The organism is Bradyrhizobium sp. STM 3562 (assembly GCF_045571435.1).
In the GTDB taxonomy this organism is placed as follows: Bacteria; Pseudomonadota; Alphaproteobacteria; order Rhizobiales; family Xanthobacteraceae; genus Bradyrhizobium.
In genome coordinates, this window is record NZ_CP120694.1 from 4,002,303 (window position 1) to 4,224,227 (window position 221,925).

General features: G+C 63.1%; 233 protein-coding genes and 2 pseudogenes (1 of these 235 cut by a window edge). 111 read left to right on the forward strand and 124 right to left on the reverse strand.

The genetic code is table 11. From position 1 onward, the window contains the following. Positions 1–206 precede the first annotated feature (206 nt). The 5 genes from P6U23_RS18390 to P6U23_RS18410 all read left to right on the forward strand — a co-directional run bounded on the left by P6U23_RS18390 (position 207) and on the right by P6U23_RS18410 (position 3,490). Complete coding sequence (locus tag P6U23_RS18390) at positions 207–554, forward strand: DUF1428 domain-containing protein (protein ID WP_407181103.1); 348 nt, start codon at positions 207–209, stop codon at positions 552–554. Between the two features lie 82 nt (positions 555–636). Beyond that, on the forward strand, positions 637–1,251 hold the full coding sequence (locus P6U23_RS18395; protein WP_407181104.1) for a class I SAM-dependent methyltransferase: 615 nt from the start codon (positions 637–639) through the stop codon (positions 1,249–1,251). A 32-nt stretch (positions 1,252–1,283) separates the two neighbouring features. Beyond that, the gene (locus P6U23_RS18400; RefSeq protein ID WP_407181105.1) at positions 1,284–1,988 is read left to right on the forward strand and encodes a glutathione S-transferase family protein; all 705 of its coding nucleotides are present in this window, start codon (positions 1,284–1,286) and stop codon (positions 1,986–1,988) included. Positions 1,989–2,099: 111 nt separating this feature from the next. Then, positions 2,100–3,035, forward strand: a complete 936-nt coding sequence (locus P6U23_RS18405; protein WP_407181106.1) for an oxygenase MpaB family protein — start codon at positions 2,100–2,102, stop codon at positions 3,033–3,035. 98 nt (positions 3,036–3,133) lie between these two features. Next, positions 3,134–3,490, forward strand: coding sequence for an ArsC family reductase (locus P6U23_RS18410; RefSeq protein WP_407181107.1), 357 nt, complete (start codon positions 3,134–3,136; stop codon positions 3,488–3,490). A 27-nt stretch (positions 3,491–3,517) separates the two neighbouring features. Here the strand turns inward: P6U23_RS18410 and P6U23_RS18415 are convergent, their stop codons facing one another. The 3 genes from P6U23_RS18415 to P6U23_RS18425 all read right to left on the reverse strand — a co-directional run bounded on the left by P6U23_RS18415 (position 3,518) and on the right by P6U23_RS18425 (position 6,443). After that, positions 3,518–5,101 (reverse strand): cation acetate symporter, encoded by a 1,584-nt coding sequence (locus P6U23_RS18415; RefSeq protein ID WP_407181108.1) that lies wholly within the window; start codon positions 5,099–5,101, stop codon positions 3,518–3,520. An 11-nt stretch (positions 5,102–5,112) separates the two neighbouring features. Next, on the reverse strand, positions 5,113–5,406 hold the full coding sequence (locus tag P6U23_RS18420; RefSeq protein WP_407181109.1) for a DUF485 domain-containing protein: 294 nt from the start codon (positions 5,404–5,406) through the stop codon (positions 5,113–5,115). Positions 5,407–5,492: 86 nt separating this feature from the next. Further along, positions 5,493–6,443 (reverse strand): LysR family transcriptional regulator, encoded by a 951-nt coding sequence (locus P6U23_RS18425; RefSeq protein ID WP_407181110.1) that lies wholly within the window; start codon positions 6,441–6,443, stop codon positions 5,493–5,495. Between the two features lie 160 nt (positions 6,444–6,603). Here P6U23_RS18425 and P6U23_RS18430 point away from each other — a divergent pair, with 160 nt between their 5' ends. Further along, positions 6,604–7,653 carry a carbon-nitrogen hydrolase family protein gene (locus P6U23_RS18430; RefSeq protein ID WP_407181111.1) on the forward strand — a complete coding sequence of 350 codons (1,050 nt, stop codon included), beginning with the start codon at positions 6,604–6,606 and terminating at the stop codon, positions 7,651–7,653. Here P6U23_RS18430 and P6U23_RS18435 read toward each other — a convergent pair. Beyond that, on the reverse strand, positions 7,650–7,970 hold the full coding sequence (locus tag P6U23_RS18435) for a hypothetical protein (RefSeq protein WP_407181112.1): 321 nt from the start codon (positions 7,968–7,970) through the stop codon (positions 7,650–7,652). The two genes, P6U23_RS18430 and P6U23_RS18435, sit on opposite strands and share 4 nt — an antisense overlap. A gap of 34 nt (positions 7,971–8,004) precedes the next feature. Between P6U23_RS18435 and P6U23_RS18440 the strand changes: the two genes are divergently transcribed. Continuing rightward, positions 8,005–8,280, forward strand: a complete 276-nt coding sequence (locus P6U23_RS18440) for a hypothetical protein (protein ID WP_407181113.1) — start codon at positions 8,005–8,007, stop codon at positions 8,278–8,280. On the opposite strand, the gene P6U23_RS18445 is transcribed toward P6U23_RS18440, so the two are convergent. Next, positions 8,277–8,879: a hypothetical protein gene (locus tag P6U23_RS18445; RefSeq protein WP_407181114.1), complete on the reverse strand. Its 603-nt coding sequence runs from the start codon at positions 8,877–8,879 to the stop codon at positions 8,277–8,279. The genes P6U23_RS18440 and P6U23_RS18445 overlap by 4 nt on opposite strands. A gap of 364 nt (positions 8,880–9,243) precedes the next feature. On the opposite strand from P6U23_RS18445, the gene P6U23_RS18450 reads away from it, so the two are divergent. The 7 genes from P6U23_RS18450 to P6U23_RS18480 all read left to right on the forward strand — a co-directional run bounded on the left by P6U23_RS18450 (position 9,244) and on the right by P6U23_RS18480 (position 15,968). Continuing rightward, the gene (locus P6U23_RS18450) at positions 9,244–9,999 is read left to right on the forward strand and encodes an ABC transporter ATP-binding protein (RefSeq protein ID WP_024509883.1); all 756 of its coding nucleotides are present in this window, start codon (positions 9,244–9,246) and stop codon (positions 9,997–9,999) included. Further along, on the forward strand, positions 9,992–10,744 hold the full coding sequence (locus tag P6U23_RS18455; protein ID WP_407181115.1) for an ABC transporter ATP-binding protein: 753 nt from the start codon (positions 9,992–9,994) through the stop codon (positions 10,742–10,744). The genes P6U23_RS18450 and P6U23_RS18455 overlap by 8 nt, the downstream gene beginning before the upstream one ends. 43 nt (positions 10,745–10,787) lie before the next feature. After that, entirely contained in the window at positions 10,788–12,011 is a 1,224-nt protein-coding gene (locus P6U23_RS18460; RefSeq protein WP_407181116.1) for an ABC transporter substrate-binding protein, read from the forward strand. A 74-nt stretch (positions 12,012–12,085) separates the two neighbouring features. Continuing rightward, positions 12,086–12,949 carry a branched-chain amino acid ABC transporter permease gene (locus P6U23_RS18465; RefSeq protein ID WP_407181117.1) on the forward strand — a complete coding sequence of 288 codons (864 nt, stop codon included), beginning with the start codon at positions 12,086–12,088 and terminating at the stop codon, positions 12,947–12,949. Position 12,950: 1 nt separating this feature from the next. Further along, the gene (locus P6U23_RS18470) at positions 12,951–13,919 is read left to right on the forward strand and encodes a branched-chain amino acid ABC transporter permease (protein WP_024509887.1); all 969 of its coding nucleotides are present in this window, start codon (positions 12,951–12,953) and stop codon (positions 13,917–13,919) included. Positions 13,920–14,102: 183 nt separating this feature from the next. After that, positions 14,103–14,747 carry a DUF47 domain-containing protein gene (locus P6U23_RS18475; protein WP_407181118.1) on the forward strand — a complete coding sequence of 215 codons (645 nt, stop codon included), beginning with the start codon at positions 14,103–14,105 and terminating at the stop codon, positions 14,745–14,747. A 216-nt stretch (positions 14,748–14,963) separates the two neighbouring features. Continuing rightward, positions 14,964–15,968 carry an inorganic phosphate transporter gene (locus P6U23_RS18480; RefSeq protein WP_407181511.1) on the forward strand — a complete coding sequence of 335 codons (1,005 nt, stop codon included), beginning with the start codon at positions 14,964–14,966 and terminating at the stop codon, positions 15,966–15,968. A gap of 4 nt (positions 15,969–15,972) precedes the next feature. Here the strand turns inward: P6U23_RS18480 and sugE are convergent, their stop codons facing one another. Further along, positions 15,973–16,287 carry a quaternary ammonium compound efflux SMR transporter SugE gene (sugE, locus tag P6U23_RS18485; protein ID WP_407181119.1) on the reverse strand — a complete coding sequence of 105 codons (315 nt, stop codon included), beginning with the start codon at positions 16,285–16,287 and terminating at the stop codon, positions 15,973–15,975. A 265-nt stretch (positions 16,288–16,552) separates the two neighbouring features. On the opposite strand from sugE, the gene P6U23_RS18490 reads away from it, so the two are divergent. After that, positions 16,553–18,169 carry a peptide chain release factor 3 gene (locus P6U23_RS18490; RefSeq protein WP_407181120.1) on the forward strand — a complete coding sequence of 539 codons (1,617 nt, stop codon included), beginning with the start codon at positions 16,553–16,555 and terminating at the stop codon, positions 18,167–18,169. A 106-nt stretch (positions 18,170–18,275) separates the two neighbouring features. Here P6U23_RS18490 and P6U23_RS18495 read toward each other — a convergent pair whose 3' ends face one another. Next, on the reverse strand, positions 18,276–18,941 hold the full coding sequence (locus P6U23_RS18495; protein ID WP_407181121.1) for an O-methyltransferase: 666 nt from the start codon (positions 18,939–18,941) through the stop codon (positions 18,276–18,278). Between the two features lie 93 nt (positions 18,942–19,034). Here P6U23_RS18495 and P6U23_RS18500 point away from each other — a divergent pair, with 93 nt between their 5' ends. Further along, positions 19,035–19,742: a TetR family transcriptional regulator gene (locus tag P6U23_RS18500; protein ID WP_407181122.1), complete on the forward strand. Its 708-nt coding sequence runs from the start codon at positions 19,035–19,037 to the stop codon at positions 19,740–19,742. On the opposite strand, the gene P6U23_RS18505 is transcribed toward P6U23_RS18500, so the two are convergent. Together P6U23_RS18505 and P6U23_RS18510 are read right to left on the reverse strand one after the other, a co-directional pair. Beyond that, entirely contained in the window at positions 19,669–20,607 is a 939-nt protein-coding gene (locus P6U23_RS18505; RefSeq protein ID WP_407181123.1) for an alpha/beta fold hydrolase, read from the reverse strand. The two genes, P6U23_RS18500 and P6U23_RS18505, sit on opposite strands and share 74 nt — an antisense overlap. 32 nt (positions 20,608–20,639) lie before the next feature. After that, on the reverse strand, positions 20,640–21,611 hold the full coding sequence (locus P6U23_RS18510) for an alpha/beta fold hydrolase (RefSeq protein ID WP_407181124.1): 972 nt from the start codon (positions 21,609–21,611) through the stop codon (positions 20,640–20,642). 78 nt (positions 21,612–21,689) lie between these two features. Between P6U23_RS18510 and P6U23_RS18515 the strand changes: the two genes are divergently transcribed. Further along, complete coding sequence (locus tag P6U23_RS18515; protein WP_407181125.1) at positions 21,690–22,307, forward strand: TetR/AcrR family transcriptional regulator; 618 nt, start codon at positions 21,690–21,692, stop codon at positions 22,305–22,307. A 233-nt stretch (positions 22,308–22,540) separates the two neighbouring features. Here P6U23_RS18515 and P6U23_RS18520 read toward each other — a convergent pair whose 3' ends face one another. Continuing rightward, entirely contained in the window at positions 22,541–23,128 is a 588-nt protein-coding gene (locus P6U23_RS18520) for a glutathione S-transferase C-terminal domain-containing protein (RefSeq protein WP_407181126.1), read from the reverse strand. Between the two features lie 127 nt (positions 23,129–23,255). On the opposite strand from P6U23_RS18520, the gene P6U23_RS18525 reads away from it, so the two are divergent. Further along, positions 23,256–23,624 (forward strand): winged helix-turn-helix transcriptional regulator, encoded by a 369-nt coding sequence (locus P6U23_RS18525; protein WP_407181127.1) that lies wholly within the window; start codon positions 23,256–23,258, stop codon positions 23,622–23,624. Positions 23,625–23,718: 94 nt separating this feature from the next. Here P6U23_RS18525 and P6U23_RS18530 read toward each other — a convergent pair whose 3' ends face one another. Then, positions 23,719–24,654: an alpha/beta fold hydrolase gene (locus P6U23_RS18530; protein ID WP_407181128.1), complete on the reverse strand. Its 936-nt coding sequence runs from the start codon at positions 24,652–24,654 to the stop codon at positions 23,719–23,721. 66 nt (positions 24,655–24,720) lie between these two features. Then, entirely contained in the window at positions 24,721–25,341 is a 621-nt protein-coding gene (locus P6U23_RS18535) for a TetR/AcrR family transcriptional regulator (protein ID WP_407181129.1), read from the reverse strand. A gap of 1,233 nt (positions 25,342–26,574) precedes the next feature. Between P6U23_RS18535 and P6U23_RS18540 the strand changes: the two genes are divergently transcribed. From P6U23_RS18540 to der, 7 genes are all read left to right on the forward strand, one after another. Further along, entirely contained in the window at positions 26,575–27,186 is a 612-nt protein-coding gene (locus P6U23_RS18540; RefSeq protein WP_407181130.1) for a hypothetical protein, read from the forward strand. A gap of 213 nt (positions 27,187–27,399) precedes the next feature. Then, positions 27,400–27,984: an NnrU family protein gene (locus tag P6U23_RS18545; RefSeq protein WP_407181131.1), complete on the forward strand. Its 585-nt coding sequence runs from the start codon at positions 27,400–27,402 to the stop codon at positions 27,982–27,984. Between the two features lie 13 nt (positions 27,985–27,997). Continuing rightward, entirely contained in the window at positions 27,998–28,822 is an 825-nt protein-coding gene (gene panB, locus P6U23_RS18550; protein ID WP_407181132.1) for a 3-methyl-2-oxobutanoate hydroxymethyltransferase, read from the forward strand. Between the two features lie 9 nt (positions 28,823–28,831). Continuing rightward, the gene (locus tag P6U23_RS18555) at positions 28,832–30,427 is read left to right on the forward strand and encodes a class I adenylate-forming enzyme family protein (protein ID WP_407181133.1); all 1,596 of its coding nucleotides are present in this window, start codon (positions 28,832–28,834) and stop codon (positions 30,425–30,427) included. 168 nt (positions 30,428–30,595) lie between these two features. Further along, on the forward strand, positions 30,596–31,249 hold the full coding sequence (locus P6U23_RS18560; protein WP_407181134.1) for a tetratricopeptide repeat protein: 654 nt from the start codon (positions 30,596–30,598) through the stop codon (positions 31,247–31,249). 36 nt (positions 31,250–31,285) lie between these two features. After that, complete coding sequence (locus P6U23_RS18565) at positions 31,286–31,885, forward strand: hypothetical protein (RefSeq protein ID WP_407181135.1); 600 nt, start codon at positions 31,286–31,288, stop codon at positions 31,883–31,885. A gap of 54 nt (positions 31,886–31,939) precedes the next feature. After that, a complete protein-coding gene (gene der / locus P6U23_RS18570; RefSeq protein ID WP_407181136.1) occupies positions 31,940–33,313 on the forward strand; it encodes a ribosome biogenesis GTPase Der in 1,374 nt (457 codons plus the stop codon). Positions 33,314–33,456: 143 nt separating this feature from the next. Here the strand turns inward: der and P6U23_RS18575 are convergent, their stop codons facing one another. The 7 genes from P6U23_RS18575 to P6U23_RS18605 all read right to left on the reverse strand — a co-directional run bounded on the left by P6U23_RS18575 (position 33,457) and on the right by P6U23_RS18605 (position 41,589). Next, positions 33,457–34,695, reverse strand: a complete 1,239-nt coding sequence (locus P6U23_RS18575) for an ABC transporter substrate-binding protein (RefSeq protein WP_407181137.1) — start codon at positions 34,693–34,695, stop codon at positions 33,457–33,459. A 129-nt stretch (positions 34,696–34,824) separates the two neighbouring features. Continuing rightward, a complete protein-coding gene (locus P6U23_RS18580) occupies positions 34,825–35,982 on the reverse strand; it encodes a hypothetical protein (protein WP_407181138.1) in 1,158 nt (385 codons plus the stop codon). A 171-nt stretch (positions 35,983–36,153) separates the two neighbouring features. Continuing rightward, complete coding sequence (locus P6U23_RS18585) at positions 36,154–36,894, reverse strand: SDR family NAD(P)-dependent oxidoreductase (protein ID WP_407181139.1); 741 nt, start codon at positions 36,892–36,894, stop codon at positions 36,154–36,156. 118 nt (positions 36,895–37,012) lie between these two features. Next, positions 37,013–38,536, reverse strand: a complete 1,524-nt coding sequence (purF, locus tag P6U23_RS18590; RefSeq protein ID WP_407181140.1) for an amidophosphoribosyltransferase — start codon at positions 38,534–38,536, stop codon at positions 37,013–37,015. Between the two features lie 22 nt (positions 38,537–38,558). Next, positions 38,559–39,188: a CvpA family protein gene (locus P6U23_RS18595; protein ID WP_407181141.1), complete on the reverse strand. Its 630-nt coding sequence runs from the start codon at positions 39,186–39,188 to the stop codon at positions 38,559–38,561. Positions 39,189–39,394: 206 nt separating this feature from the next. Beyond that, a complete protein-coding gene (gene radA / locus P6U23_RS18600; RefSeq protein ID WP_407181142.1) occupies positions 39,395–40,840 on the reverse strand; it encodes a DNA repair protein RadA in 1,446 nt (481 codons plus the stop codon). A gap of 20 nt (positions 40,841–40,860) precedes the next feature. Beyond that, positions 40,861–41,589 (reverse strand): sulfite exporter TauE/SafE family protein, encoded by a 729-nt coding sequence (locus P6U23_RS18605; protein ID WP_407181143.1) that lies wholly within the window; start codon positions 41,587–41,589, stop codon positions 40,861–40,863. 875 nt (positions 41,590–42,464) lie between these two features. Here P6U23_RS18605 and P6U23_RS18610 point away from each other — a divergent pair. Continuing rightward, on the forward strand, positions 42,465–43,523 hold the full coding sequence (locus P6U23_RS18610) for an aminoglycoside phosphotransferase (protein WP_407181144.1): 1,059 nt from the start codon (positions 42,465–42,467) through the stop codon (positions 43,521–43,523). Between the two features lie 851 nt (positions 43,524–44,374). Here the strand turns inward: P6U23_RS18610 and P6U23_RS18615 are convergent. Beyond that, positions 44,375–45,132, reverse strand: a protein-coding gene (locus tag P6U23_RS18615; protein ID WP_407181145.1) for an IS5 family transposase whose coding sequence is annotated in 2 segments (ribosomal slippage) — positions 44,375–44,773 and positions 44,776–45,132 — 756 coding nt in all. Because the reading frame shifts where the segments join, the coding sequence is not laid out codon by codon here. A gap of 129 nt (positions 45,133–45,261) precedes the next feature. Here P6U23_RS18615 and P6U23_RS18620 point away from each other — a divergent pair. Next, entirely contained in the window at positions 45,262–45,900 is a 639-nt protein-coding gene (locus P6U23_RS18620) for a helix-turn-helix domain-containing protein (protein WP_407181146.1), read from the forward strand. Here the strand turns inward: P6U23_RS18620 and P6U23_RS18625 are convergent. From P6U23_RS18625 to P6U23_RS18635, 3 genes are all read right to left on the reverse strand, one after another. After that, positions 45,858–46,169, reverse strand: coding sequence for a hypothetical protein (locus P6U23_RS18625; protein ID WP_407181512.1), 312 nt, complete (start codon positions 46,167–46,169; stop codon positions 45,858–45,860). The genes P6U23_RS18620 and P6U23_RS18625 overlap by 43 nt on opposite strands. A gap of 163 nt (positions 46,170–46,332) precedes the next feature. After that, positions 46,333–46,734 (reverse strand): hypothetical protein, encoded by a 402-nt coding sequence (locus P6U23_RS18630; protein WP_407181147.1) that lies wholly within the window; start codon positions 46,732–46,734, stop codon positions 46,333–46,335. Positions 46,735–47,185: 451 nt separating this feature from the next. Continuing rightward, positions 47,186–47,764, reverse strand: coding sequence for a TetR/AcrR family transcriptional regulator (locus P6U23_RS18635; RefSeq protein ID WP_407181148.1), 579 nt, complete (start codon positions 47,762–47,764; stop codon positions 47,186–47,188). Between the two features lie 213 nt (positions 47,765–47,977). On the opposite strand from P6U23_RS18635, the gene P6U23_RS18640 reads away from it, so the two are divergent. Both P6U23_RS18640 and P6U23_RS18645 read left to right on the forward strand, forming a co-directional pair. After that, the gene (locus P6U23_RS18640) at positions 47,978–49,180 is read left to right on the forward strand and encodes an alpha/beta fold hydrolase (protein WP_407181149.1); all 1,203 of its coding nucleotides are present in this window, start codon (positions 47,978–47,980) and stop codon (positions 49,178–49,180) included. Positions 49,181–49,323: 143 nt separating this feature from the next. After that, the gene (locus tag P6U23_RS18645) at positions 49,324–49,629 is read left to right on the forward strand and encodes a hypothetical protein (protein WP_407181150.1); all 306 of its coding nucleotides are present in this window, start codon (positions 49,324–49,326) and stop codon (positions 49,627–49,629) included. 164 nt (positions 49,630–49,793) lie between these two features. Here P6U23_RS18645 and P6U23_RS18650 read toward each other — a convergent pair whose 3' ends face one another. Both P6U23_RS18650 and xth read right to left on the reverse strand, forming a co-directional pair. Beyond that, positions 49,794–52,373 (reverse strand): mechanosensitive ion channel domain-containing protein, encoded by a 2,580-nt coding sequence (locus P6U23_RS18650; RefSeq protein WP_407181151.1) that lies wholly within the window; start codon positions 52,371–52,373, stop codon positions 49,794–49,796. Between the two features lie 108 nt (positions 52,374–52,481). After that, a complete protein-coding gene (xth, locus tag P6U23_RS18655) occupies positions 52,482–53,252 on the reverse strand; it encodes an exodeoxyribonuclease III (RefSeq protein WP_407181152.1) in 771 nt (256 codons plus the stop codon). 46 nt (positions 53,253–53,298) lie between these two features. On the opposite strand from xth, the gene P6U23_RS18660 reads away from it, so the two are divergent. After that, entirely contained in the window at positions 53,299–53,526 is a 228-nt protein-coding gene (locus P6U23_RS18660) for a cysteine rich repeat-containing protein (RefSeq protein ID WP_407181153.1), read from the forward strand. Between the two features lie 13 nt (positions 53,527–53,539). Here P6U23_RS18660 and alr read toward each other — a convergent pair whose 3' ends face one another. From alr to P6U23_RS18675, 3 genes are all read right to left on the reverse strand, one after another. Next, positions 53,540–54,748 carry an alanine racemase gene (gene alr, locus P6U23_RS18665; RefSeq protein ID WP_407181154.1) on the reverse strand — a complete coding sequence of 403 codons (1,209 nt, stop codon included), beginning with the start codon at positions 54,746–54,748 and terminating at the stop codon, positions 53,540–53,542. 54 nt (positions 54,749–54,802) lie between these two features. Continuing rightward, positions 54,803–56,305 carry a replicative DNA helicase gene (locus tag P6U23_RS18670; RefSeq protein ID WP_407181155.1) on the reverse strand — a complete coding sequence of 501 codons (1,503 nt, stop codon included), beginning with the start codon at positions 56,303–56,305 and terminating at the stop codon, positions 54,803–54,805. Between the two features lie 279 nt (positions 56,306–56,584). Beyond that, on the reverse strand, positions 56,585–56,707 hold the full coding sequence (locus P6U23_RS18675; protein ID WP_024509923.1) for a hypothetical protein: 123 nt from the start codon (positions 56,705–56,707) through the stop codon (positions 56,585–56,587). Between the two features lie 112 nt (positions 56,708–56,819). Between P6U23_RS18675 and P6U23_RS18680 the strand changes: the two genes are divergently transcribed. After that, positions 56,820–57,005: a hypothetical protein gene (locus P6U23_RS18680; RefSeq protein WP_407181156.1), complete on the forward strand. Its 186-nt coding sequence runs from the start codon at positions 56,820–56,822 to the stop codon at positions 57,003–57,005. 36 nt (positions 57,006–57,041) lie between these two features. Here the strand turns inward: P6U23_RS18680 and P6U23_RS18685 are convergent, their stop codons facing one another. After that, positions 57,042–58,292 (reverse strand): class I SAM-dependent methyltransferase, encoded by a 1,251-nt coding sequence (locus tag P6U23_RS18685; protein WP_407181157.1) that lies wholly within the window; start codon positions 58,290–58,292, stop codon positions 57,042–57,044. 308 nt (positions 58,293–58,600) lie between these two features. Between P6U23_RS18685 and P6U23_RS18690 the strand changes: the two genes are divergently transcribed. Beyond that, positions 58,601–59,563 carry a hypothetical protein gene (locus P6U23_RS18690; protein WP_407181158.1) on the forward strand — a complete coding sequence of 321 codons (963 nt, stop codon included), beginning with the start codon at positions 58,601–58,603 and terminating at the stop codon, positions 59,561–59,563. A gap of 129 nt (positions 59,564–59,692) precedes the next feature. On the opposite strand, the gene rplI is transcribed toward P6U23_RS18690, so the two are convergent. The 4 genes from rplI to rpsF form a co-directional block, all read right to left on the reverse strand. Next, on the reverse strand, positions 59,693–60,295 hold the full coding sequence (gene rplI, locus P6U23_RS18695; RefSeq protein WP_407181159.1) for a 50S ribosomal protein L9: 603 nt from the start codon (positions 60,293–60,295) through the stop codon (positions 59,693–59,695). 42 nt (positions 60,296–60,337) lie between these two features. After that, positions 60,338–61,300 (reverse strand): hypothetical protein, encoded by a 963-nt coding sequence (locus P6U23_RS18700; protein WP_407181160.1) that lies wholly within the window; start codon positions 61,298–61,300, stop codon positions 60,338–60,340. Between the two features lie 132 nt (positions 61,301–61,432). Continuing rightward, a complete protein-coding gene (gene rpsR / locus P6U23_RS18705; protein WP_011441353.1) occupies positions 61,433–61,672 on the reverse strand; it encodes a 30S ribosomal protein S18 in 240 nt (79 codons plus the stop codon). A gap of 5 nt (positions 61,673–61,677) precedes the next feature. Continuing rightward, entirely contained in the window at positions 61,678–62,124 is a 447-nt protein-coding gene (gene rpsF, locus P6U23_RS18710; RefSeq protein ID WP_407181161.1) for a 30S ribosomal protein S6, read from the reverse strand. A 355-nt stretch (positions 62,125–62,479) separates the two neighbouring features. On the opposite strand from rpsF, the gene P6U23_RS18715 reads away from it, so the two are divergent. From P6U23_RS18715 to gmk, 9 genes are all read left to right on the forward strand, one after another. Then, a complete protein-coding gene (locus P6U23_RS18715) occupies positions 62,480–63,193 on the forward strand; it encodes a TetR/AcrR family transcriptional regulator C-terminal domain-containing protein (protein ID WP_407181162.1) in 714 nt (237 codons plus the stop codon). Next, complete coding sequence (locus tag P6U23_RS18720; protein ID WP_407181163.1) at positions 63,190–64,215, forward strand: fatty acid desaturase family protein; 1,026 nt, start codon at positions 63,190–63,192, stop codon at positions 64,213–64,215. The genes P6U23_RS18715 and P6U23_RS18720 overlap by 4 nt, the downstream gene beginning before the upstream one ends. A gap of 110 nt (positions 64,216–64,325) precedes the next feature. After that, complete coding sequence (fabD, locus tag P6U23_RS18725) at positions 64,326–65,285, forward strand: ACP S-malonyltransferase (protein WP_407181164.1); 960 nt, start codon at positions 64,326–64,328, stop codon at positions 65,283–65,285. Between the two features lie 10 nt (positions 65,286–65,295). Then, entirely contained in the window at positions 65,296–66,033 is a 738-nt protein-coding gene (gene fabG / locus P6U23_RS18730) for a 3-oxoacyl-[acyl-carrier-protein] reductase (protein WP_407181165.1), read from the forward strand. Positions 66,034–66,324: 291 nt separating this feature from the next. Further along, positions 66,325–66,564 (forward strand): acyl carrier protein, encoded by a 240-nt coding sequence (locus P6U23_RS18735; protein ID WP_024509934.1) that lies wholly within the window; start codon positions 66,325–66,327, stop codon positions 66,562–66,564. A 99-nt stretch (positions 66,565–66,663) separates the two neighbouring features. Continuing rightward, the gene (gene fabF, locus P6U23_RS18740) at positions 66,664–67,929 is read left to right on the forward strand and encodes a beta-ketoacyl-ACP synthase II (RefSeq protein WP_407181166.1); all 1,266 of its coding nucleotides are present in this window, start codon (positions 66,664–66,666) and stop codon (positions 67,927–67,929) included. 134 nt (positions 67,930–68,063) lie between these two features. Next, positions 68,064–69,314, forward strand: coding sequence for an endolytic transglycosylase MltG (gene mltG, locus P6U23_RS18745; protein ID WP_407181167.1), 1,251 nt, complete (start codon positions 68,064–68,066; stop codon positions 69,312–69,314). A gap of 98 nt (positions 69,315–69,412) precedes the next feature. Then, entirely contained in the window at positions 69,413–70,300 is an 888-nt protein-coding gene (locus P6U23_RS18750; protein ID WP_407181168.1) for a YicC/YloC family endoribonuclease, read from the forward strand. Positions 70,301–70,303: 3 nt separating this feature from the next. Further along, entirely contained in the window at positions 70,304–70,960 is a 657-nt protein-coding gene (gene gmk, locus P6U23_RS18755) for a guanylate kinase (RefSeq protein ID WP_407181169.1), read from the forward strand. A 10-nt stretch (positions 70,961–70,970) separates the two neighbouring features. On the opposite strand, the gene P6U23_RS18760 is transcribed toward gmk, so the two are convergent. The 9 genes from P6U23_RS18760 to lptF form a co-directional block, all read right to left on the reverse strand. After that, on the reverse strand, positions 70,971–71,909 hold the full coding sequence (locus P6U23_RS18760) for a hypothetical protein (protein ID WP_407181170.1): 939 nt from the start codon (positions 71,907–71,909) through the stop codon (positions 70,971–70,973). 250 nt (positions 71,910–72,159) lie between these two features. Then, positions 72,160–73,365, reverse strand: coding sequence for an ABC transporter substrate-binding protein (locus P6U23_RS18765; RefSeq protein WP_407181171.1), 1,206 nt, complete (start codon positions 73,363–73,365; stop codon positions 72,160–72,162). 59 nt (positions 73,366–73,424) lie between these two features. After that, positions 73,425–74,486 (reverse strand): alcohol dehydrogenase, encoded by a 1,062-nt coding sequence (locus tag P6U23_RS18770; RefSeq protein WP_407181172.1) that lies wholly within the window; start codon positions 74,484–74,486, stop codon positions 73,425–73,427. Between the two features lie 11 nt (positions 74,487–74,497). Next, positions 74,498–75,364, reverse strand: coding sequence for a 16S rRNA (adenine(1518)-N(6)/adenine(1519)-N(6))-dimethyltransferase RsmA (gene rsmA, locus P6U23_RS18775; RefSeq protein ID WP_407181173.1), 867 nt, complete (start codon positions 75,362–75,364; stop codon positions 74,498–74,500). After that, positions 75,361–76,386: a 4-hydroxythreonine-4-phosphate dehydrogenase PdxA gene (gene pdxA, locus P6U23_RS18780; protein ID WP_407181174.1), complete on the reverse strand. Its 1,026-nt coding sequence runs from the start codon at positions 76,384–76,386 to the stop codon at positions 75,361–75,363. Before pdxA ends, rsmA begins: the two co-directional genes overlap by 4 nt. 2 nt (positions 76,387–76,388) lie before the next feature. Continuing rightward, on the reverse strand, positions 76,389–77,297 hold the full coding sequence (locus P6U23_RS18785) for a SurA N-terminal domain-containing protein (RefSeq protein WP_407181513.1): 909 nt from the start codon (positions 77,295–77,297) through the stop codon (positions 76,389–76,391). 106 nt (positions 77,298–77,403) lie between these two features. Continuing rightward, positions 77,404–79,902: an LPS-assembly protein LptD gene (locus tag P6U23_RS18790; protein ID WP_407181175.1), complete on the reverse strand. Its 2,499-nt coding sequence runs from the start codon at positions 79,900–79,902 to the stop codon at positions 77,404–77,406. After that, entirely contained in the window at positions 79,902–80,999 is a 1,098-nt protein-coding gene (gene lptG, locus P6U23_RS18795; RefSeq protein ID WP_407181176.1) for an LPS export ABC transporter permease LptG, read from the reverse strand. The genes P6U23_RS18790 and lptG overlap by 1 nt, the downstream gene beginning before the upstream one ends. Continuing rightward, positions 80,996–82,162, reverse strand: a complete 1,167-nt coding sequence (gene lptF, locus P6U23_RS18800; RefSeq protein ID WP_407181514.1) for an LPS export ABC transporter permease LptF — start codon at positions 82,160–82,162, stop codon at positions 80,996–80,998. Before lptF ends, lptG begins: the two co-directional genes overlap by 4 nt. Positions 82,163–82,521: 359 nt before the next feature. Between lptF and P6U23_RS18805 the strand changes: the two genes are divergently transcribed. From P6U23_RS18805 to P6U23_RS18815, 3 genes are all read left to right on the forward strand, one after another. Then, a complete protein-coding gene (locus P6U23_RS18805) occupies positions 82,522–84,024 on the forward strand; it encodes a leucyl aminopeptidase (RefSeq protein ID WP_407181177.1) in 1,503 nt (500 codons plus the stop codon). Beyond that, complete coding sequence (locus tag P6U23_RS18810; protein WP_407181178.1) at positions 84,021–84,473, forward strand: DNA polymerase III subunit chi; 453 nt, start codon at positions 84,021–84,023, stop codon at positions 84,471–84,473. Before P6U23_RS18805 ends, P6U23_RS18810 begins: the two co-directional genes overlap by 4 nt. 237 nt (positions 84,474–84,710) lie before the next feature. After that, positions 84,711–85,193: a hypothetical protein gene (locus tag P6U23_RS18815; RefSeq protein WP_407181179.1), complete on the forward strand. Its 483-nt coding sequence runs from the start codon at positions 84,711–84,713 to the stop codon at positions 85,191–85,193. 40 nt (positions 85,194–85,233) lie between these two features. Here the strand turns inward: P6U23_RS18815 and P6U23_RS18820 are convergent, their stop codons facing one another. The 5 genes from P6U23_RS18820 to P6U23_RS18840 form a co-directional block, all read right to left on the reverse strand. Beyond that, on the reverse strand, positions 85,234–87,105 hold the full coding sequence (locus P6U23_RS18820) for an ABC-F family ATP-binding cassette domain-containing protein (RefSeq protein WP_407181180.1): 1,872 nt from the start codon (positions 87,103–87,105) through the stop codon (positions 85,234–85,236). 68 nt (positions 87,106–87,173) lie between these two features. Next, positions 87,174–87,356, reverse strand: a complete 183-nt coding sequence (locus tag P6U23_RS18825; protein ID WP_407181181.1) for a hypothetical protein — start codon at positions 87,354–87,356, stop codon at positions 87,174–87,176. A gap of 174 nt (positions 87,357–87,530) precedes the next feature. Continuing rightward, positions 87,531–87,791 (reverse strand): sulfur globule protein precursor, encoded by a 261-nt coding sequence (locus P6U23_RS18830; RefSeq protein WP_407181182.1) that lies wholly within the window; start codon positions 87,789–87,791, stop codon positions 87,531–87,533. Positions 87,792–88,070: 279 nt separating this feature from the next. Next, entirely contained in the window at positions 88,071–88,589 is a 519-nt protein-coding gene (locus P6U23_RS18835; RefSeq protein WP_407181183.1) for a hypothetical protein, read from the reverse strand. Position 88,590: 1 nt separating this feature from the next. Next, positions 88,591–89,232 carry a DUF5343 domain-containing protein gene (locus tag P6U23_RS18840; protein WP_407181184.1) on the reverse strand — a complete coding sequence of 214 codons (642 nt, stop codon included), beginning with the start codon at positions 89,230–89,232 and terminating at the stop codon, positions 88,591–88,593. Positions 89,233–89,620: 388 nt separating this feature from the next. On the opposite strand from P6U23_RS18840, the gene ndk reads away from it, so the two are divergent. The 3 genes from ndk to P6U23_RS18855 all read left to right on the forward strand — a co-directional run bounded on the left by ndk (position 89,621) and on the right by P6U23_RS18855 (position 91,864). Next, positions 89,621–90,043, forward strand: coding sequence for a nucleoside-diphosphate kinase (gene ndk / locus P6U23_RS18845; protein WP_024510293.1), 423 nt, complete (start codon positions 89,621–89,623; stop codon positions 90,041–90,043). 42 nt (positions 90,044–90,085) lie between these two features. Then, complete coding sequence (locus P6U23_RS18850; RefSeq protein WP_407181185.1) at positions 90,086–90,916, forward strand: TerC family protein; 831 nt, start codon at positions 90,086–90,088, stop codon at positions 90,914–90,916. A 117-nt stretch (positions 90,917–91,033) separates the two neighbouring features. Continuing rightward, positions 91,034–91,864, forward strand: a complete 831-nt coding sequence (locus P6U23_RS18855) for a TerC family protein (RefSeq protein WP_407181186.1) — start codon at positions 91,034–91,036, stop codon at positions 91,862–91,864. A 25-nt stretch (positions 91,865–91,889) separates the two neighbouring features. Here the strand turns inward: P6U23_RS18855 and ppx are convergent, their stop codons facing one another. Continuing rightward, entirely contained in the window at positions 91,890–93,392 is a 1,503-nt protein-coding gene (gene ppx, locus P6U23_RS18860) for an exopolyphosphatase (RefSeq protein WP_407181187.1), read from the reverse strand. 12 nt (positions 93,393–93,404) lie between these two features. Further along, positions 93,405–95,609, reverse strand: coding sequence for an RNA degradosome polyphosphate kinase (locus P6U23_RS18865; protein ID WP_407181188.1), 2,205 nt, complete (start codon positions 95,607–95,609; stop codon positions 93,405–93,407). A gap of 522 nt (positions 95,610–96,131) precedes the next feature. Here P6U23_RS18865 and P6U23_RS18870 point away from each other — a divergent pair. Then, on the forward strand, positions 96,132–96,536 hold the full coding sequence (locus P6U23_RS18870; protein ID WP_407181189.1) for a hypothetical protein: 405 nt from the start codon (positions 96,132–96,134) through the stop codon (positions 96,534–96,536). Positions 96,537–96,593: 57 nt separating this feature from the next. On the opposite strand, the gene P6U23_RS18875 is transcribed toward P6U23_RS18870, so the two are convergent. Next, positions 96,594–97,274 (reverse strand): chromosomal replication initiator DnaA, encoded by a 681-nt coding sequence (locus P6U23_RS18875; RefSeq protein ID WP_407181515.1) that lies wholly within the window; start codon positions 97,272–97,274, stop codon positions 96,594–96,596. Further along, positions 97,274–97,816, reverse strand: coding sequence for a CDP-alcohol phosphatidyltransferase family protein (locus P6U23_RS18880; RefSeq protein WP_024510281.1), 543 nt, complete (start codon positions 97,814–97,816; stop codon positions 97,274–97,276). Before P6U23_RS18880 ends, P6U23_RS18875 begins: the two co-directional genes overlap by 1 nt. Positions 97,817–98,081: 265 nt before the next feature. On the opposite strand from P6U23_RS18880, the gene purM reads away from it, so the two are divergent. Further along, the gene (gene purM, locus P6U23_RS18885) at positions 98,082–99,155 is read left to right on the forward strand and encodes a phosphoribosylformylglycinamidine cyclo-ligase (protein ID WP_407181190.1); all 1,074 of its coding nucleotides are present in this window, start codon (positions 98,082–98,084) and stop codon (positions 99,153–99,155) included. A 5-nt stretch (positions 99,156–99,160) separates the two neighbouring features. After that, positions 99,161–99,817, forward strand: a complete 657-nt coding sequence (purN, locus tag P6U23_RS18890; RefSeq protein WP_407181191.1) for a phosphoribosylglycinamide formyltransferase — start codon at positions 99,161–99,163, stop codon at positions 99,815–99,817. Positions 99,818–99,995: 178 nt separating this feature from the next. Here the strand turns inward: purN and P6U23_RS18895 are convergent, their stop codons facing one another. The 3 genes from P6U23_RS18895 to P6U23_RS18905 form a co-directional block, all read right to left on the reverse strand. Then, on the reverse strand, positions 99,996–100,199 hold the full coding sequence (locus P6U23_RS18895) for a cold-shock protein (protein WP_407181192.1): 204 nt from the start codon (positions 100,197–100,199) through the stop codon (positions 99,996–99,998). 382 nt (positions 100,200–100,581) lie between these two features. Further along, complete coding sequence (rnd, locus tag P6U23_RS18900; protein ID WP_407181193.1) at positions 100,582–101,730, reverse strand: ribonuclease D; 1,149 nt, start codon at positions 101,728–101,730, stop codon at positions 100,582–100,584. Between the two features lie 354 nt (positions 101,731–102,084). Next, on the reverse strand, positions 102,085–103,563 hold the full coding sequence (locus tag P6U23_RS18905) for a protein adenylyltransferase SelO (RefSeq protein ID WP_407181194.1): 1,479 nt from the start codon (positions 103,561–103,563) through the stop codon (positions 102,085–102,087). 156 nt (positions 103,564–103,719) lie between these two features. On the opposite strand from P6U23_RS18905, the gene aspS reads away from it, so the two are divergent. Continuing rightward, positions 103,720–105,495, forward strand: coding sequence for an aspartate--tRNA ligase (gene aspS, locus P6U23_RS18910; protein ID WP_407181195.1), 1,776 nt, complete (start codon positions 103,720–103,722; stop codon positions 105,493–105,495). 222 nt (positions 105,496–105,717) lie between these two features. Here the strand turns inward: aspS and P6U23_RS18915 are convergent, their stop codons facing one another. Next, entirely contained in the window at positions 105,718–107,688 is a 1,971-nt protein-coding gene (locus P6U23_RS18915; protein ID WP_407181196.1) for a hypothetical protein, read from the reverse strand. 220 nt (positions 107,689–107,908) lie between these two features. Between P6U23_RS18915 and P6U23_RS18920 the strand changes: the two genes are divergently transcribed. Together P6U23_RS18920 and P6U23_RS18925 are read left to right on the forward strand one after the other, a co-directional pair. Beyond that, positions 107,909–110,218, forward strand: a complete 2,310-nt coding sequence (locus P6U23_RS18920; RefSeq protein WP_407181197.1) for an NADP-dependent malic enzyme — start codon at positions 107,909–107,911, stop codon at positions 110,216–110,218. Positions 110,219–110,358: 140 nt separating this feature from the next. Then, complete coding sequence (locus P6U23_RS18925; RefSeq protein ID WP_407181198.1) at positions 110,359–110,811, forward strand: DoxX family protein; 453 nt, start codon at positions 110,359–110,361, stop codon at positions 110,809–110,811. A 12-nt stretch (positions 110,812–110,823) separates the two neighbouring features. On the opposite strand, the gene P6U23_RS18930 is transcribed toward P6U23_RS18925, so the two are convergent. The 6 genes from P6U23_RS18930 to P6U23_RS18955 form a co-directional block, all read right to left on the reverse strand. Continuing rightward, positions 110,824–111,396, reverse strand: coding sequence for a dihydrofolate reductase (locus P6U23_RS18930; protein WP_407181199.1), 573 nt, complete (start codon positions 111,394–111,396; stop codon positions 110,824–110,826). Between the two features lie 4 nt (positions 111,397–111,400). Next, positions 111,401–111,781 carry a dihydroneopterin aldolase gene (locus P6U23_RS18935; protein WP_407181200.1) on the reverse strand — a complete coding sequence of 127 codons (381 nt, stop codon included), beginning with the start codon at positions 111,779–111,781 and terminating at the stop codon, positions 111,401–111,403. Between the two features lie 143 nt (positions 111,782–111,924). Then, complete coding sequence (locus tag P6U23_RS18940; RefSeq protein WP_407181201.1) at positions 111,925–112,896, reverse strand: polysaccharide deacetylase family protein; 972 nt, start codon at positions 112,894–112,896, stop codon at positions 111,925–111,927. A 186-nt stretch (positions 112,897–113,082) separates the two neighbouring features. Beyond that, positions 113,083–113,658 (reverse strand): glutathione peroxidase, encoded by a 576-nt coding sequence (locus P6U23_RS18945; RefSeq protein WP_407181202.1) that lies wholly within the window; start codon positions 113,656–113,658, stop codon positions 113,083–113,085. Between the two features lie 67 nt (positions 113,659–113,725). Further along, a complete protein-coding gene (locus P6U23_RS18950; protein ID WP_407181203.1) occupies positions 113,726–115,360 on the reverse strand; it encodes a hypothetical protein in 1,635 nt (544 codons plus the stop codon). Between the two features lie 133 nt (positions 115,361–115,493). Further along, complete coding sequence (locus P6U23_RS18955; RefSeq protein ID WP_407181204.1) at positions 115,494–117,161, reverse strand: L,D-transpeptidase; 1,668 nt, start codon at positions 117,159–117,161, stop codon at positions 115,494–115,496. A gap of 360 nt (positions 117,162–117,521) precedes the next feature. On the opposite strand from P6U23_RS18955, the gene P6U23_RS18960 reads away from it, so the two are divergent. After that, the gene (locus tag P6U23_RS18960) at positions 117,522–118,070 is read left to right on the forward strand and encodes a CreA family protein (protein ID WP_407181205.1); all 549 of its coding nucleotides are present in this window, start codon (positions 117,522–117,524) and stop codon (positions 118,068–118,070) included. 80 nt (positions 118,071–118,150) lie between these two features. On the opposite strand, the gene P6U23_RS18965 is transcribed toward P6U23_RS18960, so the two are convergent. Next, positions 118,151–118,408, reverse strand: coding sequence for a DUF6719 family protein (locus tag P6U23_RS18965; protein WP_407181516.1), 258 nt, complete (start codon positions 118,406–118,408; stop codon positions 118,151–118,153). A 148-nt stretch (positions 118,409–118,556) separates the two neighbouring features. On the opposite strand from P6U23_RS18965, the gene P6U23_RS18970 reads away from it, so the two are divergent. Further along, positions 118,557–119,834 (forward strand): ArgE/DapE family deacylase, encoded by a 1,278-nt coding sequence (locus P6U23_RS18970; protein WP_407181206.1) that lies wholly within the window; start codon positions 118,557–118,559, stop codon positions 119,832–119,834. A 214-nt stretch (positions 119,835–120,048) separates the two neighbouring features. On the opposite strand, the gene P6U23_RS18975 is transcribed toward P6U23_RS18970, so the two are convergent. After that, entirely contained in the window at positions 120,049–120,444 is a 396-nt protein-coding gene (locus P6U23_RS18975; protein ID WP_407181517.1) for a tautomerase family protein, read from the reverse strand. Positions 120,445–120,623: 179 nt separating this feature from the next. Between P6U23_RS18975 and P6U23_RS18980 the strand changes: the two genes are divergently transcribed. Continuing rightward, positions 120,624–121,205, forward strand: coding sequence for a TetR/AcrR family transcriptional regulator (locus P6U23_RS18980; RefSeq protein WP_407181207.1), 582 nt, complete (start codon positions 120,624–120,626; stop codon positions 121,203–121,205). On the opposite strand, the gene P6U23_RS18985 is transcribed toward P6U23_RS18980, so the two are convergent. After that, positions 121,179–121,805 carry a LysE family translocator gene (locus P6U23_RS18985; protein WP_407181208.1) on the reverse strand — a complete coding sequence of 209 codons (627 nt, stop codon included), beginning with the start codon at positions 121,803–121,805 and terminating at the stop codon, positions 121,179–121,181. The genes P6U23_RS18980 and P6U23_RS18985 overlap by 27 nt on opposite strands. Before the next feature lie 247 nt (positions 121,806–122,052). Here P6U23_RS18985 and P6U23_RS18990 point away from each other — a divergent pair, with 247 nt between their 5' ends. After that, complete coding sequence (locus P6U23_RS18990; RefSeq protein ID WP_407181209.1) at positions 122,053–123,117, forward strand: ketopantoate reductase family protein; 1,065 nt, start codon at positions 122,053–122,055, stop codon at positions 123,115–123,117. 465 nt (positions 123,118–123,582) lie between these two features. On the opposite strand, the gene rpsU is transcribed toward P6U23_RS18990, so the two are convergent. Both rpsU and P6U23_RS19000 read right to left on the reverse strand, forming a co-directional pair. Beyond that, a complete protein-coding gene (rpsU, locus tag P6U23_RS18995; RefSeq protein ID WP_407181210.1) occupies positions 123,583–123,870 on the reverse strand; it encodes a 30S ribosomal protein S21 in 288 nt (95 codons plus the stop codon). A 186-nt stretch (positions 123,871–124,056) separates the two neighbouring features. Then, positions 124,057–124,392, reverse strand: a complete 336-nt coding sequence (locus P6U23_RS19000) for a phasin family protein (RefSeq protein WP_407181211.1) — start codon at positions 124,390–124,392, stop codon at positions 124,057–124,059. Positions 124,393–124,670: 278 nt separating this feature from the next. Between P6U23_RS19000 and P6U23_RS19005 the strand changes: the two genes are divergently transcribed. From P6U23_RS19005 to P6U23_RS19020, 4 genes are all read left to right on the forward strand, one after another. Beyond that, complete coding sequence (locus P6U23_RS19005) at positions 124,671–124,880, forward strand: cold-shock protein (RefSeq protein WP_024510255.1); 210 nt, start codon at positions 124,671–124,673, stop codon at positions 124,878–124,880. A 96-nt stretch (positions 124,881–124,976) separates the two neighbouring features. After that, positions 124,977–125,225, forward strand: coding sequence for a transcriptional regulator (locus tag P6U23_RS19010; protein ID WP_407181212.1), 249 nt, complete (start codon positions 124,977–124,979; stop codon positions 125,223–125,225). A gap of 497 nt (positions 125,226–125,722) precedes the next feature. Then, the gene (locus P6U23_RS19015) at positions 125,723–126,124 is read left to right on the forward strand and encodes a PaaI family thioesterase (RefSeq protein WP_407181213.1); all 402 of its coding nucleotides are present in this window, start codon (positions 125,723–125,725) and stop codon (positions 126,122–126,124) included. 151 nt (positions 126,125–126,275) lie between these two features. Next, positions 126,276–126,899 carry a GNAT family N-acetyltransferase gene (locus tag P6U23_RS19020; protein WP_407181214.1) on the forward strand — a complete coding sequence of 208 codons (624 nt, stop codon included), beginning with the start codon at positions 126,276–126,278 and terminating at the stop codon, positions 126,897–126,899. A 75-nt stretch (positions 126,900–126,974) separates the two neighbouring features. On the opposite strand, the gene P6U23_RS19025 is transcribed toward P6U23_RS19020, so the two are convergent. From P6U23_RS19025 to fabG (P6U23_RS19035), 3 genes are all read right to left on the reverse strand, one after another. Next, positions 126,975–127,283 (reverse strand): hypothetical protein, encoded by a 309-nt coding sequence (locus P6U23_RS19025; protein ID WP_024510250.1) that lies wholly within the window; start codon positions 127,281–127,283, stop codon positions 126,975–126,977. A gap of 133 nt (positions 127,284–127,416) precedes the next feature. Next, complete coding sequence (locus P6U23_RS19030; RefSeq protein ID WP_407181215.1) at positions 127,417–128,103, reverse strand: DUF2161 domain-containing phosphodiesterase; 687 nt, start codon at positions 128,101–128,103, stop codon at positions 127,417–127,419. A 75-nt stretch (positions 128,104–128,178) separates the two neighbouring features. Next, a complete protein-coding gene (gene fabG, locus P6U23_RS19035) occupies positions 128,179–128,859 on the reverse strand; it encodes a 3-oxoacyl-ACP reductase FabG (protein ID WP_407181216.1) in 681 nt (226 codons plus the stop codon). Between the two features lie 195 nt (positions 128,860–129,054). Between fabG (P6U23_RS19035) and P6U23_RS19040 the strand changes: the two genes are divergently transcribed. Then, a complete protein-coding gene (locus P6U23_RS19040; protein WP_407181217.1) occupies positions 129,055–129,258 on the forward strand; it encodes a hypothetical protein in 204 nt (67 codons plus the stop codon). Positions 129,259–129,287: 29 nt separating this feature from the next. Here the strand turns inward: P6U23_RS19040 and P6U23_RS19045 are convergent, their stop codons facing one another. Together P6U23_RS19045 and P6U23_RS19050 are read right to left on the reverse strand one after the other, a co-directional pair. Next, positions 129,288–130,028 (reverse strand): tyrosine-protein phosphatase, encoded by a 741-nt coding sequence (locus P6U23_RS19045; protein WP_407181218.1) that lies wholly within the window; start codon positions 130,026–130,028, stop codon positions 129,288–129,290. A 202-nt stretch (positions 130,029–130,230) separates the two neighbouring features. Continuing rightward, positions 130,231–130,431, reverse strand: a complete 201-nt coding sequence (locus P6U23_RS19050; protein ID WP_407181219.1) for a DUF2735 domain-containing protein — start codon at positions 130,429–130,431, stop codon at positions 130,231–130,233. Between the two features lie 552 nt (positions 130,432–130,983). Here P6U23_RS19050 and P6U23_RS19055 point away from each other — a divergent pair. The 8 genes from P6U23_RS19055 to P6U23_RS19090 all read left to right on the forward strand — a co-directional run bounded on the left by P6U23_RS19055 (position 130,984) and on the right by P6U23_RS19090 (position 137,372). Further along, the gene (locus tag P6U23_RS19055; RefSeq protein WP_407181220.1) at positions 130,984–132,018 is read left to right on the forward strand and encodes a glutamine synthetase beta-grasp domain-containing protein; all 1,035 of its coding nucleotides are present in this window, start codon (positions 130,984–130,986) and stop codon (positions 132,016–132,018) included. A gap of 203 nt (positions 132,019–132,221) precedes the next feature. Beyond that, complete coding sequence (locus tag P6U23_RS19060; protein WP_407181221.1) at positions 132,222–132,920, forward strand: GrlR family regulatory protein; 699 nt, start codon at positions 132,222–132,224, stop codon at positions 132,918–132,920. Positions 132,921–132,943: 23 nt separating this feature from the next. Then, a complete protein-coding gene (locus P6U23_RS19065) occupies positions 132,944–133,630 on the forward strand; it encodes a substrate-binding domain-containing protein (RefSeq protein ID WP_407181222.1) in 687 nt (228 codons plus the stop codon). Between the two features lie 34 nt (positions 133,631–133,664). Then, positions 133,665–134,498 (forward strand): tetratricopeptide repeat protein, encoded by an 834-nt coding sequence (locus P6U23_RS19070; protein WP_407181518.1) that lies wholly within the window; start codon positions 133,665–133,667, stop codon positions 134,496–134,498. A gap of 149 nt (positions 134,499–134,647) precedes the next feature. After that, positions 134,648–135,118 carry a hypothetical protein gene (locus P6U23_RS19075; RefSeq protein ID WP_407181223.1) on the forward strand — a complete coding sequence of 157 codons (471 nt, stop codon included), beginning with the start codon at positions 134,648–134,650 and terminating at the stop codon, positions 135,116–135,118. A gap of 105 nt (positions 135,119–135,223) precedes the next feature. Then, the gene (locus tag P6U23_RS19080; protein ID WP_157450129.1) at positions 135,224–135,376 is read left to right on the forward strand and encodes a hypothetical protein; all 153 of its coding nucleotides are present in this window, start codon (positions 135,224–135,226) and stop codon (positions 135,374–135,376) included. Positions 135,377–135,451: 75 nt separating this feature from the next. Next, positions 135,452–136,327, forward strand: a complete 876-nt coding sequence (locus tag P6U23_RS19085) for an MBL fold metallo-hydrolase (protein ID WP_407181224.1) — start codon at positions 135,452–135,454, stop codon at positions 136,325–136,327. Between the two features lie 217 nt (positions 136,328–136,544). Continuing rightward, on the forward strand, positions 136,545–137,372 hold the full coding sequence (locus P6U23_RS19090) for an aspartate dehydrogenase (protein ID WP_407181225.1): 828 nt from the start codon (positions 136,545–136,547) through the stop codon (positions 137,370–137,372). A gap of 85 nt (positions 137,373–137,457) precedes the next feature. On the opposite strand, the gene P6U23_RS19095 is transcribed toward P6U23_RS19090, so the two are convergent. Further along, positions 137,458–137,706: a hypothetical protein gene (locus P6U23_RS19095; RefSeq protein ID WP_407181226.1), complete on the reverse strand. Its 249-nt coding sequence runs from the start codon at positions 137,704–137,706 to the stop codon at positions 137,458–137,460. A 98-nt stretch (positions 137,707–137,804) separates the two neighbouring features. Further along, positions 137,805–138,767: an alpha/beta hydrolase gene (locus P6U23_RS19100; protein ID WP_407181227.1), complete on the reverse strand. Its 963-nt coding sequence runs from the start codon at positions 138,765–138,767 to the stop codon at positions 137,805–137,807. 216 nt (positions 138,768–138,983) lie between these two features. Between P6U23_RS19100 and P6U23_RS19105 the strand changes: the two genes are divergently transcribed. The 4 genes from P6U23_RS19105 (at position 138,984) to P6U23_RS19120 (ending at position 141,877) form a co-directional block, all read left to right on the forward strand. Then, on the forward strand, positions 138,984–139,415 hold the full coding sequence (locus P6U23_RS19105; protein ID WP_407181228.1) for a MarR family winged helix-turn-helix transcriptional regulator: 432 nt from the start codon (positions 138,984–138,986) through the stop codon (positions 139,413–139,415). Continuing rightward, positions 139,412–140,182, forward strand: a complete 771-nt coding sequence (locus tag P6U23_RS19110; RefSeq protein ID WP_407181229.1) for an enoyl-CoA hydratase — start codon at positions 139,412–139,414, stop codon at positions 140,180–140,182. Before P6U23_RS19105 ends, P6U23_RS19110 begins: the two co-directional genes overlap by 4 nt. Before the next feature lie 173 nt (positions 140,183–140,355). Continuing rightward, positions 140,356–141,201: a CmcJ/NvfI family oxidoreductase gene (locus P6U23_RS19115; RefSeq protein ID WP_407181230.1), complete on the forward strand. Its 846-nt coding sequence runs from the start codon at positions 140,356–140,358 to the stop codon at positions 141,199–141,201. A 241-nt stretch (positions 141,202–141,442) separates the two neighbouring features. Continuing rightward, positions 141,443–141,877: a hypothetical protein gene (locus tag P6U23_RS19120; protein ID WP_407181231.1), complete on the forward strand. Its 435-nt coding sequence runs from the start codon at positions 141,443–141,445 to the stop codon at positions 141,875–141,877. Positions 141,878–142,028: 151 nt separating this feature from the next. Here the strand turns inward: P6U23_RS19120 and P6U23_RS19125 are convergent, their stop codons facing one another. Both P6U23_RS19125 and P6U23_RS19130 read right to left on the reverse strand, forming a co-directional pair. Further along, entirely contained in the window at positions 142,029–142,364 is a 336-nt protein-coding gene (locus tag P6U23_RS19125) for a PilZ domain-containing protein (protein ID WP_407181232.1), read from the reverse strand. Positions 142,365–142,622: 258 nt separating this feature from the next. Beyond that, positions 142,623–142,802, reverse strand: a complete 180-nt coding sequence (locus P6U23_RS19130) for a hypothetical protein (RefSeq protein WP_407181233.1) — start codon at positions 142,800–142,802, stop codon at positions 142,623–142,625. 406 nt (positions 142,803–143,208) lie between these two features. On the opposite strand from P6U23_RS19130, the gene aqpZ reads away from it, so the two are divergent. Further along, positions 143,209–143,952: an aquaporin Z gene (gene aqpZ, locus P6U23_RS19135; RefSeq protein ID WP_407181234.1), complete on the forward strand. Its 744-nt coding sequence runs from the start codon at positions 143,209–143,211 to the stop codon at positions 143,950–143,952. A 415-nt stretch (positions 143,953–144,367) separates the two neighbouring features. Next, positions 144,368–145,537 (forward strand): LysM peptidoglycan-binding domain-containing protein, encoded by a 1,170-nt coding sequence (locus P6U23_RS19140; protein ID WP_407181235.1) that lies wholly within the window; start codon positions 144,368–144,370, stop codon positions 145,535–145,537. Positions 145,538–145,568: 31 nt separating this feature from the next. Here P6U23_RS19140 and P6U23_RS19145 read toward each other — a convergent pair whose 3' ends face one another. Next, positions 145,569–145,829 (reverse strand): hypothetical protein, encoded by a 261-nt coding sequence (locus P6U23_RS19145; protein ID WP_407181236.1) that lies wholly within the window; start codon positions 145,827–145,829, stop codon positions 145,569–145,571. A gap of 147 nt (positions 145,830–145,976) precedes the next feature. Here P6U23_RS19145 and P6U23_RS19150 point away from each other — a divergent pair, with 147 nt between their 5' ends. Next, on the forward strand, positions 145,977–146,567 hold the full coding sequence (locus P6U23_RS19150) for an NADPH-dependent FMN reductase (protein ID WP_407181237.1): 591 nt from the start codon (positions 145,977–145,979) through the stop codon (positions 146,565–146,567). On the opposite strand, the gene P6U23_RS19155 is transcribed toward P6U23_RS19150, so the two are convergent. Further along, positions 146,509–147,558 carry a LysR substrate-binding domain-containing protein gene (locus P6U23_RS19155; protein ID WP_407181238.1) on the reverse strand — a complete coding sequence of 350 codons (1,050 nt, stop codon included), beginning with the start codon at positions 147,556–147,558 and terminating at the stop codon, positions 146,509–146,511. The two genes, P6U23_RS19150 and P6U23_RS19155, sit on opposite strands and share 59 nt — an antisense overlap. Before the next feature lie 126 nt (positions 147,559–147,684). Between P6U23_RS19155 and P6U23_RS19160 the strand changes: the two genes are divergently transcribed. Further along, positions 147,685–147,990 carry a DUF3551 domain-containing protein gene (locus P6U23_RS19160; RefSeq protein ID WP_407181239.1) on the forward strand — a complete coding sequence of 102 codons (306 nt, stop codon included), beginning with the start codon at positions 147,685–147,687 and terminating at the stop codon, positions 147,988–147,990. A 145-nt stretch (positions 147,991–148,135) separates the two neighbouring features. Here P6U23_RS19160 and P6U23_RS19165 read toward each other — a convergent pair whose 3' ends face one another. Next, entirely contained in the window at positions 148,136–148,510 is a 375-nt protein-coding gene (locus P6U23_RS19165) for a DNA-directed RNA polymerase subunit N (protein ID WP_407181240.1), read from the reverse strand. 213 nt (positions 148,511–148,723) lie between these two features. Here P6U23_RS19165 and P6U23_RS19170 point away from each other — a divergent pair, with 213 nt between their 5' ends. Beyond that, a complete protein-coding gene (locus P6U23_RS19170) occupies positions 148,724–148,909 on the forward strand; it encodes a hypothetical protein (protein WP_407181241.1) in 186 nt (61 codons plus the stop codon). A gap of 76 nt (positions 148,910–148,985) precedes the next feature. Here P6U23_RS19170 and P6U23_RS19175 read toward each other — a convergent pair whose 3' ends face one another. After that, positions 148,986–149,429, reverse strand: coding sequence for a DUF1810 domain-containing protein (locus tag P6U23_RS19175; RefSeq protein WP_407181242.1), 444 nt, complete (start codon positions 149,427–149,429; stop codon positions 148,986–148,988). A gap of 208 nt (positions 149,430–149,637) precedes the next feature. Here P6U23_RS19175 and P6U23_RS19180 point away from each other — a divergent pair, with 208 nt between their 5' ends. The 7 genes from P6U23_RS19180 to P6U23_RS19210 all read left to right on the forward strand — a co-directional run bounded on the left by P6U23_RS19180 (position 149,638) and on the right by P6U23_RS19210 (position 154,803). After that, positions 149,638–150,729 (forward strand): DUF2778 domain-containing protein, encoded by a 1,092-nt coding sequence (locus P6U23_RS19180; protein WP_407181243.1) that lies wholly within the window; start codon positions 149,638–149,640, stop codon positions 150,727–150,729. Positions 150,730–150,796: 67 nt separating this feature from the next. Beyond that, entirely contained in the window at positions 150,797–151,054 is a 258-nt protein-coding gene (locus P6U23_RS19185; RefSeq protein ID WP_024510222.1) for a hypothetical protein, read from the forward strand. A gap of 102 nt (positions 151,055–151,156) precedes the next feature. After that, positions 151,157–151,807 carry a L,D-transpeptidase gene (locus P6U23_RS19190; RefSeq protein ID WP_407181244.1) on the forward strand — a complete coding sequence of 217 codons (651 nt, stop codon included), beginning with the start codon at positions 151,157–151,159 and terminating at the stop codon, positions 151,805–151,807. Positions 151,808–152,037: 230 nt separating this feature from the next. Then, a complete protein-coding gene (locus P6U23_RS19195; RefSeq protein WP_407181245.1) occupies positions 152,038–152,919 on the forward strand; it encodes a hypothetical protein in 882 nt (293 codons plus the stop codon). Between the two features lie 491 nt (positions 152,920–153,410). After that, positions 153,411–154,247: a metal-dependent phosphohydrolase gene (locus P6U23_RS19200; protein ID WP_407181246.1), complete on the forward strand. Its 837-nt coding sequence runs from the start codon at positions 153,411–153,413 to the stop codon at positions 154,245–154,247. 69 nt (positions 154,248–154,316) lie between these two features. Continuing rightward, positions 154,317–154,550: a hypothetical protein gene (locus P6U23_RS19205; RefSeq protein WP_407181247.1), complete on the forward strand. Its 234-nt coding sequence runs from the start codon at positions 154,317–154,319 to the stop codon at positions 154,548–154,550. Positions 154,551–154,632: 82 nt separating this feature from the next. Then, positions 154,633–154,803 (forward strand): hypothetical protein, encoded by a 171-nt coding sequence (locus P6U23_RS19210; protein ID WP_407181248.1) that lies wholly within the window; start codon positions 154,633–154,635, stop codon positions 154,801–154,803. A gap of 11 nt (positions 154,804–154,814) precedes the next feature. Here the strand turns inward: P6U23_RS19210 and P6U23_RS19215 are convergent, their stop codons facing one another. The 11 genes from P6U23_RS19215 to P6U23_RS19265 all read right to left on the reverse strand — a co-directional run bounded on the left by P6U23_RS19215 (position 154,815) and on the right by P6U23_RS19265 (position 160,327). Continuing rightward, positions 154,815–155,078, reverse strand: coding sequence for a septal ring lytic transglycosylase RlpA family protein (locus tag P6U23_RS19215; RefSeq protein ID WP_407181519.1), 264 nt, complete (start codon positions 155,076–155,078; stop codon positions 154,815–154,817). Beyond that, positions 155,000–155,227 (reverse strand): hypothetical protein, encoded by a 228-nt coding sequence (locus P6U23_RS19220; protein WP_407181800.1) that lies wholly within the window; start codon positions 155,225–155,227, stop codon positions 155,000–155,002. Before P6U23_RS19220 ends, P6U23_RS19215 begins: the two co-directional genes overlap by 79 nt. 311 nt (positions 155,228–155,538) lie before the next feature. Then, positions 155,539–155,973 (reverse strand): DUF1801 domain-containing protein, encoded by a 435-nt coding sequence (locus P6U23_RS19225; RefSeq protein ID WP_407181249.1) that lies wholly within the window; start codon positions 155,971–155,973, stop codon positions 155,539–155,541. A gap of 58 nt (positions 155,974–156,031) precedes the next feature. Further along, the gene (locus tag P6U23_RS19230) at positions 156,032–156,511 is read right to left on the reverse strand and encodes a DUF1801 domain-containing protein (protein ID WP_407181250.1); all 480 of its coding nucleotides are present in this window, start codon (positions 156,509–156,511) and stop codon (positions 156,032–156,034) included. Positions 156,512–156,680: 169 nt separating this feature from the next. Then, positions 156,681–157,109: an SRPBCC family protein gene (locus tag P6U23_RS19235; RefSeq protein WP_407181251.1), complete on the reverse strand. Its 429-nt coding sequence runs from the start codon at positions 157,107–157,109 to the stop codon at positions 156,681–156,683. After that, a complete protein-coding gene (locus tag P6U23_RS19240; RefSeq protein ID WP_024510214.1) occupies positions 157,106–157,429 on the reverse strand; it encodes a helix-turn-helix transcriptional regulator in 324 nt (107 codons plus the stop codon). Before P6U23_RS19240 ends, P6U23_RS19235 begins: the two co-directional genes overlap by 4 nt. Positions 157,430–157,744: 315 nt before the next feature. Next, a complete protein-coding gene (locus P6U23_RS19245; RefSeq protein WP_407181252.1) occupies positions 157,745–157,966 on the reverse strand; it encodes a DUF2171 domain-containing protein in 222 nt (73 codons plus the stop codon). A 66-nt stretch (positions 157,967–158,032) separates the two neighbouring features. Continuing rightward, positions 158,033–158,245, reverse strand: coding sequence for a hypothetical protein (locus tag P6U23_RS19250; RefSeq protein ID WP_407181253.1), 213 nt, complete (start codon positions 158,243–158,245; stop codon positions 158,033–158,035). A gap of 78 nt (positions 158,246–158,323) precedes the next feature. After that, positions 158,324–159,274 (reverse strand): hypothetical protein, encoded by a 951-nt coding sequence (locus P6U23_RS19255; protein WP_407181254.1) that lies wholly within the window; start codon positions 159,272–159,274, stop codon positions 158,324–158,326. Between the two features lie 165 nt (positions 159,275–159,439). After that, positions 159,440–159,685, reverse strand: a complete 246-nt coding sequence (locus P6U23_RS19260) for a hypothetical protein (RefSeq protein WP_407181255.1) — start codon at positions 159,683–159,685, stop codon at positions 159,440–159,442. 249 nt (positions 159,686–159,934) lie between these two features. Next, positions 159,935–160,327, reverse strand: coding sequence for a hypothetical protein (locus tag P6U23_RS19265; protein ID WP_407181256.1), 393 nt, complete (start codon positions 160,325–160,327; stop codon positions 159,935–159,937). A 284-nt stretch (positions 160,328–160,611) separates the two neighbouring features. On the opposite strand from P6U23_RS19265, the gene P6U23_RS19270 reads away from it, so the two are divergent. Together P6U23_RS19270 and greA are read left to right on the forward strand one after the other, a co-directional pair. Beyond that, the gene (locus P6U23_RS19270) at positions 160,612–161,136 is read left to right on the forward strand and encodes a septal ring lytic transglycosylase RlpA family protein (RefSeq protein WP_407181257.1); all 525 of its coding nucleotides are present in this window, start codon (positions 160,612–160,614) and stop codon (positions 161,134–161,136) included. Between the two features lie 80 nt (positions 161,137–161,216). Further along, on the forward strand, positions 161,217–161,678 hold the full coding sequence (greA, locus tag P6U23_RS19275; protein WP_407181258.1) for a transcription elongation factor GreA: 462 nt from the start codon (positions 161,217–161,219) through the stop codon (positions 161,676–161,678). Positions 161,679–161,723: 45 nt separating this feature from the next. On the opposite strand, the gene P6U23_RS19280 is transcribed toward greA, so the two are convergent. Beyond that, the gene (locus tag P6U23_RS19280) at positions 161,724–162,272 is read right to left on the reverse strand and encodes a hypothetical protein (protein ID WP_407181259.1); all 549 of its coding nucleotides are present in this window, start codon (positions 162,270–162,272) and stop codon (positions 161,724–161,726) included. A 281-nt stretch (positions 162,273–162,553) separates the two neighbouring features. Between P6U23_RS19280 and P6U23_RS19285 the strand changes: the two genes are divergently transcribed. From P6U23_RS19285 to P6U23_RS19295, 3 genes are all read left to right on the forward strand, one after another. Further along, positions 162,554–163,423, forward strand: a complete 870-nt coding sequence (locus P6U23_RS19285) for a DUF2066 domain-containing protein (protein ID WP_407181260.1) — start codon at positions 162,554–162,556, stop codon at positions 163,421–163,423. Between the two features lie 259 nt (positions 163,424–163,682). Next, positions 163,683–164,132, forward strand: a complete 450-nt coding sequence (locus tag P6U23_RS19290) for a DUF305 domain-containing protein (protein ID WP_407181261.1) — start codon at positions 163,683–163,685, stop codon at positions 164,130–164,132. A 327-nt stretch (positions 164,133–164,459) separates the two neighbouring features. Further along, positions 164,460–164,762 carry a hypothetical protein gene (locus P6U23_RS19295; RefSeq protein WP_407181262.1) on the forward strand — a complete coding sequence of 101 codons (303 nt, stop codon included), beginning with the start codon at positions 164,460–164,462 and terminating at the stop codon, positions 164,760–164,762. 54 nt (positions 164,763–164,816) lie between these two features. Here the strand turns inward: P6U23_RS19295 and P6U23_RS19300 are convergent, their stop codons facing one another. The 4 genes from P6U23_RS19300 to P6U23_RS19315 all read right to left on the reverse strand — a co-directional run bounded on the left by P6U23_RS19300 (position 164,817) and on the right by P6U23_RS19315 (position 171,180). Next, complete coding sequence (locus P6U23_RS19300) at positions 164,817–166,292, reverse strand: cytochrome-c peroxidase (protein WP_407181263.1); 1,476 nt, start codon at positions 166,290–166,292, stop codon at positions 164,817–164,819. A gap of 163 nt (positions 166,293–166,455) precedes the next feature. Further along, a complete protein-coding gene (locus P6U23_RS19305; RefSeq protein WP_407181264.1) occupies positions 166,456–166,857 on the reverse strand; it encodes a cupin domain-containing protein in 402 nt (133 codons plus the stop codon). A 34-nt stretch (positions 166,858–166,891) separates the two neighbouring features. Further along, positions 166,892–170,002 (reverse strand): efflux RND transporter permease subunit, encoded by a 3,111-nt coding sequence (locus tag P6U23_RS19310; RefSeq protein WP_407181265.1) that lies wholly within the window; start codon positions 170,000–170,002, stop codon positions 166,892–166,894. Continuing rightward, a complete protein-coding gene (locus P6U23_RS19315) occupies positions 169,999–171,180 on the reverse strand; it encodes an efflux RND transporter periplasmic adaptor subunit (protein WP_407181266.1) in 1,182 nt (393 codons plus the stop codon). The genes P6U23_RS19310 and P6U23_RS19315 overlap by 4 nt, the downstream gene beginning before the upstream one ends. Positions 171,181–171,273: 93 nt before the next feature. Here P6U23_RS19315 and P6U23_RS19320 point away from each other — a divergent pair, with 93 nt between their 5' ends. From P6U23_RS19320 to P6U23_RS19335, 4 genes are all read left to right on the forward strand, one after another. After that, positions 171,274–172,008, forward strand: a complete 735-nt coding sequence (locus P6U23_RS19320) for a hypothetical protein (protein WP_407181267.1) — start codon at positions 171,274–171,276, stop codon at positions 172,006–172,008. Between the two features lie 484 nt (positions 172,009–172,492). Then, positions 172,493–173,170 carry a response regulator transcription factor gene (locus P6U23_RS19325; RefSeq protein WP_407181268.1) on the forward strand — a complete coding sequence of 226 codons (678 nt, stop codon included), beginning with the start codon at positions 172,493–172,495 and terminating at the stop codon, positions 173,168–173,170. A 74-nt stretch (positions 173,171–173,244) separates the two neighbouring features. Further along, positions 173,245–174,600: a sensor histidine kinase gene (locus tag P6U23_RS19330; RefSeq protein ID WP_407181269.1), complete on the forward strand. Its 1,356-nt coding sequence runs from the start codon at positions 173,245–173,247 to the stop codon at positions 174,598–174,600. A 111-nt stretch (positions 174,601–174,711) separates the two neighbouring features. After that, complete coding sequence (locus P6U23_RS19335) at positions 174,712–175,485, forward strand: SDR family NAD(P)-dependent oxidoreductase (protein WP_407181270.1); 774 nt, start codon at positions 174,712–174,714, stop codon at positions 175,483–175,485. Here P6U23_RS19335 and P6U23_RS19340 read toward each other — a convergent pair. Further along, positions 175,445–175,777, reverse strand: a complete 333-nt coding sequence (locus P6U23_RS19340) for a hypothetical protein (protein WP_407181271.1) — start codon at positions 175,775–175,777, stop codon at positions 175,445–175,447. The genes P6U23_RS19335 and P6U23_RS19340 overlap by 41 nt on opposite strands. Positions 175,778–175,909: 132 nt before the next feature. On the opposite strand from P6U23_RS19340, the gene P6U23_RS19345 reads away from it, so the two are divergent. The 3 genes from P6U23_RS19345 (at position 175,910) to P6U23_RS19355 (ending at position 179,117) form a co-directional block, all read left to right on the forward strand. After that, positions 175,910–177,550, forward strand: coding sequence for a Na+/H+ antiporter (locus tag P6U23_RS19345; protein WP_407181272.1), 1,641 nt, complete (start codon positions 175,910–175,912; stop codon positions 177,548–177,550). 182 nt (positions 177,551–177,732) lie between these two features. Further along, positions 177,733–178,140, forward strand: a complete 408-nt coding sequence (locus P6U23_RS19350) for a hypothetical protein (protein WP_407181273.1) — start codon at positions 177,733–177,735, stop codon at positions 178,138–178,140. Between the two features lie 158 nt (positions 178,141–178,298). After that, positions 178,299–179,117 (forward strand): lytic transglycosylase domain-containing protein, encoded by an 819-nt coding sequence (locus P6U23_RS19355; RefSeq protein ID WP_407181274.1) that lies wholly within the window; start codon positions 178,299–178,301, stop codon positions 179,115–179,117. Positions 179,118–179,215: 98 nt separating this feature from the next. On the opposite strand, the gene P6U23_RS19360 is transcribed toward P6U23_RS19355, so the two are convergent. The 3 genes from P6U23_RS19360 to P6U23_RS19370 form a co-directional block, all read right to left on the reverse strand. After that, positions 179,216–179,614 carry a hypothetical protein gene (locus P6U23_RS19360; protein WP_407181275.1) on the reverse strand — a complete coding sequence of 133 codons (399 nt, stop codon included), beginning with the start codon at positions 179,612–179,614 and terminating at the stop codon, positions 179,216–179,218. Between the two features lie 163 nt (positions 179,615–179,777). Beyond that, on the reverse strand, positions 179,778–180,347 hold the full coding sequence (locus tag P6U23_RS19365; RefSeq protein WP_407181276.1) for a hypothetical protein: 570 nt from the start codon (positions 180,345–180,347) through the stop codon (positions 179,778–179,780). 580 nt (positions 180,348–180,927) lie between these two features. After that, complete coding sequence (locus P6U23_RS19370) at positions 180,928–181,128, reverse strand: hypothetical protein (RefSeq protein WP_024510189.1); 201 nt, start codon at positions 181,126–181,128, stop codon at positions 180,928–180,930. A gap of 287 nt (positions 181,129–181,415) precedes the next feature. On the opposite strand from P6U23_RS19370, the gene P6U23_RS19375 reads away from it, so the two are divergent. The 3 genes from P6U23_RS19375 (at position 181,416) to P6U23_RS19385 (ending at position 182,736) form a co-directional block, all read left to right on the forward strand. Further along, positions 181,416–181,613: a hypothetical protein gene (locus P6U23_RS19375; RefSeq protein WP_407181277.1), complete on the forward strand. Its 198-nt coding sequence runs from the start codon at positions 181,416–181,418 to the stop codon at positions 181,611–181,613. 230 nt (positions 181,614–181,843) lie between these two features. Further along, a complete protein-coding gene (locus P6U23_RS19380; RefSeq protein ID WP_407181278.1) occupies positions 181,844–182,137 on the forward strand; it encodes a GYD domain-containing protein in 294 nt (97 codons plus the stop codon). Positions 182,138–182,478: 341 nt separating this feature from the next. Beyond that, a complete protein-coding gene (locus tag P6U23_RS19385) occupies positions 182,479–182,736 on the forward strand; it encodes a hypothetical protein (protein ID WP_407181279.1) in 258 nt (85 codons plus the stop codon). A 124-nt stretch (positions 182,737–182,860) separates the two neighbouring features. Here the strand turns inward: P6U23_RS19385 and P6U23_RS19390 are convergent. Further along, positions 182,861–183,178 (reverse strand): annotated as a pseudogene (locus tag P6U23_RS19390) (glycosyltransferase family 9 protein); the annotation flags it as partial. 215 nt (positions 183,179–183,393) lie between these two features. On the opposite strand from P6U23_RS19390, the gene P6U23_RS19395 reads away from it, so the two are divergent. Next, entirely contained in the window at positions 183,394–184,116 is a 723-nt protein-coding gene (locus P6U23_RS19395) for a hypothetical protein (protein WP_407181280.1), read from the forward strand. A 106-nt stretch (positions 184,117–184,222) separates the two neighbouring features. Next, positions 184,223–184,471, forward strand: coding sequence for a PilZ domain-containing protein (locus P6U23_RS19400; RefSeq protein ID WP_407181281.1), 249 nt, complete (start codon positions 184,223–184,225; stop codon positions 184,469–184,471). A gap of 87 nt (positions 184,472–184,558) precedes the next feature. Here P6U23_RS19400 and P6U23_RS19405 read toward each other — a convergent pair whose 3' ends face one another. Both P6U23_RS19405 and P6U23_RS19410 read right to left on the reverse strand, forming a co-directional pair. Further along, complete coding sequence (locus P6U23_RS19405; RefSeq protein ID WP_407181282.1) at positions 184,559–185,194, reverse strand: ester cyclase; 636 nt, start codon at positions 185,192–185,194, stop codon at positions 184,559–184,561. Positions 185,195–185,263: 69 nt separating this feature from the next. Continuing rightward, positions 185,264–185,593 (reverse strand): hypothetical protein, encoded by a 330-nt coding sequence (locus P6U23_RS19410; RefSeq protein WP_407181283.1) that lies wholly within the window; start codon positions 185,591–185,593, stop codon positions 185,264–185,266. A gap of 187 nt (positions 185,594–185,780) precedes the next feature. Between P6U23_RS19410 and P6U23_RS19415 the strand changes: the two genes are divergently transcribed. Further along, positions 185,781–186,110: a hypothetical protein gene (locus P6U23_RS19415; RefSeq protein ID WP_407181284.1), complete on the forward strand. Its 330-nt coding sequence runs from the start codon at positions 185,781–185,783 to the stop codon at positions 186,108–186,110. A gap of 156 nt (positions 186,111–186,266) precedes the next feature. Here P6U23_RS19415 and P6U23_RS19420 read toward each other — a convergent pair whose 3' ends face one another. After that, the gene (locus P6U23_RS19420) at positions 186,267–187,061 is read right to left on the reverse strand and encodes a transglycosylase SLT domain-containing protein (protein ID WP_407181285.1); all 795 of its coding nucleotides are present in this window, start codon (positions 187,059–187,061) and stop codon (positions 186,267–186,269) included. Between the two features lie 289 nt (positions 187,062–187,350). Here P6U23_RS19420 and P6U23_RS19425 point away from each other — a divergent pair, with 289 nt between their 5' ends. Next, positions 187,351–187,563, forward strand: a complete 213-nt coding sequence (locus tag P6U23_RS19425) for a hypothetical protein (protein WP_407181286.1) — start codon at positions 187,351–187,353, stop codon at positions 187,561–187,563. Between the two features lie 171 nt (positions 187,564–187,734). Here P6U23_RS19425 and P6U23_RS19430 read toward each other — a convergent pair whose 3' ends face one another. The 5 genes from P6U23_RS19430 to P6U23_RS19450 form a co-directional block, all read right to left on the reverse strand. Further along, complete coding sequence (locus P6U23_RS19430) at positions 187,735–188,985, reverse strand: cytochrome P450 (protein WP_407181287.1); 1,251 nt, start codon at positions 188,983–188,985, stop codon at positions 187,735–187,737. A 470-nt stretch (positions 188,986–189,455) separates the two neighbouring features. Further along, entirely contained in the window at positions 189,456–190,211 is a 756-nt protein-coding gene (locus P6U23_RS19435) for a hypothetical protein (protein WP_407181288.1), read from the reverse strand. Between the two features lies 1 nt (position 190,212). Further along, positions 190,213–190,821, reverse strand: coding sequence for a hypothetical protein (locus P6U23_RS19440; protein ID WP_407181289.1), 609 nt, complete (start codon positions 190,819–190,821; stop codon positions 190,213–190,215). A 667-nt stretch (positions 190,822–191,488) separates the two neighbouring features. Continuing rightward, positions 191,489–192,649, reverse strand: coding sequence for a HEPN-associated N-terminal domain-containing protein (locus P6U23_RS19445; protein WP_407181290.1), 1,161 nt, complete (start codon positions 192,647–192,649; stop codon positions 191,489–191,491). 135 nt (positions 192,650–192,784) lie between these two features. Then, complete coding sequence (locus tag P6U23_RS19450; RefSeq protein ID WP_407181291.1) at positions 192,785–196,555, reverse strand: vitamin B12-dependent ribonucleotide reductase; 3,771 nt, start codon at positions 196,553–196,555, stop codon at positions 192,785–192,787. A gap of 777 nt (positions 196,556–197,332) precedes the next feature. Between P6U23_RS19450 and P6U23_RS19455 the strand changes: the two genes are divergently transcribed. Next, a complete protein-coding gene (locus tag P6U23_RS19455) occupies positions 197,333–198,232 on the forward strand; it encodes a DMT family transporter (RefSeq protein WP_407181292.1) in 900 nt (299 codons plus the stop codon). A 57-nt stretch (positions 198,233–198,289) separates the two neighbouring features. Here the strand turns inward: P6U23_RS19455 and P6U23_RS19460 are convergent, their stop codons facing one another. Then, the gene (locus P6U23_RS19460; protein WP_407181293.1) at positions 198,290–198,919 is read right to left on the reverse strand and encodes a BA14K family protein; all 630 of its coding nucleotides are present in this window, start codon (positions 198,917–198,919) and stop codon (positions 198,290–198,292) included. A 200-nt stretch (positions 198,920–199,119) separates the two neighbouring features. Here P6U23_RS19460 and P6U23_RS19465 point away from each other — a divergent pair, with 200 nt between their 5' ends. Next, a complete protein-coding gene (locus P6U23_RS19465) occupies positions 199,120–199,530 on the forward strand; it encodes an NADH:ubiquinone oxidoreductase subunit NDUFA12 (protein WP_024510169.1) in 411 nt (136 codons plus the stop codon). 378 nt (positions 199,531–199,908) lie between these two features. Here P6U23_RS19465 and P6U23_RS19470 read toward each other — a convergent pair whose 3' ends face one another. Further along, positions 199,909–200,613: a DJ-1/PfpI family protein gene (locus P6U23_RS19470; RefSeq protein WP_407181294.1), complete on the reverse strand. Its 705-nt coding sequence runs from the start codon at positions 200,611–200,613 to the stop codon at positions 199,909–199,911. 103 nt (positions 200,614–200,716) lie between these two features. Here P6U23_RS19470 and P6U23_RS19475 point away from each other — a divergent pair, with 103 nt between their 5' ends. Continuing rightward, a complete protein-coding gene (locus P6U23_RS19475; protein WP_407181295.1) occupies positions 200,717–201,667 on the forward strand; it encodes a GlxA family transcriptional regulator in 951 nt (316 codons plus the stop codon). 116 nt (positions 201,668–201,783) lie between these two features. On the opposite strand, the pseudogene P6U23_RS19480 reads toward P6U23_RS19475, so the two are convergent. The 3 genes and pseudogenes from P6U23_RS19480 to P6U23_RS19490 all read right to left on the reverse strand — a co-directional run bounded on the left by P6U23_RS19480 (position 201,784) and on the right by P6U23_RS19490 (position 204,930). Continuing rightward, a pseudogene (locus tag P6U23_RS19480) lies at positions 201,784–202,907 on the reverse strand (helix-turn-helix domain-containing protein). A 459-nt stretch (positions 202,908–203,366) separates the two neighbouring features. Further along, positions 203,367–203,537: a hypothetical protein gene (locus tag P6U23_RS19485; protein ID WP_407181297.1), complete on the reverse strand. Its 171-nt coding sequence runs from the start codon at positions 203,535–203,537 to the stop codon at positions 203,367–203,369. A gap of 154 nt (positions 203,538–203,691) precedes the next feature. Continuing rightward, on the reverse strand, positions 203,692–204,930 hold the full coding sequence (locus P6U23_RS19490; RefSeq protein ID WP_407181298.1) for a cation:proton antiporter: 1,239 nt from the start codon (positions 204,928–204,930) through the stop codon (positions 203,692–203,694). Between the two features lie 400 nt (positions 204,931–205,330). Between P6U23_RS19490 and P6U23_RS19495 the strand changes: the two genes are divergently transcribed. Then, complete coding sequence (locus P6U23_RS19495; RefSeq protein ID WP_407181299.1) at positions 205,331–206,335, forward strand: DUF2155 domain-containing protein; 1,005 nt, start codon at positions 205,331–205,333, stop codon at positions 206,333–206,335. 140 nt (positions 206,336–206,475) lie between these two features. Here P6U23_RS19495 and aat read toward each other — a convergent pair whose 3' ends face one another. The 10 genes from aat to P6U23_RS19545 form a co-directional block, all read right to left on the reverse strand. After that, positions 206,476–207,156 carry a leucyl/phenylalanyl-tRNA--protein transferase gene (aat, locus tag P6U23_RS19500; protein ID WP_407181300.1) on the reverse strand — a complete coding sequence of 227 codons (681 nt, stop codon included), beginning with the start codon at positions 207,154–207,156 and terminating at the stop codon, positions 206,476–206,478. Positions 207,157–207,227: 71 nt separating this feature from the next. Next, positions 207,228–208,322 carry a sensor histidine kinase gene (locus tag P6U23_RS19505; protein ID WP_407181301.1) on the reverse strand — a complete coding sequence of 365 codons (1,095 nt, stop codon included), beginning with the start codon at positions 208,320–208,322 and terminating at the stop codon, positions 207,228–207,230. Further along, entirely contained in the window at positions 208,319–208,759 is a 441-nt protein-coding gene (locus P6U23_RS19510; protein WP_407181302.1) for a response regulator, read from the reverse strand. The genes P6U23_RS19505 and P6U23_RS19510 overlap by 4 nt, the downstream gene beginning before the upstream one ends. Beyond that, on the reverse strand, positions 208,756–210,282 hold the full coding sequence (locus tag P6U23_RS19515; protein WP_407181520.1) for a sensor histidine kinase: 1,527 nt from the start codon (positions 210,280–210,282) through the stop codon (positions 208,756–208,758). The genes P6U23_RS19510 and P6U23_RS19515 overlap by 4 nt, the downstream gene beginning before the upstream one ends. A gap of 136 nt (positions 210,283–210,418) precedes the next feature. Next, positions 210,419–211,768 carry an acetyl-CoA carboxylase biotin carboxylase subunit gene (gene accC, locus P6U23_RS19520; protein ID WP_407181303.1) on the reverse strand — a complete coding sequence of 450 codons (1,350 nt, stop codon included), beginning with the start codon at positions 211,766–211,768 and terminating at the stop codon, positions 210,419–210,421. Positions 211,769–211,846: 78 nt separating this feature from the next. After that, entirely contained in the window at positions 211,847–212,338 is a 492-nt protein-coding gene (gene accB / locus P6U23_RS19525) for an acetyl-CoA carboxylase biotin carboxyl carrier protein (RefSeq protein ID WP_024509800.1), read from the reverse strand. Positions 212,339–212,379: 41 nt separating this feature from the next. After that, positions 212,380–212,847, reverse strand: a complete 468-nt coding sequence (gene aroQ, locus P6U23_RS19530; protein WP_407181304.1) for a type II 3-dehydroquinate dehydratase — start codon at positions 212,845–212,847, stop codon at positions 212,380–212,382. 235 nt (positions 212,848–213,082) lie between these two features. Next, positions 213,083–213,964 carry a DUF1236 domain-containing protein gene (locus P6U23_RS19535; protein ID WP_407181305.1) on the reverse strand — a complete coding sequence of 294 codons (882 nt, stop codon included), beginning with the start codon at positions 213,962–213,964 and terminating at the stop codon, positions 213,083–213,085. 204 nt (positions 213,965–214,168) lie between these two features. Continuing rightward, positions 214,169–214,930 (reverse strand): DsbA family protein, encoded by a 762-nt coding sequence (locus tag P6U23_RS19540; RefSeq protein ID WP_407181306.1) that lies wholly within the window; start codon positions 214,928–214,930, stop codon positions 214,169–214,171. A gap of 153 nt (positions 214,931–215,083) precedes the next feature. Further along, positions 215,084–216,493, reverse strand: a complete 1,410-nt coding sequence (locus P6U23_RS19545; RefSeq protein ID WP_407181307.1) for a M48 family metalloprotease — start codon at positions 216,491–216,493, stop codon at positions 215,084–215,086. A gap of 138 nt (positions 216,494–216,631) precedes the next feature. On the opposite strand from P6U23_RS19545, the gene P6U23_RS19550 reads away from it, so the two are divergent. Both P6U23_RS19550 and dctA read left to right on the forward strand, forming a co-directional pair. Beyond that, a complete protein-coding gene (locus tag P6U23_RS19550) occupies positions 216,632–217,825 on the forward strand; it encodes a pyridoxal phosphate-dependent aminotransferase (RefSeq protein WP_407181308.1) in 1,194 nt (397 codons plus the stop codon). A 156-nt stretch (positions 217,826–217,981) separates the two neighbouring features. Beyond that, positions 217,982–219,304 (forward strand): C4-dicarboxylate transporter DctA, encoded by a 1,323-nt coding sequence (dctA, locus tag P6U23_RS19555; protein WP_407181309.1) that lies wholly within the window; start codon positions 217,982–217,984, stop codon positions 219,302–219,304. A 262-nt stretch (positions 219,305–219,566) separates the two neighbouring features. Here the strand turns inward: dctA and P6U23_RS19560 are convergent, their stop codons facing one another. Then, positions 219,567–221,925, reverse strand: the 3' portion of a protein-coding gene (locus tag P6U23_RS19560) for an Rne/Rng family ribonuclease (RefSeq protein WP_407181310.1). 812 nt of this gene lie beyond the right edge of the window; the window shows 2,359 of its 3,171 coding nt (coding positions 813–3,171); its start codon lies beyond the right edge, outside the window — the gene reads right to left on this strand; it ends in the stop codon at positions 219,567–219,569.

The window sequence follows — 221,925 nt, forward strand, 5'->3', positions numbered from 1 at the left end:
TGATAGGTTGTGCTCGACATCGCGGGTCCTAACCTTAACCTACAGATAGGAACCATAGTGCCGGCGGCAAAAGGCTGTCGAGGCTGCCGGGCATCGCAGCCGCAACGTCCCCACCGATGCTGCGGCGTAACGCCGCTCGCTGCCGCTGTCGGATTGCCGTCCCATCGATCGTCCTTCGGGAGCAACCAAACCCAAGGAGGTCCTTGATGCCCTATGTCGATGGTTTTGTGGTTCCGGTCCCGAAAGCCAACCTGGAAGCCTATAAGGCGCTGGCGCGAAAAGCCGGCGAGGTCTGGAAGGAATATGGCGCGCTCTCTTACGTCGAATGCATCGGCGACGACGTGCCCTATGGCCAATTGACCTCCTTTCCCCGCGCCGTCCAGGCCAAGGAGGACGAGATCGTGATCTTCTCCTGGATCGTCTATCGCAGCCGGGCGGAGCGCGACGCCATCAATGCGAAGGTCATGGCGGATCCCCGGCTGAAAGAGGGCGACATGCCCTTCGATGGCAAGCGGATGATCTTTGGCGGTTTTGACATGTGGCTTGAAATGTGAGTGCATACGCGCCGCAGCCGTTACGATGCTGACAAGCAACCGGGTTGACTGAGCTCGTCGCGGCTGCGAGCGGGAAGCGCCAATGGGCTTCTATCAACGCCGTATCGTGCCTTGCCTCACCCATCTGGCGATGAGCCAGAAGCAGCTTTTGCCGTTCCGCCGTCATGTCGTCGGCGCGGCGGAGGGCAGGGTGCTCGAGATTGGCGTCGGCTCGGGAATGAATTTCCCGCTCTATGGCAGGAGCGCGGCATCAGTGATCGGGCTCGAGCCGTCGCCTGAATTATTGCGGATGGCGCGCGCCCGGGCGCGGTCGGCTCCGCTGCCGGTCACGTTGCTCGATGCGTCGGCGGAGGCGATTCCGCTCGAGGCCGGCAGTTTCGATACCGTGGTCACGACCTGGACCCTGTGCACCATCCCCGACGCCTTGCGCGCGCTCTCCGAAATGCGCCGTGTGCTCAAGCCGGGCGGCGCGCTGCTGTTCGTCGAGCACGGCCGCGCGCCGGAGGCGGGTGTCGCGCGCTGGCAGGACCGGCTCGATCCCCTGTGGTCGCGTCTCGCGGGCGGCTGCCATCTCAATCGCAAGATGGACGATCTTCTCACCGCCGCCGGCTTTAGCATCGAGGCGCTGGCAAATCCGCGGTTGCCTGGACCGCGAACGCACACATATCTGTATGAAGGCCGCGCCAGACCCGCGTAGCCGCGCCACCGACACAAGAGCCAGGAAAAACGATGTCCGATCTCTCCGCCTTTCCCATCACCAAGCGCTGGCCGCCGCGGCATCCCGACCGGTTGCAGCTTTACTCGCTTCCGACGCCGAACGGCGTCAAGGTTTCGATCATGCTGGAGGAGATCGGGCTGCCTTACGAAGTGCATCTGGTCGATTTCAACAAGGATGACCAGAAGACCGCGGAATTTCTCTCGCTCAACCCCAACGGCAAGATCCCGGCGATCCTCGATCCCGACGGCCCCGGCGGCAAGCCGCTGCCGTTGTTCGAATCGGGCGCGATCCTGCAATATCTCGCGGAGAAGACCGGCAAGCTGTTGCCGGCCGATCCGGCGCGCCGCTGGCAGACCATTCAGTGGGTGCATTTCCAGATGGGCGGCATCGGGCCGATGTTCGGCCAGCTCGGCTTTTTTCACAAGTTCGCGGGCAAGGACATTCCCGACAAGCGGCCGCTGGAGCGCTATGTCAACGAATCGAAGCGCCTGCTCGGCGTGATCGAACAGCGCCTCGACGGACGGCAATGGATCATGGACGATGAGTACACCATCGCCGACATCTCCATGTTCGGCTGGGTGCGCAACCTGATCGGCTTTTACGGCGCGCGCGAGCTGGTCGAGTTCGATCGCCTCGCCCATGTGCCCGGATGGCTCGAGCGGGGATTGGCCCGCCCCGCCGTACAGCGCGGACTGGACATTCCGAAGCGGCCGTGAGCGGGCGCGCACCAAGCTTGATGCGGCAATCCGCTGAGGAAGCATTCGCGCCGCGCGACTTAGGTCGGGGTCAAGGCAACCCGCTTTGGGCGCGCTTACATATGAACCGTCATGCTTGTCTCCGCTGAGGATCTTGAACGTCAGCTCGACACCGTGCGCGCCAGTGCCGCGGGGCCGCGGGAGGGGATATTCGGCCCGGCGTCCGTGACCTGGCAGGTGGACCGGGAAGCCGCGATCTTTCTCGGCGCCGGCCGCGCGCTCGTCCTGCAATTGGCCCACCCGTGGGTCGCCGCCGCCATCGCCGATCAATCGCGGGTGTTCACTGATCCGCTTGGACGCTTTCACCGGACGTTCAAGGTGATGTTCACGATGGTTTTCGGCACGCCGGACCAGGCGCTCGCGGTGGCGCACCGATTGTACCAGCGCCATACGGCCGTGGTCGGGGCTCTGCCGGTGGCGGCCGGCCCATTCGCCGCCGGCTCACCATATTGTGCCAATGACGTCGCGGCGCTGCGCTGGGTTCACGCCACCTTGGTCGAGACCGCGCTGATGGCGTATGATCTGGTGTTGCCGCCGCTGTCGTACGATGCGCGCGAGCGCTATTGGTCCGAGGCCCGGCTCTACGCGGCTCTGTTCGGCATTCCGTCCGACAGCCTGACCTCCGATTGGACATCCTTCGTTGCCTACAATGAGGCGATGGTGGAGTCGGATGTGCTCACCGTCATCCCGGCCGCCCGGGACATCGTGCGGCAGATTTTCTCGGGCGTGCCGACGAAGGTTCGGCCGCCATTCTGGTATCGGGCCCTGACCGCCCAGATGCTGCCGCCGCGGTTGCGCGCCGCATTCGATCTTCCGTTCGGCGAGGCCGAGCAGCGCAGCGCTGCCCGCGCGTTGAAATGGATGCGACGCAGCTATCCGCTGCTCCCCGACCGGGTGCGCACGGTAGGGCCATATCAGGAGGCGCTTGCGCGCTTGCGAGGCCAGGCGCAGCCCTCGCTTGTGACGCGATGGCTCAACCGATTGTGGATAGGCCAGCCGAGCATGTGACACCTCCTGGAACGGACGGAGTGGCGATGTACTAAGCGTGGCCAAGCGAGCGCTGGTGGGATAAGCATGCCCGAACCGAACGGGAGGCATCCTCGATAATGAGCATCATCATTTACGGCATCAAGAACTGCGATACCATGAAGAAGGCGCGCACCTGGCTCGATGACCATGGCGTGGCTTACCAGTTTCACGACTACAAGACCGCAGGCATTGCGAAGGACAAGCTCAAGCAGTGGAGCGACAAGCTCGGCTGGGAAAGTCTGCTCAACCGTGCCGGCACCACCTTTCGCAAACTGCCGGATGCCGAGAAGGAAGGCCTCGACGAGAAGAAGGCACTGGCGCTCATGATCGAGCAGCCTTCGATGATCAAGCGGCCGGTGCTGGAGATCGGCAGCAAGCTGCTCGTGGGGTTCAAGCCCGACCTCTACGCGAGCGAAGTGAAATCGAAGCGGTGAGATGGGATTGGCGGCCGGCCCTCGTTGCTAAGCCGCGCTCTTGGCTCGGGGCCGTGGCGGCGCGCTGGCCTGCAGCGGTCCGAGCAGCATCCGCTCCTGCATCTCGTCGAAGGTGGCATCGGCGTTGGCCTCGGTCGTGATCAACGACAGAATGATGGCCACGCAGAACGACAGCGGCATGCTGATGATGGCGGGATTGCGCAGCGACACGAACCACCATTCATGTTCGATCTGTGCCAAGGGCTTGCCGAGGATGTCGACCTGGATGGTGGGCGACAAATAGATCAGGACGAGCGAGCTGATCGTTCCCACGAGAATGCTGGCGACGGCGGCTGACGTCGTGAGGCGGCGCCAGGTGATGGCGAGGACGAGCGAGGGGAAGTTGGCGGCGCAGGCGATCGAGAACGCAAGTCCCGCCATGAACGCGACATTCTGGCCCTCGAAAGCGATGCCCAGGACAATGGCGAGGATGGAAATGGCCACGGTCGCGACGCGCGCGATCCTGAGCTGTTCGGCCTCCGACGCCGAGCCGTTCCTGACCACATTGGTCCAGACATCATGGCAGAGTGTGGCAACGCCTGAGAGCGTCAGGCCGGCGACCACGGCCAGCATGGTGGCAAAGGACACCGCGCAAATGAAGCCGAAGAAGGCATTGCCGCCCACGGTCAATGCCAGGAGCGGAGCTGCCATGTTGCCGCCGCCACCGGCCTTGGCCACCGCCTCGGGGCCGACCAGCACCATCGCACCGAAGCCGATGATGAACACCATGAGATGGAAGAGGCCAATCAGGCCGGTCGCGTACAGGATCGAGAGCCGTGCCGCCTTGGAATCCTTCACCGTATAGGCCCGCATCAGCACGTGCGGCATCGCCGCGGTTCCGAACATCAGGCCGATCCCGAGCGAGATCGCATCCCACCGCCCCGACACCACCTTCGATCCCGGCTGCAGAACCCGCGCCCCGTATTTTTCGGATGCCGCGGCAAACAGCTTCAGCGGGCTCATGTCGAAATGCGTCAGCACCAGGAGCGCCAGCACAACGCCGCCGGCCATCAGGAGCGCCGCCTTGACCACCTGAACCCAGGTCGTCGCCAGCATGCCACCGAACAGCACGTAAATCAGCATCACGCCGCCGACCACGACGACGGACCATGTGTAGGGAAGGCCGAAGAGCAGCTTGATCAGCGATCCCGTCGCGACCATCTGCGCGATCAGATAGAACAGGATCACGGCGATCGTGCCCAGCGCGCCCGCAAGCCGCACGGGCCGTTGCCGCAGGCGGTAGGCCACTACATCGGCGAAGGTGAAGCGCCCCACATTGCGCAAGGGCTCGACGATCAAAAACAGGATGATCGGCCAGCCGACCAGCCATCCGATCGAGTAGATCATGCCGTCGAAGCCGTTCGAGGTGACGATTCCGGCAATGCCGAGCAGGGCGCCGGCGCTCAGGAAATCTCCCGCCAGCGCCCAGCCATTCTGCCAGGGCGTGACTTCGCCGCCGGCGGCGAAAAAGTGCTCGGTCGTGCGGGTTCGTCGCGCGGCCCAATAGGTGATCGCGAGCGTCAGCGCCATGAAGGCGAAGAAGAAGCCGATCGAAAGCGTGTTGCTGCCCATCTCCGTCCTCCCTAGCGAACGAGCTTGCGAACACCGGTGTCGAACACGCGGTTCGCCCAGATCACGTAAGCGAGGCAGAGCAGGAAGGAGGAGATGATCACGAGCGGGCCAAGCACGATGCAAAGCGAAAGCCCCGGAGCCAGCACGGTTCCAAGCAGCGGCTTGTCAAAGGCAAACAGGCACATGAAGCCGAAATAGATGACGACCATCGCCGCGCTCAGGACCAGCGCGAATTTGAGCCTCCTCTTGGCGAGCGCTGCGCCACGCTGCGCCGGATCGGCGTTGCCAGAGATGATCGCGGTCACGTCGCCCCCTTACATCTTGCGGGATCTTGCGTGCGCCCCAGCCAGGCGCGTGCATGAAGCTTCCGCCGCGCCCTCTGCAAAGGGAACTACGGATTTTTGCAATCTGCCGTGCGCAGCTCCGGCACAGCGTCCGCGAGCGAGACCTGCATGTCCGGGTCCCTCTTCAGGGTGTTCTTGAGGAAGGCGCGGACGGCGCGAATGCGGGGAGCAAATTGCAGGTCGCTATGAACGTTGAGCCACACCTCGCGGGTGGTCGCCGCGACATCGGGAAGAACGGCAATCAGGTCCGGCCGGCCCGCGACCGCAAAGCCTGGCAGCAGCACGATGCCAAGGCCGGCGGCGGCAGCGTTCATCTGCGCGATCATGCTGTTCGAGTGGAAGGCGATTTTCGGGTGCTCGATGATGTCGGCGAGCCAGCGCACCGAGTCCACCTGGATGAGATCCTCGATATAGGACACGAACCAATGCTCATGCAGATCGCGCAAGGTTGCGGGTGTGCCGTGGCTGTCGAGATAGGGGCGAGCTGCATAAAGACCGAGCCTGAATTTGCCGATGCGCTCGGAGATCAGGCCGGGACCGGGCGGCCGGAAAAACGAGACGAATAGATCGGCCTCGCGCTTATGCACATAAACCGTCTGCGGCGAGGTAACGAGCTCGATCGTGAGTTGCGGGGCGATGCGACGCAGATTGGCAAAGCGTTGCGCCAGATAGAGCGAGGCGATGCCCTCCATGGTGGCCAGGCGCACGGTTCCGACCAGCTCCTGGGCGTCACCGGCGCTGGCCTCCTCGCGGATGGCAATCACCGCGCTCTCCACCCGCTCGGCATGGCGGAGGAGCCGCTCGCCGATCTCGTTGAGCTTGAGCCCGGTGCGGTGCCGCTCGAACACCGCGATCCCGAGCGCGGCCTCCATCTGAGCGATGCGGCGGCTGACCGTCGAGTGGTCCAGCCGCATCCGTTTCGCGGTCTGGCTGAGATTCCCGGCACGCGCCGCGGTGAGGAAAACCCGCAGGTCGTCCCAGTTCAGCGTATCGAACATCCTGGCCTCCGACGGTTTGGACCGGATTGCGAGAGGCAAATCTCATTCCAGTCAAGTCTTCCGATCCTTCGCAAGAGGCCTTGCGACAATTCAGATGCGGCCCGGAACGGCGAAAATGATACCGGTCGGCGGCAATCGATCAATGAGAGCGGAAGAACCCATGCTCCCTCGCTTCAAGGCTGCCGCCGTCCACGCTGCGCCCGTCTTCCTCGACCGCCAGGCGACGACCGAAAAGGCCGTTGCCATCATGCGCGAGGCAGCGAAGGCCGGCGCGGAGCTGATCGCCTTTCCCGAGACCTACATCCCGGCCTTTCCGGTCTGGGCCGCCCTGTGGGCGCCGATCGACAATCATGACCTGTTCGTCCGCATGGCCGATCAATCCGTGCTGGCGGATGGCCCCGAGGTCGCACGGCTCTGCGCCGAGGCGCGGGCACTTGGGGTGACGGTCTCGATCGGCATCAGCGAGCGTTCGCAAGTGAGCGCCGGCGGATTGTGGAACGCCAACCTGCTGATCGGCGAGGAGGGCGACGTTCTGGTTCATCACCGCAAGCTGGTGCCGACCTTCTACGAGAAGCTGGTTTGGTCATCCGGCGACGGTGCCGGTCTGAAGCTCGCGGAGACGCGGCTGGGGCGCATCGGATGCCTGATCTGTGGCGAGAACACCAATCCGCTGGCGCGTTTTTCGCTGATGGCCCAGGGCGAGCAGGTGCACGTCTCGAGCTGGCCGCCGATGTGGCCGACACGGAGACCTGCGGGTGGCGGCAATTTCAATAACGTGGCCGCCAACCGCATCCGTGCCAGCGCGCATTGCTTCGAGGCCAAGGTGTTCGGCATCGTCACCGCCGGCTACATGGATGCGGCGATGCGCGCCTATCTGATCGACCGCGATTCCGATATCGCCGATGTGATCGATCGGACGCCGCGCGCGGCGAGCTTTTTCGTCGATCCGACCGGCGAGATGATGGGCGACGCGCTGCAGGACGACGAGGGCATTGCCTATGCCGAGATCGATCTCAACCGATGCGTCGAGCCGAAGCAATTTCACGATGTGGTCGGCTACTACAACCGGTTCGACATTTTCGATCTGTCGGTCGACCGCACCCGGCTGACGCCCGCGACGTTTCGCGAGGACGCCCGCGCAGGCGTCCCGGCAGAGCCGCGCGCGTCGCGAGTGGCCGAGATCTCGGCGGGCGAGGATACGTTTGGCTAATCCGCCTCGATGATGTCGTCGGAGGCGCGCACGCCGGGAGGCCGATGCGCGAGCTCGAGGTCGATCACGGCGTTGAGCGTCCGGACCGGGAGCGAGTCGGCACGCGGGCCCATCAGATTCGTGATCTTGAAGCCGCCCTCGATGCTGATCGCCTTGTAGGAGCCCACGATCTGCTCGACCTCGTCGCCGCGGCCGAACGGCAGCAGCAAGCGCTCGAACGACACCTCCTTGCCGTCGAGGTCCATCACCTTCGCAATGGAATAGGTCGGCCGCCGGCGCGCGACACAGGCCTCGGTAGCAGGGCAGGGCGCGCGCATAGGCGATCGGGTCGACCGCGGCATCGAGATAGCGATGGATGCGCGCGGCGGGATCGAGGTCCTCGCGGCCATAGGCGGCCGCGAGCCGCGATCCTTCCTGAGTGATGAAAAACCGTGCGCTCTCGCCCGCGCCTTCGACATCGAAAATCATCATATCGGCGAGTTCGTCGGCACCCCCATCATGCCGGAAATCGGCGATCGCTGGCAGGCCGTTCGGCTCGCGCAGCGCGCGGAGCCAGGCGTTGAGCAGCACGCGTTGCTGGATGGACCTCACCACCGAGGGGTTGGCGCTGGCGAATTCCATGTCTAGTTGAATTCAATCACGTCGCGCGCCGGAATCCGGCCGGGGGCGCGGTAAGACAGATCGCGGTCGATGACGGCGCGAATTTTGGGCCTGGGCAGCGTGTCATTTCCCCGCATCAGATTCTTGATTTCAAAGCCGCCGTCTTCGCAAATCGTCTTCAGCGAGGCGAGGACATCGGTGACGGCACCGCCGTTTGAAAATGGCATGAGCAGCCGCTCATAGGCGACGATTCGCCCGTAAGTATCATCGATATGCGCAATCGTGTAGACGGGAAGTTTCCGTCTCACACATTCATAATAGACCGGCATCACGTAGGGCGCGAGCCGCGGACCGACATACGCGTCGAGATAGTGGCCTTTGCCGGTGTGGCCGTAGGCGCTCGACATCCGCGTACCCTCGCTTTGGATGATGAAGCGCGGCGGGTCGCGATCGGCCTCGACCGTATAATAGACGAGGTCCGGTTTCTCCTCCTCCAGCCGCTCCGGCTGGTATTCGGCGATCCGCGGCAATGACTGCTCGCGCGCGTACAGCCTGAGCCAGCCGTTCAGGAGTTCACGCTGCCTGATTGATTTGACGACCGAAGGGCCCGCGCTCTCGAAATCCACGGCTGAAACCCACGTCCACTGCAAACAAGCGAATTTTCCCATCCAAGGGAAAATTTTCTATGAAGGGGCGACCGGTGAACCAGCGTCGCAGGCAAATTTTCGCCTCTAGCGGAATGGTGGGCCTTGCGCTACAGCCGCTTCCGGCCGCGTGTCGTCGAGCATGCGACTAAGGGCGGAGCCGCGCGGCGGCACGCCACGGGGGCGGATGAAGCTTTCCGCCTTGCGTAAGCGGGGGAGATGACGGCATATTCCGCCCCCGGAGGCGGCGGTTCGGGACGGTTTTCCCGCGCGTTTCCTGGGAAACTGCCCGTTGCGTTAAAAACGAGCCGTGCACGCCACGTCGTGCGCGGGAGGGGGAAATTGTTTGGCTGACGAGTTCATTCTCGAGACCCACGGATTGACCAAGGAATTCGCGGGATTCTTTGCCGTTCGCGACGTTTCGCTGAAGGTCAGACGTGGGCACATTCACGCATTGATCGGCCCCAACGGGGCCGGCAAGACCACGTGTTTCAATCTGCTCACCAAGTTCCTGCGGCCGTCCGCGGGCACGATCCTCTATAAGGGGCAGGACATCACGGCGACGGCGCCGGCCGACGTTGCGCGGCTGGGCCTGGTGCGCTCGTTCCAGATCTCGGCGGTGTTCCCGCATCTCACCGCGCTGGAAAATGTCCGGGTCGCGCTGCAGCGTCAGCACGGCCAATCCTTCGATTTCTGGCGCTCCAAATCCGTGCTCAACCGCTTCAACGGCCGGGCGCTGGAATTGTTGAACGATGTGGGCCTGAGCGAGTTTGCCAACACGCCCGCGGTCGAAATGCCCTATGGGCGCAAGCGGGCGCTGGAGATTGCGACGACGCTCGCGCTCGACCCGGAGATGATGCTGCTGGACGAGCCGATGGCCGGCATGGGCCATGAGGACATCGACAAGATCGCCGCGCTGATCAAGCGCATCTCGGCCAAATACACCATCCTGATGGTCGAGCATAATTTGAGCGTCGTCGCTAACCTCTCCGACGTCATCACAGTGCTGACGCGCGGTCATGTGCTGGCCGAAGGCTCATATGCCGATCTTTCCAAGGACGAGCGCGTCAAGGAAGCCTATCTCGGAGCCGGTCATGCCTGATTTGCAGTTGGCTGAAGCGCCCGCGAGAGCCGCGCCCGCGGCGGGCGGCGAGATCCTGTCGGTCGCCAATCTCGAAGCCTGGTACGGCGAGTCGCATATTCTTCACGGCATCAATTTCACCGTGAACGCCGGCGAGGTCGTCACGCTGCTCGGCCGCAACGGCGCCGGCAAGACCACGACGCTGAAGTCGATCATGGGGATCATCGGCAAGCGCTCGGGGTCGATCCGCTTCAACGGCCAGGAGATCATCCGCACGTCCTCCGATAGGATCGCGAGGGCAGGCATCGCCTTCTGCCCCGAGGAGCGCGGCATCTTCTCCAGCCTCGATGTGCGCGAAAACCTGCTGCTGCCCCCGGTGGTGCGGCAAGGCGGGCTGTCGCTGGACCAGATCTTCGACCTGTTTCCGAACCTGAAGGAGCGCCTGAAAAGTCAGGGGACGAAACTCTCCGGCGGCGAGCAGCAGATGCTGGCGATCGCGCGCATCCTGCGCACCGGCGCAAGCTTCCTGATGCTGGACGAGCCGACCGAGGGCCTCGCGCCTGTGATCATCCAGCAGATCGGCCACACCATCGCGCGGCTGAAGAAGGAGGGCTTTACCATCCTTCTGGTGGAACAGAATTTTCGCTGGGCCTCGACCGTGGCCGACCGCTACTACGTCGTCGAGCACGGCAAGATCATCGACGGTTTTGCAAACAGCGAACTACAGGCCAACATGGACAAGCTGCACGCTTACCTTGGCGTTTAACGACACAGCGAAGATTAACGAGAAAAAAGGTCAGGGATAAACAATGAAAACCAAATCGATTGCATCCTTGTTGCTGACGACGGCGCTCACGCTCGCGGCCGCGAGCCTCGCGCACGCCGACGACAAGGTCGTCAAGATCGGCGCGCTCTCCGATCAGTCCGGCCTGTACGCGGACCTCGGCGGGCCGGGGTCGACCCTTGCGGCGCAGATGGCCGTGGAAGACTCAGGGTTGACGGGGAAGGGCTGGAAGATCGACATCATCGCCGGCGATCATCAGAACAAGCCCGATATCGGCGTCAACATTGCGCGGCAATGGTTCGACGTCGATAAGGTCGATGTCATCGTCGACGTGCCCAATTCCGGCGTCGCGCTGGCGGTTTCCAACATCGTCAAGGAAAAGAACGGTATCCTGCTCAATTCCGGCGCGGGTACGTCCGATCTGACCAACGCGCAGTGCACGCCCAACACGATTCATTGGACGTACGACACCTACACCCTGGCCCACGGCACCGGTTCGGCCCTCACCAAGAACGGCGGCGATAGCTGGTTCTTCCTCACGGCTGATTATGCCTTCGGCGCGGCGCTCGAACGCGACACCACGGCGGCCGTCCAGGCGGCGGGGGGCAAGGTGCTCGGTGGCGTCAAGGCTCCGCTGAGCACGGCTGATTTTTCTTCTTTCCTGCTGCAGGCGCAGGCCTCCAAGGCCAAGATCATCGGTCTCGCCAATGCCGGAGCCGACACCACCAATTCGATCAAGCAGGCTGCCGAATTCGGCATCACGAGCAGCGGCCAGAAGCTCGCGGCGCTGCTTCTGTTCATCACCGATGTGCACTCGCTCGGCTTGAACACGGCACAGGGGCTGAACTTTACCGAGACCTTCTACTGGGACATGAACGATGGCACGCGCGCCTTCGCCAAGCGGTTCCAGGAGCGGATGAAGAACCACAACATGCCGACCATGGTGCACGCCGGCGTCTACGCCAGCCTGCTGCATTACTTCAAGGCGCTCGAAGCCCTCGGCGGCAACCCGCATGACGGCGCCAAGATCGTCGCGAAGATGAAGGAAATTCCGACCGATGATGCCCTGTTCGGTAAGGGCAGCATCCAGCCGAACGGTCGCACCATTCATCCGGCCTATCTCTTCGAAGTCAAGAAGCCGTCCGAGTCCAAGGGACCTTGGGACTACTACAAGCTCGTGTCCACCATTCCCGCGGACGAGGCTTTTACGCCGCTGGACAAGAGCACCTGTCCCTTGCTGAAGAAGTGACCCTCGAGGTGCGGCGGCCAAGCCTGCCGCCGCACTTCGTCAATTGAGATGAACGGAGCGTCGAGAGAGAACCGATGCAAGCCCTTTACGCACAGCTTCTGGTGGGACTGATCAACGGCTCGTTCTACGCGCTGCTCAGTCTCGGGCTTGCCGTGATCTTCGGCATGCTCAACATCATCAATTTCGCCCATGGCGCTCTCTATATGATGGGCGCCTTCGTCGCTTACTTCCTGCTCAACCTGTTCGGCATCAACTATTGGTTTGCGCTCATCATCTCGCCGCTCGTGGTCGGGATTTTCGGCATGATCCTGGAGCGGACCATGCTGAAATGGCTGACCGGGCTGGACCATCTCTATGGCCTCTTGCTCACCTTTGGCCTGGCGCTGATCATCCAGGGCGTGTTCCAGAACTATTTCGGCTCCTCCGGCCTGCCTTACTCCATTCCCGATCAATTGAGGGGCGGCATGAATCTCGGATTCATGTTCCTGCCCATCTACCGCGGTTGGGTCGTGGTGTTCTCGCTCGTCGTGTGTCTCGCGACCTGGTTCTTGATCGAACGGACGCGGCTTGGCGCCTATTTGCGCGCGGCCACTGAAAACCCCACGCTGGTCCGTGCCTTCGGCATCAATGTGCCGCGGATGATCACGCTGACCTACGGGCTTGGCGTCGGGCTCGCGGCGCTGGCCGGCGTGCTCTCGGCCCCGATCAACCAGGTGCGCCCGCTGATGGGCGCCGACCTTATCATCGTCGTGTTCGCGGTGGTGGTGATCGGCGGCATGGGCTCGATCATGGGATCGATCATCACCGGCTTTGCGCTGGGCGTGATCGAGGGATTGACCAAGTATTTTTATCCCGAGGCCTCCAACACCGTGGTGTTCGTGCTCATGGTGCTGGTGCTGCTGGTAAAGCCGACGGGACTGACGGGACGGGCGGCCTGACATGACAGCAATGACCGACGACACCTTGCCGATCACGCCGCGCGCGATGCGCGACGAGATGATCGTGTTCGGCCTCATGGCGGTGCTGCTTGCGATCGTGCCGTTCACCGGCATCTATCCGTTCTTCGTGATGCAGGCGCTGTGCTTTGCGCTGGTCGCCTGCGCCTTCAACCTCCTGATCGGCTACGGCGGCTTGCTTTCGTTCGGGCACGCGATGTTCTTGGGCACAGCGGGCTACTGCAGCGCCCATGCGCTGAAGGTCTGGAACCTGCCGCCCGAACTCGGCATCGTCGTCGGCACTGCCGCCGCCTTCGCGCTGGCTATCGTGACCGGCTACGTATCGATCCGCCGCCAGGGCATCTATTTCTCGATGATCACGCTGGCGCTGTCGCAACTGCTCTATTTCATCTATCTGCAGGCGCCGTTCACTCATGGCGAGGACGGCATTCAGGGCATCCCGCAGGGCCGCCTGTTCGGCGTCTTCGATCTCTCGCAACCGACGATCCTTTATTACGTGGTGCTGGCCGGCTTCCTCGGCGCCTTCCTCCTGATCTACCGCACGATCAACTCGCCATTCGGCGAGGTTCTGAAGTCGATCCGGGAGAACGAGCAGCGCGCGATCTCGCTCGGCTACAAGACCGATCAATACAAATGGCTGGCCTTCATCCTGTCGGGCACGCTGGCCGGCTTTGCCGGGGCGTTGAAGGTGTTCGTTGCCCAGAACGCATCGCTCACGGACGTGCACTGGACCATGTCGGGCGAGATCGTGCTGATGACGCTGGTCGGCGGCCTCGGCACCATTTTTGGGCCGGTCGTTGGCGCATTCGTCATCATCGCCATGCAGCAATATCTGGCCGGGTTCGGCCAATGGGTCACGGTGATCCAGGGCGTGATCTTCGTCGCCTGCGTGCTCCTGTTCCGCCGCGGCATCATCGGCGAGGTCGCGCATTACTTTAAGCGATCGCTGTAAGGCGGCCGTTTTCCGCGCCTTTGGCGTTTCCCATAAAGCGGTGGATGATCGGCTTGAGCCTGCCGGGGTAGGGTGGGCTTTTGCCTCGAAATCCGCTTATGACAGTTTTGTGACGCGGCCCGCCAGGAGCCCTGAAAGCAGGCTCAAGGCAGGCGGCTGCCGGGAAACGATGGATTCGACACCATGATGCGCTGGTTTCGCGCCTTTCTGCCCAGGGAGGAACGGTTCTTCGACCTGTTCGCCCGCCATTCGGCCACGGTCGTGAACGGTGCTCAGGCGCTCCAGGGAGTGCTGCGGGGCGGAGACCAGACGCTCGCCTTCTGCCAGAAGGTCAATCAATTCGAGAGCGAGGCCGACGGCATCACCCGCGAGGTCCTGACCGCTGTCAGGCGGACCTTCATCACCCCGTTCGACCGCAGCGACATTACCGCGCTGATCACCGCGATGGACGATGCCATCGATCAGATGCAGCAGACGGCCAAGGCGGTGTTGCTGTTCGAGGTGCGCGAGTTCGAGCCGACGATGCGGGAGATGGGCGGGCTGCTGGTCGAGTGCGCGCAACTCGTCGGCCGCGCGCTGCCGCTCTTGCAGGCGATCGGCGCCAACGTCTCGCTGCTCACCCAGATCACGGAAGAGGTGACCAAGCTGGAAGGCCGCGTCGACGATCTCCACGACATCGGGCTGAAGGAGCTTTACCTCAAGCATCGCCACGGCAACACCATGGACTTTATCGTCGGTGCCGAGATCTACGACCACCTCGAAAAGGTCGCCGACCGCTTCGACGACGTCGCCAACGAGATCAACTCCATCGTGATCGAGCAGGTCTAGAGAGAGAGCGTTGTCTAAATCGGTCTGTCCACGGACTCCGTTTGCCTCTCCCTGGCGGGGAGAGGCCGGATTGCGAAGCAATCCGGGTGAGGGGGCGCCGCTCCATCGAGGGACCTTAACCCCTCACCCGGATCGCATCTCTCGATGCGATCCGACCTCTCCCTCTGGGAGAGGTGAAACAAGAGCGATTCCGCGACCATGCGATAGGGCGTGGCCGTGAACGTCACGCTAGGTCTTCCGATAGTGATCGGCCTGATAGCGGTCGCGCTGCTGTTTGACTTCCTCAACGGCCTGCACGATGCCGCCAATTCGATCGCGACCATCGTCTCCACCCGGGTGCTGCGTCCGCAATTCGCGGTGTTCTGGGCCGCGTTCTTCAATTTCGTCGCCTTCCTGGTTTTCGGACTCAACGTCGCCCATACGATCGGCACCGGCATCATCGAGCCATCCGTCGTCGATGCGCAGGTGATCTTTGCCGCGCTGATCGGCGCCATCGTCTGGAACGTGGTCACCTGGGCGGTCGGCATCCCGTCCTCCAGCTCGCATGCCTTGATTGGCGGGTTGGTCGGCGGCGGCGTGGCGAAGGCGGGGATTTCGGCAACGGTCTGGAGCGGCCTGTCAAAGGCGGTCGCGGCCATCGTGCTATCGCCGCTGCTCGGATTTGTTCTCGCCACCGTGCTGGTCGCGATCGTCTCCTGGGCCTCGGTGCGCTCGACACCCTTTGCGGTCGATCGCGCCTTCCGCATCCTGCAATTCGGCTCGGCCTCGCTCTATTCGCTCGGCCATGGCGGCAATGACGCGCAGAAGACCATGGGCATCATCGCCGTGCTGCTTTATTCGCAGGGCTATCTGGGCAGCGAATTTTCCGTGCCGTTCTGGGTGGTCCTGGCCTGCCAGGCTTCGATGGCGCTGGGCACGCTGATGGGCGGCTGGCGCATCGTGCGCACCATGGGCCTGCGCATCACCAAGCTGACGCCGATGCAGGGCTTCTGCGCCGAAACCGGCGGCGCGGCGACGCTGTTCATGGCGACATTCCTCGGGATTCCGGTCTCGACCACCCATACCATCACCGGCGCCATCGTCGGGGTCGGCGCCGCGCGACGCGTCTCCGCCGTGCGCTGGAACGTCGCCAGCACCATCGTCTATGCCTGGGTGATTACGATCCCGGCCTCCGCGATCGTGGCCGCGCTGGCCTATTGGGTGGTGCAGGCGCTGCGCTGAACGATCACGCCACCAGCTTGAGGCCCACGATGCCGGCGACGATCAGGCCGATGCAGCCGAGCCGCACCGCCGTGGCCGGCTCGCCGAGCAGGGCAATCCCGAGCACCACCGTGCCGACTGTTCCGATGCCGGTCCACACGGCATAGCCGGTTCCGATAGGCAGTGTCTTTACGGCAAGACCCAGCAGCAGGACGCTCGCGACCATGCAACCGAGCGTCAGCACCGACGGCACCAGCCGGGTGAAGCCGTCGGTATATTTCAGGCCGATCGCCCAGCCGACCTCCATCAGTCCGGCGACGAACAGAATGATCCAGGCCATAGCGGATTGCCTTATTTCCATGGACGAGGGTTCCTGAACGAGGCCCAGAGCGGACCGGTAGCGGCCTTGTCGCTATCGAATGCAAGGGGCGTGCGAGATCGTCTTTGCAGTCCTATATAGGGCACGTAGTGCCTGCCGTCCGAGATGGATGCAAGTGCATTTAATGTCGCAGTTGACGGGACGTCATGAGGCTCCGTGCAACTCTTGATCCCATCGCCTTTCTTTGTCACACGCTCGCCCAAGCCCGAATCCAACGCCCTAGCCAATGTCCGACCTTGCTCTCGCCGCCGACGTGTCCGCCACGCCGCTCGCCACCGAAGTGGCACGCCGTCGGACTTTTGCCATCATCTCCCACCCCGACGCGGGCAAGACCACACTGACGGAAAAACTGCTGCTGTTCGGCGGCGCTATCAACCTGGCGGGCCAGGTCAAGGCCAAGGGCGAGCGGCGCAACACCCGTTCCGACTGGATGAAGATCGAGCGCGAGCGCGGCATCTCGGTCGTTACCTCGGTGATGACCTTCGAGTTCGAGGGGCTGGTGTTCAACCTGTTGGACACGCCGGGCCACGAGGACTTTTCGGAGGATACGTATCGCACGCTCACGGCGGTCGACTCCGCGGTGATGGTGATCGACGCCGCCAAGGGCATCGAGGCGCGGACGCGCAAGCTGTTCGAGGTCTGTCGCCTGCGCGACATTCCCATCATCACCTTCATCAACAAGATGGACCGCGAGAGCCGGGACGTCTTCGAGCTCCTGGACGAGATCGAAAAGACGCTGGCACTCGATACCACGCCGATGACCTGGCCGGTCGGGCGCGGCCGCGATTTCCTCGGCACCTATGATGTCAGGAACGGCGGCGTGCGCCTGCTCGAAGGCGGCGGTGCCAAGACCGGCGCGGCGCAGCAGATCGAGATCGCCGAGCTCACCAGGTTCAACCCCAATCTCGAGGTCGATGCGATCAAGGACGAGCTCGAGCTGGTGCGCGAAGCCTGCAAGCCGTTCGAGCTCGAGGCGTTTCGCGAAGGTCATCTGACGCCGGTCTATTTCGGCAGCGCCTTGCGCAATTTCGGCGTCGGCGACCTCCTGGAGGGGCTCGGCCAATTCGCGCCGCCGCCGCGCGCGCAGGACAGCGACTTGCGCAAGGTGCAGGCGGCCGAGCCGCGCATGAGCGCATTCGTGTTCAAGATCCAGGCCAATATGGATCCGAACCACCGCGACCGCATCGCCTTCGCGCGGCTCTGCTCCGGCAAGCTCAGCCGCGGCATGAAGGCCAAGCTGGTGCGCACCGGCAAGGCCATGCCGCTCTCGAGCCCGCAATTCTTCTTCGCCCAGGACCGTTCGGTCGCCGATGAGGCCTTCGCCGGCGACGTCGTCGGCATTCCCAACCACGGCACCTTGCGGATCGGCGATACGCTGACCGAAGGCGAGGACATCACCTTTGTCGGGGTGCCGAGCTTTGCCCCGGAAATCGTCCGCCGCGTGCGGCTGACGGACGCCATGAAGGCGAAGAAGCTGAAAGAGGCGTTGCAGCAGATGTCGGAGGAGGGCGTGGTGCAGGTGTTCCGCCCGCGCGACGGCGCGCCCGCGCTGGTCGGTGTGGTCGGCCCGCTGCAGCTCGACGTGCTGAAGGCGCGGCTCGATGCCGAATATTCGCTGCCGGTGGAGTTCGAGGTCTCCGAATTCCAGCTCGCGCGCTGGGTCTCCTCCGACGACCGCAAGAAGCTGGATGCCTTCATCGCCTCCAACACCTCTTCCATCGCCGACGATGTCGACGGCGACCCGGTCTACCTGGCCAAGAACGAATTCTATCTCGGCTACACCAAAGAGCGTGCCGAAGGCATCAACTTCTCCAACGTCAAGGACGTGAAGAAGAAGACCTAAGGTGCTCGTCATCTTCCGCCACCGGTCAGCGCGAAGCGCTGCCCGATGACAGGCTCCTCTAGCCATCCACCGACGCCACGGGCCGCGTTGCGGCTTCAGACCGACGTCAGCCGATCCGCATCGACAGCTCGACATCCTCGCCGAATGGCGTCGATAGGTAACCGTTCGCAGGCGAGCGCACGCACGCCAGGTAGTCCGGGCTGTAATCGGCGTTGTCGGCCACGACGAAGGCGCCCGGCTGGAGGCGGCTTTCCACCAGGCTCAGGATTTCCGGATAAAGTGCCTTGGCGCCGTCGAGCAGCAGCAGGTCGACCGTATCAGGGAGATCGACGCTGAGTGTCTGCAGGGCGTCGCCCTCCCGGATCTCCACGAGGTCAATGAGACCGCCGGCGGTCAGATGATCGCGCGCACGGGCCACCTTGGATGGCTCGAACTCGCTGGTGATCAGACGGCCTCCGCCATTGTCGCGCAGGGCCGCGGCGAGGTGCAGCGTCGAGATGCCGAACGAGGTCCCGAACTCGACGATCGTCCGCGCTCGCGAGCTTCGCGCCAGCATGTAGAGCAGCGCGCCGGTCTCGCGCGAAACGGCGAGCGGAGCGTTCCTTAAGCGCCCGTAAAGCTCGCGGTAGTCGGTCTTGCTCCGCATCAGGCGCGCCCGCTCCTGATCTGAGAGATCGGCCACGGCGGAGTCGGTCTGCGCCGATGCCGCGTCGGCCTCTTCGAACAAGCGGTCCAGCAGCGGGCCAAGCGGGGCGGTCGTCAGGGTGGTCATGTAGGTCTCCGGTCTAAAATGAGCGCGTTCTTGCGCCGCACCAGAAATACGAATAATCATTCGCATTCGCTATTCGCATTCCCCGCGCGTTCGATGGCCGATCCCCGAAGTCCTTCAATTTCTTCACGAAAACAGCCGCAGCAGGCCCGCTCGGCCGAGCTCGTCGCGATCATTCTGCAGGCGGCGGTTCAGGTTTTGGCGAAGGAGGGGGCGCAGCGCTTCACGACCGCGCGGGTAGCCGAAAAGGCCGGCGTCAGCGTCGGATCGCTCTATCAGTACTTCCCGAACAAGGCGGCGATCCTGTTTCGCCTCCAATGCGACGAATGGCGGCAGACGACCGAGTTGCTGCGGACCATTCTCGAGGACATCAGAAGACCGCCGCTCGAACGGCTGCGCGCCCTGGTCCACGCATTCATCCGTTCGGAATGTGACGAGGCCGCCATGCGTGTGGCGCTCAACGACGCCGCCCCTCTCTATCGCGATGCGCCCGAGGCGCGGGAGGCGAGGGCGTCGGGCGGCCGCACGATCCAGGTCTTCATGCGCGAGGCGCTGCCATCGGCCTCAGAGGCAACGCGCGCCTTGGCCGGCGCGCTGATCACATCGACGCTCAGCGCGGTCGGAAAGCAGTTTTCGGAAAGCCCTCGAACGTCCGCAGAGATCGCGGCCTACGCCGAGGCCATGGCCGATATGTTTTGCGCCTACTTGGAAGCCTCGAACACGGCTGACGTCAAACGTCCGAGCCTTGCAGGGGCACTCGAGCCTCCGACTCGCGCGAGAAGAAGGGGAGGAGCGCCACGCTGACCTCTTCCGGGCGATCTTCGGCCTGAAGATGACCGCCCATCGTCGCCGCGCCCGTGACGTCGTCGGCCCAGCCTCTCCAGATATCGACCGGGCTTGGACGGCCGGCGACCTCCTGGGAGCTTGGCCAGAGCACGAGGACGGGACAGTCCAGCTTGCGCCCCGCCGCGCGGTCGGCCTGGTCATGGGCAAGATCTTCATGGAGTGCGGCACGATAGTCCTCGCACATCGCGTGTCGCACCGCAGGTTCGCGGAACGCGGCACGGTAGGCCTCCCTCGCCGCCGGCTCGATGACATCATCGCTCTCCGCGTTCATGGTCGCGAAGGCGCGATCGATCACGGCATCCGGCGCCGCGGCGAGCAGGCGTTCGGGCAAGTCCGCCGGTTGCGCCAGCAGAAACCAGTGATAGCTCTTTTGAGCGTACCGATAGTCGACCGCCAGCATCGCATCGACGGTCGGAATGACCGCGAGCGAAGCAAAGCGATCGACGGCGCCGGGATGATCGAGCACCAGACGGTAGCCGGCGCGCGCGCCGCGATCGTGCCCCGCGAGTGCGAACCGCGCGTATCCCAGCGTCTGCATGAGGGCCACCAGCGCCGCGCCAACCCGCCGTTTGGTCCAGCGCGGTGTCATCGCATCGGGCCGGCTCGCGCCATAGCCCGGCAGGTCGGGGATGATCACCGTGTGCTGACGCGCCAGAGCCGGGGCGACTTTACGCCATGCGATATGCGTCTCGGGGAAGCCGTGAAGGAGCAGGAGGGGCGGACCGTCCCCGCCGATCACGCCGGCGAAGCGGACGCCGCCCGCCGCTACATCCAGCGTCCGGAAGCCGGGAAAGAACGGCGGCGCGGCATCGCCTCTCGACATGGCGCTTTGATCCTGTGTTGCGACGGAAGCCATCAGCCCTTGGTAGCAGCGATCACGAACGCGGCAAGCTCTTGGCCGAACCGGGCCGGCTCCTCGTAGAACGGGCTGTGGCCGCTATCGCCGTACACGGAAAGGCGGCTGCCCTGATGGAGCGCCTTGATCCGCTCGGACATGGCGAGGCGGACCAGCCGGTCATGCACGCCATGCGTGAGCAGGACCGGGCCGGCGTAGTCGCGGAAGACGGGCTCGAGATCGGACGTCGCGGTCTTGACGAAGCCCTCGTTCACGACGCGGGCCGTCATGCCGTTGATGACGAGCATGCGCTGGAGGTCGTTCCCCGTCGGCGGCTTGTGGAAGCAGGCGGCGAGAAAGTCGGCCGTCGCCGCGGCCCGTTCCGCCAGATCGTGCGAGGTGGTCGTGCCGGTGAATGTGCCGGCCAGCGGGGTGAGGAGATCCGGCGACAGCTTGGTGACCGCATCGACCAGGTTGATCCCCGCAATCTGTGAGCCGCCATGCTTACGAAGATACGCACCGGCAACGTAACCGCCGAGCGACCAGCCCACGAGCACCGGCCGGCGGAGCTTCGCGCTCGCGATCACCGCTGCGATATCGTCCGCCCACCGGTCGGCATCCGAGTAGGCCTCCGCGGAGGTGGGCTTGTCTGAATCTCCGTGGCCGCGAAGATCGAATCGGACCATGCGGAAGCCCGCCAGCGCGGCGTCGGCGAACTGCTTGTCCCAGCTCAGCCGGCTCTGGCGCAGGCCATGGATGAACAGGATCTCGGGTGCCTGCGGCTCGCCCTGAGCCTCGCCCACCAGCATCGTGCCATCGGACGACCGCGCGAAGAACGGCTCGTGCGCAGCGGCCGCCTTCGCCGGGTTGTCAGCCACCTCTCTGGTGCCCGCCGCGCGTGCCGGCGACGTGACGTGGACAGTGCCGGTTTCCACGGCCAAAGCGGTGAGACCAATCGCGCCGGCCAGAACCGCGCGTCGTGAGGAATCCATATGCCACCTTCATATTGTTTAGTGATCGCTATTCAACCGGCTTGACGGCGCCTGTCAAGCTGTTGTTTAGTGATCATTATGCAACAGGGTGCGAAATCGCGCGGCGGGCGGCCGTGGAGCTTCGATAGGGATCGGGCGATCGAGACCGCCATGCGGCTGTTCTGGCGCCATGGCTATGAAGGCGTCTCGATCGGTGACCTGACCAAGGCGATCGGGGTGGCGCCTCCGAGCCTCTATGCCGCCTTCGGCAGCAAGGCCGGGCTCTATCTGGAAGCGGTTAATCGCTATGAGCAGACCCTCGGTTTGCTCGATGCAGCCTCGATCGGCTCGGCGACATCACTGGCTGAGGCGGTGCGGCGGTTGCTCGAGGCCGCGGTCAAGGCGGTCACCCATCCCGATCGCGAGCTCGGCTGCATGATCTCCAGCGGCATGATCGCCTGTCACTCCGAGCATGCCCCGCTTGCTCGCGATGCGGCCTTGCGCCGCGATGCCATGCGCGAGAGAATTGCGCAGGCACTCCGCTCATTTGCTGGAAAAAGCGAGGTGCATCGCCTGGCCCGGCATTTGGCCGCCGTCATGCAAGGCATCTCGATCCAGGCACGGGACGGTGCGACGCGAGCGGAATTGCAGGAAATCATCGAAGACGTCATATCGGGCGTCGCGGCCCGTTTTCCCCGGGACGGGCGAAGACGCTGATATTGGTCGCGCGCATGCCGATCACGATGACGTCGCGTGTGTCCATATGGCCTCCAACGATCTCGTCATTGCCAGACGCGCACAGCGCGAACCCGGAATCTGGATGTTATGGCGCGGGATTCCGGGTTCAGCCCTATAGGCTGCCCCGCAATGACGGACGTCACTTCTTCTGCTAGCGGAGCCGGCCGCGCGTGGACGCAACTCGGCCGCCGATGACGAGGCAGTGTTCAAGCTCAGGCAAGGCCTTCCTCGGCGAGCGCCTGTGCGACGGAGGGCAACTCCTTCATTCGCGCGAAATAGGCTCGCAGGCGCTGCGAAATTTCGATACCGTGCCTATAGGCCCACATCAGCATCACGAACAAATAGGGGTCGGCGATTGTCATCCGCTCACCCAGCAGGAACGGCTTATCGCCGAGCTGGTCGGCGAGGGAAGCGAAATGCTTGGCCAGTCTCTGCCGAGCCTTATCCTTCTCTGCCTGTGTCGCATCAGAGTAGAAGAACGGCTTGAAATTGCCGTGGAGCTCGGTGGTCATGAAGGAGGTGGCCTCCAGCGCGCGCCAGCGCGTGATGCCTTCGGCCGGGAGCAGGGTGCTGCTTTGGTGCGCGATGTAGGCGAGAATGGCGAGATTCTCAGTCAGCACGGTTCGGTCGTCGAGCTCCAGCGTCGGAACGAAGCCCCTGGGATTGATCGCTATGAAGTCGCGTCCGTCGTCCGTCCGCTTGTCCCGATTGATGCTCACGAGCTTGCAGGCAAGCCTGGCCTCGATCAGCGCGATGTGGACGGCAAGGCTGCAGGCGCCCGCATGGTAGTAGAGGATCATGATGGTCTCCGTACTGGTGGGACCTGTGAAGCAGCTTCAGGCCCACATGGTCTAGAATGTTGACCAGCACCGGATATGTGACTATCAGCTTGCCCGGCAAGAACGCATATTTTTAGGACCAGGTCATATGGATGTGCGCGCGCCGCACGACGAGCCAACAGATTGCCGCGGTGTCAGCGAGATCCTCAGTCGGGTCGGAGACAAGTGGACGGTGCAGGTGGTGGTAGCGCTGCGCGACCAGCCGCGCCGCTTCAACGATATCAAGCGCCAGGTTCGCGGTATCTCGCAGCAGATGCTGACCCGGACTCTCAAGACGCTCGAGCGCGACGGCATGGTCAAGCGCACGGTCTGTGCGACGACGCCGCCGCAGGTGGAGTATGCGCTGACCGCACTCGGACGATCGCTGTCAAAGCCGGTGCGGCAGTTGGCACAATGGGCGCGCGCGCATCTCGCAACCATTCACGACAACCGCCAGCGTTACGACGCGAAGCGCTGAGGCCTGCGGCCGAATAGCATCCAGCGTCGAACGGACTGCCGCGGGATGGCTCGACCGCATCGCCCCGTCTCCGGATTGGCCGATGGCTGCTCCGTCACGCGTCCATGAATCTGATCACTTGCTCGGCGACAGCGCGGGGCGCTTCTTCCGGCACGTAATGGCCGCAGCCAAGGAACACGCCGCCACGCACATCAGTCGCGACGAGATGCAGCGTGTCGATAAGGGCCGTGCCGACGCCTGTCTCGGCGCCGAATGCCAACACCGGCATGACAAGCTTACGCTCGGCACGTGCGCGACTCTGCGCGAGCCCCCCGGGACTGAGCTTGTGTCGATAATAGGACAGCGCCGCCCGCGTCGCGCCGGGGGCGGCATTGACCCGCACATATTCGTCGAGATCGGCCGGCGTGATCGTCCAGTCCCGGACCGCCTTTGCGCGAAACAGCCAAGTCAAGAATTCGCGCTCGCGGCCCTGAAGCAGGATCTCGGGTAAATCGTCGAGCCGGTTAAAGGCGAAATGCCACGTCTTCACGTTCGCTTCTGCCGAAGGGATGCCGGAGGGCGGGGGAGTGATGCCGGGCAGTGCCGCGTCGAACACGGCAAGCCGCTTGACGTCGTCAGACCATTCGGCCGCATAGGCATAACCGATCCAGGTGCCGATATCGTGGCCGACGACATCGATCGGTCCGTTCGCCGTCAGCCCCAGCGCCTCGACGAAGTCATGAATCTCGGTGGCGACGGCGTGCATCTCATAACCCGAGGCGGGCCGGTCGGAATCGCCCATTCCGCGCGGGTCGAGGGCGATCACGCGTCGCCCGGCGGCCGCGAGTTGCGGCATCACATAGCGCCAAGCGTACCAGCTCTGCGGCCATCCGGGCAGCAGCAGGATCGGCGCGCCGCTGCCGCCTTCCACGAAATGCAGCCGAACGCCATTGACGCCGACGGTACCATGGCGGAACTGGGCCCAGAAAGTCGCGGGATCGAAAGGGGGCAAGGTGTCTGCAGCGGACGTTTGAACGATGTCATGCGTCATGGCGAACTCGGGATGTAGGGCTTGCGTCTCATATAGAAAGTGATCGCTTCCAAATTTGCCAAATGCTCAATCGAGCAGTTTCAGCGCGCCATCGACCAGGCTCGCCATCTCCTCCCGAGAGCGGCCGGTCTTGCCGAGGACGCGCATCCCCTGCACGACGCAGAGCAGCAGGCGGGCGGTCACGCCGGCGTCGACATGCGAGGAGATGGAGCCATCTTCCCGTCCTTCTCGAATGAACTCGACGAGGCGCCTTTCATGGCCGGCAAGCACCGCGACCACCCGCTTGGCCATTTCCGGATCGGAGCTTGCGAGATCGACGGCGCTGCCCACGACGAGGCAGCCGCGCTTGCCGAGCTTGCCATGGCTGTATTCCGCATAGGTGGCGAGAACGGCCCTGACCTTGGCGCGCCCGCTGCGTGCGCCTGCCAGCTCCTGCGCCAGCCGCTCGCTCCGCAGCACGACGTAGCGCTCGAACGCGGCCAGGAAGACGCCGCGCTTGTCGCCGAAGGCTTTGTAGAGGCTGCCCTCCGCGATCTCCATCGCCGCCGTCAGCTTGCCGAGCGAGGTCGCGTGATAACCATTCTCGCTGAAGGTGCCGATCGCCTTGTCCAAAGCTTCATCGAGATCGAACTCGCGAGGCCGGCCGGGACCGCGGGGCACCGCGGGATGTGCGATTGATGTGTTCATGCATGCTATAATAGGAAGTGATATCTTCCTAATCAAGCGGCGCCGATAATTAAAAAATACTCCCCGGCTGATCGCTCGGGCACCGGTTACGTCGCCAACCCTGGGGGAATAGCGCGCTCGGCCAATCGCACGGATCGGGTCTTGCGAGGCCATCGCAGCCAATTACGGCAGGCTGCGCGGCGGTCACACCGGCGAGTGCGGAGGTCGATTCGCCTGTCGGGCAGGCGAGGGTGATTTCCGGAGCTGGCTTTGCTCGGGCGAGCAAAAAGACCCGCAAAGGTCTCGTGCGCGTTTGCAGAAAATTGCCGTGCCAATTCAAGCTGATTTGGGTGGTCCAGTCCTCCGAGCAAAAATATTTCTCTTTCGTTTTTTCAGAAATGGATGATTATCCTCGTCATCCCGGCCCGTCAGAGGGGACGTATCGCGGTCGTCACGGACGTTGGGCAGGGTGCGGTGGACGCGAGGGCGTCGCGCGCGCAAGTCTTCGCAGGGCGGATTTTTCGTGAGCGATTGGACAACGCGCAGGACGAGCGGCGCTCGGCCCGTTTTCAGCGAGCTTCGACAGGTGGCGCGATAAACCTGTCGGATGACTTGGGGGAGGCGTTCGCGGACGGCGAAGCCGTGTGGTCCTGGCGCCCCGAGGCTGGCGCTAAGCCTTGTGAGATGTCGCGCGGAGTCCAACCGGACGTAGAAGCGCAGAGATCGCAAGGCGACGGTGACAACAAAGTCTGGCTCACCGAGGAGAGCGCGGAGTAAGCCGTAAAACCGCCGCGCGGGGAAGGCCGGAGTGTTTCCGCCTGTACCTGTGGTCAACGCGCCTCGCGCAATTCGTTTTTGCGCGGGGACCTCGGGTGCATGCGGTCACCCGGTCTTCCCTGCGCCCTCTGTCTTTTGGAGGGTGAGAGTTGATGCAAACTCGGGCGCAAAGCACGCCGCGAGAATACTAAGCCATGTGTTCGATGTTTGAAATTGAGGCGGAATATTTCAACAACGTCGTCCTGGCGAAAGCCGGGACCCATAACCACAGGCGCTGATATTGTGAAGGTCGTCTGCCATTCGTGCCCAAAGATAGATTCCGCGGTATGGGGCCCGGCTTTCACCGGGACGACAAACCGGCATCGAGGCACGGTGCCCCTCCACTTTGAACGCGGATGTGAAGAGAGCCGGCTTGATGCCGGGGCCTGCGCCAAACATCTTTAGGCCATCTGCATTTGTCTTCAAAAGTGTTGTTGCATGCTGCAGCGCATCGCCATCTCCCTGACGCTCGCCGCCGCGATCCTGTTCGCGGGCCCGGCTGGCGCGCGGAACTATCACCACATCAACCCGATCCCGTTCTCGCATTCGCCCTGCAGCGTGTTTGACAGGAGGCCCTGCACACCGCAGTTCTGCAGCGCGCTCCATCACGGGCCGTGCATCCCCGAAATCAATTATCCATACGGCGAGAACCTGCAGGTGACGGTCCAGACCGTGCCGCCGAAGGAGGACGAGGCGAAATATCAGCGGCCGGATCACGACCTGGACACGATCGGCGATCTCTTTTCCGCGTTGCGCTCCTGCTGGTCGCCGCCGCCGCCGGATCAGGCGCACGAAGGCATGCAGATGTCGGTGCGCTTTTCCTTCAAGAAATCCGGCGAACTGATCGGGCCGCCGCGCATAACCTTCGCCACCGCCGGCGCCTCCGCGGACGCCCGCGCGACCTATTTGAAAGCAATCAACGACTCGCTCGACGCGTGTCTGCCCCTGAAATTCACGAGCGGCCTTGGCGGCGCGCTTGCCGGCCGGCCGATCATGATCCGCTACGTCGATAATCGCGATATCGGCAAGTCGTCATCGGAAAACAGGTGATCCTATCTGCCATTCCGCGAGGCAGGAAACGCAAACTCCTCATTGCCGGGCTTGACCCGGCAATCCATCGCCTTCAAATGCATCCTTGGTCCGCTGGCGCGGACGATCGATACGCGGATCGAGCCCGCGCATGACGGTTGAAGATGTGGCGGCCCTTTCGCGTGCTACAACTCGAGCGTTAAATGATCCGCGCCAAGCAAAGGGAGGTGCGTCGTGGGACTGTCGGTGATGATCCTGGGCCTGGTGCTGCTCCTGGGCGCCCATGTCCTGACCGCGCAGCGCCCGGCGCGCGCGCGGCTGATTGCTGCCGTGGGCGAGGGGCCCTACAAAGGCGCCTATTCGTTGGTGTCGCTGGTAGGGCTCGCGTTGATCGTGTGGGGCTTTGCGCATTACCGTGCGACGGAATGGATCCAGATTTGGAATCCGCCGACGGCGCTGAAGCATCTCAATGTCGCGCTGATGCTGCCGGCCGTGATCCTCGTGGTCGCTTCTTACATCCGCGGACGCATCTACGCCAAGTTGAAGCATCCGATGCTTGCGGGCGTGAAATTATGGGCATTCGGCCATTTGCTGGCCAATGGCGATCTCGGCGGGATCGTCTTGTTCGGCTCGTTCCTGGCCTGGGGCGTATACGACCGGATCTCGCTCAAGCGCCGGACGGATCCGGGCGCGCCGCCGATCCCGGTGGGGGGCGTCACCAACGACCTGATCGCGGTCGCTGTCGGCTTTGTCGCCTATCTCGCGCTCGCCTTCGCCTTCCATCCGGTGGTGATCGGCGTTCCCGTGGTCGGAAGTTAAACGGAGTTCAGCCATGTCTGTGCAGTCGTCCATCAGGCGCAAGACCGCGCCGGACATTCATTCCCGCAAAGGGGGCGAGCCGATCGTGATGCTCACTTCCTATCACGCCCACACCGCCGCGCTGGTCGACCGATATTGCGACGTGATCCTGGTTGGCGACTCCCTGGGGAACGTGATGCACGGCTTCGAGACCACTGTGCCAGTGACGCTCGAGATGATGATCCTGCAGGGCAGTGCGGTCATGCGCGGTTCGGCCGCGGCGTTGGTCGTGGTCGACATGCCCTTCGGCTCTTATGAGGCCTCCAGAGAGCAGGCATTTCATTCCGCGGCGCGCATCCTGAAAGAAACCGGTTGCGGCGCCGTGAAGCTCGAAGGCGGGGCGCGAATGGCGGAGACGATTGCGTTTCTCACCGAGCGCGGCATCCCGGTCATGGGCCATATCGGGCTGACGCCGCAATCCATCAACACGCTCGGCTCGTTTCGCGCCCAAGGGCGCGAGGAGGCGGGTTGGGGAACAATCGAAAACGATGCGCGGGCTGTTGCCGATGCCGGCGCGTTTTCGGTGGTGATCGAGGCCGTGGCCGAGCCGCTGGCGCGCAAGATCACGCAGGACATCCCCATTCCAACCATCGGCATCGGTGCCAGCGCCGCCTGCGACGGTCAGGTCCTGGTGCTGGAGGACATGCTGGGGCTCTCGCCGCGGGCGCCGAAATTCGTCCGCCGCTACGGCAATCTCGGACCCGAAATCGAAGCGGCCATCGAAAGCTATGCCCGTGACGTCCGCTCACGCGCGTTCCCGGGGCCGGAGCACGTCTATGAGATGAAAAAGAAGAGCTAGGGCGGGCAAATGGATTGGTCGCAGCATCCGATAGCACCCATGCAGCTTGAGGCGCATTTCGGCGATCGCCTGGTGCCCGCTTTCCGTGAGCGGCCGCGCAGCATCTGGCAGATGGTGCTGGATGCCAGCGCGAGAAACCCGGACGGCGAGGCCTTGGTTTGCGGTCAGATCCGCCTGACCTGGCGCGAGGCCGTAGCGCGCTCGGCGCAGATTGCAACGGGCTTGCAGCGGCAGGGGCTGGAGCGAGGCGACCGCATCGCGTTTTTGATTGGCAACCGTATCGAATTTCCGCTGCTGCTATTCGCAGCCGCCCAGCTCGGCCTGATCACGGTTCTGCTCGGTACGCGTCAGCAGAAGCCGGAAATCGCCTATGTGCTCAACGATTGCGGCGCAAAGGTCTTGATCCACGAGGCTGCGCTTTCCGATCGCCTGCCGGATGCGCACGATGTACCCCAGCTCGCGCGTCGCATCGTCCTCGATGACAACACGCGGCTCTCGCAATTTTCGGAGCTTCTCGATCACCCGCCGCTTTCGGCGACTGCGGATGTCGGCGAAGAAGACACCGCGATGATCCTCTACACGTCGGGTACGACGGGGCGTCCGAAGGGCGCGATGCTTGCTCATTGCAACATCATCCATTCCGCGATGATCTTCGTGAATTGCCTGGGGCTGACCGCGGCCGACCGTTCCATCGCCGCCGTTCCGCTCGCCCATGTCACCGGCGTTGTCGCCAACATCATGACCATGGTGGCCTGCGCGGGGACGCTGATCATCGTCGCCGAATTCAAGGCAGCGGAGTATCTCAAGATCGCCGCGCGCGAGCATATCACCTACACGGTGATGGTGCCGGCCATGTACAATCTTTGCCTGCTGCAGCCCGATTTCGATGCTTATGACCTCTCCGCCTGGCGGATCGGCGGCTTTGGCGGAGCGCCGATGCCGGTTGCGACGATCGAGCGGCTCGCCCTTAAAATCCCGGGCCTGAAGTTGGTGAACTGCTATGGCGCCACCGAGACGACCTCACCGACCACGATCATGCCGAGCGAATTGACCGCGCGTCACATCGACAGCGTCGGCCTGCCGTGTCCGGGCGCGACGGTCGTGATCATGGATGAGAATGGCCGCGAATTGCCGCGGGGCGAGATCGGCGAAATCTGGATTCATGGGGCTTCCGTGATCAAGGGCTATTGGAACAACCCGCAGGCCACGGCGGAAGGCTTTACGGGCGGCTTCTGGCACTCCGGCGATCTCGGGTCGATCGATGCGGACAATTTCGTGCGGGTGTTCGATCGGCGGAAGGACATGATCAACCGCGGCGGACTGAAGGTGTTTTCGGCCGAAGTCGAGTCCGTGCTCGCCGGCCACCCGGGTGTCGTCGAGAGTGCCGTAATTGCAAAGCCATGCCCCGTGCTCGGCGAGCGCGTTCACGCGGTTATCGTGACCCGCGGCGAGGTCTCGGCCGAGGCCTTGCGAAGCTGGTGCGCCGAGCGGCTCTCCGACTACAAGGTGCCGGAAACCGTGGTTCTGACGCTGGATCCATTGCCGCGCAACGCGAACGGCAAGGTGCTCAAGCGCCAGTTGCGTGAGATGCTGGAGCAGGTCTAGTAGAGAGGAGGAGAGGGCCATCTCTGGCGTGTCATAAGGCTCCGACCCTTCCTACTTTGCCTTGCCAGCGCCATATCGATGGGCTATCGCGCGGCTGTCCGCGGGGGATGGGCTGTTAGGCCCAACATGCCGCTCGGCCAAGGCGCGGCGGCGATGGGAAAGCACTAAGTGTCTGAATTATTTGATGAAGTCGACGAGGAAGTCCGTCGCGAGCAGCTCAAGAGGCTGTGGGACAAATATTCGATTCTCATCATTGGCGTGGCGCTTTTGATCATCGCCGCGGTCGGCGGCTGGCGCGGCTATCAATATTTCGAGGCCAAGAAGGCGGCTGCGGCCGGTGAGGCCTTCAACAAGGCGATCGAGCTTTCCGAGCAGGGCAAGCACACCGAGGCGGAAGCCGCCTTTGCCGATCTCGCGGCCAAGGCTCCGCGCGGCTACCGGAGCCTGGCGCGGTTCCGGGCTGCCGCCGAGGAGGCGAGCCGCGATCCCAAGGCTGCAGCCAAGATGTTCGACGAGATCGCCGCGGACGGCAGCGTCGGGGCCGAGCTGCAGGCGCTCGCCCGTATTCGCGCCGGCGGACTGCTGGTGGACAGCGCGGGCTATCCCGAGATGAAGCAGCGGCTCGAGGCCGATACCGCCCCTGGCGCCACCTTCCGACATAGCGCGCGCGAGCTGCTCGCGCTCTCGGCTTGGCGCGCCAATGACAGTGCGGCGACCCGGCAATGGCTGGACATGATTGCGCTCGACGGTGATACGCCGCCCGGCTTGCGCTCGCGCGCGCAGGCGCTTCAGGCGCTGCTGCCGCCGGTGGCCAAAAGCTGAGTTTGCGGGACCCAAGGCTTGATCAAGAGACCGACCATGCGCCGCTCGCAACGTCTGATCGCAGCCACCGTGCTCGTCGCGCTCACCGGCGTGCTCGGCGGCTGCTCGAGCGGGATCGGCGGCTGGGATCCAACCGACTTGCTGGACTGGCTCGATACCAAGAAGAAGCTGCCGGGCGACCGCAAGCCGGTGTTTCCTGATGGCGTGCCTGGCCTGGAGCAGGGTGTCCCGAAGGAATTGTACAAGGGCGAGGTCGAGAAGCAGCAGCAGGAGCAGGCCGCCCAAGCCGCGGCTGCCGCCGCGCAGCCGCCGGCCGATCAGCCGCCCCAGGACCAGCCGGCGGCGAAATCCAAGCAGGCCAAGGCGAAGAGGAGCAAGCAGGCGGCGGCTGGGACCGCAACGGCAGAGCCTGACGGCGAAGCTCAGGCAACCGAAGAGCCCGCTGCCGCACCGCCGCCCCCCAAGGGCAAGAAGGTCGCCCATCGCAAGCGTACCACGACGCCGTCGGCCGACTCCTCCAACGCGGAATCCGGACAGGCGTCGCAGCCCGCCCAATCCGCACCGCCGGCACAATCGGCACAGCAATCGCCGGCACCATTCCCTGCGCCGCTGCCGAGCGGCAGCTTTACGCGCTAGTTTATTTTCGCCGCTAGATTGAGATCGCGCTCCCCATCGGCGCACGGATTATCCATGCCTTTTACGATCGCCATTATCGGCCGGCCGAACGTCGGAAAGTCCACCCTGTTCAACCGCCTCGTTGGACAAAAGCTGGCGCTGGTCGATGACGAACCCGGCGTGACGCGCGACCGCCGCGAAGGCGAGGCGAAGCTCGGCGATCTCGCCTTCACCATCATCGACACCGCCGGCCTCGATGAAGGGCCGAAAGGCTCGCTGACGGCGCGGATGCAGGAACAGACCGAGACGGCCATCAAGCTTTCGGATGCGCTGATGTTCGTGATCGATGCCCGCGTCGGGCTGACGCCCGCCGATCGCGCCTTTGCCGATTTCGCGCGAAAGGCAAACAAGCCGGTGCTGCTGCTCGCCAACAAGAGCGAGGGCAGGCACGGCGAGGCCGGCGCCCTGGAGGCCTATGCGCTGGGGCTCGGCGATCCGATCCAGATTTCGGCCGAGCATGGCGAGGGGCTCGGCGATCTCTATGAGGCCTTGCGCGAGCTGCTGCCGGAGCAGGCCAAGGAGGCTGAAGCCGACGCCGAGGAAATGGAGGCCGAGGCATCGACCCGCCCGATCCGCGTCGCCATCGTCGGCCGTCCCAATGCCGGCAAATCCACGCTGATCAACCAGCTCATCGGCGAGGAACGCTTGCTGACCAGTCCCGAGGCCGGCACGACGCGCGATTCCATCGCGGTCGAGATCGACTGGAAAGGCCGGCTGTTTCGCGTGTTCGACACCGCGGGCCTGCGGCGTCGCTCGCGCATTGAGGAGAAGTTGGAGAAGCTGTCGGTGGCGGACGCGCTGCGCGCGGTGCGCTTTGCCGAAGTGGTGGTGCTGATGATGGACGCGCAGCATCGCTTCGAGGAGCAGGACCTGCGCATCGCCGACCTGATCGAGCGTGAGGGCCGCGCGATCGTGATCGCGGTCAGCAAATGGGACCTGATGGAAGGCAAGGGCGGTAAGATTGCGCAGCTCCGCGCCGATGCAGATCACTGGCTGCCGCATGTCGCGGGCGCGCCGGTCGTGGCGGTCTCCGGCCTGACTGGGGAGGGCATCGACCGGCTGATCGAGGCCATTGTGCAGGCCTATGCGATCTGGAACAAGCGCGTGCCGACCTCGGCGCTCAATCGCTGGTTCGAACAGGCCGTCCAGGCCAATCCGCCGCCCGCGGTCTCCGGCCGCCGGCTAAAGCTCAATTACATCACCCAGACCAAGGCGCGACCGCCGAGCTTTGTGCTGTTCTGCTCGCGCGCGGATGCGGTGCCGCAGTCTTATTTGCGCTATCTCACCAACTCCCTGCGCGAGGTCTTCGGCCTCCCGGGCACGCCGGTGCGGATCACCCTACGCGAGAAGGCCAACCCCTTCGCGCATAAGCGCAAGCGGTTGTCATGAACGAGACGAGAAGGCCCGCTCTGTCGCCCGCGGGAATAATGAAGCCATTGCGCGGGCGTCATTCCGGGGCGGTGCTTCAGCACCGAACCCGGAATCTCGAGATTCCGAGTTCGCGCTTTCAGCGCGCCCCGGAATGACTGGCGTCACTTCTTCACCAGCGGGCACTCGCTCGCTTCCAGCGGCTTGGCCGCGTCCTCCGGCGAGATGGTCGCGACCAGCTTGTAGTAATCCCATGGATATTTCGACTCTTCCGGCTTCTTCACCTCGAACAGATAGGCCGGAATGATGCGGCGGCCGTCGGCGCGGAGCGGCCCCTTGCCGAACAGGGGATCGTCGGTCGGAATTTCCTTCATCTTGGCAACGACCTTGGCGCCATCATGCGGATTGCCGCCCAGCGCTTCCAGCGCCTTCAGATAGTGCAGCACGGCCGCGTAGTTTCCCGCTACCGTCATCGACGGCATCGTGCCCTTCGGCGAAACCTTCTGGAATCGCTTGGACCATTCGCGCGTCTTGTCGTTGAGGTCCCAATAGAAGGATTCGGTGAAAGTGAGGCCCTGTGCGGTCTTTAAACCCAGCGCATGCACGTCGTTGATGAAGAGCAGAAGCGCTGCGATCTTCTGGCCGCCCGACACGATGCCGAATTCGGATGCCTGCTTGATCGCATTGGTGGTGTCGCCGCCGGCATTGGCCAGACCGATCACCTTCGCTTTCGACGACTGCGCCTGCAGCAGGAAGGAAGAGAAATCCGAGGTGTTGAGCGGATGCCTGACACCGCCGAGCACCTTGCCGCCATTGGCCGTGACGACCGCTGACGTGTCGCGCTCGAGTGCTTGGCCGAACGCGTAGTCGGCGGTCAGGAAAAACCAGCTATCGCCGCCCGCTTTGGTCAGCGCCTTGCCGGTGCCGTTGGCGAGCATGTAGGTGTCGTAGGTGTAGGAAATCGTGTTCGGCGAACAGGCCTTGCCGGTGAGGTCGGCGGTCGCTGCGCCCGAGTTGAGCAGGATCGCGTTCTTTTCGCGCACGACATTGCTCACGGCCAGCGCCACGCCCGAGTTCGGCGTATCGGCGATGGCGTCGACCTTGTCATTGTCGATCCATGACCGCGTGATGTTGACGCCGACATCGGGTTTGTTCTGGTGGTCGCCGCTTAAGACGTCGATGTTCCAGCCCTTGGCAGGTAGCCCCGAATCCTCGACCGCCATCTTGATCGCCGCCACCGAATTGGGGCCGCCGATATCGGCATAGAGGCTCGACATGTCGTTGAGCACGCCGATGTTGACGTTCTTGTCGTCGGCGCACGCCGACGTGGCAAGGCCAAACCCAAAAGTAAGTCCAGCAAAGGCAATGAACGCGGCAGCGCGCCGCGTGGGCGTCATCCTCATGTGTTCCCTCCTCAGGTTATAAGGCGGGACGGCTCTCTTGCGGAGCCTTATCCACCAGCCTCGGTTCCCGATTATCCCTATCTTGAGACAAGCGGCAATCCCGATGAGCCGTTTTGACGCGGCGCTGGGTTAACGCAGCGCGTCCGATGTCAGCCTGAATTTCTGGATGCGCTTTCCGTTGTCGACCTCGGCGGTATAGACATTGCCGAGCTTGTCGACGGCGATGGCATGGACCCAGTGAAACTGTCCGGCATTGCGGCCGCCGCGGCCGAAGCTGCCAACCACGGCGCCATCGTCGCGCCTGATGATGCGGATCTCATTGTTCTCGCCATCCGCGGAAAGCAGATAGGTCTGCTGCGGGTTGGGCCAGAGCGCAATGTCCCAGACCGAGCCGTTGCCGAGCGTGTTCTTCTCGAAGAAGAACTCCTTCACGAAGGTACCGTCCTTCCTGAATACCTGGATGCGGTCGTTGATGCGATCGCAGACATAGACGAGGCCGTCATTGGCGATTTTCACGCAATGCACGGGATTGCCGAATTGCTGCGCGACCGGCGCCTTGGGATCGTAGGCCGGCTGCTTCTCGTCGCTCGGCCGATTGCCATAGGCGCCCCAATGCCGCTTGTAGGCTCCGGTGGTCGCATCGAACACGATGACGCGGTGATTGCCATAGCCATCGGCGACATAGATTTCATTGGCGTCCTTGTCGATCGCCGTCTCCGCAGGCTTGCCGAGCTGGGTGGTGTCGTTGGAGCCTTTGCTGGGCGCGATCTTGCCGATTTGCCCCACGTATTTGCCATCGAGCGTGAATTTCAGAAGCGCGTTGTCGTTCTCGGCGTTGCCGCCGGTCCAGACGAAGCCTCGCTCGTCGACCTCGATGCCGTGCTCGCGCCCGACCCACTCATAGCCGTCGCCGGGGCCACCCCAGGCGCGCAGCAGATTGCCGTCCGCATCGAACTCCAGAACCGGTGGCGCCGGCACGCAGCATTTCGAGCGCGGCGGGTCGAGCGTTGCGCCTTTCTCGTCTTCGCTGAGCGACCGCGGCCGCTGGATCGCCCAGATGTGGCCCTGCCAGTCGACCGTGATGCCGCCGACCTGGCCGAGGATCCAGTTGTTGGGCAGCGGCTTTGGCCATGACGGATCGACGACGAAGGTCGGAATGTCGCCGGCGGACGCTGCGCGCGGAAACGCGAAAGAGCCGATCGATGCGGCGGCGAGGAGAAGAGAAGCGGTCTTCGCGACACGTGCAATCGCACGCAGCGAAGCCTTGCAAGATTGCGCCCGCGGCATGGCATCCTCCCCATTTTTGTTGTTGGCGTTCGCCACTTGGAGCAGGAGTGAATAGGGACGTGGCGCGGGAGTCAATTACGATGCAGTCATTCCGGGGCGGTACGAACCACCGGACCGGAATCTCGAGATTCCGGGTTCACGCTTCGCGTGCCCCGGAACGACGTGGCAAGCCTAGGCTGGCGGGTGAAAACTCATCAGCGTGCGTGTCTTGTAGTCGTAGAACTTGCCGGTCTCGGTCCAGTCGGCGGCGCACATCGGCACGATGAATTCGGCAGCCTGTTCGGGTGTATCCAGCGTCATCGGGTCTTCGCCCGGAAATACGCTGGCGCGCATGCGGGTGCGGATCGGGCCCGGGTTGAACAGATTGACGCGGATGTTTGTGCTTGCGGTCTCGTTGGCCCAGACCCGCACCAGGGTTTCCAGCGCGGCCTTGGAGGCTGCATAGGGGCCGAGATAGGCGGTTGCCTTATTGGCCGCGCCTGAGGTCACGAACACCGCGCGTCCCGCATCGGACTTCTTCAACAGCGGCTCCATGCAGCGGATGAGCTGGAAGTTGGCGGTGACGTTGATCGACAGCACATCGTTCCACGATTTCAAGTCGACATGCCCAAGCGGCGAGGAGGGGCCGGCAATGCCGGCATTGCCGACGAGAATGTCGATCTTGCCATGGCGCTCATGCAGCGCTGCACCAAGGCGCGCGATGCCGTCGAAATCGGTGAGGCTGAGCGGCACCAGCGTGGCGTTGCCGCCGTCCTTCCTGATTTCGTCATCGAGCTCTTCGAGCCCGCCTTGCGTGCGGGCCACCGCGATGATGTGTGCACCTCGCTTGGCCAGCGCGCGCGCAGTGGCATAGCCGATGCCGCGCGAGGCGCCGGTCACGAGGGCGATGCGGGAGGTGAGGGGCTGGGTCATGTGTCGAAGGAATCCAAGTGTGTAGGGTGGGCAAAGCGAAACGTGCCCACCAAGCACATCAATGCTGACAGTGGTGGGCACGGCGCAGCGCCTTTGCCCACCCTACGGATCTAAAAGCTCAACTTGCTTCCGCCAGGAGCGACAATTGCCGTGGTGTCGGCTCGACCTGGACCTGGTCGGTGAGATGGGTCGGGTAGTCGCCGGTAAAGCAATGATCGGCGAATTTGGGATTGGCTGGATCGCGCCCGGGATAGCCCATGGCGCGGTACATGCCGTCGATTGACAGGAAAGCCAGGGAGTCCGCGCCGATGATCTCGCGCATCTGCTCCAGCGTGTGGGTCGCCGCGAGCAGGCCGCCACGGTCGGGCAAATCGATGCCGTAGTAATCGGGATAGAGGATCGGCGGCGAAGCGAGACGGAAATGCACCTCGCGCGCGCCGGCGTCGCGCATCATGCGCACGATCTTTTTCGAGGTGGTGCCGCGCACGAGCGAGTCGTCGATCAGGATGATGCGCTTGCCTTCGATCGCGGCGCGATTGGCGGAATGCTTCATCTTCACGCCGGATTCGCGGATCGCTTGAGTGGGCTGGATGAAGGTCCGGCCCACATAGTGGTTACGGATGATGCCGAGCTCGAACGGGACGCCGGAATGCTGGCTGTAGCCGACCGCGGCCGGCACGCCGGAGTCCGGAACCGGCACGACCACGTCGATGTCGACATGGCTCTCGCGGGCGAGTTGCGCACCGAAGGCCTTGCGGACCTCGTAGACCGAGCGGCCATGGACGATGGAGTCAGGCCGAGAGAAATAGATGTACTCGAAAATGCAGGGCCGCGGCGGCTTCGGCGGGAACGGACGATGGCTTTGCGATCCCTGCTCGTCGAACACGATGATCTCGCCCGGCTCGATGTCGCGGACGAAAGTCGCGCCGATGATGTCGAGGGCGCAGGTCTCGGAACAAAGAATGGGACAACCATCGAGCTCGCCCAGCACCAGCGGGCGAATGCCGAGCGGATCGCGCGCGCCGATCAGTTTCTTGTTGGTCAGCGCCACCAGCGAATAGGCGCCTTCAAGCGCGCGCAGCGCCTCGATGAAACGGTCGATGAAGCGGCTGCGGCGCGATTGCGCCACCAAATGCAGGATCACCTCCGTGTCGGTGGTGGATTGCATCACGGTGCCGCCGCGCACGAGCTCGCGGCGCAAGGTCAGGCCATTGGTCAGGTTGCCATTATGGCCGACCGCAAAGCCGCCGGCGTTCAGTTCGGCGAACAGCGGCTGCACATTGCGCAGGATGGTCGCGCCGGTCGTGGAGTAGCGCACGTGGCCGACCGCGGTCGAGCCGGGCAGGCGTTCGATCACCTCGCGGCGGGAGAAGGTGTCACCGACGAGGCCAAGGCGGCGCTCGCTGTGGAACCGGGCGCCATCGAAGGAGACGATGCCGGCGGCCTCCTGGCCGCGATGCTGCAGTGCGTGTAGGCCGAGTGCAGTGATGGCGGCGGCGGAGGGGTGTCCAAAGATGCCGAACACGCCGCACTCCTCGCGCAGCGTGTCGCCTTCGAGGTCGTCCTGGAGCTGATGCGCGACCGGGCCTTGGTTGCGGTGGTGGGGGTGGGCGTCCTGGTCTAAACCTTCTGTCTCGTCCATTTCGCCTCTCATCTCGCCCAAGTTAGTGTGCCGCCGGTTTCTCGATCAGTTTTTTCAGGCTGTCGCGCGCAGGTTTGGTGTAGCCCTCGCTGCCGGCCCCTGCGGGCTGATCAGCGTCGGTCTGCTCTTCCTCGGGCTTATTCTTCTTGAACCGCTTTAAAATGGTGTTCTCGGGGTCATCCGGCAAGAGCGACATCAGCCATTCCCCCGTGCCCTGCAGAACAACCCGCGATTTGGCGTTGGCGACCCAGTCCGGCCGCTGCTTGTCCGGCACCAGCCAGGTGAAGAACAGGAACGCGACCACCACGATCAGAAGGCCCCGCGCCAAGCCAAACAGGAAGCCCAATGTGCGGTCGAGCGCACCGATCCGGGAGTCCAGGACCATGTCGGAGATCCTGACCGTAATCACGGAAACGACGATCAAGGTTCCGATGAACACGCCGGCCACGACGACGACCGCTGCGACCGTATCATTGCTGAAGTAGGTTTTGGCAGTCGGCAGCAGCTTTGAGAATGAATAAAGAGTTACCACCGCGGCGGCGCCCCAGGCCGCGATCGACAGGACTTCGCGCATGAAGCCGCGAACCATCGCAAGCAGCCCGGAAATCAGCATCACGCCGAGCAGGATGAGGTCGAGAATCGTTATCGGCATCGGCTGGTCAGGTCGCTCGCAGGTCCAAGAAATTCCGAAAGACGGAGTTCCGAAAGATGGTTCCGAATCGGCGCCTCATCGCGTGCCTTATGGCTAGAGGGCAAGTCCTCTGATCGCGCAAGGTCGGGCAACGCGCCATTCACCGTAATTCAGTTCGCCTTATGCGGCGGATGTATAGCGGCGAGGGCGGCCGAGGTCACGTCTGGCTAGCCGTCCTGGCGGCGGAATCTTGCCGGTGTGGCATTTTTCTCAACCGCTGCGGTTTCCCGCTGCGGCCTACGGCTCCCGCGTGCGGCGATCTCCGCCACGAGCGTGCTTAAGCCGCCAACACTGTTCAGCGCAAGCCCGGCGTCGCCCCCGGCCTCGCCGCGCGCTGATTCGGGCAGGATTGCCCGGCCGAAGCCGAGCTTGGCGGCTTCCTTGAGTCGGGCCGCGGTTTGCGCCACCGGCCGCACGGCTCCGGATAGCGAGACTTCCCCGAAATAGACCGCGTCCGTCGGCAGCGGCGCATTCACGAGCGAGGACACCAGGGCAGCCGCGGCCGCGAGGTCGGCCGCCGGTTCCTGGATGCGGAGCCCGCCCGCGACATTGAGATAGACGTCATGCCCGGACAGTTTCACCCCGCAATGGGCCTCGAGCACCGCCAGCACCATCGAGAGACGGCTGGGGTCCCACCCCACCACGGCCCGGCGCGGCGTACCAAGCGAGGTCGGCGCCACCAGGGCTTGCAACTCGACCAAGACCGGGCGCGTGCCCTCGATGCCGGCAAACACCGCCGTGCCCGGGCTGCCGAGGTCGCGCTCGGAGAGAAACAGTTCGGAGGGATTGGAGACCTCGCGCAGGCCGAGGCCCGTCATCTCGAACACGCCGATCTCATCGGTCGGACCGAACCGGTTTTTCACCGAGCGCAGAATCCGGAACTGCTGCGAGCCTTCGCCCTCGAAGGACATCACCGCATCGACCATGTGCTCGACGACGCGGGGGCCGGCGATCTGGCCATCCTTGGTGACGTGTCCAACCAGGATGATCGCAGCTCCCGTCTTCTTGGCAAAGCGGATCAGCGCCTGCGCCGAGGCGCGGACCTGCGTCACCGTGCCGGGCGCGGACTCCACCGTATCGGTCCACATGGTCTGGATGGAATCGATCACGATCAGTCGCGGCACGGCGCCTTCGGAGAGCGTCGAGATGATGTCCTCGACCGAGGTTTCCGAGGCGAGCTGCACCGGTGCGTCGGACAGGCCGAGTCGCTCGGCGCGCAGCCGCACCTGCGCGATCGCCTCTTCGCCCGAGATATAGACGGCACGGTGGCCGGCGCGGGCCAGCAGGCTGGTTGCCTGTGTGAGGAGCGTCGATTTGCCGATCCCGGGATCGCCGCCGACCAGCAGCACAGACCCGCGGACGAAGCCGCCGCCGGTGACCCGGTCGAGCTCGGCCATGCCGGAGGCGAGGCGCGGAGCGTCCTGGCTCTTGCCGCTCAGGCTTTCGAGCTGGAACGTCCGGCCCTTGCGCTTGGAGCGGATCGAGACGGGCACGGCGGCCGAATCCTCCTCGGCCAGTGTGTTCCACTCGCCGCAGGCATCGCACTTGCCCTGCCAGCGGTTATAAGCCGCGCCGCAGTTCTGACAGACGAAGGAGAGCGTCGATTTGGCCATGCGAAAAGGGGAATCGCCGTTCACGGGGATTGCGTGGCATCCCATAGCATGGATAGGCCGGCCGTGAGCATGATCGCGTCCATCACCAGGCGAAATATGTCAGGCTCGAGCCGCAAGACAAAGCGCTTGGCAATGAAGGCGCCGAACATCAGTGACGAGCCCGCGATCAGACCCTTGATGGCGACATCGGGCGTCAGCGCGCCGAAGCGCTGGAAGGTGACCGACTTGCTGACATAAAGCCCGAGCGAGCTCGCCGCCTCAGTGGCCAGGAACGCGCCCTTGGTCAGGCCATAGAACAGGAATAGCGGCACGCTCAACGGGCCGGTCGAAGCGACGATGCCTGTGAGATAGCCGATCAGCGCGCCGCCGATCGCCAGATGCCAGCGCCGCGCTTTGAGCTGATGCCGCGCCAGCCAATGCCGCACCGGCACCATCGCGATCAGGAACAGGCCGATCGCGATATCGACCGCATGGGAGGGCAGGGCGAGCAGGGTGCGTGCGCCAAGCGCTGCGGCCGGAATCCCGGTCGCCGAATAAGCGAGGCAGGCGCGCCAATCGACCTCGCGCCACCATGCGAGGATACGCGACAAATTCGCCATCACGGCCGCAATCGCCATGATCGGCACCGCCTGCTTGGGCCCGTATTGATACACCAGCACCGGCATCAGCATGATGGAGGAGCCGGTGCCGACAATGCCGGAGATCGTGCCCGCGATAAGGCCGACAATGAGGACGAACAGGAAGCCCACGGCAGGCGTCTCCTATCAGCTTAGCGGGCCACGTCGTTGCCGGCGAAAAAACATGAATCTCCGTTCTCGCGACGCGATTTCGCCCGAGCTTTGCATCTCTTGACCCTCCACGACAACAGAGGGTGCAGGGAAGGCCGGGTGGCCGCATGCACCCGGGGCCCCCGCGCAAAAGAAATTGCGCGAGTGCGCGTTGACCACAGGTACAGCGGAGACACTCCGGCCTTCCCTGCGCAGTGGTTTACGGCTTACTCCGAGCTCTCCCCGGTGAACCAGCGTTTGCCACCGTCGCCGGCCCGATGCGTTCGCATCGTCGCCAACTTGGCGCCTGCATGGGCGCGCCAGGACCACACGGCTTCGCCGTCCGCGATCACGCCGCTCGTCAGTCAGCGCTCCCACGTCCACCGCAGCCCGCCTCGCGTTTCGTGACGACCGCGATACGCCCCTTGTGCAATCGAGGCGGGATGAGCGGACGATACGACTGATTCTGGCTTCGGAAAAACAGAAATACTTTTGCGGACGAGGATTGACAGGAATTCGCGCCCGCTGCCCGGCGGGCAAATCGGTTCGAGGAACGTCCTTGAATGGCGCACTGACGCGAAGGCCACGCTGGGGTACGCGAACCCATTAAGTCGGACTCGCCGAGCCCGTGCACAAGAGCGCATCGGGAGATTTGCTCGGCTATTCACCGGCATCGCGATCGAGTCCGATCTATCTTGAGGAGCGGGTATTGGCGGCTGCAGCGGGTACATCGGTGTTGGGGGAATCGCTGCCGTCCTTGGCGGCCGATCATCGATTAGAGTGATCGATCATGCAACCAGAAATTGCGCGGTCGGCTCAAAGAGGTTAGCTTCGTGGAGCTGTAAGGGAGCACGAAGATGGAAGCAACTCCGGAGCCCATTCAAGCCGAGCGTCTAACTGCTACGCTCCGTCGAACTGGCGTGCTTGGGGCGGCTCACGTCAGTAGCGTGACGGTCGAAAGTTCCCGCAACACGATCCTCTCACGAATTATTCGGGTTCGCATAAACTACAGTGGTACTGCCGACGATGCTCCACACTCCCTCATTTTCAAGACGGCTCACCCTGAACGCGTCGGCGATGCACTGCATGCTGGCCGTCAGGAGGTCGCATTCTATGATCAGATTGCGCCGATGATGGCGGCTAACATCGTGCCCCGTTGTTTCCAGGCTCATCGTGATGCAGAAACGAACGTGTGGTACCTGCTCCTTGAGGACCTCACCGAAACGCATGCCGTCCCAACGCAATGGCCGCTGCCACCATCACGCCAGCAATGCGGCGCAATCGTTCGAGCGCACGCGCGTCTCCATGCATCCTGGTGGGATAGCCCGCACCTTGGTGTCACAGTTGGGACGTGGCTCGACGCGGAGGCCATGGACCGGCAGATGCAGCGAGTGGCAGGTGACTTCGAACGCTTTGCCGACTCCGCGGGTGACCTTCTGTCCCGCGAGCGTCGCTGGCTCTATGAGCGGCTGCTCAGCTCTGCACCCCGCTTGCTTCAGCGATATCACTCGCATCAGAACTTTACGATCACCCAGGGCGACGCGCACGTTTGGAATATTTTCTTGCCGAAAGATTGTCAGTCAGACGATGCGCGCCTTTTCGACTGGGATGCTTGGCGGCTCGATGTCGCGTCACGAGACCTTGCCTACATGATCGCGATGCACTGGTACCCTGATCGTCGAAAGCAGATGGAGCGCTCTATCCTCGACGAATACCACGACACGCTGGTTGCTCACGGGGTTCATGGCTACGATCGCCATGCGCTTGACGCCGACTACCGACTGTCGGTGCTTTGGCAAATAACGACGCCCGTGTGGCAAGCCGTGAACAATATCCCTGCCGTAATCTGGTGGAACAATCTCGAACGCATCATGCTTGCCGTCGATGATCTCGATTGCAGATCGCTGCTTAGCTGAATGCGAGTCGGCATTGGGTCACGGGCTGAAAATTGGTGCAAATCGGGTCGGCACTACCTCAGATAACCGACATCGATTGCGACGGCGAGGAATTCTCGGTTGGGCCAACAACGGACGGCGACGTGATTGTGTTCAGATTGATCAGGAATAGAGGTGGTTTGACCGCGACTATGCACCTTCGGCAGCCTGGCATCCGACGACACCTGGAGGGGACGAGTCGCGGAGATATGGATTTGAACCAGCCAGAGTGAGCCTTCGTGGCGCGGCCCCTTGGGATACATGCGAGGCTTGCCGGTGCTGCGTGCGGACGGCATTGTCGCTTTGCAACTCGCCAGACCCGGTCTTCTTCTTGATCGCTCCGTCTCGGTGCTAGTTTGCGTGCGTTATATGCTAGAGGCGTCGGCTTTCGTCGGCGCCTTTTTCCTTGTCCAGAGCGGAGCTGATTCCACCCTGGGCCCTGAGCGGACGGCGTTCCTTGGCGCCCTGCCTCGGAATGCGTAGCACATATGGTTTGGAAACGGGCTATCCCCCGTCATTCAGTTTCTTTTCAGGCTGCACTTCGGGTCGAAGAGCGCAGAAAAAATCCCGCCGAAACGCGGCGCTTACTCTCACTGCCTGTAGATACCGGCGTCGGAGCCGCCAACCAATGAGCCCGCACCGCCTGCGCAGCCGTTCGGGCCGCATGCACCGCGCCCGTAGCTCGAACCCCTGTGCATCCGGGCGGAACTCATGCCGACCGTACCGTAGTGGGTCCTGGCGCCTGACCTGTAATGACCCGACCTGTACCGGTTTGTGTATGCAAGTGCCAAGGTACTTGAGAGCGCGAACGCCGAAGCTAGGGTCCAGACTCATTAAATCCACCATACAAGAGCTGCGGCAAGGCAGACGGAGGCCAAGTAGTTGCGTGCCAGCTTGTCATAACGGGTCGCGATGCGCCTGAAGTCCTTCAGTCTGTTGAAGGCGCTCTCGATGCGCCAGCGGAGCTTGTAGAGGCGCTTGTTGAAGCTAAACAGTCGTACCCTGTTGCTGCGGTTTGGAATGACCGGCTTGGTTCCGCGCTCGTCCAGGTTCTCGCGTAATTCATCGCCGTCGTAGGCGGTGTCGCCGAGCATATGCTTCGGCGGCTTTACTCTGCGGATCAGGCGCTTGGCGATCGGGTAGTCGTGCGCCTTGCCTCCAGTCAGCAGGATGGCGATCAGCCGCCCCCCAGCATCTGCGAGTGCGTGTATCTTCGTGTTGCGCCCTCCACGCGAGCGGCCAATAGCCTGCTTTTGCTCCCCCTTTTTCCGCCCGCTGCCGAGCGATGCGCTTTGACATGCGTGGAGTCGATCATTTGCATCTCCATTGCGCGACCCTGGCCGGCAAGCTCACGGAATAGGTTTTCCCAGACCCCACGTCGTGCCCAGCGCACAAAGCGATTGTAGATCGTCGTCGCAGGACCATATTCGGGCGGGCAATCGCACCAGCGGCAACCACTTTTCAGCACATGAACAATGCCACTGATGACGCGGCGATCATCTGCACGCTCGACACCACGGACATCCGTCGGCAGATGGGGTTCAATCCGCCCCCACTGTTCGTCGCTCAGCCAAAATAGATTCTTGCGCACGATCCCAGCCCCTTCCAAAAACGAATCAGGATCGTATTGTCAGCGCAAAGAAATTAATGAGTTCTGACCCTAGTGTTCCGTCACTGACAGACGATTCACAAATCGGCGCGAACCTGCAAGTCTGCGCCGATGAGGAAGATCGAACAGATTGCGGTCGGCGCGACCGATCGTGAGCGACTGGAGCGGCTGGTCCGGGGCCGGAACACGCCGCAGAAGCTGGTTTGGAGAGCACGGATCGTGTTGCTGGCAAGCGATGGACTGACGGCGGAGGCGATTGCGGCGGCGGTTGGCAAGAGCCTGCTGACCGTGCGCCGCTGGCGTCAGCGCTACTTGGCGAAAGGCGTGGACGGGCTGCTGAAGGACGCGACCCGGCCATCGCGCGTCAAACCGTTGTCGCCCGAAAAGATCAAGCAGGTTGTGCACATGACGCTGCACGAGAAGCCGCCAAATGCGACCCATTGGAGCGTGCGCAGCATGGCGAAGGCGGTGGGCCTCTCCTACAGCAGCGTCCAGCGTATCTGGCATGCGCACGAACTGAAACCGCATCTCGTCGACACCTTCAAAGTCTCGCGCGACAGGAACTTCGCTGCCGAGCGCGGCTCGCGGCGAACGCATCCGAGACGCCTCGCAAAAAAACTTCCGGAAAGTAGCCTGCCTGCCTATGCAATTTCGGCCGGTCGCGGCCTCTTGATGATCGAGGTCGCGGCTACATCGTGCGCTCGCGATCAGCCCATAATTCCCGGCATGAAGCAGCGCGCTCTCGGATGACCATCTATATAGTAGGGCCACACCATCGTGCGGCCAGCTCGATTCGGTCCGGGTACGACAGCCTCGTTGGGAACATCAACCCACTCTCCATCGATGCGCACGCGATAGTGGCCGTTCTTGCTCTCCCAATCGGCGTCGTCAACGCGCTTCGCATCAGTGCCTTCACAGCAGCGCCCTTTGCCACTACGCAAGCTCTCATACCAACCGTTCAATTCCGGGTGCTGATAATCGTGCGCGCGAGCATGATCGAGTGTAAAGACGGACAGCATAGCAACGAAGATAACAAGCGTTGCATGCCAACAGTGGTTAGTCATCTCTAGGCGCTGGTCCAGTTAGATGCGCGACCGGCGAGCAGTGCCGCAAGAAGGCTGGCGGCGAACCATCGTTTGTTGCGCATTGTGGCTCTCCTTTTGCGCGTTTGCCCGAATATCGCTACTTTCTTTCAAGGCCGACGATAGTTTTTTCGCCGTCGATATCTTGCACCAACACTTTCACCTGATCGCCAAACCGGACCGCATTGAAAATGAGTCCGTCCTGAACTTTGAGCATCTGCGATGTTTCGGGCGACAACCTTATCTTGATTGTGTCGTTGGCTTCATCGATGCCGTCGACAATGCCGCGCACGACTTCAATGGCTGGTTTTGGCTTGAAGGTCGTGCCTTGGCTCGCAATCCCAACCGTTCGGTGCCGTGTGTCTGCCTGCTCGCTGGCTGAGGTTGGCGGCGAAGGCACCATCGCGCCAAGTAACAACAGGACTGCCGCAGACGTGATGAACCACGCCACGGAGTTGGGGGTGCCGGACTTTTGTTGAAGGGTCGGGTTCGGAGAGGACATGCTGCGCCCTTGGTGATCAGGACGCGATTCTTGAGCATGTCGCCTCGCGGGGAGATCGCTAGCCCCCGTGCAGGAAATGAAACTCCTGGCCCGGCACGCTGTCAACGCTGCGCTTGCCGGCTCTGCCGTCACAAAAAGTTCAGCCCTCGTGGTGGAACTTCCGGCAAAGACTGGCTGCGTAGGTTCGGGACTGAGAATGCGGTCGAAATTCTGCTGGTGAAGCGACCCCTCAAGGTGCTGAGCTCGTAGGGCGGATCATTGATCCGCCCTTAGGATCGCAGCAGGGCGGCGGGCTACGCCTTCGGCTTCAACCCGCCCTACGGGTTGAAAATCTCACTTAGAGCAAATCGGGTCGGCACTACCTCAGATAGCCGGCATCGATTGCAACGGCGAGGATTTCTCGGTTGGGCCAAGAGCCGCCATGAATTTATCGCGACGGCGAACCTTCCCGTCATTCTGGGGGGGGGCACCTTTGGCAACTAACATCCGCCAGCGCCTCAAATATAGCCGGCGTGCGCTCCAGGCGGGCAATCGTTCGCGCGCCTTCAAGAGCGGCCACCAATGCGGCTGCGGTAGAGGCTGCGCGCGCGGAAGCGAAGCCGCACCCCCTAAAATGATCCGCAATGACTTCGGTCGAATCAACAAATCCGCGCGCGACTCGCTTGGTCAGCTCGGCGTCGAGCGCGGGCAGCTCATTCGCCAGATTTTGCATCAGACACCCATACTGGAAATCAGAGGCGACCATTTCGGCGGCGAATGTACTGAAAATCTGGCGAACAAATTTCAGAGCATCGCCCGTCGTATTCGCTGAGATATTCCGCAAGACAGAAATTCTCTCCGCAACGTAGCGATCGATCGCTTCTTCCGCGAGCTGCGCCTTGCCGCGTGGAAAGTGAAAGTAGAACGACCCTTTAGGCGCGCCGCTTTCTTCAAGGATCTGGGTCAATCCAGTCGCGGTATAGCCTTGGATGCGAAATAGTCTCGCGGCCGTGGCAATCGCGCGGTCGCGGGCATCAGTCTTACGTGTCATGGCGCGAACCTAACACGCTCGGCTTGACGGCGCTATGGTGATCGCCATACTATGGCGATCACCATAGTAGCGCGAACGGTGCGTGTCGTTATGAGGCATCCAGTCAGTTTTAAGCCATCGACCTCCCGACGCGCCGTCCTAGCGATGGGCGCGGCCAGCCTGGTTGCGGCTTCACTTCGGCCGGCCCGCGCGAACCCCGTAGGAGGAACTGATTTGACCGCATCAACATATGGCGAGGGAACGCTTCCCAAGGGGGTCCGCTCGCGCACGATCCATGGGGTCAACGGCCTCGATGTCCATATTCTCGAGGCCGGTTATGAAAGCCCCGGCCGGCCGCTCGCGCTGCTTCTGCACGGCTTTCCGGATTTGGCTTACGGCTGGCGACACCTGATCCCAATTCTGGCTGACGCCGGGTACCATGTGGTGGCGCCCGACCAGCGGGGTTTTGGCCGCACCGCCGGCTGGGTGAACGACTATGACGCGCCGCTAGAGCCCTTCAGCCTCTTGAATATGACGCGCGACGCCCTCGGATTGGTTTCGGCGCTCGGCTATCGGCGTACGGCGATGCTCGTCGGGCACGACCTCGGCTCGCCTGTGGCGGCCTATTGCGCGCTAGCCCGACCTGACGTCTTTCCCTCGGTGGTGCTGATGAGCGCACCGTTCCCTGGTCCGCCGGCGTTTCCGTTCAACACCCTGCAAAGCGAGACATCGTCGGTTCAACCGAACACTGGACATCAAGATTTAGCGGCCGCGCTGGCGGCGCTCGATCCGCCCAGAGAGTATTATCAACAATACTTCAGCACACGGCAGGCGAACGATGACATGTGGCGCCCCCCTCAAGGCTTACACGCGTTTCTTCGCGCATACTTCTACGTCAAGAGCGCTGACTGGCCGGGAAATAAGCCGCATCCATTGAAGGCGCAAACCGTCAAAGAACTTGAAAAACTGCCTACCTATTACGTCATGAATCTCGGCAAGACGATGCCCCAGACCGTCGCTCCATTCCAACCTTCCGCCGCCGAAGTCTCGGCCTGCAAATGGCTCACCGAGCCGGAACTTGAAGTGTACACGCAGGAGTATGGCCGCACTGGGTTTCAAGGCGCCCTGCAGGCTTATCGCGTCTTTTCTGATCCTGACCTGAACGCTGAGTTGCGCCTGTTTGCGGGCAAGACGATCGATGTCCCGTCGCTCTTCATCGGCGGGAAGAGCGATTGGGGCACCTACTCGGCGCCGGGCGCGGTCGATCTTATGAGGACGAAGGCGGCGACGAGGATGGGTGACATTGAGCTGGTCGACGGTGCCGGTCACTGGATCCAACAGGAGCAACCGGTTCGGCTCAGCAAGCTGCTGCTCGCCTTCGCCAAGGAGGCGGGTGGGGCGGATCACACCAGCGATTTTGGACCTGGCGGCCGTTAGAGCCGCGCCGGTCCTCTGGAACGATCGGGGCTAGGTTAAGCCGCCGTTTCAGCGCATGCATAAATGCCCGGAAATCTGCAGCCCGATCCTTAGAATTTGAAGCGTATGCCGTTGTCTCGCGATCAAAGAATTTGAGTCCTGCGATGATGAACGAGCATTCCTTTTCCGCTCTCGACCGGCACGCGGTGCTGACTGGAGCCAGTGACAGCTTTCCCTGGTTTGCCGGCGCGATGCTGGCTTGGGAAGCGAGCGAGGTCGTCCGCCTGCGGATGGAGAAGTTCGCGCATGTTGACGAAGACATCGGGCAGGAAGCCTGCCTGATGGTGAGCGAGAAGATCTTCGCCGCCCTCGAAGCGGGCGCAAGATTTTTCGCAGGCGCCGGCCCCGCGGCCATCATCAATCTCTATCGCGAGCGCGTCGCGGCCAACGCCAAGCGGCTGTCCGCGTGATCTCGTCGCTCAGCGTCTTGCGCGCGAAGCGCGGCCCGATGACAGGCTCCGCGAAGCAATCCAGACTTCGTCCACGGATACAGTCTAAATTGCTTCGTCGCTTTGCTCCTCGCAATGACGGCCGTGGTTGAAGGCATTCGTCCGGCTCTCGATCGGCGGATGCTCTAATCCGCTACCGCGGGACGTTTTGCAAATCGTCTCCGGCTCGTCTGCGGGCTTTCCTCTTGTTGCTGCGCTGCGTAGTCGGCGATCAGTTGGTGTAGCCGATCGATGTTGCGAATGTTGACATCCGTTTGGGTGAAGGGAATTTCGATCCCGGCTTCGGCAAAAGCGTCGAAGATTGCCATCGAGAGGTCCGTGCGCACCCTGACCGTCTTGCTGATGTGGTCAATGAAGACGTACAGGATGAAATTGAGGCTCGACGCCCCGAACTCCCTGAGATCGACGACCGGCTCCGGCGTGTGCAAGACGTCCGGATTGCTGCGCGCCACCTTCAGCAGCACCTCTCTGACCTGACGCGGGTTGCAGGCGTAGGCGGTCCCAATGCTGATCGCAACACGGCGCACGCTGTTGCGAAGCGTCCAGTTTTTGACCTTGTCCGATACGAAGGACGCGTTTGGAATGAGCACGTGGGCACGGTCGAACGTCTCGATTTCAGTGGAGCGGACGCTGATCTTGCGGACGTAACCTTCCTCGCCCCCGACGACCACGAGGTCGCCGACCCTGATAGGTCGCTCGGCCAGCAGGATGAGTCCCGAGACGAAATTATTGACCAGATTTTGCAAACCGAAACCGATGCCGATCGAGAAAGCTCCGGCAACGATGGCGAGGCTGGAGAGATTGAAGCCCGCGTAGGAGACCGCCGCCAGGGCGGCAATGAGGATGCCGACATAGCCGACGCCGGTCCGGATCGAGTGGCGAACCCCACCTGAAATACCGGCCGGCTGCAAGACCTGCACGTCGAGCCAGCCCTGGAAGAGGCGGGCCGCGGCATAGCCGAGCCCGAACACGATGATGGATGCGAGCAGGGCACCGAACGTCACCGGCGTATTGCCGATGTGGAAACCGAAGAACAACTGCCGGTACCAGTCCTGAATGTCAGGCCAGGTGTAGCCCCACTGCAGCATGATGAACGGCACAGACAAAACCAGGACAGCGAGCTTGAGCAACAGGCTGAGCGGCAGCGCGAGCTGTTCGCGGCGACTGCGTTCCAGATGGGCTCGCTGTTTGAGCCAGCCGCCGGCAACCGCGTTGTCGTCGGTTACGCTCTGAGCGAAACCGTCGACCCAGAGGAGCAGCAAATAGACCAGCGCGAGTATGGATCCGGTCACGACCAATTGCTGCGCCAGGAAACGCGCGAGCGGCAGGTAACCGGCAAGCGCGCAGGCAACGATTGCCGCAACAATGGTCCACACCACCGTGCGGACTGTCCGGAATAGACGCATCGACGGTGCCGCCGGATTCTCGCTCCTTACTGGCGTGCGAAGAATGGCAACGACCAGGCCGGCCACGAGCAGGCTCGACGGCAACGCGACCGCGATCGTCAGCGCGAACGGGGCCTGCACGAGCCGCGTGATCGCGTAAAGAAGCGTCGTCAGGCCGTAGACAAACGCGAGCAAAATGATCAATCCGCAAAGGCGCGCGGCTCCCGCGTCGGACACGGGAATGAGGCGCCACGCTCGCGCCCGCGGTGCAAGCGTCGTGGTCACCAGCGCAGCCACGGTGAAGATGATCACGGCCATTTCGGCCGTCAAATAGAACAGCCAATCGAGGCGGTCCGGCAAACGCTGCTCCGTCGCGAGCATGGCGTATGCAAACACGACCGGGACCGCCACCGGTGACGCACGCAGGAGCACGACGCCGGCGGCCGACGAGGCCCGCCGCCAGAACGGCGGCTCACCTTCGCCTTGCCAGCGCCGCAAGCTGCGCACGCCGCGCCAGCCAGCGAACGATAGCACGAGGAACAGCAGCGACGCTTCGAGCCCGATCCGCGCGATCTCCTGCCTGTCTGGTACGCCTTCCCACCAACCATCCACGAGATCGCGGAGGCGCTCGAGCGCCGTCGGGATGTAGTCCGGCAGCCTCGACCATGTTTCATATGCATAGACGCCGGGAATCGGCTGTAGCAGGATCGACGCAAAGTTCCGCCGCCGGATGTCCTCGATCGTGTTGAAGAGGTGATCGATGCGCAGGTCTGTCGACTTGGCTGCGGCCTCGGCTGCGGAAAGAAGGCCGAGGCGATAGTTCAGCTCGGCGCGGTTGTGTGCGATCTGCTCCGGCTCCGGCGGCTGGCCCGCCGCGGGCGCCGGTCCCAACAGATTGAGCTGGGCTTTGTTGGCATCGAGCCGTGTCGGCACGCGATTCGCCAGCTCCTTGATCTCGGCGCGGACGCGCTGCAACTCCTCGCGATAAGCATTGAGTTCCGAATAGCGCAGGTGCGGGCGGCGAAGGTCGCTCTCTAAACGGTCAAGGTGCTGCCGCCAGTCGGCCGTCTTGGCATTGAGATCAAGCCCCAGTTCCTGGTTCAGGTCCCGGGTGATCGCTTCGGTATTGACCGACGCCGAGGTCTTCTGACTGGGAACGCCACCAGCCTGTGCCGGTGCCGGAACGGTCGGTTGATCCGAACTTGCGGTCTGTCCGAAGGCGCGCGGAGTGGTCCCGACTGCCGCGGCAACAATTCCCGAAATCAAAAGGCATATGCAGATGAAAGTCGGCCCCAAGGCCGAACGGCCGCTGATTCTCATGTGTCCCCTCGCGTCGCACCCGATTCGTCCCACTAGATGCGGATCGAGGGTAGAATATGGCGAGCCGCGGCATTGCGAATGGACGACCATTTCGTTCAAGATGCTCCGTCAACGCAGCACGATCCACGCCGGCGCGTGATCGCTGGCGCCTTCCTCGCCGCGTACTTTGCGATCCACGCCGCCCTTGGCAAGGCGCGGCGCGAGCTGCGGGCTGAGCAGCAGGTGATCGAGCCGCAGCCCGGCGTCGCGTTGCCAGCGGTTTCGCTTGTAATCCCAGAACGTATAAACACGCTCGTCCGGATGCAGCGTGCGGAGGGCGTCCGTCCAGCCCTGCGCGAGGAGGGCGGCGAAGGCGGCACGGCTCTTCGGCTGGATCAACGCGTCCTTGTCCCATGAGCGCGTCGGATAAATATCGAGCGCGGTGGGCGCGAGGTTGTAATCGCCGGCGAGCACGACCGGCAGATCCTGCTTGACGAACTTCGCAGCGTGCGCGCGCATCCGCTTCAGCCAGGCGAGCTTGTAGTCGAATTTGGGTCCCGGCTGCGGATTGCCGTTCGGCGCATAGAGGCAGGCGATGATGATGCCGCTGACGGCCGCTTCGATGTAGCGCGCCTCGTGGTCGTCGCGATTGCCGGGCAATTCGGTCCTGATCAGCACCGGAGCGGCTTTGCGGGAGAGGATGGCGACGCCGTTCCAGGCCTTCTGTCCACGCCACACCGCGCGGTAGCCGGCGTTCTCGATGGCGTGGAGCGGAAATTCGCGGTCGGTTGCCTTCAGCTCCTGCAGACAGACGATATCCGGCTTCGCGCTCTGCAGCCAATGAAGCAGGTTGGCCAGGCGGCGGTTGACATTGTTGATGTTGAATGTCGCAATCTTCATGTAGAGCTAGCCGATGCGCCGTATGCGCGCCATCATCGGAGGTCTCATGTCAAAACTGCAAGCTGTCATTCTCGTCTGCGCAATCGGATTTTGCTCGTCCTCGATTGCGCAAACGACGAGCTCCGATTCACGCGGCGCCTGTAAGCAGGACTACGACAAGTATTGCGCCGGCATCGCGCCCGGCGGCGGACGCATCGTCGCCTGCCTGAACAAGCAGCATGATCAGCTCACCGAGAGCTGCAGGAAGGCGCTGGATTCCCACAAGAAGCAGTAACGAGGCGTCAGGCCTAGGGCGGCGCGACGGATGCGTTCGCTGCCCCGCCACCTTTATAGACTCGCGCGTAGCGGCGGCCGAGGCTGGTCAGCACCTCGTAGCCGATGGTGCCGAAGTGATGCGCGAGTTCATCGACGGTGATGCCTTCGCCGATCAGCGTCGCCATGTGGCCGCGCCGCACGGCGTTCGCGGGCAGGTCGGTGATGTCGATCGCGATCAGGTCCATGGAGATGCGTCCCGCAATCGGGCAGCGCTTGCCGGCAACGACCACGTCCGCGCCGCGGGTGCCATCATTGGAGCCGGCGGCGCGGAAATAGCCGTCGGCATAGCCGGTGGCGATGATCGCAAGCCTTGTCGGCCGCCGCGCGGTCCAGGTGCCGCCGTAACCGACGGTGTCGCCGCGATCGACATTGCGGATCTGCACGATGCGCGCCTTGAGATCGACCACCGGCTGCATCGGGTTGTCGGCCTCCGGCGTCGGATTGACGCCATAGAGGGCCGCGCCAGGCCGCACCAAATCGAAGACGAAGGGCGAGCCGAGATAGATGCCGGACGAGTTGGCAAGCGAGGCCGGCACGCCCGTGAACAGGCTCGCGATCTCGCGGAAGGCGCCAAGCTGCCGCGCATTCACGGGATTATTGAGCTGTTCGGCGGCGACCAGATGGCTCATCACCAGCGTGATGCCGTGGTCGCCGGCGTTGATGCGCGGGATCAGGCCTTGCGCTTCCTGAATCGTAAGCCCGAGCCGGTTCATGCCGGTGTCGATGTGGATGGCCGCGCCTCCGGACCAGCCGGAGCGGCGGCAGAACACGTCCCATTCGGCAAGCTCGTTGAGCTCGCCGATCACAGGCCGGCAGTTGATCGTCGCGTAGAACTCACCCGTGTTCTGGAGGAAACCATTGAGGACGTAGATAGCCGCTTCCGGCGCCGCGGCCCGCGCGGCGCGGGCCTCATCGAGCGTCGCGACGAAGAGCGTCTTGCAACCCGCCGCGGCCAGCGCCTTGGCGACGGGCTCGGTGCCGCAGCCATAGGCGTTGGCCTTGATCACCGCGGCGCACTCGGCCGGTACCGCGGCCTTTTCCAGTTTGCGCCAATTGGCAATGATGGCGTCGAGATCGATCGTGAGAATGCCGTTATAGGCAGCGAGCTCCGACGCCTGATTTGCTTCGGGCGGGGGCGGTGCGCTTGCCTGTAACGGCTTGGAACTGGAGGCAGGGGTCATGGCCCGTCGGTTTTACGCGGGGCAGGGTTCCGGTTCAACCTCGCAGGCGATGCGCTAATACATCCGATCCGGCAGGTTGCCGTCCTGGCTGAGATCGCCGAACCGGGTCACCGAGCCATCGAAGTGCAATTCCACCGTGCCGGTCGGGCCGTGACGCTGCTTGCCGATGATGACTTCGGCCTTTCCGTGCGCGAGATCCATGTCGGTGCGCCATTTCTCGTGTTCAGGCGTACCCGGACGCGGCTCCTTGTTGGCGAGATAGTATTCCTCGCGGTACACGAACAAGACGACGTCGGCGTCCTGCTCGATCGAGCCGGATTCACGCAAGTCCGAAAGCTGCGGGCGCTTGTCGTCGCGCGATTCGACCTGGCGCGATAGCTGCGACAGCGCGATGATGGGGACGCTGAGCTCTTTTGCCAGCGCCTTCAGGTTCGTGGTGATTTCGGTGATTTCCTGCACGCGGCTGTCGGACGAGCGTTTGCTCGAGCCTTGCAAGAGCTGGATGTAGTCGATCACCAGAAGATCAAGACCCTTCTGCCGCTTCAACCGCCGGGCACGCGCGGTGAGCTGCGCGATCGAGAGGCCGCCGGTTTCGTCGATATAGAACGGCAGCGATTGCAGCTCGATGGAGCACTCGCGGATCTTTTCGAAATCCATTTCGCTGATGCCGCCGCGCCGGATCGTGCTCGATGGAATGCCGGTGCGCTCGGCGAGGATACGGGTGGCGAGCTGCTCGGACGACATTTCGCAGGAGAAGAAGCCGACAATGCCGCCATTCACCGCCTTCATCGTCCCGTCGGGCTGAACCTCGCCTTCATAGGCCTTGGCGATGTTGTAGGCGATGTTGGTGGCAAGCGACGTCTTGCCCATGCCCGGGCGGCCCGCGACGATGATGAGGTCGGAGTGCTGCAGTCCGCCCATCTTGGAATCGAGGTCGCGCAAGCCGGTGGAAATGCCCGACAGCTTTCCGTCACGCTTATAGGCGTTGGCCGCCATGTCGATGGCGGTGGTGAGCGCCTGCGAGAACTTCTGGAAGCCGCCGTCGTAGCGGCCGGTTTCGGCCAGCTCGTATAGCTTGCGCTCGGCATCCTCGATCTGCACCCGCGGCGCGAAATCGACCGGCGCGTCGTAGGCGACATTGACCATGTCCTCGCCGATCTGGATCAGATCGCGCCGCAACGACAGGTCATAGATCGTGCGCCCATAGTCCTGCGCGTTGATGATGGTGGTCGCCTCTGCCGCGAGACGCGCGAGATACTGGCCCACCGTGAGGCCGCCGATATCGAGGTCGGCCGGCAGAAATGTCTTCAAGGTCACGGGCGTTGCGACCTTGCCCATCCGGATCAGCGAAGCCGCGGTCTCATAGATCGTCTGATGGATCGGCTCGAACAAGTGTTTCGGCTCGAGGAAATCCGAGACGCGATAAAAGGCGTCATTGTTGACCAGGATCGCGCCCAAAAGGCTCTGCTCCGCTTCGATATTGTGCGGTGCAGTCCGATACGTCGCATTTGGCGCATCGGGTGCGAGCTTGAGAACGGTCGAATCAGTTGCGGCCATGGTCAAGTGTAATCGTCAATTCTGATCGTGGTGAGAGAAGGGTGGGGCCCGCGATAAAGCGCCACTCTGCGGCGGCACGAAAGCGGCCGTGTGCCTTATGCCCGATTCACACAACGCATGGTGTGAATCTTGCGCGCAGGGCTGTCAACGCTTGACGCGCTTTGCCGCGCGAAACCGGCGCCGGGGTGAGAAATCTCGCAAATTCAAATGAAGGCGGCTGAACCTTTGGCCGCTCGTCTTCGACTCACAGGTGAGGGCAAGGGGGCGATTTGCGGGGCGTCAGGTCGCAAGCAAATAGATGAGCGCGATCAGGGCAGCACCGAGACCGGTTGCCAGCAAGAGATAGTCGGTGCGGAGATCGTCCATGACATCGACTGCGATTGGAAAGGTCTTCTGCGCCATGGGTAATTTTTAGAGCGCTTGGAACGGAAGCTCTGTGAAGCAGTTCACATTGGTTGGCTTTCTTTCCCGTGGGGTAATCAGGAACCGTCCGGAGCAGAGGCGAGAGCAGGCGATGCGTCAGCAGACGGCGATAGGGCAGGCGGATGCGGAACGGCGGTTGTGGCTGTCGATGCTGATCGATGCCATGGAGGAGGCGGCGCGTCCGGAAATCCGCAGCCAGCCTTGCCCGCCCGCGGTTCTCGAAGGCTTGCGCGCCCAGCTTGCAAAGTCGGTAAGCCGGTATCCCTTCGCCGCTTAGGCGTTCAGCATGCGGAAATGATGTGCGCTTCGCGCGCTATTCGCCGGCGATCTTGAGCCGCGGCCGGCTCCCCTGTTCCAGCCCGCGCAGCTTGGTTTCTTCGCGCGCGATATAGTCGCGCGTCATCGGCACCACGCCCTGGCGCTTGGTGAGCTGAATCTGGAAGTTCATCATGTTCTGCTTGCGGAACGACATTTCGGACGCCGCCAGATAGAACTCCCACATCCTGGCAAAACGCTCGTCATAGAGTTGCACGGCTTCCTCGCGCCGCGCCATGAATCGCTCGCGCCAGGCTTTCAGCGTCTCCGCATAATGCAGTCGCAGGATCTCGACGTCGCAGACGAGGAGGCCGGCGCGCTCGATCGACGGCATCACCTCCGACAATGCGGGGATGTAGCCGCCGGGAAAAATGTATTTGGCGATCCAGGGATTGGTCACGTCGGGACCTTCGGAGCGGCCGATCGAATGCAGCATCATCACGCCGTCGTCTGTGAGAAGCTGCGCGCAGCGCTTGAAGAAGGTGTCGTAGAAATCGACGCCGACATGTTCAAACATGCCCACCGAGACGATGCGGTCGAACGGGCCCTTAACGTCGCGATAATCCTGCATCAGGAAGCGCGCCGACCGCGTCAGGTTCTTCTCCGCGGCGCGGGCGTTGGAGACCTGGAGCTGCTCGGTCGAGAGCGTGATCCCTGTAACGTCGGCGCCGGCGATTTCAGCGAGATAGAGGCCAAGCCCACCCCAGCCGGAGCCGATATCGAGCACGCGGTGGCCGCGGCCAACCAGCAGCTTTGCGGCGAGATGGCGCTTCTTGGCGAGCTGCGCATCGTCGAGATTGGTCTCGGGCGTCTCGAAATAGGCGCAGCTATACTGCTTGTCGGCATCAAGGAAGAGAGCATAGAGCCGGCCGTCGAGATCGTAGTGGTGGGCGACGTTATTGCGCGAGCGGCCGCGCGGATTGAATTGGGTGAGATGGCGTGTGAGATAGCGAGCCCACCAGCGCAATTTCGCCCAGCGCGGCAACGAATTCGGTTGATCCATCAGGATCGCCAGCGCATCCGCAATGGTTCCGGTCTCGACGACGAAAGTGCCGTCCATGAAGGCTTCGCCGAGCGCAAGCTCGGGATTGAGCATGATCCTGCGTTCGGCTTCCGTGGTGACGAAGCGGACATGGACCGGCTCGCCGGTGCCGTCCCCACAGGTGAATTTTGCGCCACTTGCGGTCGTGAAACTTATCGTACCGCGCTGAATGAACTTCGTCAGCAGACTACGCAACAAACGGTCCATCGAAACCACCGCCACCCGTGATATCTTTCGTGATATCCCGTCAGAAGTAGAGCCTCCCCGGCCGATATTCGACGCAGTTCGACCGGGTTGGTTCCCATGCGCCCTGATCGGATCATAGTGTAAGTTCCGCGCCCGTCTAGTGCGTTGGAGACAAAGCGGATATTCCGAAATACCCGGCTTGTGCAGGTGCGCGATATGCATGCTTCCATTGCCGGAATAATCAGCTAAAAGGTGACCCGCCGTCGGCGCCGTCCGGGCGACTCGCCAGCGATCTGCATCCCGATTTCGAAAAAGTTGGAGAACAGCCAATGATGTTGAGCCGAGCGCTCAGTTTAGCGACGGTGACGCTTCTGATCGGCTGTTGCGCAGCGGGAGGGGCTCAGGCGCAGGAGAATCTCGATGCCGGCAAGAGTCCGAGCCAGATTTTCGCGGGCACCTGCACCGCCTGCCACAAGAGCCCGCGCGGCCTGTTGAAAACGGTGGCGCCGGGTTCGCTGCAGGGCTTCCTGCGGCAGCATTACACGACGAGCCCGGAGATGGCAGGCGTGCTGTCCTCCTATCTGGTCTCCAATGGCGCGACCGATACCCGCTACGGCGAAAAGCAGAAGGCGGGCAAGGAAGCGAAGTCCGACGGCAAGCCCGCAGGTGCAACCGACCAACCCGATCGCGCCGGCCGCAGGCGTCATCCGGTCTCTGCGGCGCCGCAAGAGGCGGAGCCGCGGCAGGAGAGCGAGGCGCCTGCTGCCAACGAGCCCGGCCGACCCCGGCGCAACGCCAAGCGCCAGGCGCCCACCGCGGATGCGCCGGAAGCGGGCCAGCCGGCGGCCGAGGGCCGGGCGCCTACTCAGGCAGCGGGCGAACATGGCGCTGACGGCCGTAAGCTGTCCGCCAAGCGGCGGCGCGGCAAGCCTGGCCTTGAGGAGGGGGCGCCGAGCCCTCTCGAGCCCGCCAGGGAAGAGGCCGGTAGCGGTGGGGCTCCGCAGAGCACGAGCGAAGCTCCGAAGACCGAGGCGAGCCGGCCCGATGCCGGGCGAGGCGAGGGCGGAAACCCGGCGGAAGCGTCCTCCCCGCCGCAAGCAGTCAATGCCGAACCGGCGAAGCAGACCGAAGCACCGGCGCTGCGGCCAGATCCGGTCCCCCCGGTGACGCCGGCCGCGACATCCACTTCTTCTTCTGCGCCTGCGGTGGCAGCGCCGTCGTTGAGCGCCACGCCGGCCGAGTCGACGCAAGGCACCTCGCCGAGCGAGCCGCCGGCGCCTGCTTCCAAATAGATCAACCAAGGCCCACGCGGCCAAGGTGCGGCGTTCGCACGGTCGCGATGCCGAGCGAGCGTCTCCCGATCAACGCCCCAACCCCGGCCTGAAGACCGGGGTTGGACGAGGTCGGGTATTCCCGGGAAATTACTTCTCGGTCGGCGCGGCTTCGGCTTCCGGCGCCACTTCGTGCTGGGCTTCCGGATCGAAGAACTCGCCGGCGGCGGCCAGTGCCTCGGCTGCGGCGTCCTGATCTTCCTGACGGGTCGAGATGTCCTCGCCGCGCTTGATCCGCTCGGCCTCATCGGCGCTGCGCGCCACCGTGATGTTGATGGTGGCTTCGACTTCGGGGTGAACGGCGATCGTCACCTGGCGCTGACCGATCGCCTTGATCGGCGCGTCCAGCCAGACCTGCGGGCGGCTGACCGTGATGCCATCGGCTTCCAGCGCCAGGACAATGTCGCGTACTGAGACCGAGCCGAAGAGCTGACCCGATTCGGAAGCCTGGCGGATGATGACGATGTCGCGGCCGTTGATCTTCTCGGCCACCTTGTTTGCCTCGGTCTTCGCCTTGATGTTGTTGGCCTCGAGTTCGGCCTTCATGCCGTCGTACTTGGCGCGGTTCTCCGCGGTGGCGCGCAGCGCCTTCTTACGCTTCAGCAGGAAGTTACGCGCGTAACCATCGCGCACCTTTACGATTTCGCCCATCTGACCGAGCTTGGCGACGCGCTCCAACAAAATGACTTCCATGATCGTACTCCTTTTGAATGTTGAGAAAGTGAGAAGTTGATTTCAGGGGGCAGGCAAGGGCGGCGGATGCGCGCGCAAGTAGCGCCGGCGCAAGCCGAACACGGCATCCGCAAGGCCGAGCGCGGCCAGTGCAAGCAGGGGCCATCCGAACATCAGGACAAAAGCGTAAGTCGATCCCAGCCAGAAGGCGCGGCTTTTCAAGGCGAGCGTCAGCGTATGCAGGACCGCAAGGCCGGTCAGCGCATACGCCATCATCAGCGCCGATGTGGCGATCTTGGCGAGCATCGCCAGAACGCCGCCCGAAAAGCAGAAAGCGGTGGCGGCGCACAGCGCGACCAGCATCATCGGCGGCAACGCGGCCGCTCTAAGCTCAGGCCACGGCCGCGACAGCCGTCCCGAAGTCGCCGTGATTCTTGCCGCGAGCCAGAGGTTGAGCGTGAACATCAACATCCACGACATGGCGGCCGCGGGCGGCGCGAAACTCACGACCGCATCGATCCGTTGTTGGGACTCCACGCTGATTCCGTTCTCGTTCAACCCGAGGACGCTCAGCAGCGCGCTTCGCAGCGTGCCGGTGATCGAGGCCGCATCGGGCCCGATCGCGAGGACACCGGCGCTCACGACGATCGCAGCAAGCGCTGCAATCCAAACCAGAACGTGTCCGACCGGATACCATTCGAGCGAGGCAGGCGCTGCAGGCGCGGCCTGGTCTTCGCGAGGCGGACGCCCGAGCAGGCAGAGGTGGCCGAGCCAACAGGCGGGCAGGGCGATGGCAACGGTGTAACCGACGAGGTTGACGAAACCGAACATCGCGCCAACGCCGATTGCCGCGACACCGCCGCCGATGGCCGCGGCAAGCGGTCCCCAGCCGATCGCCGCCACCATCAAAGGCAGCGGCGAAAAATACACCAGCACGAGCGAAATCAGCGCGCCCGACATGATCGAGGCGAACATGGCGGCCGACGCGGAGCCGGCGGCAATCGCAATGAGAATTTGACCGATCATTAGCTGTCCCGCCCCTCATCGGCGGTTAGAGGTTCCTCTGGGGAGCCCCAACCATCGGCAACCGGACGACCCGGAAGCCTTATGAAACGTTGCGATCGGCGGCCCAGGGCCGCCGATCCAATCTATCGAAAGTTACCTGATCACGTAAGGCAGCAGACCGAGGAAACGGGCGCGCTTGATGGCACGCGCGAGCTCGCGCTGCTTCTTGGCCGAGACCGCCGTGATGCGGCTCGGCACGATCTTGCCGCGCTCGGAGACGTAGCGCATCAGCAGCTTGGAATCCTTGTAGTCGATCTTCGGCGCGTTCGGACCAGTGAACGGACAGGTCTTGCGGCGACGGAAAAACGGACGACGTGCACCGGCTTCAGCCATTGTTCTTACTCCTCTTCCCCGCCATCGACGTCATCGCGCGAACGGCGCGGGCCACGATCGCCACGATCGCCTCGGTCGCCCCGTTCACCGCGGAAGCCGCCGCCACGGTCGTCGCGCTCACGGTCGCGATCCGCTTTCCGCATCATTGCAGAGGGGCCTTCCTCCAGCTCCTCGACGCGGACGCTCAGGTAACGGATCACATCCTCGCTGATCCGCTCCTGCCGCTCGATCTCGGCAATCGCGGCGGAGGGCGCGTCGATGTTGAGCAGCACGAAATGCGCCTTGCGGTTCTTGTTGATGCGATAGGTGAGGGAGCGCACCCCCCAATTCTCGGTCTTGGTGACCTTGCCGCCGAGCTGCTCGACGATCCCGGTCATCTGGGTCGTCAGTTCCTCGACCTGCTGCGGGCTCGCGTCCTGGCGCGCGAGAAAAACATGCTCGTAAAGAGGCATGGAAGTCCTTTCCTTAAAGTGTTGGCGCGACTCCCGGCGACAAGCCCTTCGAGGCCTTCGGAAAGGACTCGGGGAGGGTAAGCTTCAGAAGGCGGAAACACGGGACGACGGGCCGACTGGCCCTGCCACATCAATATCGCCACAACGGTGAGATTGCTGAGACCGTCCGTTCAGCTCCCGGCCGGGACCCACGGATGCGCGCTTTATAAGGATTTTGCGCGCCGGAGCAAGGGAAACGGGCGGCGGTTCCTGACGGATTTTCTTGGGCGGATGTCGCCCCTTTGATCGAATCGCCGGATGAACGGCCTTGATCTATTTGTTTGAATGACATACAAATAGGTTGAGAAGGACGACAATGGCGGCCGAAATCTTGCCCGAGATGCCGACATCCGATCCGAAGCATGCCGTTCGCGCCACGCGCCCAGCCGGGCGCAAGATGCGCTCGCTCCTGCTGGACGCTGCCAGCCGGCTGTTCAGGGAGCGCGGGCTGTCCGGGGCGTCGATCGCGGATATTGCAGCAGCAGCAGACGCCTTTCCGAGCCAGATCACCTATTACTTCCGCACCAAGGAGGCGCTGTTTGTCGAAGCCGCCTGCCGTGACGTGCTCTATGTCGCCCGGGCGGCCGAACAGGCGGCGCTGAGCGCCCATACGCCGCGCGACTACACCCGGGCCCTGGTCGAGACGGTGACGGCGACCGATTCGGTCGCCTTCTTTGCCGAAGCTCTGACACTGACGCGGCGCCGTCAGGACCTTGCGCCTCTCGTGGAGCGTACCATCGCGCGCCTACACAGCGAGGGATTGCGCGCCTATGCGGGCCAGATCGAGCGGCATGGCTGGCGGAGCTTGCGCGATCCCGATGCGACGTCACGGAGGTTCTGGGCCATTGCCATCGGCATCATGGTCGAGGGCTATGCCGTGGGCCGTTCGTCGGACGAACTATGCGCTGAGATGCTGCGTGTGCTCGGCGAACAGGCGACGGCAACGATCAGCGACGGCGCGCGCCTGCGGCTCGTCGGCGAACACGGTGCCCCCGCTTCGTCTCAATCGGACTCGGAGCCTTTATCATGACCGCACTTCGCATCCGCGCGCGTGATTTGTTGACCGAGGAGCAACTGATCGCCGTGCGCCGGCGTTCTACCTGGAAGGGCGCGGCACTGATCGCGCATGCGTGGGCGCTGATCATTGTTGCGGTCGCGCTCGTCGCCTGGTGGCCCAATCCGCTGACCTACCTGCTTGCGGTCGCGATCATCGGCTCACGCCAGCTTGGCCTTGCGATCCTGATGCATGATGGGGCGCACGGGTGTTTGTCACCAGACGAGAAGATCAATCTGGCCATGAGCCAATGGTTCTGCGCCTATCCGGTTTTCGCCGAGACGAGAGCCTATCGCCGCTATCACCTGCAACATCACGCGCGCACGCAGCAGGAGGATGATCCTGATCTCGTGCTCTCCGCGCCGTTTCCAATCACCAAGATGAGCTACCGCCGCAAATTCCTGCGCGATATCACCGGACAGACCGGCTACCAGCAGCGCAAGGCGCAATTGCTCAACGCGCTCGGACCGGCGGAATGGCCGCTCGCGCGTCGCGCGGCGCATTTTTGGGAAAAGCTGGGACCGCAGTGCGCCGTCAACGCGGTGCTGTTGGCGGCCTTTGCGATCGCCGGCGTCTGGTGGGCCTATCCGCTCTTATGGCTGGTGCCGCTGTTGACGTGGATGATGGTCATCACCCGTATCCGTAACATTGCCGAGCACGCCGTCGTTCCCGACAGCAACGATCCCTTGCGCAACACGCGCACGACGCGGGCAAATTGGCTGGAGCGATTATTCATCGCGCCCTATTACGTGAACTACCATCTCGAACATCATCTCCTGTTCTACGTACCCTGCTATAATCTGCCGCGCGTGCACCGCATTCTCAGCGAAAGCCGGCATGCGGGCAGCATGGAGGTGCAGCCGAGCTATGCCGCCGTGCTCCGGCTCGCGACCGCCAAGCCCGACCGCGAGGACCGTCCGGGACAGGTTGTGAACAGCGCGCGCCGGGCGCGCTCTGGCGCAAAAGTGGACGCCGACCAAACGGCGGGCGGTTTTTAGCGGCAATCCGGGGCGGCCTGGCTCGCTAGCCCGCTTGACATCCCGGCCTCCGTCAGGTCTTACGGCCCGACTTTGAACTTTGACAGGTCCGTAACAGTCTGGGAGAGCCGATGACGGCAGCATTCACTTTTCCGGGGCAGGGTTCGCAGGCTCTCGGCATGGGCAAGGCCCTGGCCGACGCCTTCCCGGCCGCGCGCGCCGTCTTCGACGAAGTCGACGCGGCGCTCTCGGAAAAGCTGACGTCCATCATGTGGGACGGTCCGGCCGAAACATTGCAGCTCACTGAAAACGCCCAGCCGGCGCTGATGGCCGTTTCCATGGCGGCCTTGCGCGTTCTGGAGAGTGAGGCGGGCTTTGCGGTGGGGCGTGACGCCGCCTATGTGGCCGGTCATTCGCTGGGCGAGTATTCGGCGCTGGCGGCCGCCGGCAGTCTCTCGATCTCCGATGCCGCGCGGCTATTGCGAGCCCGTGGGCTCGCCATGCAGAAGGCGGTTCCGGTCGGGGTCGGCGCCATGGCGGCGCTGCTTGGGCTGGACTACGAAGCGGCAGTGGCGGTTGCGCAAGAAGCAGCCCAGGGCCAGGTTTGCCAGGCGGCCAATGACAATGGCGGCGGGCAGGTGGTGGTGTCAGGCGACAAGGCCGCGGTCGACCGTGCGGTGGAAATTGCCAAGGCCAAGGGTGCCAAGCGCGCTATGCTGCTGCCGGTGTCGGCGCCGTTTCATTGCCGGTTGATGCAGCCTGCGGCCGACGCCATGGCAAAGGCGCTTTCGGAGGTCACTATCAACAAACCGGCGTCGCCCGTGGTGTCCAACGTCCTGGCTGCCCCCATCAGCGATCCCGACGAAATTCGCCGCCGGCTGGTCGAGCAGGTGACGGGAACGGTGCGCTGGCGGGAATCGGTGGCCTATATGGCGGCCCATGGCGTCATCCGATTTTTCGAAATCGGCGCGGGTAAGGTGCTGACGGGGCTGGTCAAGCGCATCGCCGAGGGCGCGGTCGGTATCGCGGTCGGTGGGCCGAACGATATTGCCGCTGCCAAAGATGCATTGGCGGCCGCACGGTCGGCGTAAGGAGATATCGATGTTCGATCTGAGTGGCAGGACGGCGCTGGTCACAGGCGCGACCGGAGGAATTGGCGCTGCGATCGCGCAGGCCCTGCATGCGCAAGGTGCGACGGTCGCGATCTCCGGGACCCGGCGCGAGGTTCTCGATGCGCTGGCGGCAAAGCTGGCTGAACGGGTACATGTGCTGCCCTGCAATCTGTCCGACACGGCCGAGGTGGAGGCCCTGGTGCCGGCGGCGGAACAGGCGATGGGCGGGCTCGATATTCTCGTCGCCAATGCCGGCATCACCCGGGACAATCTGTTCGTGCAATTGCGCGACGAGGATTGGGACCAGGTGATCAACGTTAATCTGACCGCGACCTTCCGCCTTGCCCGGGCCGCCACCAAATCGATGATGCGCAAGCGCTTCGGCCGCATCATCGCGATCACGTCGGTGGTCGGCGTCACCGGCAATCCCGGGCAGGGCAACTACAGTGCCTCGAAGGCGGGACTGATCGGCATGATCAAGTCGCTGGCGGCGGAATATGCCAAGCGCAATGTGACGGCCAATTGCATTGCACCAGGGTTCATCAAGACGCCCATGACAGACGCTCTCAACGAGAAGCAGCGTGAGGGCATCCTTGCCCGGGTTCCGGCGGCACGGCTGGGGACACCCGAGGATATTGCCGCCGCGGCGGTCTATCTAAGCTCGAACGAGGCTGCTTACGTCACTGGCCAAACGATTCACGTCAATGGCGGCATGGCCATGGTTTGAAGCGCCGGCGCGGGCGTCCGCCGGATGCGGCGAAAAGCCGTTTCGGCAGGCAGATCAAGGCTTGTAGTCAAGGCTTTTGAAGTATGATAACCGAACCGCCAACGGCAGGGCAAAGAACGCCATTGCAGGATTTCGAAACCCTGTATATTGGCGAGGGCGAAGCTTGCCGTCGTTCGCCGGGCCTGTCAGGGCAAATCAAGTTTATGCGCGATAGCGAAGGAAGTTTAACGACCACGATGGCTCGTATCATCTTGGGGTCGGGTCTTAAGGGAACAAGCACGAGGTTGGAGCATGAGTGACATTGGCGAGCGGGTTAAGAAGATCGTGGTCGAGCACCTGGGCGTTGAGCCTGAGAAGGTGACCGACAATGCGAGCTTCATTGACGACCTCGGTGCTGACAGCCTCGACACCGTCGAGCTGGTGATGGCTTTTGAAGAAGAATTTGGTTGTGAGATTCCGGACGACGCTGCAGAGACGATTCTGACCGTCGGCGACGCGACGAAATTCCTCGAAAAGAACGCGAAGAGCTGACGCCCCCTGCGCGGTAGAGACAAGGCTGGCCGGGCCGTCCGCGGACGGCCCATCGGCCTTTCATTGTAAGCCGCGAACCCCCGGGCTGGAGTGCTGGACATGAGACGAGTCGTCGTCACAGGCCTCGGCATGGTGTCGCCACTCGGCTGTGGCGTCGACGTGACCTGGAAGCGCATTCTCAACAGCGAGAGCGGCGCGCGGAAGATCGAGAGCTTCGATGTCTCCGATCTGCCGAGCAAGATCGCCTGTTCGGTCCCGCGCGGCGATGGTTCTGACGGGAGCTTCAATCCCGATCTGTGGATGGAGCCGAAGGACCAGCGCAAGGTCGACGATTTCATCATCTTCGCCATGGCCGCCGCGCGTCAGGCCCTGGACGACGCCAACTGGCGTCCCTCGACCGAGGCGGACCGCTGTGCCACCGGCACCATGATCGGATCCGGCATCGGCGGCCTCTCGGGAATCGCCGATACCGCCGTGCTGCTGAAGGAGCGCGGGCCGCGCAAGGTGTCACCCTTCTTCATTCCGGGCCGCCTGATCAATCTGGCGTCCGGCTACGTCTCCATCGAGTTCGGCCTGAAGGGTCCCAACCACGCAGTGGTGACGGCGTGTTCGACCGGCGCGCATGCGATCGGCGATGCAAGCCGGCTGATTGCGCTTGGCGACGCCGACGTGATGGTGGCCGGTGGGACGGAATCGCCGATTTGCCGAATCGGCATGGCCGGTTTCTGTGCGGCACGCGCGCTCTCGACCGGCTTCAACGAGACCCCGGAAAGGGCCTCGCGTCCCTACGACAAGGATCGCGATGGCTTTGTGATGGGTGAGGGCGCCGGCGTTGTCGTGCTCGAGGAATACGAACACGCCAGGGCTCGCGGCGCGAAGATCTATGCTGAAGTGATCGGCTATGGCCTGTCGGGCGACGCCTATCACATCACCTCGCCGTCGCCTGACGGTGACGGCGGCTTCCGCAGCATGTCGGCTGCGTTAAAGCGCGCAGGCCTTACCACCTCCGACATCGACTACATCAACGCCCACGGCACCTCGACGCAGGTCGGTGACGAGATCGAGCTCGGCGCAGTGGAACGGCTGCTCGGCAATGCGGCCTCGCGCGTGTCGATGTCATCGACCAAGTCCTCGACCGGGCATCTTCTCGGAGCGGCCGGCGCGATCGAGGCGATTTTCAGCATTCTCGCGATTCGCGATAACATCGCGCCGCCGACGATCAACCTGGAAAATCCATCGGTGCAAACGGCAATCGATCTCGTGCCGCAGACGCCGCGCAAACGCGAGATCAATGTCGCGTTGTCCAATTCGTTCGGATTCGGCGGCACCAACGCTTCCGTGATCCTGCAGCGCGTAATCAACTGATGCGGCTTGCCGCAAGTCCACCGTTTCGCCGCATTCGCTGCTAAATCCTTTGGTTCGGGCGTACACTACCGGCCGTTTGCGCGAGAAGAAGCGCTTAACGCCGCGATGAGAGCGACAGGAATCAGGTTGCATCGATGAGTGAGAGGCCGCCCATTTCGCCACGCAGCCCGCGCGCCGCGCTGGAGCCGGAGCAGGTGCCTCCGCCGCCCAGGCGCTCAGAGCGCGCCCGCAATCCTTTCGTCGTGGTCGGCAACGCCATCATCACCCTTCTGTTGCTGCTGATGATCGGCACCGGCGCCGCTTATTACTATGGCAGGCAGACCCTGGAGGCGCCGGGTCCGCTGCAGGAAGACAAGATCGTCAACATTCCTCAACGCGCCGGCAAACGTGACATCGCCGACACGCTGACGCGGGAAGGCGTCATCGACGTCAATCCCTGGGTCTTCATCGCCAGCGTCTTCGCGCTGAAGGCGAGCTCCGAGCTCAAGCCCGGCGAATACGCGTTCCAGAAGAATGCGTCCTTGCGCGATGTGATCGGCACCATGGTCGAGGGAAAAGTGGTGCAGCACGCCGTGACCATTCCGGAAGGGCTGACCTCGGAGCAAATCGTCGCCCGCCTGATGGACAATGACATCTTCTCGGGCACCGTGCGTGAGATCCCGCGCGAAGGCACGCTTCTGCCCGAGACCTACAAATTCCCGCGCGGCACCACGCGCGATCAGGTGATTCAGCGCATGCAGCAGGCGCAAAAGCGCGTGGTGGCGGAAATCTGGGAACGCCGCAGTCCGGACCTTCCGGTCAGGACGCCGGAGCAGCTTGTGACCTTGGCCTCGATCGTCGAGAAGGAGACCGCAAAGCCCGACGAGCGCAGCCGGGTCGCCGCGGTGTTCGTCAACCGGCTGAAGCAGAAGATCAAGCTGCAGTCGGATCCGACGATCATCTACGGCCTTGTCGGCGGTAAGGGCACGCTGGGGCGGCCGATCAAGCGCAGCGAGATCGCCCAGCCGTCCCCCTACAACACCTATGTCATCGACGGCCTGCCGCCCGGGCCGATCTCCAACCCGGGCCGGGCCTCGCTGGAGGCCGCGGCTAATCCGGCCCGCACCCGTGACCTCTATTTCGTCGCCGACGGCACCGGCGGCCACTCCTTCACCGAGACCTACGACCAGCACCAGAAGAACGTCGCCAAGCTGCGCGCGATGGAAAAGCAGATCCAGAACGATACCGTCGAGCCGGCCGACGAGCCTCCGCCGCCCGCGGCCAATCCGCCGCCGGCCGATGCGGCCCCGACCTCGGCGACCGGCAAGCCCGCACCGAAGAAGCCTGCCCGGGCGCGGCAGGGGGCGGTGCAGCCGACCGCGACGCCGCGGGTCGTTCAGCAGTAATTAAGGAGCCGGATGCGCCGGACTCCACTTTTCCTGAAAACGTCTTATGGTCCGCGCGGCTTTTGCGTGACGCGAATCTCGCCCGGAGAATTGAAACCATGGCGCTGTCGAGCATGACAGGCTTTGCCCGCAGCCACGGCGCGAGCGGCCCTTACAGCTTCGAATGGGAACTGAAGTCGGTCAATGCCAAGGGCCTTGATCTGCGCCTGCGCGTGCCCCAGGGATGGGATGAGCTGGAGGCTTTTGCCAAGAAGCGCGCCAGCGAGGTGCTGTCGCGCGGCACGATCTACGCCAATTTCAACATCAAGCGTGCCGATGCGCTCTCGACCGTGCGTATCAATGAAGAGGTGCTGGCGGCGGTGCTCAAGGTCGCGGGTTCTCTGGCGGGCAGGATCGACGCGGTGGCGCCGAGCATCGACGGGCTGCTCGGCATCAAGGGCGTGATCGAGGTGGTCGAGCCGGAGAGCGACGAGGAAGAAGACAAGGCCGCCGTGGCTGCGGCCTCCGCCGCCTTTGACGAGGCGCTGACGAATCTCGTGGCGATGCGCCGGCGCGAGGGCGAAGCCCTTGGACAGATTTTGGGCCAGCGCATGGACGAGATGGAGAGGCTGGCGAGCAAGGCGGAAGCCGCACCCGGCCGCAAACCCGAGGCGGTCCGCGCGCGCCTTGCCGAACAGATCGCAGCACTGCTCGAGACGTCCGATCGCTTCGATGCCGACCGCCTGACGCAAGAGGCGTTGTTGATTGCGGCCAAGGCCGACATTCGCGAGGAACTCGATCGCATCGCCTCGCACATCGCACAGGTCCGCGAGATGATCGGCAAGGGTGGGCCGATTGGCCGCCGTCTCGATTTCCTGGCGCAGGAGTTCCACCGCGAGGTCAATACCTGCTGCTCCAAGTCGAACGACGTGGAGTTGACCAATACCGGTCTCGAAATGAAGAGCGTCGTCGAGCAGTTTCGCGAGCAGGTGCAAAATCTGGAGTGATCCATGACGGCTCACCGCCACGGTTTGGGAGTTGAACGGCGCGGCCTGATGTTCGTGCTGTCCTCGCCCTCGGGCGCCGGCAAAACCACACTGTCACGCCTTCTGATCGAGCGCATCGCCGGCCTGAAAATGTCGGTGTCGGCAACGACGCGCCCGATGCGGCCGGGCGAGGTCGACGGGCGCGACTATCTGTTCGTCGACAAAGCGCGCTTCGAAGAGATGGTGAAGCGCAACGAGCTCCTGGAATGGGCCGTTGTGTTCGACAACCGCTACGGCACGCCGCGCGCGCCGGTGGAGGCGGCGCTCAGCGCCGGCGAAGACGTTCTGTTCGACATCGATTGGCAGGGCACGCAGCAATTGCGCGAGAAGGCGCGCGCCGACGTCGTCAGCGTCTTCATCCTGCCGCCGTCCGCCGCCGACCTCGAGAAGCGCCTGCATTCACGCGCGCAGGACTCCCATGACGTGATCCGCTCGCGGATGAGCCGCGCCAGCCACGAAATGAGCCATTGGGCGGAATACGACTACATCGTCATCAATCACGACGTCGATGAAGCCTTCGCCGAAGTGCAGTCGATCCTCAAGGCGGAGCGGCTGAAGCGCGAGCGGCGCGTCGGACTGACCACATTCGTGCGAGAGCTGCAGCGGCAGCTCGAGAAATAGTCACGCCTCCTCAGGCGTCGCTCTGCTGCGCCTGCTTCACCAACTGCGCCAGGATCTCCTCGATCTTCTGGTATCGCTCCTGCGGCGTGGCCGTTTGAACGGCCGCGCGCGCGGGCTCGGGACGGGGCGCCGTTTTTTCGATGACCGGTTCGACCCAGGGAGGCTGAGGCGCGTCCTCTACGCCTTCCCAGATCGCGGCGCGGCGCTCGCGCGCATCAACGCGGATTTTCCGGCCGCGGCCCAGTCGATAGACGACGCTCGCCGTCAGGCCTGCCAGCGCCAGCGCGCCCAGAATCACGATGAACAGCATCTGGAGCGAAACCGGAGCGGGGGCGGGATCCTTGACCACCGGTCCATTGGGGGCCGGCGCCGGTGCAGCCGCCGGCGTTGCGGGCGCCTGCGAAGTCGGTTCGGCATCGGCCGAGTCGGCGGCGGGCGGCGGCGATGCGGTGGAATCCGCGGTAGTTGCCTGCGGCCATCGCGAGGCGACTGACGATGCTGGCTGGGCGGCCTGCTGCGGATCAGGAAACGGACTGCTTGCGGGGGGCGTCGCGGCGGGGGTGGCTGCGGCTGGCGGCGCCGGTTGTGCAGCGGCAAAGCCGGCGTTGCCCTGGATGCGCGGCTGCGGTGATCGCAATTCGGCGTGGGCGTCCTCGAGCGAACGAGTGGTCGCGTCTGCCTGTGCCTCTTCCGACGCGTTCGGCACCGACGATGCATCGTCGGCGGACGCCGGAGGCGAGACTTTTGCGGCTTCCTCGCGAAGGTACCAGCAATGGCGCTTGGTCCCGCGTTCCAGACGATAATACCAATGCTGCCCCTGCGGTGCGCTCGGGCCCGGCTGGGTGAGGCAGTCTGCTGAGCTTGCCGCGGGCTGCGCCATCGTTATCGGCGGTCCGGCGAGAATGCCGGCGACGACGGCGGATGCGAATTTCGCGGCTCGGTTGGCCATATCCAGTTCCACTCCACTCTACCTGACGCTTATCCATCCCAAATCTCGGGGAAGACTTGGGTCGCAATGGGCCGCAAATCCGGAGAGGATGGGGCTTAATTCGGGCTGCCAGCGCGGGCGCCGCCGGGGCGGAAGCGATGTTGCTGCTTTCGCGATGGTCAAGCCTCAGGTGCAACCATTTGGTGCAGAAGAAACCGCCCGGCGGGGGCTTGCGGCCTCCGAGCGCGCGCCGCCGGGACTGCGATTGAAATCACTCGCTCGCGAGCGCGTCGCTGAACAGCACGTAGCGCTGGCCGTCGAAACGTACGAGCCGCATCTGCTTGATCGGGCGCAGGTCTGAGGGGGTCGTCTTCAGGCGAATGCCGGGGAGAAGAAGTGGCAGCTCCATGTCGAGATGGGAGGCCTGTTTCATGATGTTGGCGCGCGTGAGATTGTCGCCGCATTGCTTGAGCAGTTGCACGACCGCGTAGCCGACATTGTAGCCGTAGGGCGCGTAATAGTCGCTCTTGTCGACGCGCGGGTTGTATTTGTCCATCCACGCATTCCAGGCCGTCATGGCGGGGTCGTCGCGCCATTGCGGGTCGGCGGGATCCTTCTGATAGGCCGCGGAGATGATGCCCTTGGCGGCCTCGAATCCAGCCGGCCTGATCGCGCCGGCGATCGAGGAGCCGACGCTGGACACGAACTCCTGCGGGTGCCAATCGATGTCATAGGCCTTGCGGATTGCTTGGGCGGCGAATTTCGGTACCGAGAAGATCACGAAGACGTTGGCGCGAGCGGCCCTCAGCGTCACCACCTGCGAATCCACCGTGGGATCGCTGGTATTGTAGGTCTGATAGGAGACGATCATCGAAGAGGCGCGTTCGCCGAGCCCGCGCCTGAAGCCGATCAGGTAGTCGCGGCCGAGATCATCGTTCTGCGCGAGAATGCCGATCCTGGCGTCGGGCTTTGTGGCGAGAATGTACTTGGCGTAGATCTCGGCTTCGGACGCATAATGCGGCGTCCAGCTCATGGTCCACGGATAGTGCTCGGGATCGTTGAAGATGGTCGCGCCGGAGCCGATGAAGAGGTGCGGCACCTGCTTCTGGTTGATGTATTTGACCACAGCCATGTTGGTCGCAGTGCCGACCGTATTGAGCAGGAACAGCACCTCCTCGCTTTCGATCAATCGCCTGATCTGCTCCACTGTTTTCGGCGGACTGTAGGCATCGTCGAGACTGATGAACTTGATCTTGCGGCCGTTGACCCCGCCCTGGTCATTGATCATCGCGAAATAAGCGGTGATCGACATCGCGCCGGCCGAATAGGCCGATGCCGGGCCGCTGTAGGGCGTCGTGGTGCCGATCTTGATCTCGGTGTCGCTGGCGCCGCGATCGTATTGTTTCTGTGCCAGAGCACTTGGCATGGCGAGCAGGAGCGCGGCCAGTGCGCCTGCGATCGGTCCTTTGCTCCACATATCCGTCTCCTCCGGCTTCAGCGGTGGAGGTCGGCGGGATGGCTCTGCTTACTCGTTTCTTATTCGTTTTTGAGGATGACCCGTCCCACCACTTGTCCGGCCCGCAACGCATCGATCCACTTCTGCACGTCGGCCATCGGCTCCTCGCGCATCGGCGTCGGCTTGATCTTGCCGGCGCGGGCCAGCGCCATCAGTTCGTGACCCTCGGCGAGCGTGCCGACCATGAAGCCTTCGATGGTCATGCGCTTGTAGACCCATTGGACCATCGGCAGGCTGAAATTGCCGCCCATCAGTCCGGACACCACGATCTTGCCGCCGCGTGCCAGCACCGAGACCGCGAATGCCATCGACTTCTCGTTGCCGGCAAAATCGACGATGCCGTCAAAACCGCCCTCGGTTTCCTTGAGGATGCGCTTGACGACGTCGGGCTCAGTGGGATCGTAGGCGAAGGCTGCGCCGTTTTGCAGCGCGGTGTCGCGCGCGGCCGCATTAAGGTCGGCCACCGAAATCTTCTGCTTGAACATGGCCTGCGCGAAGGACAGGCCCATCTGCCCGACGCCGCCGAGCCCGATCAGCAACAGATTGCGCTGCCGCGGCCGATCGACCAGCCGCTTCAGCGCGCCATAGGCGGTGACGCCGGAGCACATCAGGGTCGCCGCCTGGTTCACCGGCAGGGGATCGTAGTCGAGCAGATATTTGGCGTCGGGCACCAGCACATGGCTGGCAAAACCGCCGTCGATGGAAACGCCGAGGAAGCGCTGCTTGGCACAGAGATTTTCGTCTCCGGCGAGGCAGTCGCGGCATTGCCCGCATCCGATCCAGGGGAACACCGCCTTTCTGGCGCCGATCAGGTCCTTCGGAACATCCGGACCGACTTCCGCAACCACGCCCGCGATTTCGTGACCGAGCGTGAACGGCAGCGTCATGCCGCGCGTGGTGTCGAGCCTTTTGCCGCCGCCGAGGTCGGCATAGCCGTCCTGGATGTGGAGATCGGAGTGGCACAGCCCGCAGCGCTCGATGCGCACCAGAACCTCTCGGGCCACCGGCGTCGGCGTCTCCACGATGGTCTCGCAGAGCGGGGCATCAAACTTGACCAGCGACTGGCGGCGCATCAACCCCATGGGCGTTCTCCTTAAGGCATGCTTGTTTTTTCGCTCCGTATATCGGCCAATTCACGCGCCATGGCAACAAAGCCGGAGATCGGAATGGTTTCCGCCCGCCGGGTCGGATCGACATGCGCGGCTGCGGCAAGGCGCGCCGGATCGACCGAAAGCGATTTCAGGCTCTGCCGCAGCATCTTGCGGCGCTGGCCGAAAGCCGCTGCCGCCACCTGTTCGAGGAGGCGCCGCTCGCAGGGGTCGGGCGTCTGGCGCGGCACCAGCCGCACCACCGAAGACGTGACCTTGGGCTGGGGCACGAAGGCCGCGGGCGAAATGTCGAACAGGATCTTGGTTGCGCAGCGCCAATTGGCGAGCACGCCCAGCCGGCCATAGGCCGTATCGTTTTCGTGCGCGACGATCCGTTCGGCGACCTCGCGCTGGAACATCAACACCATCATCTCGTACCAGGGCGGCCACGGTTCGATGGTGAGCCACCCGATCAGAAGATTGGTGGCGATGTTGTACGGCAGGTTGGCGACGATCTTCGCCTTGGCGGCGCCGATATAGGGGCGGGGATCGAAACTTTGCGCATCCGCGCAAACCACCTCGAGCCGACCGGGATAGCGGGCTGCGATCGCCTCCAGCGCCGGCAAGGCGCGTGCATCGTGCTCGACGGCGATGACATGACGCGCGCCCAGCGCCAGCAGCGCGCGCGTCAGCCCGCCGGGGCCGGGACCGATTTCGACCACTGTCGCATCGTCCAGCGGGCCAGCGGCGCGCGCGATGCGCGCCGTGAGGTTGAGGTCGAGCAGGAAGTTCTGGCCGAGCGATTTGCGGGCCGACAGGGAGTGCTGGCGAATGATCTCGCGAAGCGGCGGAAGATCGTCGATTGCGCTCATGAGCCCGGCTGCGCCGGCCTCGCCATGCGCGCCGCAAGCCGCAATGCCGCGATCAGGCTCGCCGGATTCGCGCGCCCCGTGCCGGCGATATCGAAGGCCGTGCCGTGGTCGGGCGAGGTGCGGATGAACGGCAGGCCCAGCGTGACATTGACGGCCTCGTCGAAGGCCAGGGTCTTGATCGGGATCAGCGCCTGGTCGTGATACATGCAGAGCGCACAGTCGTAGGTCTTGCGCGCAGCTTCGTGAAACAGCGTGTCGGCGGGCAGCGGGCCGCGCACGTCGATGCCGTCGCCGCGCAGCACGTCCACCGCCGCGGCGATCATCGTCTTGTCCTCGGTGCCGAGCGTGCCGTCCTCGCCTGCATGCGGATTGAGGCCCGTCACTGCAAGTCGCGGACGGGCAAGGCCGAAGTGCTTCTTCATTTCGGAGGCGACGATGCGGCCGGTCGAGACGATCAATTCGGTGGAGAGCAGGGCGATCGCCTCGCGCAGTGCGAGGTGAATGGTGACGGGCACCACGGCCAAGAGCGGCGACCACAGCATCATCACCGGTTGCGGTGTTTTTCCGCCGGCGGCGGCAAGCTCGGCGAGAAACTCGGTGTGCCCGGGGTGTGTGAAGCCTGCGCGGTAGAGCACGCCTTTGGCAATCGGATTGGTGACGAGCGCGCTCGCACGTCCGGCACGGACGTCGGCAACGGCCCGGCCAATCGAGGCCAGCGCCGCGGGCGCACTGCTGTCGTCAGGGCGGCCGGGTTCGGCGGTCGCAGCCTGACCGGTTGCGACAACCGGCAGCGCCGCCGCGAAAGCGCTCACGGCTTCCTCGGGCGTTACGTCCGCTACGGGGACGGCGACGCCGAGCGCCTTGGCGCGCCGGGCAAGGCAAGCGTGGTCGCCGAGCAGATAGAAGGGCGGGAGCTTCAGCTCATTCCTGCGCAGCCAGGCCGCGATCGTGATGTCAGGCCCTATTCCGGCCGGTTCGCCAAGAGTGAGCGCAAGGGGCGTCTGCGCAAGCGGCTTGGCCATGGTTATTTGCGATACTCGATCATCGCGGCCTTGCGGATTTCCTCCAGATAGGCTTTCGACGTCGCCTCGTATTTCTGCGCGTACATCTTGTCGCGAATTTCCTTTTTCTTCGGTGTATCGATGGTGGTTGGCTTGCGGCCGCACAAGGCCACCATCTCGACGCCCTGTTTCGTCACCTCCGGCGGCGTCAAATGGCCGATCGGGGTGTCGTCCAGCACCTTGCGCAGCACCGCCGGAATGTCGGCCGACGTCTTGATGACGGTGTCGCGGATCGCCGCGTTCGGCATGCTCTTGAAGTAGGAGTTGGCCTCCTCGCAGCTCTGCACCTTCGAGCGCAGCGTTTCGGCCTCCTTCTGCCGGCCCTCGAACGCGGCCGGCGGCGCGCCCTTCGGCACGATCAACACCACCGGCTGCATCCTGTATTCGAATGCATCGGCTTGCTGCGCGTCGTCGCCGCCTTCGGCCTTTACCGCCGCGGCGACGTCCTTCTCGCCGACCTGCAGGCGCTCCTTATAGCGCCCGCGCACAAGGCTCGTCCAAACCATGTCGGCCCTGATGCGGTTTTTCAGCGTATCAGGCCGGATACCCTGGGATTCCAGTGACTTCGCCAACTGCTCCGGAGAGATTCGCATGCGCCCGGCCATCGCTCCAAAGGCCTGGTCGATATCGGAGTTGCTGGGATCGACGCCGAACTTCTTGGCCTCCTTGATCTTCACCTTCTCGTCGATCAGCTCGTTGATCACGTCCTGCCGGGCGGATTGCTTGTGCGTGGTCAAAAAATTGAGCTTGCTGCGCTGCTCGATATCGAAATCGGTGATCGGCTCGCCATTGACCATCACGGCGACGGTCTGGGCACGAACGGGCGAAACGCAAACCGGCAGGACGAGCATTGCGACGCAAACCACCAGCATAGCGTGCAGGCGATGAGAGAACGTGATCGTCATGGTCATCTTCGCTGTTAGTCGATCCGATTGAAGCTGCTTCGCAGCCAGGAACTGCCTCCGTCCGGCGCCCGATTTACTGAAAGCCACCAGTCGGGCTGCTGCCGCCCGTCGTGTTGGCAAGCGTCCGCAGTCCGATCTGCAGCATATAGGCATTGCTCAGGACCGGCGGCGACGAGGCGGTCGCATAATTGTAGGACCTGACGTAGTTGGCGGCCAGCACGAAGCAGTCGTCCACATAGCCGGCGCCGATGGTGTACTGGTTGATCTTGTTGGCCTCGAGGTCCCAGCGCGCGCCGCCCGTCACCACCCAGTTCGCCGCGACCTTGACCGAGCCCGAGCCCAGGATGCCTTCGCGGCGCGTCAGGTAGCCGAGGTCCGGCTGCGCGGCGTAATTGCCGTACAGCAGGCTCACCGACCAGCGATCGAAGTTCGCGCGCGCTTCGGCTTCGAAGCGCTGAACGTTCCAGGTCTGCTCGTCGAAGCGGGAGCGGACGCTGAACGTGTAGGTGCGGTTGGGCGAATAGTCGACGCTGGCGACATAGTCGGAGGCGGTCCGCTCCAGGCCGGAATCGACGCCGGTGTTGATTTCGTCCCGGACCGCGAACGAGTTCAGGCCGAAGAGCTGGTAGGACTGTCCGAACAGCACCTTGACGGTGCCGCCGCGGTCGAACTGCGTCGTCGCCTGCACGCCGACATTGGCGCGGCCGCCGCCCTCGACGCGGTCGTAGCCGGAGAATTTATCGACGCTGAACAGGTTCGAGGTGTCGAACACCAGACTCTGCGCGTCCTCGTTCGGCAGCTTGCCGGCATAGGTCTCGTTCGGACGGACGATGACTTGCGCGATCGGCTCGATCGTCGTCGAGCCCCAAGGCTCGACGTTGATGAAGGGATAGCGGTATTCGAAGCCGACGGCCGGCATCGCCCGCAGCGCCTGGGTGTCGCCGACCGGCAGGAAGTTCGACACGCCGGGTTGATTCGACACGTCGGCGTTGATCGCATCCGCTCGCAGGATCGCAAACGGTGTCCAGATTTGGCCCAGAGGATCGGTGAACGAGCGCCGCCACTGCGCTTCCGCCGTCAATCGCGTATAGGTTCCGGGGAAGCCGCGCAGCAGGCATTGCGAGGGCGTGCGCGCGAGCGGATCGGCGGAGGTCAGCGTACACAGGCCATTGAGGTTGGCCTGCGTCGTGATCGGGTCGAACACCGCGTCGTTGCGCGTCAGATTGACGAAATTGGTCTTGTAGCTGACCTCGCCGCCCAGAATCGGGTGGTTGAAGACGTTCGAGTAGTCGAGCACCGGCCAGATCACCGGCACCTGCTGCTGGTTGCCCGAGAAGCTGAGATAATAGATCGAGCGCAGGTCGAAGAAGCTGCGGTTGCCGACGCCGGTCAGATAGAGCTGCGAGATCGCTTCGGTCGGCAGGTTGATGAAGGAGGCCATCGGGTCGCGGTACTGCGCCAGCCGATAGTCCTGCATGAAGTAGTAGTCCGACAGGATAACCCCGTCCCAGCCCCAGACCCATTTGTCGTTGAGCGCGAACTGGCCCTTGGTCTCCAGGCCGCCGCGGAACTGGCGGTCGCCAGGCTGGCCGGCGAAGGCACCCGGATCGAGCTGGTCGATGCCATAGGCCCGGACCTGGTAGGAGCCGTCGAGCAGGCGCTGGCGGAATTCGGCCTGGAACAGCACGCCCTGCTTGGAGGTGATGCGCGGGCTGAAGGTCGCGTCGTAGTCGGGCGCGATCGCCCAGAAATAGGGGATCTCAAGTCCGAAGCCGTAGCTCGAGACGTTCGACGGGGTCGGCATCAGGAAGCCGGACTTGCGCTTCACGGTCGGGTCCGGCGTCGAGAAATACGGCATATAGGCCAGCGGGACGCCGAAAAATTCGAGCTGCGCGGTCTCGAAATACAGCATCTTTTCGCTCTGGTCATGGATGATGCGCGCACCCTTGACCTGCCACAGCGGCGGCTTCTTCGGATCGTCCTTACACGGCGCGCAGGCGGTGTACACGCCGTTGTCGAAGACGGTGTAGTTGCCGCTGGAGCGATCGGCGCGGGTCGCCGCCATCCGGGTCTGGTCCGCGGTGTCGACGCGCAGCGAATCGACAAAGCCGTCGCGATAGTCGTCGCTCAGATCCATGATGTTGGCATAGGTGATCTTGCCGTCGGCATCCGTCATGCGGATGTTGCCTTCGGCATGCAGCCGCTTGGTCTTCTGATCGTAGATGACCTTGTCGGCCTCGACGCTGGTGCCGTTGTAGAACAACTGCACGTTGCCGACCGCCGACACCCGCGAATTGTTGTAGTCGTAGTCCACCTCGTTGGCCTGCACCAGCATCTGGTTGTCGTTGGCAACGCGCGGCGGCACCGGCCGCGCCGGGCGCGGGTTGTAGGTGAAGCCTTGCGCGGAGGCGGGGGTGGTCGACGCAATTCCGACCGCGCCGGCCAGGCCGACGGCAACAAGCAGGGCAAGCACGGGCCGGCAAAACGCGGCCAAGCGCATTTGCTCACGGCGCACGACCGCGCGCCGCCGGAATGCGGACAAACGCTCGCGAAGGGCGGCGACCGAAGCCACTAGCCGTCCTCCTGATACAGCAAGGCCAAAAAGCCCGTCAGGCCGCCCACAAGCACGGGCAGCCACGCGGCCGCGATCGGATGCATCAACTCAGCCTTGCTCAAATCCTCAGTTACTTTCGACAGCACGTAGAGCAGAAACCCGGCGCCCACGCCACTTAAAACCATCTTTTGCACGCCGCCGAAACGGAAGAAGCGCAACGACACCGATGCGGCCAACATCACCATTGCAGCCAGCAAAAACGGCTGTGCGATCAACTTATGGTACTGCAGCCGGTAGCCCGCCGTCGCAAACCCCGAACTTTCCGATGAGCGGATGTAGTTCGGTAGTTGCCAAAACGACACAGTTTCGGGTGTGGAAAAGCTGTTGCGCACCTGGGCTGGCGTGAGCGTGGTCGCAACTTCGAAGCTGTCCTGGTCGACCGGCGGGCCGTCGAGCGCATAGCGGCGGACCGATTTGAACAGCCAATGGCCATCCTCGAGCGTCGCTTCGCGCGCTTCGATTCGCTCCTTGAATTTGCCGTCCGTATCGAATCGAAACAGCGTGAGTCCGGTCAGCCTGACGCCCTGCCGCTCGCTGCGCGCAGCGTTGATAATCATCTGGCCGTCACTGTTCACCTGATTGATCCAGAAGCCGGACGCATCCTGGACGCCGCCGCCCGGCGCATTGCCGAACAACTCCGCTTCCATACGCTTGGAGAGTTCGCTCAGATTCGCCGACATCGGATTATAGGCGACGGTCGCGAGCACGCCGAGGATGATCGCGCTGGCCAGGGCCGGTGCGATGAATTGCCATGCCGACACGCCTGCCGCGCGCGCCACCACAAGCTCTAATCGCCGCGACAGCGCGAGATAGCAGGTCATTGCGCCGATCAGGATGCAGAACGGCATCATTTTCTCGAGCAACTGCGGCACTCGGAACAGCGAGGTCTCCGCCACCATCAATGCGGAAACGCCAACCAGTCCCGAGGTTTTCCTGACCATCTCGATATAGTCGACCAGCACCAGCAGCATAAAAATGCTGAGGAATACGCCGAGCGCCGAAATCACGAAGCGGCCGGCAAAATAGCGCCCTAGCGTGTTGATGAGCATGCTCATGCGGTGGCCGGACGTCCGAAGAGTCGCGACAGGCGCGCGTTGGATTTGTTGATGGCCTCCAGCAAGGCCGGCGGCGGCTCCAGCACGATGCCGCCGACGATGATCCAGATGCTGAGGGCAATCGTGAGAAGCAGCATCAGATATTGCACGACCGGCGCAAGTGGCGATTTCACGGCTATTACCGAGCAGGCGAATCCGATCATCCGGACGCCGAACACGGCCAGGATCGAGCCGCCGATGGAGAAGTTTCGGCTCTGGCGCGTGGTGCGCGGCGCACCGAGGAAGGCGAAAGTCAGCGCGGCGAAGGCGAAGGGATAGATTGGCGCCATGAAGCGGTCATGCAGCTCGGCACGGAACTGGCCGGGGATCTGCTTGTAAATCGGATCGTCCTCAGCCGGATCGAGCAATTCCCACAGATAGCGTTCGCGAATGCCGAGCGCGACGTCGTGGCCCTTGGAGAATTTCGACATATCGAACGCGTAGCGGCCGAATGCCACCAGCGCGGGATCGCGTTTTCCGGCCTCGAATCGCTGCAAATTGCCGTCTTCGAGGACCAGGAACGAGCCGTCACCGCTTTTCACCACTGTACCGTGATCGGCGATGATGGTCGCGCGCTCCTTCGGGTCCCGCCTGTCGTCGATGAAGATGCCCTTCAGCATGCCGCCCGGTTGCCGCTCACGAATACGTATCGTCAGGTTCTGGTCGAGCTGGGCGAAACGGCCGGGCTGCAGAATGTTGGTCAGCACGTCGGCGGTGATTTCCGCGTCCCATTGCTTGAGCCGACGCAGGCCGTCGGGCGAGAGATAGGATGCGATGAAGGCGACCAGGAGCGCCACGACGCACGTGGCATAAAGGAAAGGCCGGAACAGCCGAAACGGCGAGAAGCCGGCGGCGTTCATCACGATGATTTCCGAATCGGTCGCGAGCTTGTTCAGCGTGTGCGAGACCGCGATCATCAGCGCAATCGGCGAGATGACGAGAACAAGGGCAGGAATAACGAGGCTGGTGACGCCGAGGAAGGTCACGATGGTCTGACCCTGACTGGTCATCAGGTCGATGCCGCGCAACGCCTGCGTAATCCAGATCACGCCCGTCAGGCTGACCAGGACCAGCGCAAACGACGCGAGCGTCGTGCGGAAAATGTACCTATCGATCGACCCCATCGCTACCGCACGAATCCACCCCGCGACCGCGGGCGCGAAAAACCCCAACCAACCCCTCCGAAAAGGGGCTCCCCACAACTGCGCAAGACGCGTCCCGTCTGCTTTAACGTCTCACTACCATCCCTTTGATCCGTCAACAAAATGGCTGGGCCGTGGCGCGCATCATCCATGCTTAATATTTCCCAAATGTGGCCAGCTTGCCACGGCAGCGCTTGGCACAATAGCGGGCGACAGGCCATAGTGCGCGGGTGCGACGCCGTGGGGCGCCCAACTCGCTCCCCGTGTCGCCGATCGACCATCCCTCGGACCACTCCACCCATCTCGCCCACGACTGCCCTGCTTATTTGGAGGATTGACTCATGCCCGACGCCGTCAAGGTCGGCTTCGCCCCGCTTTCAGCTACCCCGCGCGGCGTTCTGGTGGTGTTTTGCGACGACACCCTCAAGCTCGGGGATGCCGCGCGCAAGGTCCTGGGGGCGGCGGCCGACCTGGTGAAGCGCGCCGCGGCGAGCAGCCGGTTCAAGGGAAAAAGCGGTTCGACGCTCGACCTTTACGAGCCGGAGGGAATCAAGATTCAGCGCTTGATCGTGATTGGCGCCGGAAGGCCCTCGGAGCTGAAAGAAAAAGATTTCCTCAAATTCGGCGGCGTGTTGGCCGGCAAGCTGAACGGCGGCAGTGAGCACGTCACGGTCTTGGCGGAATTGCCGACAGGAGCCATGCCGCCCGATCAGGCTGCCGCAATAGCGACCGGAATCCGGCTGCGCGCCTATCGATTCGACCGCTACAAGACCAAGAAGAAGGAAGGAGAGGAGGGCGGTTTACGCGCCGACATTTTCTTGGCCGTCGAAGATGTGGCGGCAACGCGCAAAGCCTTTGCTCCCGATTCGCAGGTGGTCGACGGTGTCGACCTGGCGCGCGATCTCGTGAACGAGCCGCCGAACGTGCTTTACCCTGAGGAGTTTGCCCGGCGCGCCGCCCAATTGCGCAAGCTGGACGTCGAGGTCGAGATTCTCGACGTGAAAGCGATGACCAAGCTCGGCATGGGCGCGCTCTTGGGCGTGGCCCAAGGCTCGGAGCGACCGGGCCGCACGGTGATCATGCGCTGGAACGGCGGCAAGCGCGGCGAAGCGCCGGTCGCCTTCATCGGCAAGGGCGTCTGCTTCGATACCGGCGGCATTTCCATCAAGGGCGCCGCCAATATGGAAGAGATGAAGGGAGACATGGCGGGTGCCGCTTGTGTCGTCGGCCTGATGCATGCATTGGCTGCGCGCAAGGCAAAGGTGAACGCGGTGGGCGCGATTGGCCTTGTCGAGAACATGCCTAGCGGCAATGCGCAGCGCCCCGGCGACATCGTCACCTCGATGTCCGGTCAGACCATCGAGATCATCAACACCGATGCCGAAGGCCGACTGGTGCTGGCCGATGTGCTTTGGTACGTGGCCAAGAAGATCAAGCCGAAATTCATGGTCGATCTTGCAACCCTGACGGGCGCGATCGTGGTGTCGCTCGGCAACGAGCATGCCGGGCTGTTCTCAAACAATGACGAATTGGCGGAGCGCCTGGTCAAGTGCGGGCTCGAAACGGGCGAGAAGGTCTGGCGCATGCCGCTCTCGCCCGAATACGACAAGCTCATCGATTCGCAATTTGCGGACATGAAAAACACCGGTGGCCGCTATGGCGGCTCGATCACCGCGGCGCAATTTCTGCAACGCTTTGTCGACAGCACCCCCTGGGCACATCTCGACATTGCGGGAACGGCGATGGGTGCACCCAAGAGCGAAATCAACCAGAGCTGGGGTTCGGGCTTTGGCGTGCGCCTGTTGAATCGGCTGGTCGCCGATCATTACGAAGCGAAAAAATGACCGAGGTCCTGTTCTACCACCTGCAAAACATGTCGCTGGAAAGCGTCTTGCCGCCGTTGCTTGAGAAATCGCTCGAGCGCGGTTGGCGGGTGGTCGTGCAGTCGACGTCGCAGGAACGTGCCGAGGCGCTGGATGCGCATCTATGGACCTATCGCGACGATTCGTTCCTGCCGCACGCCACCTGGCGTGCCGGCGATCTGGCCGATCAGCCGATCGTGCTGGTGATCGAAGAAGATAATCCCAATCGCGCCAACATCCGGTTTCTGATCGACAATGCCGCCGTTCCCGCCGACGCCGAGAGCTACGAGCGCGTGGTGCTGGTGTTCAACGGCGACGATCCCGACTCGCTCACCACCGCCCGCGGCGCCTGGACGCAGTGCAAATCGCGCGGCTTCGAGGTGACCTATTGGCAGGCCGACGAGCGCGGCCGATGGCAGCGGCGGGACTAGCGCTGCCATGCGCGCGACTCTATCCTGCGATCGGATTAAGGATGTTGTTGGGATTTCGCCGGTTGTCTTGCGCTGGCCACGGTCGTGCCGCAAAGTGATGTTGGGACAAACGCTTAGGGCCTTACCCCCGAGGTGAGATTTCAGTTCGTCGTGAAAAACAGCACCCACCTTCGAAAGCAACTGGCGCTGCTCCTCATCCTGGCTCCTGCGATTGCGGGCTGTTCAGGTGCGGCCGACATGTTTCAATCCGACCTGTTGTCGAAGGATGCGGAGTGGTTCTCGCGCCCCGGTCGGCTGTTCATCAAGAACGTGTCGATCGATGCGCCACCGCTGACGCCGGATAAGCCGGTGACGCCTGATGATCTTGTCAGTGCCAACGGCGCCTGCCCGGGTATGCCGGCGCCCGCCGCACCCGCCGACGCCAATGCGTCGACAGACGCGGTGCCGGGCGCGCCGCCGCCGGGCTCGGGAACTGTGGCGCTGGGTCATACCGAGTGCGACGTCGTGCGCGGTATCGGCGCACCTGACAACGTCAACATCTCCAACAACCAGCGGGGCGACCGATTAGCCGTCGTGACCTGGAATCACGGTCCGCGTGCCGGCATCTACACGTTTACGGCAGGCCGGCTGAGTTCGATCGAGGGCGTGCCCGAGCAGGCGGCCCCGGCAAAGGCCGCGAAGTCCAAGGCCAGGGGCAAGAAAAAGCCGGCGGCGAGCTGATCCGTCCTTGGCGGGGTGAATACCCGCTGAAATTGGCCTGTCAGCCCGCCGCGTCATAGAGGCCGCTCGCCTCCAGCCACTCTTCTTCGGCCCGCGCCAGCGCATCCGCCGCATTGGCGCGCGCCTTTGAGAGCTGAGCCGCCTGCTTGGGATCGCGCGTGAACAGGTCCGGCAGCGCCAGAGCGGTATCGATCTTGGCGATGATTTCGCTGATCCGCGCCATCTCGGTTTCGGCATTCGAAATCCGCTGTTTCAGCGAACCACGCTTCTCCGCCTTTGGCCGCTCCGGTTTGTCGTTTTTCGCGTTGCGAACCTCCTCGCTTTCACGCGACGTCACGCGCGCGCCGCGCGTCGACAGCACTCTTCGTCTGTATTCGTCGAGGTCGCCGTCAAAACTCGTCACAGTGCCATCGGCGACCACCCACAGCCGATCTGCGCAGGCCTCGATCAGGTAGCGGTCGTGCGAGACCATGATCACCGCGCCTGGAAATTCGTTGATCGCCTCGGCGAGCGCCGCGCGGCTGTCGATATCCAGATGGTTGGTGGGCTCGTCCAGAATGATCATGTTGGGGCCGAAGAAGGTCGCAAGGCCCAACAGCAGCCTTGCCTTCTCGCCGCCTGATAGGCTGCCGGCCTTTGTGTCCGCCGCGCTGCCGGAAAAGCCGATTGCGCCGGCGCGCGCGCGCACCTTGGCTTCCGGTGCCTCGGGCATCAGCTTGCGGATGTGATCGTAGACCGAGGCGTCCTCGTTCAATTCATCGAGCTGGTGCTGGGCGAAATAGGCAATCGAGAGCCTTTCGGCCCGCGTGATCGTTCCGGAAAAAGGCTTGAGCCGGTCCGCCAGAAGCTTCACCAGAGTCGATTTGCCGTTGCCGTTGGCGCCGAGCAGGGCGATGCGGTCGTCATTGTCGATGCGCAAGGTGACGCGCCTGAGCACTGGTTTTTGCGGATCATAGCCGACGGAGACATTGTCGACCGCAATGATTGGCGGCGACAGGACCTTGTCCGGCGCTGGAAAGCTGATTTCGCGTACCTCTTCGCGCACCAGCGCCGCCACCGGCTTCATCTTCTCCAGCATCTTCACCCGCGACTGCGCCTGGCGTGCCTTTGAGGCCTTGGCCTTGAAACGATCGACAAAGGCCTGCAGGCGCTTGCGCTCGGCTTCCTGGCGCTTGGCGTGCTTGGCGTCGAGCAATTCGCGTGCGGCGCGCTGCTCTTCGAAAGAGGAATAAGAGCCGCGGTAGAGCGTGAGCTTGCCGCGCTCAAGATGCATGATCTGGTCGACCGAGGTGTCGAGCAGGTCGCGGTCGTGGCTGATCACGATCACCGTGCGCGGATAATTGGCGAGATGATCTTCGAGCCACAGCGTACCCTCGAGGTCGAGATAGTTGGTTGGTTCGTCCAGCAGCAACAGATCGGGCGCCGAAAACAGTGTCGCGGCGAGCGCAACGCGCATGCGCCAACCGCCGGAGAACTCGGAAACCGGGCGCGCCTGATCCGCGCTCGAGAAGCCAAGGCCGCTCAGGATCGCAGCCGCGCGCGCAGGCGCCGAATGGGCGTCGATATCGGCGAGCCTGGTCTGGATTTCGGCGATGCGTTGCGGGTCGGTGGCGGTCTCGGCCTCGCGCAACAGCGTATCGCGCTCGAGGTCCGCCTTGAGCACGATTGTCAGCAGGTTCTCGGGGCCGATCGGCGCCTCCTGAGCAAGGCTGCCGATCCGCCATCGCGGCGGAACGATGATGGTTCCGCTTTCGGTCGCGATCTCACCGCGAATGGCGCGAAACAACGTCGATTTGCCGGTGCCGTTGCGGCCGACGAGGCCGACGCGTGCTCCGGGCACAATCTGCGCAGAGGCATGATCGATCAAAAGCCGTCCGGCGAGGCGGACCGACAGGTCGGTGATGACAAGCATGCGCGCCTTGTCACCGCAGTTGCCGCCAAACGCAACCGCTTTGTGAGCGGCGCCGAAATGCCTGCGAGCTAGCGCGAGCGCATCTCACGATCCTGTCTGCGCAGAGCGTCCATGAGATCGCGCAGATGATCGGGCAATTGTGAAAAGTCCGGTTGTAGGCTCTGTTGCAGCCGCTGGCCCACGGCGTCACATATCGATCGGCTGGTCTTGCCGTCGATCCTTGCGCTGCTATTGCCGCTCTGGCCGTTCATGCGAGTTCCGCTTGGCGCTCGATTCAACCCGTAATGCCGAACCAAGTCATGAACGCTCAAATTGTTTCCCGCCCGTCACATCGCGTCTAGGTAAAAAATTCCATAAAAATCGGGCGGTTGCGGCCTGGGAGGAGCCCCGACGGGCCGGGGCTCCTCCACCAGATGACGACAAAATCAGTAGCAGGTATTGACCAGCCGCCAGCGCGGTCCCCAGGGCGTTGGGACCAGGCGACGCACAAAGCAACCGCCATACCCGTAGGAGGGGCGCGCGTAGCCGTAATAGACGGGGCCGCCGACCACGACGCGGGGGCCGCCCCACCAGCCCCAACCGTGATGCCAGCCGCCATGCCAGCCCCAGGCGGAGGCCGACGTCGGCGCCATGGCCGCGCCCAACGATACCGCGGCAACTGCAACAAGCGAAAGTTTGCGGAACATGGTGATCTCCTCGAAGCTTCGGCGCGGTTTGCGCCGGTGGATGACATCGCGGCCTGGAGCGCCTTGCCGTGAAGGACGAGACGCTTGGTCGATTGCAGCCTAGCGAGCTGAGGCTGAACAGGACTGGTCCGGCGGATGCAGAATGGGTTCAGCTTGGTGAAGCAGGCAAAATTGTAATTTAAGCCAAGCTATTGTTGCGCGGGCATTTTTTGCGGAACGTTTCGAGACCGGGCTGCTGGCGCGCTCAAGACGCCCGGTAGCCTTTAACGTTAAATTTCGTTAATTCTTCAGACCGCTCTGGTACAGAAGCTCTTGCACAACGACACGGATGTCCCCGAGCAGCGGCTGTATGTCTCCGCGCTTTGCCACAAAGTATCGATTATGAGCCGACTTATCTCCGACGTCCTTGAGCTTAGGAAGCGCGGATTTGAGGTTTCTGCTTGGGCTCCAGGAACTGGTCGAAAGAGTGGCGTTGATCAGGTCTTTCAGGAACACGTAATCCCCCGTGGGCCCCTTGATTTCTGAAGCCGCTCCATGTTTTTCGAAAGTCTCGATGAGCAGCGTCTCGACCAGACGTCTGATCATGACCGCGCAAGCATCGTACCAGCCGTTATCGAAACTTCCGTTGATCTGGTTTGCGATCAAAGAAATGTATGTTCGAGTACCTCTTGTTAGAGATGCCATCAGAACGAGATGTGATTGAGCCTGCGCGCCTTCCTCGGGCGGTCCGAGTTCTCGATCAACATCTTCTCGAATTGCCTTTGAGGCTGCCAGCGCGTTTCGGAGAAAATTAGACAACTTAGCCCGCCGGGTTGTTAGCGCCATACAAATGCTTGGCCATGCTCTCAAACATCTTATCGATCTGCTCGGCCGAAGACTCCGGCGAAATGTGAATTTGAATGTCAATATGCACGGCCGGGTGTTTCGCGCTGGGCGAACCGTGCGCAGCGATAGGTGAAGCCGCTGCTGGTGCGGCATGAAGCGGTCCTGTCGTCAGCGCAGTTGCCGTGTCACCGGAGCCGCTCTGACCTGAAAAATCTGCTTCGTCCACAAGAGCTTTGAACGTTTGTACCGTTTGCTTCACCACCACTTCGCCGGCCGTCGAGCTCGTACTGAAGACGTGTGTCAGATCGGCTACCGATCGAGCATTTGCGTCTGGATAGATCGCGAAAAGGTCCGCGTAACCCTGTCGGATCGCTTTTCCCAGCACTGCGCGGTGATCCCGTCCTCGATACTCACTCCAAAGCGGCGTTGGGATGCCGGAGCCGTCTGTAAGTCCTATGAACTTGATCACGTTGATCATCCCGGCATCATTGCTGGACGTGAAACCTAGCGTCTTCAGATGCGCGGCTGTGAGTTTGGGCGGAATGCCGGATGATCGGATCTTTTGAAGAAGACTCTTTAGCTTTCCAGTGACGAGTGTGTACGGGTAGGTGGGCATTTTCTTGCTTCCTTTACGTTCTATCGCATGGAAAGTGCAACTCTCAGGTGAGTCGCAAGACAGCGGAGGACGTTTTCCGCAAAATTAACTGCGGTCTGGGGCGGTCAATGCGCTTTGGACGAAAAATTACGGCGGTTAGCCTTTTCGCCTTGGCCCTCGCCCGTGGGGGCCTGCCAACTGTGGTGGGCATGAAACCGGCAACGTGGCGGTCCAAAGCCCAATCTTGATGATAGCCTCTGCAGAAACATTTCCAGTTGGTGAAATTGCTGTAATTTCCCGCGATCGCCCGTCGCCGATGTCCGTCCGTCGGGGTCGCTTGCCGTCCGAGGTGGGCGCCGATATAAGCCCGCAACTCACGAATTCACCCGCCTTTTTGAGGATCATGACAATGGCGATTGAACGTACCTTCTCGATCATCAAGCCGGACGCGACCGAGCGCAATCTGACCGGCGCAATCAATGCGCTGATCGAGAAGGCAGGCCTTCGGATCGTTGCGCAAAAGCGCATCCGCATGACGCGCGAGCAGGCGGAGACCTTCTACGCGGTGCATAAGGCCCGTCCCTTCTTCGGCGAACTGGTGGACTTCATGACCTCCGGCCCGGTCGTCGTGCAGGTTCTGGAAGGCGAGGGCGCGATCGCGAAATACCGCGAGGTGATGGGTGCCACCGATCCGTCGAAGGCGGCCGAGGGAACGATCCGCAAGCTCCATGCGAAATCGATCGGCGAGAACTCCGTGCATGGCTCGGATGCGCCCGAGACCGCCGCTGTCGAAATCGCGCAGTTTTTCTCCGGCAACGAAATCGTGGGCTGATCGAGGCTGGCCTGGGCTGAGGCAAGCCGCGGGGGGTAGGCTGTGATCCTGTTACTGCAGGCATTTGATCCCACCAATCTCAGCGTGTTTCTTACCCAATTGCACGCTGACATCCAGAAGCCGACATTCTGGCTCGCGGTTGGCAAGATCATCTGGATCAACGTGCTGTTGTCGGGCGACAACGCGCTGGTCATTGCGATGGCCTGCCGTGGGTTGCATGGCCGACACCGGCTCTGGGGCATGGTGATCGGCGCCGGCATCGCGGTGATCCTTCTGGTTCTCTTCACCGGGATCGTCGCGACCCTGATGGAGTTGCCGTATCTCAAAGTGATCGGCGGCGTTGCGCTGTTGGTCATCGCCGCCAAGCTGCTGGTGCCCGAGGACGAGGGGGATGAAATCGCCGCGGGCACCACGCTCTGGCACGCGGTGCGTATCGTCGTGATCGCCGACATCATCATGAGCCTGGATAACGTGATCGCGGTGGCGGCTGCCGCGAACGGCCAGCTCTCGCTGTTGATCCTGGGCCTTGCGATCAGCATTCCGATGATTATCGCGGGCGCGGCGTTAATCATGCTGGTGCTCGATCGCTTCCCGCTCCTGGTTTGGCTGGGCGCGATGCTTCTGGGCTGGATCGCGGGCGATGTGATCTCGAGCGATCCGGCCATCGCTCCGCGGCTGCATAACGTGCTGGAAGGCGATGTCAGCCTGAACATCGATACCACATCTTCGATGTTCGGGTTTGTCAGGCATCTTCGGTTCGATGGGGAACTCGACGAAATTGCGTTTGCGGTCCTCGGCGCCCTGATCGTTCTCATTGTCGGATCTGTTTGGCGCCGGCGGAAGCTGCACGCGAAAGAAGCCCCCGCTGGCTGATATTCCGGACTGAAGGACTTCCCGCATTGGCTGCCGGCTTTGCGACAAATAGCCGCCGGACGCTCCCGCGACTTTTTGCGATACGCAAATTGAAAGCTTGTTCGCGGAGGTCGGGTTTTGAACTGGTTGTCGAACGTTTTCGACCCATCCTGGGTCGGGGCAACATTCACGCAGCTTTATGCCGAGTTTCAGCATCCGCACTTCTGGGTGAACGTATCCAAGATCATCTGGATCAATGTGCTGTTGTCGGGCGACAACGCGCTGGTGGTGGCGTTGGCCTGCCGCGGCTTGCAGCCGCGACAACGACTCTGGGGCATGATGCTGGGCACGGCGGCGGCCGTGGTGCTGCGCATTCTCTTCACGGTGATCATCGCGACCGTGATGGGACTGCCCTATCTGAAGTTGGTCGGCGGACTGGCGCTGATCATCATTGCCGCCAAGCTGCTGGTCCCCGAAAAGGAGGACGAGGAGGGCATCAAATCTGCGGCGCATCTGTGGGCGGCGATCCAGATCGTGGCGCTCGCGGACATCGTGATGAGCCTCGACAATGTGATCGCGGTGGCCGCTGCCGCCGAGGGCAGCATACCGCTCCTCGTCTTCGGACTTGCAAGCAGCATCCCCTTGATCATTGCCGGAGCCGGTCTGATCATGGCGCTCTTGAATCTGTTGCCGATCCTGGTGTGGGCAGGCTCGGCTTTGCTCGGCTGGATTGCCGGCAATGTGATTGCGACCGATCCGGCCGTGCATCCGAAGCTGCAGAGCCTTCTCGACGGTGCGCTTGGCTTTGAGCTCGACACCCTGCTGACGCTGCTCGGCGTGGCCCCGTTGTTCGTGGGCGGCAATGCCGGGGAAATCCTTTGTGCCGCTCTGGGCGTGCTTGTCGTGCTCCTCGCTGGTTCGATCTGGCGACGGCGAAGCCTGCACCGCATGGCTCATGGGGCGGCGTAAGGAGTTTACGGCGCGGGTCTCAGGGTTAGCGCAGCACGATCGAACCGGAACGGCCGACGAGCCGCGCGAGCTGCCGGAAGCGGCCGCCGACCCGGTCGGCCACCAGATCGACCATCCGGTGTTCGAACACCAGCGTCAGATTGCGCCCCTCGTTACGGAAATGGGTCGCCGGCAGTACGCCGGGGCGCGCCGCCGAAATGAGATGGGCCACGCGGAAGGCCGCGCCCAGCACGCGCGCGCGCTCCAGCATCGCCGGGCTGACCAGGTCCTGGATGATTTGCGGCGGCTGGTTCTCTTCGCTCAATCCGGCATAGCGGAAGAACACGGCGAGTCCGACGAAGGCCCGCCCCTGGTGGCTGATGTCGCCGAAATTGCCGTTGATGATCTGGGTCAGCGTCTGCTCGCCGCGATGGTCGGGGTGCACGCGCCAGCCGATATCCGACAGCAGGCAGGCGGCGTGGCGCAGCCGGCGGTCCTCCTCGGTTTCCCGCAACTTCACCACGCGCACGAACCGGTCGCTCCACTCGATCAGCTCCTTCGCGTGCCGGGCCGAGCGCGACAGCAACTGATTGAGCTCCTGCGCGGCGCAGAGCAGGCCGTCCTTGGCGCGCTCGGCATCCGGCAGCATCGAATAGAGCAGGCCTTCGCGCACGCCGAAGGTGGAGAATGTGATGGTCTTCGGCCTGGCGACGCGGATGATGTATTCCAGCACCAGGGCGCCATAGGTCAGGAGGGGACGCCGAGCATCGGCGATCATCTCGATATTCGCGAGCATGTTCGCGGCCGCTAGCCGCCGCAGCCGCCGCGCAAAGTCGAGCGCTTCGGCAGCCGGGATCGAATAGCCGTGCATGACCCCGAGCGGATAGCCGCTCTGGACGATGTGGATCCGCGCCAGCGCGCGCCAGGTGCCGCCGACCGCATAGAAGGTGCGGCCCCGGCCGGCCCTGAGCTGGGAGACTTCGGACAAATCGTTCCGAACGATGCGCTCGGCGCGCTTGAGCGACTTGTGTGAGAGGTCCTGCAGCGCCAGGCTGCCAAGGCGCAGCGTCACGCCGCTGCGCACGCTGCTGCCGCGAATATCGATCAGCTCGAGCGAGCCGCCGCCGAGATCGCCGACGATGCCATCGGGCTTGTGCAGGCCGGAGACGACGCCGAGCGCCGACAATTTGGCTTCGCGCGGTCCCGACAGGATTTCGATCGGTACGCCGCAAATTCGCCCGGCCTGGGCGATGAAGTCCGCGCCGTTGGAGGCGTCGCGACAAGCAGCCGTCGCGATCGCATAGACGCGCCCGACCTGCTGGATCTTGCACAGGCCGCGGAAGCGGCGCAGCGCGGTCAGCGCCTTCGTCACCGCATCGGGCGCGAGCAGGCCCGTACTCTGGACCTCGCGGCCAAGTCCGCACAGCGCCTTCTCGTTGAAGATGGTGATCAGGCTGCGCGCCAGCGCTTCATAGACGACGAGGCGGACCGAGTTCGAACCGATGTCGATGACCGCGACGCTGGAGTTGCGTTTGCGCGGTCGCTTCACCGCCGCGCTCCGTTACGGTGTCGGCGTATGCTGACGCTCGCTGCGGCGGGTGAGGCGGCGCGGCGCGAATTCCTTGAGCGACTTCCCACGGCCTGAAAGACTCGGATTCGTCATGAAGTAGTTGTGCAGGTTGAAGGGCTCTTCGCCTTTCGCCGCCTTCATACGCGTTGACGATCCGTCCGGCAACAATTGCCAGCTCTGCTCGGTGTCCTTCAGATTCGCGATCATGATCTGCTCGAGAACCTGCTGATGTACCGTGGGATTTTGCAGCGGGCACAACACCTCGACGCGCCTGTCGAGGTTACGCGGCATCATGTCGGCGGAGGAGATATACACAGCCGCCTTGGCGCTGGGTAAGCCTTGCCCCATGCCGAAGCAGTAGATTCGGCCGTGCTCCAGGAAGCGGCCGATGACGGATTTGACGCGGATGTTCTCCGACAGGCCGGGCAGGCCGGGCCGCAGGCAGCAGATACCGCGCACCACGAGTTCGATGGAGACGCCGGCCTGAGAGGCCTGGTAGAGCGCATCGATGATATCGGGATCGACCAGCGCATTCATCTTCATCCAGATCGCGGCGGGCCTGCCATGGTGGGCGTGCTCGATCTCGTCATGAATATGCTCGAGCATCCGCTTGCGTAAGTTCAGCGGCGAGACCGCGAGCTTCTCGAGATCGCTCGGGGCGGCATAACCCGTGATGTAGTTGAAGACCCGCGCCACGTCGCGCCCGATGATCGGATCGCAAGTGAAATAGGAGAGATCGGTGTAGATGCGCGCCGTGACCGGGTGATAGTTGCCGGTCCCGGTGTGCACATAGGTGGTGAGGCTACCGCCCTCGCGCCGCACGATCAGCGACAGCTTGGCATGCGTCTTGAGTTCGAGGAATCCGTAGACGACCTGGACGCCGGCGCGTTCGAGGTCGCGCGCCCAGCGGATGTTGGCTTCCTCATCGAACCGCGCCTTCAGTTCGATCAGCGCGGTGACCGACTTTCCGGCTTCGGCGGCTTCCGCGAGCGCGCGCACGATCGGCGAGTTGTTGGAGGTACGGTAGAGGGTCTGCTTGATCGCCACGACGTCGGGATCGCGCGCAGCTTGCTGCAGGAATTGCACCACCACGTCGAAGGACTCGTAGGGATGATGCACTATCAGATCCTTCTGCCGGATCGCCGCGAAGATGTCGCCGCCATGATCGCGGACGCGCTCGGGATGGCGCGGAACATAAGGCGGAAATTCGAGATCGGGACGGTCGAGGCGCGTGAGCTGCGATAGCTCGTTCATCGCCAGCACGCCATCGACGAGCGTGACCTCATCATCGACGCAGGACAGCGCGTGCTGCACGAAGGCGCGTAAGTCTTCCGGCATGCTGGCTTCTATTTCCAGCCGGATGACCGATCCGCGCCGGCGCCGCTTCAGCGCGGTCTCGAACAGCCGCACCAAGTCTTCCGCTTCTTCCTCGATTTCGATTTCGGAGTCGCGGATGACGCGGAAGGCGCCCTGGCCCTTGACGGTGTAACCAGGGAACAGGCGACCGATGAACAGCACCGTAGCCTGCTCCAGCGTAATCAGCCGCGTCGCGCCCTCCTTGCTGGCGGGCATGCGAATGAAGCGGTCGATCTTGCCGGGCATGCGGATGAGCGCGTTCATCGGCTTGCCGTCGGACAGGCGGGAAAGCTGCAGCGCGACGGTAAAGCCAAGATTGGGAATGAACGGGAAGGGGTGGGCGGGATCGATCGCGAGCGGCGTGAGCAGCGGGAAGATGTTGTGGAGGAAGTGATCCTCGATCCAGGCCCGCTCGGATTTGGTGACGTCGCGCCCGTCGACGAGCACAAGCCCCACCTCCGCCAGAATGCCGCGCAGGTCGCGCCAGATCGCTTGCTGGTCGTTGGCGAGTTGCGAAACGGAACGGTTGATGCGCGTGAGCTGCTCCGCCGGCGTGAGCCCGTCAGGGCTGCGCTCGGTGATCCCCTCACGGATCTGGGCCTTGATACCGGCCACGCGGACCATGAAGAACTCATCAAGGTTATTGGCGGAAATCGACAGGAACCGCACGCGCTCCAGGGCGGGGTGTCCGGGATTGACCGATTCCTCGAGCACGCGGCGGTTGAAATGCAGCCACGAAAGCTCGCGATTGATGAAGCGCTCGGGGCTGGTCGCGATCGCCGGAAGACTTTCGGAATCGGGCTCTTTTTCTTTGATTACAGTGCTTTGCACGGATTCCATGAGAAATCGATCCATCTGTCGGTCGGAAGCGGCAGTATTTTGCCGAACCTTGCGCCAACCATGTGCGGGCGCAGTGACGATTCAATGACATGATGTTCCCATAGGTTTCCCCGTCAAGACGACCTTTTCGACTTCAGTCGCCGGGCATGGGTGAATGGGTTCCCGGGCGGAAGGCGAAATTGCGCATAGGTCCGCCTTCTCGCGGCGCAATGTGCCCGAGCTTTGTATCTGAGACACCCTCGTTCGATCAGAGGGGTGCGGACGTGCTCACGGATGATTTCGCGCCCGCCGACCTTTATCGGGTGACTCCGATCAGAGCGCCCAAGAGTCCATAAAACGGCAGCTTTTGGCTCGGAGCTGCCGGCAGGAGAAGGGCAGGGCATATCAGGTCATTTCAGACCTCAACCTGCGCGGTCGGCGTCCGCCTTGCGCGGAACGGACCAACAAGCCGTTCGTTACCGCGTTTAAGGGCGGCGTGTCCGAAAAGGATGTAAGGCCATGAGGGCTCAGACCGCATTCGCCGTGCTTGCGATCGTCCTCGGCGGCACCGCGATCTCGCAGGCGCAACCGAACGCGCAAGGCGCTGTTGAACTGAGCAACGGCACAAAGGTGCCGCAGAACCCATCGCTACCGAAGCTCAAACTGACAAACGCGCAGCGCGAGCAGATCCGCAAGACCGTGCTGACCCAGCACAACGAGGTCGAGTTCCGGCTAAAGGCCACCAAGGCAGCCGAGAACTTTACCCCTGCTGTTGGTGCGGCACTTCCAAAGGGCGTCAAGGCTCAATCGCTGCCAACACAAGTTCTGTCGCAAATGCCGGAATTGCGTGACTACCTGTATGTGAAAATGAAGGACCAGGTGCTGATCGTGAACGGCATGACCAACAAGATCGTGGACATGTTCTCGGAGACGCAGCCGCTCTCTTAGACTACCCGCATTGGTCGGCCGTCCCGTAGCGGTCGCTTTGGCGACGCCGCGGCCCCGTTATGACTTGCCGCGCAGGACCTCCGCTGCAAAGGCCCGTGTGATGGGCCGGCCCAGGCGCAGCGCCTCGCGGTCGAGCGATTCGACCGTTTCGCGCGCGGCGGCGTAAGAGCGTTCAATCCTGTTGGCGAGATAGCCGACCACTGCCTCGTCGACGGCCAGTTGGCGGTCGGCGCAAAACTTGACGATCAACGCGCGGAATAGCTGATCGTCCGGCGGCTGCAGCGACACCGTCGGCAGGGCGCGCAGCCGCGAGCGCAGATCGCGCAGTTCGACCTCCAATGCGGACGGCGAAACGCGAGAGGTCATCAGCACGAAGGCGGCGTCCTCCCGCGCCAAATTGAGCAGGTGAAACAGCGCGCGCTCGTCGAAGTCTCCGGCGCGCAGATCCTCCACCACCAGTGCGCCGGTTGCCAGCGCGCCCGGAACATTGGCCGGCGTGAGCGCGTGCGCGGCGATCGAGCGCGCGCCCGACTGCTCGGCCCAGATCGCCGCGAGATGGCTTTTGCCCGAGCCCTCCGGCCCGGCCAGCATCATGGTGCGGTTAGGCCATTCCGGCCAGGCGTCGATCAGCGCCAGCGCGGCCGCATTGGCGGGACCTTCGAGAAAATTGTCGCGTGTCAGGCTCTCTTCGTGCGGCAACACAAAGGCCAGTTGGCGCGGATGGACGGGGCTGGCCATCATTTCATTTCGATCGTGCTCATGTGCTGTGCCCACTCCACCAGATAGCGGGAGACGGAGGCCAGCGAAAACACGGTGACGATGCCCATCAGGATCAGGTCGTAAGGGCCGGGGTGAAAGCCGAAGGCAAGCGAGGCCAGCACCAGGGCCGCCAGCGCGACCTGCGCCACCGTGTTGATCTTCGAAACCATCAGCGGCTTCATCGGAATCGGCTTGCCGAACAACCATGACACAATCACGGCGGAGACGATCATGATGTCGCGCGACACCACCAGGATCACGATCCAGCGCGGGATGGCGCCCCAGATCCCCAGCGCGACATAGATCGAGACCAGCAGCGCCTTGTCGGCAAGCGGGTCCAGCATGGCGCCGAGTTCGCTCGCCATGTTGAAGTGCTTTGCCAGAAATCCGTCGACCCCGTCGCTGACGCCGGCGATGACGAAAACGCCGAAGGCGATTTCCATCTGGTTGGAGGCGATTGCCCAGATGACGATCGGGACCAGCAGGATGCGGCCCAGGGTAATGATGTTCGGAATACTCACGCGGCGCTTCCCGGCAACCCGCCCGACTCGAAGGATCCGGCTTCTTGCACGCTTAAGCCGGCTGTGATGTACACATAGTATATGCCGCCCGGCCTTGCGAGCCATTGCACCCGGCCGGAATCCGACGTAAGCGAGCCCAAACCCTAGAGCGCGAGGACGCGCTTTAGCCTATTGTCGAGCATGATCTTTTCGGAAAGCCGATCTCCAGCCCGCGGCCAAGCCAGGGGCGGGCTCGCCTCCGAATGACGCTCCAGCGGAATTGGGCATGACCGAGCGCAAAAACGGCCTCACTTATGCAGATTCGGGCGTCGATATCGACGCCGGCAATCGCCTGGTCGATCTCATCAAGCCGTTGGTTCGCGCCACCGCGCGCCCCGGCGCCAATGCCGAGATCGGCGGGTTCGGGGGCCTGTTCGATCTCAAGGCGGCGGGCTTCGCCGATCCGGTGCTGGTGGCCGCGACCGACGGCGTCGGCACCAAGCTGAAGATTGCCATCGAAACCGGCCTGCATTCCGGGATTGGCATCGATCTGGTCGCGATGAGCGTCAACGATCTCGTGGTGCAGGGCGCGGAACCTTTGTTCTTCCTCGACTACTTCGCCTGCGGCAAGCTGGAGCCGGAGGCCGCCGCGGCGATCGTTGCCGGGATCGCCGAAGGTTGCCGGGAATCCGGCTGCGCGCTGATCGGCGGGGAGACCGCCGAAATGCCCGGGCTCTACAAGGACGGCGACTATGATCTGGCCGGCTTTGCGGTTGGCGCGGCCGAGCGCGGCCAACTCCTGCCGCGCGCCGACATCGAGCCTGGCGACGCCGTGATTGGGCTTGCGTCCTCGGGCGTTCATTCCAACGGCTATTCGCTGGTCCGCAAGATCGTGGCGCAGTCGGGGCTTGGCTTCGATGCGCCGGCACCGTTCTCGCCGGTGATGACGCTTGGTGGTGCGCTGCTGGCGCCGACCAAGCTCTACGTCAAATCGTGCCTGCGCGCGATCCGAGAGACCGGCGCGGTGAAGGGGCTTGCGCACATCACCGGCGGCGGGTTCACCGACAACATTCCGCGGGTCCTGCCCAAGCAGCTCGGCGTCGGCATCGATCTGCCGCGCCTGCCGGTGCTGCCGGTGTTCAAATGGCTGGCGGAGCAGGGAGGCGTTGCCGAACTCGAACTGCTGCGCACGTTCAATTGCGGCATTGGCATGATCGCGATCGTGAAGGCGGATGCGGTGGAAGCGGTCAGCGATGTCTTCACCGCGAGCGGGGAAAGCGTCACGCTGCTCGGCGAAGTGATCCCGGCCGCGGGCGAGCATCGCGTCGTCTACAACGGCCATCTCGATCTTTCACGGTGAGGTCCATGAAACGCCGTGTCGCCATCCTGATCTCCGGCCGGGGCTCGAACATGGCCGCGCTGATCAAGGCCGCGGCCGCGGAGGATTTTCCGGCGGAGATTGCGGTGGTGATCTCGAACCGGGCCGATGCCGCCGGGCTCGAAAAGGCCGGAATGGCTGACGTGCGGACCGTCGTCGTCGAGAGCAAGCCGTTCGGCAAGGATCGCGCCGGGTTCGAAGCGGCCTTGCAGGCGGTGCTCGACGAGCACCGGATCGAGTTGATCTGCCTTGCCGGTTTCATGCGGCTGTTCACGGCGGATTTCGTCCAGCGCTGGCACGGAAAGATGCTCAACATCCATCCCTCGCTGCTGCCGTCATTCCCCGGACTCGATCCGCATGGCCAGGCGCTGCGCGCAGGCGTGAAGATCTCCGGCGCCACCGTGCATTTCGTGATTCCCGAGACCGATGCCGGTCCCATCCTGATGCAGGGAGCGGTTTCGGTCAGCGATCAGGACAGCGCCGATACGCTGTCCGAGCGGATCCTCGAAGTCGAGCACCGTATCTATCCCGATGCACTCAGATTGCTGGCGAGCGGCCAGGTTCGACTCGAGGGCGACATCTGCAAGACGGTGGCGAGCGCCGCTGCCGGCAATTTCCTGATTTCGCCCGTCGCCGGGCAATGAACGGCAGCGCCGGAAAACAAAATCCCCCGACGCAAGGGCCGGGGGTAATCATGATCGAGTGCCGATCGCGATGCAGTTTCGAGCATGATCCGGAAAAGTGGAAACCGGTCTTCCGATAAGATCATGCTCGGGCAAAGAGATTAGATCATCATCCGATTCCGTGTAATCGGATCATGATCTAAGAGACCTTCAGGTTTTCCGCTGACGTCTTGCCGCGATTTTCCACGAGGTCATATTCCACGACCTGATTTTCGTTGAGGGTGGTCAATCCGGCGCGCTCGACCGCCGAGATATGGACGAACACGTCCTTCTCGCCGCCGATCGGCCTGATGAACCCATAGCCCTTGGTCGGGTTGAACCATTTGACGGTGCCCTTCTGCATCGCCTGTCTCCTGGTCTGGACGAAAAAAAGACGCGGTCACGCAATCAAGCGTGCCACGCCACAAACGGGCTTCCGAAAGTCTGCTCAATTTCCGAGTCTTCGATATCAACGTCGCGAAACGCACAGGCGAACGGCCAATTCCGATTGCGGAGCGGATTGCAACACGAAAGCTGCGCCTTCGCAAGGTTCTGGCGTGGGTTGCGAAATCCCCTGTAACAATTTGGCACAGATGGGCGGTCGCGGCGGAGGCGTGGTGCATTGCAATCGCCTGGCGGCGCCGATGAACCCACATTCAGCCCCTTCATGGAACCAGGGGCAAATGAGCCTCCTCGGGGCATTCAGGCGGTGAGGCGGGGAGGCTGCGTGCGTCCGAGCGGGGCGGTCAGGTCCTGTTAACGCCAATCACGCGGCCGCGCTCGATGGCGAGCGCCAGCCGTCCGTGCTTGAGGGCCAGCGCGGCCTCGCCAAACAATTCGCGCCGCCAGCCCTGCAGCGCCGCCACATGGGCTTCATCGTCGGCCGCGATCTCCTCGAGATCGTCGACGGTTGCGATCACCTTGCTGGCAACGCCGTGGCGCTCCGATGTCATTCGGAGCAGCACCTTCAACAGCTCGACGGTCGCGGCGCCGTTGGCGGCCCCGCGGGGTTTCTCGAGCTTCGGCAGGCTCGCAAGATCGCGCGCCAGCCCGCGCTGCACCGCGGCCACGATCTCGGTGCCCCATTTGGAGCGCTCAAAGCCCTTCGGCAATGACCGCAGGTGCCCGAGCTTTTCCAAGGTCGTCGGTGCGTGGGTCGCGATGTCGCCGACCGCTTCGTCCCTCAGCACGCGGCTGCGGGGCACGTCCCGGCTCTGTGCTTCCTGTTCGCGCCAGGCCGCGACCTCCATCAGCACCGCCAATTCCTTGGGCTTGCGCACCCGCGTCTTCAGCCGCTCCCAGGCGCGCTCGGGATGGAAGTCGTAGGTCTTGGGCGACGTCAGGATCTCCATCTCCGAACTGACCCAGTTGTTGCGGCCCCGTTTCTTCAGGTCCGCATCCAGGGCGGCAAAAACGTCGCGCAAATGGGTGACGTCGGACACGGCATAATGGATCTGCTCTTTGGTCAGCGGCCGGCGCGACCAATCGGTGAAACGGTGGGTTTTATCCGGCCGATGCCCTGTGATGCGCTGCACCAATTGGTCGTAGGCGATGGAATCGCCGTAGCCCAACACCATCGCCGCGACCTGGGTGTCGAAGATGGGATGAGGAATGATCCCGGCGCGGTGCCAGACGATCTCGATGTCCTGGCGGGCGGCATGAAATACCTTGAGGACCTTCTCGTTCCCCATGAGCTCGAAGAAGGGCTTAAGGTCGATGTCGCCAGCCAGGGCGTCGATCACGACCGCCTCTTCCGAGCTCGCCATCTGCACCACGCAGAGCAGGGGGTAATAGGTGGTTTCGCGCAGGAACTCGGTGTCGACGGTAATGACCGGATGCCGGGCGAGGCGATCGCAGGCGGCTGCAAGTTCCGAGCTGTTGGTAATCACTTCCATGAAATGAGGCGTGCTGCCGAAAGTGCTGGTCTGTCAAGGGTCTCGCGACGAATTCGAGCCTTGCATTTAGGCCATTGCGGTCCCCGATCGTGAGAGATGGAACAGGAGCAACAGGCTGGGCCTGGATCTAGTGATCACGTAACCCTCGGGACTGTCGCCGGCCAGTTGGCACCGCCAGGACGACGACGCACAGCGCAAGCATCGCCAGCCCCATGAACTCGAAAACCAACGCATCCACGGCAATATCCCCCAACAAACAAGCGAGATTTGTAAGGGGCCCGTTGACGATTTGTTAATTTGGCGCGCCGACAGCGGCGCCGGTCCGGCAAATGGTGGACGCACGGTTAATGCCCATCAGGTACCGCAAAATGTCTGGCACACCCGCTCATGCGGCTGCGGAGGCAGCTCGTAGTCGGCGAACGCCGGCTGGTCCTGGTAGGGCTTTGACAGCACCGTTAGCAGCGTCTCGAACGGGGCGTAGTCGTCGCGGTCCATCGCCGCCCTAATCGCCGCTTCGACGCGGTGATTGCGCGGGATGAAGACCGGATTGGCGGCGCGCATCGCCGCCCGCCGCTCTTGCGCCGACTGCGGCTCCTCGCCGATCCGCTGCCGCCAGCGCGGGAGCCATTCGTCGAAGGCTTCCGGCTCCGCGAACAGCTTGCGTACCTCCGGATCGAGGGTGGCATCGCCAGCCGCATCGCTCAAGCGACGGAAGGTGAGGGTGAAGTCGGCCTGGCCTTTGGCCATCGCGTCGAGCAGCGCCTGTGCCAGCGCGTGATCGTCCTCGCGCTCGGTGAACAGGCCGATCTTGGCGCGCAGCCCGGCTTTATAGGCGACGTTGAAGATCTCGCCGAACTCCACGAGCGCTCCCTGCGCCTGCTCGACTGCCTTGTCCTTGTCGTCGGAGAACAGCGGCAGCAGGCATTCGGCAAAGCGCGTCAAATTCCAGAGCGCGATCCGCGGCTGGTTGGCGTAGGCATAGCGTCCGAACTCGTCGATCGAGCTGAAGACCTGGGCGGGATCGTAATGGTCCATGAAGGCACACGGGCCGTAATCGATGGTCTCGCCCGAGATCGAAGTATTGTCGGTGTTCATGACGCCATGGATGAAGCCGACCAGGAGCCAGCGGGCCACGAGATTGGCCTGGCGCGCAATCACGGCTGCAAGCAGCCCATGATAGGGGCGCTCAGTGCCGGCAAGCTCGGGATAGTGCCGGACGATGACGTGGTCGGCCAGCCGTCGCACGGCATCGGTGTCGCCGCGCGCGGCAAAATATTGGAAGGTGCCGACGCGGATATGGCTCGAGGCCACGCGGGTCAGCACGGCGCCGGGCAGGGCGGTTTCGCGCATCACCTGCTCGCCGGTGATCACGGCGGCAAGGGCGCGCGTGGTCGGAATACCGAGCGCAGCCATGGCTTCGCTGACGATATATTCGCGCAGGACCGGGCCCAGCGCGGCGCGGCCGTCGCCCCGGCGTGAAAACGGGGTCGGGCCGGATCCCTTGAGCTGGATGTCGCGACGAACGCCGTCCTTGTCGATGACCTCGCCGAGCAGGATGGCGCGGCCATCGCCAAGTTGCGGCACGAACTGCCCGAATTGATGCCCCGCATAGGCCATGGCAATCGGATCGGCTCCCGTGGGCAGGATCTTGCCGGAAAGAATTTCGGCGCCTTCCGGTGTCTCAAGCAGGTCGGGATCAAGGCCGAGTTGGAGCGCAAGTGGCCGGTTCAACTTGATCAGGCGCGGGGCTGCGACCGGTGTCGGAGCGACGCGGGCAAAAAAATTGCTCGGCAGCGCCGCATAGGTGTTTTGGAAGGGGAAATGCACCGTCATGGCCCCAAGATAGGCACGAGGCCCGGCTTTTTCGAGCCCAAACTCGCCTTACGGTCGTTGCCGCGAGGGGAAGGCTCGGCTAAACCCTGACCCGCGTTTCGGACCGGCTCTGGGCGTTCCGAGTCGCTTTCTCCCACAATCAGTTTTGGACGTTCCATGCACCGTTACCGCACCCACACCTGCGGCGAGCTCCGCGAAGGCCACATCGGCGAAACCGTTCGCCTGTCCGGCTGGTGCCATCGCATCCGCGACCATGGCGGGGTGCTGTTCATCGACCTGCGCGACCATTACGGGATCACCCAATGCGTCGTCGATCCGGATTCGCCCGCCTTTTCCGATGCCGAAAAGCTGCGCTCGGAATGGGTGGTGCGGATGGAAGGCAAGGTGCGCCGCCGCCCGGAAGGAACCGACAATCCGGAACTGCCGACCGGTCAGGTCGAGCTCTATGTCAGCGGCATCGAGGTGCTGGGCGCGGCCGCCGAACTGCCGCTGCCGGTCTTCGGTGAGCAGGAATATCCTGAAGACATCAGGCTCAAGTACCGGTTCCTCGACCTGCGTCGCGAGAAGCTGCACCAGAACATCATGACGCGCGGCGCGATCATCGATTCGATGCGCAGGCGCATGAAGGGAGCCGGCTTCTTCGAGTTCCAGACCCCGATTCTGACCGCGTCCTCGCCTGAAGGCGCGCGCGACTTCCTGGTGCCGTCCCGCATCCATCCGGGCAAGTTCTACGCGCTGCCGCAGGCGCCGCAGCAGTACAAGCAGCTCCTGATGATGAGCGGGTTTGATCGTTACTTCCAGATCGCGCCCTGCTTCCGTGACGAAGACCCGCGCGCCGACCGTTTGCCGGGCGAGTTTTACCAGCTCGACATCGAGATGAGCTTTGTCACGCAGGAGGACGTGTTCGCGGCGATGGAGCCGGTGATCACGGGCGTGTTCGAGGAATTTGCCAAAGGCAAGCCGGTGACCAAGGGCTGGCCGAAAATTCCTTTCGCGGAAGCGATCCGCAAATATGGCACCGACAAGCCAGACCTGCGCAACCCGATCGTGATGCAGGATGTCTCCGAGCACTTCCGCGGCTCTGGTTTCAAGGTATTCGCGCGCATGCTCGAAGACCCCAAGAACCAGGTCTGGGCCATACCGGGGCGTGGCGGCGGCAGCCGCGCGTTCTGCGACCGCATGAACTCCTGGGCGCAAGGCGAGGGCCAGCCGGGTCTTGGCTACATCATGTGGCGCGAAGGCAATGAGGGCGCAGGTCCACTTGCCAACAACATCGGGCCCGAACGTACCGCAGCGATCCGTCAGCAGCTTGGCCTGAGCGAGGGCGATGCCGCCTTCTTCGTCGCCGGCGATCCCGACAAGTTCTGGAAGTTCGCCGGCCTTGCCCGAACGAAGGTCGGCGAGGAGTTGAACCTCGTCGACAAGGACCGTTTCGAACTCGCCTGGGTCATCGATTTCCCGATGTACGAATACGACGAGGAGGCGAAGAAGGTCGACTTCTCTCACAACCCGTTCTCGATGCCGCAGGGCGGGCTCGAGGCACTGCAGACGCAGGACCCGCTGACCATCAAGGCGTTCCAGTACGACATCACCTGCAATGGCTATGAGATCGCCTCGGGTGGCATCCGCAACCACCGTCCCGAAACAATGGTGAAGGCGTTCGAGATCGCCGGCTATGGCGAGCAGGAAGTCATCGACCGCTTCGGCGGCATGTACCGCGCGTTCCAGTACGGCGCGCCGCCGCATGGCGGCATGGCGGCCGGCGTCGACCGCATCGTGATGCTCCTCTGCGGGACCACGAATCTGCGCGAAATCTCGCTATTCCCGATGAATCAGCAGGCGATGGACCTGCTAATGGGCGCGCCCTCCGAAGCGACGCCGAAGCAGCTTCGCGAGCTGCACATCCGGGTCAACCTGCCGCAGAAATCGTAGAGCGCGATCCGAGAGAACCAAAGGCGCGATCTGCCGTCGCGCTTTGGTTTAGCAAAGCATCGATCAAGTGCAGAGTCGGACGAGCGCCTTCAATCATGCCGTCATTGCGAGGAGCAAGGCGACGAAGTAATCCAGGCTGCATCCGCGGAGGAAGTCTGGATTCGCTCGCAATGACGGAGGTTGGGCGGGCAGCCGCTGGATTCGCTCAGCTCGGCGACTGGTTTAGAGCCCGGTCGAAGCCTCGATCTTGAACTGTGCCAACGCGACGAACGGGTCAGTCTTCAATAGCTGAAGCAGCTTGAGTGCCGGCACCTTGCCGAGCGGCGTCAGCTTGAGAACCAACGTCTGCTGCGGCGTCTCGATGAAACGGGTGATCGCCTCCACGGCGCCTTCGGCATCGGGATTGGCCGCCGCAGCCTTCTCGCCATTGGTCTTGATCGCCTCCATGATCGCGCTGCGCGCCACTTCGCGGCTGACGCTTTGGCTGCGTGCATATTGCCCGACCAGCAGGTCGACGCCGCCGAGATCATGCAAGCTGAGCTCGACCGCGCCCGCCTCGATGTGTTCGGCCAGCGCAGCAGCCTGTTGCACATCGGGCGTAAATACTTCGCGTGGCACATGGGCGAGCGAAAGCCGTGCAGATGCCTTCAGCACGCCACCGATCTCCACCTCCATGGGCTCCAGCGCGAATGCGCCCGATGGCTCACGCCAGGCCGCGCCCAGATCAGCACCGAGCGCCACCGTGTCGATGCCGGCCGCGAGGAGCGGCAGTGCGGCCGGATTGCTCGCGTCGACGGGCGTGCTGATCTTTGCGGCGAGATGAGCCTCCGTCGGGATCGGTCCGACCAACTGGCCCCAATCGAAGCTGAAACTGTCGATGCTGACCTGTTTATTGGTGTCCTTGTAGGGCGCGACGAAGTTCTTGAGTTCGGCCCCGCCAATCACCTGGAACAATGCGAGCGCCTGGCCGGACGGCGGATTCGACAGCGACGCCGAAACACGCATGAGCTTGGCCAGATCGAGCGATTTGAGCGCGAAATGCTCGGCCCGTAACGGGCCTTTCGGCGTGCGCGCATCCAGGCCTTCCAGACCAAGATCGCCCCTTCCATTGTCGATGTTGAGCCGAAGGGAGGAGAGCTTGATGGGGCCTTGCGGCGTATCGATCGAAATGCCGCTGATCTCGAAATTGCCGACGCGGAGCCCTTCGTAGAGCCCCGCAAGCTTTTCCATCATCTCGTGCGCCTGCGCCGGGGGCGGGGTCGTGCCCGCCGCCGGAATAGCTGCCAGCAGGGCCGGCAACTGCAACCGCGATGGTCGCACCTCGACATCGTCAACCGCAATTCGATCGAGGTGCATGTGCACGCCTTGCTGCGACGTGACGTCGTAAGCGCCGGTCGCGATCTGCCGATAGACCCGGTAAGAGCGGTCGTCGTTGGCCTTCTCAGGATCGAGCACAGTCGCCGCCGCGGTCGCGTCGAGATCATGCAAAGTAAGATTGGCCAAAGTGCCGGTGAGGCGGTCGGTCTTGCCGGCCGTGTGGGTGTTGTATGCGAGACTGGCCTTGTCCACCGTGGCGGTTGCGATCTTGCCGTCCTCGATGCCCTGCATCGCCACCCCCGAATAGGTGAATTCACCTGCGAAAGGGATGTTCGCGCTGGATTTCACGACCGCCGATAGGCTGGGTACGGTGACCGAGGATGCGGTGACGCGGGCAAATTGGGCAATGGCGAATCGATAGAGGTCGATCGCCGAAGCCGACGCGGGCAACTGCGGGGGCTGCCGAGGGCTAGCATAGCCCGCCAGCAGGAGCTTCGGCACCTTGTAGGTATATTGCAGTTGCGAGCCGTTGAGGATGATCGCGAAGCTGATTTCGACGCCAGCGGCCTCAATCAGGTCAGCCGAGATGCGGGCGGCATCCGGTTGACCGACACCCGATGCCGTCAGGGTCGCAATTTTCAGGCTGAGCGGCGGCTGCCCGGTCGACTCGCTCGCGATATTCGCAATAGCGAGGGTTCGTTTCCACGGATCGTACGAAATCTTTCCATGGCTCGCCTTGGCGCCGGCGCTGCGGAATTGCTCGAAGGCCGCTTCGACCTCGGTCGCGACCCGATGCTGCAAATAAGACTCAAAGCCGAAATACCCCGCGACCGCCAACACCAGCGCGGCGATCAGTCCCGCCAGAATCTTCACCATTCCGTCAACTCCGGATTGCGCCGGGGGCATTTGCCACATTCTTGGGCGAACGGGTAGGGGATGGACGGCAGGGGTATGGTTCGCAGCCATGCCCGGTTGACTGCCGCGTCATCGAATGTTGCATGCAGACGGTTACACGTGCTTCACATCCGGCTCAACTTGCCGGAAAAGACGGTCCGGTTCTGGATTGAGAGTTCGGAGCCGGAAAGCGGGAGAATGCATGTCGTCCTATTCTGAAGATCTCCATTCCGCGGCGCTGGCCTATCATCGGCTGCCGCGGCCGGGAAAACTCGAAATCCAGGCGATCAAGCCGCTGGCCAACCAGCGCGACTTGGCGCTCGCCTATTCCCCGGGCGTTGCGGCCGCCTGTACGGAGATCGCCAAGGAGCCCGCCCAGGCGGCGGCGCTGACCGCGCGATCCAATCTGGTCGCGGTCGTCTCCAACGGCACCGCCGTGCTCGGGCTCGGCAATATCGGACCGCTGGCCTCCAAGCCGGTGATGGAGGGCAAGGCCGTCCTGTTCAAGAAATTCGCCGGCATCGATGTCTTCGACATCGAAATCGCCGCCGACACGATCGAGCGTGTGGTGGAGACGGTGGCGGCGCTGGAGCCGACGTTTGGCGGCATCAATCTCGAGGACATCAAGGGTCCGGAATGTTTCGAGATCGAAGCGCGCCTGAAGGAGCGCATGAAGATCCCGGTCTTCCACGACGACCAGCATGGCACCGCCATCATCGTCGGCGCGGCGATCACCAATGCGTTACTGCTGAACGGCAAGAAGCTCCCGGATGTGAAGATCGTTGCATCGGGGGCCGGCGCGGCCGCGCTCGCCTGCCTCAACCTGCTCGTGTCGATGGGCGCGCAGCGCAAGAACATCTGGGTCTGCGACATCGAGGGCCTGGTTTACCAGGGCCGCAACACCCTGATGGACCGCTGGAAAGAGGTCTATGCGCAGAAGACCGACAAGCGGAAGCTTGCGGACGTGATCGGCGGCGCGGATATCTTCTTGGGCCTTTCGGCGCCGAATGTGCTGACGCCGGACATGGTCAAGCAGATGGCGGACCAGCCGCTGGTGCTTGCGCTCGCCAATCCGGTCCCGGAGATCATGCCCGATGAGGCGCGCGCGGCGCGGCCCGATGCCATGATCTGCACCGGCCGCTCGGATTTCCCCAACCAGGTCAACAACGTCCTCTGCTTCCCCTTCATCTTCCGCGGCGCGCTCGATGTCGGCGCCACCGCGATCAACGAGGAGATGAAGCATGCGGCGGTGGCAGCGATCGCGCAGTTGGCACGCGATGCACCATCGGACGTGGTCGCGCGCGGCTTTGACAGCACGGAGGTGCAGGGGTTTGGCCCCGGCTCGCTGATCCCGAGCCCGTTCGATCCGCGGCTGATCCAGCGCATCGCGCCGGCGGTAGCGAAAGCCGCGATGGATTCCGGCGTCGCGACGCGACCGATCAAGAATTTTGACGAATATACCGCTGGCCTCGAGCGCTTCGCATTCCGCTCCGGTCTTGTCATGAAGCCGGTGTTTGCGAAAGCCAAGACCCAGCCGGTCCGTGTCATCTATGCCGAGGGCGAGGATGAGCGGGTGTTGCGTGCCACCCAGCAGGTGCTCGAGGAAAAGCTGGCCAAGCCGATCCTGGTTGGGCGGCCGTCGGTGGTGGAAGCGCGCATCAAGCGGCTCGGGCTTTCGATCAAGGCGGGCAAGGATTTCGACCTCGTCAACCCCGAGGACGATCCGCGTTACCGCTCTTACGTGCAGTCTTACATCGAGGTCGCCGGCCGCCGCGGCGTCACGCCGGACGCCGCGCGCACGGTGGTGCGCACCAACGCGACTGTCATCGCGGCGCTTGCCGTGATCCGCGGCGAAGCCGATGCCATGATCTGCGGCGTCGAAGGGCGCTATATGAGCCATTTGCGCCACGTGCGCGAGATCATCGGCTGCGCATCCGGGATCAGCGACTTCGCGGCTCTCGGGCTGTTGATCACGGCCAAGGGCGCCTATTTCATCGCGGACACCGAGGTGCGCTCCAATCCGAGCGCGGAAGAACTGGCCGAGATCGCGGCGCTGGCCGCCAACCACGTGCAGCGCTTCAATCTGAAGCCGAAGATCGCCTTCCTCTCGCATTCGGATTTCGGCAGCTACGACACCGAGTCCTCGCGCAAGGTGCGCCGCGCCACCGCACTTCTGAAGGAACATCATCCGGAGCTGGAAGCGGATGGCGAGATGCAGGGCGATACCGCGCTGTCGGAGGCCACGCGAAAGCTGGTCCTGCCGCACTCGCTGCTCGAAGGCGTAGCCAACATCATGATGATGCCGAATCTGGATGCCGCCAACGTGGCCCATCAGATGGTCAAGGTGCTGACGGACGCCGTCCCGGTCGGGCCGATCCTGATTGGACCCTCGCGGCCGGCCCATATTCTGACGCCGTCAGTGACTGCGCGTGGCATTCTCAACATGACGGCAGTCGCAGCCGTGGAGGCCCAGGAGCACGCTGGCCGGCAGCAGCCCGCCCTCTTCACCTGAAAGCCGGGATTCCCGACGTTGCGGCTTTCGGGCGTCGGGGCGCGATTGACGTTTGAAAAGCGTCAGCGGACCATCCATAATCCGCTTGCGCTTTTCTCGCGATCGATCCCGCGCCTGACACGCGTCTGACGAGGCCGACCATGCCAGCTCTCATTACTTTCGGGCGAGTTTTGTTTGCCGTGCTCTTCATCTATGTCGGCGCGACCAAGCTCTTCGCCATGCAGGCGACCGCCGATTTCATCGCAGGCAAGCTGGCGATTCCGGATCAGCTCGCCTCCTACGCGACGCAGGTGGAAACGCTGACGGGCATGACCATGCCGCAGGTCCTTGCGATCGCCGCCGGTGCGTTCGAAGTCATCGCGGGATTGATGATCGCGCTCAATTTCGGCGTGCGTTTCTTCGCGATCATCTTGATGCTCTACATCGCCGCCTCGACCTTCTTCTTCTACGACTTCTGGAATCAATCGCCGCCCGAGAACGCCAAGACCGTGGTCGACGCGCTCAAGAATCTCTCGATCATCGGCGCTCTGTTCATCATCGCCGGCTACGGGAGAGGACCGCGCCCGGCCGAGCCGGCCTACGGGGACGTATAGCGCCGGCTTCGCTCAACGTGGCCGGCGCCATGGCGTGACGGTGACGTCGTTGGCTGCGTCCAGGATTTGACTCTCGCCGGCGGCCAGGCCGTGCGAGGCGAGAACCTGTTGCGGCGAGCGCGCGGGGACCCCGCCAAAGCAGGGCTCGCCGCCGGGCAGGCGCACGCGCGCGGCCTGCGACAGCCAGAACGTGTCATAGCGATCCATGAACAGGTCGAACACGCTGGGCCCGCCGATGACGGCGGCCGTGCCCGATGTCACACCGGCCAGTTGGCAGGCTTCTTCGAAGCTGCAGCCGGCCGGATTCCACAGGATCGCCTTGGGATTTGCGGCATCGGGAGCAAGCGAAGCGATCTTGCGGGTCAGGATGAGCCGTTTTCGCCTGGGCGAATTGGGCTGATCTTCCTGCGAATTCCGGCCATGCACGATGAGAGCGGCGCGGTCGAGCGCCGCCGTGAAGAAGGCCTTGTCGGCATCGAATTTCAGTTCGTCCATCGCGTGATCGGCGTTGGCAAGCATGCCGTCGGCCGAGGCGATGACGTAGCCCTCGATGCGAAAGCCCGGCATGCGGGTCGCTCCCGACATCCGGCTATTTCCACTTGGCGCGGGTCCGATAGACCTCGACGCTCGGTTGGGCCTCATTGAAGATGTTCAATTTCGTGATCGAGACGTGACAGGCATCGACGCGTTCGTCGGCGAAGCACTTCTCGACGATCTCATCAAGCAGGGTTTCGAGCAAAGGCGTGTGCGGACGGTCTGGGAACTGCTTCAGAAAGTCCCTGATGCCATCGTAGTCGATGTAGCCGAACTGCTCGAGGCGCCGATGCTCGAGCCTGGCGAACAGGGTGACGTCGATCGAGAGCTTGTTGGGCCGTTCCGGGTGCTGCTCCCACGGATGTATGCCGCAGGAGGTCTCGACGACCACGTTCTTCAGCCGTACGATGACGTGGTCCGATTGCGCAAAGTTCATGACATCAGATTTATTCGCTGATCGAGCAGGCGCCAAGCTCGGCTTGCGGGCCCCGCGTGGGTGAAGAGCGGATACTGGCCTGCTGGCGGGAGATCTGCAAGCCGCGGTCAAGTCGGGCCGCGGCTTGGCGATCTTGCGGATAGCTATTGCGAGACGGTCGTCACGACGCTCGAGACCGGCCGCTGGCTCACCGTCGGCAGCTTGATATCCTCCTTCTGGAGTTCGGCATCATACTGCGGCAGCGACTGCACCGGCGCCTTGGCGCGCATCGCCACGACCTTGTAGCCCCCGGCCTTCAGGCGGTGCAGAAGCTCGGGCAGGGCTTCCGCCGTGTGCTTGTGGAAGTCGTGCATCAGGATGATGCCCTTGCCGAGCTTGTCGAGCTTCTTGAAGGTGACGTCGATGACCTGCTGGGCGTTCTTGGCCTTGAAGTCGAAGGAGTCGAGGTCGCAGGAGAAGATCGCGATGTTGCGGGTCCCGAGATAAGTGACCATCTGCGGCGGATGCTGCAGCGCCGGGAAACGGAAGAAAGGCGCCGGCGAGATGCCGCCCAGCGCCCACTTCACCGCGCTGATGCCTTTCTCGATTTCATCCTTGCGCTGATCGTCCGTGAGCTTCTTGTTGTTCAGGTTCGCGTGCGACCAGGTGTGCGTGCCGACGGTGTGGCCGGCAGCGTAAACCTGCTTGAGGATCTCGGGATAGTAGGTCGCATGCTTGCCGATCGAGAAGAAGATGCCGGTGGTGCATTCGTCGGCCAGCGTCTTCAACACCGACGGCGTGTTCTCCGGCCACGGACCGTCGTCGAAGGTCAGCACCACTTCGTGGTCATGCAGGAAGTCGAGCTCCTTGAAATGCTCGAAGCCGAAGCCCGGTCCACCTGTGGTGTCGATCTCCACGGTGCGGCCGACGCCGAGCGCATTGGGATTGTTGCAGGGCGGTCGCGCGGGCTGGACCTGCTTGGGAGCGGGCGTTGCCGTGGCCTGCTGCTGTGGCGCGGGTTGAGCGGGCGCGGCTTGTGGAGCCGCAGCGGCGGGCTTGGGAGAGGCGCTCTGCGACCAAGCGACGCCAGGCGCACACAGCGAAACTGCGAAGATCAATCCTGCCGCTATACGCATCTTGCTTTTCCTCGATTTGCGCCGCTCAGCACGCGGCGACCCTGTGCCGCTCGGCTAGGTGGCGCAAGCGCCGTCAGCCGGACCGTTTCACCCCGAAACATCATAATCGGACCGGCGGCCAAGGCAACGATTCGAGGCGCGAGTAGCCGAATTGTCGGTGGACCGGTTAATTCGACAGCTCCTCTTTCAGGCGTCGGCAAGGGCCCTGGCGATTGCCACTTTGATGCGGGTGTCGGTCGGTTCGACTGGCGATGCGAACACGTCGGCAATGTAGCCGTCGCGGCCGATGAGGTATTTGTGAAAGTTCCAGCGCGGAACATCCTTGGGTCGAGCTTCGGCGGCCCATCTGTAGAAAGGATGCGCGTTCGGGCCGATGACCACGGCCTTTGCGGCGATCGGAAAGGTAACGGCATATTGGTGGCGTGCGGTCTCCGCGATCTCGGCCGCGCCGCCCGGCTCCTGGCCGCCGAAATCATTGGAGGGAACGCCGATCAGCCCGAAGCCTCGGTCGTGAAACTCGGTCCAGAGCTGCTGCAGCCCGGCATATTGGGGCGTGTAGCCGCACAGCGAGGCCGTGTTGACGACGAGCAGCGGGCGGCCGGTGTACTCAGCGAGTCGGATCTCTGCGCCCGATAGCGCCGGGAAGGAAAACGCGTAGGCCGTGATACGGCTCATCGCGGGGTCGGCACGCGCATTGTCGTTCGCCACGGAAGCGGCAAGCGTGGCGAAGGAGCCCGCGATCACGGTCCTGCGGTCGATCATGGCAGCCTCCCTTGCAGCTACCCGCGACGATAGCCGAGCCGATCACCGCCCGCCGCTCAAGAAAGCGTTATGTGTGGCACCAGGGCAGCGGTAACAGCGGCATGTAATAGCCATTCCACTCGCAAACCGACTCCGGGCCGGTGCGCTTGAGCGCGTACTTGATCGGCTCGGCCTGGCCGACCGCGATGTGCAACGCCGCCAGCGTCACGGCGATCGGATAGGCCCATTTGTGGAAGCGCAGATCGCGCAGGCGGTCGAGCAGAACGGCGCCGGCGAGGATGATCAGCGGATCGGTGAAAATGAAATATTCGGATTTCAGCCCGCGCCTTACGCCAAGCGTATCGATCGCGATCGCCGCGAGCATCAAGAGCAGCGACTGCAGCGCGGCGCGCTTTTCGCCGCGCCTGTAGGCATAGACGATGCCGGGAATGATCAGCCAGGTCAGAAACACGGTTGGCCGCGCGGAGGAGTGCAGGACAAAGGTGTAGCGGGCGAGGACAGACCCGAAACCCTGAAGCAGCAACAGCAAGGCAGCGGCGGGGTTCGATCCGCTCGCGGCGCTGGAGGTGCCGGCATCGGCGAAGGTCAGCATCTTCTCGAGCGGATTGAACACGGCAATGACATTGCTCGTGTTGTAATCGACATCAAGCAGGAGCAGCGTGAGGGCGGCGCCGGCGAGCGCCGCGCAGATCGAGGTCAGCGTCTCGGCGGTGCTGATCCCCCACAGCAGGGCGTAGGCGATCATGCAGGCGCCGATGAGAACGGCGAGGGCGGCTTGATAGATCCCATAGCGGGCTAGGAGCAGCGGATGGAATTCCGCGGCGTCCAGCAGGTGGCGATCGAAACCGGTTGCCAGCAGTGGCCACGCGGCCCAAGCCGCGGCGAGCGCGACCGCGCCGGCGAATGCGGCCGCAACCCAGCTCCAGCGCGTATTTTGCCAGAAGGCAACGCTCGCGCTTCGCGCGCCGCCAAAGGACAGGATCACGACCGGAAGCACGCCGACCAACAGGATCGCCTGTACCTTGTTCTCCAGCCCCAGCACGCAAAGAGCGGCCGCGAGCGCAATTGCGAGCGGACGCCATGCAGTGGCGCGGCGCCCGCTGGCAATCAGGATCATCAGCGCGAAAATGACGGGGCATGCGGCGACCAGCTCGCTGCGCAGAATCCGCGAATGGACGGCAATGCCGCCGGACAAGGCGAAAGCCAGCACGGCCAGCATGGCGACGCGCCAGTCGCGCACGATGAAGCGCATGAGGCCTGCGAAGATCAGCACGCAGCCGATCGCGATCAGGAAAGCGAGCACGCGTCCAGCCCGCACGGCCGCCGTCATTGCGGAATCGAAAGCTGCGACGTCGCTCGCCTTTGGAATTGACGGCAGCGTATAAGCATCGAGCAGGCCCGCGCCGTGCAGCAGGCGGAACCATGATTTGACCGCCAGAATGGTGAGATAAGCGGTGTGATCGAAGAAATGCTGCGGCTTGCCATCGTTCATGACAAGCGCGTTGTAGATCACCATGAAATCCATGTCGGCGTTGCGCCAGTAGACGAGCGCATAGCCGAACAGGAGGAATGACGCGGCAAGGCCAGCGACGATCGCGGCCAGGCCCTTGCTCCAGCCAAGCGGAGTCAGCCGGTCGAAGGCATCATCGGTGACATCGGATCGCGGCGCGGCCGCCTCGGCGGGCGTGGAAAGCTGGGTCATGCGGGGGGTGTTTTAGCCGACCCGCTTCGATAAAGCGACCGCAGCGCGATGGCCCTGGCAATCGTGCTGTCCGCGCTTCGCGTGTCCCGGTTCCCGCCCAGCGCAGCGCGGCCCTTCGGATCCCTCGCACGGTCTAGCGCAGGGAGACGATGAAATCCGTGCCTTCGCCGGTTTCGCCCTGATTGATACCCTGATCGGAAACGATGATCGAACTGCCTGTCGTGAGCGCCTCCGCGATGCGGGCCATCACGTCGGCGGGCACGGTGATCCGGTCCAGCGCCTCGGCCGGGCTGTCCGGGACCGGCAACGGCTTGACCTCGTCCGCAACCGGACGCGCGCCCTTGCGGTGCGTCAGCGCGCGCTCGTTCTCGCGCCGAAGGCTGCGAGAGGAGACCGGCAGCGAGACCACCGTCCAGTGCAGCACGTTGGCGTCGGTCTTGTCGATGGCGGCGGTGAACACATGCGTGCCGAGCGGGCGGTCGCTGGGCGCGATCGTCACGGCGACATCGAAGAGCGGCGCAAAATTCTGCCGCACATAAAGCTTGGAGTCCTTGCGGCTGACGAACACCGCGATCTGGCCGCCGCGCCTGGCGATCTCGACCCTTGCGGCTGGAGCTTTTGCCGCGTCAGGCGGGCGGGTCTGATCCTTACCGGCATCGCTGCCGGGCGTGGTGTCCGTGGCCGCATCCGGCTTGCCATTCTCAGTCGGCGCAGCCGTAGCCGGATTGGTGGCTTCGGGGTTGGCGTCGTCCTGCTTCGGCCCCGCCTTTACGGCTTCCGCCTTTACGTCAGCGGGATCGGTCTGGCGTGCGGCCCCCGTGGTCTCGGGCTTGGGAGTATGACTGTCAGCATTAGCTGCGGCATCGGCTTGGTCTGAATCGCCCCCCGACCTCGGCGCTGCATTGGCGAGTTCGATCACATCTCCCTTCGACCCCAAAGATGCGTCCGACATTGTAGCGGGGGCCTCGCCGGTCCCCGTATCGCCGGTGGCGTCGGCGGTGCGGGTCTTTTCGCCCGGCGCCGCGTCCGCCGTCACGCCGTGACCGACAGTGGATCGCAGCTCCAGCGTGACCTCGGTTGGCTTGCCTTCGACCGTGCCCTTATCGGCCTTCGCTGCTAGCGCATCACTGCTGTCAGTCCCCGTAGACGATGCCGATTGCAGCGGGACCTTCAGGCTGGGGAGCAGGGGATGCGAGAAGCTCTCGGGCACCAGCTCGCCCGGCGTGACGAGCACGCGCGCACCGAGCCGGGTCCAATTCCACATCTTGATCGCGAAGGCCTCGGGCATGCGGATGCAGCCATGCGAAGCCGGATAGCCCGGGAGCACGCCGGCATGCAAGGCAACGCCCGACCAGGTGATGCGCTGCATGTACGGCATCGGCGCGCCGCTATAGATGTTGGAGTGATGCCATTTGTGCTTCTGGATGACGCTGAACACGCCCATCGGCGTTGGGTGGCCCCGCATGCCCGTCGATACCGGCGCCTGTGCGAAGAAGCCGTTCGCGTCGTAGATCTTCACCTGTTGCTTGTTGATCGAGACCGCGATGATCAGAGGTGATTGCGGTTTGGCCGCGGCGTCCTTTTCGGCAATATCCTTCTTGACGGGATGCGGTGTCCTCGGTCGTCGCGGCTGAAGCGCGGGCTCAGGCCGATAGTAATAGCCAGGGTCATACTCGCGCCAATAATAAACCGCGGCGTCCGCATGAGAGGTCGTGCCGACGGCTCCGGTGGCGGCCAGCGCGGCCGCCCGCCAAAATCGCGGGCTTGCCAGATCTGCAATCAAATCCCGATGGAAGCCCACGCGTAATATCCTCAAACTCCGACCGCTCTATGCGGTTTGTAGTTGCAGACGCAAAACGCGTTCACTGGCGTAGCGGTTCGAATCTTCGCGAGTTTGCGCGCGGAGCGTAGCAAAAAAGCCTCACATTCAGTTAATTGGCGCTTACCCCTTTGGCGCTCGTGTCAAGTCTTGGCGCGCTTAGATGGCAAAAGCGCGGCCACGGACCTTGTTTGCGATCTAAGGCTGGTCCAAAACGCGCCTCGAGCCGTACGCAATGACGTGCGCAAATCTATGATTTAGTGCTGTTTTTCGATTCGACCTGCGGATGGCAGGCGGCCGTACGGCGTTAGCGCCTTGAGATCGGCAGACCCGGAGATTCCAATGAGTTCACGAGCTGTAACCAAATTTAACAGCGGCTTGAGCAGGCTTGCCCTGCTGCTGCCGGTCTTGTTCACATTTTCGTTTTGTGCAGCGCGCGCCGCCGACGAGCCCGACCTGATCTTTCGCCGCTCCACGGTGTTCAAGCTGATGAGCCCGAACGACAAGCTCGCGACCTACGGCATCGACGATCCGGAGGTGGAGGGGGTCGCCTGCCATTTCACCGTGCCGGAGAAGGGCGGCTTCAAAGGTTGGCTCGGGCTCGCCGAACAGGTCTCGGACATTTCGCTGGCCTGCCGCCAGATCGGTCCGATCCGCTTCAAGCACAAGCTGGAGCAGGCCGACGACATGTTTCGGCAGCGCCGTTCGATGTTCTTCAAGAAGATGCAAATCGTTCGCGGCTGCGACGCCAAGCGCAACGTGCTGGTGTACATGGTCTATTCCGACAAGCTGATCGAAGGCTCGCCGAAGAACTCGACCTCGACCGTGCCGATCATGCCGTGGGGAGCCGCTGACAGCAGCGTGCAGAAATGCGGCGACTTCATCCAGTGACGCATGAGGCGGGGACGGAGCCCACGCCGCTTATCGACACGAACGAGGTATGCCGACCGGCAAGATCGGCTCGCCTTCCCCTATTTCTTCTTCGGTCCGAGGCGAGGCACGCATTTACGGGCTGGGACAACACCGGTCGGTGACATTTTTGCACCGGAGACTTCCTTGACCTCGCCGGCGGGGCAGGTACCGTCATCGACCAGAACACGTTGACCCAGCCGCAAGCTGACGATGTCCTGCTCACGTCCGACATACTGCGCATGAGCAGGTCGCGCGAGCGCGGCGAGCGCCAGGGCGAGCGCGGTGACGTGGCAAAGGCGGACGCATAACGGCAGCATCATGACGGGGCCAAGCATCCAGCTTCGAGTGTCCAGTTTGCGGGCCGTGACTGTAGGGACGGGCTTCTGATTCTGAAAGAGAGCGAAAGGCTGCCCGACTTCCCGCGAGGCGTGATTTGATACGGCGGCAATAGGAACAAGGGCGCAGATGAACAGCGAAACGACACAGAGGATCCTCGAAGCAGTCGATGCGGCTTTCGACGCGCAACTCGCGACGACGCGTGATTTTGTTGCGATCCCCTCGACCCGCGGTGCGGAGGGGCCGTGCCAGGACATGATCGGCGATCTCCTGCGCGAACGCGGTTATGAGGTCGACGATTGGCATATCGATCTCGACGAGCTGAAGGACCTGCGCGGCTTCGGACCTGTCGAACACGATTTCTCGAGGGCACGTACCGTGGTCGGCACCTACCGGCCCGCCACCGTGTCCGGAAAATCGCTGATCCTGCAGGGTCATTGCGATGTCGTGCCGGCAGGCCCGCTGGAGATGTGGGAGACGCCGCCATTTTCGCCCGTGGTCAGGGACGGCAAGATGTATGGGCGCGGCGCCTGCGACATGAAGTCGGGGACGATCGGCGCGCTGTACGCGCTCGATGCGATCAAGGCCGCGGGCTTCAAGCCGACGGCGCGGATTCACTTTCAATCCGTGATCGAGGAAGAGAGCACCGGCGTCGGCGCGCTCTCGACTTTGCAGCGCGGCTATCGGGCGGATGCATGCTTCATCCCCGAGCCGACCGGCGGCAAGATGGTGCGCTCGCAGGTTGGCGTGATCTGGTTTCGCCTGAAGGTGCGCGGCCATCCGGCGCATGTGTTCGAGGCAGGCATCGGCGCCAATGCCATTACCGCGGCCTATCATCTGATCGGCGCGTTGCAGAAGCTGGAAGCCGAATGGAACGAGCGCGCCAAGAGTGACCGCCATTTCAAGGGGCTCACCCACCCGATCAATTTCAATCCGGGCATCATCAGGGGCGGCGACTGGGCGTCCAGCGTGCCGGCCTGGTGCGACGTCGACTGCCGCATTGCGGTTCTGCCGGGCTGGTTGATTGCAGAGGCGCAGAACGAGATTCGCGCCTGCGTTGCGGCCGCCGCGCGCGATCATCGTTTCCTCTCCAACAATCCGCCTGATGTGGAATGGTCGGGTTTCCTCTCCGAAGGCTATGAGCTGAAGGACTCCGCGGAGCCCGAAGCCGCGTTCGGCAAGGCCTATGCGGCGGCCTACGGGGGCGAGGTCGAGGACCTTGTCTTCACAGCGCTGACCGATACGCGCTTCTACGGATTGAACTACAATATCCCGAGCCTGTGCTTTGGCGCCGCCGGCGCGGCCATGCACGGCTTCAACGAATATGTCGATCTGCAGAGCTTGCGCAAATCGACCAAGGCGACCGCGCTGTTCATTGCGGAATGGTGCGGGGTGGAGAAGGCGTGAGATGCGGAGCGCGCGCCGCCGCGGTGCCATTGCGGGCGGAAGTGTTTGTCGACTCGGCGAACCGCGCGAGTCAGCAGCCCAGATGAGCGCAGCGGATCCGGGATAGCTCCCAAACGATGGCCGTAACTGGAGCCAGCCGCGCCAGGCGCGATGGCATTGAAAAAGCGGCTTAAGCTGCGGAGCGGGATCGCAATGACGTTTACCAGTGCCGCTTTCACGCCGCCGTGTCCGCGGCGTACTGCGCGATGCCGTGGCCGAGGGACCAGTTCTCGGGCAGCGTCTCAACGAGATTGATGAAGACATCCTCCGGGCGAACGCCGGGATTGTTGACGAGCTTTTCGGCGATGCGGCGATAAAGCGCCTTCTTTTGCGCAAGCGTACGCGTGTTGTTGACGGTCAGCTCAATGATGACGAGATCATCGCTGCGCGCGATTCCGAGATAAGTGGGGCTGCAGCGGAAGTCAGCCGCGTCATGCTCCGCGACTACCATGAAGAAGTCATCCTCGGGCACATTGAAGGTCTCGCGCATCGCTTCGTAGAGCCCGTCGAGAATGGCCTGCCGGTAGGCGGTGGGCTTGCCCCGGCGCAGAGAGATACGGGTGAGCGGCATGGTGTGATCCTCCTTGACGAAATGAGCTGTCAGCTTCATTGTTTTAAACACGATGTCAAAAACACATTCTTGACGTCGTGTCAAATAACTTTTGGCGCGCATCAGGAGCGGGGATTGGACCTATTGGAGTCCAGAGGAGAGAGAACATGCGGCCGCGAGAGTTTGACCATGACGACGTCTTGCGCATCGCGTTCGATCAATTTTGGCGCAAAGGTGTGCGCGGAACGTCGCTCTCGGACATCGCGCGTGAAGCGAAGGTCCAGCGCGGCAGCCTCTACAACGCGTTTGGCAGCAAGGAATTGCTATTCCTCTGCGCCTACGAGCGCTATGCGAGCGAATATCTGAGCTCTGTTCAAAGGGCGCTCAGCTCGGGGACATTGCGCGATCGCCTGACAGCGTTCTTCGATCTGACAATCAAGAATTTCCGTTCCGGCTCGCCGCCCCGCGGATGTCCTACCACGCGGGGCCTGATGGAATTGGCGTCGGTCGAAGGTGAGGGGCTGGATGAGAACGCACGGCGCGCCTTCGCGGATTTCGTGGCTCGTATCACCGGTCTCGTCCAGGAAGCGTTGTCCAAGGGCGCTAAGAGAGGCGAGTTCAAGGGAGCCCCTGAAATCGCTGCGTTACACATTGTCACCGTGACGCGCGGACTGGCCGTGCTTGAACGCGCCTTCGGCGACGAGACCCAGCTTCAGAGGATTGCCACACACACGGTGAATCTGATCCTCGGGACATCAACCCGCGCGACGCGCAAAGAGTAGCGTAGCCCCCAATCCGCACATGACGGCGCCCGACGCCTGCCGCGTCCTGTCGATCAATGAGGGTCGCCTTGCAAGCCCGGCTCGCGCTTTCGCTGCCCCAAAGGTCACGATCAAATCAACGCTGGTGTTGAGCGCAACCGAGATGAGCCCGAGGACGATGAACTGCGTGGCCACGTTCGCGGAGGGGTCGACGAATTGCGGGATGAAGGCGAGAAAGAATGCGGCCGTCTTCGGGTTCAGCGCCTCGACGACGATGCCTTCGCGAAAGGCCCGGCGCAGCCCGGTTGTCCGCACCTCGGTTGGTTCGGCGAGGCGCGCTCCGCGCCACGTCTTGAGCCCGAGCCAGATCAGATAAAGGGCTCCCGCGATCTTCAGCAAGGTGAAGGCTTTCGCGCTTGCCATCACGAGCGCGGAGAGGCCGACGCCGCCGGCGAGAACGTGGACAAGCCCGCCGAGACCGAGGCCAACGCTCGATGCCAATCCTTCCGTTCTGCCGCCGGCGAGCGTTCGCGCCACGATGTAGAAGATGCCTGGTCCCGGTGTGATCGCCACAAGCAGCGCCGCTGCCAAGAACAGGAGCAAGATCTGGAAACTGGGCATCGCTCACCGATAATCGCTTCACCGCACGAAATCTACATGCGGATCAGTAGCATAATCCCCGGGGAGCTTGCCCCGGGAAAATCCGGATGTCGCCTGCGGTCATCCGGGCGACGCTTGCTATTCCCATCTTCTAATGTAAGCCCTAGCCGGTCCGTTTCCTGCCGGGGGGATCGCCAATGGAAAGCCCAGCTTGCGTTGGGCGTAGAAGTAGAATGCGTAGAAGCAAAAAGGGAGTGAAAGGGAGAGCATGGCGCGCAACATTCTGATCCTTGGGGCCTCCTACGGCTCCCTGCTGGGGACGAAGCTCTTGATGGCAGGTCACAACGTGACCCTGGTTTGCCGCAAGAAGACGGCGGAGCTTATCAACCGCGATGGTACCGAAGTCCGCGTCAAGCTGCGTGACGAGGCGGTGCACCGGGCAATCTTCTCACGCGATCTGCCCGGCACCTTGGATGCGACGACGCCTGCTGACGTCGACGTCTCCCGCTATGATCTGGTTGCGCTTGCGATGCAGGAACCGCAATACGCCAATCACACGGTCCGCGTTCTCATGGTCAAAATCGCCGAGGCGAGGCTGCCTTGTCTTTCGATCATGAACATGCCGCCCTTGCCCTATCTCAAGCGGATTCCGGCATTGGCGGACATGAATCTCGAGGAGGCCTACACCAATGCGCAGGTGTGGGAGCGGTTCAAGCCGGGGCTGGTGACGCTCTGTTCGCCTGATCCGCAGGCCTTCCGTCCGCCGGAAGAGGCGGCGAACGTCCTTCATGTCGGGCTGCCGACAAACTTCAAGGCGGCGACATTTGCAGATGAAACGCACAACAAAGTGCTTCGGGAGCTGGAAGCGGACATCGACGCGGTGACATTGGATGGCCACGACGTGCCGGTGAAGCTCAAAGTGTTCGACTCGCTGTTCGTCCCGCTGGCCAAGTGGTCGATGCTACTCACCGGGAATTACCGCTGCATCACGCTGCACGAGCCGCAATCGATCCGGGATGCCGTGCACGGCGATCTGAAGCTCTCGCAGTCCATCTACGAGCATGTCGACACTGTGGCCCGGCGTCTGGGGGCGGAGGCGAAGGATCAGGTTCCTTTCGAGAAATATGCCAAGGCGGCGGAAAGCCTGCTCAAGCCTTCATCGGCGGCGCGGGCGGTGGCCAGTGGAGCGCCCTTCATCGAGCGGGTCGATCTTCTGGTGAAGTTGATCTCGCATCAGCTTCGCATGCCCAACGCCGAGATCGACCGCACGGTCGAGACCGTCGATCAGAAACTGAACGAGAGGATCGTGCCGGGCGGATCCGGTTCATTGTGAGGTGCGCCCTCGCAGTTCGCGACGGGGCGCGAGACGCGATTTCAACCTGCGGCGAAGTTAGGCCCAGCCACCCTCATTCGGGAGGCTTCAGTCCACCGTGAAGCCAACCGACGGCATCGGAATCGATGGGATCTACGGGAGCTTGTGCTTCGTAGATCACTCCGCATTTCGTGCATCTCAACGTCCGGTGCTCGAACCCAGGTCTCCCCGGTACAACACGCAAGACATCCATCGAGGCCTCACACGCCGGACAGCGCGGACGTATGACTTGACTGGGCGAAAGCTTGTTTGTGAGTTGCGCGTCAGGCACGAGGTACTCCTTTCCTTTTCTGAGGGCGGGAGCACAACACTCTCTGTCACCGCTAGATGCCTCGGAGGGCGGTGATACAGACAGCCTACGCCCAGTCGGTGCGCCGCGCACGTTAAAACTGCAGGCGCGAGCGAGCTTCTTGAGAGGGATATCGGTCAGCTTTGGCGCGGCTGGGCAACATTGGCGGACGATCCTCTCCGGCCGGTGCCGCTTGCGGCGCGCTTCTTGGCGGGAGCGGCGATCAGTCCGTCTCGAATGGCCTGCTTGCGCGCGAGCTTGTGCCGCCGCCGAATGGCTTCAGTCTTCTCTCTTGCCGCCTTGTCCGATGGCTTCTCATAGAAGCGCTTGCGGCGCATTTCTCTGAACACGCCCTCGCGCTGCATTTTTTTCTTGAGGACACGAAGCGCCTGATCGACGTTGTTGTCTCGAACGAATACCTGCACGCGTATTGCTCCTCAAGATTGGTTGACGCACAAATCGGTCGAAGGCTAGGGCGAGGATGCGTCTGCATCCGGACGACCGAAGCTTATCAAGGCACGAGCCCGGTACGGATCAGCCGGGGGAATGTGGCGCCGCTGCAAAATTCGCTGTTTCGTGGCGGCGCTTGCGCTGCCTTTAGGAGAGAAACGTCAGGTCCGGTCCTTTGATCCGGTTGCTCGGGCGAGTTCCCGAATATGATGCTCGGCGCCGGCAATCTGGCGCTTCACTAGCTCGGATTGAGCGGTGGCAACATCCTGAAGGCTGGCGGTCGACGCCACCTTCCGCGCGTGCTCGAAGCTGGTTTTCAAGCTCTCTTCCGAGAATGCGAGCACTTGCTTGGTGAGCTCTGCCGTCGAGGTCGTGCTCGCTGCACTCGACCTGCGCGCCGCGTCAAACAACAAGGCGAACACTTGTTCAGCCTGGTCGATCGTCCTCTCCGCGAGCTGACGCAGCTCGGCGGGAACTTCCAACTTCGGTTCAGTCATCGTCTTCCCGCCTGTCAGCTTCGTGATCATATGGCGCGGATCGAGGCTTGAACAGGGGCGGGGCTTTCTTTTTGATCCTTGATTGAGCCTTGGCTTGCGAGCTCAGGAGTTTCGAGTCCTGACCCCGCTTGTGCTTTGTCGAGAAAGCGCCTACCGTGGCCGAGTTCGATTAGCCGCTGTGCCTTTCTGAATGCGCCTGCGGGCTCCTTCCCAAAGACATCCGACCAGTTGAATCTGAAATCGCGTGACGTCACGCGAATGCGCTTTGGAGAAGAAAAATGCCGACAGGTACTGTTAAGTGGTTCAATGGTCAGAAGGGCTTTGGCTTTATCCAGCCCAACGACGGTGGAAACGATGTGTTCGTACACATCTCTGCCGTGGAGCGGGCTGGTCTTTCCGGCCTGGCCGAGGGCCAGAAGGTTTCGTTTGAGCTCAAGACCGACAAGATGCGTGGTAAAGTAAGCGCCGAAAACTTGTCGCTGGCTTAATCGCTACGCCATTTCACGGATGTACTGAAATGGCCGTATTGCCCGCTCGATCCCGGGATTGAGCGGGCATTGCTTGTTTTCCAATTCGGACGGGCGATGAGCGGCAAGAAACCAGTCGAACCTTCCCCTGAAAGTCTCTTACGCGCCAAGCGGCAGCGTTTGGCGCAGGAAGAGGGCGCGCGAGCGATGGCGGATCTGGAGAAGCAAGCCATCGAAGTCCGTCAAAACATGCAGCGTCTTCGCGCGTTGCGGGAAGCGAAGGAAGCGGACGAGGTGAAAAAGTCGGATGCTCCTCCGCAAGCCGCAAAGAGGAGGCGCAAGAGACGGATTGTACGATACGGCTGAATCCAGCGATTGTCTGCCCGGCAAGCTGCAGCCGACGCTCTGTCACGAACTGAGGAGGCGGCCTCATGTCCAAAACTGTGCGGATCGTGCCGGAGGTCAAGTCGTGTGACGGGCAAGCGATCACTTTGTCCTGGCCATAGGCACGGTTCGGCAGATGTGTCGCCTTGAGACGACATTCCGGACGCAGAACCAGGCGCTCAGCTATCTTCACAAACATCGGACGGAATTTGAGCGCGCCGCTCGTGAAAGATTCGCGCGTGGTGAAATTCACGACGGCATCGTTCATCTTACGATGCTCTAGGCCGGGGGCTCGATGTGTTCGCGCTAGCAACCTGCGCCGCGAACGCGTGCACCACGGAGGTCGGCTGGATGCCCGTCCCAACTCATCCGTGCGCAAGGCCGAGCACACCGCAACCATTACCTCGGACGTCATTGCCTGAATGACCTGCTGCGTTCATGCTGTCGCGCCGTAACCGGCAGAGCAAACGGGAGGACGCATGACGCCGCTGGAAAAAATCAACTCTTTGAACATGCCATTCGCGGAACTGAAGGGCGTCAGCTTCACCGAGGCGAGCCAGGACAAGGTCGTGGCGCGGATGCTGGTGCGGCCTGAGCTGTGCACGCTCGGCCACATCCTTCACGGCGGCGCCGTGATGGCGCTCGCCGATTCCGTCGGCGCGGCTGCGACCGTGATCAACCTGCCGGAAGAGGCGAAGGGCACCACGACGATTGAAAGCAAGACCAATTTCATCGGGCCAGCCAAGGAGGGCACCACCGTGGTCGCCACGGCAACGCCCGTGCATCGCGGCCGCCGTACCCAGGTCTGGCAGACGCGATTGGAGACCGAGGAGGGCAAGCTGGTCGCCGTCGTCACCCAAACTCAGATGGTCCTCTTGTGACCATGGCGGCCGGAGTTTGTTAACGATTTGTTGCTGCTGATCGCCGAAATTGGGCCGAGCGCGGTCTTGAATTTCATGGTGCAATGCACAATATTCCCGCTCAACTAGGGATTCGACGCCTCCTCGAGGGCTTTTCCAAGAGGAGTTTGAAGTGCCACACGAAGATACCTACCGCCCTCGGCCGGGCTTCGGCTATGTGCGGACTCTGAGCCAACGGGAAGAATTGCCGCTGCTGCGCGATCACCTGTTGAGGCTCGATGCGGAAAGCCGGCACGATCGCTTCAACGGCTTTTTGGACGACAGTTTCATTGAGCGTTACGCCGCCAAATGCGCTGACGATGGCACCGTCATCGTCGCTTATATGGAAAGCGGCGTCGTGCGCGGTGCGGCCGAATTGCATCCGCCAGAGCAGTCGGAGGACGGGCTGCCTGAAGTCGCCTTCAGCGTGGAAAGGTGCGTGCGCCGGCAGGGCGTCGGCAGCATCCTGTTCAAGCGGGTGATCTCGGAAGCGCAGTGGAAGGGCTATCGCCGCCTGCGCATCACGACCGGCGCGCAGAATCACGCGATGCGGGCGCTGGCCGCGAAATTCGGCGCGCGTCTGGTGTTCCGGCGCGGTGAATCCACCGGCACGATCGACGTGCCGCTGCAGCCGCAGGCTGAGCTTGCCAAGCTCGCCATCGATACGCCGCTGGTCGCTGCGCGCGCGATGGTGAATCTCAACCGCGCCTGCTGGAAGCTGTTTTCCAGAATGTACAGTTCAGGGCGCGCGGCTTGAGCTGCGCTCCCCTCAGCTTTCTCTCTTCATCGAAGGAAATTCAGGGCCCGCATCGACGCGCGCGGGCCGGGGATCTTAAGTCCCGGTCCGCTTGGTCGTCGCCAATCGCCTGACGACCCGCCGCTCGACGACGACGGCGCGCTGCGCGCCTTGCTCGCCCGCGATTACCCGCGTGACGCCACCGGTCCGCGCGGCCACGCGGTTCTGCTTCTTCACTTCAGCCTGTACGACATCGAGCGGCATCCCCATCAGGGCCGCCGCGATTTCCGCCTGCGCCTCGAGATCCTCGGTGATTCCGGCCGCGGCGAAGATCGCTTCATCGAGGGTGGGCGGATCGCGCCTGACGCGTCGCGGTCCATACTTGGTATTCCAGTCTTCGCTCATTGGGGCCTCTCGTTGATCCGGGATACCTAGAAGCCATGATGTTGCATTGCAATATGAAAGTGAGATGGCAATCCAGCCATGCGCTGGCGGAATCACACACAATTGCCTGTGAATAATCGCCGCAAGGCGATCGTCATGTGACGTCCTCCATTGCTGGGGTCGAGGCGGGACTTGGCTGCGGCCAGCGCTTTAGCGCGGCACGTCCCGCATCGGTGAGCACGTAAACGCCGCGCTCGGCGCGATCGAACCAGCCATAAACATTGTTGAGCAGGATTTTAGGCGCATCGGGAATGTCGGGCTTGAGGTCGCGCACACGCCGTGGCCCCTCGGCAAGGGCCGACGCGCAGGCGAGGGCTTGCTGACGGTAGGCCGTCATGATTGGTGCGCGCGTCGAGCCGCCCAGCACCGGATCGCCCAGGCGCCGTTGGTGTTCGGCGACGAGCCGTGATCGCTTCTTGGGATCTCGTCTTGGGCTCGTGGTCGGCGGCTTGACCAGAACCTCGACATCGCCGCGCGCGGTGATGCCAAGCATGCCAAAGCCGAGGCGGCGGCAGAGATTGCGGTAGCGCGCATCGTTTTCGCGTCCCTTGCCGCGCGCCGACATTTTGGCGGCAAGCCAGACCTCGTCGCAGGCGCCGGCGCGATCGACCGCCTGCAGCACGAGTTCCAGATTAAAGCTCAGCTTCAACTCGCCGATCACCACGATCGGTGGATCCTCGCCCTTGAGCGCCACGAGGTCGCAGCCGCCGATTTCGCCTTTCACCGAAAAGCCGAGCTTTTCGAGAAAGCGTTTGACGGGGAGATAAAGCGCGGTCTCCAAGTTGGCTCCGGCGAGGGCTGCGACTCAGTTGCCGAGAGTCTAACAGGCCGCGAGAGACACGCGTGATGGGATTTCTCACACCCGGCCGCGCACCGGTATCAGCGCGCCGGTCACCGCGCTCGCCGCATCGCTCACCAGAAACAGGATCACCTCGGCAAGTTCACCCGGCTGCACCCAGGTTGAGAAATCCGCCTTCGGCATGCTGGCGCGATTGGCCTCGGTGTCGATGATCGAGGGCAGCACGGCATTCACGGTGACCTTGCCCTTCCACTCCGTGGCCAATGCGTCGGTCAGACGATGCACGCCGGCCTTAGAGGCGGCGTAAGGCCCCATGCCGGCGTCGGCCTTCAGCGCGCCGAGTGCGCCAACATTGACGATGCGACCTGCGTCGGACTTGGAAATGTGGCCGAGTGCCGCGCGCGAGGCGTTCACCGCGGTCAGCACGTTGATCGCATACATCCGCTGCCAGGTCTTGCTATCGCCGTCGGCGACCGGCTCGAAGGCAAAGCCGCCGGCGATGTTGATCAGCGCGTCGATCCTGCCGAAATGGGCCGCCGCTGCATCGATAGCGCGCTTGGCCTGCGCCGCATCCGTGAGATCGACGCCGCCGAGCTCGATCCTGTTCGCCGTAGGTTCCCTCTGCGAAGGTGCGTGATCGATGCCTGCGACCCGCGCGCCGCGCGCGAGCACCACCTCGCTGACGACCCGGCCAAGAGCGCCCAGTGCGCCCGTGATGACGAGTACTTTTCCGTTCATCCGTTCCTCTCCTGGTCGGAATGAGTGGAGGCGCACACTATCGCCCCCCGAAAATGCCTGGCAATGCCGCGAGCCGTCTTCAGACCCAACCGGCTATTGGCGCGACGTTTCCTAAAATTATCCGGAGCTTCGTAAGCGGATAACCAGAACCGCCCTTCTATCCTGCGACCCAGTCAATCGGGGCTGGAGTTCATCATGCCACATCTACATGACCACGGCCTGCCACTTGTCCAGCTCAAGGAGCAGCGCCGCGATCTCATTGTCTCCTTGCAAAATCGCAATGGCCCGATCAGTGGCTGGGAGTTGATGCAGATCGCCGCCGTTCAACAGGCCATCACGGCGTTTGAGGAAGTGATCGCCGACCTCGATGCGGAAGCCGGAATGGACGCCGCTGCGTAACGTCTGCGCTCCGTGTTTGGGCTGCCAGTTCACGACAGATAGCGCGCTTTCAGCGCCGCGCGCTCACGGTCGCCAACGCCGAGGCCTTGCTCGAAATAGTTTTCGAGATGGCCGTAATCGGCACGGATCGCATCAAAGCCGGCGGCAAGAAATGACGCATCGACCGATCCGATCGCCTGTCTGACGTCGTCGGGCAGATCGGTCGCAGAAGCTGGATCGCGACGGTAGAAGCGATTGGTGAGAAGGTAATCCTCGGCGATCGCTTCATCCGGCACGCCGAGCGCATGCAGCACCAGCGCGCAGGCAAAGCCGGTGCGGTCCTTGCCGGCAGTGCAATGGATCACCAGCGGCGCGTGGTCGCCCAGAAGGTGTGCAAACAATGCGCGGAAGCTGTGAGTGTTGAGGCGCACATAATTGCGATAGGACTCGCGCATGATCTCCAGTGCGTCCGAGGCGGAGAGCGAACCGCCGGCGAGCTTTGCGCGCAACGCCGCAATCACCGTGGGTTCGATCGGCAACGAATGGACGGTGATTTCTTCCAGTCCGCAGGCCGCGCCCGCGCGCTCTTCCAATCCGCGAAAATCGAACGCGCTTTTCACGCCGAGCGCGCGTACGATCTCGATGTCGGCGGCCGTGAGACGGCCGAGATGATTGGAGCGGAAAATCTGGCGCCAGCGGACGATGCGGCCGTCACGCGTCGCATAGCCGCCGAGATCGCGAAAATTGCTGGCGCCTTGCAGATTAAAATGGCGGGCCGGGACGTCTGGCATCAGCAAGAGCCGTCGGTTGCGGCGGAAGCGTCGTGCGGGCGCATGGTGCCGGAAGCGTCGGCGCGCGTCTATAGCGGCGTGGGAGCTGTTCTACATGTGAGCTGTTTTAAATGAAAAAGGCCGAAACATCTGTGTTTCGGCCTCTTTCAGTTGTCGCTGTGCAGATTACGCTGCCAGCGCCCGTTGGGGCGTGCGCGTGACATCACTGCTCCCGCGACCGTTGGGCTTCCCGAATCGCCTCTTCGTGATACCAGCTTCCGCTGCAGAGGACTTCGTTCACGCGGGGCGCACTCTGGTCGATCGGGGATTGGGTCTCCCCGTAGCGGTGGCCGCCGAGAGCCGCGCGGCCCCCGACCGGGAACTGGTAGATCTTGGCAGATCCATAGCTCGGACTGGTCGTCATCAGCATTCTCCTTGGCCGATGCACACGGCCTCAATCGTGCGCCCGACCCGTTCTCTTGTGGTTACCGATTTCGATATCGGCCGGTGCTCCCGTGGATGCAATGTGACCAAAGAAAAATCATTTACTGCCTAATTTGTGGGCGGTTGCAGGCCTGCCCTCGCGGAGGCACAGCTTGATCGGCCAACGCTTGGGCACTTAAGAAGGTTGCTGGAACCGGATGCTGCCTTTGCCGAATCTTGCTCTTCGCTGCCGTGGCTTTAATCGCCGTCCGGCCCCCCGGGCGTAGCTGCCCCGGATTCGGGCGCGAATCCGTCATAAATGCTGTCATTTCTGTTCCCGCGCCAAAGCCGGGGGCGCGCTCCTATGCCGCACCCTTAGGGGGCGACGGGACGGCCGGGCGGGGAGGCGGGAATGGGGAGGGCCGTGGCCCTCGACGGCCCAATTGGCACGCGAAATGCTTATGGGATACCCGGCCGATCGTGGCCGGGTATTGCGGGTCGCGACCATTCCTTTCGGTTTCCCCGCCTTCGAGATTATCAATAGAGAGGCTCAATGACGAAGTACAAGCTCGAGTACATATGGCTCGACGGATACACGCCGACGCCGAATTTGCGCGGCAAAACTCAGATCAAGGAATTCGCCTCATTCCCGACGCTGGAACAGCTCCCGCTGTGGGGCTTCGATGGCTCCTCGACGATGCAGGCCGAAGGCCACAGCTCCGATTGCGTGCTGAAGCCGGTCGCCGTCTATCCGGATGCCGCGCGCACCAATGGCGCGCTGGTGATGTGCGAAGTCATGATGCCCGATGGCAAGACCCCGCACCCCTCGAACAAGCGTGCGACCATTCTCGACGATCCCGACGCGTGGTTCGGCTTTGAGCAGGAATATTTCTTCTACAAGGACGGCCGCCCGCTCGGCTTCCCGGCTGACGGTTATCCGGCGCCGCAGGGTCCGTACTACACCGGCGTCGGCTACAAGAATGTCGGCGACGTCGCCCGCAAGATGGTCGAAGAGCACCTCGATCTCTGCCTCGCCGCCGGCATCAACCACGAAGGCATCAACGCGGAAGTCGCCAAGGGCCAGTGGGAATTCCAGATCTTCGGCAAGGGCTCCAGGACCGCGGCCGACCAGATGTGGATCGCGCGCTACCTCTTGCTGCGCCTGACCGAGAAGTACGGCGTCGACATCGAATTCCACTGCAAGCCGCTCGGCGATACCGACTGGAACGGCTCCGGCATGCACTCCAACTTCTCGACCAAATATATGCGCGAAGTCGGTGGCAAGGAGTATTTCGAGAAGCTGATGGAGGCTTTCAAGGCGGCCCGTGCCGAGCACATCGCGGTGTACGGCCCGGACAACCACATGCGCCTGACCGGCAAACACGAGACCGCTTCGATTGACACCTTTAGCTGGGGCGTGGCCGACCGCGGTGCCTCGATCCGCGTGCCGCACTCTTTTGTGAACAACGGCTACAAGGGCTATCTGGAAGACCGCCGTCCGAACTCGCAGGGCGACCCCTACCAGATCGCTTCGCAGATCCTGAAGACCATCGCGACGGTGCCGACCGGCGCGAAAGCTGCGGCTTAACGGCCTAAAACGGCTAAAGACCGGGTGGGGGCGCCCGGTCCATCCCTCTGGTCCGTCGGAGCGCAAACCGCTCCGGCGGACCATCGCTTTTCCGACATCGCGGCTCTGACATTTGGTCAATTTGGACGTGCGGCCAATGCCATTTCCCCCGGCCGATGAACCGCGCTAGATAGCGCAGAGCAAGGCGAGAACCGCGGGCATCCGTGTTCGGGGGCTTCTACACGGTCCAATTCCAGCTTGATGAAGCGATCGGCCGCAGCGTGATGTATGCGCGCGCTGGCAAGATGCTTGGTGGCAATTCCGCTTTCGCCCATGTCGGCGCCTACGAAGAAATCGATGGCGAGGTCGCGATCGAGGTCAAGACGATCAGGCACAATCCCGATCCGAACTATCCGGCAATGGCCGGTACCGACGATGCGACGCTGCTCGCGCGTGGCAGGCCCGGCGGCGCGCTCTATCATTTTGAAGGCCGGCTGAACGAACTGCCGCAGGCCGTCTTCCGTGCGGTGCTGACCCCGGTCGAGGAACTGCTGCTGCCGATCGCCGGCCGGGTTGGCGAGGGCGGCATTTCCAATGGGCTCTATTCCATCCACATCCGCACGCTTGACGGCGTCGACGGCGGCCTGACCGGCGTGATGCTGCTCAATGACGGTCGTATTCTCGATGCGTGCTTCTACTATCTCGGCACCTACACGTCCGAGAATGGGCGCTGGAAGGGCCAGATCCTCAATCGGGAGCACACGCCGACCAGGGGCGACAATCCGATTTTCGGCGGACACGAGGTCGGAATCGGTTTTTCAGGAACCTGCGATGGCGAGGAGGCGCTTTGGGGGGCAACCGCCCTGGTTGGGAAGCGCAGCTTGCGGCTGAATGCCGTTTTGAGGTTGATGCGCAGGCTTTGAACTGCAGGGGAGTGCGATCTTTAATGGCCGTTTCTGTTCGATTGCTCTCGACGCTCGGATTGAAGGGCGCCGTTGTCAGCCTGACTGCCCAGTTCGAGGCGGCCACGGGAATCCGCATTGATGCCGATTTCGCGCCGACGCTCGTTTTGTTGCCGCGGCTTCGTGCCGGCGAGGCCGCCGATCTCGTGATTCTGACGCGCGAAGGACTCGACGAACTCGTACGCGAGGGGCTGGCCCTCGCGGAGAGCCAAGCCGATCTCGCGCGCTCCTTTGTCGGCGTTGCCGTCAAGGCCGGTGCGCCGCATCCCGACATTGCGACGCCCTCGGCACTCCGTGCCACCCTCCTTGCCGCGCGCTCGGTGGCCTATTCGCGCCTGGGGGCGAGCGGCGTCTTCTTCGCGCAACTGCTCGAACGCCTTGAGATCGCATCCGAGATCAATGCCAAGGCCACGATCAGCTCGTCAGGCTTTACGGCGGAGCGGCTGGTGTCGGGCGAAGCGGATCTCGCGGTCCAGCAGATCAGCGAACTGAAGCATGTGCCGGGCGTGGAGATCATCGGCCCGATCCCGCGTGAGCTGCAGACGCCTGCGGTGTTCTCCGCCGCACGCATGGCGAGTGCCCAATCCCCGACCGGGGCCGATCGGCTGTTGCGCTTTCTCGCCTCGCCTGAGGTCGCGCCCGTGTTGCGCGACACCGGCCTCGAGCCTTGAATTTGCCCGCAGGCCGAAGCAACGTCCGATGATGATGACCAAATGGCTTTACCGGGTTGGCTTTGCCGTGATGGCCTGCGCGTGGGCGCCGTCGCTCGCCCACGCGCAATCCGCCGATCTCGTCCTGTGCGACAGGATCGCCGCCGATCCCTCCGATCCCGACAAGCCGGCTGATATCAAGGGCGTCATCGAAATTGCGCCCTCCGACATCGCAACCGCAATCAAGTTCTGCAAGCAGGCGGCGGCGGGCTCGCGGCGCGCGATGTATGAGCTCGGCCGCTCCTATGCGGCAAACAAGCAGACCGCGGAAGCGGTCGCCGCCTGGCGCAAGGCGGCCGACAGGGGCTCGACGTCTGCAATGGTCGAGCTGGGCGTGCTTTATGGCACGGGAGCCGGCGTTGCCAAGGATGACGCGCAGGCGCGCAAGCTGTTCGAGCGCGCCGCCGAGGGCGGCAACCCGCGCGGCGTCTCCAATCTCGCCGCGCTTGGCGGCGGCGGAGGTGCCGCGCCATCCGATCCGGCGCGTGCGCGCGACCTGCTTGCGAAGGCCGCCGAGACCAATGCAGAGGCGCAGTATCAGCTCGGTCTGATGCTGGCCGAGGGCATCGGTGGGCCCAAGGACGATGTCGGAGCCCGTGCGCTGTTTGAAAAAGCGGCGGCGCAAAACCATCCCGGCGCGCTCGAGCGCATGGGCGCCTTTGCGCAAGAGGGGCGCGGCGGACCGAAGGATGTGGATGCCGCCAAGACTTACTACCAGAGGGCGGCCGACCTCGGCGACGAGGATGCCAAGGCGGCCCTGAAGCGGCTGCAATGTCCGATCGCGATCAAGGACAAGCGTGGCAATCTGGTCAGCAATCTCTGCTTTTAGCGCAGTCGCGAACTGCGCCGGGCGCCGATCTTGATCAAGCGCAATATTGCCCGCCGCGATGCGGCATAGAGGAGGGACGCGTGCCGGCAGGCCGCCGGTTCGCCGCGGGCGCAATCGCGACAACACGGGAAGAAGGTTGGAGAGATCGGATGATATATCGCGGATGGATCTTGGGGGCGGTGCTTGCCTGCGCGTCGATGCCCCTGGCGGTTGCCGAACTCGGGTCGGTGGCAGCGGCCGGCGAGCAATTTGTACCGCAGCTCGGCGACATCATGAACGCGGCGCAGACCCGGCACATGAAGCTCTATTTTGCCGGCAAGGCCCAGAACTGGGATCTCGCTGACTATGAATTGCAGCGGCTGAGGACGAGCCTGGCCGAAGCCGCCGTGCTGTATGAAGGCATCCCCGTGAACAATGTCACCATGATGGTTGAACCGCTGAGCGCGATCGAGGACGCGGTCAGGGCCAAGGACAGCAGGCGATTTACCGCGACGGTCGCAGAGCTCACGGAAGGGTGCAACACCTGCCACCAATCGATGAACCGCAGCTTCATCGTCATCCGCCTGCCGACCGAGCAGCCCTTCGGTGACCAAAGCTTCGCGCCGCCAGGCAAGAAATGAAGCTCGGTGGCCTTGGTGCGGCTGCATCTCGCAGCCGGCGGCCGGGCAAGGCGGAACGCGCGAAGGACGATCGCCGTTGATGCGGAAGGTTGAGGAGAGAACACCATGATCCGCAAACTGCGATCCGGTCAGTACCGGCTCTATTCCCGCAAGATCGATCCGAAGACCGGCAAGCGCCGTAATCTCGGCACGTTCAAGACACGCGCCGCAGCGGAAAAGCACGAGCGCGAAGTGCAATACTTCAAGCGGCATGCATAGCAGGCCTGCGGAGCGCCGCGTCTTGAACCGCCGCTGACCTGCCGATACCCTCCCGCAAAAAATTGGGAGGATGCAGTGAAGCAACTCAGGCTCGGCGACGTCACTATCGATGCGGTGATCGAGCGCGAAGGCCCGTGGCGCCGGCCGCAGGATTTCTTTCCGGCCTATGATGAGGCGGTGTTCAAGCATCATTTGAGGACCATGGAGCCGGGAGTCTTCGATGCCTCGCTCGGCAAGATCCTGATCACCTACCAGACCTTCGTGGTCCGCACGCCGCGTCACACCATCCTGGTGGACACCTGCACCGGCGAGGACAAGGGCCATCCGCCGCCGTTCGATTTTCCCGGCAAGGAGCGTTGGCGCAACGAACTGTTCGCGCTCGGCCTCAGCTTCGAGATGATCGATTATGTGTTCTGCACTCATCTTCACATCGATCACACCGGCTGGAACACGGTGCTGCGCGATGGGCGCTGGGTGCCGACCTTTCCGAACGCGAAATATATCTTCCACAAACGCGAATATGCTGTTTGGGAAGAGGAGCATGCCAAGGGCAACGATCCGCCCGGCACAGTGTTTCGCGACAATTGCCTGCCGATCGTCGAGGCGGGGCAGGCGCTGCTCGTCGACGACGATTATGTGCTCGACGACACCATCACCCTGACGCCGACGCCCGGGCATTCGCCCTGCCATTGCTGCGTGAATATCGCCTCGCGGGGCAGACGCGCCGTGGTCACGGGCGACCTGATGCATCATGTCATCCAGTGCCGCGAGCCGGACTGGTCGGCCAAACCGGATTGGGACCCGAAGCAGTCGGCGCTGTCACGCCGGAGGTTCTTCGCATCCGTGGCGGACACTGATACTCTGATCCTGCCGATCCACTTTCCGCGTCCGACGGTCGGTCTGATCAAGGCCGATGGTGAGCGCTTCGACTACCGCTTCAAGCGGGATTGAACCAGCGTTGAATCCGCGGTAACCGCGGCGTAGAGCGATATGGCGTTGGGTTCAATCGGCATCAGCCGCAGTGTCGTTTCACCTCTCCCATCGGCAGAGGTGAACCGCCGAGGCAGCCGACGGAACTTAATCATCACAGGTTAGGTGAAGTATGGGCCGGGAGGCTCGGTTGGCAGAGGACGTTGCAAACTTGCTTGAACCGGGGAGCGTGAGAGGGGTGGAGGCGAGGGGTGGCTCGAAGGTCACCTCACGCGTGGCCATTGCCGGGCTTGGGCCCATCGGCACCAGCGTGGCCAAAGCGATCGATGCCGGGATCGACGGGCTGGTCCTGAGCGCGGTGTCGGCGCAGAGCATCGACAAGCATCGCGAATGGCTGGGCAGGCTGAAGGCGGCCCCGGCCGCATTGCCGATCGAACAACTCGCCGATGTGGCCGATATCGTCGTCGAATGCGCGCCGAGCAGGCTGGTGCGGTCGATCGTTGCGCCGGTGGTCTCGCGCGGCAAGACCGCGATCGTGCTCAGCGCCGGGGCGCTGCTCGAGAACACCGACCTCATCGATCTCGCCCGTCAAAACGGCGGCCAGATCGTGGTGCCCACCGGCGCCTTGATCGGGCTCGATGCCGTGACCGCGGCCGCGGTCGGCATCATCCACTCGGTACGGATGTCGACCCGCAAGCCGCCCCGTGGTCTTGCCGGCGCTCCCTATATCGTCGAACAGAAGATCGAGCTCGATCGCGTCACGGTGCCGGTGAAGATCTTCGAGGGCACGGCGCGGGAGGCGGCGAAGGGCTTTCCAGCCAATATCAACGTGGCGGTCGCGTTGTCGCTCGCAGGCATCGGTCCCGACCGCACGATGGTCGAAATCTGGGCAGATCCGACGGTGACGCGCAACACCCACCGCATCGAGGTGGATTCGGATTCGGCGCGGTTCTCGATGATGATCGAGAACATTCCTTCCGAAAATCCCAAGACCGGCCGGATCACCGCGCTTTCGGTGATCGCCTGCCTGCGAAAGCTGCATGCCCCCTTGCGAGTAGGCACCTGAACGGCAAGCGGGCAGTGACATCAACTAATCTCTGAACGCGCAAGGGCGGCCGCGAGCCGCCCTTTTCAGTTGATGGCGCAGAGGCTTAGGCGCCACCTTTCTCGCACTTCTTCATGAAGCTGGTCTTGGCGGCGCCGGCGAGCGGCTTGCCGTCCGAACCGACCGCCTTGGCCGCGCAGGCGTCGGCCATGCACTTCTTCATGAACGAGGTTTTTGCGGCGCCTGCCAAGGGCTTGCCGTCCTTGCCGACGGCTTTGCTTTCACAGGAATCCTGCGCAAAGGCCGAGCCGGCCGCGAAGGTGGCGACAATGGCGGCCAAGAATAGCTTCTTCATGAGAGACCTCCCTAGGATCAGCAGAGTGGCTCGATTGGAACGCGAAAATGGAACGCGATCAAGCGCGATGGGATCATCCATTGCAGAAATTCGTTCACTCAAGTCCCGCGTGCGAGCAATGCCTTGAAGTCCGCGCGCGCACGTTGCGCCTCGAGCCGTGCGGCCTCGCAGGCTTCGCCCAGTCCGAAGAAGCCGTGGATCAGCCCCAAGCCTTCATGATAGCGGGTCGGCACACCGGCGGCCTGCAGCGCCTTTGCATAGGCTGCGCCCTCGTCGCGCAACGGATCGAACCAGGCGGTGCAGATCACGGCGGGTGCGACGCCCGCAAGATCATTGGCGCGCAGCGGCGAGACGCGCCAGTCCGCGCCATGGCTGTGGTCGGCAAGATAGTGACCGCAGAACCATTCCATGACCGGGCGCGAGAGGAAATAGCCTTCGGCATTCTCGGCGCGCGACGGGAAGCGCGCATTCTCCTTTGCGTCAGCGTAGCTTCCGACGACGTCGGTCACCGGATAGACCAGGAGCTGGCCGGCAAGGGAAAGACCGTGGTCGCGCGCCGCGATTGCGGTCGTCGCGGCAAGATTGCCGCCCGCACTGTCGCCGGCCACGCCCAGACGTTTCGGATCGCCGCCGAACTGGTCAATGCGGTTTGCGACATCCTGCAACGCGGCGAACGCATCCTCGAACGCGCCGGGGAAGCGGACCTCGGGCGGGCGCCGATAGTCGACGGATACCACGACAGCGCCGGTCTCGATCGCAAGCCAGCGTGCCTGCCGGTCATGGGTTTCGAGATCGCCGGCGACCCAGCCGCCGCCGTGAAAGAACACGACGGTCGGAGACGCGGCGGAAGTGGCGCGGTAGGCCCGCGCCGCAAGCGGTCCGGCTGCGCCTTCGACCTTGATGTCCTCGACGCTTGCGACAGGCGGAGGAGGAACGGACGCGCGGGATGCCGCGAGCGCCCGCAGCGCCTCGCGGCAGCTCTGCGGCGTCATGGTTTTGGGATCGCGAAGCGGGAGCAGCGGAATGATCTGGGCGATCACAGGATCAAGCGGAGCGTTCATGTCCATCCCTTCAAGACGTATTGGGCGCTCATTGGTCGGCGCCGGTTCGACATTATCCGGCGCGTATCCGCCGGTGCAAGCAGTGGCATGCGGCGCAGGTGAAGACAAAGATCCGCGCTGGCGTCGTGCTCTCCGCATTTTTTCAGTGACGAGGCATATGATCAGAGCTATTTATTTCGCATGCGAAGTAACTGACCCGAGTTCGGCATATTGAGCGTGCGGAAAGAACACCGTCTGATCTACCTCCTCAGCGTGGCGCAGCGGCGGGTGCAGCGCGCGGCGGTGACGAGTTCGACTGAAGCCGTTTCACCGGCCCAGGCGGGATTGTTGTTCGTGCTGGGCAAGCAGGACGGGGCCCTGATGGGTGAGGCGGGGGCGGCGCTGGATCTCGGGCCGGCCGGGATCAGCGGCCTCGTGGATCGCATGGCGGCTGCCGGCCTGGTCGAGCGGCGCGCCGACGAGAAGGATGCGCGGGCCTGGAGACTCTTTCTGACGGCGAAGGGCCGCAAGGCACTGGTGCGCGCCAAAGAGATCGCACGCGAGATGAACGTGCGCCTTGCGCAAGGATTCAGCGATGACGAGATCGACACCGTTGCGCGCTGGCTGACCGGTATTCAGAGCAAATTTCCCAGAGGAGACGGCGAATGATCGACCATGTGCAGATCGAGAGAAGCAACGGCATTTTGACGCTGACGCTGGCGCGCCCCGACAAGAAGAACGCGCTGACCAATGAGATGTACGGCAGCCTTGCCGATGCCATCGAAGGCGCGGAGACGGACGCCGGCGTGCGCGTGATCGTGATCAGGGGCCAAGGCGATTCCTTCACCGCCGGCAACGACCTTTCGGAATTTGCGGCTGTGGCCGCGGGCAAGGCCCAAGGCGAGCGTCACGTGACGCGCTTCATCCGCTCGCTGGGCCGCTCGACCAAGCCGTTGATCGCGGCGGTGCAGGGACGGGCGGTTGGGGTCGGCACCACCATGCTCCTGCATTGCGATCTGGTCGTGCTTGCGGAGAATGCGCTCCTGTCCACGCCCTTCATCAGCCTTGCCCTGGTGCCGGAAGCGGCCTCGAGCCTGTTGATGCCGCAGCGCTTGGGTCATGCCCGCGCCTTTGAGCTGTTCGCGCTGGGCGAGCCGATCTCGGCCAAAGTGGCGCTTGAATGGGGGCTGGCCAACCGCGTGGTGGCGCAGGAGCAACTCGATGCCGAAACCGGAGCGCTGGCGCAGCGTCTTGCAAAGCAGCCGCTGGGCTCGCTCGTCGCAACCAAGCGGCTGATGCGCGATGGAGAGATGCTGGTGAAGCAGATGGAGGCGGAGGGCGAAATCTTCGCGGCCCGGCTGCAGTCGGCCGAAGCGCGCGAAGCTTTCCAGGCTTTCGCGGAGCGCCGTCCACCGGATTTCGCTAAGGTGGCGTAATTCACGAACGCGCGAGGCGGGAACGGGTTGTTCCTGGGATCTTCTGTTCCGGACAAGAATTTTCCCGCCTCGCGCTCTGCAACGATAGCAACCTTGCTATTTCGCAGCCGCACTTGCCGCGGCGCGCCGCGCGTCAAACATCCAATGGAACGTTGACGTTCGGGAGATTGGAAATGGGCCTGCAAGAAACAAAAATCGAGTCGCTTCCCTTCGTGACGGCCGAGCTGAACTATCTCGCGCCGACCGCCGGCAAGCCGCGCACCTATGCTTTCGATCCGCCGCCGGGCGAGCCGAAGTCAACCGCGCTACCGGAGCCGCACCAAGTTCCGATCTTCGACGGCCGTCTGATCGCAAACAGCTTCTCGCTCGATCGCGAGGGATTCGAACTGGTCCGGCATCCGACCGTGGTCAGGAATTTTTACGATGATGATGAGGTGAAGCGCGTCTACTATCCGCTGGTGGAAGCATTCCTTCGCGCGACGCTGAAGGCCGATCGCGTCGTCATTTTCGATCATACCGTGCGCAAGCGCGTCGAGGGCGCGCCCGATATCCGTGGTGCCGGCGCGCGCCAGCCGGCGACGCGCGTCCATGTCGACCAGACCGTGACCTCCGGTGCGAACCGTGTGCGCGAGCATGTGCCTGCCGAAGCGGATGAACTCTTGAAGGGCCGCGTGCAGGTGATCAATCTGTGGCGGCCGATCCGTGGGCCCGTGCGCGACACGCCGCTTGCGATGTGCGATGGGCAGACGGTTGCGCAGGACGATCTCGTCGCGTCCGACCTGATCTATCCCAATCGCCGTGGTGAGACCTATTCGGTGAAATACAATCCCAACCACCGCTGGTTCTATTTCCCCGAGATGACGCCGGACGAAGCGATCCTGCTCAAGTGCTACGACTCCGCAACCGACGGCCGTACGCGTTTCGGGCCGCACACCGCCTTTGTCGATCCGACCACGCCAGCGGACGCGCCGCCACGCGAAAGCATCGAATTGCGCACGCTGGTGTTTCATAAGCGGTAAGCTTGCGAAAGCGATCTGTCGCCCTGGCGAAAGCCAGGGCCGGTAGATCGAAATCCGTCGATCGATTCCGGGTGGCGGGGGGCTTGTCCGGCAGCGTCAGTTTCCGGTCCGACGTTCGAACAATTCGCTGCGTTAATCTTACGTCTTAACCAACAATTAACAATGAGTTTGCGGGCGCGGGGCGGCCGGGCTTAGCGTCGCCGTAGAGGGCGGTTCAGCAACCGTCGAGTTGGTACGTATCATGACGCATCGAATTTATGGCACGCTTGTCGCGTCCGTCAGCGCAGCGGTGCTGATGCTCGCCGCGGACGAGGCGCTTGCGAGATCGGGAGCGGCGCCGCGTGCCGGATTTGTCTCGCCGCATGCGATCTCCCGTCCCGCCGTCGCGCGAGCGCTCCGGCATCACCGGAGATTCGACGGTGGGTTCTTCTGGCCGGGAGACGTCTATTACGGGCCATCCTATGGCGAGCCTTTGGCCGACATTCCGCCGCCGTCGGTGTCAAACGACGTCCACTACACCTATACATACGATGTGCCCTGGGACTGGGCTCATCGATATCCGCCGCTGGTTGCGCCTTCGGACCGGCCCTACGTGCCAAGCTGCCCCGCGGAGGCGGTGAAGGTCCCCGGGCGTAACGGCGAGGAGCAAACGGTCAACGTCATCCGCTGCTACTGAGCGGAGGCACTGCGGACGACACGTTGGTTGCGTTCAGAGAGGTTGTTGGCCAATCTGATTCCGTGTCCCGCCTTTGGGCATGAGCCCTTTGATCGTCGCATGGGCCTTTGGCGCAGCCGATCGCGATCGATCCGCTGTTGGGCAACAGCGGCTAGTTTTGCTGAAACGTTACGCCGATTTCCATATCTCTCCGCCACACAAGGCGGCAGCGGTGACTCGCGCCTTCCAACGGGAGCACCAGCGTAAAGTGATCCGGAATGCCGCGCGGGCTGATCACGTCGATCGCAGCGCCATGCTCGGACAGACTTCGCACCAGACACGAGACCGAGCGCTCATGAAATTCGATCCGCCCCGGTTCGAGCGCATAGTCGCGTATCAGGATCAGTTGTGCCTCCACTTCGGCAAGGTCGTTGAGTTGAGACTCCAAGTCCGAAACGATCTCATGGAGCAAACCCGCCGCGAGCGGATCGGTGGCTTCCCGCTCCATCGCCCGATAGCGTGCCACCTCAGTCCTTCGCTCCTTCCACCTTTCGCTGTCAGTCATGGTGAAGTCCCCCCATGGTCTGACCCCCAGGCCGGGTCCATTGGTTCTTTGAACTGTGGATTTATTGCGGCACGGTACAAGGGCACGGTATCTTGGTCCTGCCACGCTGGCCGCCTTGCGCTAGCTCGGCTGCCAGACTCGATTTAGTTGGACTTGTTAAGTGGACTTGGCTCGGCTGGAGTTGGCTCGGATCGAGCTGGCTCAAGCCGCCGTTCGCTTTGCTATGGCCTGGCGGAAGTCTGCTGCGAGACCTTCATAGTAGTCGGCGAGCACCTCGAAGAACGCGCGCTGAGGACCTTCGGGCGCCTGTGTGGCCCAGTCCCGGCACTGCGCCGCTTTGCTCTCATATTTCTCGGCCTTCTTTTGAAGTTCGATCATCATGTTCCCCATGCACGCGACGGCGCCCAACGGGAACGTGCAGCCGCGGTCGCTCGAAAAGATGGCGCGGGCGTGGAAAAAGCTTGCGCAGGTGTGGCTCAAATAAGAACTGCGCGCTGTGTTGCTCGGGCGTGAAGGTCGATTGCCGGGCTATCGATGGTGAGGAGCGGGAGCTCGCGCGGCCAGGGAGCAGCGCCGCGTGCGAGGTGTTGCTGGCCACCAAAATTCAGCGCCGCGGGCTTCGGCTGAGGCCGGTTTCGAACTCAAGCGCGCACCTTCGCGCGCTGCCGCTTTCGCCGATCGCTTTGGTTGTACCTTGTTCGCTGCTCACTCCAGGTTTAGCATGTGTTGCAACCACACGGAGAATCGAACAAGCAAGATAGAAGCTCGGGCACCAAGGAGGTCGGTGATGAACGGAAAAAAATATGCGGCCGAAGCGATCGGCACCTTCTGGTTGACGTTTGGCGGCTGCGGCAGCGCGGTGATCGCGGCCGGATTTCCTCACGTGGGCATTGGACTGTTGGGCGTCGCGTTGGCTTTCGGTCTCACCGTGCTCACGATGGCCTATGCGATTGGACACATCTCCGGCTGCCATCTCAATCCGGCCGTTACGGTGGGCTTGGCATGCGGGGGCCGATTCCCCACCGGCCTCGTCATTCCCTATGTGGTGGCGCAGGTGATCGGGGCGATTGTTGCCGCGGCGGTGCTGTATGCGATCGCGAGCGGCGCCCCTGATTTCAGCCTCGCGAATGGATTTGCGGCGAACGGATATGGCGATCACTCGCCCGGCAAGTATGGCCTGGGAGCCTGCCTGTTGAGCGAAGTCGTGCTGACGATGATGTTCCTGTTCGTGATCATGGGTTCAACCCACGGCAAGGCGCCGGCGGGATTTGCGCCGATCGCCATCGGCTTTGCGCTGACACTGATCCATTTGATCAGCATTCCCGTGACCAATACGTCGGTGAACCCGGCGCGTAGCACCGGGCCCGCGCTTTTTGTCGGCGGCTGGGCGCTGGCGCAGCTTTGGCTGTTCTGGCTCGCGCCGCTGATCGGGGGCGCCGCGGGCGGCTTGATCTATCGTTGGTTGAGTGCGGAGCCGACCGGTGAAGTGACAGGACAGGTGGCGGGCAGCGGGCAGCAGGCGGCAGAGTAGGAGCCGCAGTTTCGAGCCGTTCGGGCGAGTGGGCGCGGTGCGGGTCAATCGAAGCGCCGCTGCGCCGCGGACGGTTGCTTGAGAATGATCTTCGCGCAAACGCTTCCCGTTTGCCGCGCGAAAGCGCCTATCGAACAGCATCCGCCGCAGACGCGCTGAACGATACCGACGATCGAACAAGGCCGGTGGTGGCTTGAGGCCGGCTCGCGAGCGCGCTGATTTTTGCCCTATTGTCTTACCTCCGGACGATTTAGTGCCTGCCATGTCCCTGGGGCAAAATCGAGACCAGCCCGTTAGATCGACTTGATGAACGCAGTGATTGGGCGCAGTGTGATCACGTTCTGGAAGCCCTTTTTGAACGAGTCAGCGGTTCGGCTAACCAATGAATATTATGATCGCCACCTCGATGGGCCGAATGGCCGTACCATTGGCCGCCTTTGTTGCGGCAGCAGGTGTGGCGTTGGTCGTTGCCAACCGGCCGATCGCCGACCGGCCTCCGGCCGAGACCAAGACCGCAGCCGCCACATCCGTTGTCGAGGCGCCGCCACCCAGTACGCGTGAGCCGGCGCCGTCGGCGCTTGCTGCGGTGCAGCAACAAGCCAAGGACCTCGCCGGCGCGCTTGGTGAGACATCGCCGCCACCGGCGAGTGCCGCCGATAGCGCGCCGGAGTTCGACATTGTCCGTGTCGAGCGGACGGGCGAGGCGGTTGTCGCGGGCCGGGCGGCGCCAGGTGCGACCGTGGAACTGCTCCGCAACGGCGAGCCATTTGATCGCGCGGTCGCCGGCCAGTCCGGACAGTTTGCGATGGTTCCGCCTGCGCTCCCGCCGGGGACCTACAGCCTGACACTGCGTGCCCGCGGCGCGGACGGCAAGGAGGTCTTCTCCAATCAGAGCGTGGCGGTGGCACTTGAGCCCAGTTCGAACGACCAGCCGATGGTCGCGCTGATGGCGCCGGACAAGCCTACCGTGGTGTTGTCACAATCGCTCGCACAGGCACCGGATAAGGTGGCAGTGGAGGCGGTCGATATCGAACCGAACGGCAAACTCCATGTCAGCGGCCGCGCGCGGCCGGGCGCTGCCGTGAGGCTTTATCTCAACGACAGCTTCGCTGCGTCGGCGACGGCTGGCGCCGACGGGCATCTCGCCGTCACGATCAACGAAGGCCTAGCGCCGGGCAACTATCGTGTCAGGCTTGATGAGGTCGAGGCGAGTTCAGGAAAGGTCACCGCGCGCGCCGAAGTACCGCTCAGCGTTCCCGATGCGGTGCAGACCGCCTCCGTGCCGGCGCAGCCCACAGTGTCCAGCCGGCCGCAGAGTGGTGCGACAATACGCCGGCCGCATCTCGCTGCCGCTGTGGCGACCGTCGCGCCCGATACGGCCGCGCGCTCGGCGGTGGTCGCGCCGAAGACCGCGACTGTCACCGTTTCCCGCGGCGACACTCTGTGGCGCATCAGCAATCGTGCCCTGGGCGCCGGCACACGCTATGCGGTCATCTACAAGGCAAACCAGAAGCAGATCCGCAATCCTAACCTGATTTATCCCGGCCAGACCTTCGTTGTGCCGGCCGCCGAAGCGCGGCGATAGCCGCGCCCCGCGCTGCGCGCCGTTCGTCGTCTCAATGCGTCTCGGTTGCGGTACCGTTGCGCGTGACGGATTTCCGCGGCGGCGGCTGGTGGGCGGCGCCTTCTTCCTGGCACGGCAACTGGGTCCACGATCCATCGGCGGCCATCTGATAGGCATGACAGGGCGACGAGGACGACGCGTTGTCCTCGGCGGGCTTGGCTGCATCGGAATTGTTTCTAGCCAGAGCGGGCGTTGCCAGCGCTGTCAGCGCGGCAACCGAGCCCGCGAAGATCATCGTTGCGATCCGCATCATGAGGCTCTCCATCTCAACGCCGACTTTTTCGCAAAAAGATTTTGGCATTTTTGGGCCACGATCGCCCCAGGCGCGACGGCTTGCTTAACAACGGGAAAACGCGCGGCTTGGCTTCATTTGGAGAGGTTGGCAGCCTAGAATGCGTCCATGAGCCACCGCATCCTCGTCTTCTACGGTTCCTACCGCTCCGACCGGATGGGCATCCGCCTCGCGCAGTTCGTCGTCGAGGGTTTTCGCGCACGCGGCGACAACGTAGCGCTGATCGATGCCAAGGCGGTGGGCCTGCCGATGCTCGATCGCATGTACAAGGAGTATCCGAAGGGGCAGGCGCCGGAGGTGATGGAAAAGCTCGCCGGCGAGATCCGCGACGCCGACGGCTTCGTTTTCATCACCGGCGAATATAATTGGGGTGTTCAGCCGGGCCTGAAGAATCTCACCGATCATTTCCTGGAGGAATGGTTCTGGCGACCGGCCGCGATTGCGAGCTACTCGGCAGGCCGTTTCTCCGGCGCCCGCGCGGCGACCACCTGGCACGGCACGCTGTCGGAAATGGGCATGGTGGTGGTGTCGAGCACGATAGCGGCAGGTCCGATCGCGCAGACGCTTTCAGCGGATGGCAAGCCGATCGGCGAGGGCGGCAAGGCGCTGGAGAACGCGTTTCCGCGCTTTGCCGACGACCTTAGCTGGTGGGTTGAAGCGGCGAAGGCACAGCGCGCGCGGAAGGCTCCGCCTTATTGACGGATGTAAGCGTGCCGATCGCGTCATTGGTTCTCGTCCCGGCGAGCACCGTGGATGTCGATGCCTTCATCCGCTCTTCACGTTCGATGCCGCGCTTTCGGCATTTCTTGATGAACTCGATAAAGACCTTCAGCGGCACCGGCATTTGCCGGCGGCTCGGATAATAGAGGAAGACCCCTGGCATTGTGCCGCCGCACCAGTCATCCAGCAGCGCCACGAACCGGCCCTGCGCGACGTGCGGTGCGGCCAAGGGCTCCGGAAGATAGGCGATGCCGACGCCATCGAGGGCGGCGGCAACGAGTAACTCGATGTCGTTGACGGTCAGCGAGCCCTCGACGGAAACCTCCTTCTTCTGACGGCCCTTGCAGAAAATCCAGGGCTGGATGGCGCCTTCCCACGGTGCCCGGTATCTCAAGCAATTGTGGTTGAGAAGATCACGTGGAACGGCCGGCTTCGGATGGTGTGCGAGATAGCTCGGCGCGGCGACCACCATCATCCTGAAGTCGTCGCCCAGGCGTAACGCCGTCATGTCGCGCTCAACGCGTTGACCGACACGGATACCGGCATCGAAACGGCCGCCGACGATGTCGCCATGCGTATCGTCGACGGCAATGTCGAGGCGGATTGCGGGATATTCGGCAAGAAAGGGTCGGAGCAGCGGCGCAAGCCTGCGCATCGATGAGGGCCGCGATACCGCGAGACGCAGCGTGCCGATCGGCTTGTCGCGAAACAGATTGACGCTCTCCAGCGCATGATCAAGGCCGGCAATGACCGGCTGTATCTCACCAAGCAGCCGCTCGCCGGCTTCGGTGAGCGCGACGCTGCGCGTGGTGCGATTGAACAGGCGCACCCCGAGGCGCTCTTCGAGCGAACGGATGGTCTGACTCATGGTCGGCAGCGCGATGCCGACCTGATGGGCTGCCTTGGTGAAACTGAGGTGCTCGGCGACAGCCGTAAAGGCCATCAACTCGGCAAGCTGTATCCCGGACATTCTTTGTCCAATCCAAATAAGCTATTCCGTTTCTTTCATATTATCAAAAGGCCTCGGCAGGCTCAAGTCAGTGGTGGAACGCGGGTATCCCGCGCATCCGATTGTTTACTGACAGGGGAAATCACCATGAAGTCGATCCACAAGATGCTGACTGCTACCGCTGCGCTCTCGACGCTGGCGCTGCTTGCCTTTGCGGCGCCGGCTGCGCAGGCGGGCGAATATTGCAGCGTCAATACCTCGGGCATGCGCGGCTGCGGCTATGATACGCTGGAGCAATGCCAGGCGACGGTGTCCGGCGGTCTCGGCACCTGCACGCGCGATCCGTTCTACAAGGACGCCAGCACCTCGCTGAAAGGCGCCCGTTCAGCGCTCGCCTATCAGCCCAACCATGTGCGCCGGCATCGCGCCGTCAAGCACTCGATCGAACAGTGATAGAATAATCGCGCATGAGGTGCATCGCCTCTGCGCGTTGTGGTGAAGCAAAACCCACCGCGGCATTTTTCGCGATGGGTTTTGCCATGCTGTAAACGCAGATGCATCTGTCGCGCCCTCGACAGTGCTTGAGGCAGCGCGAGACTCACTCCAACGGCTGGACCGGTGGAGGCGCGGCAGCCGCCTGCGGCGCCGGCCTCGCTGCCGGCGCGGTCGAAACGGGCGGCGCGCTGGACTGAGTGCTCGGCGCGGCCTCGTTACTGCTCATGGAAGCCTGCGCGTCCGGGCGGGGCGGTCGACGCGCCTGGCGCGGCCTGCCGGATCGTCGCGCGCCCCAGGAATGCGCGATCGCCGGTCCCGCAGTGTAGCCGACGACAGCACCGGCGACCGCGCCGATTGGCCCCAAGACAACGGCTCCCGATACCGCTCCAAGCGCAGCATCGGTCGCGCGCTCCTCCGCTACCGCGGCGGATGAGGCCAACGACAATGCAAGTACCGCAGTTACGATCGCTCGTTTCATTCAAAAATCTCCCCAATTGGCGGCAGCAATATCAGAAAATGCGGCGAGAAAAGTACGCTTCGAGGCGCGCAGGCTAGCGCGAGCAAGAAAACGCGAGGACGTGGCCAGAGGGCAACGTGGAACACGACTACCGCCGAGCCGGTTGATACGGCGTCGCAATGAGCGGCGGAACTTTCGTTCCCGAGAGCGGCCAAGCCGAGGGGAGAGCCCGATATGATATCCGAGACGCAGATTCACATGATCGCGCGGCAGATGCTGGAAAAGCACGGCTTTGAAGCGATCGCCCACGCGGCCCAAAATGCGCAGGCTTGCGAGAGCAAGGGCGACAGCGAGGAAGCCAGGGAGTGGCGCCACATCGAGGCTGCGATGAAGATCATGCGCGGCCCGCATCAAAGCTGACGACACGCAACGGATCGGCGACCAGCGACGGCGTCACAGCGAAAGCTGTTGCGCCGTTCTTGATTCCGGACTGACCTCACTGATCCGGCCTGCCATCAAGCCGCGCCAGAATGGCGAGTGTCCCCTGGTCCGCACCGTCGGGATAATATTTCGCGATTGCCTGGCTGAAGAGCGGATCCTCCGAGACCGCGCCGAACAGCGTCATCGACGAGCGAAACTTCATGTCATCAGGCGATCCCAGAATGCTGTGGATCGATTTGCCGTTCACGTCCAGAACGAGGCGCGTGCATTCGCGCAGGCGTGGGCCAAGCACATCGTGCCCGAGATAAGCGATCGCCTCCTCGCGCGAAGTGATGGCGAAGCGTTGCGACATCGCGCTGAAGCCGAGGCCCGCGATCTGCGGAAAGATGAACCACATCCAGTGGCTGCGCTTCCTGCCTGCCTTCAATTCGGCGATGACATTCGCGTACACGTTGTGCTGAGCATCCATGAAGCGCTGGAGGTCGTGGGGGTCGGACATCGCAGGCGGCCTTTGAGCAGGTGATTAACCAAGGGTGATATGATAGAAAGTAGGTTACGAGCCTAGGGATGGGCGCGGTCTTGTCTCGAATCTGCCGCACTTTGGGGCCTCATATTGTTCTTGGCTGGTAGAGAATCCCTGCGGGGCGCTTGCTCCGTAGGCGTGGACTTTGGGGTGTGGACTTCGGGAGTTGGGACTTGGGGAGTTGATGGCTTTCGACGCAACGAAGGCTGACAGGCTGCCGTCGCGCCGCTCCATGGGGCGGTCCGAGAGGGTGGTGCTTGTCCTCGCCGCTCTCGCTCTATCAGCGGGAGCGGCTGCCTGGATTGCTGATTCCAGCCAGACCAGCTCTTTCGCATCCGCAGCATTGCCCCCCGGCTCGGATCACCTTTCGTTCCAGGATCGTTTCGCGGCTATCTCTGGGCGCGAACGGACAGGGGACGTGCCTGCACTGCAGTCCCTCGATCGTCGGGCGCTGACCGCGATCGAAACCAAGCTTTGGGACGCCAAGGCCCTGCTGGCTCAGCAGCTCATGTATGGCGATTGGCGGTTTGCCGCGATCGAGGACCTCAGATCATCCACCGATGCCAAGCCGGCCGAAGATGCCAAAACCGCCGACGAGGCCAAATCGGCCGACGAGGGCAAGCCAGCGGTGACGGCGAGCAGCATTCCATTGCCGAAGCCGCGCCCGGTGGTTGTGGCAAGCCTGGACGCGCAAGCGAGCCTGCCTCCGAGCCAGCCTGACAATGCGCCGAAAGCGGACAACCGCACGCTGCTTGACAAGCTCTCCGATTTGCTGCCGGGACGTGTCACGCTCGCCTCGCTCACGCCGGAGAGCGGGCTGATGCGTCACGGACCGGATCTCGCGGCGCTCGGTTACGACAGTACCACGGCCGTCTACGATATTTCCGCACGTGCCGTTTATCTGCCTGGCGGTGTGAGTCTCGAGGCGCATTCCGGCATGGGCGGCCTGAGAGACGATCCCGGCCATGTCGACCAGCGGATGGTCGGTGCAACCCCGCCGGCGGTGTACGACTTGAAGCCCCGGGAAAAGCTGTTTCATGGCGTTCCGGCTTTGCGGATGACGCCGGCCGACGGCAGCAGCATTTTCGGACGATCCGGGCTGCTCGTGCACCCCTACATGCTTGGGCCTGAGGGCGACTCGAACGGCTGCGTGTCGATCAAGAACTATGAGCGTTTCCTGAAGGCCTACAACGACGGAGAGATCCATCGCCTTGTCGTCGTGCCCAGCCTGAATCATGCGGTGTCGGCCTCGCAGCGGGCCACCTCGCAGTCTTGACGCTTGTCTCCGCGGGCAATGCGTCCCGCGAATTCGGACCTCTGTTGTGTCGTCGTCGAACCCGGAAATGAGCAAGGCGGTCGCTTCCGAAACGCCGCTGCGCACGACGTTCAGGATCAGGTTGAACGGCGATACGGTTTCGATCGCGACCGTCGGTCAGGCCTATCGGTTTTTGACCGAGTACAGCAAGATCGAGTGGATGGAGTTTCGCTCCTTGTATGGCGATGCTCTCGCTTTGCTGGAGCGCGCTGCAGACGATGCGATGCTGACGGTGCAGGCAACCGATGCGGTGCGTGCGCTGTTCGTCAGCTCCAAGCTTTTGTGAGCGCGAGCGAACTCGCGCTCAAGTTGGTTTGATTGTACGCTGCCATCATTTCAGCACGATTGAGGCAGCCAATATAGTTAATGTAGCGTTGGAGGGCGGGCGATGTCGAGATTTGGGCACGCGGTGGCGCTGATAGGAGTGTTGGTGCTCGGCGGTTGCATGCAGGCAACGCTGTCACCGACATCGGATGCGGTTTTGACGCCGAGGGACCGGCAGCTCCTGGCCCATCCGCCCTATGCACAGGCGCAGATCCCACAACAATTCCAGCGGCACATCGTTGATTATACGCGTAAGGAGCAGCCTGGCACGATCCTGGTCGATACCGACGCGCGCTACCTCTATTACGTGCTGCCGAACGGCAAGGCGATCCGCTATGGCGTTGCGGTGGGGGAAGAAGCGATGGCGTGGTCCGGCGTCGCCACCGTGGGCCGCATGTCCGAGTGGCCGGATTGGATTCCGACTCAGGAGATCCAGGAGCGACTCGGTCCTTACCCCAAGCGCGTCGCTGGCGGTCCGGCCAATCCGTTGGGCGCGCGGGCGCTCTACCTCTATGAAGGCGGCAAGGACACGCTGTATCGCATCCATGGCACCAACCAGCCCGAATATATCGGCCAGGCGATCTCGTCCGGTTGCATCCGCATGACCAACGAGGACGTCGTCGATCTCTTCAATCGGGTGAAGCTCGGGACGACCGTGGTCGTCTTGCCGCCTGGTCAGAATTCCACCGCTGCTCTCTTTGGCCGTCGCAGCTAGAGCATGATTCGGAAAAGCGGAAGCCGCTTTTCCGAAAAGCTCCATGTTCAAACAAAGAGATCAGATCATGATTCCGATGCCGCTTAATCGGATCATGATCTCGCCTCTAAAAGCCGTGCATAGACGGTGCGGCTGAGCCGCAATCTTATCCAACTTCGCGATTAGGTCGCGTAGCATTGGATCCGCCGGTTGATTCGGCAGATCGTCGCGCCTATCGCGGGGACGTTGCCATGGCCTTTTTCAAGCGTGAGCTCAGCCCGGTCGAGCGCTTCGCGACTGCGCTCAAGAGCAAACAGGTCGAGCGAGACAAGCTCGCCGGCCGCCTCAGCGCGACCGAAACAGTGCTTGCGGAGCACCGCGCCGAGGCCGAGCGGCTGGCGGTGGCCGGCGCCAGCAATGCCAAGCTGGAACGTGCGGAAGCCAAGCTGCGCTTGGTGGAAGATCGCGCCAGGACCCTGCGTGCCGCGCTGGTGGAAATCGACCAGCAAATCGTTGCTACCGAACGCGCCTTGGCGGATGCGAGATCGCAGCGCGAGCGTGAATTGCTGGCCGACCAGATCGAGTCGCTTGCCGCATCGATCGAGCAGGCCGTGCCCGGATTTGCCGCTGGTGCCGCGGCGCTGGTCGACGCCGTAACAAAAAGCGCGGTGTCGTCGCCGGAGGCCACGACGTTCTCCGCCAGCGTCGATGCCGTGCGCGGAGAGGTCCTCTCGGCCGCCGATCTCGTTTGCTGGGAGCTGCGGAGCCTTGCCATGCGCACGCGCGCCGGCAATGCCAATGTCCCGTTGCTGCCACCCCCCGAGGCCGCGCAGCCGAAGGTTCCCGAGATCGAGCGGCAAGTGATCTACACGCTCAATCCGTTGCTCTGGCGGGAAGGTAGCGAGGTGCGCAAAGTGCCGGCCTTCGCGCTGGTCGAACTGCCAAAAACATTGCTGCCGCTTGCGCTGCGGCATCAGCATGTCGACTATCTCAACGCCCGCCGCGTGCAGACGCTGATGCATGTTCACGGTACTGGAGGCAACAGCGACGGCGCTCCCGATGGTCCGGAACTCGTCGATCTCGATGCGCTTGCTGCGGACGAACAGGCAGGCGCTCAAGTCAGTGTCGCCTGAACGGCGGCGATCCTGATCGATCACCGGCTGGACGTTGCTAAGGCTTGAGGATGTTGCTTCCGCTCAGCTCCTCTGAGCTGCGGGAGGCATATGGTTCGGCCGGACCATCGGCCGTCTGCACTGTGGTACGCAGGAGTTTCACACCGGACACACAGCCGGGGAGGTAAGGGGCCTTGCCTCACTGATGCGGCCCGCAAAACCTTCTCCCGGCGTGCCGTTCGCGTGTTCGCCGCTATGCCACGGTCCGAACGTATCCCGTCGCACTATGCGGCTGTCTCTGCGGAGGTGGCGTCATCAAAACCTCCTCTCTCTCGAGATTTGTCGCCAGTGGCGACATGCCTCATGCAACTCCGATCGAGAAGGACTGTCAAGCCGTATGGCGCCGGGCTTATGGTTGTTGGCGAGGAGATGCGCTATCCTGGAACTCGATCGGCGATGACATGGGATGTCAGGAATCTGCACGGTTGCGGGAGCAGAGAGGGGCGGCATTCATGATCACCTTACCTGAGCTGGCGGTCGGCGCGTTGGAGGAGTTTCTCCGGCGCTTCATGCAAAGTCGTTTCGGCTCTTCGAAGGCTCCCTTCATGGACCTCGTGCCGGGAGCGGCCCGGCTTGCGCTGGAATGCATCGGAAACAGCGATGCGCTGTATCACAATATCGAACATACGCTGCTGGTTACGCTGGCGGGACACGACATTCTGCGCGGTCGCTCGGCCTACGCCGAGGTAAGCGCGGACGATTATGCCCACGTCATGATCGCATGCCTCGCCCATGACATCGGTTATGTGCGCGGCTTGTTTGAGGAGGATGGCGAAGACGGCTTCTTGATCGATGAGATGGGCGGCAAGGTGACGCTTCCGCGCGGCGCATCGGATGCCGGCCTGATGCCTTACCATGTCGACCGCTCCAAGCTTTATGTCATGAGGCGAATTGATGGCATGCCGGCGCTCGATAAGCAGCGCATCGCCGATGCGATCGAAGGCACGAGATTTCCGCCATCGGAAGGCCAGCAATATGACGAGGAGGCCTCGATCGTTCGCGCGGCCGACTTCATCGGACAACTCGGCGATCCCAACTACATCAGGAAGGCCAACGCGCTGTATCACGAGTTCGAAGAGGTCGGCATCAACCGCCAGCTTGGCTATGAATCACCCGCCGACATCGTCCATCGCTATCCGCAGTTCTATTGGAATAGCGTGGCGCCGCATATCCAGACCGAAATCGGCTATCTCAACAAAACCTCGAGCGGACGGCAATGGATTGCCAACCTTTACGCCAATGTCTTCCGCGCCGAGCGCGAGATCCCGCTGTCCGGTCCGCAGCAATAGTTGATCTGCGTCAACATGCCCTGCCGAAATTCGGCATTGGCTTCTTAAAAAAGAATAGAGGGAAACGCCATGGGTGACATCGCCCAATTCATTGCCATACCGATTGACCTGACCGACGACGGCTTGGTTGCGGGGGAGCCTTTCAAATGCGCGAGCCCCGCATCCGCAATCGAGCGCGCCAAGGGTTATTGGACAATCCTTGGTCACGCCGGCGCCGTCGCATTCGTGCGCACGGGCTATCCGGATTTCAGAACAACGGTGCTGAGGCGATTTGGCAGTGTGCCCGACGAGCTGCAGATTTGAACGACAATCGGCACAGGCGTTCCCCGGTGCGGGAACAGCAGAGGATTTGGCGCATTAGCCGTGATGTTGCCGGAGATTTTCCGTGAAACATCGTGGCATCTCTTATTGGGTGGCCGAGATCGGCTTCCCGCAGGGCTGGAAGTGGACAGTCCGCCAGGACAGAACCGTCACCGTGGGAGTCTGCGCCACAAGAGCCGACGCGATCCGCCAGGCACAGACCTTCATCGACGCGATCATGGATTGGGCGGCTTGACGGCCGCCCGATCACTCAATCGAGACACGCACCACGCCCGACCGCGTCATCCCGAGCGCGCGGGCGGCGCTCATGGACACGTCGATGATGCGCCCGCGGATGAAGGGGCCACGGTCATTGACGCGGCATTGGATGGAACGGCCCCCATGCGTAACGGTGATGATGCTGCCGAACGGTTTGGTTCGATGCGCGCATGTCATTTCACCAGTGTGACCACGGCCGCCGTAATAGGAGGCAAGGCCGGACTCGGCTTGCGCGGAGGAGATTGCAAACAGGAGAGCTGATGAGGCGAGTACAGAAGCGAAAGCGGCACGGGCCAAGGCGAGAACCCCTTGCAGATGTCGATCGCGAGTATCGGACGTTCTTCAAGCTTGGGTTTTTGACGATTTTGCGCTTGCAGCATGGCGATGTCGGGGCCGGCCATGCGTGTAGCGCGGCAGGCATGACAGCGTGCAAAGCATCGCCGACGCGTGCCGCTGCGCTTTGGAAATGCTTGATCGCGTGGATTGGAGCAGTCGCCGGGATCCTGCCAATCGAGAGAACGCGCGCTCAACCTGCGGCATCATTGGGAGCCAACGGGTCCGCGCGAAGCGCGGCCCGATGACAGGCTCCAGCGAAGCAATGCAGACTTTCTCCGCGGATACAGTCTGGAGCGCTTCGTCGCTTTCGGTCCTCGTGATGAAGGCTTGGTCGAAAGCGCTGGTTCGATTTCGCCAGCTTCATCGGCGAAATGCGCTAGCGTCGGGCTGTGGACTTGTTCAGGGCTACGGCAGCGCGAATAAGCGTCTTCAATGCCTGTTCGTCGATCTCGTCGCCTTGGTGGAAGTCGATGGCGCGCCGTGTATTTCCGTCAAGACTGGAATTGAACAGGCCTGAAGAATCCTTGAGAGCCGCACCTTTGGCAAAGGTCATCTTCACGACGTTCTTGTAAGTCTCGCCTGTGCAGATCAAGCCGTCGTGCGACCACACAGGAACGCCCCTCCATTTCCACTCCTCGACGACGTCAGGATCAGCTTGCTTCACCAGCGCACGAATCCGGCTGAGCATCTCGCCCCGCCAGTCGCCGAGTTCCTTGATCCTCGCGTCTATCAGTCGAGAAGGGGAGTCTCCGCCTTTTCCTTCCTTCGATTCGCTCTTCATGGTCTTCACGGCGTTCGTCACCTTCTTCATGGTTGTTGTCGTTCACCTCGCTTGAAGATCGCGCGACCAGTGCGCTCGCACTGGTCGCTCACATTCGCTCGCCAGGCAATTGACTGGCTTGCTTTACCCACGCGGCGAACTGAGCTTCGTCGAGTTGGTCATCCTCATGGATGTTCAGATAGCGCGTTTCCTTGCTCTTGGACTCGTCGGGCGGGACAGGGCGCAGCGATGTGCCACGGAAGAAGGCCACTTTGACGTACTTCGTGAAACAATGGAGGCCGAGAAACCAGCCCTGGCCCTCGATCCCGTAGAGCGGTGAGTTCCATTTGACTGCCTTGCGCACGCCTGGGACGGTGCGAGCGATGAGCGCATCAATGCGCCGCCCGACGCCGCTTTTCCAACCCGGCATGGCCGCGATGTAGGCTTGCACGCGAGCATCACCCTCGCCCTTCGCGATTTGAGGGTTGCCGCCGGCAAGGAGGGGCGGGGTCGCAGCGCACCGTTTCGCGGCAGCCTTCTTTGCGACTTTCGCCGACGTCTTGGGCATCTTGGAGGTTTTGGCGGCCATTGCGGTCACTCCCATCCGCCGGTGTATCGCTCGTTGGCAATGACGGCCGCCGCAAATGTAATCGACAGCCAGCGATGGGGCTGCCAAATCCACTTGTGCCAATTCAATGAAACCTCCCAAGCAAGCCGAAGCAGAAGATGGCAGATCGGAGACCGCACGAGCGCCGACTTCAATCTCGCGCCAGGAGCTGCTCCAGATTTGCGAAGAACTTCTGCCAACCGTATTTGGCGCCACCATAGGCTTGCTTCTGATCCGGTCGGAAGCCCGATTGCTCCATGCGCAGATGGGTGCCGGTGCTGGTTGGGGTGAGCGTGAAGGTCACCACGCTCTTCAGATTGTAAGCCGCATCGTCATGCGCAAAATTCCAGGTGTAGGACAACGTTCTGTTCGGCTCGATCGCGAGGACTTCGCAGTCCAGCACGCCGCCCCAGTCTCCGCGCAAATTGAAACGGTGACCCACGACAGGCTTGAAGTCGGTCTTCATGAGCCATTCCTCGATCAGGTGTGGTTGCGTCAGCGCGCGCCAGATCTTTTCCACGGGATGAGGCATCTCCCGTTCGACGACGACGGAGAGCGTTTCGGCCGACGTTTCGTTCATTGGTCCATCCTTTTGAGCAGATCTTCGAGGTGGTCAAACCGGCTTTGCCAGAAGGCGGCCATTTGGCTGGTCCAGTCGATCAGCGGAGCCAAGGCGCCGAGCTGCGCGCTGTAATGCGTCTGGCGACCCTCGTGGCGGTCGCGCACCAGCCCGGCCTGCTTCAAGACGCCGAGATGCTTTGAGACGGCCGGTTGCGAGATTCCGGCCCGCGCCGTCAGGGCGCCGACCGTCTGCTCTCCTTCACGGCATAGCCGCTCGAAGATGGACCGCCGGGTTGGGTCGGCGAGCGTTCTGAAGAGGACGTCGTGAACGTTCCGCATCCGGAATGTATAACCCGGTGGCTATTAATTGACATATAACCGGAGGGATATGTGTCAGTCAAGCAGGCAAATGGAGCGGCCAATTGGCTCGTTAAGGGAGCTGTGGGTCTGAGTGGGTTGACACTGCGATCGATGCGGTCGAGCGGGAGTGAGGCGCGTACGGTCAACTTGCCATCATGCGATTGAATCTATTATGCCTCGCTGGTGATGGATCGTAGAGAGATGCGACGTCGTCTTGCTTTGCATGCAATCGAAGCATGCGCGCAGGGTCGCATTTCTGCGCGGCACCTTCGCTCCTTCCGCTGATCGAGGCGCTCAGCACCACTCGGCCATCGCGCGGATGCTGGAGCGGTTCAGATGCACGCACTCGTCGACATATTCGGCGGTGGCGAGCGGCAGGAAGTGATGCATTCCGTCAGGTGCGTCGGACTTGCTTAGCTTGAGCTCGCCGTTTTCCACGTGGTCAACCGTGCCGACATGGCGGCCATCATTGCCCACGATCTCCATGTGCTCCTTGATGTCTTCGGTTTTTACCATGCGGCGTCTCCTTCGAGATGAGGGAGAGATGAGCGGACCGCGCAGACGCTTGCCCGCCGCCCGTAATCAGGCACCGCCAATGCCCCTGATGATGGTGCCGCGGCCGCCGCAATTCGGACAGGCGGCGCCGTCGATGCGGCCGCTGCCTTGGCACTGCGGGCAGATGTCTTCGCCGGTGCCGGGAGTTCCGGGGGCGGCTTCGTCGCCGGGATTGAGGCTTTGGGCGGATGCGCGCATGCGCAAGCCGCCATTCTTCTTCTCGCGCTGTTTCTGCGTCATGGCTGCCTCCTTGCTCCTCATCAACGCGCCCGCCCGCAGGTGGTTGCCCAGGTGAGGAGGAGTCGGCGGCCGGCCAGCTTACGGAACAGCTTTCGGCGGACGCGGCGCCGCCAGCATGTCCGGTTCTTCGGCCTGCAACTGCGGCGCCGGGGCAGGTGGCGGGAGCGGTGCCGCGGCGGCTTGCGCAGGCGCGATGGTCTGCGGCGGCGGAAGCGTTGTCACCGGCCTGCGCAGCGGCGGCGCAACCGGCTTCGGCGCAGGCGGCCTGGGCCGCAGGTTCGGCTCGGAGGCCCGCGCCATGACACGGGTCATCTGCTCCTGGGTCGTCTTGAGCTGCTCGGCGAGTTTCGCATTGTCGCGCGCGAGCTGGTCCTGACTGGCCTTGAGCTGCTCCATGCCTTGTTCCAGGCTGGCGAGATCGCGCGCCATGGACTGCAGCAATTGGGCCACATCCGGTGCAGACGGCGCGGCGACCGCGGGCGGGGCATCTTGCGGCGGGCTTTCCGCTTGTGCCGGCGCTGGTTGTGCCGGGACTTGCGGAGTGGTCGTGTCCGCCGCGGCCGTCTGCTGAACGGCCGGCGCGGCGGGCTCTGCGGCCGGCGCCGCTCTGTCCAAGGGCAGCGACAAGATCGAGGCAAGTTGTGGTGCCCAATGCTCGATCATGGCTTTGGGCGCATCGGCATAAGGCGACTGCCAGGCGATCGCGGCGCCGGCCGCGCCCATGGCCAGGAGCAGGGCGGTGACACCGCTCATCGCGGCCTTCCTGAGCGCGTGCCGCTCGCCGGGGCGATGAAGATCGTCGACAACAGTGGGACGAAACGTCGTTATCTTCGGATCCAAGGCGGCGGGCGCGATGTCGGCCTTTGGAGGCTCTGGCGCACGTTCGCTGGCAAGCTTGGCAAGCCGCTCCTGCACACGCGCGAGTTCTTCGCGGACCACCTTCTCGTAGTCACTTGTAGGCTTGTCGTCCCCGCGCACGAGCAGGACATCGTGCGCGCCGGTCTGTTCCGGCTTCACTGTGGAATCCATTGGCCCTCCTTGCTCCGCCCGATGTTACCGAATGAGGGCGGGCGTCGGATTTCCGCTGACGTCGGACTGCCCCAGACTCACTCCGGTTTTGACCAAAGCAAGGCCAAGGAATGGAAAGTATGGGGCTGTTGACAGCGCGGCCGTGTCGGAACCGAAGGCAAAGGGCTAATCGCGCCATTCCCGCCAATGTGTCGGGTGGACATCAACGGGATCGGCGGTTTCCGCATTGACCCAGCCGGGAACACCGCGGCGGCAGGGGAAGACGAGGGCGTGCGGGCCTTCGGCGTCGATGACCGCGAGTTCCAGATCAAGATCGTATGGGGCGCCGGCGATGCTCTGCCAGCCCGGCGCCAAACGACCCGGTAGCACGGCGGCCGAGGCTTTCAGGCCTGTTAACCTGGCTTCGTTCATCGCTGCAGCTCAGTGCTGTCGGACGTGCCGGAATCATAGATGTGAGCACCGAACATGCCGACGCTCACGAGGCCGAATGACATTGCGAGCATGCGTGTCTCCTTCATTGCACCCTGGTCTATGCGAAGGAGCCTTCTCGCGACATTCGGGTTGTTTGCTTAAGGGGGGTTTCCGCAGGACGACCGCGCCAATTCACCGGAATACCGCAGGCGCGGCGGCGGTCATGCTGGAGCCTACTAGGCTGCGCGGTTATTTCTTGCTGCGAATGAACCCGGCAAGGGTCGGCTTCGCGGTCTCGCACCACGCTTCCATCCCCAGCCGTTTCTGATCGAAGTCCGTGGACTGCACCGCGAGCGCGACTTCCTTGTTCAGCTCGTCATCGCCGCGTTCGCCCATTTTCCCGCCTGTGAGCATGTAGGCGATGGCCTTGCGCACCGCTTCCGTCGTTCCGTCCGGCTGGTGCATCTCCTGCGCCTTCTGCACCAGATCCTGATACGCGACGTCAGTGCCGGGGCATTCCACCTTCGCGGCGAACGCCTCCAGAACCAGCGTGACATAGGCCGAGCGGGGCTCCGCATGAGCGGGCGCCGCCGCAAGCGCGAGCAAGCCTGTGGTTATCGTGATCAATGCCGCGTGCCGCATGGTTGCCTCCCTGTTTTTCGGGAAGGCTAGCGTCATCGACACTGCCGCGCAATGCATCCTTGTGGCGACGGATCACGCAACCGCCGCCGCTATTTGTGACCGGATCGCCACACTCAACGTGAAATCGTAACGCCGCCGGCGTGCCAGTGCGTCCGCGGCCACGCTTCCGCCCCCATTCGCTGCGGACGTGGCGTTGCTGGAGGCTGGCACTCAGGGGGGACAGGATGTCTTCGACAGGTCGTGCCAGAATGCTGCAGGTGAGTTGTGGCGTAAACCGCGCGTGTATGCGGATCAGTTCCGTTGCCGGTGTTCGCAGGCTCACGAAGCTGTCGGCCGTCGGGTTGAGTGCAGCCTGGCTTGCGGCGTGTGCGCAGTCTTCCGTCGTCAGCAATAGCCTGGCGCCGGTTGCTCCGACGCGACAGGCTGCGCTCGGACATCATCAGAACATCCATGTCGCGACGCATGCGCGCGTGAAGCTCCTGCGAAGAACCGCTATCGCATCGGAAGATAATACCAGGAGGAAGAAGCCGGGGTCGCAAGGCATGGCCAGCTTCTATACCGAGGGGTCGGAGACCGCGAGCGGCGAGAAATTCGATGCGCACGAATTGACGGCCGCGCATCCCACATTGCCTTTCGGCACACGCTTGCGCGTGACCAACGTCGCCACCGGGCGCTCGGTCACGGTGCGGGTCAACGATCGCGGTCCCTATGTTGCGGGGCGGGTGGTCGACGTCTCCCAATCCGCGGCTGAAGCGCTCGGCATGGTCGACCAGGGGGTCGCCAAGGTGAAGCTGGACGTTGTGCAGTAGGTCGGTCGGTACAGCGGAGAGAGAGCGTCGGTGCTTGCGCCGTTGATGACAAATTGCTGCGACCACTTACATGAGAGGACATGAGCAGAGCATTCGTCAACGAAGATACATTTGTCGATTCGCTTCCGGACCGCCCGGTTTCCGAGCACCCCAATCTGGTCACCGAGCGCGGACTTGGCTTGATCGAACAGGCGCTGGAGGCCGCGCGGGCAGCCTATGGTGAGGCTCAGGCTGCGGGCGACCGCGAGGCGCTGGCGAGCGCGGGACGCGACCTGCGCTACTGGAGCGCGCGTCGCAGCACCGCGCAGTTGCGCGTTCCCACACAAACCGCAGAGACCGTCCAGTTCGGACACGCCGTCACCATCCTCCGCGAGGACGGCCGGCAGCAGACATTCCGGATCGTGGGCGAGGACGAGGCCGATCCGGCCCAAGGCTCGATCTCGCATGTCTCGCCGCTGGCCAGAGCGCTGCTTGGCAAGCGACTGGGAGATGTCGTGCGCGCCGGCAAGGATGAGGCGGAGATCACCGCTATTCGCCAGTAGCGTCCGCTACGCCGTGTCATTCATCGGCGCGCTTTTAGCGAAGCCCTACCATCGCCGTCTATAAGGGGCGGTGCGGAGCACAAGCTCGGCGCTTATGAGGACGAGGATAAGTGTCGGCAACACCAGGATCACGACGCCGGGCGTAACCATGGGCTCGATTTTGCGCTCGGTACTGGCCGCTTCACTCGTCGTCACGGCGGTGTAGCCGGCGCGCGGCGGCGCAACCTGAGCGATATCCACCCAGCGGTCCCGCCAATCGGGGGCGTCGGACGCTGTCTCGCTCGTATCAGGCGCCCAGGACGCATGCGCTGAGTGCGCTTGAGCGGGGGCGGGGTCTGACAGCATCTCGGACATGGCTTCGCGCCATTTTGGCTCGACGGCCTCCCGCTGAACCGGCCGGTCGGTCCTGGATTGCGAGCGACGGGCGATGCGGTGCCGGGTCGGCGTGGCGTCCCAGCAATGATCCGGCCCATGCCAATAGATGTGCACCGAACCAAAATGCTGGCGCGCCTCGGCCTTGCTCATGCACGAATCCGAGGCATGCGATGGCGTACCTACCACCAACAGCGACACCACGATCACCGCGACGCGCATAGCCCCCTCCGTCTTGCACTCAACAGGGACGCTGCCGACGTTGCCCCGGCTTGGAATCCAATCATTAGCGGCGAGAAAAGTGCAAATTATGGCTGGAATTGACGGGCGACCTCCGTGTCCCCTTGATATTGCGAGCGTCATGTGAGTGTGGGCAGCGGGATACCGTTCCCCATTCACGCCGGGCTGTGTGGGACCGTCTGCGGCGCTGTGCTGAGTTTCTGGTGTGCATCGAGGAGCAGTGGCCGCTTAATATGATGGACGCTCAAAATCGGGAGGTGAGCGTGATCACTCGATATCTGACGGATTGCCGGTGGCAGGTCGGCGCCCGCGGCGCGGCACCAAGGCTCATCAGCGTGTTGTTGCTGGCGCTGGCTCCGCTCTGTTCGGGCAGCACGATGGCGATCGCGGCCGACAGTCTCTATCGCGCGCAGGCCGTCGTCACAGGTCAGGGTGAGCCGAACCGCATGATCGGCTTTGGCGTCTGTCTCGAGGACGTTCTGATCCAGGTCTCCGGCGCGCAAAAGCTGGCGGGCGATCCACGGTTGTCTGCCTACAAAGCCAAGGCGAGCGATTACGTCAGAGCCTATAGCTATCACGACCAGATGGCGGGCACACCGACCCGTGACGAGCAGGGGACGCGCGATCGGCCCTATGATTTGAACGTCGAGTTCGACGAGGGGAAGGTCGACGAGCTGCTCCGCGCGCTCGGACTCAACCCATGGCTTTCGCATCGCCCGGTTCTGGCCGTCTTCGTCGAGATGGAGCAGGGCACACGAAAATACATGGTGACATCGGATGCGCGGCAGTCCGAGCTGCAGCGTGAATCGCTCCTTGGCGCAGCTACGAAGCGGGGAATGAGCATCGTGCTGCCGAGCAGCGCAGCCCTGGATAAATTGGGCATCACGCGCGCGGAAGCGTCGACAGCGGCATTCTCGCAGCCCGCGTCCGCCGCGTCCGAACTGGGCGGCGAAGTAGCGCTCGCCGGACATCTCGTTTGGAGCGATCAGGAGCTCGGATGGGCCACGGAGTGGCAGATCGACTGGCAAGGCCGACAGCACCGATGGCGGCTTCGCGGCGTCACGTTCGATGAAGCCTTTCGGCGCGGCCTCGGCGGCGCGGCGCAGATCCTGTCGGACAATGGCGAGCCCTGAGACTCTCAAGCGGCTCGAAAATGCGGCAAGCACCTGTCCGGCTTCGCGTGATCGACGGTCGAAGGCAAGGCCGCGCGCGATCACCGAGACTCCAGGGAATTCAACTTCAGTTGATGTCTCGGACGGTCGGGTTCACGCGTTAGAGACGATCGTAAACGGCTTTTTAATTGAGACTGCCGGACCTGTGCGCGACCATTGGCGCGGTTGAACCCCGCCGGGTGGAGACATCCGCGGAGTCTTCGCTCTCATGGAGGTTGCCATGGCCTGGCTATCGCGGTCATTCCTGCGCAAGCGACTCATCTCGCTGGCGACGACAATGTCGGTTTCGGCGACTTCCTTTGCCCTCGCGCAGGATCAGACGGGCAAGCACCACTTGCCTGCGCCAGCGGACAATAGTGAGCAGCGATTCATGATCGACAATGATCTCGCCATGAGCAAAATGAGCAGGGACATGATGGTCGATCCGTCTGGCGATATAGACCGCGACTTTGTGGCCATGATGATCCCGCACCATCAAGGTGCGATCGACATGGCACGAGCAGAGCTCAAATACGGTCAAAACAAGCAGCTTCGCGAGCTCGCGCAAAGCATTGTCACGCAACAGGGACAGGAAATCGCGCAGATGCGGCGCGCCATCGGCGGCGCGTCGCCGGCAGGGCCGGAGGCGGCGCAGCAGCGCTCGAGCATGAACTCAAGGAACATGCATTGAGCGGGTGCAGCCCGTGCGGCTGTCAGCCGCGCGGTTCGGATCTTCCCAACTAATTTCGCGAACAGGTTTGGGCGAGCCAGGTCACACGGCGCGGCGATGGCGCGCATTGTGTTATTGAAGTGTCACGCACCGCTCAAGGCGAGTTGAGCTTCGTGAAGCCAAATTTAATGGGATAGGCGCGCCGCCTTCCTACATCTGGTGCAGGGCATCCGCGATCGGATGCCGCAACAAAGCAAATAGCTCGCAGTCCGGACAACACGCTCACCTCGTGAAGCGCGATCGCTTCGTCTTGGCCGCGCGCATTTGATCGATATCGGAGAAAGGACAATGGTTTCATTGAAGACTCTCGCCGCGGCCGTGCTGCTGTCGACAACCGTGGTCACACCGGCATTTGCGCAAGCTGCCATCCAGGAGCCGGGCGCGTTCGCGTTCTTCTATCCCAATCTCGACGTGCTCAACGGAGGCAGGCCGACGCCCGCAGCCAGGCTGTCCCCTGACTGGCCGGTCTTGAAGCATGCGTGTGCCGCGATCGGGGGCGGTATCACGAACTGTGACGACGGCTATGGTGCCTATGATCTCGCGCCGCGCGCACTCCCTGGCCATCATAACCGCTGGCACCACCGCAGGTGAGTTGCCGATGCGCGGAAAGGGCGAGGCGTTCCTCGCCCGCGCCACGGGGCCTTTCTATTTCTGGTCGCCGGAGTTGTAGCCGTCGGTGAGCGTCTGCAGGAAGCTCACCAATGCATTCTCCTCCTCATCCGACAACTCGAGATTGCCCATCCTGCTCTTGTTCATATTCTCCGTCGTCTCGGGACCCGGCCAGCAACCGGTGCCCTCGCGCGGATCGTTCGGCGCGCAGCGCGGCAGCACATCGCGCGTGTTGTAGAAGTGCACGACTTCCTTGAGGCTCTTGAAGTAGGCGTTATGGCCGTAGGCTTTAACAAAATCGGGGCTCGGCCGCTTGTCGACATTGCGCAGCGTCGGCACCTGGAAGCGTCCGCGATTCTGGGGCGCCAAGGGTTGCCAGCGCGCATCGACCGGCGAGGGATCGCTGAGCGGATGACCGTGCTCGAGAAAGCCGCCGACGCCGAGGTCGACGAAGGACGCGCCGTTCTTGTTGGCGACATAGCCGCGATCGTCGGGTGAACCCTCGGCGTAGTAGGGAAGGCGAGGATTGGCGGGGATGCCGATGTTACTTGCGGTGAAATCGGTAAAGAGCGGATCTTCGCCGGGGCCGCCGTCGCGGTGGCATTCGTTGCAACGCGCCTTGCCGCGAAAGAGTTCGTAGCCGGCCTGCTCCTGTGGCGTGAATTGCGCCTTGCGCGCCAGCACCGCATCGAATTTGGACGAGAAGGCTGTCACTTCATGCGCAGCCTCGTAGCCTGCGATGGATTGCGCCATCTGGTCGAATGTCGCGGCGATCCGGCCCCGATCGACCGTGTTCAGATGCACCGGCAGGGGATCGTTGGCAGGGGCTGGGCCGGGATTGTTGCAGACCGTTTCCGTGTCGGTCGGCCAGCTAACCGCGAAGGCCTGCGTGCCCCACACCTTCTCGAACAGCGCGCGATAGGGACGCCGCGAGGCGCGGTAGACGAAGCAGGCCGCATCTGGAAGGCCCATCTCGACCGGGTTGACAGGCGGTCCCTCGGCCTGCTCCGCGGCGGGATTGCCGAGCCTGCGTCCGGTTGCGCGCATGTCCCAGAAATTGCCGCCGACAAGATCCCCTTGTCCGGCGTTGTAGTGGAGCACCGGCGACAGCGGCGCGTAGGCGTGGCTTTGCGGCTTGCGCTCGCTGAAGCGGGTACGCACCGATCCAGGATAAGATCCCGTGGTGCGATTCAACTCCGAAACGGGTCCGGTAAATCCCGTCTCCGGCATGTGACAGAACGTGCAGGCCTCGTTGCGGTTCACGGAAAGCTGCTTATCGTAGAGGATAGCCTTGCCGAGCAGTTCGACCTGCTGCACCTGGTTGTCTGGAGGCGTGCTCAGCCGCTCGAGCGTCTCCACCTCAATGCGGTCGATCTCCGCTTCCACTTTCTCGATCTCGCGAAGGGCCGCGGGCGAGAGCCGCGACTGCTCGCCGGCGATCAGGGTCGGCGCAGTCAGTGCGGCAGAAGCGATCAGAGCCGATACCGGGAACAGAAGATGCGGCGATTTCATGTCTTCCCGATCAAAGTTACTGTATCAAAATGGAATGAAGGTCGGCCTGCGACCAGGACTGGCTTCGGACCGTAAGTCGTGTCCCCCGGTCGGTTTACCGGATATTTCAGCGACCTCGTTCACGGGTTTGCGCAAGGCGCGAGCGTGTTGCGGAGCCGATCGGTTACGGCCAGGTGTCGTCGGGCAAATTGACGACGATCGGCGTTGCGGTGCTGCGTACGACGATCCAGCGAAACGGCTGGGTCTGCGAGACGTTGATTTCCATGTGCGGGAGGTATGGAGGGACGCGGATGAAGTCGCCGGTCTTGGCGCGGGCGCTGAACTGCCCCCGCTCGCCCCAACGTATCTCGCAAACGCCTGATAGGACGTAAGCGATGGTTTTCTGCTCACCATGGTGGTGGATTCCCGTCTTGGCTCCAGGCTTGACGTCAAACAAGCCACCCCAAAGGGCGGAGAAAATTCCAAGCGACGGCGCAATCGCGGCGTACCGCTCGGAGCCCGGCGTCTGCGCGGTGTCACGGTCAAACTGGTCGGGTGAGATGACTTGGATGTCAGGGGAATTCATGCTGCGCTCGATTGATCCTAGCTGGAGTTGCCACTCATTCGGCCGGGACGTGCGTAGGGTTGCCGGCGAGGCTGTGCCCCTTCGCCCCGAACAACCAGGTCTGCAGCCTGTCGAGATAGATATAGACGATAGGCGTGGTGTAGAGCGTCAGCACCTGCGACACGGCGAGGCCGCCGACGATGGCATAGCCGAGCGGCTGGCGAATCTCCGATCCAACCCCGGTCCCCACCATCATCGGTACGGCGCCGAGCAGGGCCGCCATCGTGGTCATCAGGATCGGCCGGAATCGCTTGACGCAGGCCTGATAGATTGATTGTTCGGTCGTCAGCCCTTCATTCTGCTCGGCTTGCAGCGCGAAGTCGACCAGCATGATGCCATTCTTCTTGACGATGCCGATGAGCAGGACGATGCCGACGATGGCAATGACGCTCAGATCGTAGTGAGCCGCCATCAGCAGCAGCAGTGCGCCCACGCCGGCGGAGGGGAGCGTCGAGATGATGGTGATCGGATGGATGGTGCTTTCGTAAAGCACGCCAAGGATCAGATAGATCACAAATAGCGATGCGGCGATGAGGATCGGCGTGCTCTTGAGCGATGCACCGAACGCTTGCGCGTTGCCCTGGAAACTGGTCTGCAATGAGAGCGCTGGGTGCAGCTCCCTTTCAATTGCCTGAATGCCGCTGACGGCTTCGCCGATCGCGGCGCCAGGTGCCAGATTGAAGGAGATCGTCACCGAGGGGAACTGACCCTGGTGGTTCACCACGAGTGGGGCGACCTTCACCACGCTGTCGACCAGCGTGGAGAGAGGCACTTCCTGGCCGCTCGATGATTTGACGTAAATGCCGGTGAGCGCCTCCGGCCCATACTGGAATTTGGGATTCACCTCCAGCACCACATGGTACTGCTGCAAGGTGGTGTACATGGTCGAGACGATCCGTTGGCCGAACGCGTCGTCGAGCGTGTTGTCGATGGTATAGGGCAGGATGCCGTAGCTTGATGCGACTTCGCGCTTGATCGTGATGTCGAGCAGTGGCCCGGCAGCGAGCTGGTCGGTGGTGACGTCGGTGACGCTGGGCAGCTTCTTGATCCGGTCAAGGAACAGCCCGGCCCAATGGTTGAGTTCACCGGGATCGGCATCGTTCATGGTGTATTGAAACTGCGTCTTGTTCAGCCGCGCGCCGATCGTAATGTCCTGGGCGGGCTGCATGTACAGGGTGATGCCCTGGATCTTTGCGAGATTGGTTCGCAGACGCGCTATCACCCTGTCGATCGGGTCACGCTGATCAGCGGGTTTGAGCTGAATGAACACGCGCCCGTCGTTGATCGTGTAGGTGCCGCCGCCGGCGCCCACGGCCGAGCCAACACTGGCGACGGCCGGATCTCGCATGATGCCATTGAGCAAGGCCTGCTGGCGCTCGGCCATAGCCTGGAAGGAAATGTCCTGTGCCGCCTCCGATTGGCCGATGATCAATCCCGTATCCTGCTCGGGAAAGAAGCCCTTCGGGATGATCAGGTAGAGATATCCGGTCAACACGATCGTGCCGATCATCACCATGAGCGTGGTGAAGCGATGGCGCATCACGATCTTCAATCCCGCCTCATAAACGCCGAGCAGACCGTCGAAGCCTCGCTCCGATATCCGGTAGATCCAACCATGTTGCTTGTTCTCGGGCTTGAGCAGGTAAGCGCACATCATCGGCGTCAGCGTGCGCGAGATCACGAGCGAAAGCACGAGGGCGACGCTGACGGTGACGGCAAATTCGCGGAACAGCAGTCCGACATAGCCGCTCATCAGGAACAGGGGAATGAACACGGCGATCAGCGAGAAGGTGATCGCCATCACCGTGAAGCCGATTTCGCCGGATCCTTTCATCGCCGCGTCATAGGGAGAAAGACCCTCCTCGATATGTCGCGTGATGTTCTCGATCTCCACCACCGCGTCGTCGACCACGAATCCGACGGCAATCGACAGCGCCATCAATGACAGGTTGTCGAGGCTGTAGCCCAGTTCGTAAAGGACGGCGAAGGTACCGATCAGGGACAGCGGCACGGTCACAGCGGGAATGATGGTTGCCCAGAGGCTGCGCAGGAAGATGAAGATGACCATCACGACGAGTGCGACCGTGAGCAGCAGCGTGAACTGCACATCGGCCACCGACGAGCGGATCGTATCGGTCCGGTCGGAGATGACATTGATCTTGATGGCGGCGGGGATTGACGCCTGAAGGGCCGGCATCATGTCCCTGATGCGTTGGACCGTCTGGATGACGTTGGCGCCGGGCTGGCGCTGGATCGCCAGAATGATGGCGCGCTGGTTATTGTACCAGCCCGCGATCAGGTGGTTTTCGGGGGCGCTGATGACGCGACCAATGTCGCGAAGGCGCACCGGCGATCCGTTGCGATAGGCAATGACGAGGTCGGCGTATTTGTCGGGCTGAAACAGTTGATCGTTGGTATTGAGCGTATAGGTCTGGCGTGGACTGTTGAGCGTGCCCTTCGCGAGGTCGACATTCGCCTGGCCGAGCACGGTGCGCACGTCTTCCAGATTGATGCCGCGCGCAGCGAGCGCCTGCGGATCGACCTGGACGCGAACCGACGCTTTCTGTTGACCGCCGACGCCGACGAGGCCGACGCCTGAGATCTGCGAGATCTTCTGCTGCAGGATGTTTTCCGCATAGGCATCGACGGTGGTGATGGGCAGGGTGTCCGAAGTGATGCCCAGCACGAGAATCGGTGTGTCGGCGGGGTTCACCTTTCGGATGGTGGGCGGATACGGCATGCCCGTCGGGAGGTACGGGCTGGCCGCATTGATCGCCGAGAGCGTGTCGCTCACGGCGCCGTCGATCTGCCGGCTTAAATCGAACTGCAGCGTGACCTGGGTATAACCGAGGGCGCTGGCCGAGGTCATCTGCCTCAGGCCGGGAATCTCCCCGAACTGCGTTTCGAGCGGCGATGCGACGGACGACGCCATGGTCTGCGGATCGGCGCCCGGCAACTGCGCGGTGACCGTGAGCGTCGGGTAGTTGATGTTGGGCAGCGCCGCCACCGGCAGGAGCGGATAGGCGACGAGGCCGCCAGCAAGCAATCCCACCATGATCAGTGCGGTCGCGATCGGCCGTCGGATGAAGGGAGCTGATATGTTCATGGGATCGGCGCCTGCATTGCATCCTGCGCGGCCGCTTCCTCGGCCGCCTTGCCGTGCAGGATCGTGACATGCGTGCCCGGCTGCAGCTTGTATTGTCCGTCAACGACGACTTGCTCGTTGGCTTTCAGTCCCGCATCGATGAGCGCCTGGCCGTCGGCGATCTGCGCCACCTTGATCTGGCGTACCGACACGGTGTTGTCGGGGTCGATGACATAGGCATAGGCTCCGTTCGGGCCCTGCTGCACGACGGAAGCCGGGACCGTCAGGCCGTTATGCCTGAGATCGACGAGCAGGCGCGCGTTGACGAGCTCGCCCGGCCATAGCGCGCGCGACTTGTTGGGGAAGTTCGCCTTGAGTTGGATGGAGCCGGTGGTCTGCAGGATTTCATTGTTGACGAGCGCAAGTTGGCCGTCGGCAAGCCGGATCGTATTGTCCTGGCTGTAGGCGAGGACGGGCAACGGGGCCTTGGTCTCTTGCTGCCGGCGCTGGATCTGCGGCAGCACCGTTTCGGGCAAGGTGAAGATGAGCGAGATCGGATCGAGCTGGGTGACTACGACGAGGCCGTTCGTCGTTGACGGGCTGATGATGTTGCCGACATCGATCTGACGGATCCCGACCACGCCCTCGATCGGCGAAGTCAGCCGGGTATAGCTGAGCTGCACGTTGGCCGCGTCGATCAGGGCCTTGTCGGTCTTGATGGCCGCCTGCAACTGTCCGACTTGCGCCTTCTGCGTTTCGATCAATTGTGGCGTGGCCCAGCCCTTGTCTCCGAGCTGACTGTAGCGCGTGAGATTAGCCCGCGCGTTGGTGAGCTGGGCCTGATCGCGCTCGAGATTCCCCGTATATTGTTCGATCAGCGCCTGGTAGGGACGCGGATCGATCTGGGCGAGCAGGTCGCCGGCATGCACGGCCTGACCTTCGGTGAAGTTGATGCTGGTGATCTGGCCCTGGATCTGGGCGCGCACGACGTCGGTGTTGTACGCGATCACCGTGCCGACCCCATTCAGATAGATCGGCACGTCATGCTGGGCGACCAGGCCGGCGACGACCGGGACTGGCGGGGGCGGCGCCGGAGCTGCGACCGCCTTCCGCAGCGGACTGACATGGCTGGAATAGAGGAGGCCGCCGGCAACGACCGCAGCCAGCAGGCTTGCGGAAACCACCACTGCTTTCTTCATGACTGCTTGCTCGCGGTTGGAAATGTGTTTGCCTAGCGGAGCTGGGTGGCTCCCGCTGCGAGGCCGGGCGCGGTGCTGGGATTCGGGGAGGAAATGGCTGTCGTCGTTGGCATTGCCGTTGTCGTGGTGGGCGAGGTGATGACGGGCATCGTCGGAACCATTGGGACCACAAGATCGGGCGTCGGGGCGACGCTCGGGGTCGGGATCGCCGCAGCGGAGCTGACTCCGAGACTGCCGATCTCGGTCGAATCCAGGGGAATGCCAGGCCGCGCGAGACCGCCGGGCGCAGCCGGTGTCGTCGGCGTCGACGACGTTACAATGTTGGACGAACCGGAACCGCACATACCGGACATGCCCGACGTGTCGATCATGGTCGAGGTTGGCGACGCCGACATCGACATCGTGCTAGCCGTTGTGGCGGGCGCGGTGGCGCCGAGAGTCGTGCCGCCGCCATCAAATGTGGCCGTCGACCCGAACATCGTCGAGGGCGACGTGCCGATGGTCGCGCATCCGGAGGGGCCGACCGTGCCGGTCGACGTCGGCGCCGGGCTTACGCCAGGAGAAATAATCTCTGTCGCGCCAAGCGGGATTCCGCTGCCGCCGACCGGCGTGGTTGGATCAATTCCGAGAGGCGATGTCGCGGACAGTGAAGGCGTGGGCGTCACGGCCATCTGCGCGAATGCGGAGCCTGCGAGGAGTGGCGAGATGACTGCGACGATCAGAAGGTGTTTCATGACGGACTCCTCGAACGCGATGGACGGTGAGCGGTGCGCGACCTGTCGCGGCTGCCGATCAAGATGGTCAGGATCGCGCGCGAGTTCGACTTAAAAAGTTTTTAGTATGCGGCGCGCGCACGCGCGCTCGATCACAAGCGGCGTCGAAACAAGCGCATACGCGCGAGCTGGTCGCGTCATCACTTGATCTTGAGCGCGCGTCTCGGGATGCTCGCCCGGTTTTGTGCCGAAGAGATCGCAACTGAATCCCGAAAAATCTGATCGGCTCTTCGCGGGGCAAGGACAACATTAAAACGCTATTTAATAGCGGAGGCCGTTCGTCGCGCATAACTCTGTCCACGAGCGGTCCCGCCGAGCTTGCCAGGAAGGCGGCGGACCAGGCCGCAGAGAGGACAGCGCGCGCCGCCCCTTCATGCCTCCTCCTCAGAGGGGCGGGCGTCGCTGTCCGGCTCTCACGAGCGTAAACGCGATGTCTTGCCGCCATCGATACGCTGGCGCTGCCTGCTCAGAGGCATATGCTTTCGGATAAGCGCGATGGGCACGCAGCCAATATCGGGGCGGCAGTCGGGGCCAAGTGGATGACCAAGGTACTTCTCATCGAAGATGACGGTGAAACGGCTGAGGAGATCTCCGCCGAGCTTGCCGACCGGGGCTTTGAGGTGGCATGGGCCGCAGACGGCGTCGATGGTCTGAACAAGGCGCGCGCATTGCGGCCGGACGCCATGATCGTGGACCGGCTGCTGCCGGGGATGGACGGCCTCACCGTCATCGAAACCCTGCGCAAGGATCAGTTTTCGACGCCGGTGCTGGTGCTGAGCGCGTTGGGTGCCGTCGACGACCGCGTGCGCGGCTTGCGCATGGGCGGGGACGATTACCTCACCAAGCCGTTCGCCATCGTCGAGCTCGTCGCGCGGATCGAGGCTCTGCTGCGCCGGCCCGTGGAAACCCGCGAGACCACGTTGCGGGTCGGGCAGCTTGAACTGGATTTGCTCAAACGCACGGCAAAACGCGGCAACCGGCAGATCGACCTCTTGCCACGCGAATTCCGGCTGCTTGAATACATGATGCGGCGAAGCGATCAGTTGCTGACACGCGCCATGCTGCTGGAAGAGGTCTGGAACTACAAATTCGTCCCCGCGACCAATCTCGTCGACGTGCATATGGGCCGCCTGCGGCACAAGGTGGACGAGGCGGGTGAGGCGCCCATGATCCACAATGTCCGGGGCGCCGGCTTTATCTTGCGCAGCGCCTCGTGATGGCGTCATCCGGCATGCCGAACACCGTCGCAACTTGGGGAGACGTGTGCGAGCGCGTCAATTCGATGCCGCAGATGCGTTTCATACGGTCCAACACCTTCCGGTGGGCGTTCGCCGTTGCGGGCGTGTTCGCTGCTTTCATCCTCCTGCTGTTTGGGTTCATCTATCTGCGCATCGACGACTACCTGGTGGTGCGCACCGACCGCATGATCGAAAACCAGATGACGGTCCTGGCGGCATTACCGCAGGAGCGGAGGATGAATGCCATCGAGGATCATCTGGCGGAAGATTCCAGGGGCGTTCAGTTTGCGGGGCTGTTCGATTCCGACGGACATCGCCTGGCGGGCAATCTCGCGCGCCTGCCCGAACTCAAGCTCGATGGGACCGTCCAGAACGCCTACGTCCGGCGGACGGATCAGGAGGAGCGTGGCGCCCAGCTCGTGCGGGCGGCCGGGCAGCGCCTGCCGACCGGCAACGTGCTGGTGATGGGACGCAATGTCGACGAGGCCCGGGAAATCTCCCATGTCGTCGGCCAGGCGCTGGCCTTGGGCCTGCTGCCGGCCTTTTGCCTCTGCCTGCTGGCGGGAGCCTGGCTAAGCGTGCGGGCGCAGCGGCGCGTCGAGGAGGTGAACCGGCGGGTCCAGCGCATCATCGCAGGCAATCTGCAGGAGCGGCTCCCGCATCGCGATGTCGATGAGCCGTTTTCAAGGCTCGCCGGCATCGTCAATGGCATGCTCGACGAAATGGAAGCCATGATCAACGCGCTCGCCGGCGTCGGCAACGACATCGCGCATGACCTGCGGACGCCGCTCACCCGCGCGCGGCTCGCGCTCGAGCGCGGTCGCACCAACGCCCAGAGCGTCGAGCAACTGCAGCAGGTCGTCGACAAGGCGATTGCGGGCATCGATCAGGCGCTTGCAATCATCACCGCGTTGTTGCGCCTGGCCGAGATCGAAAACGGCCGGCGTTCCGCGGCGTTCGGCAGCGTGGCGCTGGACGAGATGCTGCGCGAAGTCTGCGACGTCTATGAGCCGATCGCCGAGGACAAGGACATCGCTCTGAGCGTCGCGATCAGCCATAAGCGGACCGTGCGGGCCGACCGCGATCTTCTGTTCGAGGCGGTGGCCAACCTGGTCGACAACGCCATCAAGTTCACACCCAAAGGCGGCAAGGTCGACATCGGCCTGCTGTCATTGGATGATCAGACCACCGTGCGCGTGGCGGATACCGGTCCCGGGATTAGCGAGGAGGAGCGTGACGCGGTGCTGCGGCGCTTCTATCGCTCGGACAAGATCCGAAACACGCCGGGCGTCGGCCTGGGGCTGAGCCTGGTGGCAGCGATCGTGAAGCTGCACGGCTTCCATCTTGTAATCCATCCAGGACAGGGCGGGCGCGTCGATATCGTTTGCCCGGACCGGCCAGGCGAATAGAACAGGCGCTGGTCGCAGGCGCACAGTCATCGAACGGGAACGTGTTGCCGCGCCGTTCGTTGCGGCGAGGAGTTTCGGCAATTCCCGTGTGATAGCGCGAGGAGGACGATCATGACGTGGAGCGACCAGGTCGCGGTGGTTACGGGCGGTGCGCGCGGTATCGGCCGCGCGATTGCGCTGCATCTCGCAGGGCGCGGCGCAGCCGTATGCATCAACTATGCCGCGCATGGTGAAGCGGCCGAAAAGGTAGTCCAGGAAGTCAAGGCCGGCGGCGGGCGCGCCATCGCCGCCCATGCGGATGTCGCGGACTTTGCCGCCGTCCAGGCCATGATCACGCAGGCCGAGGCGCAGCTCGGTCCGGTGACGATCCTGATCAACAACGCCGGGGTGGCCTATCAGGCGATGCTCGATACCTTCAACCACGAGCAGTTCGAGCGCATGCGTCGCGTCAACGCCGACGGCATCATCCACGCGACGCGCGCGGTGATGGCAGGCATGCGCGCGCGTCGCTACGGCCGGATAGTCAACGTGGCCTCCATCGCCGCATTCGGCACCGCCCTGCCAGGCAATGCGTTCTACGCCGCGACCAAAGCAGAGGCCGCAATCCTCACCAAGCGGTTCGCGATGGAACTCGGACCTCAGGGCATCACCGTGAACGCCGTGGCGCCGGGCTTTGTCCGGACGGACATGACGCAGGGAAAGCGCAGTGCCGCCGAATGGGAGGCGCTCGAAAGGGCCATCGCCGAGCGATCGATCATGGGACGAATCGGAGAGCCGGCCGATATCGCCAACGCCGTGGCTTTCCTGGCCGCTCCGGACAGCGGATGGCTGACGGCCCAGATTATCACGGTGGATGGCGGTCGGATGGATTATGTCGGGCATTGATGATGCCCCATGACCTCCGCTGCAAGTGGCCTGCCAACAATCTCGGGTGATTGGCGTCGTAGACGAAGCGGTCCGGTGCCATGCGCGATACGCGTTCAAAACTTGAAACGAAGCCCCACCGTGGGGCGAGATTGTTGTGCAGGAGAAAGCCGGAGGCCAATCCGCCTTTGACCCGCGTGAACATCACGCCGGAATAGACATCCCACTTCGGCGCAAAATCTCCAATCAACGGCGGCACCAGCACATTGGCGCGAATGCGGCTGATTTGCGGTCGAGAGCAGGCGACCATCATGCGGCAGATTGGCGCGACAGCACATCGCGCGTGCGTGGTAGCTGCTACGCGCGGCACAAAGCGGTTCGGGCAGGGCTTGAGACGATATATAGGGAGCCGTACGAAAGATCCTTCAGCATCACGAGGGAGAGCGTGGAGACCATTACCGTTGCGTTGATTCTGCTTTTGGCCGTGATTGTCAGTGGCGCGCTCGCGCGCATGTCGCCGGTCTCTCTGCCGCTGCCGCTCGTCCAGATCGTTATCGGCGTGCTCATTGCGTCGGTCGCCGATCTTGGAGTGGAACTAAAGCCGGACATTTTCTTCCTGCTGTTCTTGCCGCCGCTTCTGTTTCTGGACGGCTGGCGGATCCCGAAGGAAGGCCTGTTTCGTGACAAGGGCACGATCCTGGAGCTGGCGCTCGGGCTCGTGGTGTTCACGGTCGTCGGCGTCGGCTACTTCATCAACTGGATGATTCCGACGATGCCGCTGGCCGTGGCCTTTGCGTTGGCAGCCATCATCTCTCCCACCGATCCCATCGCTGTGTCCGCGATCTCCGCGCGCGTGCCGATTCCTCGTCGGTTGATGCACATCCTGGAGGGAGAATCGCTGCTCAATGATGCGTCCGGCCTCGTTTGCATGCGATTTGCAGTCGCTGCGGCGCTTACCGGGACGTTCTCGCTGCCGGCAGCGTTCACAACCTTCCTCTGGCTTGCCGCGGGGGGTATCTCGATAGGCGTCGGAGTGACCTGGGCCGTGACCGTGGCGAAGAACTGGGTCTCGCGGCATTTCGGCGAAGAGACGGGCTCGCAAATCCTGATCAGCCTGCTGATCCCGTTCGGCGCGTATCTTCTAGCCGAACGCCTGCATTGCTCGGGCATTCTTGCGGCGGTCGCCGCCGGCATCACCATGAGTTATGTCGAGCAGGGCGGCCAGGCGCTTCCCGTCACCCGCATTCGTCGCAGCGCGGTCTGGGACCTGGTACAGTTTACCGCCAACGGTGTGATCTTCGTCCTGCTTGGCGAGCAACTCCCGAAACTCTTCGACGATGCGGCGAGGGTCGTCCACGAGACCGGGCACCATGACCCGGTCTGGCTGCTGGTCTATGTCATCGCAATCACTCTCACGCTTGCGTTCCTGCGCTACGTCTGGGCATGGACCTCGCTGCGGTTTACGCTGTTTCGCGCGCATCTGAAGGGCGAAAAGCCGTATATTCCCGGTTGGCGGCTGATCGCGGCAACCGCATTCGCCGGCGTGCGGGGCGCGATCACGCTCGCGGGTGTGCTGACGCTGCCCTTGACGATGAATGACGGATCTGTGTTCCCGGCGCGGGAGCTCGCGATCTTCCTTGCCGCCGGCGTCATTATCGTCTCGCTGCTCGCCGCAAGCCTGTTGTTGCCGTATCTGCTGCGGGATTTGGAGCTGCCGCCTGAGCCGTCGCATCAGGAAGAAGAGGACCGGGCTCGCATCGCCGCAGCGGAGGCCGCGATCCAGGCGATCGAGCAGGCGCAGCACGACATGGGCGAAGGACAAAGCGACGCCGATCTCTATACCGACGCCGGCGTCCGCATCATGGCGCTGTATCGCCAGCGTATTGATGGTCGATCGAAAGTCGGCAAGGAAGCCGAGCTGGCGCAGAAAATCGACGAGATCGAACGTCGCCTTCGCCTGGTCGGCCTTCGTGCCGAACGCGCGGAATTGTATCGCATCGCTCGCGAACGCGCCCTCTCCGACGATACGGCCCGCAAGCTCGTGAGAGAAGTGGATCTGCTGGAATCCCGCTTCGCGGTGACGTGATGACGCGAGGTTTGCGGCGCGAATGACGATGAGTGCGGTCCGTAAGATTACGGTCCTCGCTTCCTCTGGCACCTATTTTGCAGTGCACAATTCAGGAGATGAGGCGGTGAGCTGCGCAATTTGGAACGCCGCCACCTTCTGCGGCTTTGCGAATTGCGAGAGGCTTCAACGGATCGATGGTGATGGAACGATCAACGGCAGTTTGGCGGGACCGGACGAGCTTTGTGACATTTTCTCTGGTCCTTGCTATCGCGGTTCATAGTCTAACACTTCACAACGCGGCGGCGCGCGACCTGGACGGCCGCTACGCGAACTCGCCGCTCAAGGGCTGGTTCGAAAGCCTGCACTCTAGCAAGGGTCCTTGCTGCTCCGATGCCGACGGGACCGCATTGGCGGATGTCGATTGGGAGGCGAAGGACGGCCATTATCGTGTGCGCATCGAAGGCGAGTGGTGGGACGTACCGGACGAGGCCGTGATTAAGGAGCCGAACCGTGCCGGGCGGACCATTGTATGGCCGATCTATCATTGGACGGTCGGCGGACCGTTACGGGTCGAGATAAGGTGCTTCATGCCGGGCACCATGACGTAGGTGGCCGCGCGGTGCCGCATGCGGGGCGTGTTTGCTGATCCCCTTAGGGCCTACGGCGCTGCGGCTGTTTGAGCTATACTGACTCCCGCGATGGAGTGCCGGCAGAGTGGGATCGACACCGCGCCGGCACGGCTCGCAGGCGAAAGGGAGTTTTTTGAATGATCAAGGCAGGGAAGCTTGCGGCGGCCACATTCGCCGCCTGGGCGGTTCTGGCGTGTCTCGGCTCGAACGCACTGGCCGCACAGTGCGGCAGCGGCCCAGGGGGCTTCGAGGCCTGGAAACGGACGTTTGCCGAGGAGGCGAGGGCGAAGGGCATCGGCGGGGCGGGCATCTCCGCCTTGATGCAGACGAATTATGCGAGCGCGACCATCGCCGCCGACCGCAGCCTCCATAGTTTCAGCCTGTCGCTCGATCAATTCCTCGCCAAGCGCGGCGCCGCCACGATTGTGGCGCGCGGTCGCGCCATGAAACAGTCCCATGCCGCGCTGTTCGCATCGATCGAGCAACGCTACGGCGTGCCGCCGGGCCCGCTGATCGCGATCTGGGGCATGGAGACCGGTTTCGGAAGCCAGCGCGGCAATCAGAACATGCTGTCGTCGATTGCCACGCTCGCCTACGACTGCCGGCGGCCGGAATATTTCACTGACCAGCTTTATGCTGCCCTGAAACTGATCGATCGCGGGGTGCTGTCGGCGAGCACGCGCGGCTCCATGCACGGTGAACTCGGCCAGACGCAGTTCCTGCCGAAGACCATGCTGGAATACGGCACCGGCAATCTCGACAACGCCGCCAATGCTCTGAGTTCGACGGCGAACTTCCTGAAAGCCCATGGCTGGCAGGCCGGCGCGGGCTACCAGCCGGGCGAGCCGAATTTCGCGGCCATCCAAGCCTGGAATGCGGCGGGGGTCTACCAGAAGGCGATCGCGCTGATGGGACGACAGATCGATGGTGGTGAGCGCGGAGCCGCGATGCGATAGTTGGCGGCGCTAGCAAGGCTGCCGTCGGTCGCTATCGCGGCTGTGCCTTGCAAACGGCGCGGCCTTGGGTGATCGCAAAGAAGCCGGCGAACAGCGGTTCAACCGCTCGAGGCGATCTTGAGAATTGCGGCGATCCTGCTGCGCAGGCGCGCCGCGCTTTCGACAATCTGGCCTTCAGTCTGGGCCTCTAGGGTCTGGCCGTGGCCGACAAACCTAGGATCTGTTGGCAGGGGATCAGGATCATCTGCCGCGGGAAGATCGGCAAGCCTGGCGGCCGAAGCGTGATCTTCGGACCATATGATGGCATCGAAGCACATACCGCGCCTCAGCATCTCTGCTTCCAGGGCGCTCGCATGCTCGATCCAATCAGGCGTTTCGCGAACTCGAAATCGTCGTTTCTGGCCTAACTTGTTGAGCTCGTCGTCGACAGCCAGTGCGCCTCGCGCACCATGGTGCATCATCAGCAGGGTGTCGTTTGTGAACGCCTGATAATTCATGGGGACTCCCCGAACCAAAGTCCCGCGCTGTGGAAGCAGTTTTTGTAGCCAACACTTTAAAGACCAGTTAATGGCGACCGCGGCATAATGCACGATCAAGTGAAAACGCAAGCGCATAGGACGTAACGGCGCCTCCTGTTTATCTGCTCAGCGGCCTGGATTGTCAGATCAGGAGATCGACGCGGCCGCTTGTGTCTCGTTCAGCCGCAAGGGCTCGCTGCCGCCAGCGCAGCATCAGCTTGGCGAGTGCTTCGGCGGACAATCCGTAAGTGTCGATCAGCGCGACGTCGCGGCTCGGCTGTGCCGCTTCTTCGCTCGCCGGCCCATCTTCCTTCGACTGTGTGTTGCTGTACCAGACCGATTTGGCATGGGAACGCGCCGCAGCCACCGCGTCGGCCCTGATGACGGTGCTGTCGCGCCAATGGATGCGGGGCCGCTGGAAGAACAACGTTCGTTCCTCGAACCCGCTTGCATCCAGCGTCAAAGAAGCCGCCCCAGGAACGAGCCGTGCTGCGGAGACGAGCAGGCAGGCACCGAAGAATCCAACCCCGATCCAGCCCCAAACCGCGTAAGCGCTGTCATCGAGGATCAAGAGGCCGCCGATGACGACCAACGGCAGTGAGCCGGCGGCCAGCATCGCCCACTTCTCGCGCGACGGGTGCAATGTGACGGGCCCAGGAAATCGAGACAGAAGCTCCTCGACCGGGGCATCTCGTTCTGGTGTGTCCGACATTTCTTCGTCACTCATCCGGTCGGACGCGATCCATCGTCTTGCGCGGCCAAAAGTCTGCGGCCAAGTCTTTCGCAATTGCTGCCGTTTTCCAGGCTGGAGCATGCTCCGGACCTTGAGAGGTAACTTCAGCGCAGAATGGTCTTTTCCGAAAAGCTCATGCTCAATCAAAGACCCGGAGGCGATGGTGCTTTTGGCGTTAGCCCATCGCGCTCTGCGGCCTGCGGCCGACACGCGCAATCAGGGTCCGCGCACCGACCGGCAACGATGAGAACAGAGCTGACAGCAGATCGTGCGTCGCCATTACGAAACGTCTCCACCTTCCTCACGCATCGGCGGGCAGGCGCCCGCGCGCGGCAAGGTGGTGCGCAAATCTTAACAACCGCGCTTTTGCAAGCTGACAAATCGAAGCAATTTTTACTGGTCGCAGGACATGCGCGCCAGCGCCGCCAGCCGATCGAGACAACGAATTTTGTAGCCAGGGTCGAAGCGGGGAAATCCGGCTAGAGATCGCTCATTCGCTCGGGTGTGGTTCTGCGCACGATGGCAGGCTTGCCGGTGTTACCCGCGGCCAAAAGCGTGCTCATTTGGCCAAGCGGCGCTCCTGCTCCTTGAGCAGGGCTTCAAGCTCATCATTGTGCCGCGCGAGGCGCTCGGCGTTTCGCTCCTCGTCCGCGGCGCCTGACTGCGAGGTGGCTTGTGCGGTGATCTGGCGGATGTTGTCGCGCAGAATCGCGATGCGATGAGCGAGCTCCGCAGAAGACATTGAACTAAGATCAGCCATGGTCGTTTCCCCCGCTTGTCGTTCCCTTGCCGCGACCCCTCAGGGCGCAAATCCGGACGGCGCCGGACGGGCTTTCGGTTGTGCGGTCAGAAGAACTTCACTGCGTCTATATCATATTGCCCGGTCACCGGCATCCGGGCCGGGCGACCTGGATCGATCGTCTTGCCAATGATCTCGCCGTTGGCGCCAAGCATCTGTCCTATGTTAGCCTGATCGCCTGTCAAATCGCCTGCGCGAGGATCGAGGGGCAGGGCTCATCGTGGGGGAACAGAACCAAGGGAGCTGCTATGGCCAACTATACGGTCGGGTTGAAAACCGGGGCGCGCACCAGGGCGCTCACGATCGAAGCCGAGGACGCATTGCTCGCGGCGCTGAAGAGCAAGCTCGAAAATCCAGAGGCACTGATCATCTATGTTCGCAAAGCCAATCGGCGTGGCGATCGTCGCCATCCACATGAGGGGCTGCGGAGCAAGAAGATCGCATAGCGTGTCTGGGGCGCAACCTTGATTTGCGCGGCGGCCCGACCCGGGAGGCGGGCCGCGGGCTTGTGCGTCGCCACCTCCATCTCGTTCCGAGAGACCAGCCTGGCGGAACACGGATGTTGACGGCAGCCGCTGTTTGTAAGCCGCGAAGCGGGCTCGGAATGGCCGGGGGTTTATGGCATCCTTCCCCACATTGGACCGGTGGTGCGGCCCTATGATCAAGGGAGACTGTCATGTCCATGCATATGTTGCTGTGCAATTTCACCGATCAGGCGGTGCGCAATATGAAGGAGATGCCGACTCGTCGGGCGGCGGCACGGGAGAAAGCCAAGAAGCTGGGCGTGGAGATCAAGGAAGCCTACCTTGCACTTGGCGCCTACGATTTCATGATCCGAGTGGATGCACCCGATGATGAGACGCTCGCCAAATTCGTCCTGTCGCTGGCCGGCATCGGAGCGCTACGCACAACGACGGTGAGGCTCTTCGCCGACGATCAATACGAGCAGATCGTGAACGGATTGGTGTAACCGCACGGGCGCCGTCGCGGCGGGCTGGTTGCTGACGCTCGCGGGTCTTTAGAGCCGACGCTCGGAACGACAGCGAGCCGGCCGGCCATCAGCAGCGCGTTTATAAGCGGCCTATTTTTCGTGGAATGTCCGCGCGTGACGGCGTCCGCGGCGGGCGAGCCCCATAAGTGACGCGACCAGGCGGCACGGCCCGTTAACATGTGATTCGAACCGGAACTGGGTCGTCCGCACGGGGGGCGGGTACTATGCGCGGAACGCGATGTTGCAATGCAACAAAACATGCCGCAATGCAGCAAGGAGCGTCTAAACTATTCGTCGAATCCTTCCGAGGAGAATGAACAGTGAAGAAGATTAGCTTGTCAATCGCAGCCGCCGTTTCCATCGCGGCTAGCAGTGCCGCCTTCGCCGCCGAGCGGCCGACCTATGAGGTGAACGGTTTTCCGGTCTCTCCCGTGCAGGTCGGCCTGCTGGGCGCCAAGAATGTCCAGGAGCAGCCGGCTGCATCCGCCGCCCCGCTCCACCAGGCGAGCATCCTGATGCCGCAGCGCAAACTGAAGACGGCGACCGCCGCCCCGATCACCACTGGGGCCGGTCACTGAGTTCCCTCCGTCCAGAAGCAGGGCGGGTTAGCGAAGTGCAACCCGCCGATCTGGTCTCATAGCGTAGCGGATGACGGTTTTCCTGATCCGCTATGCGCCAACCGAGCGGCTCCTCCCTTTCAGAACGGCGCGCCTCGGCTAGCCGCCCAAGTTCGGCCGCCACACGCGTCAAGGCACCGTCCCAGGCCTGCGGCTTCTCCTGTCGGAACAGCCGCAGGCTCGAGGGACTATCCTCGCGGTCGCGCAGCCAGCGCCAGTCCTGCGCATAGGGCAGCAGGATCCAGGCCGGGCGGCCCATGGCGCCGGCCAGATGCGCCACCGACGTGTCAACCGAGATGACGAGATCGAGCGCGGCCACCGCGGCGGCGCTATCGGCAAAGTCGCCGAGCCCTGGCGCAAGATCAATCACATCAGGCCCAAGCCCAGCCAGCACCGGCGCATCGGAGCGGCCCGCATTGTAGTGTTCGGCCGCCTCGCGCAGCATTGGATCAACCGCAGCGACGCTCATGTCGTGTCAGCTTCCATGGAGTCTTCACGGACCTTCAACGGGTCAACACCCGATTCCGGCGGATGGAGTTTTGGGTCTACGTTGCGCGCGCGGCGCCGACGCGGCTTTGCGTGACGTTGGCGCGTGATGTGAAGGCGCTCTGGAGGAGGATGAAGAGAGGTCACCAAAGTGCCATCCTCTCGGCATCTCAACGCCCCATCTTTGTGCGCCACTTCGACATTGCCCGTAGTCAGAGTGTGGTTTCGATGAGATTGTTAAGTCATAGTCTCGGATTGCTCCTTCTCGCAACCGCGAGTGGCGCAGGCATGGCGCAGCAGACGACTGGCGCCATCAACCCGAACGCCACGTCTGATCAAACGCCCGCGCAGCAAGCATCGCCGCAAAAAGGTAATTGCATGCCGATCGGCATCACGGCGGCCGGCGACGTTGTCTTTCCATTCGAGTGCAAAGAGTTTCTCGAGAAATACAAGGCCGACATGGACAAGTCGGCCACCGTCGGCGGTGCTCCCACTAGGCCCAACAGCACAACCGAGGTTCAAGCGCCCGAAGCGGCGCCGGCCGTCTCCAAGGCGGCGACGCCCGCCCCAAAGGACGCGACCGACCAGTCCAGCAACAATGGAGCGGCCGCTGTGGCGAATGCTCCGGCCGCCCCGAAAGGCAAGACTGCCGGAGAGAAACCGAAGCCCGAGCGGAAGCTGGCTGACACCGACAGTGCGGCAACAGCACCTCGCGACGGGGCCGCAGGCAAGCGCAAGCACGAGCATGAGCACGAGAAGGGAAGTCCCGCCTGCATGCAATTCCGCTCCTACGATTCCGGAGCCGGAACGTATCGAGGCTACGACGGAGAAGTGCATCCCTGCCCACCCAAATAGAGCTTGCAACGCCTGGGGCGAAAGGTCCCGGGGCTCGGTTAAGATTAATTAAGTTATATCAATAATACTACCTCTGCGGGAAAAATGCCGGAGGTTGAATCTCTCCATGGTCGAGGGTCGTATTGCGCCTCGTTATCGTGTCAACAAACGGGCCACCATCGACTATGGTGGGGACAAATATCCGTGCACGGTTCGCGATATTTCCGCTACAGGCGCGGCGTTGGAGCTTCCGGACTCAATGATCATCGTTCGTCGCGTCAAGGAGTTCACGCTGCTGATCCCGGAAGATCGCTTGAGGCTGTCGTGCCGCGTCGTCTGGCAAAGAGATTTTCGAATGGGTGTCACCTTCGATTGATCGCTCGACCAGCGAGGGCGGAAGCGTAAGCCGCCGATCTCGTGAATGGAGTGGCGGATTACGCCTTCGCTGACGACCTATGCCCTGTTATGCCGCGCGGTTTTGCTCGGGCGATAGACCGGCCGCGCCGATCTGGGTGAGCAGGGTGAGGAGGTCAAAATAGTGCGTGTCGTATCTGACCCTTTCACCGTCGATCTGCATCACGGAGCACGCCGGCAGTTCCGCAACGCGGTTCGATGGGGGAATGATCCCTGACGGCGTTTGCAGGGGGCCGGTGTGCGTGGCCTTCCATACGAGTTCGAGGACCGCGGTGTCCCCGACGGCCAGTTCACGGATAATGGTGCCCGTGGCGTCGGGGAAAGCGGTGGTCCAGCCTTGCAGGGCCTCGATGATCTGATCGGGGCCCTGGATGCGGCGGTTGGTGGCTTTCTCGTCATACACCGCATCGGGGGCATAAAGGTCCCTTATCCTGTCCCAATCCTTCTCGTTGAACGCGGTGATCGAGGCCTTCGCGATTTCAAGAACGTTCGCCATGACGTGCAATCCTTCTATCGGCGCCAGGACAGGCTGCAACTGCGAGCGGCTGTATTCGCTCCGGCAAGGCGGTTCGGCGCGGAGCATCGCCTCACCATTCCATTGGTCTGAAAAGGAGATGGCGGGTTCAAGCGCCGCGCGAACGCGCACCCCGATAGGGGTGAGGAGGGGCGGCAATGGACCGAGCATCGACGATTCACCTCCCGACCTGCGAGCCTCGGCCGACACGTTGCTGATCCGCGTGCGCACATAGGCTTGCTAGCCGCAATTCCACGCCGGCCCGATGGGCGTCCAGCTCCAGCACGGGCCGAAACTGCCGCCGTTGTAGCGTCCGCGGTAAAATCCGGGACGGCCGAAATAGTGCCACTCGCCGTTGTACCAGTACTGCGGGGCATCGTCGGGCGTAGAGCGGATGGCTCCCTTCTCGCCAAACACGGGAGTGTTGTTGTTGGGCGGCTGATGATAGCCGGGCAGGAAGCCATAGCCATGCCAGTGAGGCTTGTGCCGCTTGTGCGCGGGCGCGGTGAACGCAACGGCCGGCAGGAGCAAGAGGAGAATGGCAGTCGATAGAAAGATTATGCGCGACATGGGGTGTAAGATACGTGCTGTGCTGCTCTGATGCGACAATAGGTAGGGCCGGTTAGCGCAGCGTAACCCGCCGCTCGAACAATGGCGGATCGCGCTTTCGTTGATCCGCGCTGCGAACTCATCCGGGCTACGCTTGCTAACACCAAGTACGGTCCGCATGAGCACCTGATCGAGGGAATGCACGGCAATGAGAACCAGAGTTGCTTTGCTGGTGTTGGCGCTGCTTGGAACGGCGCAGGCGTTGGCTGTCGAGGACGGCGGCCCGAACCCGACGAACTACAAGATAGCCGGAGCATGGTATAGCCTCGGGAAGGGCGAAGCAGGGCGCGTTCGATGTGGACCCGTCAATTACAGTGCGGCGAAGGCTTTGCTCTACACAAGTCCGAATGCCAGTGAATTTCCGATCATCAATGTGTACGACGCGGAGAATCGCGTGATTGGGAGCATCTCATTTGGGCGTATCCCGGATGCGGTGTGTGCTTTCGACAAAATGTTCTTCAAGCCGGGTGGAGGCTAGCGCGTTGGCCCCTGGTGTCATGTCTCCGACGTCTGATTTACGCAGTGCCATTCCGGGGCGCCCGAAGGGCGAACCCGGAATCTCCCGCCGCAATTTCCGGGTTCGGCGCTGGCGCGCCGCGTCGGAATGATGGAATGAAGCGTCGGAGTCACAACGCTAATCCCGGTCGTCGGCAGCAAGGCGCAGGAACTGGCGCTTCATCGCGTTGACCTTGGCGAGATAGGCCGCGACGAGGTGATCGCCGCAGCGCTCGCCGGCCATCGTCTGAAAACCACGGCGCACGAAGGCCCTGGCGGGACCTGCGCCGCAGAGATGGATGAATGCGGCCAGATCCTGCTTCTGCTGCGGGCTTGCCTTCACATCGCCCGCGCGGGCGAGAACCGCTGCGACATTGCGGTCCAGATACACCGCCGTCAGCTCGATGGCATGGCTCGGGATCGCGCGGATATAGAGGCTGGTGAACCCGCATCCGGCATCCACGACGGCATTGCTGCGAATACAGGAGCGCGCGGCCTCGGCGTAAGCCGCATCCGTCATCTGGTACAGGCCGACAGCGCTCGAGGCCGGCTGGTAGATTGCGAAAGGATTCAGGCTCAGTCGCCAGCGCCAATAAGTGCGCGCCACCGGATTGCCTGAACTCTCGACCTGCGCCAGCGCGGCCAGCAATTCGGGCGTGATCGTGCCGGTGGAATAGGTGCGGAAGAGCGGTCCGTACTGCCGCCACGTCTCGGCCGGCTCCTTGTCGAGCGCGTTGCCGACGAAGAAGAACAGCTCGGTCGGCTTGTGGAGCACGTGATAGACGAGGTTCGTGAGCGAGATGACCGCGAGAAGAACCGCCGCGGCGCCAACGATCCGCACCGGCCGCGGCGCTCTCGCCAGCTTGCCTCGCGCCCAACGCGCGGCCTGCCGGAGGCGAAGGGGAGAGAGGATGCTCTTGCTTTGTCTTGACATGGATCTTGCGCGAGAAGGACTTGGCCTAGCATAGGGTGGGCTCGCGCATCACGCTCGAAAAAACATAGGTTCACCTTCTCGCGGCGCATGTCGCGTCCGAGCCTTTGCAATGTTGTCACCCTCCAGAGCAGAGGGCGCAGGGAAGGCCGGGTGGCCGCTTGCACCCGGGGCCCCCGCGCGAAAAATTTGCGCGAGAGCGCGTTGACCACAGGTACAGGCGGAAAACACTCCGGCCTTCCCTGCGCGAGTGGTTTTACGGCTTACTTCGCGCTCTCCCCGGTGAACCAGCTTGTTTGCCACCGTCATCGGCGCGAGCGTTCAGCATCGTCGCCAACTTGGCGCCTGCATGGGCGCGCCAGGACCACACGACTTCGCCGTCCGCGATGCCTGCCGCTCGTCCATCGGCACGATCACGTCCACCGCATTCCGCTCCACGTTCGTGACGACGCGTACGTCCCTCTGCAAGGAAGCGGAACGGGAGGGAAGAAACATCAATTTCTGAAAAAACGAAAGAGAATTATTTTCGCGCCGCCATCTTGAATGCCGTCACAGGGCTTGATTCCGCTCGGCAAATTTCGATTTGCGCGCGGACGATTTCGGATGCGAAACGCCAGGATGGATCGCGGCCGTCGCGTTCACGCTGGCGGCGCCACGCCGGCTGTGTACCGGCGAGTCATTCCCGCAGAGCCCTAACCTCCGCGCGGAAGCCGCTCGTCGGCAGCGCGGGCATTTTGGCGAGATCGATCGAGAGGTCCTGTTCCGGTGTCTCCAAATCGATGTCACGTGCCAGCGTTCGCAGCATTGCCTTCATCACCTTGATCGTCAGCCATTCGCCGGCGCAGCGGTGATTGACGGCATGATCGCCTCCACCTTGCGGAATCATCGTGAAGGGATCGCCAGGCCATTGCATGAAGCGCTCGGGACGAAACGTCATCGGTTCGTCCCATGATGCGTCGTCATGGCAGGTGCCGTAGAGGTCCAGCAGGAAGAGATCGCCTTCATCGAAGTGACAGCCGCGCCAGTCGAACTGCGTGCGCGCCTTGCCGGCCACGAAAGGGAAGAAGGGATAGAAGCGGCGGACCTCCTGCACAAAGGCTTCCAGATACGCATCGTCGCTGCTGAGCTGCTGGCGGGCCTCGGGATGCTCCCTTAGCGCGAGCAGGGCAAAGGTCATGAAGCGCGCGATCGCGACGGTGGGCCGCAGGATGTTGAGCAGCTCAACCGCGGCAACATCGGGAGTGAGAAGTTCGCCGTCGAGATCGCGGTGCATCGCAATCGCATGCAGGGCGGTTCCCTGCGCCGGCCGCGCCCGCCCGGCGCGCACGTCCTCGACGATCCCACGCAGGAGACGTTCGGCCCTGTAACGCTCGACACGCGCGAGCCAGTTGGACGGCCCGACCGATCCGGCATTGTCGATCATCGCGCCGATGTCGACGGTGAGATCGGCAAGATCACTCTCGCTCAGATCTATGTCTGCCCAGCGACAGCTTGCCGCGCAGAGCACCTTTCGCAATTCATCATGCATGACCACGGGGCCATGCCCGACAAGGCGCCGCGCATGATCGCGCAAGCCGCTGGACGCCAGTTCGGCAATCTCCTGCAGGCGGCCCGCGGACATCAGCGACATCATCATCATCGCCTTGCGATGGTGGTGGGCATCGGCATCGAGCACCGCAACACTGCCTTCGTCCTGCAGCAGGTGCAGCACCGAATTTGGCAATCCACCCCGGCGCGTGAAGCGACCCTCCTCATAGAACATCGCGGCCGCATCGGCGCCCCTGATACAGTAGAAGGCACGTCCAAGCAGACGGGTGGAAAAGATGTCCGAATTGAACTTGCGGCAGCGATTGCTGATGAAATTGTACCCTTCGGAAACAAGGGCGAGCGAGTGGTCGAGGCCGCCTTCGTCGGGAATGGTTGCCATGGTTCGAGGCTCCTATCGGCTGCCGAAGTCGAAAGGCGATCGTCGCCGTCATCAGGCGATCGCCCGCCGGACTGTCCAAGCGTGGAATGCGCGATGGACAAAGCACCCTCGCGAGCGGCGCGTTCCACCAGGGAAACAGGTGCCGCGTGGGCGCTCAGCCGTCGCTCCAGCACCACACGCATTCGCGTGACTGCGAAGCAACGCCCTTGTCGTCCGCCGGTTCATTTTGATGCGCGGCACGGGGAGCGTGGCTCTCCGCCGTAGTGCGTAGGGCGGGGTTAGCGAAGCGTAACTCGCCGCACGCCGAACAGAATGGCGGACTACGCTTCACTAATCCGCCCTAGCGTTCTACGCTCGCTTCGTCTACTTGCTCACAGACGGCCGGGCCGGGAACGGCGGGAGTCGTTTGCGCTTTCGCTCGTTGAGATCGGGCGCACAACTCTCAGCGATCGTAAAGATCGGCAATATTTTCAGGTCAGCGTGAGAACTACGTTGTTAACGAGGTCGGTGATCATATCGTCCGCCTGTGACTGGACGATCTTCACGCTGGAGGGGTGGGCTGAGGTGTTTCGTCGGTCCAGCTCCTTCTTAAGAATTTTGAAGATCCCGGAGTTGTAAAGGTCGGCGGTGTTCGCGATCTCCAGCACCTGGCGCTCCTGCAGGCAGTCACCGAAGTCATCGTACTTGGTGATGTGGATGTTTTTAAGGTTCTGGTATCGCCGCGAAATAGCGTCGTTGAATTTATCGAGCCTGGTCTGGTCTCTCAAAATCCACTCAAGCAGATGGCTGTAGGCGAGATTCCAAACCATCACGATGCAAGCTCGGTAGGCGCGCACGCGGTAGCAGTCGATGGCCTCCGCCAGGAAGACCTTCTCTGCCATGTCTGGAACTATGCCTGGCAAGTCGTTGAGTAACTTGCTAACCGCCTGCATGCTGGGGTGGCTTCCATACTTGGCGTCAAGCTGACTACGTATTGTTCGCGTGAGCTTAAAACCGGTGCGCTCGCGGGCAAGGTCGGGTGTGTTCATGGTCGCCATCCGCAGGACGTACTTGCCAACATCTCCCGGAATTAGGTGAAGCTCCTTGAAGCAGGCGCGGATATTGTCCGAGCCAAAATGCTCCTGACCCTTGTGTGTGTGAAGATACCAAGCGAATAACTGTATCTTCTCCCTCGGTGGCAACTTGTCGAAGTCCGCCACTTGGTCAACGAGTTCGGAAAGCTTCATCCTACGCTGCCGAGCTTTCCTTGGCCTTCGCCAACCCAAGCTGATTGATAGCGTACTTTCCAGTCTCGGGAGACTCGAAGTACTGTTTGTGCTTCAGCTCGCGGAGAGGCTGTGCGAAGTCGTTGATGTTGGTCGGCCAATTCAGGTGGCGATAGCAGGTGTAGATGTGCCGCTCGTCGATCACCTCGATATTGCGGGAGTCGTGCAGCCACGCTGCGATCGCCAGATAGCGCTTATGGTTGCTCTTGAACGTGCCGATAGATGACAGCGGCGGGTCGCTGGTAACATCAAGGTCGTTGATGACCTGCGGCTTCGGCGCAACCCGGCGCGGCGTCTTCTTCTTCGGTGCGGCCGGCGTCGCGTCAATAGCATTCGTTTCGTCGATATTGTCGAACAAGTCGGGCTCATCAGGCTCCTCGACGGCTCCGTTTCCACCATTCAATTGAGCGGGAGCAGCAGGAGGAAGACGCTTTGGTGCCGGAGGGGACCCGCGCAAGGCGTTGGTGATCGCCTGGGTGACCGACTGAATCTGGTCGTCGGCAATCTCGGCGTCGAACATGATAAACTTGATGCGGGAAGTTCCGCCAGTCTTACCGGAATTCTTTGCCATCACTCAGTTTCCGAACTAAAGGGACGAATCAGATGTTGTAGGAGCAGCCTGCTGTATCCCTTGGTTGCGGGTTGCGTTCAAGTGTAAGTTGCCTCTTTGTTCTCCATTTCCTCGGGTATGCGGCACAAAATAGGTGGAAAACAGGGTTTCGCGCTGAAGGCAAATCGGGCAGCAGGCTCGCTCTATAATTGCATCAAAAGAATAGTTTCGACGTGAAGTGGTGCCGCATCGGGGCCGGTCGTTAAGAGGTGAAGGCAAGTATGGGGAGTCCCGCGCGAGTGCGGTCGAGGACGTGGAACATTTGATCGAGACCGGAAGATTGGAATCCCAACCTGCGATCTCGAACCGGCCGATCAACTAGCGGCGGATTAGCGCAGCGTAACCCGCCGATCCGTCGGGTGGAATGGCGGATTACGTTTTAGCTAATCCACCCTATCGCCCTCGGCATCGGAGCCCGCGCAAGATGCGGAAGGGCTAAACGGCTCGAAGCTGGAAATCAGGCACCTGAGGACCTAGTCATCCACGAAGTTTAGCCAGTGGCTCGGGTGAGCGAAGCGATATCCGGGAAGCTCATACGAAACCCGGACGTCGCTGCGATCATGCGGGCTACGGTTGCTTTCGTTAAATGCGCCCTGCGAACTGTGGCCTATGGTCCTGCGATCTCAATTCACGAATGTTTCACAGAAGCTAAACGTAGCCAACGTCCTGGATCACGAGGAGCCTTCGAGTCATGCACGTGTTCCGTCGTCGCGAACAAGACGACGTTCGCGCCGGCATGGCGGGTCGCACTCTTGTATCGGATACCGTCAAGAGGTCCTCCCTCAAACCTGAAGTCTCGGAGAAATTCCGTATAAACTTGCGTCGGAATATATTCCACGTGTGTTCGATCGTCGCGTGCGACAGGTTCACTTATTAAATTTGAGAACTCGTGAAGAAATGAAAGGCCTAATCTTTCCCGTTGGCTCGCTTTTGAAAAAAAGCCGGGTAATTTGGGCAAGGCTGCAAGGTCAAGGATTCGGATGCTTCGGTTCGTTTTGAAGGTTCCTAGAGAGAATAGCGTATTACGTATCTCTGCAACCGCCAATGCGGCGGTCTCCGCGCCGTAAAACATTGGAATCCCAGGCGGGTTCATTCTATTAGATTGCGTCGCGTATTCCTCAGGTGGAGGTCCTAATTCTTTTGCTGTCTCGTATTTAACATCCGCGCTCCCTCTGGGGCGCGCGCGAAAAAGAGAATATCCGCCAGGAATATCCTTTATAAGCCCAAGATCGTCAGCCAGCTTGGCTATGTCGGACAAGAGCGTGAAGAACGATCTATCGTCGGGATGACCACTGTCTTCGCCGCCAAGCTTATGAAAAAAGAAGCGCCGAGCGTGTTTTACCTCGGTACAGAAGTTCAACCAACCAAATTTCAAGCTTTGATCGAAGTCTAGGGTCAGCCAGTCGTATTCACACCACTCGTCGTCACCAATTAGGTCGAGGAGCGCCTGGGCGAGCTTGCCGTCACGGTCCTTGGGAAGTTCTAGGCCGATCTGTCCAAAGAGCAAATCATCTGTGTCGGTGTGCCAACCTTGGTAGCCGCCCTCTCGGCTTTCGTACGGAAGCTGCTCAACAGCCTTCCCATAGAACTCCAGCATGCGACCTTCGATGAAATCTGCAATCTCTTCCAGCGGAGCAGATTTGGATCGGCTTCCACAGAATGAGCATTGGTGTTTCGTCGCATTGTCTCGGATGAAGCCTTTAAGATCGTCATCTTCGAAACAGCCTGCGCACACGCATCTGTCTTCGTGGCTGTATCCAGGATAAAGATCACGTTCGGCTCGGCTCATACTAATTTGCGCGTCGACTTCTTGCGAGTTGTTGGTTTCGATGTGGGCCTACTAAACAACGGCGCCCCAGGACGCCGTTGCTTGAGTCGCGCGAAGAAATAGTACTAGTTGGCTGCTGCTACTAGTGCTTGTTTTTCACGAACACCCCGTCGTCGCCCCACACGTATCGCACTTCATGCAGGTGCCATTCCGCACCAGCGTGAAATTCCCGCACTCCGAGCACATCTCGCCTTCGTAGCCCTTGGCTTTCGCCTCGGCGCGACGTTCGGCTTTGGTGGCGACGTGGGTGGTGGTTGCCGCCGTGCCCGGCTTGCTCCATTGCAGGGCTTCCAGCTTCTCCGTTGGAGACAGGTCGTGCTGGGATTCCTGCTTCAGCGCGACGGCGCCTTCGAGGGTGTCGCCGACGCGGTTGCCTGCGCCGTGGGAGGAGAGGGCAGTGACTTTGTTTGATCCCGCTCCCTCGGCCTGCGAGGGAGCGTTACCGCCCCCGCGCATCACCACGAGGTTGTCCGTGCGGGAGCGGGTGAGGCCGCGCGACAGATATTTCGCCGCCTGGGTGGCTGCGCCGCTGTCATCAGGGGTCTTGCCTTCTTCGACGCCCTTGCCGAGCGCGTCGAAGCCGGTCTCGTTGGGATCGACATGGGCGAGGTCGAAGCGTGAGAGATAGCTCACCGCGAGCTCGCGGAAGACATAGTCGAGGATCGAGGTCGCGTACTTGATGGAGTCGTTGCCCTGGACGGGCCCCGCCGGCTCGAAGCGGGTGAAGGTGAAGGCGTCGACATATTCCTCCAGCGGTACGCCATATTGCAGGCCGAGCGAGACCGCGATGGCGAAGTTGTTGATGAAGGAGCGGAGCGCCGCGCCTTCCTTGTGCATGTCGATGAAGATCTCGCCCAGGCGCCCGTCGTCATATTCGCCGGTGCGCAAATAGACCTTGTGGCCGCCGACCACCGCCTTCTGGGTGTAGCCCTTGCGGCGATCAGGCATCTTCTCGCGCTCGCGCATGACGACGATGCGCTCGACCAGCTTCTCGACGATCTTCTCCGAGACCTGCGCGGCGCGCGCCGCCATCGGCTTCTCGTAGAGCGCCTCCACCGCATCGTCCTCGTCCTCATCGTCGCTGATGAGCTGCGAGTTGAGCGGCTGCGACAGTTTCGAGCCGTCGCGGTAGAGCGCGTTGGCCTTCAGCGCCAGCTTCCAGGACAGCATATAGGCTGCCTTGCAGTCCTCGACCGTGGCGTCGTTCGGCATGTTGATGGTCTTGGAGATAGCCCCCGAGATGAAGGGCTGCGCCGCCGCCATCATGCGGATGTGGCTTTCCACCGACAGATAGCGCTTGCCGATCTTGCCGCAGGGATTGGCGCAGTCGAACACCGGATAGTGCTCGGGCTTCAGGTGCGGGGCACCTTCCACCGTCATGGCGCCGCAGATGTGCACATTCGCCGCCTCGATCTCGCGCTTGGTGAAGCCAAGGCTCGCGAGCAGGTCGAAATTCGGCGCGGCGATCGCCTCCGCCGCGATGCCGAGCTGGTCGCGAATGAAGTCTTCGCCGAAGGTCCACTTGTTGAAGGCGAACTTGATGTCGAAGGCGGTCGGCAGCGCCTTTTCGACCTTGGCAATCGCCTCATCGGTGAAGCCCTTGGCCTTCAACGTGGTGACGTTGATGCCGGGGGCATTCGCCAGCGAGCCGTGGCCGACGGCATAGGCTTCGATCTCCGCGATCTCGCTTTCGCGATAGCCGAGCGCGCGCAGCGCTTCCGGCACGGCGCGGTTGATGATCTTGAAGTAGCCGCCGCCGGCGAGCTTCTTGAACTTCACCAGCGCGAAGTCGGGCTCGATGCCGGTGGTGTCGCAATCCATGACGAGGCCGATCGTCCCCGTCGGCGCGATCACGGTCACCTGCGCGTTGCGATAGCCGTTCTGCTCGCCGAGGGAGAGCGCATCGTCCCAGGCCGCCTTCGCATGGGCGATCAGGTCGGCTTGCGGGCAGGAGGCGTGATCGAGCGGCACCGGATTGACCGACAGCGCTTCGTAGCCGGCGGAATTGCCGTGCGCGGCGCGGCGGTGATTGCGGATCACCCGGAGCATGTGGGCCGCGTTCTTCTTGTAGCCCGGGAAGGTGCCGAGCTCGCCCGCCATCTCGGCCGAGGTCTTGTAGGCAATGCCGGTCATGATTGCGGTCAGCGCGCCGCAGAGCGAGCGGCCTTCCTTGGAGTCATAGGGCAGGCCCATGGTCATGAGCAGGCCGCCGATATTGGCAAAGCCGAGGCCCAGCGTGCGGAATTCGTAAGACAGCTCCGCGATCGCCTTGGACGGGAATTGCGCCATCAGCACCGAGATCTCGAGCACCAGCGTCCAGAGCCGGCAGAGATGCTCGTAGGAGCCGACGTCGAAGCGCTTGGTGTCCGTATTATAGAAGGTGAGCAGGTTGGCGGAGGCGAGGTTACAGGCGGTGTCGTCCAGGAACATGTATTCCGAGCAGGGATTGGACGCGCGGATGTCGCCTGATGCCTTGCAGGTGTGCCAGTCGTTCATCGTGGTGTTGAAGTGCAATCCCGGATCGGCGGACGCCCAGGCGGCGTAGCCGATCTTCTCCCAGAGATCGCGCGCCTTCAGCGTCTTGGTCACCTTCTTGTTGGTGCGACCGATCAGGCTCCAGTCGCCGTCGGTCTCGACCGCGCGCAGGAAGTCGTCCTTCAGCGACACCGAATTGTTGGAGTTCTGCCCTGATACGGTGAGGTAAGCCTCGCTGTCCCAGTCGGTATCATAGGTGTCGAACTGGATGTCCTTGTAGCCTTGCCTCGCAAACTGGATCACCCGCTTGATGTAGTTGTCGGGGACCAGCGCGCGGCGCGCGAGCTTGATTTCGCGGCGCAGGGCAGGGTTCTTCTCGGGATCGAAGCAATCATCGCCGGAGCCTTCGCAATTCACGCAGGCCTTCATCACGGCTTTGAGGTGCTTCTGGTTGATCTTGGAGCCGGTCACGAGGGCGGCGACCTTCTGCTCCTCCTTCACCTTCCAGTCGATATAGGTCTCGATGTCGGGGTGATCGACGTCGACCACGACCATCTTGGCCGCGCGGCGCGTGGTGCCACCGGACTTGATCGCGCCGGCCGCGCGGTCGCCGATCTTGAGGAAGCTCATCAGGCCGGAGGAACGGCCGCCGCCGGAGAGCTTCTCGCCTTCGCCGCGCAGCTTGGAGAAGTTCGAGCCGGTGCCGGAGCCGTATTTGAACAGGCGCGCCTCGCGCACCCACAGGTCCATGATGCCGCCCTCGTTGACGAGGTCGTCCTCGATGCCCTGGATGAAGCAGGCATGCGGCTGCGGATGCTCGTAGGCCGACTTGGACTTGGTCAGCTTGCCGGTCTTGTGGTCGACGTAATAGTGGCCCTGGCCGGGGCCGTCGACGCCATAGGCCCAGTGCAGGCCGGTGTTGAACCATTGCGGCGAGTTCGGCGCCACCATCTGCATGGCGAGCATGTAGCGCAGCTCGTCGAAGAAGGCCTGCGCGTCGTCTTCGCTGGAGAAATAGCCGCCCTTCCAGCCCCAATAGGTCCAGCAGCCGGCGAGGCGGTCGAACACCTGTTTCGCCGAGAGCTCGCTGACGAAGCGCTCATTCTCGGGCAGCGTGGCAAGCGCCTCGCTATCCGGCACCGAGCGCCAGAGCCAGGAGGGCACGGTCTCCTCCTCGACCCTTTTCAGGCGCGCGGCGACGCCTGCTTTACGGAAATATTTCTGCGCGAGCACGTCGGAGGCGACCTGCGACCAGAAGGCGGGCACCTCGACATTATCCAGGCGAAACACCACCGATCCGTCCGGATTCTTGATCTCGGAGGTCGTGAGGCGGAAATCGATCCGCGCGTAAGGTGACTCGCCTGCTTTGGTGTGGCGACGTTCGATTCGCATTGTCGTGCCCCGTCTTCTCTTTGACCGGACCGCCGACCGGCGGCCGGTTCAGTTTTTTAAACCTTACGCGAACCTCCCAAACCGCGAGGCTGTTCTCCCGCGGTCGTTCGTTTCGCATGCTCAAGCCGGTGAGTTTCCGGCCCGCCTCTCAAGGCGCGCGATCGATCAGGATCGATCCCGCACCCGGCACGTCCCTTTGAGATCCCACCCCGGAATCTCGGGCCATGCGTTCAACGCCCCAACGCTCCACGCGATACGCTTCTCGGGCCGTTTCGGCCTCGTTCTAGCGCCCCGGATGTCCCCAAGATTCAGGGCAGACGAGCCCTTCACCCGTTGCCTCAACCGGCGGACGGAGTGGTCATTCTGGAACCCTTGTGGGAGCGACCGGCGGGGACCCAAAACACACTCGCGCCGAACGGATTGGAGGCTAGGACGCTCCGTTGCGCCCGTCAAGGACTAGTGCGACTTTCTGAATCAAACACTAAATGTGGTGGAAAGCGGGGGGATAACAGGGGTCAATGCCGCACCTGTGATGGCCGCAAGTATCAGTGAGTCCAACAGGATTCGCCAAGCTAAAAAATATCCCCAAGGGTCCCGCCCGGGCGTTGCCCGCCCTTTACACAGGGGGAGATTTCGTGGGGCACAAGGGCTTGCGTTTGTGAGACTCAAACGTAAGGCCACGGGCAGGTCTTGGCTGGCATGTCCGCGAGCGTGTGGCGGAAGGCCGGCAGGGGCGGCAAAGTCCCGCCCCGATTCCTCGACCTTAGCTTCTCTTCCATGACAGAATCAGCGCCAAAGGCGGCGCGGGCGCGGATTGCGCCCGCCGGGCTTGCGTTCCTCGCGATCACCTCGATCGGCTGGGGCTTCAACTGGCCCGCGACCAAACTCCTGCTCTCCGAGCTGCCGCCGCTGACGCTGCGCGGCACCACGGGCGTGGTCGGCGCGGCGCTTCTGGCCGTGCTCGCGCTGATGCGCGGGCAGAGCCTGCATGTTCCGATTCACCTTTGGCCGCGGCTGGTGGTGGCCGGCCTCCTCAACGTCACCGGCTGGATGGTGCTGATGGGGCTCGCGCTGCTCTGGCTGCCGGCGAGCGAAGCGGCGCTGATCGCCTACACCATGCCGGTCTGGGCCGCCGCGCTCGCCTGGCCGGTGCTCGGGGAGCGGCCGACCCTGCTCCGCGGCATCGCGCTGGTGATGGCGTTCGCCGGGCTCGCGGCGATCATGGGCGGCAACGGCTTCAACGCAAGCCTGGCAAAACTGCCGGGAATCATCATGGCGCTGTGCGGCTCGATCGGCTTTGCGATCGGCACGGTGCTCGCCAAGCGTTGGCCGATCAAGCTGCCGCCGATTCCTGCCGCCGCCTGGCAGATCGGAATCGGCTGCCTGCCGGTCGCGCTGGTGGGGCTTGCGATCGAAACCACGCATTGGGCCGCGGTCACGCCGGTCGGCTGGGCGCTGTTGTTCTATTCCACCGTGGTGCAGTTCTGCATCGCCTATGTGAGCTGGTTCGCGGCACTGACGCGGCTGCCGGCCTCGATCGCGGCGATCGGCACCATGGCGGTGCCCGTGATCGGCGTGCTCGCCTCGGCCCTCGCGCTGCATGAGCCGCTCGGGGCGGGTCAGATCGGCGCGCTCGTGCTCACGCTCGCCGCGGTGGCGCTGGCAACGCGCAGTTGAGGCAAAAAGAACGGCGCCCGAAGGCGCCGCTTCTCAAGATTTCATTCGGAATCTCAACTACGGGCAGGGGTGCCGCAGGCCGTCATAGCCGAGATAGGTGCCGCTCGCCGGATCGTACGACCGATAGCGCTGCGCGCAGTAGGTCGCATCGCCGCCGACCGGAGTTGCGACCGTCACGCCCGATTCGTAGTAATCGGGGCCGTAATCGCCGTAATAATAGTCATCGTCGTAATACGGTCCGCCGTAATAGGCGTAGCTACCCAGGGCCGCGCCGGCCGCAAAGGCCGCGCCCGGCCACCAGCCGCGGTGATGCCATCCGCCACCGTGCCAGCCGCGCGGGCCGCCGTTCCAGGCCGTCGCGCCGCCGCGCCAGCCACCGCCGGCGCCGGGAGCGGTTGCAACCGCACCGGCGCCGGGGCCGAATTTCGATCCGCCCATCGCAGCATAGCTGCCGCCCACGCGGCCGCCGGTAAAACCGCCGCCCCCACCGCCAGCAAAGTGGGCGCCACCGCCGGCCATCCCGCCGCCGCCACCGATGCGGGCGCCACCGCCACCGCCGATACCGCCGCCGCCCACGTGACCGCCGCCGCCACTGCCACCAAACTTGCTCTGGGCGAGGCCTGGGCTTGCTAAGGCAAGGGACAGCGCGAGGGCCGTTGAGGCGCTCAAAAGGGTGAATTTACGCATGATCGGAACTCCATTGAGGTGAGGCGCGACGTGATGTGCATTAATTGTCCGTCGGCGTTAATGTTCCCTGGCGGGCATGCGACATGTTGAGCCGAATCAAGCATCGCAAATAGTTGATCCAGGCGTTGGCTCGCCCCCTTCGACTGGACAATCCGGCCTTCGGATGGCAAACAGCGGCAAATCAAGAGGTTGCCCGCCGCATGAAACAATTCCTGCTGAAATTCTTCACCTGGTGGAATGGCCAGACCTTCGGCACGCAACTCTGGACCTGGCGGTTTGGCGAACTAGTGGGCCAGGACGAGCAGGGCAACCGCTATTACCGCACCCGCGGCGGCAAGATCGATCCGGTTCTGCATTTCGAGCGCCGCTGGGTGATATACAACGGGCTCGCGGAAGCCAGCCGCGTTCCGCCGTCATGGCACGGCTGGTTGCATCACGTCGTCGACACCCCGCCGACCGAGATCGACTACAAGCCGCGCGAGTGGGAAAAGCCGCACGTGCCGAACCTGACCGGCACGCCCTTCGCCTATCGGCCGTCCGGCTCGACGCTCGCCAGCGGCAAGCGACCCAAGGCGACCGGCGACTACGTGCCGTGGACGCCGGGTAGCTAGGCCAGGTCCGCCGGGACCCCCTTTTTTCGAAGAATTCCGTCGCGCATGGTGCAGCGCGCAAGCGTTATTGCGCGCGGTGGCCTGTGAACAACGGTAACAGCGGGGACAGCGTGTAGGCACGCATTGTGCTCTACGCGTGGTTGTGGCTCAATACACCCATCTTACGGAGATGGGAGACCATCGCGTCGGTTCGGGTGCCAGGATCGCGACTGCCCCGATTGCAGCAGCGGATGCCGAGTAGGACTGGGCTGGGAGATAGGCCCCCGGCGAACGAGGTCCTGAAATCGCCCGCCAATGTGCGTCCACCGTAAGAAGGAAAGGCCGCCTGGGAAACCGGGCGGCCTTTTTCTTTGGGCGTCTTCTTTTGGCGTCGCGGCTTCACGCCCCCGCGGCGTGCGCCGAGAACCGCGCAGCCGCGCGTGCAACCGCTTCGGCCCGGCGCGCCTTGAACGGCGCAATACGTTCATTGACCAGCGCGAGCACCTCGGACGGCGCCGTGTCCGGCGATCCCGCATTGAACGGCGGGGCCGGGTTATACTCCATGCGCAGTTGGATCACTTCCGCGATCCGGCGATCGACGAGATGCGCGACCAGCGTCAGCGCAAAATCGATCCCTGCGGTGACGCCGCCGCCGGTGATGCGGTTGCGGTCGACGCAGACGCGCTCCGTGCTCGGGATCGCCCCGAACGCGGCAAGATGCTCGCGCGCCGACCAGTGTGTCGCGGCGCGGTAGCCGGACAATAGCCCGGCGGCGCCGAGCACCAGCGATCCCGTGCAAACCGAGGTGATGAACCGGGCGTGCTCCGCCTGCTTGCGCAGGAACGCCAGCACCTCCTCGTCATTGACCATGTCATCCGCGCCGGCGCCGCCGGGCACGCAGATCACGTCGAGTGGCGGACAGTCCGCAAATGTTGTCGTCGGCGTCAGCGTCAGCACGGAGTCGCTGGTGATCGGCTCGATGCGTTTCCAGACCAGATGCAGCTTCGCGTTGGGAATGCCGGCGAACACCTGCACGGGGCCGGTGAGGTCGAGTTGGGTGAGCTTTGGAAACAGCAAAAGACCGATTTGTAAGGGAGCGGACATCGCAAGGACCTCCTCGAAGATTGCGCTTGACGGCAACAGCGTGCCATGGTGCGTTTTCGTCTGAAATGGCTAAGTTCCCTCATTTTAAGACACGAGCGCGCAGATGATCGGCATATTGATCTTTCCCGATTTCCAGTTGCTCGATGCTGCGGGGCCGATTTCGGTGTTCGAGATCGCAGGCCGCTTCGCCAAGGCGCCCGTTCCGATCAAGCTCATCGCCGCAAAGCCGGGGCCGGTGCGGTCTTCATCCGGCGTCGAGATGCTGCCGCGCAAATTCGGCGCACCTTCCGCGCTCACGACCTTGATCATCGCCGGGGGCGAGGGCGTCGATGCTGCCTCAACCAGCAAGTGCACGCTGCAATTCGTGCGTGCGGTGGCGAAACGCGGCATCCGCGTCGCCAGCGTCTGCTCAGGCGCCTTCATTCTTGCCGAAACCGGCCTGCTCGACGGCAAGCGCGCCACCACGCATTGGCGACGCACCCGCCAGTTCCTGGCCGCCTATCCGAAGGTGAAGCTCGAGCCCGACCAGATCTTCGTCCGCGACGGCAATATCTGGAGCTCGGCCGGCATCAGTGCCGGCATCGATCTCGCGCTCGCGATGGCGGGTGAGGATTTCGGCGAGGAGGTCGTGCAGAAGACCGCGCGCCAGCTCGTGCTCTATCATCGCCGCAGCGGCGGGCAGTCGCAGTTTTCCTCGCTGTTGGAATTGAAGGCGCCGACCGGGCGTTTCGGTGCGCTGCTCACCTGGGCGCGCGAGCATCTCGACCAAAGGCTGACGGTGGAGGATCTCGCCGAACGCGCCGGCATGAGCTCGCGGCATTTCACCCGCGCTTTCATCGCGGAGACAGGCACCACGCCCTCGAAAGCGATCGAGCGCTTGCGCATCGAGGTGGCGCGCTCGCGCGTGCAATCCTCGAGCGAAGCGATCGAGCGCGTCGCCGAAGTCACGGGGTTCCGCGATCCCGAACGCATGCGCCGTGCGTTCATCCGCGCGTTCGGCCAGCCGCCACAATCGCTGCGGCGGGCGGCCAAGGAAAACATGCTTCAGCCCTGATCCTTCGGCAAAATTCTAAAGCGCGATGGGATTAGCTCGAAACGCCATCGCGCTTTAGATCCTTGTTTGAGCATGATCTTTTCGGAAAACCGCTTCACACTTTTCCGGATCATGCTCTAATCCGTGGCTTGCGGCGGAGCCATGTCCCGCATCCAGCGCGTGATGGTCGATGCCTCGGCGTCTGCGCGACCGGGACCGTTTAGCGTAGTCGTCCCGAGCAGTGCCGCTTCGCGCGCGGCGCTCGGCGTGATGCCGTAGGCTGCCTTGAACAACCGCGTGAAGTGGGCATCGCTGCCGAGCTGCCAGCGCCGGGCGACTTCACTAATTCGTGTTGGCCGCGACGTGGTGCGGCCAGATCGAAGAATGCGCGATGCAGACGGCGGCTGCGAATATAGTCGGCGACGCCGCCGACCGGCATGAACAGGCGGTAGAGTGCGGCCCGTGACAAGCCGAAATGCGCCGCCACCGAATTGGCCGTCAGGTCGGCATCGGCAAGCCGTGCCTCGATGTATTGGCGGACTCGGAACAGCGAGGCTTCCGCCGCCCCTGTGCGATCGGCATCGCGGCGTTGCAGTTCGCCCCTGAGGCAGGCGACGAGGAACGAAACTGTGCCTTCCACGACCGATTGGCATTCGTCGAGGGTCATACGCGGCGCATATTCGAATAGAGCCGCCAGATGTCTCCCCATGAGGCGAGCGAGTGCTCCTTCGCCCGGCAGCACCAGGCCATGCAGGTCCTCGACCTTGATCAGGTGGGCGTCGAACATGGGGCGTGGCACAACGAGGGTGAGGTTTTCGAAGACCGTCGCCCGCGTCTCGAGCGTCTGCGCAAGGTCGAGCACGCAAATATCGCCCGCCCTGACACGGATCGGCAAATCGGCCGCCCGGCCGTCATAGCCGCCTTTCACGTAGAGCTGCAGAATGATGTGATCGACGCCGCTGCGGGCGATGGTCTCGGGCGTGCGCCGGAAGCGCTGACCGCTGGCGCGGGCGAGGCCAAGGAGGACAGGCCCCATGGCATAGGAGCGGAGATCGGCACGAAACTTGTCCGGTTCGCCGGACGCCAATTCGTCGACGTCGAACAGCGTCGCCACGGCCTCTCGCCACGCCGAAATATTCTCGTCCGCTCCCATCTGCTCGGCGGTGAACCCAAAGCTCGGCAGCAGGGCGGAAACCGAGGCACTCTCACCGTCCAGAACAGGTCCGCACCCTTCGTCCACCGATGATCGGCCGCTTGTCATGATCTTCCAGCGCAAAGCTCTTTCGTCGGGGGAAGGGGAGCGCCGGAAGGTCGCCCTGGCCGTCACCTGACTTGAGGTTTTGTCTCAATCTATTGATTGAACGTTTCGATCGGCTTTCGCAGGCTTGACGGCAACCCGCCTTGCACGCGTATAGGGCCTATCTCGCAGGAACGTCGGGAAACGGCAACAGGCTTGGCCTGACGGCCTGCATCTCCCTCGTCGGCACGCCGCGCTCGACCGTCTTGGACGGCGGGAGTTACGTGTTGTCCTGGGCGATGAGCAGAGAAATATTGGATTCGGGAATTTCATTACCTAACAATTTTCATTCCTGCTCCGGCATGATCAAAAGATGGGCAGCCATTGTGGCTGACCTTCGCGCCGGGCAGGGCCTCGAAAAGGGCGCGGCGGTCCTGCCATAGCGAAAGATCGGCGGGCTTGTTTCCGGCACTGCCGTGGCAGTCATTCTTCCTCGCCCGACGTGCCTGGACGGGCCTCGTCCAGAAGCCTGAGCGCCTCGTCGATCTCAGCGAGAAGGCGTTCGATCTCCTCGCGCTCGTGGGGACCCGGATCCGCCTGCAGCCGGTCCAAGAGCTGCTGTTTCTGGGCCAGGAGTTTTGCCAGCGTTGTCATGGCATCGCGCGCTCGTGATTTTGGAACATCCCGGGTGTCCGCTAGCGTCCTCGATGTCGAACTTGGACGTTCGACATTGGCGACGGCCCCGGCGTTCCAAGTTGCTCCGGGGCCGTCCTGCTTTGCGGGACGTTACATCATCGCGAGCTGCCGACTAGCCCTTCTCCAGCAGCCCGAGTTTGCGGCCCAGCCACTCCGTTGTCGGCGCCTGGATCAGGATCGTCATCACGATGATGATGAAGGTGACTGAAGCGATCAGATGGGCGGCGGGAGCTCGGCTTCCGAGCAGGAGGCCGGCGAGCGCCGCCGGGATCACGCCGGTCTCGCGGCTCCAGCACATCAAGAGGAGTTCGGCCATCGTCCAGCGCGCGCGGCGGTCGGGCAGGGCGCAGAGAAAGACGGTGATGGGGCGCGCCACGAACATCAGCACCAAAGCGACCGCCACACCACCCTGCCAGTGGTGCGCCATCTCGCTGAAATCAAGCTGTGCACCGAGCAGCATGAAGATGAACAGGCGCATGATGAAGGCGGTGGTCAGGACAAATTCGTTGAGCTTCTGCGCCTCGTCCGGCTCCATCCGAAAGCCGAGCGCCTCCTTGTTGCCGAGCACGATGCCGAACACGAACACCGCCATGAAGCCGGATGCCTGCAGGCCGCTCGCAGCAAAATAGGCGCCGATCACGGCGACCAGGGTGACGACCGGCGCATATTCGGCAAGCACCGCCCAGCGCTCATGCGCGATCAGGAGCGCCGCGAGATAGCCAAGCGCGATCCCGGCGAGGAGGCCGACCGCAGCCTGTTTGAGCAGATCGAATATGGCGCCGCCGAGCGAAAAGGCGCCGCTGCTCGTCGCAAACGCCAGCACGTAAAAGGTGAGGATCGCGGCCATGGCGTCGTTGAAGGCGGATTCGCTCATCACAGTTTGCGCGACGCGATCGCGGATTCGGATCTGCCGGAAGATCGGCACCAAGGTCGCCGGATCGGTTGATGAGATGGTTGCACCGAGGAGCAACGCGAGCACCGGCGGCATCCCGAACACGAGATAAGCCGCAAGCCCGGTGATAACAGCGGTGATCAGGACGCCGACCGTCGCTAGGACGACGATGGTGATCCAGACCTGCTTCAATACGTCGAGGCGCAGCGCCGCTCCGCCGTCGAACAGGATGTAGCTTGCGCCGAACAGCAGGATGGTCTGGTTCAGCGCCGAAGCCGCGGAAATGTCGATCAGCGTGAGCCCATGCGGGCCGATCGCGATCCCCGCAAGCAGGAAGATCGCGACGTCCGGAATCCGAATGCGCTGCGCCAGGAAACCGCCGATCGTGCCGATCGCAAGGATCAGTCCGCAGCTCAGAAGCGTGTGCTTTGCGATCTCGATCGAGGCTGAGGTTTCCACGCGAAGCCAATCCAGAGAAGAAGGACGCGCGGGCTTAGCCGAGCGTTCTCAGCCAGGCGCCGATCGCGCGCGCAACCACATTAGCCCGCTGGAGGAATTTGCCCATCCTGAAGCACCCGGGAAATGGCGATAGGTCGAATCAAGGGAGCGAGACTTTGCCGGCCAGCGCCAGGGCGCCGCGCTCGCGCGCCGTCAACGCGATTGCGCCGGCAAGGTTTCTCGCGGGCCCCGCAGCAGTATCCCACCGGAAATGACCGCCTGTCAGGAGGGCCGGGATCCGGGAACGGCCCTTTCCCCGCCGTATTCGGCGTGTTAACCGGAGCGCCTGCGAGCGGCGGTTGATCTTGTACATCTGTACAATGACTTGGAGCCCGATTCGCCTTAGCTAAAGCCGCGCGAGATGCTTCGAACCATCGTCTTGGCCAGTTTTGCGGCTCTTTTTGCCGCTGCAGGGACTTCGCTTGCGCCGCCGGCGCGCGCGCAGATCGGCACGATTTTTTCCGATCCGCCACCGCGGCCGCCGGGCAGCGTTCCCCGCCGTGGCGAACAGCCCCCGCCGCCCGATGACGAGGAAGAGGTGCCTGAACTGCCGCAGGGCGGGCGGGTGTTGCCGGCGCCCAACCGCCCGATGCCGGGGCAAGGCGCCGCCTTGCCGGGCCCGGTGCAATCCCAGCCGCTCGCACCCGTGCCGGGCACGAGCGTCGTTCCGCAAAACGTCTCGCCAGGTATAGCGGTGGCGCCCCCGCAGCCCGGCCAGCAGCAGGCCAATGTGCCGCCGGGCACCAATCCGGCGTTGCCGGGCTTAGCGCCGGGGCAACGCCAGCCCAAGGGCGTGCCGCAGCCGCCCGCGACGCTGCAGCCCGGTGACGAGGTGGTCACCGAGCCGCCGGCCCAGAAGATCGTCAACAAGAAGGCAAGCTTTGCTGGGCTCGACAAGATCACCGGCCGCATCATCGATTTCGACGAGGCGATCGGCGAAACCGTCCAGTTCGGTGCGCTGCGGGTGAAGACGGATGCCTGCTATACTCGGCCCGCGACCGAGTCCGCCAACACGGATGCCTTTGTCGAGGTCGACGAGATCACGCTGCAAGGCGAGGTGAAGCGGATCTTTTCGGGCTGGATGTTTGCGTCAAGCCCGGGCCTGCACGCGGTCGAGCATCCGGTCTACGATATTTGGCTGACCGATTGTAAGGAACCGGAGACGACCGTGGTCAGCGCCGCGCCAGCGGCCGATCAGCCGAAACCCGCGCCATCGCCGGTCGCGCAGCAGAAGCGCCAGCCAGGGCCGAAACCGCCCCGTCCTGCGCCACCGCCACCAGCTCCGCCCCCGCAGCAGCAGACCCAGCAACAGCCGCCGCCTCCGCCCCCGCCGCAATCGGGCGGGCTGTTTGGGATTTTCAGGTAATTCGCCATCATTCCGCGGCCCCTCCAACGGGTCCGCGCGAGGCCCGGCCCGGTATAGGCTCCGAGGCGAGTCCGGAATCTTAAGATTCCGGGTTCGATGCTTCGCATCGCCCCGGAATGACCCGTGAAGGGACGGCCCGACTACCCTCGCGCCGCGATGATCGCGAGGGCCTCTGTACCCGGGATCGGCCGGTCGACCGGCAGTCGCTCAAAATCCCCGGGAGGCCCGTGCAGGGCCTTGTCGAGCAGGGCGGTGTAGCGCCGGCGCGGGATCTCCATCGCGCCAAAGGTCTTCAGATGTTCGGTCACGTATTGCGTGTCGAGCAGTTCGAAACCGCCGGCGATCAGCCGGGCGACAAGGTGCACCAGCGCGACCTTCGAAGCATCGCGGGCGCGGTGGAACATGCTCTCGCCGAAAAAGGCACGGCCGAGGCTCACCCCATAGAGCCCGCCGACCAGGTCGTCACCCTGCCAGGTCTCGACGCTGTGGCAGTGCCCGACTTCGTGCAGTCCGAGATAAAGATCGCGGATGCGCTTGTTGATCCAGGTATCTTCGCGGCCTTCCTGGGGCGCCGCGCAGCCCGCGATCACGGCTTTGAAGGCCGTGTTGACCCTGACCGTGAAGACGTCCGAGCGTACCGTGCGCACCAGCCGCGATGCGATCCGGAATCCGTCGAGCGGGATAATGCCGCGCATCTCCGGCTCGACCCAGAACAGGCTCGGATCGTCGGCGCTCTCGGCCATCGGGAAGATGCCGCAGGCATAGGCGCGCAACAGCACTTCGGGCGTGATTTCGGATGAGGCGGAGTCGCGGGAGGTCATGGACCCGAGCATAGCAGGGCAAACGCACCCGCGCGATGGCTGTTGCCGGCTGCCGTCGCAACCGAGGAGCTTCAGCCTGCGGCGGCGCTGGCGGATTTGGCGGCCGAGGTCTTGGCGCGCGGGAAGCGGAGCACGATCTTGGTGCCGACATGATCCGGATCGCGCGCAACGCTCGCCTCGAGCTTGGCGGCCATGGCGCTGACGATGCGCTGTCCCATGCCGGTCGAGCGCGGGTCGGCGGGCGCGCTGTCGCCCACGCCTTCGTCCGCGATCGACAGCACGAGCTCGTCGCCTGCAGCCCGCAGGTCGACGTGAATAGGCCCCGAACCATCAGGATAGGCGTATTTCACCGCGTTCATCACCAGCTCATTGACAATGATGCCGATCGCAACCGCCCTGTCGGGATCGATCTCGATCGGCTCGGACTTGAGCGTCAATCGCGACATCCGGTTGCCTTCGGCGGAGCGCCTGAGGTCATCGAGCAGCGACTCCAGATATTGGTTGAGCACCACGCTCTTCAAATCATGAGAGGTGTAGAGACGGCGATGCACCTGCGCGACCGCGGCAACGCGGCCCATGGCGTTGGTGAGCGCTGCCTTGACGTCGTCCTGGGTCGCGGAATTGGCCTGAAGATGCAGAAGCGAAGCGATGATCTGCAGACTGTTGCCGACGCGATGATTGACCTCGCGCAACAACACCTCGCGCTCGGCGGCGAGCGCGGCAAAGCGGTCGCGCGAGGCGTGCACTTCGGCCTCGGCCTCGTCACGCGCCTTCTGCAGGCGCGCCTGTTTCAGCGCGCCGTCGGCAGCGACCTGCAACAGCGGGATGAAATCGCCCTGGACGTCCTTGACCAGGTAGTCGGCGGCGCCGGCCTTGAGCGCGGTGACGGCAATGCTGGAATCCTGCGAGGCGGTGACGAACACGACCGGCGGCGCATCGGGAATTTCCAGGATACGCTCCAGCGTCTCGAGCCCGTCGAGGCCCGGCATGTACTGGTCGAGGGCGACCACATCGACACCACCGGCCGTGATCCGCTCAAGGCCGTCCGCTCCGCTCTTCGCATGCAGCACCTTGAAGCCGCCGAGTCGCGTCAAGCCGCGCTGGACCAGGCGCGCCAAGGCGTCGTCGTCGTCGATATAGAGCAGCGTCGGCATTTCAGCGGTCATGTCGTGGCGGGGGGTACCTGAATCACGGAAAAGAACAGACCGAGCTGGCGAATGGCGTTCGCAAAGCTCTCGTAGTTGACCGGCTTGGTGATGTAGACGTTGCAACCCAGCTCGTAGCACCGCTTGATCTCCTGGGAGTCGTCGGTGGTGGTCAGGACCACGACAGGGGCGCTCTTCAGATACTTGTTTTCCTTGAGCTGCCGCAGGATCTCGATCCCTGTCGTGTCGGGCAGATTGAGGTCGAGCAGGATCAGGAATGCCCGCCCCCTATGTGCGGCACCGCTGCCGTCACGGCCGAACAGATAGTTGAGCGCGTCTGTACCGTTGCTGAACGGGATGATCTCGTTGTTCACGCCGGAACGGCGAATGTTCCGCTCGATCAGGCGGGCGTGGCCTTCATCGTCCTCGATCATGATAATGGTGACGGGCGTCGTCATGCGTCCTGCTTTCGATTTGTTGCGTTCCACTTCAAGGGGAGCGTGATCGTGAAGGTGCTGCCGCTGTTAAGTTCCGATGCGACCGACATCGTTCCTCCAAGCCGTCGCACGAGTGCGCGGACATGCGCAAGCCCGATGCCCTGGCCGGGCTTGTCCTGGGTTCCCGCCCGGCGGAACAGATCGAATATGCGTTGGTGATCTTTCTGATCAATGCCGCGGCCGTTGTCGGTGACCTCGAAGATGGCAAAGCCGAGCTTGGTTCGCCCTTTTACCGAGATCTCGCCGGGAACGCCGGGTCTCAGATATTTGATCGCATTGTCGATCAGATTGGAAAAAATCTGTTCCAGCGCGAGGCGATCGCTGACCAGATTCGGCAGGTTCCCGATATCAACGGTCGCATCGGCCTCGGCCGCCTGATGCGCCAGCGTCGCGACGATGCTCTCGATGAGCTGGCGCATGTCGATGGGCACCGGCTCGAATTGGCGCCGACCCTCGCGGGTCAGGTTGAGGATGGCCGAGATCAAGCGGTCCATCTTGGCGATCGACGATTTGATAAAGGCGAGTGCCTCCGAAAACTCCTGCGACAGTTTCAGGTCGACGCCATCGAGCACCGGCTCGGTCTCGATCGAGACGACCGGCGCTTGCGCGGACGCGACGGCGCGGCCGAGCGAGGCGATGCGCTTGAAAATGTCGTGGCGCAGCTCTTCCAGCTCGCTGGTGAAGCCCATGATGTTGACCAGCGGCGAGCGCAAGTCGTGGCTGACGATATAGGCGAAGCGTTGAATCTCGTTGTTGGCTTCCCGCAAGTCCGCCGTGCGCTCATCGACGGTTGCTTCGAGATTGAGGTTGGCGTCGCGCAGCATCGCTTCCGCTTCGTCGCGTGCGCGTGCCGAGCGACGCAGCAGCATCATGGAGATGCCGGCAAGCGCGATCACGAGCGCCGAACCCGCAATCGTCACCGTCGAGGCGAGGCGCTGACTCTGCTCCGCGCTGGCGCTGCGCATCGCAAACAGCCGATTTTCCTCGGTGAGCATCGCATTGGCGATGTCACGGATGGTCGCCGTCGTATTGCCCGCGGCCGCCTCGCGCACCAGCTCCGCGGCGGCGGCCGGATTGCCGGCCTTGACCGAGTCCATCTCCCGCGCGAACTGGCTGACCCGCATTTCGATCGCGGAGCGGAGCTTGCGCACGTTTTCGCGCTGGACCGGGTTGTCCTGGGTCAGCCATTCCAGCTTGTCGAGTTCGGGGTGGATCGCTGCCACGGCTTCCTGATGATCGCCGAGGAAGTCCTGCGCCGAGGTCAGGAGATAGCCACGCGCGGAGCTTTCCGCGCGGCGGATTTCCAGCAACAGCGCGTTGGTCTGGTTCTCGACCTCAATGGTATGCACCACCGCGGCGCTGTCGTCCCTGGATTTGTAGACCAGCAGCACCGAGCCGGCGCTGATAGCCACAAGCACCAAAAATCCCGCCGCAAGCGGCAGGAACTGCCACAGCGCGCGCCTGTGCCACACTTCAGGCGTCACAGCCAATTTGCGTCCAGTAGTGTTGAGGAAATCCACGTCCCCCGAGCGAACCGTTGACGCACGCAAACGCGGAACCGGATCAAAGGTTCCCGCGCGGCAGGTATTTTTTGACGGATGTTTTTGCCTCGTGGCCGGCTCAGCCCGGCTGCTGGCCGGCCAGATACTGCTCGAGCCAATGGATGTGATAGTCGCCGTCGATGATGGCGGGTTCGCGCACCAATGCGCGGAACAGCGGCAGCGTGGTCTCGATGCCCTCGACCACCATCTCGTCGAGCGCCCGGCGCAGGCGCATCAGGCACTCGGCGCGGGTCTTGCCATGGACGATCAGCTTGCCGACCAGCGAGTCGTAGTAAGGCGGGATCACATAACCCTGGTAGACCGCGGAATCGATCCGCACGCCAAGGCCGCCGGGCGGATGATATTGCAGGATCTTGCCGGGTGAGGGACGGAAGGTCACGGGATTTTCGGCATTGACGCGGCATTCGATCGAATGGCCCGTGATGGTCACCTCATCCTGGGTGAGCGGCAGATCGCCGCCGGCGGCGATGCGGATCTGCTCGAGCACGAGGTCTAGTCCGGTGATCATCTCCGTGACGGGATGTTCAACCTGGATACGCGTGTTCATCTCGATGAAATAGAACTCGCCGTCCTCGTACAGGAACTCCACCGTGCCGACGCCGAGATATTTCATCTGTTGCATCGCCTTGGCGACGGTCGATCCGATCCTGGCGCGCGAGGCCGCGTCGATCGCGGGCGAGGGGCCTTCTTCCCAGACCTTTTGATGGCGCCGCTGCAGCGAGCAGTCGCGCTCGCCGAGATGGATCGCGCCGCCGCGGCCGTCACCAAGAACCTGAATCTCGATGTGGCGCGGCTTTTGCAGATATTTTTCCAGATAGACCGAAGCGTCGCCAAAGGCAGCCTTGGCTTCGTTGGCGGCCGTGGTGAGCGCAAGCGCCAGATCGGCCTCGGTGTGCGCCACCTTCATGCCGCGCCCGCCGCCGCCGGCGGCCGCCTTTACCAGCACGGGAAAGCCGATCGACTTTGCGATCGCCATCGCGTCCTGGTCCGGCGCGACCGCGCCGTCCGAGCCCGGCACCACCGGAATGCCAAGCTTCTTGGCCGTCTTCTTGGCCTCGATCTTGTCGCCCATCAGGCGGATGTGGTCGGCTTTCGGGCCGATGAAGTGCAGATTGTGATCGGCCAGAATTTCCGCAAAGCGCGCGTTCTCCGACAGAAAGCCGTAGCCGGGATGCACCGCGTCGGCGCCGGTGATCTCGCAGGCGGCGAGCAGCGCCGGCACGTTGAGGTAGCTATCCTTCGAGGGCGGCGGGCCGACGCAGACGCTCTCATCCGCAAGCCGCACATGCATCGCATCGGCATCGGCGGTCGAATGCACCGCGACCGTTGCGATGCCGAGCTCCTTGCAGGCCCGCAAAATGCGAAGCGCGATCTCGCCGCGATTGGCTATGAGGATTTTATCGAACATGATGTTGCAGCGAAGAGGGAGTGGCGAATAGCCAATGGAAGGACGGCGTTTCGCTACTTGCCATTCGCCATTCGCCCTCTACTCGATGATCACCAGCGGTTCGCCGAATTCGACCGGCTGGCCGTCTTCGACAAGGATCTGCGTTACGGTGCCGGCGCGCGGCGATGGAATCTGATTCATCGTCTTCATGGCCTCGATGATCAGAAGCGTCTGGCCCTGTGCGACCTTCGCGCCCACCTCGATGAAAGGCTTCGCGCCGGGCTCGGGCGCCCAATAGGCGGTGCCGACCATGGGCGAGGGCACCACGCCCGGGTGCTTGCTGAGGTCCATCGCGGCGGCCGCCGCGGGCACGGACGGCGCCGGTGTCGGCGCTGCAGCGGCCGGCTGAACCGGAACCGGCACCGAGGTCGCAATATTGATGCTGCGCGCCACGCGCACCCGAAGACCCGCACGCTCGATCTCGATCTCGCTCAGGCTGGTCTCGTCGAGCAGGAGGGCGAGCTCGCGAATGAGCGCACTGTCCTCGCTGGAAAACTTTGCGGCTGCTTTGTCGTCTGGCTGGCGCGCCATGGTCTTGATCCGAAACTCTCTGTTACGTGACGAGGAAAGCGTCAGGCTTTGACCTTCGCGCCAATCCGGGCGGCAAGGCCGTTGATCGCAAGTCGGTAGCCCTCGATGCCGAACCCACACAGGCTGGCAAAGGCGGCCACCGCAGTGAATGAGTGATGACGAAAGCTCTCGCGGGCGTGGATGTTGCTGACATGCACTTCGACCGCCGGTATTTTTACCGCGACCAGCGCATCATGCAGGGCGATCGAGGTGTGCGAATAGGCGCCGGCATTGATCACGATGCCGACCGCTTTCTTGGCGTGGGCCTCGTGAATGAAATCGACCAGTTCGCCCTCGTGATTGGATTGCCGGCAATCGGCGCGCAGACCGAATTGCGCGGCCGTTTCCGTGCAGAGCTTCTCGACATCGGCCAGCGTGGCATGACCATAAGTTTCCGGCTCCCGCGTCCCCAATAAATTGAGGTTCGGGCCGTTGAGAACGTAGATCGTCTGCTCAGGTGCTTTGGCCATCCCAATCCCGGCAATGTGGGCAGGTGGCGGCCCTTATAGGTAACAAAGTCGTCAAGGGGAAGCCTAAACGAGGCGAAGAACGGGCCCCAAGGCTTTCATCCACCTCGGAAAAAGCCGTGCAAAACCCGCCGAAAACATTGATTAACCAAACCCGCGTGGACAAGGCCGGTCCCGGAGGCCAACAGAAAGGCGGGCCGGTGCGGCCCGCCTTGTTTGCTTGCGCTCGTCAGATGCGTCAGGCCGGCAGAACGGCGACGATCTCGAGCGAGTTCGGGTCCACCACGACGATCTCGTTGCGGACCAGGAAGAACTCGTAGCCGCGCCACTCGGGGTAGACGTCGACGACTTGCGTCGGCAGCGGACGCAGGCTGACGCGCTCGCGCGGAACGCGGGTGCCGACCGAGACCGCGAAGTCGACATTGTTGACCGGCGCGACGTGCTCGCTCCGGATCACGTCGACGATCTTGGTGCGCTGCTCGGTGGACAGCTTACCGGCGGTGCCGGCCGCGCCCACTGTTGTCTCGGACCTGCCGCCGGTCCGGGTTTCGGCGTTCATGTTGCCGGTGCGGTTCTGGCCTTGCGCATTCATTTCATTGGTGCGGTTCTGGCCTTGCGCGTTCATCTCCTTGGTGTGGCTCTGACCCTGCGCGTTCATCTCATTCGTGCGGGTCTGGCCCTGCGCGTTCTGGTTCTCCTTGCGGCCTTCCCTGGTCTGCGCGTTCTTCTCGGCCTCGTGGCCAGTCTTGGTCTGCGCGTTCTTCTCGGCGTTGCGGCCCTCCTGGCCTTCCGCCTTCATGCCCTTGGAGCCCCTGCTTTCGCTCTCGGAGCTCATGCTCTTGGACTTGCTTCCGGGCGCGTTCTCTTCGGTGCGCTGGCTCTGGCCGGTCGTCGATGATTTCTGTTCGGACTTCATGCCGGACGAAGCACCGCCGCCCTTGCTGCTTTCACGATTCTCAGTTGCGGCACCGCCCGTGGCGCCACCACCCGCGGATGAAGGCGCGTTCTGCATCTGCTGCCCACCGCCAGACTCGCGGCCGCCGGTTCCTTGCGCGTTGACGAAGCCTGTCCCGGCGATCAGCGCAAGCGCAGCAACCGAGACCAAAAAGCGATTAGTCATTCCTCTCTCCTCACATTTCAGCATTGCCCGCGCCGTCAACGGCAGGAGGAGTGAGTCGTTCCGGGAGATCCGTGGTTCCTTTGGCTTTGTTTCCTGAACGTGTGATGAATGTGAAACTGCAGCGCGGCTCGCCGTCATGCGCAAAGAAAAAGGCCGGCGCTCGAGCCGGCCTTGGGAGTGATGTCTGACAGTGAGTGATGATCTTCAGCAAGTGGCCTTGCCGCAGCGCGCAATGCCGATCTTTTCCTTCAGCCCGTCGAGACCGACGGCGCCGACGACGATTTGCTTGCCGATCACGTAGCTCGGCGTGCCATTCAAGCCCATCTCTTCGGCGAGCTTCAAGTTCTCCTCGATCGTCGCCTTGATCTCGGGGCTGCTAAGATCCTTTTCGATCCGCGCGGTGTCATATCCTGCGTCCTTGGCCGCTTGCAGTGCGCGCGCCTTGTCGGCCGGACCGCGACCGCCGAGCAGCTTGGTGTGGAAGTCGAGATACTTCTTCGGATCCTGCATGCGAGCCGCGATCGCGACCTTCGCCGCCTCGACCGAGCCCTCGCTCAGGACCGGAAACTCCTTGAGCACGACCTTCAGCTTGGGATCGCTCTTCAGGAGGTCGAGCATGTCGGCCATCGCGCGCTTGCAGTAGCCGCAATTGTAATCGAAGAACTCGACGAAGGTGACGTCGCCGTCCTTGTTGCCGAGCACGACGCCGCGCGGCGAGTTGAAGATCGCATCGGCATTCTGCGCGATCGTCGCTTCGTGCTTTGCCTGCTCCGCGGCGGCCTGGCGCTTGGAGAGCTCGTTCATCGCCTCCTCGAGCACCTCGGGATGGGTGACGAGATAATTCCTGACGATGGCTTCGATGTCGCTGCGCTGGGTATCGTTGAAGCTCTGGGCCAAGGCCACGGGCAGCCCGCCGCAAAGCGAGAGCGCGAACAGGGCGGGGGCGAGCGGGCGGAAGAAGCGCATTGGCAGATCCTTTTTGCGTGACAGCCGGTGTCCTGAAATTCCCAAAACCAAAATTGCGTCTTTCAGTATCTCAGCCTGGTTCGTGTCTTTCTTGGGCATGATTTTTCCGGAAAAACCGCTACCAGGCTTTCCGGATCGTGCGTCTATCCCGGATCAGTTGCCCTTTTGGCCGGGCAACGGCTTGGCCGAGACGATATCGTCGGCCCTGACCCATCCGGGCGTGCCAACGGCGAAACGGGTTTTCGCCCGCGAGGCAAGCTCGCGTGCGGTTTTGTTGTCGCCGCGAAGATAGGCGGCTTGGGCCGAGGCCAGATCGGCCTCCGCATAATCTCCCTTCCGGCCATAGGCCATGGCTAGCTGGGTGTAGCCGAGCGGCGCCTCGCTCTCGCGCGCCACCGCCGAACGAAGGATGGAAATCGCTTCGTCAGTGTAGGCTTTGTTATCCGTGGCCACCAGCGCCTGCCCAAGTAACATCTCGATGAGCGGTGCGTTGTTGGAAAGCTGGACTGCCCTGCGCAGCGGAGCGATGGCCTCGGCCGGCTTGCCTCCCTCGAGCAGGGCCTGCCCGCGCAGCTCGTAGAAATACGGATTGTTCGGCTGGACCTGAATCAGTCCGTCGATCTGGGCCAGCGCGCTGCGCAGGTCGCCATGCAGATAGGTTGCGATCGCCCGCGCATAACGTGCCGGCAGGCTGGTGTTGGATAAGGGATAGCGGCGGTACACGGTGTCCGGCCGCTCCATGAATGCCGAGATCTTGGCGCGCACCATGTCGTGTCGCAGTTGCAACTCGGGCGAATCCTTCTTGTCCCAATAAGGACTGGAGCGCGCGAGGCCTTCCAACGCGGCGACGCGATCGGCAGGCATCGGATGCGACTGCAGATAGGGGTCGGCGCCGCGTGCGGAAAACAGGCTGTCGCTGGTGAAGCGCTTGAACGTCTCGTACATCCCCTTCGCGGACTGGCCGGTGGCGGTCAGGAATTTCACGCCGGCGCGGTCCGCATTCTCTTCCTGCTGGCGCTGATAGGACAAAAGCGAGCGGCGGATCATCTCCTGCGGGCCGGCGACCGCGGCGGCCCCAGCATCGGCGAGCCCGTTATTGCCTCCCCTGGCGGCGCCGGCGGCGATGGCGCCGGCGCCCAGCAGCATGGCGATGATCATCTGCGTCTGCGCCGAGGCCAATTGCTGGCGCAGCTTGGCGAGGTGTCCTCCGGCCAAGTGGCCGGTTTCATGCGCGAGCACGCCGATCAACTGGTTCGGCGTCTCCGATTGCACGATGGCGCCGTAGTTGACGAAGATCCGGCGACCGTCGGCGACGAACGCGTTGAAGGCGGAATCGTTGATGATGACGACGTTGATATTCTGCTTTTCGAGCCCTGCGGTGCGCAGGATCGGCCGGGTGTACTCGCGCAGGAGTTGTTCGGTCTCGGTGTCGCGCAGGATCGGCGGGCCCTTGTTCTCTGCCTGCGCAAAAGCGGGCGCAAGCGGGGAAAGCGCAAGCGCGGCGGCGAGTGCGGCGGCGATGACGCCGGACGTTCTGTTCCTGAATGCGAGGCGGAGCAACATTGAGCGGTCTTTAGCAATTGGCGGCAGGCCCGATACCGGCTATGCCCTAACAAACCGCCGAATGCGGCTAGTCTGGGGCACCCCCCCGGGGCCCGCGGAGATGCCTGTTCCCGGCGCAAACGGACATAGCAGATATCCATGCTTGAAGCGACTGTGAGGAACCGTCTGGAACTGCTGCAGGCCGCGTCCCGCCGCGGCGATGTTCCGCCGTTCATGGTGATGGATGTGATGGCGGCGGCCGAGCGAATCGAGGCCGCGGGCGGCCATGTCATTCACATGGAGGTCGGGCAGCCGGCAGCTCCTGCGCCCGGGAGTGCGATTGCCGCCGCTCACCGGGCGCTCGATGGCGCACGGATCGACTACACCTCCGCCCTCGGCATCCTGTCGCTGCGCCAACGCATCGCCCGCCATTACCGAGATACTTATCGTTGTCCGGTCGATACCGGGCGAATCGTGGTCACCACGGGCTCGTCCGGCGCGTTCATCCTGGCGTTTCTCGCCGCCTTCGAACCCGGCGACCGCGTCGCGGTCACCGTGCCCGGCTATCCGCCCTATCGGCACATCCTCACGGCGCTCGGCTGCGAGCCGGTGTTGATCGAAACCTCAAGCGAAACCCGGCACGCGCTCACAGGCGAGGCGCTGCTTGCGGCACACCGCAAGAAGCCGCTCAAGGGCGTGCTGGTCGCAAGTCCCGCCAATCCGACCGGTACCATGATGTCCAGGGAAGCCATGACCGGGCTGATCGCGGCGGCGGAAGACGCCGGCATTCGCTTCATTTCGGACGAGATCTACCATGGCCTCGACTACGCCTTTCCGGCGGTGACCGCGGCGGAGCTGTCGCCGCATGCACTCGTCATCAACTCGTTCTCGAAGTATTTCTGCATGACCGGCTGGCGGATCGGGTGGATGGTGGTACCGGAGGCGCTGGTGCGACCGATCGAACGGCTGCAGCAGAACCTTGCGATCTCGGTACCGACCTTGTCGCAATTCGCGGCGGAGGCGGCCTTCGATGGGACCGAGGAGATGGAGGCGGTCAAGCGCGGATATGTGGAAAATCGTCGCATCCTGATCGAAGGCTTGCCACGGGCAGGGCTGACCAAATTCCTGCCCGCCGATGGAGCCTTCTATCTCTATGCGGACGTATCCGACTTTACCTCCGACAGCCTTGCCTTTGCCAGGCAGATGCTCGAGGAGGCGCATGTCGCGGCGACGCCCGGCATCGACTTCGATCCGCTCCACGGCCGCAATTTCCTGCGCTTCTCCTACGCCCGTTCGGCCGACGATATGCGCGAGGCGGTCGCCCGGATCGGGCGCTGGCTGGGTAGGGCATGACCTGATCGCGCGGGTCGATTGCGCTTCACAAAGCCGCAACGGGCATTGACTCCGTTGACATAATTGGCCTTGGGTGCTTGCGCCGGGGATGAGAACGCCGCCTGCGCGTAAGCGCAGTCGCGGCTCGTATCGTAGTTTAGGGAAGAACAGAACCTCATGGCAACCATCACAACCGCGGCGCCGGCGCAGCCGTCGCGCCGCTGGTACAAGATTCTCTACGTCCAGGTGCTGATCGCGATCCTGATCGGCGTCCTGGTCGGCTGGCAGTGGCCCCATCTGGCGACCAGCGACTGGGTCAAGGCGCTTGGCGACGGCTTCATCAAGCTGATCAGGATGGTGATCGCGCCGATCATCTTCTGCACCGTGGTCTCCGGCATTGCGCATATTCAGGACGCGAAAAAGGTCGGCCGTGTCGGCATCAAGGCGCTCGTCTATTTCGAGGTCGTGTCCACCTTCGCCCTGACGGTCGGCCTGATCATGGGCAATGTGTTTCAGATCGGCCACGGGCTCGCGGCCAAGCCGGATGCCGCGGCGGTGGCCAACTACGTCAAGCAGGCGGAGGCCTCCAAGACCGTCGATTTCATCCTCAACATCATTCCCGACAGCGTGGTTGGGGCGCTGGCGCGCGGCGATATTCTGCAGGTGCTGCTGTTTGCCATCCTGTTCGGCTTCTCGCTGATGGCGCTGGGTGAGCGGGGCGAGAAGCTGCGCGGCATGATCGACGATGCCGCGCACGCGGTGTTCGGCGTGATTGCCATTGTCATGAAGGCGGCGCCGGTCGGCGCGTTCGGCGCCATGGCCTACACGATCGGCAAATTCGGGCCGTCCGCGCTCGGCAATCTGATCGGGTTGATCACGCTGTTCTATGCCACGGCGGCGCTGTTCGTCGTGATCGTGCTCGGCCTGATCGCGCGCTTTGTCGGCTTCTCCATCTTCAAGTTCATCGCCTACATCAAGGATGAGCTGCTGATCGTGCTCGGCACGTCTTCCTCCGAAAGCGCGCTGCCGCAGTTGATGGAAAAGCTGGAGCGGCTGGGCTGTTCGAAGCCGGTGGTCGGCCTCGTGGTGCCGACCGGCTACTCCTTCAATCTCGACGGCACCAACATCTACATGACGCTGGCGACGCTGTTCATCGCGCAAGCGCTCGGCGTCGACCTGACCTTCGGCCAGCAGCTCACCATCCTGGTCGTGGCGATGCTGACTTCGAAGGGCGCAAGCGGCGTCACCGGTGCGGGGTTCATCACGCTGGCGGCGACGCTGACGGTGGTCAATCCGGCGTTGGTGCCGGGCATGGCGATCGTGTTCTCGATCGACAAATTCATGAGCGAGGTGCGTGCGCTCACCAACATCACCGGCAACGGTGTCGCCGCGGTGTTCGTGTCCTGGTGGGAAGGCGAACTCGACCATGCCACGCTGCACGCACGACTGAACCAGCAAGTCGATCCCACCGACGTCGAGACTGCGGTCACGACGGGGTAGGCGGCTTCCATCCGTCATTCGGAGGCGCGCGCCCGAACTCGGGTTTACCCGAGTTCGGTTTGTTTGCTGTCCAGGTCGGCAACAGCCGACTTGGATGCGAAGCCGGAATCTCGCGCCGCAACCTCTGGGTTTGCGGGTTCGCTCGCTTTGCGAGCGCCTGGGAATGACGGGTGAAGAGAAGGCTGCGGACGACGAGGCAAAACAAAAACCGCCCGGTTCTGCCGGGCGGTTTGTCATTTCAAGACAGCGCTCTTCGGTACGGCTACTCGCTTCGGCCGAAGCGACGCGACCACCAGCCGGCCCGGCGTGGCGGGGCGGTCTCCGTGGGCGTCTCGGCAGCAGGCGCCGCTGGCGCGGACGCCGGTTCAGGCGACGGAGCAGGCTCGGCCTGGCTCACGGGCGCCGGCGCAGGTTCGGCTGCGGGCGCTTGCTCGGCCTCGCCCGGCCCGGTCGCGGACAGGAAGGTGACCTTCTCGCGCACGGTCGAACGTCGCGGCGCATGCTTCTCGGGTTCCGCGGCATGCTCAGGGCTCGCCTCCGCCGTTGGTGCGCCCGCCGCTTCCTGCGCGGCAGGTTCGGGCGCGGGCTGTGGTTCGGGAGCCGGCGCAATGGGTCCCGGCTGTGCCTCGGGTAGCGTTGCAGGCGAGGTGCCGCTGTCGAAATCGGCAACCGCATTGACGGCTTCGGAGTCCGGAGGCGGCGCGAGTTCGTCGGCGATCGAGCCGGCCAATCCTTCGTCCGTGCCGCCACCGCCGCGTCGGCGCCGACCGCCACGACGGCCCCGGCGGCGCGGTCGCCGCTCGCCGCCCGCAGCCTGATCGGCGCGCGCAGCGGCTTCCTCGGATTCGTCCTCTTCGGCTTCGCCTTCCTCGGCCTGCGCCTCGGAAACGGCGCCCGGCTCGGCAAAGATGCCTTCCTGCTCCTCGCGCGGCGCGCCTTCGCGAGCCTCGGCACCGCCGCCGCGGCCACGCCGGCGCCGACGCCGCCTGCGGCGCGGACCTTCCTGCGGCGCTTCGCCTTCGCCGCCCTCCCGGGCCGAAATTTCGTCGGAGAGCCCCTCCGTCTCCTCGGTTTCCACCTCGGATTCGCTTTCGATGTCGAAGGGCTCTTCCTCCTCGTAAATCTCCTCGGTCGGCGGCGGGGCGGCGGCCGCCTGCGCGGCCAGCAGCGCCTTGGCGGCCTCGAGCGTATGAACCTGCTCGCCGCGATCGATGATGTAGGATTGCTGGCCGCTCACGGTCGGATCCGCGATCACCGAGAGAGTGACCTTGAAGCTGTTCTCGAGGTCGCGCAGGTGACCGCGCTTGTGGTTGAGCACATAGAGCGCGACATCGGTACGGGTGCGGACCACGAGATTGTGGGTCGCGCCCTTCATCAGGATTTCCTCGAGGCCCCGCAAGAGCTGCAGCGCGACCGAGGAGACCGAGCGTACATGGCCGGTGCCGCCGCATTGCGGGCAGGGCTCGGTCGAACTCTCGAGCACGCTGGCGCGGATGCGCTGGCGCGACATTTCCAACAGGCCGAAATGCGAGATGCGGCCGACCTGGATGCGCGCGCGGTCCTGCCGCAGGCAATCCGACAGCTTGCGCTCGACCGCGCGATTGTTGCGCTTCTCATCCATGTCGATGAAATCGATGACGATCAGGCCGGCGAGGTCGCGCAAACGAAGTTGGCGCGCGACCTCTTCGGCCGCCTCCAGGTTCGTCTTCAGCGCGGTGTCCTCGATGTGGTGCTCGCGGGTGGCGCGACCGGAGTTGACGTCGATCGAGACCAGCGCTTCGGTCTGGTTGATCACGATGTAGCCGCCGGAACGCAACTGCACGACCGGTGAGAACATCGCGTCCAACTGGCTTTCCACGCCCATGCGCGAGAACAGCGGCTGGCCGTCGCGATATTGCTTCACCACCTTCACGTTGGAAGGCATCAGCATCTTCATGAAGTCGTGCGCTTCGCGGTAGCCGGGTTCGCCGGCGACCAGGATCTCGTCGATCTCCTTGTTGTAGAGGTCGCGCAGCGAGCGCTTGATCAACGAGCCTTCCTCATAGACCAGGGTCGGCGCCTGCGACTTCAGCGTGGTGTCGCGCACGGTCTCCCAGAGGCGAAGCAGATATTCGAAGTCGCGCTTGATCTCCTGGGGCGTGCGCGAGGCTCCAGCGGTGCGCAGAATGATGCCCATGCCCTCCGGCACATCCAGATCCTGCACCACTTCCTTCAGCCGCGAGCGGTCCTGGGCGGAGGTGATCTTGCGGCTGATGCCGCCGCCGCGTGCGGTGTTGGGCATCAGCACCGCGTAGCGGCCGGCCAGCGACAAATAGGTGGTCAGCGCGGCGCCCTTGTTGCCGCGCTCTTCCTTCACGACCTGCACCAGCATCACCTGGCGCCGCTTGATGACTTCCTGGATCTTGTACTGGCGGCGCGGGCGGAACGAGCGCTCCGGCACTTCCTCCAGCACGTCGTCGCCGCCAACGGACTCGACGAGGTCTTCCTCGGTCTCCTCGGCCTCGTCGGTTTCCTCGTCCTCTTCGTGAGCGTCCTCGTCGGCGGGCGCAGCCGCCTGCTCGTCAGCGGGCGACGCGGCCTCGTGCTCGGCGGCATGTTCGTCGGAGGCATGCTCGACGTCG

Coding starts and splice junctions, on each gene's coding strand:
- P6U23_RS18390 (WP_407181103.1), top strand. CDS start 207: ATGCCCTATGTCGATGGTTTTGTGGTTCCGGTCCCGAAAGCCAACCTG.
- P6U23_RS18395 (WP_407181104.1), top strand. CDS start 637: ATGGGCTTCTATCAACGCCGTATCGTGCCTTGCCTCACCCATCTGGCG.
- P6U23_RS18400 (WP_407181105.1), top strand. CDS start 1,284: ATGTCCGATCTCTCCGCCTTTCCCATCACCAAGCGCTGGCCGCCGCGG.
- P6U23_RS18405 (WP_407181106.1), top strand. CDS start 2,100: ATGCTTGTCTCCGCTGAGGATCTTGAACGTCAGCTCGACACCGTGCGC.
- P6U23_RS18410 (WP_407181107.1), top strand. CDS start 3,134: ATGAGCATCATCATTTACGGCATCAAGAACTGCGATACCATGAAGAAG.
- P6U23_RS18415 (WP_407181108.1), bottom strand. CDS start 5,101: ATGGGCAGCAACACGCTTTCGATCGGCTTCTTCTTCGCCTTCATGGCG.
- P6U23_RS18425 (WP_407181110.1), bottom strand. CDS start 6,443: ATGTTCGATACGCTGAACTGGGACGACCTGCGGGTTTTCCTCACCGCG.
- P6U23_RS18430 (WP_407181111.1), top strand. CDS start 6,604: ATGCTCCCTCGCTTCAAGGCTGCCGCCGTCCACGCTGCGCCCGTCTTC.
- P6U23_RS18435 (WP_407181112.1), bottom strand. CDS start 7,970: ATGCGCGCGCCCTGCCCTGCTACCGAGGCCTGTGTCGCGCGCCGGCGG.
- P6U23_RS18440 (WP_407181113.1), top strand. CDS start 8,005: ATGGATGCGCGCGGCGGGATCGAGGTCCTCGCGGCCATAGGCGGCCGC.
- P6U23_RS18455 (WP_407181115.1), top strand. CDS start 9,992: ATGCCTGATTTGCAGTTGGCTGAAGCGCCCGCGAGAGCCGCGCCCGCG.
- P6U23_RS18460 (WP_407181116.1), top strand. CDS start 10,788: ATGAAAACCAAATCGATTGCATCCTTGTTGCTGACGACGGCGCTCACG.
- P6U23_RS18465 (WP_407181117.1), top strand. CDS start 12,086: ATGCAAGCCCTTTACGCACAGCTTCTGGTGGGACTGATCAACGGCTCG.
- P6U23_RS18470 (WP_024509887.1), top strand. CDS start 12,951: ATGACAGCAATGACCGACGACACCTTGCCGATCACGCCGCGCGCGATG.
- P6U23_RS18475 (WP_407181118.1), top strand. CDS start 14,103: ATGATGCGCTGGTTTCGCGCCTTTCTGCCCAGGGAGGAACGGTTCTTC.
- sugE (WP_407181119.1), bottom strand. CDS start 16,287: ATGGCCTGGATCATTCTGTTCGTCGCCGGACTGATGGAGGTCGGCTGG.
- P6U23_RS18490 (WP_407181120.1), top strand. CDS start 16,553: ATGTCCGACCTTGCTCTCGCCGCCGACGTGTCCGCCACGCCGCTCGCC.
- P6U23_RS18495 (WP_407181121.1), bottom strand. CDS start 18,941: ATGACCACCCTGACGACCGCCCCGCTTGGCCCGCTGCTGGACCGCTTG.
- P6U23_RS18500 (WP_407181122.1), top strand. CDS start 19,035: ATGGCCGATCCCCGAAGTCCTTCAATTTCTTCACGAAAACAGCCGCAG.
- P6U23_RS18505 (WP_407181123.1), bottom strand. CDS start 20,607: ATGTCGAGAGGCGATGCCGCGCCGCCGTTCTTTCCCGGCTTCCGGACG.
- P6U23_RS18510 (WP_407181124.1), bottom strand. CDS start 21,611: ATGGATTCCTCACGACGCGCGGTTCTGGCCGGCGCGATTGGTCTCACC.
- P6U23_RS18515 (WP_407181125.1), top strand. CDS start 21,690: ATGCAACAGGGTGCGAAATCGCGCGGCGGGCGGCCGTGGAGCTTCGAT.
- P6U23_RS18520 (WP_407181126.1), bottom strand. CDS start 23,128: ATGATCCTCTACTACCATGCGGGCGCCTGCAGCCTTGCCGTCCACATC.
- P6U23_RS18525 (WP_407181127.1), top strand. CDS start 23,256: ATGGATGTGCGCGCGCCGCACGACGAGCCAACAGATTGCCGCGGTGTC.
- P6U23_RS18530 (WP_407181128.1), bottom strand. CDS start 24,654: ATGACGCATGACATCGTTCAAACGTCCGCTGCAGACACCTTGCCCCCT.
- P6U23_RS18535 (WP_407181129.1), bottom strand. CDS start 25,341: ATGAACACATCAATCGCACATCCCGCGGTGCCCCGCGGTCCCGGCCGG.
- P6U23_RS18540 (WP_407181130.1), top strand. CDS start 26,575: ATGCTGCAGCGCATCGCCATCTCCCTGACGCTCGCCGCCGCGATCCTG.
- panB (WP_407181132.1), top strand. CDS start 27,998: ATGTCTGTGCAGTCGTCCATCAGGCGCAAGACCGCGCCGGACATTCAT.
- P6U23_RS18555 (WP_407181133.1), top strand. CDS start 28,832: ATGGATTGGTCGCAGCATCCGATAGCACCCATGCAGCTTGAGGCGCAT.
- P6U23_RS18565 (WP_407181135.1), top strand. CDS start 31,286: ATGCGCCGCTCGCAACGTCTGATCGCAGCCACCGTGCTCGTCGCGCTC.
- der (WP_407181136.1), top strand. CDS start 31,940: ATGCCTTTTACGATCGCCATTATCGGCCGGCCGAACGTCGGAAAGTCC.
- P6U23_RS18575 (WP_407181137.1), bottom strand. CDS start 34,695: ATGAGGATGACGCCCACGCGGCGCGCTGCCGCGTTCATTGCCTTTGCT.
- P6U23_RS18580 (WP_407181138.1), bottom strand. CDS start 35,982: ATGCCGCGGGCGCAATCTTGCAAGGCTTCGCTGCGTGCGATTGCACGT.
- P6U23_RS18585 (WP_407181139.1), bottom strand. CDS start 36,894: ATGACCCAGCCCCTCACCTCCCGCATCGCCCTCGTGACCGGCGCCTCG.
- purF (WP_407181140.1), bottom strand. CDS start 38,536: ATGGACGAGACAGAAGGTTTAGACCAGGACGCCCACCCCCACCACCGC.
- P6U23_RS18595 (WP_407181141.1), bottom strand. CDS start 39,188: ATGCCGATAACGATTCTCGACCTCATCCTGCTCGGCGTGATGCTGATT.
- radA (WP_407181142.1), bottom strand. CDS start 40,840: ATGGCCAAATCGACGCTCTCCTTCGTCTGTCAGAACTGCGGCGCGGCT.
- P6U23_RS18610 (WP_407181144.1), top strand. CDS start 42,465: ATGGAAGCAACTCCGGAGCCCATTCAAGCCGAGCGTCTAACTGCTACG.
- P6U23_RS18620 (WP_407181146.1), top strand. CDS start 45,262: ATGAGGAAGATCGAACAGATTGCGGTCGGCGCGACCGATCGTGAGCGA.
- P6U23_RS18625 (WP_407181512.1), bottom strand. CDS start 46,169: ATGCTGTCCGTCTTTACACTCGATCATGCTCGCGCGCACGATTATCAG.
- P6U23_RS18630 (WP_407181147.1), bottom strand. CDS start 46,734: ATGTCCTCTCCGAACCCGACCCTTCAACAAAAGTCCGGCACCCCCAAC.
- P6U23_RS18635 (WP_407181148.1), bottom strand. CDS start 47,764: ATGACACGTAAGACTGATGCCCGCGACCGCGCGATTGCCACGGCCGCG.
- P6U23_RS18645 (WP_407181150.1), top strand. CDS start 49,324: ATGATGAACGAGCATTCCTTTTCCGCTCTCGACCGGCACGCGGTGCTG.
- P6U23_RS18650 (WP_407181151.1), bottom strand. CDS start 52,373: ATGAGAATCAGCGGCCGTTCGGCCTTGGGGCCGACTTTCATCTGCATA.
- xth (WP_407181152.1), bottom strand. CDS start 53,252: ATGAAGATTGCGACATTCAACATCAACAATGTCAACCGCCGCCTGGCC.
- P6U23_RS18660 (WP_407181153.1), top strand. CDS start 53,299: ATGTCAAAACTGCAAGCTGTCATTCTCGTCTGCGCAATCGGATTTTGC.
- alr (WP_407181154.1), bottom strand. CDS start 54,748: ATGACCCCTGCCTCCAGTTCCAAGCCGTTACAGGCAAGCGCACCGCCC.
- P6U23_RS18670 (WP_407181155.1), bottom strand. CDS start 56,305: ATGGCCGCAACTGATTCGACCGTTCTCAAGCTCGCACCCGATGCGCCA.
- P6U23_RS18675 (WP_024509923.1), bottom strand. CDS start 56,707: ATGGCGCAGAAGACCTTTCCAATCGCAGTCGATGTCATGGACGATCTC.
- P6U23_RS18680 (WP_407181156.1), top strand. CDS start 56,820: ATGCGTCAGCAGACGGCGATAGGGCAGGCGGATGCGGAACGGCGGTTG.
- P6U23_RS18685 (WP_407181157.1), bottom strand. CDS start 58,292: ATGGACCGTTTGTTGCGTAGTCTGCTGACGAAGTTCATTCAGCGCGGT.
- P6U23_RS18690 (WP_407181158.1), top strand. CDS start 58,601: ATGATGTTGAGCCGAGCGCTCAGTTTAGCGACGGTGACGCTTCTGATC.
- rplI (WP_407181159.1), bottom strand. CDS start 60,295: ATGGAAGTCATTTTGTTGGAGCGCGTCGCCAAGCTCGGTCAGATGGGC.
- P6U23_RS18700 (WP_407181160.1), bottom strand. CDS start 61,300: ATGATCGGTCAAATTCTCATTGCGATTGCCGCCGGCTCCGCGTCGGCC.
- rpsR (WP_011441353.1), bottom strand. CDS start 61,672: ATGGCTGAAGCCGGTGCACGTCGTCCGTTTTTCCGTCGCCGCAAGACC.
- rpsF (WP_407181161.1), bottom strand. CDS start 62,124: ATGCCTCTTTACGAGCATGTTTTTCTCGCGCGCCAGGACGCGAGCCCG.
- P6U23_RS18715 (WP_407181162.1), top strand. CDS start 62,480: ATGGCGGCCGAAATCTTGCCCGAGATGCCGACATCCGATCCGAAGCAT.
- P6U23_RS18720 (WP_407181163.1), top strand. CDS start 63,190: ATGACCGCACTTCGCATCCGCGCGCGTGATTTGTTGACCGAGGAGCAA.
- fabD (WP_407181164.1), top strand. CDS start 64,326: ATGACGGCAGCATTCACTTTTCCGGGGCAGGGTTCGCAGGCTCTCGGC.
- fabG (WP_407181165.1), top strand. CDS start 65,296: ATGTTCGATCTGAGTGGCAGGACGGCGCTGGTCACAGGCGCGACCGGA.
- P6U23_RS18735 (WP_024509934.1), top strand. CDS start 66,325: ATGAGTGACATTGGCGAGCGGGTTAAGAAGATCGTGGTCGAGCACCTG.
- fabF (WP_407181166.1), top strand. CDS start 66,664: ATGAGACGAGTCGTCGTCACAGGCCTCGGCATGGTGTCGCCACTCGGC.
- mltG (WP_407181167.1), top strand. CDS start 68,064: ATGAGTGAGAGGCCGCCCATTTCGCCACGCAGCCCGCGCGCCGCGCTG.
- P6U23_RS18750 (WP_407181168.1), top strand. CDS start 69,413: ATGGCGCTGTCGAGCATGACAGGCTTTGCCCGCAGCCACGGCGCGAGC.
- gmk (WP_407181169.1), top strand. CDS start 70,304: ATGACGGCTCACCGCCACGGTTTGGGAGTTGAACGGCGCGGCCTGATG.
- P6U23_RS18760 (WP_407181170.1), bottom strand. CDS start 71,909: ATGGCCAACCGAGCCGCGAAATTCGCATCCGCCGTCGTCGCCGGCATT.
- P6U23_RS18765 (WP_407181171.1), bottom strand. CDS start 73,365: ATGTGGAGCAAAGGACCGATCGCAGGCGCACTGGCCGCGCTCCTGCTC.
- P6U23_RS18770 (WP_407181172.1), bottom strand. CDS start 74,486: ATGGGGTTGATGCGCCGCCAGTCGCTGGTCAAGTTTGATGCCCCGCTC.
- rsmA (WP_407181173.1), bottom strand. CDS start 75,364: ATGAGCGCAATCGACGATCTTCCGCCGCTTCGCGAGATCATTCGCCAG.
- pdxA (WP_407181174.1), bottom strand. CDS start 76,386: ATGGCCAAGCCGCTTGCGCAGACGCCCCTTGCGCTCACTCTTGGCGAA.
- P6U23_RS18785 (WP_407181513.1), bottom strand. CDS start 77,297: ATGCTGGTGGTTTGCGTCGCAATGCTCGTCCTGCCGGTTTGCGTTTCG.
- lptG (WP_407181176.1), bottom strand. CDS start 80,999: ATGAGCATGCTCATCAACACGCTAGGGCGCTATTTTGCCGGCCGCTTC.
- lptF (WP_407181514.1), bottom strand. CDS start 82,162: ATGGGGTCGATCGATAGGTACATTTTCCGCACGACGCTCGCGTCGTTT.
- P6U23_RS18805 (WP_407181177.1), top strand. CDS start 82,522: ATGCCCGACGCCGTCAAGGTCGGCTTCGCCCCGCTTTCAGCTACCCCG.
- P6U23_RS18810 (WP_407181178.1), top strand. CDS start 84,021: ATGACCGAGGTCCTGTTCTACCACCTGCAAAACATGTCGCTGGAAAGC.
- P6U23_RS18815 (WP_407181179.1), top strand. CDS start 84,711: ATGTTTCAATCCGACCTGTTGTCGAAGGATGCGGAGTGGTTCTCGCGC.
- P6U23_RS18820 (WP_407181180.1), bottom strand. CDS start 87,105: ATGCTTGTCATCACCGACCTGTCGGTCCGCCTCGCCGGACGGCTTTTG.
- P6U23_RS18825 (WP_407181181.1), bottom strand. CDS start 87,356: ATGAACGGCCAGAGCGGCAATAGCAGCGCAAGGATCGACGGCAAGACC.
- P6U23_RS18830 (WP_407181182.1), bottom strand. CDS start 87,791: ATGTTCCGCAAACTTTCGCTTGTTGCAGTTGCCGCGGTATCGTTGGGC.
- P6U23_RS18840 (WP_407181184.1), bottom strand. CDS start 89,232: ATGCCCACCTACCCGTACACACTCGTCACTGGAAAGCTAAAGAGTCTT.
- ndk (WP_024510293.1), top strand. CDS start 89,621: ATGGCGATTGAACGTACCTTCTCGATCATCAAGCCGGACGCGACCGAG.
- P6U23_RS18865 (WP_407181188.1), bottom strand. CDS start 95,609: ATGGAATCCGTGCAAAGCACTGTAATCAAAGAAAAAGAGCCCGATTCC.
- P6U23_RS18875 (WP_407181515.1), bottom strand. CDS start 97,274: ATGGCCAGCCCCGTCCATCCGCGCCAACTGGCCTTTGTGTTGCCGCAC.
- purM (WP_407181190.1), top strand. CDS start 98,082: ATGACCGAGCGCAAAAACGGCCTCACTTATGCAGATTCGGGCGTCGAT.
- purN (WP_407181191.1), top strand. CDS start 99,161: ATGAAACGCCGTGTCGCCATCCTGATCTCCGGCCGGGGCTCGAACATG.
- P6U23_RS18895 (WP_407181192.1), bottom strand. CDS start 100,199: ATGCAGAAGGGCACCGTCAAATGGTTCAACCCGACCAAGGGCTATGGG.
- rnd (WP_407181193.1), bottom strand. CDS start 101,730: ATGGAAGTGATTACCAACAGCTCGGAACTTGCAGCCGCCTGCGATCGC.
- P6U23_RS18905 (WP_407181194.1), bottom strand. CDS start 103,563: ATGACGGTGCATTTCCCCTTCCAAAACACCTATGCGGCGCTGCCGAGC.
- aspS (WP_407181195.1), top strand. CDS start 103,720: ATGCACCGTTACCGCACCCACACCTGCGGCGAGCTCCGCGAAGGCCAC.
- P6U23_RS18915 (WP_407181196.1), bottom strand. CDS start 107,688: ATGGTGAAGATTCTGGCGGGACTGATCGCCGCGCTGGTGTTGGCGGTC.
- P6U23_RS18920 (WP_407181197.1), top strand. CDS start 107,909: ATGTCGTCCTATTCTGAAGATCTCCATTCCGCGGCGCTGGCCTATCAT.
- P6U23_RS18925 (WP_407181198.1), top strand. CDS start 110,359: ATGCCAGCTCTCATTACTTTCGGGCGAGTTTTGTTTGCCGTGCTCTTC.
- P6U23_RS18930 (WP_407181199.1), bottom strand. CDS start 111,396: ATGTCGGGAGCGACCCGCATGCCGGGCTTTCGCATCGAGGGCTACGTC.
- P6U23_RS18935 (WP_407181200.1), bottom strand. CDS start 111,781: ATGAACTTTGCGCAATCGGACCACGTCATCGTACGGCTGAAGAACGTG.
- P6U23_RS18940 (WP_407181201.1), bottom strand. CDS start 112,896: ATGCGTATAGCGGCAGGATTGATCTTCGCAGTTTCGCTGTGTGCGCCT.
- P6U23_RS18945 (WP_407181202.1), bottom strand. CDS start 113,658: ATGATCGACCGCAGGACCGTGATCGCGGGCTCCTTCGCCACGCTTGCC.
- P6U23_RS18950 (WP_407181203.1), bottom strand. CDS start 115,360: ATGACCCAGCTTTCCACGCCCGCCGAGGCGGCCGCGCCGCGATCCGAT.
- P6U23_RS18960 (WP_407181205.1), top strand. CDS start 117,522: ATGAGTTCACGAGCTGTAACCAAATTTAACAGCGGCTTGAGCAGGCTT.
- P6U23_RS18965 (WP_407181516.1), bottom strand. CDS start 118,408: ATGCTGCCGTTATGCGTCCGCCTTTGCCACGTCACCGCGCTCGCCCTG.
- P6U23_RS18970 (WP_407181206.1), top strand. CDS start 118,557: ATGAACAGCGAAACGACACAGAGGATCCTCGAAGCAGTCGATGCGGCT.
- P6U23_RS18975 (WP_407181517.1), bottom strand. CDS start 120,444: ATGCCGCTCACCCGTATCTCTCTGCGCCGGGGCAAGCCCACCGCCTAC.
- P6U23_RS18985 (WP_407181208.1), bottom strand. CDS start 121,805: ATGCCCAGTTTCCAGATCTTGCTCCTGTTCTTGGCAGCGGCGCTGCTT.
- P6U23_RS18990 (WP_407181209.1), top strand. CDS start 122,053: ATGGCGCGCAACATTCTGATCCTTGGGGCCTCCTACGGCTCCCTGCTG.
- P6U23_RS19000 (WP_407181211.1), bottom strand. CDS start 124,392: ATGACTGAACCGAAGTTGGAAGTTCCCGCCGAGCTGCGTCAGCTCGCG.
- P6U23_RS19005 (WP_024510255.1), top strand. CDS start 124,671: ATGCCGACAGGTACTGTTAAGTGGTTCAATGGTCAGAAGGGCTTTGGC.
- P6U23_RS19010 (WP_407181212.1), top strand. CDS start 124,977: ATGAGCGGCAAGAAACCAGTCGAACCTTCCCCTGAAAGTCTCTTACGC.
- P6U23_RS19015 (WP_407181213.1), top strand. CDS start 125,723: ATGACGCCGCTGGAAAAAATCAACTCTTTGAACATGCCATTCGCGGAA.
- P6U23_RS19025 (WP_024510250.1), bottom strand. CDS start 127,283: ATGAGCGAAGACTGGAATACCAAGTATGGACCGCGACGCGTCAGGCGC.
- fabG (WP_407181216.1), bottom strand. CDS start 128,859: ATGAACGGAAAAGTACTCGTCATCACGGGCGCACTGGGCGCTCTTGGC.
- P6U23_RS19040 (WP_407181217.1), top strand. CDS start 129,055: ATGCCACATCTACATGACCACGGCCTGCCACTTGTCCAGCTCAAGGAG.
- P6U23_RS19045 (WP_407181218.1), bottom strand. CDS start 130,028: ATGCCAGACGTCCCGGCCCGCCATTTTAATCTGCAAGGCGCCAGCAAT.
- P6U23_RS19050 (WP_407181219.1), bottom strand. CDS start 130,431: ATGACGACCAGTCCGAGCTATGGATCTGCCAAGATCTACCAGTTCCCG.
- P6U23_RS19055 (WP_407181220.1), top strand. CDS start 130,984: ATGACGAAGTACAAGCTCGAGTACATATGGCTCGACGGATACACGCCG.
- P6U23_RS19065 (WP_407181222.1), top strand. CDS start 132,944: ATGGCCGTTTCTGTTCGATTGCTCTCGACGCTCGGATTGAAGGGCGCC.
- P6U23_RS19070 (WP_407181518.1), top strand. CDS start 133,665: ATGACCAAATGGCTTTACCGGGTTGGCTTTGCCGTGATGGCCTGCGCG.
- P6U23_RS19075 (WP_407181223.1), top strand. CDS start 134,648: ATGATATATCGCGGATGGATCTTGGGGGCGGTGCTTGCCTGCGCGTCG.
- P6U23_RS19080 (WP_157450129.1), top strand. CDS start 135,224: ATGATCCGCAAACTGCGATCCGGTCAGTACCGGCTCTATTCCCGCAAG.
- P6U23_RS19095 (WP_407181226.1), bottom strand. CDS start 137,706: ATGAAGAAGCTATTCTTGGCCGCCATTGTCGCCACCTTCGCGGCCGGC.
- P6U23_RS19100 (WP_407181227.1), bottom strand. CDS start 138,767: ATGAACGCTCCGCTTGATCCTGTGATCGCCCAGATCATTCCGCTGCTC.
- P6U23_RS19110 (WP_407181229.1), top strand. CDS start 139,412: ATGATCGACCATGTGCAGATCGAGAGAAGCAACGGCATTTTGACGCTG.
- P6U23_RS19115 (WP_407181230.1), top strand. CDS start 140,356: ATGGGCCTGCAAGAAACAAAAATCGAGTCGCTTCCCTTCGTGACGGCC.
- P6U23_RS19120 (WP_407181231.1), top strand. CDS start 141,443: ATGACGCATCGAATTTATGGCACGCTTGTCGCGTCCGTCAGCGCAGCG.
- P6U23_RS19125 (WP_407181232.1), bottom strand. CDS start 142,364: ATGGAGCGGGAAGCCACCGATCCGCTCGCGGCGGGTTTGCTCCATGAG.
- P6U23_RS19130 (WP_407181233.1), bottom strand. CDS start 142,802: ATGATGATCGAACTTCAAAAGAAGGCCGAGAAATATGAGAGCAAAGCG.
- aqpZ (WP_407181234.1), top strand. CDS start 143,209: ATGAACGGAAAAAAATATGCGGCCGAAGCGATCGGCACCTTCTGGTTG.
- P6U23_RS19140 (WP_407181235.1), top strand. CDS start 144,368: ATGGCCGTACCATTGGCCGCCTTTGTTGCGGCAGCAGGTGTGGCGTTG.
- P6U23_RS19145 (WP_407181236.1), bottom strand. CDS start 145,829: ATGATGCGGATCGCAACGATGATCTTCGCGGGCTCGGTTGCCGCGCTG.
- P6U23_RS19150 (WP_407181237.1), top strand. CDS start 145,977: ATGAGCCACCGCATCCTCGTCTTCTACGGTTCCTACCGCTCCGACCGG.
- P6U23_RS19155 (WP_407181238.1), bottom strand. CDS start 147,558: ATGTCCGGGATACAGCTTGCCGAGTTGATGGCCTTTACGGCTGTCGCC.
- P6U23_RS19160 (WP_407181239.1), top strand. CDS start 147,685: ATGAAGTCGATCCACAAGATGCTGACTGCTACCGCTGCGCTCTCGACG.
- P6U23_RS19165 (WP_407181240.1), bottom strand. CDS start 148,510: ATGAAACGAGCGATCGTAACTGCGGTACTTGCATTGTCGTTGGCCTCA.
- P6U23_RS19170 (WP_407181241.1), top strand. CDS start 148,724: ATGATATCCGAGACGCAGATTCACATGATCGCGCGGCAGATGCTGGAA.
- P6U23_RS19175 (WP_407181242.1), bottom strand. CDS start 149,429: ATGTCCGACCCCCACGACCTCCAGCGCTTCATGGATGCTCAGCACAAC.
- P6U23_RS19180 (WP_407181243.1), top strand. CDS start 149,638: ATGGCTTTCGACGCAACGAAGGCTGACAGGCTGCCGTCGCGCCGCTCC.
- P6U23_RS19185 (WP_024510222.1), top strand. CDS start 150,797: ATGAGCAAGGCGGTCGCTTCCGAAACGCCGCTGCGCACGACGTTCAGG.
- P6U23_RS19190 (WP_407181244.1), top strand. CDS start 151,157: ATGTCGAGATTTGGGCACGCGGTGGCGCTGATAGGAGTGTTGGTGCTC.
- P6U23_RS19195 (WP_407181245.1), top strand. CDS start 152,038: ATGGCCTTTTTCAAGCGTGAGCTCAGCCCGGTCGAGCGCTTCGCGACT.
- P6U23_RS19200 (WP_407181246.1), top strand. CDS start 153,411: ATGATCACCTTACCTGAGCTGGCGGTCGGCGCGTTGGAGGAGTTTCTC.
- P6U23_RS19205 (WP_407181247.1), top strand. CDS start 154,317: ATGGGTGACATCGCCCAATTCATTGCCATACCGATTGACCTGACCGAC.
- P6U23_RS19220 (WP_407181800.1), bottom strand. CDS start 155,227: ATGGCCGGCCCCGACATCGCCATGCTGCAAGCGCAAAATCGTCAAAAA.
- P6U23_RS19225 (WP_407181249.1), bottom strand. CDS start 155,973: ATGAAGAAGGTGACGAACGCCGTGAAGACCATGAAGAGCGAATCGAAG.
- P6U23_RS19230 (WP_407181250.1), bottom strand. CDS start 156,511: ATGGCCGCCAAAACCTCCAAGATGCCCAAGACGTCGGCGAAAGTCGCA.
- P6U23_RS19235 (WP_407181251.1), bottom strand. CDS start 157,109: ATGAACGAAACGTCGGCCGAAACGCTCTCCGTCGTCGTCGAACGGGAG.
- P6U23_RS19240 (WP_024510214.1), bottom strand. CDS start 157,429: ATGCGGAACGTTCACGACGTCCTCTTCAGAACGCTCGCCGACCCAACC.
- P6U23_RS19245 (WP_407181252.1), bottom strand. CDS start 157,966: ATGGTAAAAACCGAAGACATCAAGGAGCACATGGAGATCGTGGGCAAT.
- P6U23_RS19250 (WP_407181253.1), bottom strand. CDS start 158,245: ATGACGCAGAAACAGCGCGAGAAGAAGAATGGCGGCTTGCGCATGCGC.
- P6U23_RS19255 (WP_407181254.1), bottom strand. CDS start 159,274: ATGGATTCCACAGTGAAGCCGGAACAGACCGGCGCGCACGATGTCCTG.
- P6U23_RS19260 (WP_407181255.1), bottom strand. CDS start 159,685: ATGAACGAAGCCAGGTTAACAGGCCTGAAAGCCTCGGCCGCCGTGCTA.
- P6U23_RS19265 (WP_407181256.1), bottom strand. CDS start 160,327: ATGCGGCACGCGGCATTGATCACGATAACCACAGGCTTGCTCGCGCTT.
- P6U23_RS19270 (WP_407181257.1), top strand. CDS start 160,612: ATGCGGATCAGTTCCGTTGCCGGTGTTCGCAGGCTCACGAAGCTGTCG.
- greA (WP_407181258.1), top strand. CDS start 161,217: ATGAGCAGAGCATTCGTCAACGAAGATACATTTGTCGATTCGCTTCCG.
- P6U23_RS19280 (WP_407181259.1), bottom strand. CDS start 162,272: ATGCGCGTCGCGGTGATCGTGGTGTCGCTGTTGGTGGTAGGTACGCCA.
- P6U23_RS19290 (WP_407181261.1), top strand. CDS start 163,683: ATGGCCTGGCTATCGCGGTCATTCCTGCGCAAGCGACTCATCTCGCTG.
- P6U23_RS19295 (WP_407181262.1), top strand. CDS start 164,460: ATGGTTTCATTGAAGACTCTCGCCGCGGCCGTGCTGCTGTCGACAACC.
- P6U23_RS19300 (WP_407181263.1), bottom strand. CDS start 166,292: ATGAAATCGCCGCATCTTCTGTTCCCGGTATCGGCTCTGATCGCTTCT.
- P6U23_RS19305 (WP_407181264.1), bottom strand. CDS start 166,857: ATGAATTCCCCTGACATCCAAGTCATCTCACCCGACCAGTTTGACCGT.
- P6U23_RS19310 (WP_407181265.1), bottom strand. CDS start 170,002: ATGAACATATCAGCTCCCTTCATCCGACGGCCGATCGCGACCGCACTG.
- P6U23_RS19315 (WP_407181266.1), bottom strand. CDS start 171,180: ATGAAGAAAGCAGTGGTGGTTTCCGCAAGCCTGCTGGCTGCGGTCGTT.
- P6U23_RS19320 (WP_407181267.1), top strand. CDS start 171,274: ATGGCTGTCGTCGTTGGCATTGCCGTTGTCGTGGTGGGCGAGGTGATG.
- P6U23_RS19325 (WP_407181268.1), top strand. CDS start 172,493: ATGACCAAGGTACTTCTCATCGAAGATGACGGTGAAACGGCTGAGGAG.
- P6U23_RS19330 (WP_407181269.1), top strand. CDS start 173,245: ATGCGTTTCATACGGTCCAACACCTTCCGGTGGGCGTTCGCCGTTGCG.
- P6U23_RS19335 (WP_407181270.1), top strand. CDS start 174,712: ATGACGTGGAGCGACCAGGTCGCGGTGGTTACGGGCGGTGCGCGCGGT.
- P6U23_RS19340 (WP_407181271.1), bottom strand. CDS start 175,777: ATGATGGTCGCCTGCTCTCGACCGCAAATCAGCCGCATTCGCGCCAAT.
- P6U23_RS19350 (WP_407181273.1), top strand. CDS start 177,733: ATGGAACGATCAACGGCAGTTTGGCGGGACCGGACGAGCTTTGTGACA.
- P6U23_RS19355 (WP_407181274.1), top strand. CDS start 178,299: ATGATCAAGGCAGGGAAGCTTGCGGCGGCCACATTCGCCGCCTGGGCG.
- P6U23_RS19360 (WP_407181275.1), bottom strand. CDS start 179,614: ATGAATTATCAGGCGTTCACAAACGACACCCTGCTGATGATGCACCAT.
- P6U23_RS19365 (WP_407181276.1), bottom strand. CDS start 180,347: ATGTCGGACACACCAGAACGAGATGCCCCGGTCGAGGAGCTTCTGTCT.
- P6U23_RS19370 (WP_024510189.1), bottom strand. CDS start 181,128: ATGGCTGATCTTAGTTCAATGTCTTCTGCGGAGCTCGCTCATCGCATC.
- P6U23_RS19375 (WP_407181277.1), top strand. CDS start 181,416: ATGGCCAACTATACGGTCGGGTTGAAAACCGGGGCGCGCACCAGGGCG.
- P6U23_RS19380 (WP_407181278.1), top strand. CDS start 181,844: ATGTCCATGCATATGTTGCTGTGCAATTTCACCGATCAGGCGGTGCGC.
- P6U23_RS19395 (WP_407181280.1), top strand. CDS start 183,394: ATGAAGAGAGGTCACCAAAGTGCCATCCTCTCGGCATCTCAACGCCCC.
- P6U23_RS19400 (WP_407181281.1), top strand. CDS start 184,223: ATGGTCGAGGGTCGTATTGCGCCTCGTTATCGTGTCAACAAACGGGCC.
- P6U23_RS19405 (WP_407181282.1), bottom strand. CDS start 185,194: ATGCTCGGTCCATTGCCGCCCCTCCTCACCCCTATCGGGGTGCGCGTT.
- P6U23_RS19410 (WP_407181283.1), bottom strand. CDS start 185,593: ATGTCGCGCATAATCTTTCTATCGACTGCCATTCTCCTCTTGCTCCTG.
- P6U23_RS19415 (WP_407181284.1), top strand. CDS start 185,781: ATGAGAACCAGAGTTGCTTTGCTGGTGTTGGCGCTGCTTGGAACGGCG.
- P6U23_RS19420 (WP_407181285.1), bottom strand. CDS start 187,061: ATGTCAAGACAAAGCAAGAGCATCCTCTCTCCCCTTCGCCTCCGGCAG.
- P6U23_RS19430 (WP_407181287.1), bottom strand. CDS start 188,985: ATGGCAACCATTCCCGACGAAGGCGGCCTCGACCACTCGCTCGCCCTT.
- P6U23_RS19435 (WP_407181288.1), bottom strand. CDS start 190,211: ATGAAGCTTTCCGAACTCGTTGACCAAGTGGCGGACTTCGACAAGTTG.
- P6U23_RS19440 (WP_407181289.1), bottom strand. CDS start 190,821: ATGGCAAAGAATTCCGGTAAGACTGGCGGAACTTCCCGCATCAAGTTT.
- P6U23_RS19445 (WP_407181290.1), bottom strand. CDS start 192,649: ATGAGCCGAGCCGAACGTGATCTTTATCCTGGATACAGCCACGAAGAC.
- P6U23_RS19450 (WP_407181291.1), bottom strand. CDS start 196,555: ATGCGAATCGAACGTCGCCACACCAAAGCAGGCGAGTCACCTTACGCG.
- P6U23_RS19455 (WP_407181292.1), top strand. CDS start 197,333: ATGACAGAATCAGCGCCAAAGGCGGCGCGGGCGCGGATTGCGCCCGCC.
- P6U23_RS19460 (WP_407181293.1), bottom strand. CDS start 198,919: ATGCGTAAATTCACCCTTTTGAGCGCCTCAACGGCCCTCGCGCTGTCC.
- P6U23_RS19465 (WP_024510169.1), top strand. CDS start 199,120: ATGAAACAATTCCTGCTGAAATTCTTCACCTGGTGGAATGGCCAGACC.
- P6U23_RS19470 (WP_407181294.1), bottom strand. CDS start 200,613: ATGTCCGCTCCCTTACAAATCGGTCTTTTGCTGTTTCCAAAGCTCACC.
- P6U23_RS19475 (WP_407181295.1), top strand. CDS start 200,717: ATGATCGGCATATTGATCTTTCCCGATTTCCAGTTGCTCGATGCTGCG.
- P6U23_RS19485 (WP_407181297.1), bottom strand. CDS start 203,537: ATGACAACGCTGGCAAAACTCCTGGCCCAGAAACAGCAGCTCTTGGAC.
- P6U23_RS19495 (WP_407181299.1), top strand. CDS start 205,331: ATGCTTCGAACCATCGTCTTGGCCAGTTTTGCGGCTCTTTTTGCCGCT.
- aat (WP_407181300.1), bottom strand. CDS start 207,156: ATGACCTCCCGCGACTCCGCCTCATCCGAAATCACGCCCGAAGTGCTG.
- P6U23_RS19505 (WP_407181301.1), bottom strand. CDS start 208,322: ATGACCGCTGAAATGCCGACGCTGCTCTATATCGACGACGACGACGCC.
- P6U23_RS19510 (WP_407181302.1), bottom strand. CDS start 208,759: ATGACGACGCCCGTCACCATTATCATGATCGAGGACGATGAAGGCCAC.
- accC (WP_407181303.1), bottom strand. CDS start 211,768: ATGTTCGATAAAATCCTCATAGCCAATCGCGGCGAGATCGCGCTTCGC.
- accB (WP_024509800.1), bottom strand. CDS start 212,338: ATGGCGCGCCAGCCAGACGACAAAGCAGCCGCAAAGTTTTCCAGCGAG.
- aroQ (WP_407181304.1), bottom strand. CDS start 212,847: ATGGCCAAAGCACCTGAGCAGACGATCTACGTTCTCAACGGCCCGAAC.
- P6U23_RS19535 (WP_407181305.1), bottom strand. CDS start 213,964: ATGACTAATCGCTTTTTGGTCTCGGTTGCTGCGCTTGCGCTGATCGCC.
- P6U23_RS19540 (WP_407181306.1), bottom strand. CDS start 214,930: ATGCGCTTCTTCCGCCCGCTCGCCCCCGCCCTGTTCGCGCTCTCGCTT.
- P6U23_RS19545 (WP_407181307.1), bottom strand. CDS start 216,493: ATGTTGCTCCGCCTCGCATTCAGGAACAGAACGTCCGGCGTCATCGCC.
- P6U23_RS19550 (WP_407181308.1), top strand. CDS start 216,632: ATGCTTGAAGCGACTGTGAGGAACCGTCTGGAACTGCTGCAGGCCGCG.
- dctA (WP_407181309.1), top strand. CDS start 217,982: ATGGCAACCATCACAACCGCGGCGCCGGCGCAGCCGTCGCGCCGCTGG.